We start from the raw sequence: 230,686 nt of genomic DNA, 5'->3' as shown, positions 1-230,686 counted from the left end.
TCAAACAGAGGTTTATGTGGTGCTTTCAATTCAAATATTATTAAAGAGATTAAAAACCGTACTGATTTTTATGCTGGAAAGCAAGTTGATGTTTTTGCTATTGGTAAAAAAGGAAACGATGCTTTAAGCAAAACTCATAAAGTTCACGGTCATCATAATGCAATTTTTGATCATTTGACATTTGAAAATGTTGCTGGAATTGCAGATGATTTGACGCAAAAGTTTTTAACTGGAGAATACGATAGAATTGAGTTAGTTTACAATCAGTTTAAAAATGCTGCAACTCAAATTGTTCAAGTAGAGCAGTTTTTACCGTTAGCTCCTATTAGTACTGGTGTAGAAGCTTCTTCTGGAGATTATATTTTTGAACCAGGAAAAGAAGAAATTGTGTTGACTTTAATACCTAAGTCTTTAAAAACACAATTGTATAAAGGAATCCGCGATTCATTTGCTTCTGAGCATGGAGCACGTATGACTGCAATGCATAAAGCAACAGATAACGCAACAGAATTAAGAAACCAATTGAAATTAACTTATAACAAAGCTCGTCAGGCTGCGATTACAAGTGAAATCTTGGAAATTGTTGGTGGAGCAGAAGCTTTAAATGGATAATCGTAATTCCATTACTATATAAAAGAAAAGCCAGCGTTAGCTGGCTTTTCTTTTTATTGGAAGTTTTATTCTTTTTTAAAAATAACTTTTATAAAATGGTGATTCTCAAATTACAGTTAAATTGAGAATCACTACCATTTTATAAAAATAGACAGATAACTCTGCGTGCTTTGTCTTTCATGGGAACAAACTAGCTTTATTAATCCCAATGCTCTGTTTTTTTAAGGGTTACAATACAGCAGAATCAATCCCTTGTGCTTTGTCTTTTATGGGAACAAACAAGCTTTATTAGTCCCAGTGCTCTGTTTTTATTAGGGTTACTGCAGCTGAATCAATCCCTTATGCTTTGTCTTTTATGGGAACAAACAAGCTTTATTAGTCCCAGTGCTTTCTTTTTTTTGAAGGGTTGTTTCTAGCTTTCTCATTCCCTTTGAAACAAATTTAAAAAAAGACTGTTAAAAAAATGTTACATAATTTTCATGTGTATTTTATATATTTCACATGTTATGTTAAAAAACCGTATAATTGTTTGTAGGTAAGTAATTTAATGAAACATTACCGCTGTTTCTGTAGTTTTGTCCAGACATTCTCAGTTTTAGTCTGCCATCAAGAAGTTGTTAAAGCAAATGCTTGTGTTTAAAACGGATAAAATCTGAATTTATTTTGTGTAGTTATAATTAATGATTGTTAAATTAGTTAAATACATATGAAAGATATGAATATGTAATTGACACAGATTCTTTCATGATTATATTTTGAGTATTTTTGAATTCTATTTCATTTTTAAACAATGGCTTTACAAATACGAGAGCTTACAACCATTGAAGAAATGGTGGCTCAGATTAATACAATACGATTTTTATATCCAAATATATCTCTTGAAAAATATAAAGCATTTCTTTCCGAAATGCTCCCGCACAATTACATTCAGATTGCGGTATTTGAAGATGAGATTTGTCTTGGTCTTACTGGCTGTTGGTCGGCTACAAAACTTTGGACAGGAAAATATCTTGAGATTGACAATTTTGTAGTTAATCCAGAATATCGATCTAAGGGAATTGGAAAATTGCTTACCGATTATGTAGAGAAAAAGGCAATACAGCTAAATTGCAGTAGCATCGTTTTGGATGCGTTTACAGGAAATTTTGGAGCTCATCGGTTTTATTATAATCAGGGTTATGCTCCAAAGGGATTTCATTTTGTCAAAATTTTAGATGAAAAGAAATTAACGGTTTAAAAACAATTAGAAGTTTTCTTTATTGCAACAACAAAAGCGCCATTAAACAAAAGAAATGGTTATTTTTGTCTTACAAACATTATTAGAATTATATTTTGGGATTATATAAAAATCTATTCAAGCAAACTGCAATTTACGGACTGGCAACAGTTTTACCGAGAATGTTGAGTTTTTTATTAGTGAGATTATATACAGGAATTTTGCCTACAGCTGAGTATGGTGAAGTTTCAATCGTATTGTCTTGGATGGTTTTCTTTAACGTGGTTCTTTCTTACGGAATGGAAACTGCCTTTTTTAGATTTTACAGTGCCGAAGAGGATAAGAAAAACGTAATCGCAACTTCTACCATTTCTATATTTTGGACTTCAATACTTTTTCTTTTCGCTGGATTAATTTTTAGAAATACACTAGCGAATCTAGCAGAAGTAGATGTTCAATACATTACTTACACAGTATGGATTTTAGTTTTAGACGCGTTGGTTTTAATTCCATTTTCTAAACTTAGAGCCAATCAGAGGCCTATGGTTTATGCGGCAATTAAGATTGGAAATGTGGTGATAAACTTATTGTTGAATATATTTTTCCTGATGTATCTTCCAAAATTGGCAGAAGCAAATCCGAATTCTATATGGGATAATTTATATGTTCAAAACTTCCAGATTGCTTATATTTTCATTGCAAACCTTTTGGCAAGTTTGGCAACATTTATTGTGCTTTCTCCCAATTATCTTTCGCTTGGACGAAAATTCGATCCAGTACTTTGGAAGAAAATGATGAAGTACGGACTTCCTATTTTGGTGGCTGGATTGGCTTTTGCTGTGAACGAACATTTCGATAAAATTTTATTAGGATATTTGCTTCCAGAAAACTTAGCAAAATCTGAAGTTGGAGCTTATTCTGCATGTTACAAACTTGGATTGTTTATGGTTCTTTTTGCAACAGCTTTTAGATTAGGAATCGAGCCGTTCTTTTTTAGTCATGCCAAAAATGAAAACGCACCACAGACTTATGCCGTTATTACCAAGTATTTCGTGATTTTAGGATCATTGATTTTATTAGGTGTAATTGTTTTTGCAGATGTATTAAAATACCTATTATTAGACAACAAATCGTATTGGGAAGCCATGAAAGTTGTGCCATTAATTATTTTGGCAAATTTCTTTTTAGGAATTTATAACAACTTATCAGTTTGGTATAAGCTGACTGACAAAACAAAAATTGGGGCTTATATTTCTATTGTTGGCGCAATTGTAACCTTGATTTTAAATTATCTTTTAATACCGAAGTACAGCTATTATGGTTCTGCAATTGCAACCATTTCTGCTTATGGAAGTATGATGCTTATTTCTTATATTTTAGGAAATAAGTATTATCCGATTCCTTATGACATGAACAAGATTGGTGCTTATTTAGGCGTTTCAATAGTATTTTCAATAATTTCATTTTACGGATTTAGAGAAAAATATTATGTTGGAATTCCGCTTCTTTTAATCTTTATGTATATGGTTTACCATTTTGAAAAAGATACTATAAAAGGAATAATGAGGAGAAAATAAGACGTTTTAAGAAAATTTATATTTAAAAATGAAAATTCAAATTATCAATAAATCACAGCACGATTTGCCAAACTACGAAACAATTGCTTCTGCAGGAATGGATTTGCGTGCCAATATTATAGAACCAATTACGTTAAAGCCTTTAGAAAGAACAATTGTAAAAACAGGACTTTTTATTGAATTGCCAATTGGTTACGAAGCGCAAGTAAGACCAAGAAGTGGTCTGGCTGCTAAAAAAGGAGTAACAGTTTTGAATTCGCCAGGAACTGTTGATGCAGATTACAGAGGAGAAATCGGAGTAATTTTAGTAAATTTATCTAATGACGATTTTGTAATCGAAAATGGAGAGCGAATTGCACAGCTGATTATTGCAAAACACGAAAGAGCTGAATGGATAGAAGTTGAAACACTTTCTGAAACATCAAGAGGTGAAGGAGGCTTTGGAAGCACTGGAGTAAAATAATAGAAAAACAAAGACCAAACCCAATGAAGATTTTTTATAGATCTTCCGATAAAATCAAATAAAGAATGAAAATAATTGTGCCAATGGCAGGCCGCGGATCAAGATTGAGGCCTCATACATTGACGGTTCCAAAACCGTTAATTCCAGTTGCCGGAAAATCGATTGTACACCGTTTAGTTGAAGATATTGCCAAAATATTAAAAGAACCAATTGAAGAAGTTGCTTTTATTTTAGGAGATGAAGCGTTCTTTGGAGATGATGTTGTAGCAAGTTTAGAAGATCTGGCTAAAGGATTAGGAGCTAAAGCTTCAATCTATCGCCAAGATCAGCCTTTAGGAACTGGACACGCTATTATGTGTGCGAAAGATTCTCTTTCGGGACCAGCTGTAATTGCTTATGCAGATACTTTAATTAGAGCTGATTTCGAATTAGATCCAGAAGCAGATGCTGTAATCTGGGTGAAACAAGTAGAGCAGCCAGAAGCTTTTGGCGTGGTAAAACTGAATCAGAATAATGAAATTATAGAGTTGGTCGAAAAACCGAAAGAATTTGTTAGCGACTTAGCTGTTATCGGAATTTATTACTTTAAAGAAGTTGGAATTTTAAGAAACGAACTTCAAAATGTTTTAGATAATAATATTCAGAATGGCGGAGAATATCAGATTAATGATGGTATCAAAGCAATGATGGCAAACGGAAAAGTTTTCAAAACTGGAAGTGTAGACGAGTGGATGGATTGCGGTAACAAAGATGTTACGGTTGAAACCAATACAAGAATGCTAGGTTTTCTTCATAATGATGGAGAGCATTTAGTAGATTATGGCGTGACGTTAGAAAATTCAACTATTATTCCTCCTTGCTATATTGGACAAAACGTAGTCTTGAAAAATACGACAATAGGACCAAATGTTTCTCTTGGAAATGGATGCCACGTTACAGACAGTACTATCAAAAATAGTTTGATTCAGACTTATTCTCAAATTAAAAATGCTGCTTTAGATAATGCAATGATTGGAAACCATGTAAGTTATGATGGTAAATTTACAAGCATCAGCATTGGAGATTACGCTGTTTTAGAATAAAATAAAAATTAGCAAAGTTTCGTTTTGTTTAAAATGTAATTTTTAAAAATGATTAAAAAAGGAGTTTTTACAATATTGGTTTTTGCTTTATTCAGCACATCATTTTCGGTTTTTGCTCAGACAGAACCCGAGGATATTGCTATGGCAACAGACGAATATCAAGACTCATTTTATGAATCGTTAAAACAAAAAGGAATTGAAAATTATGATAAAGCGATTGTATCATTGGAGAAATGTATTAAACTTAAACCCAATGATGCAGTAGCTTATTTTGAATTAGGGAAAAACTATTTTGCGCTTAAAGAATATCAAAATGCACAGACGGCTTTTGAAAAAGCCACACAGCTTGATCCTAAAAACAAATGGTTTTGGCTCGGAATTTATGATGTAAGTTACGAGACAAAAAATTATCCGCTGGCAATAGAAATTATTCAAAAAATAATTGTTTTTGACGAAGAGTATAAAGACGATTTGATTTCGCTATACATGATTACCAATCAATATGATAAGGCATTGACAGCGATTAATGAAATGAATGATAAGTTCGGAAAATCATCTGATCGAGAGATTTACAAAGCGCAGATTTTATCACAAGGAAAATATCAGAATGCTGAAATTGATAATTTGATTCAGCAGATTAAAAAGGATCCAAAGGAAGAATCCAATTATTTGAATTTGATTCTTTTGTATTCAAAAAGTAATGAAAACGAAAAATCACTTGAAGTAGCAAAACAGCTGGCTAAAGAAATTCCAAATTCAGAATGGGGACAGGTGAGTTTGTTCAAAACGTATTTAGATGCCAATCAAGCAGACAAAGCTATAAAATCGATGAATGTGATTTTAGCTAGTTCAAAAATCGATTCAAAAATCAAACACAGAACTTTGAATGAATTTTTGATTTATGTAAATAAAAATCCACAGTATGCTGCCGATTTAGAAAAAGCCATTTCCTATTTTGATAATGATAAAGATGTTGACGTTGCCAAAGAAATTGGAAAATTTTATCACAGCAAAGGACAATTTGAAAATGCCATTAAATATTATGAAAAAGATTTAAAGGCAAATTCAGATACAGATCTTGAAACCAATATGCTAGTGCTTGAAGCCTATGCGCAGGCAAAACAATATGAGCCAATGACCAAAAGAGCCATGATGTTGATCGAGGTTTATCCGAGTCAGGCTCAGTTTTACTATTATGCTGGTTTAGGAAGTAATCAGCAGAAACAATTTAAAAATGCAAAAACCGTCTTAGAAATGGGTCTTGATTATGTGGTGGATGACGTAAAATTGGAATCAAATTTTAATATTCAGCTAGGAGAGGCATACAATGGATTGGGAGATGCAAAGAAAAAAGAGGAATACTTTTTGAAGGCAAATGAAGTATTAAAAAAGAAAAAATAAAAAGAGAATTCAGATGAAAAAATATATATCAATACTAGTATTGTCTCTTGCTGTAATTTCATGTAAATCGAAAGCAGTAGCAGTGCAAGGAAATACAAGCCAAACAATTGTAGAGAAAGAAGACAAAAAAGTAATTGAAAAACATTACGACAACAAGTTGGATTTTTCGACCTTGTACATAAAAGCGAGCGCAAGATATGCTGATGAAAAACAAAGCCAAAATGTTACTGCCGAAATTAGAATCGAAAAAGACAAGCAGATTTTAATAAGTGTTCGTTTTTTAGGAATTACAATGGCAAAAGCTTTAATAACACCTTCTGCAGTAAGTTATTACGAGAAAATGAACGGAACTTACTATGAAGGTGACTTTACAAGTTTAAGCAAATGGCTTGGAACAGATTTAGATTATTCTAAAGTTCAAAATCTATTGATTGGAGAAGCTTTTGACGATTTAAGAAAAGGAAAATATACGCAGACTATTGTAGAAAATCTTTTTAGATTAGACGAAGAAAAAGATGCTAATTTGAAGAAGACCTTTTTCTTAGATGGAGAGAAATATCTAATTCAGAAAGAAGAGATTTCACAACCGTCTGAAAACAGAACGTTGCAAATTGCCTACTCGGACACTAAAAATTTTGATCAAGGAATATTACCGACAAGTATAGAAATCAATGCCGTTCAGCCAAAAGGCAAAACAAGTATTAATTTGAATTACAACAATATTTCATTTAATGAAGAACTTTCTTTTCCGTATAGCGTTCCAAGCGGTTATAAAAAAGTTACAATTAAGTAAATTTGCAAAAATAAAAACATAAACATGCCAAAATTTCTCCTAAGCCTAGTTCTAATTTGTGCCACTACATTTGTATGGGCACAGGATTCTCAGCAAGAAAAACTGGAACAGCGTAAAGCTCAAATTCAGCAGGAAATCAGAGATAACGAAAAGATGCTTCAGTCTGTTCGAAAAAAAGAGAAATCTGCTGTGAGTGAATATTTAATTCAGGCAAATAAAATTAAGCTAAAAGAGAAATTAATTAATACTACAGCAAAACAGGAAAAACTGATTAGTAATGATATGTATATTAATCAAGTCCAGGTAAATAAACTTAAGAAAGAACTAAAAGTCCTAAAGGAAGATTATGCTGAAATGATTTTAAAATCGTACAAAAGCCGTTCTGAGCAAAGCCGAGCGATGTTCATTTTATCTTCTGAAAGTTTTTTGCAAGCCTACAAAAGAGCACAATATTTAAAGCAATATACCACTTTTAGAAAAAATCAAGGTCTTGAAATTCAGTCAAAAACAGCACAATTAGTTGATTTTAATGCAAAACTTGACGGACAAAGACAGGTAAAAAAGAAGATAATTGCTGAAAACCAAAAAGAGAAAGTTACTCTGGAAGCAGAGAAAAAAGAACAGCAAAAATTGGTTAATGCTCTTAAAAAAGATAAAAATAAAATTGCTGCCGATATTCGATCAAAACAAAACGAATCTAAACGCATTGACAAACAAATTGACCGTTTAATTCGTGAAGCCATTGCAGAAGCCAATAGAAAAGCGGCTGCAGAAAGAGCAAAAGCAAATCCAGGTTCTAGTGAAGCAAAAGCACCGGTTTCTTCTTCTAAAATTGCTTTGACACCAGAAGATAAAATTCTAGCTGCTGACTTTAAAGCAAACAGAGGAAGATTGCCTTGGCCAGTAGAAAAAGGATTTATTTCTCTTGGTTATGGAGATCAGCCACACCCATTGCATCCGTCAATTACAGTTCATAATTCTGGAGTTGAAATTACTACCGAAGATGGCGCAAGCGCTAGAGCAGTATTTGCGGGAGAAGTTTCTAAGGTTATTGTATTATCGCCAGTAAATAAAGCAGTTGTAATTCAGCATGGAGACTTCTTTACCGTTTATCAAAACTTAAGTTCAGTTTCGGTTAGTCAAGGAGATAAAGTAACTATTAAGCAAAACATCGGAAAAGTGAGAACAAGTGGTGATACAGGAAAAACCATTATTAAATTCTTGATTCTGCAAAATACATCAAACAATAATCCGGAAGGATGGCTGCAAAGCAGATAAAAATTTAAGGGAGCATTTAGCTCCCTTTTTTATTATAATTTAATCGTATTGTTCTAGAAAATATTTTACAACATCTGTTGTGGTAACAATTCCTTTCAATTCTCCATTGTCAACAACAGGAAGAGCATGAAAATCTTCTTTCACAAAAATTTCTGCTAAGTCCCTGATTATGGTATCAGACGAAACTGTTTTTGGTTTCGAAGTCATAACCTGAGGAACAGTCAGCATTTCTAGTATAGCTTCATCGGCATTGTCCTGACCTTCAAATAAAGCTCCAAAAGTTAATCGATTAATATCAGTTCGACTTATTATTCCGATTACTTCTTTACCTTTTACAATTGGAATATGACGGATAGTATTTGTTTTTAATTTTTCAACTACAGTTTTCAAGTCATCTTTTTCGTTTGCAGTCACTACGGTTTTAGTCATAATATGACTAATTGGTTCTCTTTTTTTCATGATAGATTAGTTTTATATTTATATCAAATATGTAGAATATTTCCCTCAAACGCTATGATCTTTATCAGCTTTTAAAACGATTAAAAGAACATGTAATACGACTAAATTTTAGTATTTTTGCAGTATGGAAACAAATAGACAGAAAAAAATAGGCGGTGTTATTCAGAAAGATCTGGTTGACATTTTGCAAGGTGAAGTGAGAAAAAATGGAATTACAAACTTGGTAATTTCTGTATCCAAAGTAAGTGTAACTACAGATTTGTCTGTGGCAACAGTATATTTAAGTATTTTTCCGCAAGAAAAAGCCAAAGAAACATTAGAGGCAATTAAAACCAATACAACATTAATCAAGCATGATTTATCACAGCGTGTTCGTTTGCAATTACGCCGAGTTCCGAATTTAGTATTCTTCATAGACGATTCATTAGATTATATCGAGAAAATCGACAATGCACTTGCAGGAAAAGAAAACCCAATAGAAAACAGAGAGCTGTTAGAAAAAAGAAGAAAATCATAATTTGAATTTCCCCTTATACATAGCCAAACGTTATATTTTTAGCAGCAGTAAAAACAATGCTATTAATATCATCAATCGTATTGCCAGCATGGGAATCATTGTTGGAACGATGGCTTTGTTTGTGGTTTTATCTGTTTTTAGCGGATTAAAGGTTTTCAGCCTTTCATTTACAAACGAAATTGATCCTGATTTAAAATTGACCAGTACCTACGGAAAGTCTTTTTCATTTACACCTGATCAAGAAAATCAGATTAAGAAAATCAATGATGTTGCTTCGTACACCAAAATTATAGAAGAGCGCGTTTTGTTTTTATTCAAAGACAAACAGCAGGTTACGTATTTGAAAGGAGTTGACAGTTTATATCCCGTTGTCAACGATATCAAGAAAAAACTTTTTAACGGCCAATGGCTGAAACCAGATAGTTATCAGGTTGTAATTGGTTATGGTTTAGCTCAAAATTTTTCCATGGGAATTTTAGATTTTGAAAATCCCTTACAGGTTTTTGCTCCAAAACCAGGAAAAGGCGGAATCGAAAATCCAGAAGAAGCTTTTAATAAAACCGATGTTCTACCTGTTGGAATTTATTCAATCAGCGAAGATTTAGATTCAAAATATGTATTTGCAGATTTAGGATTAGTGCAGGAATTGTTAATGTACAAGCACAATCAAATCTCAGGATTAGAATTTAAATTAAAAGAAAACGCAGACGAAGGAGCAATAAAGGCACAGCTAAATTCTATTTTTAAAAATAAAATCACTTTAAAAAATAGAGCACAGTTAAATGAGTCTTTATATAAAATGCTTAATACTGAGAACATTGCTGTTTACCTCATATTTACCCTAGTAATCATCGTAGCGCTTTTTAATCTGATTGGTGCATTGATTATGATGATTTTGGAAAAGAAAGGAAATCTTAAAACCCTTTTCAATTTAGGATCAGATATTGGTGATCTTCGAAAAATATTTCTGTTACAAGGAACTTTATTAAGTGTTTTTGGTGGTTTAATCGGACTTGCTTTAGGGATAATCCTTGTTATTTTGCAACAGAAATTCGAACTCATCATGATTACACCAACTTTGGCTTATCCAGTTGTTTTTACAGTAGAAAATGTTCTAGTCGTGATGGCTACAATAATTTCATTAGGGTTTGTTGCATCATTAATTGCAAGCAGTCGAGTAAGTAAAAAATTACTCGATTAATTTCTTCTTTAGAAATATTAATTATATTTACTGCCTTGAAAATCTACAGCATATGATTGTTTCTGCCTAATCCTATTTTATTTTTTAGAATAATTAGGATACTTACGTTTTTACTTTTTCAGTTCAGATTTATACATCTGAACCATTTTATCATTTATTATCCTAAAATATCATGACAGAAACATCTATAAAGGAAGGTTTTATTTCCAAAATTTTTACCACACTAAAACAAGCTTTAAAAGGCGACGAATCTTTTGATTATACTTCTGGAAGTATCAAAAAAGCCGTAATTCTATTGGCCATTCCGATGGTTTTGGAAATGATGATGGAATCGGTTTTTGCTTTAGTCGACTTGTATTTTGTTGGGCATCTAGAGCATAGCAGTTTTGCGATCCAGACCGTTGGATTAACCGAATCTGTGCTAACCGTAATTTATTCACTCGCTATCGGAATGAGTATGGCCGCAACCGCAGTAGTTGCACGAAGAATTGGAGAAAAAGATCCTGTTGCTGCAGCCAAAGCTGGAATGCAAGCCATTATAATTGCATTTGCTATTAATAGTGTAATGAGCATTTTAGGAATTATATACGCAAGAGATATTTTAATTTTAATGGGTTCTTCTGTAGAATCGGCCGAACATGGTTTCCGTTTTACTCAAATTATGACTGGTTCCAGTTTATGTATTATGCTTTTGTTCTTAATAAACGGAATCTTTCGAGGTGCAGGAAATGCCGCCATTGCAATGAAAAGCCTTTGGATTGCTAACATTTGTAATATTATTTTATGTCCAGTTCTAATTAATGGTTTCGGACCAATTCCCGCTTTCGGACTAGTAGGCGCCGCTTTGGCAACCACTATCGGAAGAAGTATTGGAGTTTTGTATCAGATTTATCATTTATTTTTTGGAAATGGAATTTTAAAAATCAAAATACCTTATTTCGCACCCGATTTTAAACAGATACGAGGTTTGGTAAAAATTGCTGCGCCTGGAATTCTACAGTTTGTAATAGCATCTTGCAGTTGGATTTTCTTAGCACAGTTAGTTGCGACAACTGGTGGCGATCACGGTTCTGCAGGTTACCAGACGGCTTTAAGAATAATGATGTTTTTCATACTTCCAGCTTGGGGATTGAGCAATGCTGCTGCTACTTTGGTTGGACAAAATTTAGGAGCAAAACAAATCGAACGTGCCGAAAAATCGGTTTATACAACGGCCCGATATAATGTAATTTTCATGACTACAATTATGATTATTACTTTGGTTTTCGGGCAATATATTATTTCGTTTTTCACGAATGACGAAGAAGTAAAAACCATTGCAATAGAAGCTTTACAAATTATGAGCATCGGTTTTATTTTCTACGGAATCGGAATGGTTTTAATTAACACGTTTAACGGAGCTGGAGACACTTGGACACCAACAGGAATTAACTTTTTCGGATTTTGGCTGTTTCAAATTCCATTAGCTTTTGTTCTTGCAAAACATTTTAATATGGGACCGACAGGAGTTTTTATTGCTATTCCTGTTGCTGAAACCGCAATCACTTTAGCGGGAATATTTTTCTATAAAAGGGGAAAGTGGAAACGAGTTCAAGTTTAATAAACAAAAAAGACCTTCAAATTTTGAAGGCTTTTTTTATTTTAAATTTAAAGGGTAAAGGTTTGTAGATAAAATCTTTTTTTTAATTTTTGAAATAATCTAACATATTTAAAAAATAATGAAAAATCAGTTTAAAAAAATTCAAATTGCAATTGGAGTTGGTCTATTTTCTTTGACCATGAATTCCCAACAAATAGGGAATGGATTGGCAAGCATAACAGATAATTTTACAATACCTCTTGCTTCAGGAACTTATAATGGACTTAATCCTATAGGTTCATTACCAGAAAGTAATTGGCAACATTTGTTAGTAGTTAGGCATCCAAATGCTAATAATAATTATCAATTACAGATAGCTTCATCGATAGCTGATAATGATAAGTTATATTTCAGAAAATTAGCATCTGGAGATACTTCTCCAATAAATCCAAATTGGTATGAATTGGCAACTAGAGGAGCAAATTATTTCAATGGAAATCAAATAATAGCAGGTAAAGTTGGAATTGGGACTTCTAATCCAACTGAAAAATTAGAAATTTATAATTCAGATACAACGCCAGCTGTGATTTCATTGAGAAGCTTTAGAAATGATGCGCAATTTGTTGATGTTGGTAGAATAAGTGCAAAGCAAGGAGATACTGAAGTAGCGAGAATTGGAATGCCAAGATCTGGAGGATCAACAACAGGATATTTAACTTTTTGGACAAAAGAAGATAATAATGGGAATTTGACTGAAAAAGTAAGAATTGAAGCAAATGGAAATGTAGGCATTGGTATGATTAATCCCAAAAATAAATTGGATGTAAAAGGAACCATACATTCGCAAGAAGTAAAAGTGGATATGTTAGATTGGTCAGATTTTGTTTTTAAAAAAGGGTATAATCTGCCAACACTTAAAGAAGTTGAAAAACATATTGAAGAAAAGGGCCATTTAGAAAATATTCCAAGCGAAAAGGAAGTTATAGAGAATGGTATTAATTTAGGAGAAATAAATGCTAAACTTTTACAGAAAATAGAAGAACTAACACTTTATGTTATTGAACAAAATAAAAAAATAGAAAAACTTCAGGAAGAAAACACAAAAATTAATGATTTAGAGAAAAGATTACTAAAGATTGAAAATAAAAAATAAAAAAAGGAGAAGTTTAACTTCTCCTTTTTTTATTAAACAAACTCATAACCCGCGTAAACCTCTTCGATTTCTTTCATAATAGCGAATAAATCTTCAGGGGCATCAGTTGTAACCAATTTTTGTTTGAATTCTTTAAACGAATGGATTCCTTTGAAATAATTGGTATAATGACGTCGCATTTCAACAATTCCTAAACGCTCGCCTTTCCATTCCATAGACCACATCAAATGATTTCTAGCGGCTTCAACACGATCAATAACCGTTGGAGCAGGTAAGTGTTCGCCTGTCTTGAAATAGTGCTTGATTTCGTTAAAAATCCACGGATAACCAATTGCTGCGCGGCCAATCATGATACCGTCAATTCCGTATTCGTTTTTATATTTTAATGCTTTTTCTGGACTGTCGATATCGCCATTTCCGAAAATTGGCATTGTAATTCTTGGATTATTTTTTACACGTGCAATATGCGACCAGTCAGAATGGCCTTTGTACATTTGAGCACGAGTTCTGGCGTGAATTGTTAAAGCTTGTACGCCAATGTCCTGAAGTCTTTCTGCAACTTCATCAATATTTATTGAGCTATCATCCCAGCCTAAACGGGTTTTTACTGTAACAGGCAAATCTGTTCCTTTGATAACGGCTTTCGTTAAACGAACCATCAAATCAACATCTTTTAAAACTCCTGCACCTGCACCACGACAAACGACTTTTTTTACTGGACATCCAAAATTGATATCCACTAAATCTGGTTTTACAGTAGAAACAATTTTAGATGACATTTCCATTGCTTCTTCATCACCACCAAAGATCTGGATTCCAACAGGACGTTCGTAATCAAAAATATCCAGCTTCATGCGGCTTTTTATAGCGTCACGAATTAATCCTTCCGACGAAATAAATTCAGAATACATCATGTCAGCGCCATGCGTTTTGCATAATCTGCGAAACGGCGGATCACTAACATCTTCCATCGGAGCTAATAATAAAGGAAATTCGGGTAATTCTATGTTGCCAATCTTGACCATCTTCGTAATTTTTTGCAAAATTACAACATTTAGTTCAATTTGTACCAAATTGAGGTTCAAAGGTTCAAAGTGACAAAGTTGCAAAGGTTTTATATTCAGATGTTAAACCTTTGCAACTTTGTCACTTTGAACCTTTGTACCTTTAGCGGTAATCAAAAAATCGAATTGGTTTTCGGCTCATTGGATTAAAAACCAACGGATTCAAAACTTCTTTTGAGGCAAATTCTATTTTTGGAGTCACTCTTAATTTGGCTCTAAAATGATCTTTTATTTCTTGTAAAAATTCTGGAGTTTGATTTTTAACGGCAATTTTAATCAGGATTTCATCTGTTCCTAAATCGTTGGTTGAAATTTCGATCAAGTGATTTTCGATATTATCAAAACTGCTCAAAACATCGTTCATCGCTGGCGGATAAAGCGTTGTGCCTTTGTATTTAATCATTTGCTTTTTACGTCCAACAACTGGACCAACACGCAAGGTGTTTCTTCCGCAAGCACAAGGCTCGTCGTGAAACTGAACCATATCGCCCGTTTTAAAACGCAGCAAAGGCATCGCTTCAATTCCTAAAGTAGTAAAAGTCAATTCGCCCGTTTCTCCATTTTTTACTGGCTGATTGTTTTCGTCTAAAACTTCTACAATGATTAATTCTGGGTGATGATGTCCGCCTTTTCCGTGTTCGCATTCGGTAAATGCAGTACTCATTTCTGTAGAAGCGTAAGTCGAAAACAACTTAATATTCCATTTATCGGTGATTTTTTTGGATAGAATATTCATGGAGAAATCCTGTTCTCTCAAAGATTCCCCAATACAAATAGCACCTTTTATGCTCGAATTATTATAATCGATTCCATGAATTTCGGCATATTCAATTAATTTTAAAAGGAAAGAAGGAACCGTAATTAAATAACTCGGATTGTACTTTAAAATCGAATCCCACTGCATTTCTGGAATTCCTGCACCAACTCGAATTACGCCTACTTTCAATTTTCTAAGACCTAAAAAATAAGCCAAACCAGCCATAAATTTTCGGTCAATTGTCGTCATCAATTGAACAACATCTCCTTCTGCAATTCCAGCGCAGGCAAACGAAATAGCTTCATTATAAGCCAAACGATCTAAGTCAGAATCGGTTAAGCCAAAAGTTACAGGATCTCCTAAAGTTCCTGATGTCGAAGCATAATCTATAATTTTATGTTGCGGAACACACAAGAAATCATCATTATATTGCTGTAAATCTTCTTTGGTTGTAACAGGCAAATGCTGTAAATCTTCCAGTGTTTTAACTTTCGAAATATCAATATTCTGTCCTGCAAAAAGTCTTTTATAAAAAGGAGAATTCTCACTGATGTAAGATAAAAGTTCGGCTAATTTTTTTTCTTGAAAAATTTTAATCTCTTCTAAAGAATCTTTTTCTATTGCTGGAATCATTGTAATTTTCTTTTGACTTTTTTTAAATATTTTTCAATCTCTTCTTTTTGAGGAACTGTAGTGATTTCGTGACTCAAAGCTTTTTCAAAATTAAGCTTCGCTTGAAGAAATTCTTTTTTTTGGTAAAAGTACAATCCTGTCTTATAATATACAACCCAATAATCTGGGTTTAATGCTTGATAATGCTGAAGAAATTCTGAGGCAACAGTTTCTTTCTTTTTTATAATCGAATCTATTTTATGATCTTCAATTTTAAATTTTTTAAAATTCTGAAAAGCGGTCGTTTCCAAGAAAGGATCTTTGGCAATATTCAGATTTTCTTTTTGAAAAGATTTTGTGTGATTCTGATTTCCACCAAAAATCGAATCTAAATCATAACAGACAAATTCGCCCAATTGGAACGGATTTGCCGAAACCCAAACTAATTTTTCTTTTGGTTTAAAGATAATTCCGTGATGTGCCAACAGTTGATTCAAGGCTTTTTCATTTCCATATCCTAAAGATATGTTTTTTAAACCATCTTTATTTCTAAGAATTTCCGAAGCAATCTCAGGATTTACTTTTGGATTTTCAGATAAAAGCTCCTGCATTCTTTCATACCGATATTCAGAATGGCTGTTGACAATTTGTTCGAGATTTCGTTTATCTTCTTTGAAAGCTTCTCCCTGAAAATGATTGGAACAAATTAGCTGATCGCTGTTTGGAACATCATAAACGTCCATTTTATTTGGCGAAACTTCAATCAGAATAGCTTTGTTATCATTGGCACTTCCAACCATAATCGATTCAGAAACAAATACTTTTCTTTTTTTTGCAATGGCAATGGCTTCTTCTAAATTTTTGGCGTGCTGTAAAATTTCGCGGGTCAAGATCGAAATTGGCGTTTTCGCGCTAAGCGGAATTTTAGATTTAGAAGCATTTATCGTTACAGTCAATCCTTCGTAATTCATTCCAGAAACAGCGCCGATCATTCCGGGCCAAGTGACCATCATAAACGGATATCCTTCTTTTGGTTTGATGAAGGCTGCGATTTTGTTTTCCGCGAAAGCGTCATTCACATAAAAATCAAAATTTCGAGCCAGAATTAAATTTCCATCTTCCGATTTTTCGTTCCAAGCCGCAAAAGAAGAACAGCCAACTAAAGCCAAATCCTGTAAAGCGTGTCCAATATCATGTGCAGCATGTAAGTACAAACCGCGCTGATATTGAGGTGCGATATTATCAAAGTCGTTCGAAGTATATTGAGAAACGCCATAAATCTCCGTTTGATATTCGTCAGGAACATTCAGATACAATTTTCGATTGTACCATTTTAAAAACTGACGAAGCATTTTCTGCTGGAATTTTGACGGAATTAAATCGGTTATTTTCAAGAAAAAAATGCGTTGCTGTTTGTGTAAAAGTGAATCTGTCAAAGCACCAGTCGAAAGTCCGATTTCGAGCGGATCGCCTTCTACATATAATTCCCAAAGGCCTTGTTTGTTTTTTAAAAGCGAATTTTTTCCAGAGAGAAAAATACTGTCTGATATTTTTTCAACAACAGGTTTTGTCGAATTAAAAGCAGCGATATCTGGAATATGTTTTTTTGATTTTGAAGTACCGCAGGAAGTCATCAAGCTTAAAAAACCGATAAGGAAGAAATAAAAAATTCGGCTTTTCATGATTCAATTATTCAGATGCTTTTTTAATTTTTTCCAGCAAATATTCTTTTCCTACAATTTCAGAGCAAGTTATGACCGCCCCAACCGTAACTCCCAAGACACCATGCATGTTAATACTTTGGCCTGTAAGATAAAGATTTTCTACCTTAGTTTTAGTCGGAATCATAGTTTTCATCGGATTATTTGAATCTTTAACATATCCGTACATATTTCCGCCGTCTCCGCCTATGTAGTCGCGATAAGAAAGCGGAGTAGAAGTATGGACCGATTTGATGCAATCTTTTATTCCTGGAAATTTTTTCTCTATTTCTTCTAAAAATTTTGATGCCTTTTTAGCTTTGAAATTCTCATAACTTTCTCCTCGATCATTTTCTTCAAAAGTAGTATTGAAAGTGCTTTCCCAAGCTTTAACATCATCATATTTCATATAAGTCAAAAACGTCATTCCGTCTGCCCATTCTTCGTCTTTTTTTGACGGATTCATAGAAGCCATAAAAGTTTTAGGCCATGAATTTTCATCGTATTCGTAAGCGGTCCAAACATCAGTAGCACTTTTAAAATGATAATAATTGTGATTGATGTATTTAAAAGTTTTAGGTTTAAAAACGATATACAAACTGAAAGCAGAAAGCACGTTTTCTAAGTTCTGAATTCTATTGAAAAATGGTTTTCTGAAATTTTCCTGACCCGCCATTTTCAAAGTCGTTTTTGGTTCGATGTTCGAAATAAAATACGTTCCAGCAACTTTGGTTCCGTCTTTCATTTGTACTGAATTTACCTTTTGGTTTTCAACTTCGATTTTGGTGACTTCTTTATGTTTGAAAAACTCTCCACCATATTTTTTAAGCTGTTTCAGCAATTGTTTGGTAATCTGACTTCCGCCATTTATACAACGCCAAGAACTTTCGATATACGAATTAACGACAAGCGCATGAACGTAAAATGGCGATTTATCTGGAATTCCGGCGTAGAGAAAATTGGATCCCGCCAGAACAGCTTTTAGTTTTTCATTTCCAGTAAAAGAATCTATGGTTTCTTTCGCGTTGAGCGCTAAAATTTCATCGTCATATTTTCCCTCCGATTCTAGATTATAAAGCGGAAATGTTTTGCAGACTGCTTTTATTTTCTGGCAGTATTGTTCGAGATTTTCCCTTTCTTCAGGAAAGTATTTTGTCAGTTGCTGAATGAAATTTTTGAAACCTTGCGCATGCGGATATTCGGTTTTGTCATCATCAAAAGAAATAATATCAAAACCATTTTCGTCTAATTTTTTTAGATTCAAATGATCCATTATTCCAATATATTTGAAATACTGATGAAGATTTTGGCCTTCGCCCAAACCTCCGATGTAATGAATTCCCGTATCAAAAATGGTTTTATCTCTTACAAAAGTCTGAAGATTTCCGCCATATTGATTGTTTTTTTCGAGTACACAAACGCTGTAGCCTTCTTTTGCCAGAATAACAGCAGAAACCAATCCGCCTAAACCGCTGCCAATTATAACTACATCGTATTGTTTTTTCATCCTTTTTTCTTTAAAACTAGTAAAGCATTTTCTTCAGAAACAATTTCAAAATTGTCAAACTGATTTTTTAAACGAGAACAATTGACTAAAATTATAAAAGAAACGTCTAGAATCTGTTTTTCAATTTCATCGTGATAGCTTTCATCAGAAATTAAAACAATATCATATTGATTTTCAATTGCCGATTCTAACTTTTCGAGATATGTTATTTTTCTCTTAGGAACAATATAATTCGTTTTGGCAACCAGCAATTTTTCTTCATCATTTATAAAAGAAAATATTTTTCGCTGTGGTTCTTGCAAAGCCAATAAAACATCCAATTGCCCGTAATCGTTTCCTAAATGAAGGATTTTTGCTTTTGGCTGAACGTGTTTATTTAAGCTGTAATACGCTTCGAGATTCTGTTTTAAATCTTTTTTTACGCTTTGCCCAATTTCAATTTCTTTGTAATCATAACTGTTGATTAACATTGTTTTGAAATAATCTGGACCTTCAAGTTCTTGTCTAATTTTGCGATATTCTGCTTTAAAGAACGAACTGATTTGTTTGGTTCTTTCGGCATAATTATTTCCAAACGAAAGATCATCTGGAGCAATTCTTTCTAAAATCGTAACTGTCAATTTTCCGTGGTGAATAACAAAATCACCTTTTGGAATTAGTTCTGAAGCACCGTGAATAACAACCGGAATAATGTCAATTTTAAATTCTTCGGCAAGGAAAAAAGCACCTTTGTGGAATCGCTTAATGACATTGCTTTCGGAACGAGTTCCTTCTGGAAAAACCATTAACGAATAGCCTTGTTCTATTTTTTTTCTTAAATGTTCAACGCCGCCTTCAAGACCTTCAGAAACGGGGTAAAAACCTGCCTTTCTAACAACACCGCCAAAAATAGGAGAATTGTACACCCAGTCGCTTACCAAGAAAATGATTTTCGGGCTTAACATTCCGATTGAAAGAATATCTAGAAATGAAGAATGATTGGCAATAATTATGGCTGGTTTCTCGAAAGTTTCATTGAAATTATTAATGACTTTTTTGCGAATAAACGGATTCGAATACAACACCGATTTCATGAATTTTGAAATCACATATCGAAAAGCTTTCATTTTTGATTTTTTGCTGAAAGGCAAAATCGGCATAATGGTAAAACTGAAAATCGACATTACAATTCCGCCTAAACCATAATAAGCAAACGAAATTACGCCATGAACAAATGTTCGCAATTGAAAAGGCGGATTTCCTTTTTTGGGACGATTGGATAAAAACAGTTTGAATAAAATCGGATAGAAGATAAAAGTAATAATCAACGCTGCAAAAACCCCAATTAATGAAACCAATGAAATAGATGTAAGCGCAGGATGTTTGGCAAAAATCATTGCGCCGATTCCTAAGATTGTCGTGATAACTGCCAGAATAATTGAGGTTCTGTAAATGGCAATTTCGTTAACGCCATTTGTATATTCTTTTTGCAAGGCACTGGTCATGAAAATACTAAAATCGACTCCGTGACCAAAAATCAACGTGCAGACAATCATGCTGAAAATATTCATCTGAATGCCAAAAATGCCCATAATTCCTGCCGTTACAATTCCCGTCAACGCAATCGGAATACAACTTATGATTACCAATTCGATTCTTCGGAAAAAGAAAAATAGAATTAAAATTACAGCAACAAATGAATAATTTACAAGCGAATTAAAATCGGTTTTTAGAGTGCTAAAAAACGTTTCGTTCATCTGCTGGCGATCAATTGCAATTATGTTTTCTTTTGCGGAAGCCGATTTTACAAAAACATCTCGTTGTTCTGGCGATACTTTTACTAAAGTTGAAATAGTATAAAAACCATTTTTTTCGGTTATAAATTCTTGTAATTGAAGTGCTTTAATTTTTAGAAATTCAGCTGCAGAAACAGGTTTGAAATTGAAATCTAAATGATCAAAAAACAGATTGTATGTTGTTGGTTTAAAACCAAGCTTAGAGCCTTCGGCAATTAATTCAGATTTTACAAATTCTTTTTTCTGTGAAGTCCAGAACGAATTCCATTTTTTAATTTTTTCAATTTGTTCTTTTTGCGAAAGTACAATGCCGCCAACTGAACTGAAATTTAAAATTTTATCCTGATTTTTTGCTGTAGATAAATCATCAAAAAGTTTACTGTTATGCTGTAAAGCTTCTTCCATGGTTTTTCCATAAGAAGCGACATAAATCGTTTTGGAAGTTAAACTCGTACTTTCTTCCAGTTGTTTTTCGGCAGCTTTGATTTCTTTCGGAATAAAATTCAGTTGCGATAAATCGTTATTAAAACCAACATCATTATAAGTAAAACAGCAGATAATGGTAATGATAACGCAAAGTCCGATTAAGATTTTATTGTTGTGAAAAGAAAAATGAGCCATTTTATCGATGACATTCTTCTTGTGTTCTGCCGGATTTTCTTTTGGTTTATATAAATGAGGAACAATCAAAAGAGAGAAAACTCCAGTTGCCATAACTATAACAGCAGCAAAAATTCCGAGATCGTTTAAGGCATCCGATTTTACAAAAAGCAGACATAAAAAAGCAACGGCGGTTGTAGAACTGCTCATGATGACCGGCATCGTAATGTCTTTGTACAACGTTTTTACATCGCTATTATGCTTGTAATGTGTGAGAATGTGAATGGAATAATCAATCGTAATTCCCAATAAAATAGAACCAATTCCTAATGAAATTGCTGAGATTTGTTCTCTCACAAAGTACAAAAAGGCAACCGCAAACAAACCGCCAAAAACCGTTGGCAGAAAAATAATAAGCGGAATTAAGACTTTGCGGTAAAATAAAATCAGAATCAGCATTAAAGTAAACATCGCGATGGATGTTGTTAAAATAATATCTCCTTTAATCTGATTGGCATTTGCAACTGCAATTAAAGCAGAACCAAAATAACTGATAGACGTTTTTCCTTTAAATTGGGTATTTAGATTTTCCTGAATCGATTTCAGTTTTTCAGCAAAAATAGTATTCTTTTCTGTTTCGCTTGACGGAATATTGGATGTGATAAAAAGCAATAATTTCTTTTTATCCTTGGTCATTACAAAACCATTTTCCAGAGTAAAATCATCGCCAATATTTAATTGCTGTAATTTTTTTAAAGCAATAAAAGAAATCCCAAACGGATCTTGCAGAATAAAATCTTTGGTAATAAAGCCAGACGGAGAAATAATCGATTTGTAATTTCCTTGAACGGTTGCTGCGATACTGTCTTTTTGAAGTTTCTTTTCGATAGCAACATAATCTTTATCATCTAGAAAAAGTGGCAAATTATTGTAAACAAAATCGATAGTTTCCTGAATATTTTCTTCGTCAATTTTTCCTTGAATTCCTGTTATATATGGCTTGCAAGATTTAGAAACGCTGTCAGAAAATATAGTTGCCATTTCTTTCAAATCTTCGGTAGAACCATTTTTATCCAAGCTAAAAATTACGGTGGTTTTATCGGCAAAGTTTAATTGTTTTAAGACTTTGGCAGTAACATCGGTTTTATCGTTTGTTGGAATAAGTTTGGTAATATCTTCTTCAAACTTCAATCTTGAAGCGAAAAATCCAAAAACAAGAAGCATCAAAACAGCCAATACAACCGAAAGAGATTTTCTTCGGTTTACAAATAAATGAATGGCGTAGAAGTATTGATGCATGGTTGTTTATTATTTTTTCGCCACGAATTAAAAGATTAGCTTTAGTTTGTCACCCTGAGCGAAGTCGAGGGGCGTTCCAATTGGACGTGGGCTTCGACTTCGCTCAGCCTGACAAACTGGATATAAAAATCATTTTAATCCTTTTAATCTGTGGCAAACTTAACTTAAATATTCGGTTTGTTTTTAGAACTAAAAGCCGTTAAAAGCAAATAACTTATAAGACCAACTGATAGCGCTGAAACGGTTGCTAAAATAAGACTTCCTACGATATATTGCGTAGCATTTTTTTGAATATCATCGAGCGTAATCGAACTATCCAAAACCAACGGCGCATCGCTGGTTACAAAAATACTTCCAACTTGAAGCGAAGCATAAATAATAAACGGAATAAAAGGCGGAAAACTTACGTTTGAAGTAAGGTAAGCAATGACTTTGTTGAGTCTGAACAAGGCAGCAAAGGTAAAAAGCAATATAGTCTGAAATCCCCAAAAAGGTGAAAGTCCGATAAAAATACCTAAAGCAATTGCGGCCGATTTTTTAAAATTAGAATCGTTGCTTTCTAAAATATCTTCTAAAAAGAATTTTTTAAACCCTTTTTTTTTAGCTCTTCTAAAAAAATCTCTTGGCTTTATATATAGCAAAGCATTGGTGACCAAAACCGTATTTAAAATACTGATTCGGGTAAAATCTTGAAACGGACGAAAATGCGAAACTCTTTCGGCAGGATCATACAAAACCTGAATCGGAATATTTTTTACAACAATTCCTTTCCACGCAGCACGCACGATAACTTCGATTTCAAATTCAAATTTATTGGTATAAAAACGTTTTGGAAGCAATCGAAGCGGATACAATCTAAATCCAGATTGTGTGTCGTCTAGTTTAATTCCAGTTTCAAACTTGAACCAAAAATTAGAAAACTTGTTTCCGAAACTACTTTTCTTCGGAACATTTTCTTGCGTCATATTTCGGCTTCCAATCAAAAGAGTGTTTGGCTCGTTTTGAATTGCCTCCAAAAAAACAGGAATATCTGCAGCAAAATGCTGTCCGTCAGAATCGATTGTAATGGCATATTCAAAATCCAATTCCAATGCTTTTCTAAATCCGTTTCTCAGCGCTCGTCCCTTTCCTAAATTTTTAGGATGTTGAATTTGAGTCAGTTGCGAATATGATTTTAGAATTTCGCTGGTAGAATCGGTTGAACCGTCATTAACAACAATGATATTTGTGGTGAAATCTATAATAGAATCCAGTACTTTTTTCAGTGTTTTTTGGTTATTGTAAGTGGGTACAATAACGCAAAAGTTAGTCGAACTGAGTAATTCTTGCTGTGATTTCATGGGGAGTTTTTTGAGCTTACTTTACAAATTGCTTCTCTTTTTCGGAGAAACTTTTAGATTGTAAAACAAAGTCTTTAAGATAATCTTTCAAAGCCGCGCTTTGCGAAGCATAATACGTCGTTATGAATTTTTTATCTTCTTTAATATTTTTCTTGTAGCCAGTAATACCTGGAACATCTTCCTGAACACTCAATCGGATCATTCGCATTTCTATATTACTCGGATCACTTTTTATTGTTGCCTCAAGTAATTTTGCACCTTCTTTGAAACGATCCATTTTCTGGCTTAATTTTTTTTCAAATTTAGAATCCAATAAAATAGAAGCCGCTTTGTAAGCCACTAAAATTTTATCATCATTGCTTGAAACACCTGCAAGTTTGGCTACAAACTCTTTGGCATTGCTTTCTGATTTTGCTACATCAGAATACATTTTTCGGATTGAAGCCAAATCTGGCGTTCCAGCAAAATTCACCCATAAAAGTAATGTCAGTAACAGTTTCATAATTATATTTTTTTGTACACCGTGCTCAATTTAAGAGCAGTTGTGTCGTTAAAGTAAGTCGTGTTTTTCACTTTTACTAAATCGTCTTCCGTTGTGGTAACATCCAGTTCCAATCGTAATTCTGGAGTAACCTCCGGATTAATCAGCGCCATGAATTTTACATTTGCCAAAGACTGAATCATCAGCGAACTTTTGGTAATCGATTCTGTAAGTTCTTTGATAATCTGAATCATGCAAACACCGGGCATAATAGGATTTCCAGGGAAATGCCCTTTAAAAACCTCATGTTTTTCGTTGACTAAAATTGTAATCGTATATTTCGAATCAGATACTTTTTCTTCTGATAGTATTTTATAAAAATCTTGTAAAATCATATTTTTTATTTTCCAAATGAATAGGAAACCCCTAATTGAAAATTAATATTCGTGTTATAATCTCCAAATAAATAATAATTATTGGAGTCATTTTGATAATAATCACTGCTTAAAATATCAAGCAATCCTTTTTTGAATCGCGCTTCAAATGTCAAACCAGAAGGCAGGGCATAGGCAACTCCTAAAACCAAACCAAGATCATTTTGTGCTTTTCTTACAGCAAGATTATCATTCAATAAAATATCTAATGTTGGTCCTGCTTGAAATTGAATTCCTACTGGCAAAGTAAATTTATTCATCACAGAAAGAGACAAATAATTTATATCAAGATCTAAATGTTCTACTTTATTGGTTTGTGTATTTTCATCAAAATAATTTCGAGCTACATTATTAGAACCTTGTCTGCTGTAATTAATCTCTGGTTGAAGGGCGTAAACTTTGGTTATTTTAATTTCTGTAAAACCACCAGCATAAAAATCAGTTTTATAATCGGCGTGCATTTCAGAAATAGTCGAAAAACTAAATCCGGCTCTTAATCCAGGCTTTACACTTACTTGGGCTTGTATATTTAAAACCAAGAAAAAAACAGCAATAAAGAAGAATATTCTTTTATTCATTTTTATTTTGTTTTAAATGTATAACTAATTCCGATTTGGAAAACTTGATTTAAGATTACATCATTATAGTAATATCCATTATTGTCATAATCATATCCATTATAACCATAAATATCAATTAATCCTTGTTTAAGTCGAGCTTCAAAAGTTAGACCATTTGGCAAAGTATAACCAACACCTCCAACAAATGAAAGATCAAAATCTTCGGGATTCGTATTTACATAATTATCACTAACTTTTAAATCTAGAGAAGGGCCTGCCAATAGATGAAAACCTCCACCGCCAAAGTTAAATTTTGCAACTGCTCCCAGTGTTATATAATTCAACTCATACTTTTCAGAATAATAACGGCCGTTTTCAAAATATCTTCCTTCATCACCTTGTCTTGAATAATTTATCTCTGGTTGAACCGAGAAAAATTTATTGAATTTAATATTTACCAATCCACCAACATAGAAATCTGTTTTAGAACTATTGTCATCAATATTCGTTAATGTTGATACATTCAAACCACCTCTTAGTCCTGGACTAACTTTTACTTGCGCTTCTGTTTGCATTCCGATTAATAAAACAAATGCAATTAAAACAAATTTTCTCATTTTGGGCTTGGTTTAAGTTTAGGATTAGTTTAAGTTTTTATTCTGATTTGAAATAATTCAGCTCAATTTTCAGTTTAATATTCTGATGAATTATCTGAATCTTTTCGGCAAAAATATTGTTTTCTGAACTGAAAAGCAGTGTAAATTTTTCTTTTGTTTGAGAAGCATGAACGATCTTTTCTAATTTCTGATCTTTTTTGGAGATGAAAATATAATTGTCACGCTTGCCATCTGCCGATTTATATATGTCTGCCGATTCATTTTCGAATTGCTCTTGAATCAAATATTCTTTCTTTAAAAGCAATCGAAAATCTTCTTTTAAAGTATTGATCAAAATTTTTCGATCTAATTCTGATACAATAGAATTGACTTTAAAATCGGTATCTGAGATTTCAAAATCCATTAATTTATTTCCGAATTCCGTTGTAAAAACTATTCGATGCGTAGTGTCATTTATTTTCTTGGCAATGAAAATTCCAGACAATTCATTTCCGTAAACACTGATGTTGGTTTTATAAACATAATCGGTTTTTGAGTCTGAAAAATACGGAACGGTATAAGACGTTTTGTCTAATTTTTTAGGCGTATAATTTTTTGTGACCGAGCCACAAGAAATTAAAACAATTGCCAGAAAGCAATTAATTAGTAAAAACTGAATCGTCGATTTTTGCATTGATTACTTTATTTTTAAGTACAATTCGAGTATAATCTTCAGATGATTCTAACAATTTTACCTGAACAACTGTTGCTTCTTCTTTATCAAAAGTCAGTTCGATTTGTTTGATGTATTTTTTCAGCGTCGCATCTTTCGGAACAAATTTTGCCAGATTCTGACCTTTCAATTTAAAATACGAAATCGTAAATTCTTTATCATCAAACATATTGCCGCTCACACTTCCCACAATCAATTTATTAATTCGGGCAAAGATTTTACTGTTTCCAATATCAACGGCGCTTTTCTTTCCTTCGTCGTTAATCAGGATTTTTCCGTTTTTGAAAGTGATGCTGTAATTGTACGGTTTTTTATATTGCCATTGAAGCAAAGCTGGTTCTTTAAAAACCATTTTTCCTGAAGTTTCAATGTCTTTCGAAAGAAAATCCAAATGTTTGTATTGAATAAAATCTGTACTAAGTGTTTTGATTTTTTTGGCTACCACATTTACATCTTGTTTAAAAGAAGCAATTTCGGCATCGGTCATTTTTTGTTCTTGTGCGAACAAATTGCCTGAAATAAATAGAATGAGTAGTGCTATTTTAGTTTTCATATTTTATAATATTGTGCTTAATGTTTTTGCCACGAATTACATGAAAAATCACGAATTTTTGATTTAATAATAATCCGTTTTTATCTGCGCTTTCGCGAAAGCGAATCTGTCTTATCCGCGTCCAATTTCATAAGCATTAAGTTTCAGTAATTCTTCAACAGAAATCACTTCATAATTATTTTGCTGTAAAAATTGCAAAAACTGTTCCAGTACCAAAACAGAATGTTCTGCTGTATCATGCAAAAGTACAATTCCGCCGGGAGAAATATGCTTAATGAGTCGATTGAAAATTAATTCCTGATTTTGGGTTCCTCCGTCAAGCGAACGAATATTCCAACCAATTGTTTTATGTCCGGTTACTTTTAAAGCTCTTCTGATTGATGGCGTCGTAACTCCATAAGGCGGACGAAAAAAGTTGATCTTTTTGGAAGTGAGTTTTTCTAGAAGCGCATCTGTTTTCTGAATTTCCTCGGTTATTTTTTTAGCATTATAAAAATCAAAAAACTTAGAATGAGAATAGGAATGATTTCCAACCAAGTGCCCTTCATCAATCACTTTTTGGAGAATTTGGGGATGCGTTTCAATGTTTTTACCAATACAGAAAAAAGTTGCTTTTGCATTGTATTTTTTTAAAAGTTCTAAAACTTCTAAAGTGTAAATACTTGGACCATCATCAAAAGTAAGCGCGATTTTTTTTTCTGTTTCTAACGGATTACTGCAAAATGCTTTTACATGATAATTAGAAGAAATTCGTGCAGAACCAAAAGCATTTATTCCAATCCAAACTAAAATTATAACCACAAACCACAGAAAATGAATTGCATTATATAGATTCAGGAGAAACAATAAAAGCAATAAAAAGATAAAAAACAGCGATATGTTTTTGTGCGTTATCATTTTGACAGCAACGTAAAACTATGGTTTTTTCCGTTTAATTGGTTGTATAATAAAATCGTTTTGTAGTTTGATTTTTCGACAGCATTTACTTTTACGATTTCAGGAATTTCCTGAGTTTTCAAAATTTTAGCCGCCATCCAAAAAGCAAAAGCCGAAGCTGTATCGTATTCTCCGCTCAAATGTTTGTAATATAAAACAGGAGTTTGAGCAAATGCATTTTCAGCAAGATTTCTATAATAATTCTCAAAATCGACATTTCCGTCAAAACCTAAAACAAGCGCGTCAACATCTGAAATTTCTAAATTATTTGATTTTAAGAACGAAATAATTGCTGCTTCAACTTCATTTTCTTCCAGAGTATTTACAATAGAAACATCTAGAAGTTCGGCATAAGTGTTTTCTTTTCTTTCGTTTTCTAAAACAAAAAAACTAGCGCCTTCACCATAAACAGCTCCACTTGTTGAAGAATTTAGAACATCGTATGGAGCAGAATTGTCTGCTTTAATACGACCGTTTAGTTTAAAAAGCGAAGTAGTATAATCGCCATTTTCGTCAACACCACCCACTAAAATTGAATTGGCTTCAGCTTCTTCAATCTGCATTTTAGCATCAATAAGAGCCGATTCAAAAGAAACAGCACCATTCACGTAGGTAAAATTATAACCTTTACATTGCTGTAAAAGTGCAATTTGCGCTCCAACGGTATTGTGAGTAGATTGAATGAAGGAAGTCGGAGTTAAAAACTCTTCGTTATTATCTAAAATACTTTTCAGGAATTTTTCAGAATCTTCAATACAGCCTAAACCAGTTCCAGTGATAATGGCATCGACTTTTTCAATATTGGCATCTTTCATAGCCAAAGCCGAAGCTACGATTCCGTTTTTTACACCTTTTGCCATTCTTCGGCTGGCAGCAGGCGAAATATATTCTTTGTATACTGGCGGAACAATTGCCAGTACATTTTCTTCATGATTTACAACAGCTTCTTCCAAAAAAACAGTATCAAATGTTTTTTGAGTCGAAATACAGCCTACTCCATTTATATATGTCTTCGTCATTAGCTTTTTGAAAATATAAGGGTTGAACAGTTTCCGCCAAAACCAAAAGAGTTGGATAAAACGTGCTCGATAGTTTTATTCTTTAAAGTTGTCTGTGGTTTCAAATCAAATTCTTCCATCGGAACTTCAAAATTCAAATTGGGGTAAACCACATTATTCTGAATTGCCAAAACACTGTAAACGGCTTCAATCGCAGCTGCAGCCGCTAAAGTATGTCCTGTAAAAGGTTTTGTAGAACTGAAATCTGGAACTTTTTCGTTTTCATAAATTCGAAGTAAAGCTCTTCCTTCAGACAAATCGTTGTTTGGCGTTGCAGTTCCATGCACGTTGATGTAATCAATTTCAGAAGGTTTTAAACCCGAAACTTCAAACGCTTTTTTCATGGCCAAATAAGCACCGTCTCCATTTTCTGAAGAAGCAGTTTGATGAAAAGCGTCGTTGGCATTTCCGTAACCCGAGACTCTTGCCAATACTTTTTTGTTTTGTTTTGCTACAATTTCATCCGATTCTAAAACTAAAAAAGCGGCAGCTTCTCCGAGATTTAATCCTTTTCTGGTATTGTCAAAAGGTTTGTTGTAATCGTCAGATAAAATCATCAAAGTCTTAAATCCGTTGATGGTGAATTTTGCCAAAGCATCGGCTCCGCCCACAATTACACGATCTAATTTTCCCGTTTTGATCAATCTTGCACCCAACATAATCGAATTGGCTGCAGACGAACAAGCAGTACTTATCGTTGTTACCATTCCTTTTAAACCTAATTCTTCAGCAATTTTTTCGGCAACATCGCCGCCATCGTGGCAAGTAATGTACTTGGTCAATTCTGGTTTTTCGAAATAATCGTAATAATGTCTTTCCGTCATGTCCATTCCGCCCACGCTTGTAGCCGAAATAAGTCCCGTTCTAAATTCATTTATATTGGTAATGCCAGCATTTTCAACAGCTTGTTTTGCTGCCAAAGTGCCAATCATAGCGGTTCTCGAGAAATTATTATCCTCATTTAATTTCAGTTCATCAACAAGATCTTCGTTGGTTTTTTTGATTTCGCCAACTTTGATAACATCTGCATGAACAGTCGAAATATTTTGAATACGAGAAACACCGATTTTGTTTTCAATCAAGGAAATGTAGTTTTCCTCAACCGAATTACCAATCGCAGAGATAATTCCCATTCCCGTTATTGCAACACCTTTCATTTTTAGACTTCTTAGATTGTTAGAATTTTAGACTTGCTTAGATTCCAGACTTCTTAGATTGTTGGACTTTTTAATTCTTGTCTAAGAAGTCTAAAAATCTAAGCCAGTCTAAGCAGTCTTACTTCGTTCTGTTCGCGCTGATATACGCTGCCATAGTTTCGATAGACTGGAAAATAGATTTTCCTTCTTTCGGATCTACTAATTTAATTCCGTAATCTTTATCTAAAATCACGATCAATTCAAGTGCATCAATCGAGTCTAAACCTAAACCGTCTCCAAACAAAGGATCGTTATCAGCAATATCTTCTACTGCAATATCTTCAAGGTTTAAAGTTGTTATGATTTTATTTTTTAATTCTTCTTTTAATGCTTCCATGATTATTTATTATATAATGTATTGATAGTCTCGTTTGTATATTTTGCATTTTCTTCTGTACTAATTGTACATAAAAAAGCTTTATAATTGTCGTTAAAATATTCTACCCAACCGCACAAAACCATATCTGCTTTATTCGTATTCAGAAGAATATTCGAATAATTCGACATAAATTCGGTGTTAAAGGTGTCAAATATAAAGAAAGAATTTTCACTTTTCAGCTGATGACGGATACTTATTTCGCCCAAACAAATATTTGGCAGCGTATAAACAAAGACCGCCGGACTCGGATAATAGTTTTCTTTATCTGAAATAGATTCCTGATATTTTACATCGGTATCTAAACTAGACGATTTATTGGCCAAAACCAAAGCAATATTATTTTCCTGCTCCGTTGAGGTTATCGGACTCAAAAGCAATTCTGATCCTAAAAAAGCCAGTTTGCTCAAAGCATCCATTTTGAAAAACTTTGGATATTGCATTTCAAAATTACGATACGCTTGTTTAGAAAAATCAGCAAAATCAGTTGGTTCAATTTTGAATACAGAAGTTCCGTTCAAAACAATTTCGTTGTTTTGGATGGTGATGTAGGATTGTATGTAGGTTTTGTTTTGAGTCATTTTTTTTTAAGAACACAGTTTTTTAATGTCCGCCTTTAAAAGTAATTGCGAAACAAGAACAGGAAAATTGGTTTTACGACCTTTTTTAATTATTGTCATATAGATGTTATTCTTGTCTAGAATAAATATTCTGCTTGAAAGATATACAGAATTAAGTGCCAGACCATCTGGATATTTGTTATAAATGATTAATTCTTTTGAATTTGTAGCTCTTTTGCATCCTGATTTATTGCAATATTCATTAATAATTGCTCTATTTCTTTCAGCGCCATATTTGCTTACAATTTTCGTAAGATGTTTTTCAGTTGCTTTTCGATAAATTGCATAAGCAAAAAAAAGACTTATAAAAAAGAGCAAATAATATTCAGTTCCCGTTTGTGAATAATCTCGATATGGATCGAAATAAACTAAAAAAGGACAAAAAAATAAAAAACTAAAAAGCATCAAAAGAAGTATGGTATCAAATTTATCAGACCAGCTTTCAGAATAAACTAGTTTACTTTTGATTAGACTTTTTTCAATATTTAAGTTTCTTAAACTTCTCATTTTATCTTTTCAAAAACCACAGCCGTATTACAACCTCCAAAACCAGAAGCCGTTTTCAAGAAATAATCAATCTTCTTTTCTCCATTTTTCTCAATCACATTGATAGCCTCACTAACTCCAATTTCATCAAAACCTTTCGATTCAAAAAGTTTATTTTGGTTGGCAGATTCTATTGCAATTACCGTTTCCAATAATCCTGAAGCGCCAAGTGTATGACCGTAAAAACCTTTTAGACTATTTACGGGAACATTTTGTAAATCTAAACGAGTTAGAGCAATCGCTTCCATTTCGTCATTATAAGGAGTTGCGGTTCCGTGTGCTGAAATATAATCTAATTTGTTTGCCTCAATTTGCGCTTCTTTCAAAGCATTCTGAATACTTCTAAACAAACCTTCACCTGTTCTTGAAGGTCCAGAAATATGATTGGCATCGTTTATCGAACTGTCGCCAATAACTTTTATTTTAGCATTTTTGGCTTCCGCCGAAACTAAAACAGCCGCTGTCGCTTCGCCTAAACTTACTCCAGTTCTGTTTTTAGAATATGGTTTGCAAGGCTGCTCGCTCATAGCTTGAAATGCATTAAAACCAGACAAAACAAATTCTGAAACTTCATCTCCAGCCACCACAAAAACGTTGTCATAAAGTTCAGATTGAATCATTCTTTTAGCAACAGAAACAGCTAAAATTCCAGAAACGCAGGCATTTGAAACTACAATGGGTTGTGTTTGAAACTTGAAGAAATTGGCAACGTTTTTAGCCAAAACATCTAAATGTGCGTTGTTGAAATTGTCGCCAGAATCATTTGCCAAAGCAGTTACATTTCCTTTTGTGGTAGAAAGTATAAAAGCAGTTTTTGAATTTAATTCTACATTTGAATTTTTGATAATCGGCTCCAAAGCCAAAATCATCATTTTCTCTAAACGAGAATATTTTGTCTCAGTGCTGATTTTTGAAAAAGCACTGTTTATTTTTTCATTAGAAATAATCGAAGCATAAAAAGGATTCGGCATCAAAGAAACATCGTTATGAAGTTGGATTCCAGAATCACCACGAAGAATGGCGCTGATATTAGATTCAACATCAAAACCTAAAGGTGTGATGCAATTTGTTTCGGTGATGTATATTTCTCTTGACATTTTATGATTTTAATTTCGTAAAATTTTTGCTCGCAGATTTGGCAGATTAAGCAGATTCCGATTTTACAATTTTTAATTCGTGAAAATTTGTGAAATTCGTGGCTACTTCAACAATCCAACTTTTCGTTTCCATTCCTCATAAAAAGGCGGATTGGTCAGCATTAAATTTCCTGCTGCATCTAAAAAAACCTGAGTGGTTTCGCCTGTACAGGCTATTTCTCCTTTGTCATCAATAATTTTAAAACGGTAAATCATTTTGGCTGCTGGAGTGTCTACAACTGTTGTTTCTATTGTTACCACATCACCATAACGCAAAGACAATTTATGTTCGCAAGTCGATTTTACAATTGGCGTTGTATAGCCCGTTTTGGCAATATCCAGATAAGTGAGTCCGTGTTGGCGACCAAAAGCTTCACGTCCATCTTCAAAATACGTGATATAATTGCCGTGCCAAACAATTCCAAGCGGATCTGTTTCGTTAAAACGAATCCTGATTTCGTGGGAAACGGTAAGATCTGTAGCTTCTTTAAACTGCTCTTTTCTTTTTATCATAAAATAATGCGATGGAAGTGGTAATAATGAAAAACAAAAATAACAAACTTATTCTTGGTATGATTTCAACGAAAGAAACGTTTCGAAGCAATACATCGTAAAAAGCTTCTAATCCCCAGTTCATTGGAGATGATTTTGCGATATATTGCATGATTTTTGGCATAGCAAAAACAGGAACCCAAACACCACCAATTGCCGCTAAAATGATCACACTTGTCGCGCCAAAAGGAGCAGATTGTTCTTGTGTGCTAGCTACAGTTCCTAATAAAATTCCGAACCCGATTGCTGCAAAACCTGAAAATAATGCTACAACACTTGTCAATGCAAAATGACCTTCGATATTTAAAGAAGGCAATCCGATTGATGGAAATAGGAATACAGCAACGGCAACCATCATATAAAACTGAATCATGCAAATGATCGAGTAGGTGATGGTTTTTCCAATAATCACCACTAAATTAGAAACTGGATTGGTTCTTAATCGAACAAAAGTTCCCTGTGATTTTTCTTTTACTATATTAATAGATAACGGAATGACAATAAAAAAGATTGCAAAAAGTGTCCACGCCGGAACGTTATGCTGAACCGAATTTGGACGAACTTCTTTGTTGTTGATTCTCGGAATTATTTCTTTGAAAGTAATAAAGTTCTTTTGTTCAAAATCGATGGTTTCTTCTCCTAATTGTTTTTGAAAAGTACTGTAAATCGATTTGGTTTCAATCTGCGAAATCATTTTGTCGATCGAACTCATCACGGCATTTTTGAAACTCATCTGAACCGCTGGATCAAAATACAGTTTTACTTCTTTTTCTTTAATAACGCGCTGAGGTTCGGCAGCCGTTGTACTATCGGTCAAACCTAAATTGCTCACAATTTTCTCTACATTCTGATTTACTTTTTCTTGCAAATCAGAACTTAGGTTTTCTGGAATTACAATCGCTAATTGAAATTTTCCTTTGTAGACATTTTCTTTGGCAATTTCTTCGGTAATCGGTTTATTGTCAAGTTGGGTTACAACAGTAAAATATTTGCTTTTTTCTAAATTTTCAAAAACGGTTTTAGAAACAGATCCGTGGTCTTTATCGACCAAAAGAATCTGAAGTTTAGAATCGGTTACGGCTTTAAAAGTGCTGTCTTGAATTAAGGTTACGGCAATTACCAAAACCAAAGGCATGATAAATAAAATGATCAATCCGCCTAAATCTCTTTTTAGCAAAAGGAATTCTTTTACTACCGACATCCAAATTTTATATATCATCTCTCAATGCTTTACCGGTTAATGAAATAAAAACATCTTCGAGATTTCGAGCATCTTTTGTAGATTCAATTAATGCTGACGGAGTTGCTTGTGCGTAAATCTGTCCTTGATCTAAAATAGCAATTTGCGAACAGAAATCTTCGGCTTCAGCCAAATGATGCGAAGTATAAATAATAGTTGTTCCGTTTTGGTTCAACACTTTCAAATAATCGATAATGGCAGTTTTAGAATGCACATCGACACCAACTGTTGGCTCATCCAAAAACAAAACTTTCGGATTATGAAGAATTCCAGCAATCAGGTTGACACGGCGTTTCATTCCGCCTGAGAAAGTCTGAACTTGTTTATCGGCAAATTTCAATAAGCCTAAAAGATCAAGCGTTTCGATTACTTTATCTTTTAAATCAGAACCTTTTAAACCGTACATGCTTCCAAAATAAAGCAGATTTTCTCTTGCCGTCAAAGTTGGATACAAAGCATATTCTTGAGGAACAACGCCTATAATTTTTTTAATTTTTGAAGCATGATGCTGATAGTCTAAACCATCAATTGTAAAATGTCCTGAAGTTGGTTTTACCAATCCGCAAAGCATGGAAATTAAAGTGGTTTTTCCAGCGCCGTTTGGGCCAAGCAAACCAAAAATTTGGCCTTCATTTATATTTAGCGAAACATTGTTCAAAGAATACATTTCTGCATTTTTGTACTTTTTCGAAAGGGATTCTATTTGAATGATAGACTGCAAAATAGTGTTTTAGCTGATCGCTTTTTTTAGTTTTTTGAAAAAGATTTCTTCTCTATTGGCAATGTCCAAAAGTTCATCGGCAATAGTGTTGTAAGCATCTTCTTTGGCGCTTCTGTTTTTGTAAATACGCGAAGCTTCGACAGCAAAATCACGCCATGAATCTCCAATTTTTGTCATTTCTTTAGAAAGTGCTTTTAGTTCTTCGTTACCCAAAATAACTGAAGCCTCTTGTAAAAATGCCGCATAAATAAAACGGAAACCACCACCACCAGTTCCAATTTCTTCTTGCATACGAACCATTTGCGCCAAGTAATGATTGGCTTTTCTGACTCCATGCTTTTTAGGCCATTTACGAATCTGGCGAGAAACCATTTTGATGCCGCGAACACCAACAATTGGCATTGGTGCCAGCATATCTCGGCATGTATTTTTGATTCCTTTTATGATGGCGCTTTTTAAATCAACATCTTTTGGAATCTGAATTGGATAGTACATTTGTCCGCGAGGCGCAAAAGCTCCTTTGGCAAAACGCACTTTATTCATGTCTTCGTAAGTTAAAGTCGTAACGGTTTCCATTACAGGATCGCTCACTAAATACTCGGTTTCGGTTTTTCCGTAAACGACTAAATTGTGCGCGTTGAAATGAAAACGATATTCGTCTGGGAAATAACTTAAATTGTATACGCCAACTTGTAATCCGGTTGGAATATTATTTTTTAAATTTTCGTCTAAAGCTTTATTCGCATTTGCTATAGAAGAAAATTTTTGTCTTTTTATTTTTAAATTTAATCGGTTGGCCACTTTATTGAAAATCTGTCCAGGCAAAGTTCTATAACTGATTGCTGGTGCATGATTTACTTTTATAAAAGGCAGATATACAAAAAACAATCCAGAGCCAATACCAAAAACCATCGGTTCGCTAATGTTTAGTCCGCTATTTTTTAGCAGATTTGACGCTACTCCATTCTCGCAATGAGCAGACTGATGATGTGTGAAAGTTAATTCCATTTATTTGGTAATGCTGTTTTTTAATTCTTCAATTGATACTCCAAAAGTATCAGCATATTTTTTCAGGATTTTATCATTTAGTTTGGCAAAAACACTTGGCTTAAAATGTCTTTTTACACGCCATTTCCAAAACCCGACATAACTGGATAAGATGTTAAGATCCATTTTATTGGCTTCCATAAAATACACAATCGGACTTACTTCGCCATTTAAAACCTGTTGTTTGGCATCGGCAATACGTTCATTTATTTCATCAATAGAATTTGAAAGTGCTATTGTTTTAGGTTCCCAGCCCGTACTTAATGTTGTGGTATAATTGCCGTTTTCATCAGTTGCATACAAAAGCTCTTTTACATTATTCTTAGTTAAGTTGCTTTGATCCTGAGGTACTTGATCTTTTTCCATTACCTAGTTTTATTATTTTCAAGTGGAATTATTACGAAGCCGAAACAGTTTTCTGAATAAACAGATTAATTTCGCATTCTAAGAGTATCTGGTCTTCGAGTAAACTTTTACAGCTCATTGTGCATAAAGTATAATCGTCTCCGACAAATTTTGAAACCAAATCGGCTTTGGTTATGATCGTATCGCCAACTTTTGGCAATGCATGAATTTTTACACTTTTTAAAGCGCTGATAAATCCAATTACATTTACGTTTTCATTTTCGATTCCGTTGTCGTCAAAAAAGTATTTTTTTCCAACAATTGCAGAACAAGTCTGTGCTGTATTTTCGATTAATCCGGCTTCAATAAAAACAGTATTCTGAACAAAAATATTGTCTTCTTTTATCAAAAAGATAGTTTCTACAAAGTTGGCATCTATATCCAAAATCAAATCCACCATAAGCATCGGTGCTCGGTGCGGTAAATAATTTTGTATGTCAACAGCAGAACTAGTTTTCATCGATTGCTTTTATTTTGCCAAAACGGTTTTCATTTGTCCTCTGGCAATCTCTTCATTATTTAACGTCGTAACAATATCAACCAAAGTGATTCCTGCAAATTCTTGCAGAATTGTAACTTCAGATTGAATAGTATTGTTAAGTTTTGGAAGTTTCTTAATTTCAATTTCTTTAATAGAACCAATATAGCCTGTTGGAGCAACTTCGTTTTTCAAAAAATATTGATATCCTGTATGCAATGCCACAGATTGTGCCATATGTTCTATTAATCCAGCTTCAAGAAAAACATCGTTTGATACAAAAATATTATCATTCTGAATTTCTAAACCAGAAACCAAAGAAGTTTCAGAATAAGAATGCATAGCATCTACCATCACAAAAGGGAACTTTTGAGGCAGTAAATTTTCGACCATTTCTTTTTCTAAAAGCATTGTTTCCATTAACAAACAGTTAAATAGGCATATGCGAAAGAGAATCTTCCGCTTTCTGGAACAGATAATAAAATTTTATCTCCTTTTTTCAAATTTCCTGAATTCATCAATTCTTCAAGAGCCAAGTAAATAGAGGCAGAGCCAACATTTCCAACTCGAGAAAGATTCATGAACCATTTGTCATCGCTCATTCCGATACCTTTTTCATTTAATCCTTTTTTCAATCCTTCAACAAAAAAGTTAGAAGAAACGTGAGGAATAAAATACGTAATATCTTCCGATTTAATATTGTTTTTATCCATGGCGTCTTTCATGCTTTCAGCACCTTTAGACAGGATAAATTCATCTAATAATTTAACGTCTTGTTTTATTGAAAAAACAGATTCGTTTAGCCATTGTTCTGGAGAATAATCGCTCCAGCCTTTAATTTCTCCATTTTCCAATTTATCACCTCCTGCATACATACAGGTTTCTAATTCGTACGCATACGAAAAAGCTTCCATCCATTCGATTTTTAGTGAAATTGGTCCTCTTGGTTTGTTTTCTAATAAGAAAGCACCAGCACCGTCAGATAACATCCAACGTAAGAAATCTTTTTTGAAAGCAATAATAGGTTGTTCTTCAAGGCTTTTTAAATTATCGGCCTCGTGATTGTATTTTTGAGCATTCAGCCAGGTAGAAACTTTTTCTGATCCTGTGCAGATTGCATTTTTTGAATTTCCAGATTTTATAGAAAGAAAACCAAATTTAAGAGAGTTCATTCCGGCACAGCAAACTCCTGTTGAAGAGTTTAATTCTACCGATTTATTTTTTAGCAGACCATGTACCATCGCAGCATGCGAAGGAAGAAAAATGTCGGGAGTTGAGGTCCCACATGAAAGTACTTCTACATCTTGAGGTGTAAAATTTTCGTCGAATAATGGTAAAATGGCATTTTTGGTTAATTCAGCATTGCTGTGAGTGCTTTTTCCTTCTTTATCAACTGCGTAATATCGGCTTGTAATTTTATTATTGCGCAAAATAATGCGTCTTGCTTTAGAAGCAGTATCATTGATAAGGCCTAAGTAGGCTTCCATTTCGTCATTTGAAACGGCTTCGTTTGGCAAATATTTTGCAGCTTTTGTAATATATACTTCAAACATAATTTAAATTTCGTCTTCTAAACTCCCTGATAATATTGAGTTTCCTTTTTTATAGATTTTAACTTAAGCGGATAGGTAATAAGGTGCAATATATACACTATTGGTGAGATTAACCATATCGCAAGGAATAAATAAACATTAAATACTTTAAGCAGCTGTTTTCGGTTTTTTTGGTTTTTATAAATGATATTTGACCATTTATTAAAAATTTTATTGGCCGTTTTGTCAACCGTTACCAGATATGAACTTATTTTTACAGCTCCAGCATCGACTAATTTCGGCTGTAATTGGGCTAAATTATTTTGCTGTAAAGAATCAAGCATGATTTCTCCAAACTGACTAGATTCTTGTATGTCTTTTTCTGAAACTCCAGGAAGCGGAAAAATACCTAAATATTTTTTCTTAACTCCAGAGAACATCCATTCTACAATCGTAATTACACTAATTAAATTTCCAACGCGGTCTACCAAAGCTATGTTTCCAACTAAATTGGCATTGGCTTTTCGCAGCAAAACTTTGATTTTTTCCTGAGCCATGATCCACATATTTCTAGATCCGCTAATGGTAATAACAGGTGTATTGTTTAAAATTTTCTTGGCATCTTCACTTTTCAAAAATGAATTAATCGGAATAGAAGGTGATAAATACCAAACCTGATAATGAAATAATATTAAGTCAAACTTTGTGTTTAAAATTTCTTCAGGAACAGGTTTTAATGCGGTCGGAATCTGTAAAAACGACTCTGGAAAGGCATCAAAAAACGACTCTTTGTTCCAAGGAAAAGGAAAAGGTTTTTCTAATTGTATTTCGTGAAAAGTAAGATTTATTTCGTCTGAATTTAGGAATGGTTTTGCAATATTTTTTGCAATAGATTCCAACTGTCCAGATTGAGTATAATAAATTACGAGAACATTTTTCATTTAGGTTTTTTGGCTTTGGTGGTCAGCAAAAATAAGTAAATTTATTTAAACGAATTTTCTTATTTTGACCAAGGTTTTTTTATTAGCCACGAATTCACGAATTATTCAAAATACAGCTGTTATCAATGATTTTGTTTAAATTATGAATGGCGTTTATTTCACGAATTATCATTCGTGCAAAAGTTATGATTTTACAAAAAATAGATTAATGGAAATTGGTGAAATTCACAGCTAAAATTTCGTTCTAAATAATTAGCGAAAATTCGTGAATTTGTGGCGAAAAAAAAATTGCAGTAAAAAAACTAAGATTTTATATGGTTCCAAAAATCAAAATAATTGAACCATTGTAATGGATAACGATTCAAGATGCTTTCTACACTTTTTACATATTCTTTCAAAAGCGCTTTTTCGTCTCGATGTTTAACTTCGGCTTCTCTTGCGTACAAATGATAATGAAGATTTGGCTCTTTCATTACATAAACAAAAACTACAGGAACTTTTAATCTTGAAGCAATTAAAAACGGACCTGCAGGAAAATTGGCTTCTTTGCCCAAAAGGTTTTCAGAAAGCGATTTGGTTCCTTCAAAATAACGATCGCCTGTAAAGCAGATTAATTCGTTATTGGCCAAAGCCGCATTGATCTCAAATATATGAGAGAGATCTTCTTTGATGATGATGAATTTTACAGTTGGTTTTTGAGAAACGCTTTCTAGATAATTCTTAATGGCAGAATGTTCTAAATCTGTTGTAACAAGATTGATTTGGAAATTAAGATCAATATCTCCCAAAAAATGTTCGGCAATTTCGAAGTTTCCAACATGAGCGCTGATTAAAACACCGCCTTTTTTCTCGGCAAGTAATTTTTTGAGGGTTTCTATTCCGTCAAATTCGTAAGTAAATTTGTTTCGCATTCCTGCCGAAATAGAAACTTTGTCAATAATAGTCTGTCCAAAAGTATAGTAACTTTTGAAAACCATTTTTTTGGATTTGAAATAGGAGTATTGAAGTCTTTCTTTAAAATAATAGAAAATGGCTTTGTTGCTTTTTCTTAAAAATAAAAAATAATAAGAAGCAACAAAATAAAGTAAGACATAAGCAGCTTTGACACCCGCTTTTTGAATTAAAAAAACGAATATTTTATAACCTAATACAGTTCCTTTGGATTTACCATCCCATTGACTCATTTAAGCTGATTTGGCTTTGATTTTAGTTTCGATTAAGTCATAAAAACTTTGAAAATCAGAAATTCCAACAAAATCTGCTTCCACTAGTTTTACACCAAAGTTTGCCTCTATTGAAACGACTAAATCAACATAATCCAGACTGTCTAACCCAAGTGTATCTTTTAAATTAGCATTTGGTTCAATGTCATCACTATCAACTTCAAATTCATCAACTAAAAAACCATTAATTTTTGCTATAATCTCTTCTTTATTCATTGTTCAATTTAAACTTTTTAACCACCAACGCAGAGTTGGTTCCTCCGAAACCGAAAGAATTGGACAAAAATATGTCAAATTTTTTGTTTAACGTAGTTTTAACTAAATTTAATTTTGACGCATCTTCATCTGGGGTTTCCAAATTGATGTTTGGCGCGATAAAATCGTGCTGCATCATTAAGATAGAATAAATGATTTCGCTGGCTCCTGCCATCCAGCATTCGTGGCCAGTCATTGATTTTGTAGAACTTACTGGAGGATTTTTTTCTCCAAAAACTTCAAAAATAGCTTTGGCTTCATTAGCATCTCCAACAGGTGTTGAGGTTGCATGAGCATTTATATATTCAATATCTGATGCTTCTAATTTTGCATCGTCAAGTGCACGTTTCATAGCTGTTGCAGGTCCTTCTACGTTTGGTGTTGAGATATGCCCGCCGTTTGATGAAAATCCGTAACCGCCAATTTCAGCGATAATATTGGCTCCGCGTGCAATAGCAGATTCGTAACTTTCTAAAATTAAAGTTGCGCCACCACCACTCGGAATTAATCCGTCGCGACCAATATCAAAAGGTCTTGACGCTTTTGTCGGATCGCCTTCTCTGTTAGAAAAAACACCTAATCCGTCAAAACTGCTCATGGCATATTTATTAATTTCCTGAGCGCCGCCAGTAATTACAATATCTTGGAAACCACTTTTAATTAAAAAATAAGCCAAACCAATAGAGTGAGATCCGCTGGCACAAGCCGCACTAACGGTAAGATTGATGCCGCGAAGTTTAAAAATTGTAGAAAGATTCATCGTCACCGTAGAATTCATCGACTTAAAAATAGCACCAGAACCAATAAGTGCAGTGTCTTTTTTCTCGCGTACAATATCTGTTGCATCAATGATTGCTTTAGAAACAGAGTCGTTTCCGTACATAATGCCTACTTCGTGTTTGTCAAAAAAGGCATCATCAATGTTAGCATTTTTTAATGCTTCTATAGTTGCCATATAAGCATACTCGGTTTCTTCACCGATGCTCATACGTTGTCTTCGCGTCAATAAATTTTTAAGATCGGCTTTCGGAACCATCCCTGTTAAGGCCGACTGGAAACCAAATTCTTTACGTTCAGAATCAAACTGAATACCAGATTTTCCTTCGTATAACGAATTTTTTACTTCGTCTAAAGAAGTTCCGATACAAGAATAAATTCCCATTCCAGTAATTACAACTCGTCTATTCATCGTCTTTCAAAAGTAATTTTTTATCCTTAAAGTGTAATTTTCTATGTTTAAAAATCCTTAAAATAATCTCGCAAACATAGTATTCTTTAAGAATATATTCCGCCGTTAATATTGATAATTTCTCCTGTAATATAGCTTGCTTTTTTAGAAATCAAAAAGCTTACCAAATCTGCTACTTCTTCGGCTTCTCCAAAACGGTTAACCGGAATAAGTTTTAGTAATTCTTTTTCGTCGAGCTGACTTGTCATATCGGTTCTAATGAAACCTGGAGCAACCGCATTTACAGTAATGTTTCGTTTTGCAACTTCTTGAGCCAAAGCTTTAGTTGCCGCTACAATTGCACCTTTTGCAGCTGAATAATTGGTTTGCCCTGCAGTTCCTTTTACTCCAGAAACCGAAACCATATTTACGATTCGGCCGTATTTATTGCGTAACATTTTTTGAATGAAAAACTGCGTCACATTAAAGAAACCGTTTACGCTAGTATTCATAACGCCGTTCCAGTCTTCTGGTGTCATCCACATAAAAAGGCCATCTTTTGTGATTCCGGCATTGTTTACAATTGCCTCAACCAATTTTTCAGGATTTGCTTCCTGCCAAGCAGTTAAAACATTTTGTACGTTTTCAAAATTAGAAACATCAAAACCTAAAATTTCTCCTGTTGCGCCTAATTTTTGTACTTCTTGTAATGTTTCTTCGGCAGCTGTTTTATTCGAATGATAATTAATCAGAATATGATAATCGGATTCTACGGCCAGTTTTTTACAAATCGCACTTCCAATTCCTCTCGAACCGCCTGTTACTAATACACACTTCATTGATGTAGGGTTTATTTTTTATTCGCCATAAATGAAACCGCTTTATTGTATGCGATTTCATTTATGCAAATGTCTAATTTATTTGGGAATAAATATTATTTCTTTTTTTTCGGTGCTGGTTTTGCAGCTGGTTTTTTTGCAGTTGGCGCTTTGGTTTCCTCTTTTGGTTTTTCGGCAGGAGCTGCAGCTGGCTGAGGTTTTTCTGCACTTTTAGAAAACAGTTCAGCATTTTCAAACCATTGGTTGGCCAAAACTGTTCCGTCTGGTTTTAGAAATCCCCATTTTCCTTCGTTTTTTACTCGGGCAACACCGCCAATAAATCCTTTGTCTTGTTGTAAAAACATTGCAATGATGGCATTCGTAGTGATTCCATATTGAGTTGGAATTACCAGTTTTCCAGATTCATTTATGAATCCCCAATTGCTTTCTTTTACTGGAGCTAAACCGTTTGTGCTAAAAACTTCCGCATCGTTGTAAGTTGGTTCAATCACAAATTTCCCCTCTGGATTAATGAATCCCCATTTTTTTCCAACTAGAACTGGAGCTAAATTTTTTGAGAACGCTTTTCCCTTATCATAAATAGGAAGAATTGCCCAATTTCCTTTTAAATCGATGTATCCGATTTTTCCGTTCTTTTTGGCAAAAGTTAAATCTTGAGTTTCAAAATCCCAGATTTTTTCAGCTCCGTCAACAGGAATAAATTTTCCGCCACTTACCAATCCGAAAGTTTTGTCTTTTCTTGCCCAAGTTGTTCCTTTAAAATAATTTCCAACTTCGGCATAAACTGGTTCAACCAATTCTTTTCCGTTAGTATCAATAATTCCCCAGTTTTTGTTCAGTTCCACTCTCGCGTAACCATTTTCAAAAGGTTTGATCTGATCGTATTTTGGTTCTAAAACAACAGTCATTTTGTTGTTGATTAATCCCACTTTATTGTTTTGTCTGAAGAAAGCAACTCCATCATTAAAATCAAATACTTTGTCAGTAGTTGGCCCTTTTTGGATTTCTCCTTTTGTATTAATGTAAACCCAGTCTTTGTCTTTTTGTACAACTGCAATTCCGTTATTAAAGTCTTTTGCATCTTTGAAATCGGCTGGAATTACCCAAGTTCCTTTGGCATCAATAAATCCCCATTTTCCGCCATTTTCTACAGCAGCCAATCCTTCAGAGAAACTTCTGGCAGATTTGTATTGAGGTTCGATTTTAAAAGATCCGTCTTTAGAAAGGTATCCAATTTTGGAGCTCTTCTTAACTAATGCCAGTTCTTGACTATTAACAAATTGAATACTTGCCAGCAGCAAAAAAATAAGTGTCTTTTTCATGATTTTAAAAATTCAATGTTTAATGATTAAAAAACTAAAACTCTTTGGGGGCATATGTGGTATTTCAATCTCTAACTGTTGATCAAATAATCTTTTACTTTTTGAACAAAAGGATACATTACTTGATCTTCCTTAAATTCTGGAATTATATTTCTGATATCGTCGTACCATTTTTTAGTCGTAGACGAAATCTGATCTTTTTGTTTCAAATAATCAATTGCCTGAACAATTGTGATCAATTCGATCGCTAAAACTTCAAATGAGTTTTCAATAACTTTTGATGTAATCACTGCCGCATTTGTTCCCATACTTACAATATCTTGATTATCGTTGTTGTTTGGAATACTATGCACATACATTGGGTTAGACAACATTTGGTTTTCGGCAGTTGTTGAAGTTGCAACGAATTGAACACCCTGCATTCCGAAATTAAAACCTAATGTTCCTAAGTTTACAAATGGCGGAAGAATCTCGTTGATTTTTGAATTCAATAAATAATTCAATTGACGTTCTGCTAGCATCGTTAATTTTGTAATAACGATTTTCAGTTTATCCATTTCAAGCGAAATATAATCTCCGTGGAAATTTCCGCCGTGGTAAACGTGTTTGTTTTTTACGTCTATAATTGGGTTGTCGTTTGCCGAGTTAAATTCGTCTTCTAGAATAGAAGCTACATTATTTATAGTCTCTAAAACAGGTCCTAAAATTTGAGGAACACAACGTAATGAATAATATTCCTGAACTTTTTCTTTGAAGATTTCTTCGGTGTTTTCACCAGAATATAAATGATCTTCTCTTTTACGGATTAAAGTACTGTCAGAAAGATTTTGTCTCATTCTTTCCGCAACTTCCTGTTGTCCTTTATGACGTTTGGTTTGGTTTAATTCTTCGGAGAAATGATCATCATAAGCTTGAACTAATTCGTTAATTGCACAAGAAGCTTTTAACGACCAGTCTAATAATTTTTTTGCATAATGAACATTTACAACTCCAATTCCTGTCATTACAGAAGTTCCATTGATTAACGCCAAACCTTCTCTAATTTCTACCTGAATCGGTTTTAAACCTTCGATTTCGAAAACTTCTGCAGTTGCTCGTCTTTCGCCTTTGTAGAAAACTTCGCCTTCGCCAATCAAGACTAAAGCTAAATGTGATAATTGTACTAAATCTCCACTAGCACCAACACCACCGTGTTCAAAAATTAAAGGCGTAATATCTCTATTGATTAATTCTGCCATTAAATGAATTACAGAAGAATGAACTCCTGAATTTCCTAAAGAAAGTGTATTTAATCGAGCTAAAATTGCTGCTTTTGCGCACTCTGCATTTAAAGGTTTTCCTGTTCCAGAAGAGTGACTTCTAATTAAATTATATTGCAATTGAATTTGATCAGACTCTTTAATTCTATATTGAGCCATTGGACCAAACCCTGTATTTACACCATATATTACTTTATTTCCTGAGAATTCTTTTAAGAAATTAAAACTTTCGTTTACTCGATTTAAAACCACATCGCTTATGGCAACTTTGCTTTTTCCAAAGATTATGGCTTCAAATTCTGCTAAACTTAGATATTCATTTATTGTATTCATTAAATCGATTTTGGTTGCGCTAATTTAATTTTATTTATCAAAATAAATGTAGTTATTTTGATGATGGCAAATGTAGGTTAATTAATGATAATAATTCTAATATGACAAAGGAGTTTGTTGATGTTTTAGTGATTGGTGCAGGACCATCTGGATGTGTTTCGGCATCTTATCTTTATAAAAACAACGTAAAGGTTAAGGTTGTAGAAAAAACGAAGTTTCCGAGACTTGTAGTAGGCGAAAGCCTTATTCCACGTGTAATGGATCATTTTGCTGAAGCAGAATTGTTTGACGCTCTAGATGCGATGAACTTCGAGAAAAAATTAGGAGCTCGTTTTATCAGAGGAGAAGAAATCTGCAATTTTGATTTTAGCGTAAAATTTGGCGAAGGCTGGGATTGGACTTGGCAAGTTCCTAGAGCTGATTTTGACAATACAATGGCTCAGGAAATTGTTAGAAAAGGAATTGATCTGGAATTTGAAACTGAAGTTTTGGAAGTTTCTTTTGAAGGAAAAAATTCAAAAACTATCGTAAAAGACAAAGACGGAAACCTAAAAGAAATTCACGCTAAATTTATCATCGATTCTAGTGGTTATGGACGTGTTTTGCCAAGACTTTTAGATTTGGATACTCCGTCAAAACTAGATCCGCATTCTTCGATTTTTACGCATGTTAAAGATATTAATAGAGAAGAAGGTGTTGAGGGAACTCAAATTTCATTTGACATTCTGGAAACTCAAGTTTGGCTTTGGGTAATTCCGTTTTCTAACGGAAACACCAGTTTAGGCGTTGTTGGTCCGACAGATTTTATCAATTCTCTTTCTGAAAATAAAGATAATGCAGAGGCTTTGAGAAACGCCATTCAGAAATCGGATTATTATATTAAAAGATTTGCTGGAACAGAGTTTTTATTTGAGCCAGTTAAATTAGAAAATTACTCAAGAGCGGTAAAAAGAATGTACGGAGATGGTTTTGCCTTAACAGGAAACAGCTCAGAATTTTTGGACCCAGTTTTCTCTTCAGGTGTAGCTTTTGCAACCGAATCTGGAATGTTAGCGGCAAAATTATATTTAAAAGAATCACAAGGAATTCCTGTAGATTGGGAAGTGGAATTTACGCAATACATGAAACGCGGAATTGCTGTTTTCACGACTTATGTACAAGAATGGTACACAGGAAATCTTCAGACGTTGTTTTTTCATCAGCCAGAAAATCCTGAAGTAAAAGAGAAAATATGTGCCGTTTTAGCAGGTTATGTTTGGAACGAAGAAAATTCGTTTGTCAAGAAACATGATCACGTAATAGCTAATATGGCGTATTTACTAAATATGCAAAAAGAACAAAGCCCTGAGTAATCAGGGCTTTTTTATTGAAAAACATTTCATTTTTTAGATTCATTCCGTTAGGAATGTCTCATCGGTAGAAATTAAATTTGAATTACGATAATACGTTCCGTAGGAACGTTTGATTGATTGATGTGTATATTATTTCCGTAAATCAGATGTCCCTACAGGACATAATACAAAACGACAATATTTTTTCTACCAACCAGATATTCCTAACGGAATATTATAAATTACAATCCAAAAATCTTATCCATTAAAATCCATTTTTGTCCGGGCTTTGCCCAAGGTAAAGCTTGCTGGAATTTCCACATTAAAGTTTCCCATTCCTGAACTTTTTCATTTTCGGCATCGGCTTTATCTTTTTTCTCAAAAGAAAAATTTTCGTCACCTTCGATGATCATGAAAAGTCTATTTCCTGTGCAGTAAATGTCTAGAACTTCAATTCCAGAATCTTGAATGCTTTTTTTAATTTCTGGCCAGACATTTTCGTGCAGTTCTTTATATTCTGCAATTAAATTGGTGTCATCTTTTAAGTCTAAAGCCAGATAGAATTTTTGAGTTGCCATAATCTAAATTTATCCTTGGTAAGCTACAGCAGTTTGTTTACTTGTGCCTAAGCCTTCAATTCCTAATTCGATTACGTCACCTGCTTTAATGTAAATCGGATCTGGTTTAATTCCTAATCCAACTCCCGGAGGCGTTCCTGTACTGATTACGTCGCCAGGAAGTAATGTCATGAATTGGCTTAAATAATGTACTAAAAATGGAATTTTAAAAATCAAGTTTGAAGTATTACTGTTTTGGAACGTTTTTCCGTTTACAGTCAACCACATCTTTAAGTTATTTACATCACCAATTTCGTCCGGAGTTGCCATAATTGGTCCAAGAGGGGCGAAGGTGTCAGAACCTTTTCCTTTTGCCCATTGTCCGCCACGCTCGATTTGGAATGCTCTTTCGCTGTAATCATTCAAAAGGCAATATCCAGCGATGTAGTTTGGCGCATCTTCTTCAGAAACATAGCTTGCTTTTTTACCTACAACGAAAGCCAATTCCACTTCCCAGTCTGTTTTTTCGCTATTTTTTGGGATAATCAAATTATCATTTGGCCCACATAAAGAAGTGGTTGATTTAAAGAAAATAATTGGTTCTTCTGGAATTGCTGCGCCAGTTTCTTCACAGTGATCTACATAATTTAATCCGATGCAGATAATTTTTGAAGGACGTGCAACAGGCGAACCTAAACGTACTGAATCGCTAACTTCTGGTAATGCAGGATTATTTTTTAAAGCTTCTTCTAATTTTGCTAAACCGTCATTTTCAAAAAAAGCTTCGTTGTAATCTGTAACGATAGACGAAACATCATATCTTTTTTCATTTAGTAAAACTCCTGGTTTTTCCTTTCCTTCTTCTCCAAATCTAATAAGTTTCATATTTTAATTTTTTTAGTAATGTGTGTTTTTTTAGTCACGAATTCACGAATTTTTACAAATCACAATTTGTGAAATTCGCAGTTATTTTTAATTCGCGCAGATTTCACAAAGTTTTTAAATCTTTTTAATTCGTGAATTCGTGGCTATTGCTTTTTTTAGTTGTTCAATTTGATGAATCCTCCATCAATTGGGTAATCTGAACCTGTGATGAAAGACGATTCGTCGCTGCATAAGAATAAAGCTAAAGTTGCAATTTCTTCTGGTTTTCCCATACGGCCGATTGGTTGTGATTGTGATAGTTTTTCGAAAATCTCTTCTTCTTTTCCAGGATAATTTTTAGCGATAAATCCGTCTACGAAAGGCGTGTGAACTCTCGCAGGAGAAATAGAATTACATCTGATTTTATCATTCAAATAATCTTTTGCAACCGATAAAGTCATTGCCATTACAGCTCCTTTTGCCGTAGAATAAGCAAAACGATCTGGAATTCCAACCCAGCACGCAATTGAAGCTAAGTTCAAAATTACACCTCCGCCAGAATTTCTTAACGCCGGAATTGAAGCGTGAAGACAGTTGTAAACTCCTTTTACGTTTACATTCATGATGCGGTCAAAATCAGATTCAGAAGTGGTGTCTACTTTTCCAACGTGAGCAATACCAGCATTGTTTACCAGAATATTAATATTTCCGATTTTTTGAAAAGTTGAATTTACTTGTTCGTGGTTCGAAACATCACAAGCGTGAGCAAAAACAGTTCCTCCATTTGATTTGATTTCTTCAACCGTTTCTTTTGCACTTTCTTCTGTTAATTCTAAAATATGAACTTCAGCTCCTTGTTTAGCAAATAAAACTGAAATCGCTCTTCCAATTCCGCTACCACCGCCAGTGATAATTGCTTTTTTATTTTGTAATGAAAACATTTGATATAAATTTTTATGAGTTGTTTTTAATAGTCTTTTACAAAGATACGCCGCGTTTCCACGGAATAAAATCGTCTTGGTTTAATTGAACCGCTTTCGGAATAATTTCGCCGCTTGCTGCTTTGATGCAGTATTCTAAAATTTCCTCGCCCATTTCCTCAATAGATTTTTCACCACTAATGATTGGTCCACAGTCAATATCGATAATATCTTTCATTCTTGTTGCCAAAACCGAATTTGTTGCTACTTTAATTACAGGGCAAACAGGGTTTCCTGTCGGAGTTCCTAATCCCGTTGTAAATAAAATTAAAGTTGCCCCAGAAGCTGCTTTTCCAGTCGTTGCTTCAACGTCATTTCCTGGCGTACAAACTAAACTTAAACCGGGTTTTGTAACCAATTCGGTATAATCTAAAACATCAACTACGGGAGAAGTTCCGCCTTTTTTTGCTGCTCCAGCACTTTTGATGGCATCCGTAATTAATCCGTCTTTGATATTTCCCGGTGACGGATTCATGTGGAAACCTGAACCCACTTTATGCGCTAGTTCATCATAAGATTCCATTAAATCTATGAATTTTTTCGCCTTATCTTCTGTAATACATCTGTCGATTAAATTTTGCTCTGCACCACATAATTCTGGAAATTCAGCCAAAAGAATTTTTCCGCCTAAAGCTACGACTAAATCAGAAGTATAACCCACAGCAGGATTTGCAGAAACGCCACTGAATCCATCACTTCCACCACATTTTACACCAATACATAAATCGCTTAAAGGAGCATCGGTTCTTTCATATTTATTGATTTCGATTAAACCTTCAAACGTTTTTTTGATGGCATTGGTAATCAAAACTTCTTCGCTTTCTGTCTGTTGCTGTTCAAAAATAAACAACGGTTTATCGAAATCAGGGTTTTGTCTTTTTACATCATTTACAAAATCCTGAACTTGTAAATGCTGGCATCCTAAACTCAAAAGCGTGATTCCGCCCACGTTTGGATGATTCGCATAAGAAGCCAATAAAGCGCTCAAAGTAGAAGCATCCTGACGTGTTCCGCCACAGCCGCCTTGGTGATTTAAGAATTTAATTCCGTCTACATTTTCAAAAACACGTTTGTTTTTTGGTGTCGGATTTAATTCAATATTGATATCGTTAATATCATTTCCGTTCAAATAACCTTCTAGTAATTCGTGTGTAAATTGGTTGTATTTGTCTGTTACAGCATAACCCAATTGCTTGTGTAAAGCTTCTTTGATGACATCAAGATTTCTGTTTTCACAAAATACAGTCGGAATAAAAAGCCAGTAATTTGCTGTTCCAACGCGTCCATCTTTTCTTTTGTAACCTTTGAAAGTTCTGTTTTCGAATTTTGAAACATCAGGTGCGTTCCATTCGTAAGAAGCATTTCTATAGGCATAAGGATCTGCAGCATGTTTTAAGTTTTCGGTCGTCATTAGACTTCCTTTTGCCACATCGTTTTGCACTTTTCCAACCAAAACACCGTACATGTTTACTTCTTCTCCCTGCTTCATGTCCTGCATGTAGAATTTGTGTTTGGCTTTGATGAGGTCTTGTAAAACGTAAGTTTCGCTTTCAAAATGAATCGAATCGCCTTTTTGAAGATCGGTCAAGGCAACCAATACATTATCATCTGGATGTAGTTTTACCACCAGTTTTTTTGTTGTATTCTCTAACATTGTGTTGTTGTTTTTTTTCTTTTTTTTGATGTCACTGCTTTCGTTTTAAAACAATTTAATCCTTTGATTTTGTATAGAATTCGGGCAGTTAACGAAAAATAAAATTAGCTTTTTTACACATTGGTTAATAGTCTAATATTATCCGTATCTAATCTTTAATTATCTTTGCAGTATGAAATTGGAACAAACCAAAATAGCGTCTTATCTCAACACCAAAGTTTCGGTGCTGAATCGTATTGAACCTTTTTTTCAAGCGCCTTTTCATTCGCATCCCGAATTGGAGTTGGTGTATGTAAAAGAGAGTTATGGCAAACGAATTATTGGAAATTCGGTAATGCCTTTTGCACCTGGCGATATGGTTTTTTTAGGTTCTGATATTCCGCATGTGTGGTTAAATGACGAAAAATATTATCAAGGAATTGAAGATTTAAGAGCCAATTCGATTGTCGTGTATTTTCATAAAGATATTTTTGGACCGACTTTTTACGAATTAAAAGAAACTCAAAAAATCAACGAACTTTTTTTTCAGGCTGGAAAGGGAATTTCGATTATCGGAAAAACGAATAAACAGATTGCGAAAAAACTGGAAAAATTAGTTTCTAAAAAAGACTTCGAAGTTATTGTCGGACTTTTTGAGATTTTGTCTATCCTTTCTGAAAGTCAGGATATGATTTATATTAACGACGAAATTTATTCTTTGATGCAGAAGGATTCAAAAGTAGATCGTCTTTCGGAGGTTTTTCAATATGTGAATAAAAATTATAAAAAGAATATTTCGTTAGAAGAAATTGCCGCTGTCGCAAATATGACAAGAACGTCTTTCTGTAGAATGTTCAGAATTAAAACAAAGAAAAATTTTGTGGATTATCTGCACGAAATCCGAATTTCGAATGCCTGTAAATTGTTATTAGAAACCGATAAAAGCATGTCTGAGATTGCGTATGAATGTGGTTATAAAACAGCGTCAAACTTTAATAAACTCTTCAAAAAGGTTAAAGGAATTACGCCTTCCGATTTTAAAAACAATGCGAAGGTGAGTTTTGCCACTCCCGATAGCTATCGGGATTAAAGATTAAAGAGGATTCAAATCTGTTTGAAAAGAAATAGCCACGAATTCACGAATTAAAACAATTCAAAAAAGCTGTGAAAATCTGAATAAAAAACTAGCTAACAATTTCACAAATTAAGGTGATTTAAAAATTTGTGAAATCTGAGTGAAATAAAAAAGTAAGCCACGAATTAATAAATTTATTCTCAACGATTGTCAAAAAATAATTCGTGAATTCGTGGCTAAAAAAATTATATAGAACGATCTAAATGAGTATAACCGCCGTCTACATAAATAATCTGTCCTGTTGTATGGCTTGATTTTTCAGACAATAAGAAAACAACCATATTCGCAATTTCTTCTGCGGTTGTCATTCTGTTTTCTAACGGAATGTTTTTAGTGATTGCAGCCAATTTTTCTTCTTTATTTTCAAAAGTATTGATCCACGTTTCATAAAGTGGTGTGTAACATTCAGCCACGATTACGGCGTTTACACGAATGCTGTATTTTAATAATTCAACCGCCCATTCTCTGGTTAAAGCATTTCTTCCGCCGTTTGAAGCGGCATAAGCTGAGGTTCCACCTTGACCAGTTTCGGCAGTTTTAGAACCGATGTTTACAATCGCTCCTTTCGATTCTTTCAAATACGGAAGAGCATGTTGCGCCATTAAATAATAATGCACTAAATTTTTGTGAAGCGAAGCGGCGAAATCTTCATAATTTCCGTTTTCTAATCCAACGCCATCATTAACTCCAGCATTGTTTACTAATCCGTCAATGCGGCCGAATTTTGCGATTACGGCTTCAACGGCTTTTTTGCAGTCTTCAGGTTTTGTCAAATCGGCGGCAACTTGATGCGCTTCTTTTCCAATGGCTTTTAATTCTTCTACGGCTTTGATGTTATCATTTTCGTTACGTCCAACGATAAACGGAATGGCATTTTCTTCGGCCAGAACCTTAACGATTCCTAAACCGATTCCCTTTGCGCCTCCCGTAACGATAATGATTTTTTTGGTTAATGATAACTGCATGATATTAATATATTATAATTTGAAATTCAGTTTTTTTGCCACAGATTAAAAGCATTACAATGATTCGCTTTAGTTTGTCACCCTGAGCGAAGTCGAAGGGCGTTCCAATTAGACGTGGGCTTCGACTCCGCTCAGCCTGACAAATGGATTATGAAAATCATTTAAATCTAATGCATATATTTTCTATTGACTAGATTTCTTTAAAAAATTTACAGCTGTTGTTCATGACAAACAACAGCTGTAAAAATAGAGAGAATAGAACTGATAATTTATTACCAGAACTTAACATAAAGCGCAACAATAATCAATAATGTAATTACAATTAAGACTGTTGTTTGCGGTTTAACTTTAAACATTCCAGGTTCTGTCTCGAATGCTTTAGGGTTTACTTTTGGTCCAGCGAAACTTATTAGAATCATGGCAATCATTGTAAATAAGAATGATAATCCCATACAGATGTGGAACGGAATTTCAAAAGCTCCTTTTCCGTTATTGTAAGCTGTGTATAAAAGTGTATCGTTTCCAAATAAAGCTGGAGCGTATTCGTTGAATAAAACAGATAATAAGAATCCTAAAATTACTCCCACGATTGCCGCTGTTCCAGTAGTTCTTTTCCAGAACATACCTAAGAAGAACATAGCAAAAACTCCAGGGCTGATGAATCCAGTATATTTTTGGATATAGGTAAATCCACCAACACCACCAATTCCTAAAACGTCATTCCAAGTAAATAAAACAGCTAAAAGCATTGCAGCAAAAACGGCAAGTCTACCAATATTTACCTGTTGCTTTTCACCAGCTTCTTTTTGAATGTATTTTTTATGAATATCTAATGTATAGATTGTAGAAATACTGTTTACTTTTCCAGCTAAAGATGCTACGATTGCAGCAGTTAAAGCGGCAACAGAAAGTCCTTTTAATCCAGTTGGAAGGAATGTTAAAACAGCAGAGTAAGCTCCATCTTTTCCTCCAACCAATTGAGGTAAATGCCCGTTTGTGTATAAAACATAAGCAGCAATACCAGGTAACATTACGATAAGTGGCATTAATAATTTTAACATACCAGCAAACAAGATTCCTGTACGAGCTGTTTGTAAATCTGCTCCAAGCGCTCTTTGTGTAATGTATTGGTTACATCCCCAATAGTTTAAGTTGATGATCCAGATACCAGCAGCGTAAGACAACAATCCAGGGAAAGTTAAATATTTATCGATTTCTAACTGAGAAGATGTAGCAGTCGGTTTTGGGATAATCATTTTGAAATGCTCAGGAGCTTCTTTCATTAAAACTTTGAAACCAGCGATTGCATTTTCGCCTACTCCAAAATACTGTCCAACAGTTGTTAGAGCAATATAAGAAGTCACCAAACCTCCAATAATTAAAACGGCAACCTGAATAACGTCTGTATAAGCCACAACTTTCATTCCTCCAAGAGAAATAAATAAAGCAAAAACAGCCAAACCAATCATAATTGCGTGAAGGTATTGACCTCCAGCAAGACCGTTAATAGCAACAGCTCCTAAATATAAAATAGAAGTCAAGTTTACAAAAACGTATAAAAACAGCCAGAAAACAGCCATAATCAAAGCAGTAGATTCGTTGTAACGTGTTTTTAAGAACTGTGGCATCGTGTAGATCTTGTTTTTAAGATATACAGGGATAAACCACACAGCCACAATAATAAGGGCAATAGCGGCAAGCCATTCGTAAGCAGCAACAGCGATTCCTAAAAAGAAACCTTCACCACTCATACCGATGAATTGTTCTGCAGAGATATTAGAAGCAATAAGAGAAGCTCCAATTGCCCACCAAGTTAAATTTCCTTCAGCCAAAAAGTAAGCTTTAGCATCTTGTTCGTCTTGTTTACGTTTGCGATAAACGGTGTAACCGTAGACCGAGACTACGATAAAATAAATAATAAAAACCGCATAATCTGCGAAAGCGAGGTTTTGGTTCATTGTTAGTAGTATTTTAAATAATTATTATAGGGTTGTTTGTTTATTTGGTTTTAAATCAGTTTTTGTGTTGTGTAATCTTGTTAAATATGCAAGATGTGTTTTATTTCTGTTATTTTTTTGCGAAAAAAAAGCAGAAGCCAAATGTAAAATAAAAATTTAGAAATAAGCCATGAGTAAATGTGTTTTTTACATTTATTCAATTGAAATTGTGTTAAATTTTTTTAGTTTTAAGCTTTATTCAAAAACAAGTTATTGGGCTTTTACCAGACTTTTGTAATGTACATCTGAAAGCTGTCTTAAAATTTCGGCACTTTTTTCGGGTGTAATATCACGTTGAGATTCTCCTAACATTTCATATCCTACCATAAATTTCTTTACAGTTGCAGATCTTAACAACGGCGGATAAAAATGCATGTGGAAATGCCATTCTGGATGCAGTAAGCCATCTGTTGGCGATTGGTGAATTCCTGATGAATATGGAAATGAAGTATTGAATAAATTATCGTACTTCGTTGTTAACTGTTTTAAAATTTTCGCGAAAGCGGTGCTTTCTTCGGCAGTAAAACTAGTGATTTTGTTTACGGCTCTTTTGCTTACAATCATCGTTTCGTATGGCCAGATTGCCCAAAACGGAACCAATGCGACAAAGTGATCATTCTCGATTACGATACGTTCGCCAGCTTTCAATTCAGCTTTAACGTAATCTTCTAATAATGTTCTTTCGTTTTTATCGTAATATGATTTTAAGCTGTTTTGTGTTTTTTCAACTTGAGTCGGTAATGAAGACTGCGCCCAGATTTGTCCGTGCGGGTGAGGATTGCTGCAGCCCATTACACTTCCTTTATTTTCAAAAATCTGAACGTGATTGATGTATTTGATGTTTCCTAAATCGGTATATTCTTTCTGCCAGGTTTTGATGATGTTTTCAATATCGGCAATTTCCATTTCTGGAAGAGTCAAATCGTGTCTTGGTGAGAAACATACTACTCTCGAAATTCCTTGCTCTGGTTTTGCTTTAAAGAAGGTATGTTTAATATCGTCTTCAAAAATAATTTCGTCCTGCTTCATTGCAGCAAAATCATTTTCAAAAACAAAACTGCTTTCGTATTGTGGGTTATTCATTCCGTTGGCACGAACATTTCCTGGACACAAATAACAAGTTGGGTCGTATTTTGGAAGTTCTTCTGTAGAAATAGTTTCATTTTGTCCTTGCCAAGGGCGTTTTGCACGATGAGGTGAAACCAATACCCATTCGTTAATTAATGGATTGAAGCGTCTGTGCGGATCTTCGTTAATGTCAAAATTTTTCATTGTACTGTGTGTGGTTTTAAAGTAGCGTTGTTCCGTTTGAGATTTTTACATCATAGAATTTTAATTCAATTCCAAATGTATCTAAATAAAGCTTCGAAAATTTACGCTTAACCTCATTTTCATGCCCTTTTTTAACTAAATTGATGGTACAGCCACCAAAACCGCCTCCCATAAGTCGAGAACCAATAATGGCATCGTCTTCTTTTGCTGTATCAACAAGCATATCTAATTCTTCGCAGCTTACTTCATATTCTTGAGATAATCCGTAATGTGTTTCGAAAAGTAATTCTCCTAACTGCTCAATATTTCCTTGATCTAAAGCTTCGCATGCTTTGATAACACGGTTAATTTCTTTTACCACAAAATGAACTCTGCTGAATACTTTTTCGGTCATTTTGTCTTTAAGACTCAAAACCTGCTCTTCTGTAGCATTTCTAAAAGTTTTTACTTCTGGAAAATGGTTTTTTATGATAGATAAACCTTCTTCACATTCGATTCTTCTGGTATTGTATTCTGATGCAAAAAGAGAATGCTTTACATTAGAATCAAATAAAACCAAAGAATAATCTTTAAAGTCAGCATTATGATATTCAAAATCTAAAGTGTTGCAGTCTAGCTGAATTACTTTGTTTTCAAGACCGTGAACGCTTGAAAATTGGTCCATAATTCCGCAGTTGATACCAACCCAATGTTCTGCTTTTTGTCCTAATAACGAAATATCTTTTTTCTCAATTTTTAAATCAAAAAGAGATTTAATTCCGAAAAGCATTCCGCATTCTAAAGCCGCAGAAGAAGACAATCCAGAACCAACCGGAATATTACTGCTGAAAACACAGTTGAAACCATCAAATGAAAATCCGTTATCTTGTAATTGTTTAATTACTCCACGAATATAATTTGTCCAAACCACATCGCTCAGTTTTACTTCCTGAGTCAAATCGATTTCAAATTCTTCGTTTAAATCGATAGCGATTATTTTGGAAGTTTTAGTGTTGTTTTTTTCAAAAGCAAAGCAAATCACTTTGTCAATTGCAGCAGGTAAAACATAACCGTCATTGTAATCAATATGTTCTCCAATAATGTTAATTCTGCCTGGAGAAAGTACCGTTTTCTGAGGAGAAGATCCAAAAGATTTCTCAAAAAAAGCAACGGTATTTTGTATTAAAATATCATTCATTATAGTTGCGTAATTGTGGTATTGTATAGTTAGTTTAAGGTTTCAAATTTGTAAAGCGTTTTTTGCGTGTATTCTTCTCCTTTTCTCAAAACAGCATTTGGAAAATGATTTTGATTTGGAGCATCTGGAAAATTCTGCGTTTCAAAACAAATACCGCTTTGGGCATTGTAATCTACATTTTCTTTTCCCTTCAATTTTCCGAAACAATTTCCGCCAACATATATATGTACGCTTGGCTGATCGGTGTAAACATTCATTCTCAATTTATTTTTCAAACTGATTAACTGCGCTACGATTTCAGTTTTAGAATTTACCACAAAAGAATTGTCAATTGGAAACGGACAGCTTTTAGGCGTTCTAAAATCAAAATCATGATTGGTCAAATCGGTATAATTTCCGGTTGGAATATTATCTGAATTTGTTTCCAGCATTTTAGCCGATTTGATAAACATCTGTTGTTCCAACAAATTTCCATCATGTCCGTCAAGGTTAAAATAACTGTGATGTGTCAAATTGATAACTGTATCTTCGGTAGATGTTGCTTTATATTCTAGTTTTAATTCATTTTCTTCAGTCAAAGTATAAGTCAAATAAACCGTCATTTCGCCAGGGAAATTTTCGTCTAAATGTGCGCTTAAAAGACCAAAAGTAATTGATGGATTTTCGCCAGAAGTTGCATGAACAACACTCCAAGCTTTTCTTCCAAATCCCATTACTCCTCCGTGAAGTGTGTTGCCGTTATTGTTTCCGTCTAGCAGAAACTTTTTATCGTCAAGACTGAAAGTTGCATTATGAATACGGCCTGCGTAACGGCCAACCGTTGTTCCGAAATAAGGAGCACTTGGTAGATTGTAGGATTCTAAATAGGACTCTAAATTATCAAACCCTAATACAACATCTATTAATTTTTCATTTACTGGAATTTGGATTGAAGTTACCGTTGCGCCATAATTGATGACTTGAACTTTCATTCCGTTTTTATTAACCAAATCAAATGAATAAATTTCTTCTTTATTGGGCATTAAACCAAACAATTTGCAATTGTGAGTCTCTTTTAAATGCGATATGTGTTTTATTTCCATATAATTTTTACCAAAAATGAAATCCAAAAGTAGAAACATTTTCTATATTTGCATACCAGTACCTACCAGTTTTTAATTATAATAGTCAAAATGACTTTATCATAACCATGATTTCAATTCAAAATAATATTGGTCTGCCAAAATATAAGCAGATAATTCTTTCAATCGAAAAAGCGATTGAAGAGGGTAATTTAATTAAAGGCGATCGTCTTCCATCTGTCAATAAGGTTTGTCTTGCCTTTTCTTTATCTCGAGATACGGTCTTATTGGCGTACGATGAATTGAAGAAAAGAGGGATTATTTACGCTATTCCAGGCAAAGGTTATTATGTTAAAAGCGTTGAAATCACTATAACTCAGAAGATTTTTTTGCTTTTTGACGAATTGAATATTTTCAAAGAAGACATTTATAATTCGTTTTTAAAAAACATTGGCAAAAATGTGCAGGTCGATATTTTCTTTCATCATTTTAATGTTCAGGTTTTTAAAAAACTGATAAATGACAGTAACGGAAATTATACAAAATATATCATCATGCCGACGAACTTAAACGATATCGTCAATTCTATAAAAACCCTACCAGTAAGCGACGTAATTATCTTGGATCAGACCAATTCGGAGCTAAAAATGTTTCCAGCGATTTATCAAAACCATCAAAAAGATATTTACGAAGGCTTAATGAAAGGCAAATCCCGATTGTCAAAATACAAGAAACTGATCCTGATTTTCCCTGGTTTTAGAGAACCTGCTGGAATGAAATTAGGTTTTGAATCGTTTTGCCAAGCCTATAGTTTCGATTATGAAATTATCTCAGATTTCAGCAACCAGTCTATTGCTTTTGGAGACTTATATATTATTCCTCATGACCGAGATTTGCTTTTGGTTATAGAAAATGCAATGGGCAGAAACTTAAAATTGGGAGAAGATTTTGGAATTATATCTTATAATGAAACTCCACTGAAAAAAATTGCCGCAAACGGAATCACGACGATTTCGACCAATTTTGAATTGATGGGAAAAATTCTAGCCGATATGGTTCTGAAAGGAATAAAAGAGCAGATCGAAAATAAATCTGCTCTTATATTGAGGAATTCTTTATAAATTTCCCCCGCAGATTTAGCCGATTTTTTTGATAATTGATCAGCCAAATCTATTAAATCTGCGAGAGAATAAATAAAACTCTTATAAATTAAGTGCAAAGTTGTTTTGCAGTTTCTCTTCGTATTTCTCCTTATTAAAGGTATATAAATAAGAGCCTTTTCGAGAAGATTGCATGTCTTTTTCGTCAAGTTTGTTTAAAATCTCAAGCGAATTAATTTTGCTGATGAAATTTCTTTTGTCCAATTCTTTGCTTAAAATAGCTTCGTATAATTCTAAAAGCTGGCGCATGGTGAATTTTTCAGGAAGCAATTCAAAACCAATTGGTTTTACAGAAGTTTTGTAACGTAGTCTCTTTATAGCATTTTGAACCATTTCGTTGTGGTCAAAAATTAAGTTTGGAGCGTCGTTAATTGGGAACCATTCAGCGTGATAATTTTTAATCAATTCAGCATTGTGGTTTTCGATATTAATTAAAGCAAAATAAGAAACCGAAATGGTTCTTTCTACTGGGTCACGATCAATTTCGCTATAAGCATGCAATTGCTCCATATAAATATCGTTCAACCCTGTATACGTATTTAAGATTCTGGTTGCGGCAGCATCTAAAACTTCATCACGCTTTAAGAACCCTCCAATCAAGGACCATTTTCCTTTTTCAGGTTCAAAATCTCTTTGAATCAAAAGGATTTTAAGACCATCATTGTCGAATCCGAAAATGATGCAGTCTACCGCCAGTAAAACTTTATCAGCAGAGCTATAACTATTTAGCATATATAATTAATTTGGATGGGTAAATATATAAACTTCTTAAAAGGTTTCATAATTATTAATGTAAGATTTACACTTAATTATGGTTTGTTATGAAATAAGTATTTTTTGTTTGGTAATTATGGAGGATTGCGGATAAAATTTTGCTCGGCTTAGAAGTGACCAAATTTAGTGCAAAGTTTTTTATTATAAGAGATTTTCTAAATATTGCTTTCTAATTATTTTAAAGGAATTTTTCAGAAATACGCTTTTAATTATGGTTAAATTGACTATTAGTCATTTTTTTAACTACATTTACAAATGTTCAAAACACACTTAACTGTTGTTTGAATCTTTTTTTAAGCTTAAAAAAAACAAATTTCCTTATAGAAAACCTTACTTACTATTAAAAACCACATTATGAAAAAACCACTTTTCCTTTTGATGATGGCACTGTTTTATCAGTTTGCATTTTCTCAGGTTACTACAATTTCGATAAAAAATAATAGCGATTCACCGACTATTAGCAAGGACATTTACGGTCATTTTGCAGAACATTTGGGACACTGTATTTATGGTGGATTTTTTGTTGGAGACACTTCTAAAATTCCAAATACAAAAGGAGTTCGTAATGATATTATAAAAGCATTAAAAGATTTAAAAATTCCGAATTTGAGATGGCCAGGCGGGTGTTTTGCCGATACGTATCATTGGAAAGACGGAATTGGTCCAAAAGAACAGCGTCCGACAATTGTAAACCAATGGTGGGGAGGAGTTACAGAAGACAATAGTTTTGGTACGCACGACTTTTTGAATATGTGTGAATTGCTTGGCGCGGAACCTTATTTGTCTGGAAATGTAGGAAGTGGAACCGTTCAAGAATTGGCTGATTGGGTTCAGTACACAAATTTCGCAGGAAAAAGTCCAATGAGTGATTTGCGCAAAAAAAACGGAAGAACAGAACCTTGGAAAGTGAAATATTGGGGAATTGGGAATGAAGCTTGGGGTTGTGGTGGTAATATGACGGCAGATTATTATGCAAACGAATATAAAAAGTTTGCCACTTTTATGTCTGATTGGGGAAATACAGGTGGAATTACAAGAATTGCGTCTGGAGCAAACAGTTCTGATTACAACTGGACAGAAGTTTTAATGAAAAACATTCCGTTAAGTATGCTCGGTGGTGTTGGTGTTCATCATTATGCTGTAATCAATTGGGATAAAAAAGGCTCTGATGTTGATTTTACTGAAAAAGAGTATTTTTTAACTATGCAGTCGGCCTTAAAAATGGAAGAATTAGTGACCAAACATGCTGCTGTTATGGATAAATACGATCCAGAAAAAAAAGTTGCTATGATTGTAGATGAATGGGGAGGCTGGTATGATGTGCAAAAAGGGACAAATCCTGGTTTTTTATATCAGCAGAATACCATGCGCGATGCAGTTTTGGCGGGTGCGACTTTAAATATTTTCAACAATCATGCAGATCGTGTTCGTATGGCAAATCTAGCACAATGCGTTAATGTGCTTCAGGCCGTAATCTTAACAGACAAAGCCAAAATGATTACAACGCCAACCTATCATGTAATGAAAATGTACAGCGTGCATCAAGACGCAAAATTACTTCCTATAGATTTTAAATCGCCATCTTATACTTTTAATGGAGAAACCATTCCTGCTGTTTCAGCTTCTGCATCAAAAGATCAAGGCGGATTGGTTCATATTTCTCTTGTAAATATTGATGCTGTAAATAAGAACAAAATAGAAATTGATGTAAAAGATCTGGGCGTAAAAAACTTTACAGGAAGTATTATTACAGCTTCAAAACTACAAGACTATAACTCTTTTGAAAATCCGAACAAAATTATTCCTGTTGTTTTTAAAGGATTCGAAAATAAAAAAGGAAAATTGGAAATAACATTGCCGCCTTACTCAGTATTGGTTTTGGAAGGGAAATAATGTAGAAAAATGAAAAAATATCAATTTTACTTATTGAGTATTTGTCTATTGCTTCTGATTTCTTGTAAAGAAACCAAAAGTCAAATTGTACAAAATGATAAAACTTCTGTATTAAAAGGAGGCTATCAAATAGAACCAGTAAACATTCAAAATGTAAAACTGACAGATTCTTTTTGGCTTCCAATTATCAAGAGAGTTCAGGAAATAACTATAGAATATGCCATTAAAAAATGCGATGAAGAAGGCCGTTTTGAGAATTTTTTAATTGCAGGAAAACAAAAAAACGGTACAACAAGAGGAGAAATGCCTTTTGATGATACCGATGTTTATAAGATTATAGAAGGAGCATCAAATACTTTAATCAGCGCGCCAAACCCGAAATTAGAAAGAGTTCTGGATTCGATGATTGCTATTGTAAAAGTTGGTCAGGAACCAGATGGTTATATTACGACATGGCGAACTATAAATCCGGCAAAACCACCTGCGAGCTGGGTTCCTGTTATTGAAGGGAAACGCTGGGAATCGTTGCAGATTAGTCATGAATTATACAATCCGGGACATTTAATTGAAGCGGCAATTGTGCATTATGAAGCAACAGGCAAGACCAATTTTCTTGAAATTGCTATAAAAGCCGCCGATATGCTGGTTCGAACTTTTGGCGATAATCCAAGACAAGTAAAAGGTGTTCCGGGACATCAGATTGTAGAAACAGGATTGCTGAAATTGTATCAAATTACTGGAAACAAAGATTATCTTAAACTGGCAAAATATTATTTGGACAATCGGGGCAATTCGAATAATCATAAACTATATGGAGAAAATGCCCAAGATCATATACCTGTTGTGCAGCAAAAAGAAGTTGTAGGTCATGCAGTGAGAGCGGTATATATGTATGCAGGAATGACAGATATTGCAGCATTGACAAAAGATAAAGCTTATGAAAATGCTGTAAATAATTTGTGGGACAATATGGTGAATAAGAAAATGTATATCACAGGCGGAATAGGGTCAAGACATGATGGAGAAGCTTTCGGAGCAAATTATGAACTTCCGAATTTAACAGCTTATAATGAAACTTGTGCCGCAATTGGCGATGTATATTGGAATCATAGATTGCATAATTTATACGGAGAATCAAAATATTTTGATGTTATCGAAAGAACAATGTACAACGGATTAATATCGGGTATTTCGCTTGACGGAAAACAATTTTTTTATCCAAATGCCTTAGAAGCAGACGGAGTTTATAAATCGAATCGTGGTTCTTGTACAAGACAAGGCTGGTTTGACTGTTCTTGCTGTCCAACTAATTTAATTCGTTTTATTCCTTCAATTCCAGGATTGATTTATTCCAAAACAAAAGATGTTTTGTATGTCAATTTATATGCTTCAAACAATGCGTCTTTCCAATTAGGAAAAACAGATTTACAGATTTCGCAGCAGACTTCTTATCCGTGGAACGGAAAAATTGCAATTTCGGTTAATCCAAAAAAAGAAAGTCAGTTTACAATCAAACTTCGCGTTCCGGGTTGGTCTAGAAATGAGGTTTTGCCAGGAGATTTATATAGTTATAAAAAGGCTTCAGATCAAAAAACAACAATAAGTTTAAACGGAGAAACTCTAGCAATTCAGCCAGAAAATGGATATTTCTCAATCACTAGAAATTGGAAAAAAGGGGACAAAATTAATCTCAATTTTCCAATGGAAGTTCAAGAAGTAATAACAAGTCCAAAAGCAGGAATCAATACAAACAAAGTTTCTCTGGAATACGGACCAATAGTTTATGCGGTTGAAGAAATTGATAACAAAAACAATTTTGATAAAATCGATGTAAACGCTTCTGATACTTTCAAAGTAAAAAAGGAAGCCAATTTATTGCAAGGAGTAAATATAATTGAGAACTCAAAATTGAAAGCGATTCCATATTATTCTTGGTCGAATCGAGGAGTTGGAAAAATGAAAGTTTGGTTAGATTATAAGAATCAGTAAAAATTCTAGAGTTACAGATTCCACAGATTAAAAGGATTAAAAAATCATTTAAGTTCTTTTAATCTGTGGAAAAAAAATAAAATTCGAAACAATTTTAAAGCACGATTTAATAACGATTTGAAGATTAAGTTGAAATAATCGCAACGTTATAAATGTATTGCTAACATTTATTTTTTGTTTGAAAGCTAAAATGCTGTTTTAATGCATTTATAGCAAAAATGAATCATGCAATTTAAGTTAAGTGTTTTTTACACACTTATAAAATAATTATATCTATATTTGTCAATATTTTAAAAATAAAATAGAATGAAAAATTATGTAATAGGATTGGACTACGGAACAGATTCTGTTCGCGCGGTGCTGATAGACGCTGAAAATGGACAAGAATTGGCATCCAATGTTTCTCATTACAAAAGATGGAAAAACAAACAATATTGTGACGCTTCTATAAATCAATTTCGTCAGCATCCTTTGGATCATATTGAAGGATTGGAAATTACAATTCAGAATGTTGTTAAAGAAAGTAAAGTAGATCCTTCATTAGTAAAAGGAATTTGTATCGATACAACTGGATCTTCTCCAGTTCCAGTTACAAAAGACGGAACGCCATTAGCATTGACAAAAGGTTTTGAAGAGAATCCAAATGCAATGATGGTTTTATGGAAAGATCATACATCAATTAATGAAGCAAACGAAATCAACGAACTTGCAGTTAGCTGGGGCGGAGAAGATGTTACCAAATATGTTGGAGGAATTTATTCATCTGAATGGTTTTGGGCAAAAATTCTTCATATCGCAAGACAAGACGAAGCCGTTAGAAATGCGGCGCACACTTGGATGGAGCATTGCGATTTAATGACATATTTATTAATTGAAGATAAAGATTTAAAAACCTTCAAAAGAAGCCGTTGTGCAGCAGGTCACAAAGCAATGTGGCACACAGATTGGAACGGATTGCCACCAGTTGAATTTTTAGAAAAATTACATCCGTATTTAGCACAGCTTCGTGGTAATTTATATGATGAAACGTATACGTCTGATCTAGTTGCTGGAAAACTAAGCCAAGAATGGGCAGACCGTTTAGGACTTTCCACAGAAACAGTTGTAGCTGTTGGAACTTTCGATGCGCACTCTGGTGCAGTTGGAGCTAAAATCGAAGAAAATACTTTAGTTCGCGTTATGGGAACTTCAACTTGTGATATTCTAGTTGGTTCTTATGATGAGGTTGGAACAAAAACCGTTCGCGGCATCTGCGGCCAAGTTGATGGTTCTGTTATTCCAGGATTTATTGGTTTAGAAGCAGGACAATCTGCCTTTGGCGATTTATTGGCTTGGTACAAAGAATTATTAATGTGGCCAACGGAACATTTATTAGGTGCTACGTCACTTTTAAATGATGCTCAAAAAGAACAATTAAGGGAAGAATTCAGTAATAAATTAATTGTCGAATTGACAAAAGAATCTGAAAAAATTCCGGTTTCAGAAAGTCTTCCAATTGCTTTAGATTGGATCAACGGACGCAGAACTCCAGATGCGAATCAGGAAGTAAAAAGCGCGATTTCAAATTTATCTTTAGGAACAAAAGCACCTCATATTTTTAAAGCTTTAGTAAATGCAATTTGTTTTGGAGCGAAGAAAATTGTAGACCGTTTTGAGGAAGAAGGTGTAAAAATCGACAGCGTAATCGGAATTGGCGGCGTTGCTCGTAAATCTCCTTTCATTATGCAGACTTTGGCTAACGTTTTAAACAAGCCAATTAAAATTGCAGCTTCAGACCAAACTCCGGCTTTAGGTGCGGCAATTTACGCAGCTGTTGCGGCAGGAATTTATCCAAACGTAATCGAAGCAAGCCAAAAAATCGGAAGTGATTTTGATGGAGAATATTTCCCTCAGACAGATAAAGTAGAAGCGTATCATAAGCTTCTTTTAGGATATGAAAAATTAAGTGCTTTTGCAGATCCAAACCTTAAAATATCGAAACATGAGCTCTCAATATAAAGATTTAAAACAAGAATGTTACGAAGCCAATATGCAGTTAAATGCATTGAATTTGGTGGTGTATACATTTGGAAATGTAAGCGCCGTGGACAGAAAAAATGGTGTTTTTGCCATTAAGCCAAGCGGAGTTCCTTACGAAGATTTAAAACCTGAAGATATTGTAATTGTCGATTTTGACAATAATGTTATCGAAGGTACAATGCGTCCGTCATCTGATACAAAAACGCATGCTTATTTATACAAACATTGGCCAAATATTGGAGGTGTTGCGCATACACACGCAACTTATTCTGTGGCTTGGGCACAATCGCAGCAAGATATTCCAATTTTCGGAACAACGCATGCCGATCATTTAACAGCTGATATTCCGTGCGCACCGCCAATGGCAGATTCTCTGATCGAAGGAAACTACGAACACAATACCGGAATTCAGATCTTGGATTGTTTCAAAGAAAAAAATCTTTCTTATGAAGAAGTAGAAATGATTCTAATTGGAAATCACGGTCCGTTTGCGTGGGGTAAAAATGCGGCAAAAGCGGTTTACAACAGTAAAGTTTTAGAAGTAGTTGCCGAAATGGCGTATTTGACTTTGCAAATAAATCCAAATGCGCCAAGATTAAAAGATTCATTAATAAAGAAACATTACAACCGCAAACACGGAAAAGATTCGTATTACGGACAGTAAAAGTTTTGTTTCAGGTTTCAGGTTTTTTTTGTTTCAAGTTCTTGAAACGTGAAACTTGGAAGGTGAAACAAACAAAACAAAAACAATAATATAACAAATTGAGTTTTCAGATTCCAATAACGTGAAACCTGAAACTTGAAACAAAAATAACAAAATGATAGACATTTCTCAAAAAGAAGTATGGTTTGTAGTAGGAAGCCAGGAATTATACGGTGAAGAAACACTTAGAAAAGTAGCAGAACATTCTCAGATTATTGCAAAAGGATTAGACGCTTCGTCTTTAATTCCAGTAAAAGTGGTTTATAAAGATGTGGTGAAATCTCCTTCGCAGATTTTAGATGTGTGTTTGGCAGCGAATTCTGAGAAAAACTGTATCGGAATTATCGCTTGGATGCATACTTTCTCTCCAGCAAAAATGTGGATTGGCGGATTAAATATCCTTAAAAAGCCATTATGCCATTTACATACACAATATAACGCTGAAATTCCGTGGGGATCTATCGACATGGATTTCATGAACTTAAACCAATCGGCTCACGGAGATCGCGAATTTGGTTTCATCATGTCAAGATTACGTAAAAAACGTAAAGTAGTGGTTGGACATTGGGAAGATCAAAGGGTTCAAAAACAACTAGGAATCTGGTCAAGAGTCGTTTTGGGTTGGGATGAACTTCAAAACCTAAAAGTAGCTCGTATTGGAGATAATATGCGTGAAGTTGCCGTTACAGAAGGAGATAAAGTTGAAGCTCAAATTCGTTTTGGAATGTCGGTTAACGGATATGATTCTTCAGATGTTACCAAACATATTGAAAAAGTAACAGACAAACAATTAAACGATTTATTAGCAATTTATGAGTCTTCTTATAACTTAACTGATTCTTTAAAAGAAGGTGGAGCACAAAGAAGTTCGTTGGTTGAAGCGGCAAAAATTGAGTTAGGATTAAGAGCTTTCCTTGAAGAAGGAGGATTTGGAGCTTTCACAGATACATTTGAAAACCTTGGTGTTTGGAAACAATTACCAGGAATCGCGACACAAAGATTAATGGCTGATGGTTATGGTTTTGGTGGAGAAGGAGATTGGAAAACAGCTGCAATGGTAAGAGCTTTAAAAGTAATGTGTATTGGTTTAGAAGGTGGAACTTCTTTCATGGAAGATTACACATACCATTTCACACCTCAAAAATCATATGTTTTAGGATCTCACATGTTAGAGATCTGTCCATCAATCGCTGACGGAAAACCTTCTTGCGAAGTTCACCCATTAGGAATTGGAGGAAAAGAAGATCCAGCACGTTTGGTATTTAATTCGCCTGCAGGTGACGCAATCAATGTGTCTTTGGTAGATATGGGAACTCGTTTCCGCTTAATTGTAAACGAAGTTGAAGCAGTTAAGCCAATGGCAGAATTGCCAAAACTTCCAGTTGCACGTGTTCTTTGGGATTGCAAACCAAATTTAGAGGTTGCGGCAACAGCCTGGATTTTGGCTGGTGGAGCACACCACACGGTTTACAGCCAGTCAATCACAACAGAATATATGGAAGATTTCGCAGACATCGCTGGAATCGAATTATTGGTAATTGATGAGAAAACAACTGTAAGAGAATTTAAAGATAAAATCAACGCCAACGAAGCATATTTCCATTTGTTTCAACACGGCCTATAAAGTAGTAAAATGTAATTTGTAAGATGTAAAATGTGAAAAAATTAAAAAGGTGATTTTTACATTTTTAAAATGATTAAATTTCGCATCTGACATTTTACTTCTAACATTTAACTTTTTACAAACCAAAAAAATATCATTTATGAATGTATTAAAACGCTCTCTTTTTATACTAAGCTTACTTGGAACTGCTATTGTTTTAGTTCAATGTAAAAGCGATAAAAAAGCTGATACAGAAAAAGTTGCTACTGAAGGAAAAGATTTAGTCACGATTGACAAATCAGAATACGGAACTACTGCCAAAGGCGAAAAAGTCGAGAGTTATAAACTGAAAAACCAAAGCGGGATGGAAGTGGACATCATCACTTTTGGTGGAAGAATTACAGATTTGAAGGTGCCGAACAAAGAAGGTGTTTCAGAAAATGTAGTAATCGGATTCAGTTCTTTGGCGCAATATGAAAAAGAGAATCCGTTTTTTGGAGCATTAATTGGAAGATATGGAAACCGAATTGCAAAAGGTAAATTTTCATTAGATGGAAAAGAATATCAGTTAGCGATAAACAATGCGCCAAATGCTTTACACGGTGGTCCGCAAGGATTTTTTAATGTAGTTTGGAAAGCAGATGAGGTTAAATCTGGTGAAAACGCTTCTCTAAAATTATCTTATGTAAGTAAAGATATGGAAGAAGGATATCCAGGAAATTTAAAGGTTTTTGTAACCTATACCTTGACTAATGATAATCAGTTAGAAGTGCTTTACGAAGCAACAACAGACAAAAAAACGGTTGTTAACTTAACACAGCATTCATATTTCAATTTATCTGGAGATTTTACCAAAACAATCTTAGATCATGAATTGACTTTAAATGCTGATAAATTAGTTCCAGTAGATGCCGATTTGATTCCAACAGGAAAATTGGAAGATGTGACTGGTACGCCTTTCGATTTCAGAACGCCAAAATTAATTGGAAAAGACATCAATGCTAAAAATGATCAGTTAGAAAAAGGAAAAGGTTACGATCACTGCTGGGTATTGAATAATCCTGAAAAAGGAAAAACAATTATAGCAAAAGTATACCATGCAGCAAGCGGAAGAGTTATGGAAATGACAACAGACGAACCTGGAATTCAGTTCTATTCAGGAAATTTCCTTGACGGAACGTTGCCAATGCCAAACGGCGGAACTTTTGCACATAGAACAGGATTATGTTTAGAAACAGAACATTATCCAGATTCTCCAAATCAGAAAAATTTCCCAACAACGGTTCTAAATCCGGGAGAAAATTATAAAACAAAAACTACTTTTAAGTTTTCAGTTCAAAAATAAATTTTTTAGAATTTGTTAAGTAGTTTAGTTCTATGAAAAACCTCGAAAGTATTTAGCTTTCGAGGTTTTTTTATTTCGAAGATTTTTTTGTTTTTGAATAAGGATTTTGAGAGTCAAATTATATCATTTGATTCTTATATTTGATGTTAACTATCTAATCAAAATTTTGAAAAAAGAACCTAAAACCACTTTCATGAAATGACTATTATCAAAAAAAATAAATTTATTTCAGCACTTTGTTTTTTATTTTTTATAGTTTTTCATCATATTAATGCTCAAATAACATTGACGAATAATGTTGGTAGTGCACTTGTTAAGACAGATATGTTGGGCTGTGATAATAGTGAGGGCTGGTCAAGGATATTTAAAATGTCAGATTTTGGAATAAAAGCAAACGAACAGTTTATTATTAAATCTGGACAAATAGGAATTGCTAAATCGAATATTAATACAGAATTATATGTAACAGTTTATAGTCTTGATGCAGATTATTCAGAATATATCGATACGCCTTATCACAAAATGGTATTAGGAACGGGGAGTCTCGGAAAAACCCCAATTGTTACTGGCGCTCCTCAAATTGTTCAAGCAGAATTTGATGCGCCAATAATTGTTCCCGCAGGAATTGATAGGATTTTAGTAACAGTTTCAAAATTTAAAGACATTTATAACCCGACTTCTGTAGAAATTCTTATTGCAGGAACTGAATTAGATAAGGGAGAATCTATATATTCCGGGTGCGGTAATCCATATGGTAATATATCTACAAAAGTTTTACCAATCCCCGTTCCAAATGCCAATTTTTTTATAACTCTAACAGGTGATATTTTTAATGTAAAAACTGCAGGACCAATAACTAGATTGTCGCATAATGTATGTGATGATGTTATGGAAACAGGTATCCACTCTTGTTATGGAAGTGGACAATTTTGGGCAAGAGATTTTACTTTAAAAGATTTTGGTATATCAAACAATGAAGAATTTGTAATTAATTCGGGGCAAGTTGGACTTAATGGAACTAGTTGGGGTATAGAAGCAACCTTTAATATTTATAAAATAGATGATAATTTTCCTGCTTCCTTCTCAACTGCAGATTTAATTGGAAGCAGTCAAACAGTAAGTGTTCCTTATATAGGAGGCGGCAGAGATTCTCGAGTCATACAAGTAGATTTTAAAACGCCAATAGTTATTCCTGCAGGTGTCGAGAGAATTTTAGTAGAAGTCTATAAAGGACTTGTTGCTAATTCAATGGGATTAGCATTTATTGCTGGTTCGGCTCAAGATAATGGTATCTCATGGGAGAGAGGAGGATGTAAGAATCTTCAAGACGGTTCATATCCCAACATAGACAAATACGTCAATGTTGCCTCATTCGGATATCCAAATGCGAATTTCTACATAAATGTAACGGGAAATGTAAAAAATGTTTCGAACCATTTTGAAATGAATTTTTCAAATATATGCTCAGAGTTTTTAAAAGAATTCAGTATTGATGATCAATCAAAAGTAGCTTCTATAGAATGGAATTTTGGAGATCCGGCATCCGGAGCAAGTAACATTTCTACAGATTTATCTCCTTTTCATGATTTTTCAGCGGATGGAAAATATACTATCACAGCAAAGGTTACAGGTAAAGATGGAACTGTTGAAAATTTATCGGAAACAATAGATGCAAAAGAACCCCCAAAAACTTATGGGATTAATAATATCTATGCTTGCGAAGATTTAGCTGGAACAGGTATTTCAAAATCATTCGATGTTTCTACAGTTATGCAGCAAGTGTTAGGAGGGCAAACAGATAAAGATATTTCTTTTATAGATGGTAAGGGAAAGAAATATAGTTCTCTACCAAATCCGTTCACGAATACGATTAAAGATAGAGAAACTATAACAGTAAGAGTAAGTCATAAAGATAATTTATGTTGCTACTCTGAAACTACATTTGATTTAATTGTAAATCCATTGGCAGATTTGTCAACTGTTACTGATTTAATTGTTTGTGATAATGGAAATGGTTTTGCACAGTTTAATTTGAAGCCTGTTGAAACTTCAATTTTAGGGACTTCGACTGACTTAAATGTCGAGTTTTATCATCAAAATGGGCAAAAAATACAAGGAGCTTTAAACTCGGTTACAAATTTAATTGTAAAAGAAGAAATAATTAGAGTAAGAGCTATCAATATTAATACGAACTGTTATAACGAATCAACATTTAAGTTAATTGTAAGCCCGGTTCCTGTTGCAAATTCTTTACAAGAATTAATAGGATGTGATGATAACAATGACGGGATTTCGGAATATTTTGATACATCAAATATCGAATCTTTGGTTTTGGGAAATCAGCAGGGAATGAAAGTTTCTTATTTTGACAGCAACGGAAATTCATTGACAAGTCCATTACCTAATCCTTATACAAATACTACTAAGAATCGAGAATTAATTACGATTAGAGTTACTAATATTTTGACTAACTGTTATAAAGAAACAACATTAGTTTTGAAAACAGCTTCTCAGCCGCAAATTAATAAGCCATCTAACAAATATGCTTGTGATGAAGGAAATGGTTTTGCCACTTTTGATATGTCTACTATAGAATCTGAAATTATAGGAAATCAAACTGGACTTAAAGTAATGTATTATGATAATAATGGAAAGGAATTGTCAAGTCCGTTTCCAGCTTTATTTCGAAATACTCAGCCAAAATTGCAGACAATAAAAGTAAAAGTAGAAAGTCAAACAAATAGTCTTTGTAATTCTGAAACAAGTTTTGATTTGTTGGTGAATGAATTGCCAACTGTAAAGATTGAAAAAAAATATTTTCTGTGTAATTTGGAAGCTTCATTACATGTAAATGTTGAGAGCAATTTGGATAGCTACAACTGGAAATTTGAAGATGGTAATGTTATTTCAAATACCTATGAAGCAAATTTAGCAAACTCAGGAAAGTACACCTTGGTGGTTGGGAAAATTCAAAATGATATTTATTGTGAAAATAAATTTGAATTCGAATTAATAAGATCTACACTTCCATTTATTAAGGGAATAAAGTATAAAGAATTGTCGGATAACAACTTTGTTGAAATTATTCCATCAATTGATGGAAATTTGGAATATTCTATAGATGGTATAAATTATCAGGATAGTAATTATTTTTCGGATGTTCAAGGCGGAACTTATATGGTTTATATGAGAGATAAAGATGGCTGTGGGCAAGATTCGAAAGAAGTAACTGTAATTGACTATCCTAAATTTTTCACTCCTAATAGTGATGGGCACAATGATCTGTGGCAAATCGCAAGTATAAAAAAATATCCCAATTCAAAAGTTTCCATATTTGACAGATATGGCAGATTGCTGAAAGAGCTTTTTGCAAATGATTTAGGTTGGGACGGATTTTATAATGGAAAAGAAATGCCATCTGATGATTACTGGTTTAAAGCTAATTTTAATGATAAAACTGTTTTCTCAGGGCATTTTTCATTAAAAAGATAACAATTAAAATACTCAAATTGAATCAGACAATAAAATGATATTTAAGCATTTATTCAAAGCAAAGTTAAACTGGACTTCCAAACAAAATTCAGAGGAATCATCAAAAAGATTCTACAGCAAAACCCATCAGATTAAAATTGAAGGGAAACCAGTTTTAGATGTATCGGCAGCAAAAGCTTTCAAAGGCGATCCTGAATTATACAATCCTGAAGATTTATTGTTGAGCAGTTTAGTTTCCTGCCATATGATGTCGTATTTATATGTTTGCTCGCAAAACGGAATAGAAGTTTTGGAATATTCGGACAATGCAGAAGCGACCTTAGAAGTAAATCCAGAAGGAAGCGGACGTTTTGTAGAAGCACGATTATATCCGAAAGTAAAAATTTCAAATCCAGATAAAATAGAATTGGCTTTAGAGTTGCATCATAAAGCAAATCAATTGTGTTTTATTGCTAATTCGTGCAATTTTCCTGTTTTGCATGAAGCTAGTTGTGAGATTTCTAGAATAATATAGCAAGATTTGGATTTTTTAAATGTTATAATACACCCAAATTGCAGGTTTAAAAAACGTATAAAAATGAAAATCAAAAATTGTTTACTAACAGATCTCAAAGAGATTTCATCTCTTTATGAAGCGGCGAGAAATTTACAAATTCAAAGAGAAATGGTTGTTTGGCCATCTTTTGAAGACTCTTTTCTCATAAAAGAGATAGAAGAAAAACGCCAGTGGAAAATAGTCATAGACGACTTCATAGCTTGTAATTGGGCGATTACTTTTGAAGATAAAGAAATCTGGGAAGAAAGAGATAACAACGACGCAATATACATTCACCGAATTTGTACAAATCCCAAGTTACGAGGTAATAGATATATAGACGAAATTGTAGCGTGGTCAAAAAAATATGCAAATGATCAAGAAAAGAGATATGTGCGATTAGACACATTAGGAAACAATACCAAATTGATTGAGCATTATACATCGGCAGGATTTGATTTTCTAGGAATGGTTAAGTTGATAGATACAGAAAAGTTGCCATATCATTATCAAAAAGAACCTAATTGTTGCCTTTTTGAAATTGATTTACGAAGCGAAAGTTAGGTTGTATTACTTTTCTCGTTACCGAAATCAAAATGTTTTAAAGAAAAGTTGTAAAACTAAAAAAACCTCTTCCGTTAAGAAGAGGTTTTTATGTACCCGGAGCCGGAGTCGAACCGGCACGGTTTCCCACAGGTGTTTGAGACCAGCGCGTCTACCAATTCCGCCATCCGGGCGTAGCAGACGAAAAAATAATCAAAAGCGATTATTTTAACGCAATAGAATGAAGTCATAAATGGCGCCATTCCTTTAACACGGTGCAAATGTAAAAAATAATTTTAAACGAACTACTAAAAATACTTAAATTTTTGCTTTCAGTGTTCAATAAATTTTATAAATTTGCAGCTCGTTAAAACGAAGCACACACAACTAACTACATCCGAGACATTTATATGCATTCTGCTTTATTGAAATATAAAGTTGAATTTTTTTAAAAGTAACGGGATAAAACAACAAATTACAATGTCGCACCTAGAACCAGAAGCTAAAATTTTTGCTTGTTCACAAAGTGTTTATCTTGCAGAAAAAATTGCAAAAGATTACGGAATTCCGTTAGGAAAAGTAACGATGTCAACGTATAGTGATGGAGAATTTCAGCCGTCTTACGAAGAATCAATAAGAGGTTTACGAGTATTTATCGTATGTTCAACTTTTCCAAGTGCAGATAATCTGATGGAATTGTTGTTAATGATTGATGCGGCAAAACGTGCATCAGCAAGACATATTACAGCTGTTATGCCTTATTTTGGTTGGGCAAGACAAGACAGAAAAGACAAACCAAGAGTTCCAATTGGAGCTAAATTAGTAGCAAACCTACTAACAGCTGCAGGAGCAACAAGAATCATGACAATGGATTTGCATGCAGACCAGATTCAAGGATTCTTTGAAAAACCAGTAGATCATTTATTTGCATCTACGATCTTTTTACCATACGTAGAAAGTTTAAAGTTAGAAAATCTAACAATTGCATCTCCAGATATGGGAGGTTCAAAAAGAGCATATGCTTACTCTAAGTTTTTGGAATCAGATGTAGTAATCTGTTACAAACAAAGAAAAGCAGCCAACGTTATCGATACTATGGAGCTAATTGGTGAAGTAAAAGGACGTAACGTAATCTTGGTAGACGACATGATCGATACAGGAGGGACTTTAGCGAAAGCGGCAGACCTTATGATTGAAAAAGGAGCGCTAAGTGTAAGAGCAATTTGTACGCACGCTATTTTATCTGGCGGAGCATACGAAAAAATCGAAAACTCAAAATTAACCGAGTTAATCGTAACAGATTCTATTCCGTTAAAGAAAGAGTCAAAAAAGATAAAAGTGGTAAGCTGTGCACCTCTATTTGCTGAGGTAATGCAGATGGTTCACCACAACAATTCCATCAGTGGAAAATTCATTATGTAAAAGCAGTAAGCTTTAGGCTTTAGGCCGTAAGCTTATTCACTTTGCATAAAAAAAGCTTGAAGCATATTGCTTAAAGCTTACAGCAAACAAGAATATTTATTTAATAACTATATTTTTTTACAATGAAATCGATTACAATTAAAGGATCAGAAAGAGAAAGCGTGGGCAAAGTGTCAACTAAAGCCTTACGTAATGCTGGACAGGTACCTTGCGTTTTATACGGAGGAAACCAGGCAGTACACTTCTCAGCAGACGTTACTGCATTCAAAAACTTGGTTTACACTCCAAACGCTCACACTGTTGTGATCGAACTTGGAAAAGGAAAATCATTCAATGCAATTTTGCAAGATATCCAAGTTCACCCAGTATCTGACAAAATTTTACACATTGACTTCTTCCAATTATTTGATGATAAAGAAATCACAATGGAAGTTCCTGTGAAAATCGTTGGTACATCTAAAGGTGTTCTTGCGGGAGGTGTTTTACGTTTAAACCAACGTAAATTGAAAGTTAAAGCTTTACCAGCAAATCTTCCTGATTTCGTTGAAGCTGACATCACTCCACTTGAAATGGGTAACAAATTATACGTTACTAAAGTTGGAAAACCAGAGTACAAAATTATGCACCCAGACAACACTGTTGTTTGTCAAGTAAGAATCTCTCGTGCTGCTATGAAAGCTGCTCAAGAAGCTGCAAAAGCTGCAAAAGCTCCTGCAAAAGGAAAGAAAAAATAATTTTTTTTCAACTCAATACCAAAAGCCTCAATCTTACGATTGGGGCTTTTTTTTAGGTACTAAGTTTCTAAGATGCTGAGATGCTAAGTTTTTTTTATCGTTGTCAGGCTGAGCGAAGTCGAAGCCCACGCAAAGTATGGAATTTAGATTGTCGAGCTTCTTGTGGGGCTTCGACTTCGCTCAACCTGACAACACGAAATAAGGAATCAAGATAAATCGGCATGATCAACTAACCCTACGAGAGAACTCTCTTTGTGTTCTTTGCAAATCTCGATAAAAAATATTTCTTCGCGCACTTTGCGTAAATCCTTCGCGTACTTTGCGGTTAAGCCACGACCAATAAGAAATTATCTAATTGACGCATTTTCAAATTTTCAAATTATCCAATTGCCACATTCTCTAATTAATCTTACTTTTGCAATCATGATAAAATGGATAACAAAACTGTTTTCATCAACACCAAAAGAAGAGAACATAGAGGATAATATGAAACCGGAGGTTCACGAACATCAAAAAAACAATATAAAAAACGTGAGTAAAAAATATTTAATCGTCGGATTAGGAAATATCGGAGCCGAATACGTAAACACCAGACATAATATCGGATTTAAAGTCCTAGACTTTTTAGCCAGAAAAGAAGGGCTTTCTTTTGAAACCGTAAAATTAGGTTCAATGGCTGAATACAAATTTAAAGGGAGAACCTTTTTTCTTTTAAAACCAAATACTTACATGAATTTAAGTGGCAAGGCGGTAAAATATTGGATGGATAAGGAAAATATACCGCTAGAGAATATTTTGGTCATTACAGACGATTTAAACCTGTCATTCGGAACTATTAGAATAAAACCTAAAGGCAGCGACGGTGGTCATAATGGTTTAAAAAATATTAATCTAGTTTTAAATACACAAAATTATACCCGCTACAGATTTGGTATTAGTGACGAATTCAAAAAAGGACAGCAGGTAGACTATGTTCTAGGAGAATGGACTGCTGAAGAAGAAGCAAAACTTCCAGAGCGCTTAGAAACTTCTGCAGAAATTATTAAAATTTTTGGAACAGCAGGTTTAGAAAATACAATGACTACATTTAATGGAAAATAAAGATTTTCAGGTGTTTATATTATAAAAATGTAAATTATCAGTGAATTTAATTCAATTATAACGAAATAGTATTTTCAATTCCAAAGTTAAATGTCTAAATTTGGGATAAATTATTTATAAACCATAAAAATCATAATACCATGGCTTTTGAATTACCACAATTACCTTATGCATACGATGCATTAGAACCACATATTGATGCACGTACAATGGAAATCCATCATACAAAGCACCACAACGCTTATACTACAAATCTTAATGCAGCTATCGCTGGAACAGATTTAGAAGGAAAAACAATCGAAAATATCTTAATCAATTTAGATAAATCTAACGCTGCAGTTCGTAACAATGGTGGAGGTTTCTACAACCACAATTTATTCTGGACTGTAATGTCTCCAAACGGAGGAGGATTGCCAACAGGTGATTTATTAGCTGCAATTGAAGCTTCTTTTGGATCTTTCGAAGAATTTAAAGCAAAATTTGCTAAAGCTGGTGCTACACAATTTGGTTCTGGATGGGCTTGGTTAACAGTTCAAAAAGGAGGAAAATTAGAAGTTGTAGGTACTCCGAATCAAGATAATCCATTAATGCCAGAAGTTGCTGGTCACGGTGGAACTCCAATCTTAGGAATGGATGTTTGGGAGCACGCTTACTACTTAAACTACCAAAACAGAAGACCAGATTATATTGAAGCTTTTTTCAGTGTAATTAACTGGACAGAAGTTGCTAGAAGATTTGCTTTAGATAAATAAGAAAATAGAGCAAAGAATAAAGATAAAAGACGAGCCTAAGTGCTCGTCTTTTTTTTATATATATACATTTCGTCTATAAGCTTTCGTCTATTTTCTTTCCTCTTACTAAAAAAAGAAAAATAAAAAAGGCGGAACTTCTTCCGCCTTTTTTGCCCCAAATCTACCATAAACTTAACCTACTAATGTTATGGTTCTGTAAAAGTATGGCAGATATTTTTTTGAATGAAACATTTCAGATAAAAGGCAAGTATATCCGATAAAAGGCCTGTATTGCCAGTTTTTAAAATTTCCTAGATTTATTTCAATAAAAAAGGCGGAATTTCTTCCACCTTTTTTGCCCCAAATCTACCATAAACTAACCTACTAATGTTATGGTTTAGTAAATGTATGGCAGTAATTTTTATAAAGAAAAATTTTTAGATGAAAAGCAATTATACTCGATGAAAAGTATTTAATCAACTGTTTTTCAATTAATTACACTTAAAAAATAAAAAAGGCGGAAGTTACTCCGCCTTTTTTGCCCCAAATCTACCATAAACTAACCTACTAATGTTATGGTCTAGTAAATGTATGGCAGTTATTCTTGTGAAGAAAAATTTTCAGATAAAAGGTAAGTAAATCCGATGAAGAGATATAATCGGCTGTTTATAAATAATTTGAGTTTATTCCAATAAAAAAGGTGGAATTGCTTCCACCCTTTTTGCCCCAAATCTACCATAAACTTAACCTACTAATGTTATGGTATTTCAAAAGTATCATAGCTTTTCAACTTCACCAAAGAAATAGGATGAACGGCAAAAAAAACCGATGAAATGCACAATTTAACCTTTTATTAGTATTTTATTAATACGCTCTAGCGTCTTTTCCTTCGTAAAAATTCATGAAAGCACGATTTACAACTCGATTTCCACCAGAAGTAGGGTAATCTCCTGTGAAATACCAGTCACCTAAATTTTTAGGACATGCTTTATGCAAATCGTCAACTGTTTGGAAGATGATTTTTACTTCAGCATTAATTTCTGGTGAGCTTAACATTTCTGCAATTTTATCTGAAATCTCCTCGTCTGTAAATTGGTCGTAAATTGCTGTTACATAGTTTACAATATCTTTATCAAGGAAATTTTCTTGAGCTTTACATTTTGCATAAACTTCATCTACAATATGATAAAGGTTTCTTTCTTTTAATAAAGCAAGTGCTGCTCTAAAAGCAACTAAACCTTCTAGTTTTGCCATATCAATTCCATAACAATCAGGGTAACGAATTTGTGGAGCAGATGAAACAATAACAATGCGTTTTGGTTTTAAACGATCCATCATTTTAATGATGCTCATTTTCAATGTAGTACCACGAACAATACTGTCGTCGATAATAACCAAATTATCTTCTGGTTTAATTACGCCATAAGTAACATCGTAAACGTGGGCTACTAAATCATCACGGCTGCTATCTTCAGTAATAAAAGTTCTAAGTTTAGCATCTTTAATCGCAACTTTCTCTGTACGAATCTTTACAGCTAAAAGTTCCTGAAGGGTTTCTGTTGTTAATGTATTTCTGTTTTCAAGAATATAATTGTTTTTTCTCTGGTTTAAGAAATCCTGAGCGGCTTCGACTAAACCATAAAAAGAAGTTTCGGCTGTATTTGGAATATAAGAGAAAACAGTGTTGTCTGTATCGCTATCAATTGCTTTAAGAACAGCAGGTAAAATTAATTTTCCTAAATCTTTACGTTCTTGATAGATTTCGGCATCACTTCCTCTTGAGAAATAAATTCTTTCGAACGAACAAGCTTTTTTGATCGTTGGTTCCAAGATTTGATTCATAGAAACATTTCCGTTTTTCTTGATGATCAAAGCGTGACCTGGATCGATTTCTTGAACACTTTCAAAAGGAACATTAAATACAGTTTGAATAACAGGTCTTTCAGAAGCTACAACTACTACTTCGTCATCTTGATAGAAATAAGCTGGGCGAATTCCTGCTGGATCTCTAAAAACAAACGCATCACCATGACCTAACAAGCCTGCCATAGCGTAACCTCCGTCTAAGTTTTTAGCCGAACGAGCTAGTATTTTAGCAATATCCAAACGTTCTGCAATTACTGGAGAAGCTTCTCTTTTAGAATATCCTTCAGCTTTACAGTCCTGATATAATTGCATTACTTCTTTGTCTAAGAAGTGACCAATTTTTTCCATTACAGTAACAGTATCAGCCATTTCTTTTGGATGCTGTCCTAATTCAACTAGATTTTCGAAAAGTTCTTTAACATTGGTCATATTAAAGTTTCCAGCCAAAATCAAGTTACGGTGCATCCAGTTGCTTTGACGCAAAAATGGGTGAACACTTTCGATGCTGTTTTTTCCAAAAGTTCCGTAGCGAACGTGACCTAAAAACAATTCTCCAACATAAGGAATATTTGCTTTTAGCTCTTTCATGTCGTCTCCAAGTTCTGGATGCGCTTTTAGTTCTTCGCTAACGCGCTCATTGATTTGTTTGAAAACATCTTGGATAGGTTGTGAATGATTTGAACGGACTCTGCTGATATAACGTTGTCCAGGTTCAACATCAAATTTAATGCTAGCAAAACCAGCTCCGTCTTGTCCACGGTTGTGCTGTTTTTCCATCATTAGATACATCTTCTGGATTCCGTAGAAAGCAGTTCCGTATTTTTCTTTATAATATTCAAGCGGTTTTAGTAGTCTAACTAAGGCTATACCACATTCGTGTTTTAAAGCGTCGCTCATTGTTTTTTGTTATTTGTGTGTTGTTGTAAGTTGTGTGTATTAACGTAATAAAAAAAGCCCCGTTTTATCGAGGCTCTTAGGCATTATATTTCTATGTCAAACTGAGTTAACGACTTAAATTGCTGTAATCGAATCGCTACTTCGGCTTTGCTTAATGATTCCATCCTTTCGGTTCCAAATTTTTCAACGCAGAACGAAGCTAAATTTGAACCGTAAATAATTGCATTCTTCATGTTGTTGAATGAAATGTTTTCGCTCTGTGCAATAAACCCAGAGAAACCACCTGCAAAAGTGTCTCCAGCTCCTGTTGGATCAAAAACATCTTCTAATGGTAAAGCTGGTGCAAAGAAAACTTCTCTGTTGTGGAATAAAAGTGCTCCGTGTTCTCCTTTTTTGATCACCACATATTTTGGTCCCATATCTTGGATTTTAGAAGCTGCTTTTACTAATGAATATTCGCCAGAAAGCTGTCTGGCTTCTTCGTCATTGATTGTAATAACATCTACACGTTTAATAACGTCTAATAATTCTGGAAGAGCGCAGTCCATCCAAAAGTTCATAGTATCTAAAACTACTAATTTTGGTTTTTTCTCCATCTGATCTAAAACACTGCTTTGTACTAATGGATGTAAGTTTCCTAACATCACAACATCAGCATCTTTGTAGTTTTGAGGAACTTTTGGCTGAAAATCAGCTAAAACATTCAACTCTGTTACAAGAGTGTCTCTAGAATTTAAATCGTTGTGGTATAAACCGCTCCAGAAAAAAGTCTTTCCACCTTTTACAATTTCGATACCAGAGATATCAATATTTTTTGAAGTTAAAAGATCTAAATGTTCTTGAGGGAAATCGTCGCCAACTACAGAAACAATGGCCGATTGCAAGTTAAAAAATGAAGCTGATAAACCAATATACGTTGCAGCACCACCTAATATTTTATCTGTTTTTCCGAAAGGAGTTTCAATCGCGTCGAAAGCAACTGTTCCAACAATCAATAGTTTATTCATTTTATGAATTTCGAATTAGGGTGCAAAGATACTTCATAAGTTACAATCTTGCAACGGTTTAGGGTCTCAAAATTTTCTTAAAAAAATGAAGGTGTTTTCGAAGTAAAACTATTGTAAATGAATGAATTAAAATTGATTTTTCGCAGTGTTTATAATAGGTTTTTTGAATTTAAGATGCAACTTTTTTGAAAATAATTGCGAATAATTTACAGCTGATTCTTCTATCTTGTTTTTTTAAATGAAGAGGATTCTCTTTTTCCGATTAAAACACGAAAAATTCTTTATGTATGATTTTTAATTTATTTTATATTTTTAATCCAATTGATTGCATCTTTCATCGGTTCTTCAGATTTGGAAAATGCTGTATTGTGACCCAAGTCTGGAAACAATTTATATTCATAATGCTTTCCTTTAGATTTCAATGCATCAAGATATTCGATGGATAGATTCGTAGGAACTTGAATATCTTTACCTCCAAAAATCCATATTCCTGGAATTGATAGTTTAGAAAGAATACCTTTAGGATCTGTGTCAACGAATTCGTATTTATCAGGGTCATTGAATACATGTTTTCTTGCCTCTTCTTCAGAGTGTGTTTCCCAAAAATTTTTATCTCCATTGGTGTAAAATTGGAATCTCAATTGTTCTTTAACTGTTATAAGAGCTCCGCTAAATATGGTCATAAATTTAACTTTCTTGTTTTTCTCTGCAGCCAATGGAATTATCCATCCAGCTTGACTGCCTCCTATTAAACCGATTGATATTTTATTATTTGATAAGGATTTAGATAAAGTATTTACAGCAGCACTTACATCTAAAGACAAAAGATTTAGATTTGAGAAATCAACATTATTTGTTCCTACTTCTGGTCCAGCATATATGCCACCCGATTCTCCGACTCCGCGTTTGTCGTAGGTTAAAACTGCAATTCCGTTGTTGGCTAGAGTTGTAGCAAAGTCTGTCATTCTTTTTTCTTGTCCAGATCCATGAACAATCACAACAGCTGCTTGCACATTGTTTGGTATAAAAACAGTTCCAGCAAGTGAAATGCCTTCACTAACAAATTTTACTTCTTTAGTAGTAAAGTTTGACGGAGCTGCTACTGTATAGGTAGTGACAAAAAACAACAACAATAATAGAATATATATGGATGTTTTTTTTCCTTTTAGAACTTGTTTAAAAAATGTTGTTTTGTTTTTCATCTTTAAATCTATAATTGATACTTTTTGTCAAAATAATTCTTCAAAATTCCAACCTGAACCAAAATCATAATTGGAACAATCAAAATGGCATACAAGATGTTTTTAGAAAAATGAATTCCAGAAAATGCCGTTGAGATTCGATTAGAATATAATTTCCCGACTTCATCAATTTTGAAATCAGTTTCTGAGACAGAGAATAGAGAAGCATAAATTACTAATGCTGCGACAGCCAATCCCATCAAAATCCAGATTGGTTTAGGAATTAAAGGTTTGTATACTTTGAGTTTTTTCTCTTCTAAAAGATGAACATCAGCCATTATTTTGGAAGTAAAATCTATTGATGGCGACTGCAGTTTGTCTTCAGCCATCATTTTCTCAATAAGTTGTTCTATATTTTTATCGCTCTCTTTCATAACATTCTATTATTTCTGGTTCTAACTGCTGTCTCAAAATTACAGCTAATTTCTGTCGGCTCCTAAATAACTTTACTTTGGCATTGTTGGCCGATATATTCATGATTTTTCCAATTTCTTCTAAATTTTGATCATCAAAATAAAATAAGGTCAAAAGGAAGTTTTCATCACTTGGTAATAAATTTAAACATTTCTGAATGGTTTGCTTTCGTTCTTTTTCTTCTAGAGCGCTCAAAGCGTTGTCCATTGTTTTGATTAAATGAGAAGAAAAATCATCAATAGAAATATTTAAATCTTCTTTTTTATTTTTCTTTAAACGGTCTAGACACGTATTATAAGCAATTTTATAAATCCAAGTCGAAAATTTAGAATCGCCCTTAAATTTTGTCAGCGAATTGTAAATCTTTATAAAGGTGTCTTGAGCCACTTCTTCCGCTTCTTCTCGATTCTTAACCATTTTAAGAGCCAAAGTAAAGATCATATCTTTATATCGATCCACAAGAACGGCAAATGCATTGGTCTCACCTTGCAAAATTTTATCGATATAATGTTGATCATGTATTGTGCTCATATTATATAGGACGACAGTTTGTTTCTTTAGGTTACAAGAAATTGGAAAATAATTCCAAACTTTTTAAATTACTTCGCCCGTTCGCGATCGCTCAGGTCCAAATTCCAATCCTTTTATTATATAATAATGTATAGGAGTTGAACTTTGTTAAAGTTTTTTACAATCAAAATTAATTGATAATCAGTTAGTTTTGAGGTTTTGGATTTAAAATTTAAAAATTTTTCCAAAAAATTGTAACCTCAATTTAAAAGGTGTCGTCATATGGAGTATCAATCAATTATAAAAACATAAAATTATGGGACCACAAGTTTTAGTACCGCTAAGTCTTTTTTTGATGATCTTCGGGATCGTTTATTTAATTTTTTCAACAAGAAACAGAGAGCGACTGGCTCTTATAGAAAAAGGAGTAGATGCTAGTATTTTTTTGCAGGGAAGAGGTAAAGGAGTTCCAGCTTGGAAAATATTTGTTGTTAATATAGCTTTCTTATTAATAGGTAGTGGAGTTGGAATTTTTCTAGCGTTGTTAATTACAACTTATACTTCTCTTAATGACAGCGCAGTTTACCCTTCAATTATTTTTATAATGGCAGGAATCGGACTTTTGACTGGATTTAAAACAGCAAAAGATTTAGATAAAGAGTAAGAGTTAAAATTAGTAATTTGATATAACGTATCGAGAATTTAGGTTTTCGATACGTTATTTTTTTATTTCAATTTAGAATCGGTGTTTTCGTAGTAAGAATCAATAGAAAGTTTTGGCTGCATTGATGCCATCACGGCCAATTGATCGCAACGCTCATTTTGCGGATGATTGTTGTGTCCTTTTATCCATTTAAAATCTACTTGATGTTTTCTGTAAACAACTAAAAAGCGTTTCCATAAATCAGCATTTTTTCTTCCTGCAAAACCTTTTTTCTCCCAGCCAAGAACCCATTTTTTTTCGACAGAATCTACGACGTATTTAGAATCAGAAACTACCAAAACTTTCATATTTGGCTTTTTTAGTTTTTCTAGCCCCACAATTACAGCCAGAAGTTCCATTCTATTATTAGTAGTAAGTCGAAAACCTTCATAGAATTCTTTTTTATGAGGAGTTCCAACCAATTCCATTACCACGCCGTAACCACCATTGCCAGGATTTCCTTTTGCCGCGCCATCTGTATATATATGTACTTCGTGATTCATTAATTTATTTTAGACTTCTTAGATTTTTAGATTGTTAGACTTTTAGATTTTTCTTTTTTGGACATCGAAGATCTTTAGATTCTAGACTGCTTAGATTTTTAAAAATGCTTTAGATGAAAATCTAAGTAGTCTTATGTCTAAGAAGTCTAATAATCTAAATTTCTAATAATCTATGAATAATCTCTGGGAAATGTTTTTGTTCCAGTTCGTGAATCTTTTCTGCAACAGTTTCTGGAGTATCTTCATCAGTTAAAGCAACATTTGCCTGAAAGATGATAGCGCCTTCGTCATAATTTTCATTAACGTAATGAATTGAGATTCCAGTTTCTTTTTCCTTATTATTAACTATAGCTCTATGTATGTGCATTCCGTACATTCCCTTCCCGCCATAATTAGGTAAAAGTGCCGGATGTATGTTTATTATTTTGTTTGGATATTGTTCGATGATGTTTTCGGGGAATTTGAGTAAAAAACCAGCCAGAATTATCAAATCTGGGTCGATTTCCTGTACTTTTTGTAATACATTTCTTTCTAAAAGTTCGTTTTTTGAGAAGATTTCGACAGGAATTTGATGATTTTTTGCTCTGTCAATAACTTTTGCCGAAGCATTATTTGTAAAGACCGAAACGACCTTTGCAATTTCGGTGTTCGAAAAATATTTTATAATGTTCTCTGTGTTAGTTCCTGATCCTGAGGCAAAAACGATAATTTTTTTCATAAAGCTGTGTGTTTTAAGACTGCAAAAAACGGAATAAAAATCGAAAATAAATAGCTTTAAAAGACCTTTCTTGAAATTAATTTTATAAATTAGTGTCACATTTATAAACTAAATAGTTGTTTTAAAATAAAGTTTTTTATTTTTGCCAACAAATTAAATTCTAAAATTAAAGATTATGTCAGACATTGCATCAAGAGTAAAAGCGATTATCGTAGACAAATTAGGTGTTGACGAAAACGAAGTTGTAACAGAAGCAAGCTTCACTAATGATTTAGGAGCTGACTCATTAGACACTGTTGAGCTTATTATGGAATTCGAAAAAGAATTTGATATTCAAATTCCAGACGATCAAGCAGAAAACATTGCTACTGTTGGTCAAGCTATTTCTTATATCGAAGAAGCAAAAAAATAATAATACCACACCCGATTTCTAAAAGTCCCAATTTTTGAAATTCCAAATTCCAGGTTGGATTTTGATTTTTGATTTTTGAAATTTTTAAGGATCGGGTGTTATTATTTTTTTAAAATTTAAATTTCGATTGATTTTCAATCAAACAAGATATATTTTATTGTAATTCCCATGGCTCTTAAGTAACAATAAGTTAAGAAAGCGTGGGTTTTATTTGTTTAAAGTACAAAACACATATTTATGGCATTAAGGCGAGTTGTTGTAACAGGATTAGGTGCACTTACTCCTATAGGGAATAATATCCAAGAATATTGGAACGCACTTGTGAATGGGGTTAGCGGAGCGGCTCCTATAACATATTATGATACAGAAAAGCATAAAACGAAATTTGCCTGCGAAGTAAAAAACTTCAATATTGAAGATTACATGGATCGTAAGGAATCTCGTCGATTAGATAAATTTGCACAATATGCAATTGCTGCCAGTGATGAAGCTATTAAAGATGCAGGAATCACAAATGATAACGTAAACAAACAAAGAGTTGGTGTTATCTGGGGAGCTGGAATTGGAGGTTTAGAAACTTTCCAAGATGAAGTGCTGTATTATGCAAAAGGTGATGGAACTCCAAAGTTCAATCCTTTCTTTATCCCTAAAATGATTGCCGATATTGCTCCTGCACATATTTCTATGCGTAATGGGTATATGGGACCAAATTATACTACGGTTTCTGCTTGTGCATCTTCTGCAAACGCATTAATCGATGCTTTCAACTACATTCGTTTAGGAATGTGCGATGTTATTGTTTCTGGTGGTTCTGAAGCTGCTGTTACAATTGCTGGTATGGGAGGATTTAGCTCAATGCACGCTTTGTCAACAAGAAACGAAAGTCCAGAAACAGCTTCAAGACCTTTTGATGCAACCAGAGATGGTTTCGTTTTAGGAGAGGGAGCAGGAGCTTTAGTTCTTGAAGACTACGAACATGCTAAAGCCAGAGGTGCAAAAATCTACTGCGAAATTGGCGGTGGAGGTATGTCATCTGATGCTTACCACTTAACTGCGCCACATCCAGAAGGAATTGGAGTTATTGCAGTAATGGAAAACACATTGAGAGATGCTGGTATGACTCCTGATCAAGTGGATCATATCAATACTCACGGAACTTCTACTCCATTAGGAGACGTTGCTGAATTAAAAGCGATTAGCAAAGTTTTTGGAGATCACGCTAAAAACATCAACATCAACTCTACAAAATCAATGACAGGACACTTATTGGGTGCGGCTGGAGCTATTGAGGCTATTGCTTCAATCTTGGCAATGCAACACGGAATTGTTCCTCCAACGATTAACCATACAGTTGTTGACGAAAATATTGATCCATCTTTAAACCTTACTCTAAACAAACCTCAAAAAAGAGAAGTAAATGTTGCTATGAGTAATACATTTGGATTTGGTGGACACAATGCTTGCGTATTGTTTAAAAAATTAGCTGACTAATTTCTGTATATGAATATTATCAAAAAAATATTTTCTAAATCCCGTTCTCTAGAAGACGGGATTTTTTTTGACACTATTCAGAAAATTCTTGGTTTTCAGCCTTCAAGTATAGATTTTTACAGGCGGGCCTTTACACATCGTTCATCTAATAAATTAGATCAGAATGGGCATCCTATTAATTATGAGCGATTAGAATTTTTGGGAGATGCTATGTTAAGTGCTGTCATTGCTGCACATTTGTTTAATAAAGCTCCAAATGGCGATGAAGGTTATTTAACCAAAATGCGTTCTAAAATTGTGAGCCGTGAACATTTGAATGAATTAGGTAAAGATTTAAATTTAGTGCAATTTGTAGAAAGCAAGGTGCCAATTCAGCATTTTGGAGAAAACATTCATGGTAATATTTTTGAATCTCTTATCGGAGCTATTTATTTAGATAAAGGCTATTCTTTTTGCGAAAAATTTATTCAAAAAAGAGTAGTGACACCTTATGTCGATATTGCTCGACTAGAAGGAAAAGTTATAAGTTATAAAAGTCTTGTTATCGAATGGTGCCAGAAAGAAAAAAGAGTTTTTCATTATGACATTTTTGAAGATAATGGCATAGATGGCCAGCGATTATTTGGTGTTAAATTAAGTATTGACGACAAAGTTGTGGCGAGAGCGAGAGCAACTTCAAAAAAGAAAGCCGAAGAGAAAGCTTCTCAGAGAGCCTATTTTGCGTTTCAAGAAAAAATTGACAAGAAATAGCTGCAAAAATGTTGTAACTATCACAATGCTATAACGTTTTCGTTTATAATTTAACAAAACAAGCATGTCATAACTGTTGAAGCTCCGTTTAGAAATAGTATATTTACAACTTGATTTTTCAAGACATGGCTATTCATAAATTGGATTTAGACGAATTTGACGAAATTGATTATTATTTAATGGCAATTCATACTTCATTAGAAGATTATAGATTGGCCTATTTTATCAATAAAATCCTTCCGATCAACTTAAGTAAGAGCAAAAACGAGATCCATGCTCAAACTAAGGAAGGTGAAGCAAATTTTTCCAGATTCTATTATTATGATGAAGAAAAAGCTGTTTCCTGGAATTTAATTCAGAATAAAAATGAAATCATTTCTGTGAGTACAAATGATTTCCAGAATTTGTTTTCTAATGAAACAAGTGAGGTTTCTACAACAATTCATTTACTTCCTGAATTCAAAAAAGTCGATTTTTTCCTGAAAATTGATAATAGCGAAGAGGCGCTTAATTTTTCAGAAATTCAACAAAAATTAAACACAATAGAAAGTATTGCGGCTATTTATGCTGTGGATACTGATAAAATAAAATCAAAAAACAATCTAATTTTTTAAAAAAAATGTTAACAAACAAGAAAACCAAAATTGTTGCTACACTTGGCCCCGCTTGTAGTACAAGAGAGATCATTAAAGATATGATCGATGCAGGTGTTAATGTGTTTAGAATCAATTTTTCGCATGCAGATTACGAAGGAGTAAAAGAAAAAATCGACATTATTAGAGGATTAAACGAAGAGTTTGGTTACACAACTGCAATCTTAGGAGATTTGCAAGGACCAAAACTTAGAGTTGGTGTAATGGAAGAAGGAACTGTTGTAAATGATGGTGATGAAATCACTTTTACAACTGCAGAAGATATTATCGGAAATGCAAAAAAAGCATTTATGAAATATCAAAATTTCCCAAATGATGTAAATGTTGGAGAGCGTATTTTGCTTGACGATGGTAAACTTATTTTTGAAATTGTTTCTACAGATAAAAAAACAGAAGTTGTTGCTAAGGTTATTCAAGGTGGAGAATTAAAATCTAAAAAAGGAGTTAATCTTCCTAACACAAAAATTTCTTTACCAGCTTTAACAGAAAAAGATATTGCAGATGCTATTTTTGCAATCGAACAAAAAGTGGACTGGATTGCACTTTCATTCGTAAAGACTCCACGCGATTTACAAGATTTGCAAGAGTTAATTGCAAAACATTCAGATGTAAAAATTCCAATCATTGCTAAAATTGAAATGCCAGAAGCTCTTGAGAACATGGATAAAATTGTAGCATATTGCGATGGTTTAATGGTTGCTCGTGGAGATCTTGGTGTTGAGCTTCCTGCTCACGAAGTTCCATTGGTACAAAAAGATTTAATTAGAAGAGCTAAAACCGCTAGAATTCCTGTTATCGTTGCTACACAAATGATGGAAACAATGATTACAAGTTTGACTCCAACAAGAGCAGAGGTAAACGACGTTGCTAACTCAGTAATGGACGGAGCAGATGCTGTAATGTTATCTGGAGAAACTGCTACAGGAAACTATCCAGTACAAGTTATTCAAAGAATGGCACAAATTTGCGAAGCTGTAGAAAACTCTCCGCTTATTCAAGTTCCTCAAAATACACCACAAATTAAAACTAAACGTTTCGTTACTAAAACAGTTTGCCACCAAGCAGCTTTATTAGCAAATGAAATCGAAGCAAAAGCAATTTGTACTTTGACAAATAGCGGTTATACAGCGTTCCAAATTTCGGCTTGGAGACCATCAACAGCTCATATTTTAGTATTTACTTCAAACAGAAGAATCTTAACACAATTGAATTTATTATGGGGAGTTAAATCTTTCTACTATGATAATGAAGAAAGTACAGACGATACTGTGACAGATGTAAATCAAATTGCAATCGAGAAAGGTTATGCACAAAAAGGAGATTATTTAATCAACCTTGCTGCAATGCCAATTAAAGATAAAGGAATGGTTAACACGATGAGAGTTTCAGAAATCGAATAACAAGTCCTTCAAAATAATTTGAAAGCCGCTTAATTTTTTTAAGCGGCTTTTTGTTTTTAAAAGCTTTTTCAAGAATCTAATTACTTCTTAGGAATAGACATTTTATTTTTTTCGAATACTTTTCCAGATTATTTCCTGACAATTTTCTAAAATTTTGAACGAAAAAGTAGATTTTTTTGTTTCATTTTACTAAAATTTTAGAAAATATCTATACAAAAAATGACCTAAAGCGATTATTTACTGCTTTTATGTTCAAAAATATAACTACCTAATTATCTGACGCTTTGATGCGTTTCATTTTACAAAATGAAACATTTTGGTGCAAATTCTCCATTTTTCTTGTTTCATATTATAATATGAAACAAGTTCATGCCTTATAAATTCAATAGTTCGCTCTTTTACTAGTTAAATTTGAGATACTTAATAAAAAGTTAAAAATATTCTGTTTCAGATTTTAAAACAAAATGAATTTGAAACATGTAGAAAAAAATACAATCTGTCTTTTTAATAGATTTCATAAAAAATAAGAATTATCTTATTTTTATTTATAATTTTGCACCACATATAGACATAGAATTATTAACGAATTTTTTATTATCATGAAACAAATCAAATTTAAGTGCCGATTTGCAGATACTTTAAAGGTATTGGCATTGCTGTTTTTTTCGGGAGTTTCTGTTACAGCACAGAGCAAAAAACCAAATATTCTGGTGCTTTGGGGCGATGATATTGGAACTACCAATATAAGTGCTTATAGTGATGGACTTATGGGATATACTACTCCCAATATCGATCGCTTAGCCAATGAAGGATTACGTTTTTTACATTATTATGGAGAACAAAGCTGTACTGCTGGTCGTGCGGCATTTTTAACTGGACAGCATGGTCTTAGAACGGGACTTACAAAAGTAGGTTTTCCAGGTGCACCAATGGGAATGAGCCAGTTAGATCCTTCTGTAGGAGGAATCATGAAAAGCTTAGGATATGTAACGGGACAATTTGGTAAAAATCACGTAGGAGACCGAAATGAAAGTCTGCCAACGGTTAATGGTTTTGATGAATTCTTCGGAAATCTGTATCACTTAAATGCAGAAGAAGAGCCAGAATTGCCAGATTATCCAAAAGATCCTGAGTATTTGAAAAAATTTGGACCAAGAGGAGTATTAAAATGTACTGCAACAAATGTTGATGACGCAACTACAGATGCTCGTTTTGGAAGAGTTGGAAAACAAAAAATTGAAGATACTGGAGCACTTACTAAAAAAAGAATGGAAACTATAGATGATGAAACTTCTGCAGCTGCAATTGATTTTATCAAAAGACAAAATGCAGCAGGAAAGCCTTTTTTCTGCTGGTTCAATGCTACTCGTATGCACCTTCGTACACACGTAAGAGCGGAACATAGAGGAAGATATACACATGGAGACAGCGAGTATATTGATGGTATGATTGAACATGATGAAACAATTGGAAGCATCTTAAAGGCATTAGACGAGTTAGGAATTGCAGATAATACTATTGTAGTGTATTCTACAGATAATGGGCCTCACATGAATACTTGGCCTGATGGTGCTATGACTCCTTTCCGTTCAGAAAAAAACACTAACTGGGACGGGGCTTTCCGTGTACCATGTATTGTACGCTGGCCAGGACATATCAAGCCAGGAACTGTAACTACTGAATTGATGAGCCATAATGACTGGATTCCAACTTTCGCTTCAATTGCAGGAGAACCAGATATCGTAAATAAACTTCTAAAAGGTTACTCTGCAAATGGAAAAACCTATAAAGTGCATTTAGATGGTTTTGATCAGAGTAAATTTTTAGAAGGCAAAACACCAAAAAGCGCCAGAGATAAATTCTTTTATACTGATGATGATGGTCTTTTGGTAGGTTTAAGAGAAGGAGATTATAAATATGTTTTTGCAGAACAACGTCTAGGAGGTACAATGGGGGTTTGGGCAGAACCATTTACCAAATTGCGTCTGCAAAAAATATTCAATCTATATCAAGATCCTTTTGAAAGAGCCGATATTACTTCAAATACTTTCTGGGATTGGCAGATGAATCATGTGCAGTTAATGTATGGCGCAATACAAGATGTGGTTGTGTTTGCAGAAACATTTAAAGAATATCCTCCAAGATCAATTCCACCAAGTTTCTCTGCTTATACTATTATGGAAGAAGCTATGAAAGATATCAAAGCTCAAAAATATGTAGAGAAAAATGTTTTACCTAAGTTAAAAGAAGAAGAAGAGACAGCTTCAAAAAAGAAAAAATAAATAATCTAAAAAGAGATTCAGATTCAAATAAATCTGAATCTCTTTTTCTAACATAAAAACATCATGAAAAAAAGTATATACATATTACCTCTGGTGGTTTTGTTTTTTTTGTCCTGTAAAAAGTCCGACACCTTAACTTCTCCAACAGAAAATAAACAAACAGAAACTACTGCAACAAGTGGTGATCCACTGCCAAGCTGGAATGATGGAGCTTTAAAAAAAGACATTATAGCTTATGTTGAAAAAGTAACCAAAGAAGGAAGTCCAGATTTTATTCCTATAGAAAGCAGAATTGCGACTTTTGATAACGATGGAACTCTATGGGCTGAAAAACCTTATGTTCAAGAACTTTTTGCTTTTTATAGAGTTAAAAAGATGGTAGAAGCTAAACCTGAATTAGCCAAGAAACAGCCTTTTAAAGCAGTTATTGAAAAAGATAAAACGTTCTTCGAAAAAGGAGGCGATAAAGCGCTTATAGAACTTGTTGCAGCAACTCATACCGGAATGACAGAAGATGAATTTGAAACTTCCGTTAATGACTTTTTTAAAACAGCACAATATCCTGGTAAAAATGTTCCAGTAAAACAAATACGTTATCAGCCTCAATTGGAACTTTTGAATTATTTGCGTGCAAATGGTTTCAAAACTTTCATTGTTACTGGCGGAACGGTTGAAGTTGTGAGAGCAATATCTCAGGATTTTTATGGAATTCCAAAAGATCAGGTTGTGGGAACGTCTTTCAAATACAAATTTGACGATGCTAAAAATGCAGTCTTAAGAGAACCTGCTCTAGATCATTTTAATGATAAAGAAGGAAAACCTGTAGGCATACAGTTGCATATTGGCCAAAGACCAGTTTTTGCCTGCGGAAATGAAGGCGGAGCAGGTGACCTTGCCATGTTGAGATATTCTTCTGGCAGTAAATATCCTTCGTTTCAGTTAATTGTAAATCATAACGACTCAATCAGAGAATATAATTATCAGGAAAAAGATAATTTATCATTAAATATGGCAGCAAAATACAAATATCATGTAATAAGCATGAAAGACGATTGGAAAAAAATATTCCCTGACAAATAATTAGAATTTGTATTAAAATAGATTTTCTACCCTAAAATTTTAGAATTAGAGATTGTATAATTTATTACCAAATACCTATGAAAACAAATTTTAGATCAATCAAATCAGTCAGTCTCCTGAAGACTTTTGGTTTGCTTTTTTGTTTTTTAATAACCAGTTTTGGTTATGCACAAAAAAGCCCAAATATTATTATTTTATTATCGGATGATACCGGATGGGGCGATTTAGGCCCTTATGGTGGAGGTGAGGCTAGAGGTGCCGCAACTCCAAATATCGATAGAATGGCAAACGAAGGAATGCAGTTTTGGTCTTTCTACGGACAGCCAAGTTGTACACCTGGTAGGGCAGCTTTAATAACCGGAAGAATCCCAAACCGTAGCGGTATGACAACCGTTGCTTTTCCGGGTGATGGTGGAGGTTTGCCAAAAGCCGAATGGACATTGGCATCTTTATTAAAACGTAAAAACTACAACACCTTTTTTGCCGGAAAATGGCATCTTGGCGAGGAAGATTATTCTATGCCTATCGCACAAGGTTTTGATGTGATGAAAAATGTAACTCTTTATCACTTAAACGCTTACACATACACAGATCCAGACTGGAATGCAGATATGCCAGAAGATATTAGAGCAACATGGGTAAAAGGAACCAAAGGTGCTTTAGAGGGAGAAGCTGGGAAACCATACAGAGAAGTTAGAAAAATAGACGGAAAAGTGATTCCGTTTCTTGATCAGTATACAGAAGAAGAATCTATAAAATGGCTTAAAGAAAACGGTAAAAAAGATAAACCATTTTTTATGGAAATCTCTTTTGCAAAAAATCACCAGCCAAATTTACCGCATCCTGATTATGCAGGAAAATCTGCAGGTAAAAATAAATATGCCGATTGTATTGTTGAGTTAGATTCACGAATTGGTCGTATTATGGATGAAGTTCGTAACATGGGAATTGCTGAAAACACTTTAATTATTTACACGGTTGATAATGGAACTTGGCAAGACGTTTATCCTGATTGTGGTTACACACCTTTTAGAGGAACAAAAGGAACTGACCGTGAAGGCGGTAGCCGTATTCCAACATTAGCTTGGTGGCCTGGAAAAATTAAACCCAATAGTAAAAACAGCGACATTTTAGGAACACTGGATTTTATGGCAACTTTTGCGGCTTTATCTGGGCAGGAATTGCCAACGGTAGACAGAGAAGGAAAGCCAACAATTTTTGATAGTTATGACATGTCTCCAGTTTTATTCGGCACAGGAAAATCAAAACGAACAATGTGGTTTTATTTTACAGAAGATGAATTATTGCCTGGAGCAATAAGAATTGGAAAGTTCAAAGCAGTCTTTAATTTACGTGGTGATAACGGAATGGCTACTGGAGGTTTGTCAGTAGACTCTAATTTAGGCTGGAAAGGAGCCGCCAGTTATGTGGCAACAGTACCTCAAATTTATGATTTATGGGCAGATCCGCAAGAGCGATACGATTTATTCATGAACAACTTTACAGAGAAAACCTGGTTCTTGCCAACTGTTCAGAACATTATTGGAGAATTTGCAAAAACTTATGAAAAATATCCACCTCACGAAGTACAAAGTAATCTATATCCTGGGCCAATTACTATTGATAATTATTTGAAGCTTAAAGAGGCACAACAGAAATTAAAATCTATATCAACTGCAAAAAGAAGTGGAGGTGGGTGATAAAAATGAAATTTTGGTTTATTTATTAAAAAATGAACAGTTTCTAGTTACTAGAAGCTGTTCATTAATATAATTGTTACTAATCTTTTAAAATGGCAGTTTTATGAATTATATCTTCAATAAATTATTTTTCAGTATAAGTCTTTTTGCACTGTCATTTACGGTTTTTGCACAAGAAGAACCAAAGCCAGGAAATAGCGCACAAGAACTTGCCGATAAAATGGCAAATCCAGTAGCGAGTTTGATTAGCGTTCCGCTGCAAAATAATCTTACTTACGGAATTGGTGCCTACAACGGTTCAAAATATCAAATCAATATACAGCCAGTTGTTCCTTTTAAGTTGAGTGAAAATTTAAATTTAATTACTCGATATATTCTTCCGGTTGTAGATCAGCAAGATGTTACAGGAGAAAACACACATGAGTTTGGTTTGAGCGATGCAACGGTAACTGCGTTTTTTGCTCCAAAAACTAAAGGAATTATCTTGGGTGTCGGTCCTGCTTTTTTGGTGCCAACAGCTACAGAAAAACTATTAGGAACAGAAAAATTTGGAATTGGACCAAGTGTTTTGGTCATGCATCAAGGGAAGGGACTTTCTATAGGTTTTCTAGCGAATCAAATTTGGTCTGTTGCAGGAAATGCAGATAGAGCAGATTTCAATCAGTTTTACACGCAAATATTCTTAACGCATAGTTACAAAAGCGGTGCAAGTTTAGGTATTACTTCAGAAATTACTCAAAACTGGCAAGGAAACACCACTCTTATTACCGTTAGTCCAAATGTTGGTGCAATTACAAAATTAGGAGGTCAGACGATGCAATTTGCCGTTATGCCTTTAATTCCTGTTGTTGGCCATTCAAACATAAGACCAGATTGGGGATTAAGAGCAGTCGTAGCCTTTATATTTCCACAATAATCTATCCTATACATTTTTAGAAGATAGTGCTTAATTTTTTTTAAATTATATATAAAATGAAGACCAAAATATTTTCACTTTTCCTTATTGCTTTATTTGTTTCATGCAATAAAACTTCGGCAGAAAAAACAGAAACTACTTCTGCAGAATCTGTTTCAGGTACTTTTAAACCAGCAGATCTGCAAGAGCAAATTATTTATAATCGTGCCATTGAAGCCGTAATTTGGGGAGTTCCTGCAGTTAATTTTGAGCTGCTAAATGAAAGTATGATCAATGCTAAAGGAGATTTTAATCAGATTGTTTATTGGTCTGGTTTAATCAATTCAAAAAATCAGACATTGACACCAAATCCGGATGTGGTTTATATTAATCCTTTGTATGATACCAGAAAAGGTCCAATTGTATTAGAGATTCCGCCAGCAGAAGGCAGTTCATCAATTACAGGAAGTCTAGATGACGGATGGCAGACCGCTATTGAAGATATTGGTCCTGCAGGTGTAGATAAAGGGAAAGGTGGAAAATATCTGATTTTGCCACCTGATTATAAAGACAAAATCCCAGCAGGATATATCGCTATGCCTTCTTCAACTTATACTGGTTTTGCAATTTTGCGTTCAAATCTTACAGACGGAAGTCCGAATGATCTTAAGAGAGCAATTGACTATGGGAAAAGAATAAAAATTTATCCTTATTCCCAGGCAGCAAATCCGCCAGCTACAAAATTTGTGGATTTATTGCAAGTTCCATTCAGCAATACAATTCCGTATAATTTTCATTTTTTCGAACTCTTAAATCAGTTTGTACAACGCGAACCTTGGCTGACTCGAGATCTTGTTATGGTTGATTTTCTAAAATCAATTGGTATTGAAAAAGGCAAACCTTTTGAAGCCGATGCCAGAAGAAAAGAGATTTTAAACGCAGCTATAAAAGATGCCCATGATTGGATTGATCATGAATATAACAATGCTTTTCAAACTCCTTTTTACGAAGGTACAAAATGGGCGTTACCAGTTTCGCCAGATTTTGTAAAAGCAATTGGCAGTAATTATTCAATACCAAATAACTATCCAGTTCGCGAACGCGCAATAGCCTATTCAATAGCTTATTTTAGTGCAAAACATTTAGGAGCAGGGCAATTTTATTTGATATCAATTAAAGACGATAAAGGACAAGAATTTGACGGGTCAAAATTGTATCAATTGCATTTACCGCCAAATGTTCCTGTAAAATTATATTGGTCTGTAACGGCTTACGATCGTGAAACGCATGCTTTAATAAAAGACATGAAATATTTCAGCCGTGCTTCGACATCGCCTGGACTTCAAAAAAACAGCGATGGTTCTGTAGATATTTATTTTGGTGCGAAAGCTCCTGCTGGAAAAGAATCAAATTGGGTTCCGACAGATCCAAAAGGAAAATTTGAATTATTAGCTCGTTTCTATGGTCCAGAAAAAGGATTTTTTGAGAAAACTTGGAAAATGGGTGATTTGACAGAAGTGAAATAATGAACTGAATTTTAACCGAAAAATAAACCTCATGAAAAATAAATTCCCAATATTTCTAGCAACTTTTTTCTTGATATTAAATCTTGGATGTGAAAAGAAGACAACAGAAAATGCTTCAACGGCAACAGTTGCATCATCTGGAAACGAAATTAAAATGGATGGCGAATTGCCTTCAAAAGAATCCATTCCGAAATTATTTGATGAAATGGATTTTCAGCAGGCAACGCAATGTTATTTATGGGGATTGCCAATTGTAGCTTTCGCCGAATGGCAACAACAACATTATAAAACATTCCATGCAACGAGCAATGATCTTGTTTTGTATAATTCCTATCATGACAGACTAGGGATTTTAACGGCAAATGCTACAACTCCTTATATCATTTCATTTATAGATTTGAAAGCAAACGGACCAACAGTTATCGAAATGCCAGCTGGGCGCACTGCTGGAGGATTGAGTGATTTCTGGCAAAGAGAAGAGGCTGTAATTGGAGAAATGGGGCCAGATAAAGGAAAAGGAGGGAAATATGTTTTGGTACCGCCAACAATGAAAGATTTTAAAGCTGATGGATATTTTATAATTCCGTGTACGACTGTAAATAATTTTTTTGGTTTTAGAACATTAGATCCAGATCCTAAGGTTACTGAAGAATTGGTAAAAAAAGTTAAAATATACCCTTACGCACAAAGAGCAAATCCGAAGGCAACAAAAATAGTGAGTCCGCCTGCTGATAAAAAGTGGTACGGAATTCAACCATCGGGAATTAAATATTGGGAATGTCTACACGCCATTTTGCAAGATGAACCAGTTGAGGAACGTGATCGTTTCTTTATGGCTTGGCTTAAAAACCTTGGTATAGAAAAAGGAAAACCTTTTACACCCGATGATCGTCAGAAGAAAATTTTAATTGCTGCCGCAGAAAAAGGTGAACAAATGGCAATGGCTAATTCTTATGAAAAACGTTTTGCAGATGTAAGACACTGGCCGGATAAAAAATGGGATTATGTCATTACGATGAAAAATTCTGCTCAACGCGAAGAAAATTTTGACGAATTTTTTGAGAGATCTGCTTATTTCTACGAAGCTGTAACTTTTTCTAACGCAATGATATCAAAAACTCCGAATTTAGGTCAAGCCTATTTAGGGAATTATTCCGATAGTAATGGAAATTGGCTTGATGGAGGAAAAAATTATACTTTAAATGTTCCGGCAAATCCGCCTGCGGTTAATTTTTGGTCCATAACAGTTTACGATTCAGCAACTCGATGTCTGATTGATAATCCGCAAAAAAATGCCGATTTATCGTCTCGTAAAGATTTGATTAAAAACTCAGATGGTTCAGTCGATTTGTATTTTGGACCAAAAGCTCCGGCAGGAAAAGAGAAAAATTGGGTGCAGACTCTGCCAGGAAAACATTGGTTTACTTATATGCGTTTCTATGGACCAACAAAAGCTTATTTTGATAAAAGCTGGAAAATGGACGATATTAAAGAGGTTAAATAGTTATCATCGATATGAGTGAAGATTCAAAACATATAGGAGAAACCCCATTTAACCCGATTGCATCAAAGGCAGAACGTTATGAAAAAGGAGCTTCGATTAGAAAGAAAATCCCTTTAGCGAAGCATGGAGAATGGAATCCTTTAAAAAACTGTAAAAATCCAGTAGATATTTTAATTCAGACCAGCGAAGGAAGAGTCGAAAGTCTATTGCCTATTCGGTACAGAAGAATGATGGAATCTCCTTTTGCATTTTACAGAGGCGCCGCTGCTATCATGGCTGCCGACTTAGCACATACTCCTGTATCGGGAATAAATCTCCAGCTTTGCGGTGATTGCCACTTGATGAATTTTGGCGGATTTGCAACTCCAGAACGCAAATTGGTTTTTGATATTAATGATTTTGATGAAACATTTCCAGGACCGTGGGAATGGGATGTAAAAAGACTTGCAGCCAGTTTTGTAATTGCTGGAAGATGGCGAAAATTTTCTCATAAAAACTGTAAAGAATTTGCTTGGAATGTTGCAGATAGTTACAAACGGCACATGATCGATTACAGCAAACTTTCGGCACTTCAGATTTGGTATGCCGATATTGATTTGGCGGAGCTGATCGAATTAGGCCGAGATAAAGAATTTAAAGAATTTGACCAGAAAAGAATTAAAAAAGCATCGGAGTATACGGCTCATGAAAAGGAGTTTGCCAAGATGACTTATTTTGACGGAGCTAGAGCACGTATAAAAGACGATCCACCCTTGATATTTCATCCAACAGGAGAACTCGAAAAACAAGTGGCAAAAGAAGGCGAAATTATTCATAATAGATATTTGGAATCCCTTTCAGAGGAAAAACAGGTTTTGTTAAGCAGATATAAGCTTCATGATATTGTGATAAAAGTAGTGGGTGTGGGAAGCGTAGGAACATTGTGTGGCATTAGTCTACTAATGTCGGCAACTGGAGAACCTATTTTTTTACAGTTTAAAGAAGCCCGAAAAAGCGTCTTGGAAGGAAATGTAAAAGCAAAAGGGAAATATAGCCATCAAGGCGAACGTATTGTAATGGGACAAAAGCTAATGCAGTCTGCATCGGATATGTTTCTGGGATGGACAGACGACAGCAAAGATAGATTCTTCTACATACGCCAGCTTAGAGATGCTAAGATAAAACCAGTTCTCGAAGTGATGAAATCCAAAAATATGGCAGAATATGCCAAAGCTTGCGGATGGGCGCTTGCAAGAGCTCACGCACGTTCGGGAGATCCTTCTCTAATTTCGGGCTATATTGGAGATACAGACGAATTTGCCGATGCCATTTCAGAATTTTCGGTTTTGTACGCCGATCAAAACGAGTCAGATTATGATAAAATGCTCGAAGCGATAAAGCATGGAAAATTACCTATAGCTGCAGAAATCTGATTCTCTGCAATCAAAAGAAATAGAACAAATAGGTAGCTGTACAAAGTAAATTAAACTTTAAAAAATCTTAAAATCTTAAACAGAATATGGCAGAAAACAACAAAGTAAGATTTTATTTATTTAATACTGTTAATTAAATAAAATGATTTATCTTTGAGAGTGATCTAAGTGATTGTTTAGTAATGGTTTGTGCTGTTTTAGCAATTATTGACATCTGTTCTGCCCCACGTTCAAGATTTTTACGATTTTAATACATGAGTTAAACTGATTTAATTATTAATTTAATAAATACTACAACATGAATATTAAAAGAACAAGTCTTCGTATAATCCCAGTCTTATTTTTGGGTTTATTTTACAGCTGCTCTCCAACTGTAAAAGTTACAACTGATTATGATCATGCTGCGAACTTCAGCGAATACAAAACTTTTGCGGTTTATGACTTAAAAGCGCAGCAAGGCCAAGTAAATCAGTTAAATGTTGATCGTGTTGCAAAAGCAATTCGAAATGAAATGCTGGCAAAAGGATTTACAGAATCTAGTAATCCTGATTTAAAAGTTAATGCCGTTTCTATCCTAAAAAACAAAACATCGGTTAGTGCTAATACAGACTTTTATGGTTATGGCGGAATGTATCGTCCATACGGATATTGGGGAGGCGGTGCTATGATGGGCGGTGCCAATACAACATTTAATACCTACGATTATGTTGATGGTTCGCTAGTTATAGATATCGTATCTACAAAAACAGACAAGCTGGTTTGGCAAGGAATTGGAAATGCCGAGATTGACAGCAGACCAGATAATCCGGAACAATTTATAAACGACGCAATCAAAAAAATATTAACTGGTTTCCCTCCAGGAGCAGTTAAAAAATAATACAATAAAGCATTTGTACTTGCCATACTTTGGCAAGTACAGTGTTTCTCTTTCTACATACGCCCCCATCGTATTCTATTTTTAAGATTTTAAGAAAAATAATTATTTACTCAAATTAAGCTTAAAAAAATGATCGATATTTTACTTTCCCTTTTCTTTTTTATAGCCACAATTGCTGGCCTTGCTACTGCAATTATGGTTTTATTTTCCAAAAAAAATTACTCAAAAAGTTTCTTTTTGGGAATGTTTCTGCTGAGTCTGGCGGTAGTAAGTATCTACAATTTTTATCTGTCGGCCAATATCTTCAAAGAATTCCCAGATTTATTCATCATTACCAAATCCTTTATTTTTCTGGCAGCGCCATGTTCTTTTTTATATGTTCGAAACATTTTGACATTGAACAAAAGCTTCAGAAAATACGATTGGATGCATTTTATTCCTTTTGCGGTATACTTCGCCTTAACGCTTTTTGTATACATTGGAAGTTTTACTAATCTAAGAATTGTCGATTTTATAGCAGCAAAAATCAGAAATCCGTTTTCTATTTTGACCTTGACCATTTGGCTTTCCTATGTCTTTTTTCAAACCATGTTGATTTTAAACTATGATCTGAAAAAATTTAAAGGGAATCAATTTCATCGAGCCAAAGTAATCAACTGGATTAGAGTTTATAACCTTATGATTTTGTTTCTTTTCTCGGCACTTTTTGTGCATCACTTTCTATCAAGAAAAGTAGGCGTTGTAGATCTTTCTTGTTATTTCTTGATTTCGTCTGTATTGTTTTTTACTGTCGGATGGCTTTATTTCAGACCTCAGATTTTTCATGACGAAGAAGAAACATTCGATTTTGTGGTAGACAATACTGTAGTGGTAAAAACAAAAGAAATCAAGAATACAATTCCAATAACAAACGAATTAACTTCTGAAAAAAGAGAAGAATACCTTTTAAAACTAGATTATGTTTTAAACTCTAAAAATCTGTTTTTAAAGAAAGATTTCGTAATCAGAGATTTGGCAGACGAAACAGGAATATCGGTACACCATTTATCCAATTTGATTAATTCTGAATTCGGACTTCATTTTCAGGATTATGTAAACCTTAAAAGGATTGAATATTTTAAAGACAAAATAAACGACCCAGAATGGAAAGATTTATCTTTAGAAGGCATGGCTTGGGGTTCTGGTTTTAAATCCCGAACAACTTGCTTCAGAGCCTTTATAAAGCATACTGGGAAATCTCCTTCCGAATATTTTAAAACCATCAGAATAAATCCGGATCGTACAGGATCATATTACTTCAAGTAAAATTAGTAATGGCTATTGCGTCATCTTAATTTAAAATATTCTGCCATGAAATTAGAAATTGATAATTCAGGAAGAAAAGTGCAGTCAGTTTTTGCCGTAATAATGGTATTGATTTCTTTTTATTGTAATGCACAATTAAAAGGAGGACATATTCTTGGTGCAATGGGACTGCAATCGGGAACTCAGGCTCCCGAAAAAACCTTGAGCGTATATATTCCAGGTTATATTTATGCCGCATCTTCTTTGCGAAATGGCAGCGGAGACAATATTGGAAATCCCGATCTTACTATGTTTATAACAGGCGTTGGAGCTAATTATGTAACCGATTTTAAAATTTTGGGTGCCAATTACGGAGCTACAATTTTGCTGGCTGGTGCTTCTAATACTATTCAAGGAAGTTATGTGGATTCTAAAAGTGATTTTGCTTTTACAGATATGTACATACAGCCCATTCAGTTAGGCTGGCACAATAAAAGAGCCGACTTTGTTTTCAGTTATCAATTGTATCTTCCAACAGGAAAATATGAATTGGGAGCTAGTAATAATAGTGGTTTAGGAATGTTTATGAATGAGTTTTCGGCAGGAACAACTTTATATTTTAATGACAAGAAAACATTCCATTTTTCAGCTTTGGCTGCATACGAAATCAACGGAAAAAAGAAAGACACCGATATTAAAACAGGAGATATCTTAAGCATTGAAGGCGGTTTAGGAAAAACATTTTATTGTATGAATGCCGAAAAAACCGCGCCAAAAGGCATATTCAATGCGGGTTTGATTTATTACCTGCAATATAAAGTATCAAACGATAGAATTCCCGTAGGAAGCATTTTGGTTATTGAACCAGACAAAGATAAAGTGGGCGGACTAGGAGCTGAGGTTAATTATCTGCACATTGGCAGTATGACATCGGCAGGTTTTAGATGGATTGGAGAAGTAAATGCTGTAAACAGATTTCAGGGGAATACCTTTTTTATAACGCTGGCACACGCATTCAGTTTCAAGAAAGAATAATTTTTTCAGGTTTTTATGATGGAATAAATTTAAATCTAAAACGATAAATAGTCTATGAAAAACAAAAAAACAACAAAAAGAAGCGTTCTGTTTTTGCTTTGCATGATTGTATCGTTTAATGTTTTAAATGCACAAAAGCATCAAACCGTTTTAAAAGATTCTTTAGACGGAGCTTTCGATTTGAGTGATTTTCTTATTTATGCCAACGGATTCATAGTAGTGCCAACCATTATTACAGAACCAGCCGTAGGAGGATTTGGAGTTGCGGTTGCGCCAATTTTTCTAAAAAAACGGGCTCCTGTTATAGACGAAAACGGTAAAAAACGATTCATAAATCCAGATATTACTGGAGGAGTCGGAATGTATACGGCAAACAAAAGCTGGATGGCTGGTGCTTTTCGCTCGGCAACACTGGTAAAACCTAAAATACTCTATCGAGCTTTTGCGGCTTATGGCGATATGAATTTATCCTTTTATGCCAATAATCTGCCCAACCAGAAAGATGAGGAATTTAAATTGAACTTTAAATCGACTATTTTTTATACGCAATGGCTAAAGCAGTTTAACAATGCTAAATGGAGTTTAGGGCCACAGTATTTATTTTTAAATTCAAAAATAAATCTGCCCGATTTTAATCTCCCGCCGCCATTTGTAGATCCAAAAGATATTAAAAGCACCATAAGTCAGCTTGGACTTGCGCTCCAGTTTGATGGACGAGACAATATATTTACGCCTGATAAAGGAGTACGGCTTCAGTCCGATTTTTTCTGGTCAGACAAGGCGCTTGGCAGCGATTATCAGGCATGGCGTATCAATTTATCGGCAATTGGATATTATCCGTTGGCGAAAACTCTAATTGGCGGACTCAGGATTGAAGGAGAGCAGGCGTTGGGGAGTCCGCCTTTTTATCTTAAACCAGGAATCAATATGCGAGGTATTCCCGCAGCCAGATACATGGGAAACACCAGCATTGTTTCTGAACTCGAATTTAGATGGGATTTGTACCGAAGATGGAGTCTCATGGGATTTGGAGGTCTTGCAAGCGCCTTTAACGATTGGGATCAAGCTTTTGCAAAACCTGTTGTTTACAGCTACGGAACTGGTTTTAGATACCTCATTGCCAGAAAATTCAAACTCCGTATGGGAGTCGATGTGGCGAAAGGAAACGAAGAATGGGCGTACTATATCGTTTTTGGAAGTAACTGGATGCGATAGCTAAAAAAGCAAAAAACTTGTAAGAAGTTAATTTATAAATAATAAACCTAAAAAGCCTTAATAACGTGTTATTGAGGCTTTTTTGTGTTAAATACCTTAATAATTTATCCCGTTAAGAAAATATTAACAATTAAACATTACACAAATTGTATAATATTTAATTGTTTTGTAACAAATTGGAAACATTGGAGACTAATTTTATTAAATCTTAAACATAACTTATGAATACATTTTCATTCAAATCAGTGTTTGCTGCTTCAATCTTTTTGGCTGGAACTGCAGGCTGTTTTGCGCAAGACATCTTAGTAAATTCACTTAAACTAAATGCTAGCGACAAAAGTAAAGAGAACTTCAAATTTACAGAAGTAATCAACCTAGGAACAACATCAGTAAAATCTCAAGGATCATCTGGAACTTGCTGGAGCTACTCAACAAACTCATTCTTAGAGTCAGAAATGATTCGTTTAGGAAAACAGCCTGTTGAGCTTTCTCAAATTTATTCTGCAAGAAACGTGTATGTAGAAAAAGGGATTAACTATGTTCGTATGCACGGAGCAATTACACTTGGAGACGGAGGAGCTTTACATGATGTAATTAACATGTACAAAAAATACGGAACTGTGCCTAGAGAAGTTTACACAGGATTAAACTACGGAACAGACAAAAACAAATTTGCTGAAATGGGCGCTCTTATAGAAGGTGTTCTTGCAGCAGTGGTTAAAAACCCGAACGGAGAATTGACTCCAAACTGGCAAAAAGCATATTCTGCTGTTATTGATTCTTATTTAGGAAAAGTGCCAGATAACTTTACATACAAAGGAAAAAACTATACACCACAATCTTTTGCTAAAGAAGTGGTAGGAATTAACCCAGACGAGTATGTAGAAATGTCATCTTTTACAAATGCTCCATACTACCAAAAAACAACTATGATGGTGCCAGACAACTGGTCATTGGATCAAGTTTACAACGTAAAATTGAACGATATGACAGACGTTATCGACAATGCACTTAAAAAAGGATATACTGTAGCTTGGGCAACAGATGTTAGCGAGAAAAGCTTTAGCTGGAAAAACGGTGTGGCTTATGTAGCATCTAAAAAATTCGACGACATGACGGCTGAAGAAAAAGCAGACATGTTTAACGGACCAAAAGTAGAACCAGAAATTACTCCAGAAATGCGTCAAGCTGCGTTTGATAACTACACTACAACAGACGACCACGGAATGCACATTATTGGTCTTGCAAAAGATCAAACTGGAAAAGAGTACTATATCGTAAAAAATTCTTGGGGAGAAACAAACGACTACAAAGGTTTCTTGTTTGTAACTAAGAACTTCGTAAAATATAAAACTACTGCATTACTAGTAAACAAAGGAGGAATTCCTGCTGAAATTGCTAAGAAATTAGGGGTTTAATTCTCTGAGAGTTTTATAGAAAATAGAAAAGCGCCGTAATCTTTGGATTGCGGCGCTTTTTTCGGTTTTAATCTATTTCAAAAATATCATTTTTTGTAATTGATAAATGTTTGGTATATTTTTGATATTCGTTAAATGATTTGGCAAAATATTTATGCCTTTCTAAAGTTTTATAAAGTCCCAAAAACTTTTTGTAATGACTTTCATATGATTCAAACAAATCTTCTTCTGTTTTAATTATAAAATAACCATATTTATTTGATCCTATTTTCGTAAATCTTTTTAATGGTTGAACGATCCAGTTTTTAATATTGCTATCTGTTAGCTCACTTTCTGGAATTCCTAAATCTCTAAAATTTTTATTAAGATCACTAATTTTTATGGGATTGCGACAATCATGCTTTTTTTCATCTAATAAGTTAATAAGTAGGTTTCTTAGAGCATAGATGTCTTTAATATATGCTTGTGAATAATCTTTGCGATGTCCTTTTCCTAATACTCCGATAGTCAAATTTTTTGATAATTCACTTTCTTTTTTATTAGGTTTAAGTAAATGACTATATTCATCTTTATTATCAGTGAATGAATACAGCAGCTTGTTATTTATAAAAATATTATTTGCAAATGAAAATGGATTATTTGCAACTAATACATTTTGATACTTATAGTTATCCATGTAATTGCTTACAGTAAAATCAATAGTTTCAACTAATAGATTGTCTTCCATTTTAAAAAAATCACCTAAACTCTCTATTATTGATTTATATATATTTTGTTTCAATTTTCTGTTCTTGCTCTTTTGGATTTCGCTTTCTTTGATATAATTTTTTTCGTAAATTACGTCCAAACATTCCCAATATAGTTGTTTGCTAAATTTTAAATCTTTACTTTTTAATGCTTTGCTTTCATTATGCATAGAAGCATAATCTAAAACTGAAACAATATGATCATTAAGATTATTTTTATAGGATGAACCTTGATAGTTTTCCGTTAGCTGTACGTCTTTATAGATATTAATATTTTCCATATTATACTTTTTTTAGAACTAATCGTTCATTTGGAACAGTTATATCTTTAAGTTCAGTTTTATAGAAATTGTAAGTAACATTTATAGTATGTTGTCTTGTAAGTTCTTCATGTGCTTCCAAAATAAATGTATGGTTTGATTTGTATTCTTCTATTTCATTTTCAAGATACTCCTCTAAAGAATCTTTACAACACCATTTGTTTGAAGAACTTCCTATAATATGTATTTTTCCATCATTTTCTAATAGATCACCTGCTCTATCAAAAAACTTTTTTGCATTTCCCAAACCTTGAAACCCATAAAAATAGGGATTGCATAAAATTATGTTTTGAAATGTTCGGTCAAAATCATATTTATAAAAATCGCAGTTTGCATCAAGGAAGTGACAGTCCCTAATTTCATAATCTTCGTGAATCGAAAAATGATCCAGTTCAGGATTCTTTAAATCGGTTAAATAACAATTAGGAAATTCTCTTTTTCCAAAATAATTTCTACCAGCTCCAAATTCAATATTACCAACTCCAATATCACCAACAATGTCATTTGGGAAGTTTGGATGGTGAATTATTGGAATTCCAAATTTATCATTTATAGGCATTAAGTTTTTTTTGATGTAAATGTAAGTGTTTTTTTGTATTTTTATATGAATAGCTTTTAAAAATCCCATGGAACTAACTGATTTAAAAAGAGAAACACAATATTTTGATAATATATTGCCAAATGAAGAGGAAGTTTTTTTTAAAATAAAAATGGAGACTATTTGGGATGAGTCTATGATTTCTAGGAAGACCAAAAGCTATGGGGATCCCTATAATTACTCTAATATACATTATTCAACTATTCCTTTTCCAAGTGATATTGAAAAAATAGCAAATTACATAAACATATATTTAGGATTTATGCCTAATAATTGTCTGATTAATTATTATTACAATGAATTCTCTAAGATGGGGTTTCATTCAGATCAAATAGATATTCTCGAAGATAATACAGGGGTTGCTATTATTTCTTTAGGTAATAAGAGAACTATGCGTTTCAAGAATAAGTTAAATCCTGCAATTACTTTTGATGTATTGCTTTATCCTAATAGCTTGTTTTACATGACTCAAAAAGTTCAAGAATTATGGCTTCATGCTATTTTATCAGAAGTTGGTAATGATTCTTTTGAGAGAATAAGTATTACTTTTAGGAAGTTGCGAAAACAGATATTCTAAATTCTGTTGTAAGATAATGATTAGCTTCCTTTTTATATTTTCAAAACAAGAAATTATTCTTTTTTCATCAACTTCTCTAAATACTCCACTTTATCCTTTTCAGCCTGAACCAAACGCTCATAAAGTTCCACAATTTTATCAATCGGGTTGAAAGTGCAATTATAATTCAGTCCAGCGTTAACAATGTCATTATTGGTATAAGTATTTCCAATAACATTCAAAACTGCTTCATCAGAGAAGTTTTTAATCGCTTCAGCCGAAACTCCTAAAGCTTCTGCAATAGAGTTTAGTCTTTCATCGTCAACATTCTCGCTTCCTTCAATGGTAGAAACGTATTGTTGGCTTACACCTATCGCAATCGCAAGTGCTTCTTGTTTCATTCCTCTAAGCTCTCTAATACGGCTTATGTTTCTCCCGATATGTTTTGGTTTTGTTGCTGTGCTCATACTTCAAAGATATTAAAAATCCTTAAAAATTAGGAATATAGTAAAATACAATCTTTTTGCTTGTGAGATAAAATCGTAATCTATTTTGTTAGAATGTATTCTATTGTTTATTTAGCCGAAGCAAAAATACAATTTTTCGTACAATAATTATTCATAACCAAAACCATAAATAAACGCCATGAAAACAGAAAGCGAAAGCAATGCAAATCAAAAGAGAGTGATAAGATCAGTATCTAAATTGGTGTCAGATATTTGTTTCGACGGAGAATTTAGAAAACATCCAGAATACTTAACCGAAATTTTCGAATACCTTCTAGAAACAGAACAAGGAAACGATCTCTCGTTAAGAATAAAGATGTTAAGTTGTATTAGAATAAGTGTTATGCTGGCAAAAGCTTTGCATCCATTTTCAGACGAAGAAATACAGAAAGCTTGTGTTAAAATGATAAATGCATAAAAAGTAGTATTTTATCGGTTTTCTAAGCAATTCATGGTTAGAATAAAAGCTAAATAAAATAAAATCAGTAACTTTAGGCTGAGTTTTTTATTGGGGCATCTAATTTTATTTAAAAATCATGAAAAAGTATGAAGCAATTTTATGTACACTTGCGTTCGTATTTTCTCTCGGCTGTTTTGCTCAGCGCACCAACCATGCCTCCGCTTCTCCAACAACCGGAAAAACGACACTATTGACGGATAGTCTTTCGACGGGTGATTATGTCATACAATCTTATTATGTCGAAGAAAGAATAAATAAGCTTTTTGGAGGTAGAATTATTACCTACCAAGTTTCAAAGCTGGACATGGTCGATACTTACGATCTAGGGCCAAATAATACAAGAACGGTAATTCCGAATTACGTAAAAAGAAAACCTAAAGTAGCTCCAAATGCAATAGAAGCCAAAGCGCTTGTTGCAAGTTCGTCTGCTCCTCTAGAACCAGTTAAGGTAGAAGTTACAGCCCCTTCGGCTATATCTTCAAAATATGTAAGCGTTAATGTAGTCGACACCTACGAAAAAGTTATTGATAAAGGGTATAAATCTATCGATATGCTGAAAAAAGTAGCAGACCGCTTTTATTTTGAAGGCAATCTTAGTGCCGCGGCTGGCTATTACACGCAGTTATTTGAAGAAACCAAAGATTTAGAGGTTATTTACTATTATAGATATGCTCAGTCCTTAAAAGCAATAAATGAAGATGAAAAAGCAAATACTTTAATGAAAAGGTTCAAGAGCGAAACTTTGACAATGAAATAGGGTTTTCTTTATGCGTGAAGTTTTTTTACCGCAGAGAACGCTAAGGTTTACGCAATCCCGATAGCTATCGGGAGCAAAGGCTATTTTGAGATAAATCTAAAAATTAAGTTCGCAAAGTTTTATGTAGATAAAACTTTGCGAGCTTTTTTTGTTTTACCTACAGTTTTGTCATCCTGAGGAACGAAGGATCACACTTGCATATCGACAAAGATTGGAGAAATGCTTTGTAGAGTTTCTAGTGCGATCCTTCCTTCGTCAGGATGACAAGATTGTGTTAATGTGTACAGTTTTGTCATCCTGAGGAACGAAGGATCACATTCGCATATCGATAAAGATTGGAGAAATGCTTTGTAAAGTTTCTAGTGCGATCCTTCCTCCGTCAGGATGACAAGATTGTGTTAATGCGTACAGTTTTGTCATCCTGAGGAACGAAGGATCACATTCACATATCGACATAGATTGGCAACCTTTGCGATCTCTTTTATAGATTCCTATTAAGTCTCGTAAAAAAAACTCTTAGCGACCTCTGCGTTAAATCTTTGCTCCCGATAGCTATCGGGATTGCGTAAAACCCTTGCGCTCTTTGCGGTTAAATAAGCAATCCTATAATATTGGAATTTGGGCAAAAAAAAGACCATCATTTCTGATAGTCTTTTTTGCTCCCCCTCTTGTCCCGATAGCTATCGGGAGAACCAACCCCGATAGCTATCGGGGCTCTGATTAGCAGTCAGATTTGTATTTTATAAGAAGTTTATCTATTATTTCTGGGTATTTAATTAAGTTTTCAATGTATGTTTTGCTCTTCATATTTTTAATATGCTTTTCTATAGAAAGTGCTTGAGATTTATTTTCGCATTCTATTTTAAGATATAATTCCCAATCTTCAGCATTTGCAGTGAACTTGTGAGATTCAGCATTTCTATGAAATTCCATTCTATTGTCAAAATTAGAAGTATATCCTGTGTAAAATCGGTTTAATTTGACAGAATAGAGAATGTAAACAAAATGCATTATTAAGGTAGATAAAATTATTTAATTGTTTTTTTAAACGACTCCTCTTGTCTTGATAGCTATCGGGAGAACCAACCCCGAAAGCTTTCGGGGCTCTGATTAACAGTCAGATGCTCTAACCAACTGAGCTAAGGAGGAATCACCTTAAAAGGTTAATATGTTTGCTAAAAAAAGTTGCTCCCCCTCTTGTCCCGATAGTTATCGGGAGAACCAACCCCGAAAGCTTTCGGGGCTCTGATTAGCAGTCAATATGATGCAAAAAAAAAAATACCACTTACAATTTGTAAGTGGTATTTAATAAGCTCCCCCTCTTGGGCTCGAACCAAGGACCCTCTGATTAACAGTCAGATGCTCTAACCAACTGAGCTAAGGAGGAATCACCTTAAAAGGTTAATATGTTTGCTAAAAAAAGTTGCTCCCCCTCTTGGGCTCGAACCAAGGACCCTCTGATTAACAGTCAGATGCTCTAACCAACTGAGCTAAGGAGGAAAGTGTTGCTCTTTTTAGCGAGTGCAAATATAAAACTATTTTTAGTTTCTCAAAAACATTTTCACTCTTTTTTTGACTTTTTTTTACTTGCCTACAATGGCTTTGTAAATGTCGTTACCATTAGCAAATAGTAGTAGTGAAATAAGTAAAACAAAACCAACCATTTGCGCATTCTCTAGGAATTTATCGCTCGGTTTTTTGCCGCTTACAATTTCATACAATAAAAACATTACGTGACCACCATCAAGTGCCGGAATTGGCAATAAATTCATAACTCCAAGCATAATTGACAATAAAGCTGTGATTGACCAAAATACTTCCCAGCTCCAAGAACTTGGAAAAATGTTGTAAATCGCAGCAAAACCACCCACTTGTTTGTAAGCTTTTGTTTCTGGATTAAAAATCATTTTCAATTGTTTTCCGTAACTTACCAATTGATCTTTTCCTTTTTCAAGGCCAACCGGAATAGATTCGAAGAAACCATATTCTTTTGTACTTATTTTATAGTATCCTAGTTTTTCTAATGATTTCATGTCTAAACCACCAGAAACAACACCTAATTTACCATCATTAGTAACTTTTAAAGTAATTGGAGTTTCTTTTAGATCACGTAAAACAACTGCAGGAATTTGTTTTCCTTTGTTCATATCCAAGACAGCTTTAGCTTCATCAAAATATTTAATTTTTTGTCCGTTAAGAGAAAGAATCAAATCTTTTGGTTTTAAATTTTGGTTTGGAGAATCTTCTGCAATTTGGCTAATTGCAAAAGGTCTACGAATTCCAACAAGAAGCCCTTTTTCTGTTTTAGAAAGCTGATCTATAAAATCAGTTGGCATTTTTAGCGTTTGCTGTTGTCCATTTCTTTCAATCAAAACCTCTTTAGCCATGATAATATTAATATTCATGTCTTTGTCAAAATTTTCTACAGATTTACCATCAATAGAAATAATTTTGTCACCTGTTTTAAAACCAGCTTTAAGCATCACTGGATTTTCAATCAGGACACCATCTTTTAAGTCAGCATTAGCAATATAAGTATCTCCGTAAGCAAAAGCCATTCCGATATAGATAATAAAAGCCAGGATAAAGTTTACAGTAACACCACCAAGCATAATAATTAAACGCTGCCAAGCTGGTTTAGTACGAAATTCCCAAGGCTGAGGCGGAAGCTCCATTTGCTCCTTGTCCATACTTTCGTCAATCATTCCAGAAATTTTCACATAACCACCAAGCGGAAGCCATCCGATACCGTATTCTGTTTCTCCGATTTTCTTTTTGAAAAGTGAATATTTAACATCAAAAAATAAATAAAATTTTTCGACTCTAGTTTTAAACAATTTAGCAGGGATAAAATGCCCTAATTCATGAAGAATAATAAGTAAAGATAAACTCAATAGAAATTGAGAGAGTTTGATAACTATATCCATTTTTTGTTTTTAATTCGTATTTAACGCACAAAAGTAGCGTTTTCTATTTTAATATAAGAGTGCAAGATAGTGTTTAAGGTTTTAAATGTTTGTTAATAATTATATTAGTTTTTATTAAACAAAAAAGTAAATATCACTATTGTATTAGTACTTCATTGTATGAAAATGTTACAAAATGTCTTATTCTGATATTTTTAAAACTTTTCGGGGAGGTATTTTTTAAAAATACTGTTCTAATTTCATCTTTTGGACTTATGTGTGTTATTCCTAAATACTTAACAGAACGATTTTTAAATTCTTAAGTCCTGTTTTATTTTATTGATTTTTTACAATGAGAATATGAATTTTATTAAACAAATTGAGAGGATAAAAAAAATGCACAGATTAATTTCTGGAGAAAAAACAGGTTCACCCCTAACATTTGCAAAAAGATTATGTCTGAGCCGAAGCCAGTTTTATAATGAGCTAGAACTCATAAAAGAACTCGATGCTCCAATAAAGTATTGTAAAAAAAGACAGACGTTTTATTATGAAACTTCTTTTGAACTGATATTGAATTTTTCGCTTAAAACAATAAAAGATGATGAATCTAAAGAAATTTTTGGCGGTTCTAACTTCCGTCCAAGTTTATTGGACGGAACTCTGATAAGTTTGCTATAACAAATTGTTTCTCGAGAAAATGATTTTGTTGAATTTATTAATTAACATTTTAAATTTTAAAATTATGGAACTAACATTAGTGGGTTTAAAAGATTATGGTTTAGTTGAATTAAGCATTCAAGAGTCACAAGAAATAGAAGGTGGGATTGCACCTTTATTAGTATATGGAGGTGCATGGTGCGTAGGCTTTGCTGTGGGTTGTGCAATTGCATATTATTATTCTTAAAATATTAAAAAAATAGAACATGATGAACTTAATTGAATTAAATGTTTCTCCATTATCAACTCAAGAGATGATTGATATTGATGGAGGTATACTGATTGGACTAGTTATAGTCTGTTTTGCTGCAGGTATGGCTTGCGCGTTATTGCTTTAATTTATGGGGTGGCATCATGTGATGCCACCTTTAAATATTTATATCCTTATGTATAGTTTATTGTTTAATTTAAGATTTGGCGGAAAAAATATTCTGCAAAAAATATTAGTTGATGATTCTATTGTCCTCGTATTTTTTGAAGATAAAAAAAGTATTTACATAAAAAAGGTTGATAAGATATATTCAATAAATTCGGAAACACAACATTTATCTTCAATTGATTTTTCAAATTTTCAAAAGCAGAATGATAATATGTCTAAAAGAATTGGTTTTCTAAACAGCGCAAAAGAAACAAATCCAGAAAATATTTTTGACTTTGAATCTTATCTATACCATTATTTCAATGAAGATAATACCTTTAATTGTACAATAAAAACTATTTGTGATATTGATTTTATTAATACAGCCTATAGTGATTACTTTAATTTCAATATGAAAAATCAATTGATGAGTCTTTCATTTGATAAAAATGAAATTTTGGCATATAATAAAACTGAAATAAATTTTAATCAAATAAATCAAACTGTTGAAACAGAATTAATATCAATTGAAAAAATTAAAATTCCACAGGAGTTATTAGAAATTAGAAATTATAAAATCATAGAAAATGAAAGAAATCTCTATTAATTCTAAAAAAGTGCAAATTTTAGGAATACTAATAAGTGTACCGATTATTTTGTTTTTTCTATTTATATTGTATTTCACATGGAATCAAGGTTTTGCAGGTAATTTGAAAGCAGTAAAGCAAACATTACAGCTTTTTGATAATAAAAAACTAAATGTGCTTTTAATTTTATTGGTTCCCAATTTAATTATTTGCGTAGGCATAATTGTGCATGAAATTATACATGGAATTTTTATGGCACTTTTTTCAAAAGAAGGATGGCAATCGGTAAAATTTGGTTTCATTAAGAAATATTTAATGCCTTTTGCAAATTGTACGGAACCGTTAGAATCCAAGAAAATGTTAGTTGTTGCACTTGCACCATTTTTTATTCTTGGCTTATTGCCTTCAATTTATGGCTTTCTTTATCATAATTTGACTTTCTTATTTATTGGCTTTTCGATGACTTTAGGTGCAGTCGGAGATTTTATCTATGCTTATTTAATATTAAAAGCGGGTTTAAATCATAAATTATTAGATCATAAGAGCAAAGTCGGTTTTATGATTATAGATTAAAATGAAATAAAGTGATCGAAGAAAAAAGAAGAATATCTGTTCACCAAGGAAGTAAAGAAGAAGCAACTATTTTGAAAATGTTATTGGAAAGTTTTTCTATTCAAGTTTTTGAAGATGCATCACTAATGTCTGTTTTTAATCCATGGGGCGTTTTAGTTGGAGATATAAATGCTATAAAGCTAAAAGTAGCCGAAGAAGATTATGAAAAAGCAAAGGCAATAATTGATAACTACAATTCTGGAGAATACCATATTTAATTTATTGACAAGCACCTCAAATTAATTGATATGCAGTTTAGCTCAGACCCTATAAACACTCTCGAAAATCTTATTGCAAAAAACAAAGCAAAAAGCTTTTCAATCTATTTGATTTTAATTTTAACCGTTCTGATTTTCTTGGGATTATTGCCTTTAATTAAAGTCGACGTCAGTAGTCAGAGCCGAGGTATTGTTAGAAGTAAGATAGATAATGTTCCTGTTGCAACAATTGTAAGTGGCAGGATAAATTGGATAGCATTAAAAAATAATGTTTTTGTAAAAAAAGGAGATACACTTTTAAAGATCTCTAAAGAAAATTTAGAAAGTGATAAAAGAACCCAAGATACATTATCAAGCTCCGTTTTGATGTTGTTAAGTGATATTTCAAATCTTTTACAGAATAAGCCATCACAATTGCAGACATCTACAGCGCGTGAAGATTTATTTAAATTTCAATCTGCAAAAAACGAACTGCAAAGCAAAATCTCTCACGCTCAGATAAATTATGACCGAAATAAGATTTTGTACGATAAAGATATTATCGCAAAAGCAGATTTTGAAAAATATGAATATGAGTTACGCTTAGCCAAACAAGCATTGCAAAGTTTTATAAGTCAGCAAAAATCAACATGGGAAAATCAGAAGAGAGATTTAGAAGAACGATTAAAAAATCTTAATGGAACTGTTGCAAAAATAAACGTTGAGGCAAATAATTATTTCGTTTTGGCTCCTATTTCGGGAACTATAGAAAACTTTTCAGGGATTCAAAAAGGTTCTTTTGTAAACGTATCGCAATCTATTGCAACAATTTCTTCTCCAGATCATCTTATTGTTGAGAATAATGTTTCTCCAAACGATATTGGTTTGATTAAGAAAAATCAAAAAGTAAAATTTCAATTAGATGCTTTTAATTATAACCAATGGGGTTTATTAGAAGGGAAAGTAATTGACATTGACCAAAATATAACAACACAGGGAGAGCAGGTTTTTTTTAAAGTTCGCTGTGTATTAGATTCTAAAACTTTGCACCTAAAATCGGGTTACAAGACTGATGTTTCAAAAGGAATGACCTTAACCACAAGATATATAATTACGCGCCGAAGTTTATTCGATTTGTTATTTGACAAAATAGACAATTGGCTAAACCCAAAACAATTATCAGCTAAAAAATAAATGGCTTCAATAAAAATAAAACAACATGATATTAAAGATTGTGGTGCTGCTTGTCTGGCATCTATTGGAAACCATTTCAAAGTTAATTTTCCCATAGCGAGAATTCGTCAATATGCCAATACCGATAAACGAGGCACTAATGTTCTTGGGATAATTGAAGCTGCCGAGAAAATGGGTTTTATAGCAAAAGGAGTAAAGGGAGGTTTTGATTCTTTAGATAAAATTCCGCTTCCTGCAATTGCTCATATTATTACAAAAGAGCAATTTCAACATTATGTAGTTATTTACAAAGTTGAAAAATCTACAATTACAGTTATGGATCCAGGTTTTGGTAAAATGGGGACATACACTTTTGAAGAATTTCAAAAAATATGGACAGGAGTTTTGATTCTTTTTGCACCAAATGATGATTTTAAAAAACTAAATGAAAAAACGTCACCTATAAAACGGTTTTGGAATCTAATTCAGCCACATAAAACGATATTAATTCAAGCATTAATTGGTGCTATAGTTTTTACGATTTTAGGATTGGCAATGTCTATTTATATTCAAAAAATAACAGATTATGTTTTAGTTGATGGGAATAGAAATCTTCTTAATTTATTAAGTGTCTCCATGATCGCTATTATTTTGCTTCAAGCTTATATTGGGTCAAAGAAGAGCATTTTTGTGATGAAGACAGGTCAGTTAATCGATGCTAAATTAATTTTAGGATATTATAAACATTTGCTTCATCTGCCACAGCGGTTTTTTGATACCATGCAAATAGGAGAAATCACCTCTAGAATAAATGATGCTGTAAAAATACGATCCTTTATAAATGAAACCGCAATCGAAATGATTGTAAATATTTTTATCGTCGTCTTTTCATTTGCATTAATGTTTACCTATTATTGGAAATTGGCTTTGGTTATCATTCTAGTTATTCCATTTTATGTTTTAGTTTATTTTCTGCTAAACAAATTCAACAAAAAGGTTGAAAGAAACATAATGGAGAATGCAGCAGAATTACAAACACAATTAGTTGAAAGTATTACGCATGTTAGAACTGTTAAAGAATTTGGAATTGAAGAATTTTCGAATTTAAAAACCGAAAACAAATTTGTAAAGCTATTATTCATAACTTATAAATCTGGTTTAAATGGCATTTTTGCTGGAACTTCGACACAATTTTTAGCCTCTGTATTTACTGTAATTTTAATGTGGATTGGTTCAGGGTATGTAATCGATAGAGCAATTACTCCTGGAGAATTGTTTTCATTTTATGCTCTGATAGGATATTTTACTTCTCCTGTGGCTTCTTTAATAAACATGAATAAAACAGCTCAAAATGCATTAATTGCTGCTGATAGGCTTTTTGAAATTATGGACTTAGAAAGAGAAGGAACAGAAAACAAGATTGAATTGACAAAAGGAAATTTAGGAAATATAAAATTTGAAAATGTTTCTTTTCGCTATGGATCTCGCGTCGAAGTTTTTAAAAATTTTAATGCCATATTCAAGAAAAACCAAACAACAGCGATTGTAGGTGAAAGCGGTAGCGGAAAAACAACTTTAATTTCGCTGTTGCAAAACCTTTATCCCATAAAAGAAGGTAAAATTAGTATTGGAGATTTTGACCTTCAACATGTTCATTATAAGAGTTTAAGAGAAATTGTTGGTGTTATTCCCCAACAGCTTAATTTGTTTTCTGGAAATATTATAGAAAACATTGCTTTAGGGGAATCTTTTCCTAATATTCAGAGAATTTTAGAGCTTTCAAAACAACTTGGAATTCATGAGTTTGTCGAAAAATTGCCAAACGGATTTGAAACACAGATTGGTGAAAATGGAGCAATGCTTTCGGGCGGACAAAAGCAAAGAATTGCTATTGCAAGAGCATTGTATAAAAATCCCGAAATTTTGTTAATGGATGAAGCCACGGCATCACTCGATACTAATTCAGAAAGAATAGTGAAAGATGTTATCGATAATTTTAAATTCTCAGGAAAAACTATAATCGTCATTGCACATCGCTTGAGCACAATAGCCAATGCTGACACTATATTAGTTATGAAAAATGGGACAATTGTAGAATCAGGCAATCATTTTGATTTGTTGGATCAAAAAACGGAGTATTATAATTTATGGAATAAGCAGAATTTGGTTTGAAGTAAGTATTGAAAATAAGGGATTATTAAAACAAAATTTCGGCTTTTGACTTCCGTCCAAGTTTATTGGACGGAAGTCTGCTAAGTTTGCTATAACAAAATACTTCTCGAGAAATGGTTTTTTGTTGGAATTTATTAATTAACTTTTTTAAAATTTAGTATTTATGGAATCAGCATTAGCGAATTTAGAAGAATTAAATTTAGTAGAACTAAATGTTCAGGAATCACAAGAAGTTGAAGGAGGGTTTTTACCTTTGGCAATTGTAGTAGCTTGGTATTTAATAGGTCCTTATGGTACTCATAAAGCATATTAAATTTAAAAATCCCAAGTGCATATACACTTGGGATTTTTTATGAAAAAACAAATAAATTTCTGAAAAATATTGATAACAATCTTAAAATATTTATTTCTAATTCGCTTTAGGAAATTAGTAGCAAAAGACGATAATCTGGCAGTATTGCTCTTAATACTTGTTTATCTTGTTAGTGCGATTTTAATTTATATAAATTTTGAAGCTTTTAGAAATTATGTTCTTTTTCTTTTTTTAGAGGTTGTGATCTATCATTTACAAAGATCAGATCTTGAATTTTTAAAAATGAAGAGAAATTATAAGGTAATCTTATTTATAGAGTACTTTATCTACTTACTTCCATTTTATCTGGTGCTTTTATTAAAAGGCGAGTTTATTTTTATTTTTGTAATTATTTTATTCAAAATTGCATTAATCAATTTGCCAAAATACAATCTTAAAATCATCAAATATCCTTTCGATTCCTTTAATATTTACTGGCATATTTCTTTTAGAAAATACAAGTTAGTTTATATAGTTCCGTTATTAATTATCGTTGTTTTTATGGCTGTAAACTATAACAATCAAAATCTTTTGTATGCAGTTTTTTTAGGATTATCATTATTAGCTTGCGTTCCATCATTTGAAAGAGAAACTACAGAAGAAATAAAACGAAATCCCTTTGATGCCGAAAAATATTTAAGGTTTCAGCTTAAAAATTCAATTATTAATACGGCTTATTTAGTATTTCCAATAGCAATAACATTGTCTTTTTTATTGGAGTGGGAAAAAATGATATTCTTGATTTTTATATTTATTATACCACTTTATAATCTGTTGCTGAAATATATCTATTTCAATAATAGTTTCTTACAACAGATTTTCTTTGTCATTTTTATAGCAGGAAGTCTCGTTTTATTTGGAGTGCCATTTTTAGCAACACCATTTATCTATAAAAAAGCGATTAAAACCTTAAAAGAACTCAAGACATGCTGAAAATTGTAATTAATCATAAAAAATTTAAGGACAAAACAATATTAGAAAACATTAATGTTTCTATTAATCGGCCTGGAATTTATGGTGTTATTGGTAAAAATGGACAAGGTAAAACAACACTTTTTAAATGTATTTTGAACTTAGAAAGTTTTAGCGGAAATTGTTCTGCTAATGAAGAAAAGATCGTCTTAGAAAATGCAGGATGGGTTCCAACAGAACCTCCAATTTATGGAGAACTTACTGCTGATGAATTTTACGATTTTTATGCTCACTTATTAAATATAAGCGCAAAAGAGGGTAACCGAATATTTGAAGTTCCCAATAATCAATTAATAAGAGAATTTTCTACTGGAATGAAAAAGAAAACGTATCTCAATGCTGTTTTTCAAAAAGAATTTCCACTTTATATTTTAGATGAACCATTTAATGGTCTTGATTTAGAATCAAACTATTTGTTAATGAATTACGTTCGAGAACTTTCTAAAACTAGTATCGTTTTTATTTCGTCTCATATACTGGAAATTCTTTATAAAGACTGTGATAAAATTTTTCTGTTGAAGGATAAAAATTTGTTGAAGTTTGATAAAAGTGATTTTACTAAAATAGAGAAAACACTTTTTATGTAATTAAACAAGAAAGCGGAATTTGGTTTAAATGTTTGTTAATTAATAAACATTTCGAATTCTCGTTTTAACAAGATACTGTAACTTTACTTTTCGAACACTGCCTTACTCATTGGCAGTATAAATTCATTAAAAGTTACAACTATATGGCAACGAAATTATTTTCTCCGCTTACTATAAAAAATATCACTTTAAAAAATAGAATTGCAATCTCGCCCATGTGCCAGTATTCTGCAATTGACGGATTTGCAAACGATTGGCATCTGGTTCATTTAGGAAGCCGTGCCAGCGGAGGTGCTGCACTAATTATTCAAGAAGCAACAGCGGTTTCTCCAGAAGCGAGAATTTCTCCAGCCGATTTAGGAATTTGGAAAGACGAACACATGGAAAAATTAAAGCAGATTAACGCTTTTATAGTTTCTCAGAATTCGATTCCCGGAATTCAGTTGGCGCATGCAGGAAGAAAAGCGAGTGTTTCGGCTCCGTGGCTGGGCAATAAAAAGCTAGATTTCACTCAAGGCGGATGGCAAACTGTGGCACCAAGTGCGATTCCGTATCACGACAATGAACCATTTCTTCCAGAAGCTTTAGATAAAAATGGAATCCAGAAAGTAATCTCCGATTTTAAAACTGCAACCAAAAGAGTAGTCGAAGCAGGGTATCAGGTTGTAGAAATCCATGCGGCTCATGGTTATTTATTGCACCAGTTTTTATCGCCTTTAACAAATGTAAGAACAGACGAATACGGCGGAAGTTTCGAAAATAGAATCCGTTTTACTTTAGAAGTTGTAGAAGCGGTTCAGTCAGAATGGCCATCAGATCTGCCTTTGTTGGTTAGAATTTCGGCAACTGATTGGGCAGAAAACGGATGGAATCCAGAAGAATCTGTACAGCTTTCTAAAATATTAAAAGAAAAAGGAGTAGATTTAATCGATGTTTCGTCTGGCGGATTGGTTTCGCATCAGAAAATTACATTAGGGCCAGGTTATCAGGTTCCTTTTGCAGAAAAAGTGAAACAAGAAGCGGGAATTTCTACAGGTGCAGTTGGTTTAATTACAGATGCCAAACAAGCTGAAGAGATTTTAAATAACAGTCAAGCCGATTTAATTTTGTTCGCAAGAGAATCTTTAAGAAACCCAAATCTCCCTTTGGATTTCGCTAAAGAACTAAACGACGATATTCAATGGCCAAAACAATACGAAAGAGCTAAACTTTAAATATTTTTTTCCGCCACGAATTCACGAATTTATTTTTTTTTAATTCGTGAATTCGTGGCGAATAAACTAAAACAAAACCAATGCAAAAGATAAAGACAGCACTATTATCATACGGAATGTCAGGGAAAGTGTTTCACGCTCCGTTTTTAGATATTCACGAAGGATTTGAACTTTTAGGTTCTTGGGAAAGAAGCAAAAAGCTAATTCAGGAAGATTATCCATACGTAAAAAGTTACGCTTCGTTAGATGAATTGTTAAGCGATGATGTCGATTTGGTAATTGTAAATACGCCAGTTGGAACGCATTACGAATACGCTAAAAAAGTGCTTTTGGCAGGAAAACATGCCGTTGTAGAAAAAGCATTTACAACAACAGCTGCAGAAGCAAAAGAATTGGCAAAAATTGCAAAAGAAAAAGGTTTGAAATTGGCTGTTTTCCAGAACAGAAGATGGGATAGCGATTTTAAAACTGTTAAAAAAGTAATTGATGATGGCGTTTTAGGAGATTTGGTAGAAGCCGAATTTCATTTTGACCGATACAACCCGTTATTGAGTCCGAAAGCGCATAAAGAAACCGCAAATGATGGAGCAGGAGTTCTAAAAGATTTAGGGCCTCATATTATAGATCAGGCAGTTAGTTTGTTTGGTTGCCCAAAAGCAGTTTTTGGAGATATTCGAGTAACCAGAGAAAATTCAGTTGTAGACGACTGGATCGATTTGACTTTGTTTTATTCTAATTTCAGAGTCCGTTTAAAAGCAGGATTTTTTGTGAGAGAAGCCAATCCAGCGTATACTTTGCACGGAAAAAAAGGCTCTTTCTTAAAACCTCGCGGAGATGTTCAAGAAGATGATTTGAAATTGGGTAAAAAGCCAAATCTAGATTCTTGGGGAACAGAAGATGAAAGCTTGCAAGGACTTTTGCACACCGAAATAAACGGTAAAATTGTGCGAGAAAAAATCCCGACGCTTCAAGGGAATTATTTTAGTTTCTTCGATGGTGTTTACGATTCTATTGCAAACGATAAAAAAGAACCTGTTACTGCAGATGAAGGTGTGAAAGTAATGCAGGTTATAGAAGCTGCGATTGCGAGTAATGCACAGCAAAAGGTGATAGGTATATCCTAAAACATTCTTACGGAACAATGAAATATAAATAAAAAGGGATTATCTCAAAAATTGAGATAATCCCTTTTTGTTTTCTTAAAAAAATCAAACAAATTATAATTCTACTAAACCCGAAAAATCGTAATTTTAGGAATAAGAAATCAATTCAAAACCATTGAATTTATAAACAATAACGTTGTATATTGTGGATAACCTTAGGCTTTATGCACTTTGACGAGCGTTTTTAGTATTTTTGACAACATTCCAATAAAATTCAATATGCTGATAAACATTAATCCATTATCGCTTTTTCAGACCAAAGCAAAAATCAAAAAGGTATTTAGAGAAGCCAAAGCGTCTTATTTAAATCGAATTCGTTTTGCTGTTGGAATGTTCTATTTCGGAATGGGTTTGAGTTTTGCCACTTGGGCAAGCAGAATTCCAGACATAAAAACCGCTTTGCATTTAACCGAAGGCGATTTGGGTTCTATACTTTTTGCACTTCCGGTAGGACAATTGATTATTATGCCTTTTTCGGGTAAAATGGTAACTAAATTCGGTAGCCATCGTATTCTAATTTTCTCTTTAATAATGTATGTTTTGTGTTTAATCAATTTAGGTTTGGCAACAACATCGTTACAATTATCATTAGGATTATTTTTGTTTGGTGTGTTCGGAAATCTTGCCAATATTGCTGTAAACACGCAAGGCGTTTATACCGAAGTTTTATTTAAAAAAACAATCATGTCCTCTTTTCATGGAATGTGGAGTTTTGCCGGATTTACTGGCGCGTTGGTAGGTTTAGGAATGCTGGCTTTAAAATTAAGTCCGTTGCATCATTTTATTATTGTAGCCGGAATTGTTTTATTGATGGTCGCTTTTAATTTTAAATTTTTGGTTAGAGCCAAAGAAAAAAAGAAACCAAAGGAAGAAGGCAAAAAACTATTTGTAAAACCAGATACAGCTTTACTTTGGCTTGGTGTTATCGGATTTTGTAGTATGGCCAGCGAAGGTGTTATGTTCGACTGGAGCGGAGTTTACTTTAAAGATATTGTAAAAGCACCTGGACCATTGGTGGTTTTAGGTTATACTTCTTTTATGATTATGATGGCGAGCGGAAGATTTCTAGGCGACGGATTAATCAATAAATTTGGACGCGAACGCGTTATGCAAATTAGCGGAGTTATGATTTCGGCTGGACTTTTTACAGCTGTTTTTCTTCCTTATATCATTCCGTGTACTATAGCTTTTATGTTTGTAGGTTTGGGCGTTGCCACAATTGTGCCGACTGTTTATAGCATTGCAGGTAAAAACCCGACCGTTCCTGCGGGAGAAGCTTTAACTATTGTTTCGAGTGTAAGTTTTCTTGGTTTCTTAATGGGCCCGCCTGTAATTGGGCATATTGCACAAAGTTTTGGATTGCAGTTTTCTTTTGCCTTTATCGGAATTTTTGGTGTTCTAATCGCTTTTATGGTTTCTAAAATTAGAACAGAACAGTAATAATTGACCTTTGTAAAAATGCCTTATTTTGACTATTCTTTCATTACATTAAAATAAATTTGAAAGAATTTACTTATAATTAAATATTTTGTTTATTTTTGAATTTCAAATTTCAAGCAATGAGATTTGAAATTTTCTTTTTTCCAAAAACCAATTTTATCTTTTGAATTAAGGATTGTAATCCTAGAATATATTCAAAGTTAATAATAGGTTTTAATGGTAAAAAATTACGCATTCTTCTTTATTTTATGGTTTTTTAATATTGCTTTTTCTCAAAAAGAAATTAAGGTAACAGGAATTGTTATTGATGCCCGAACACAGAATCCGTTGGAAAGTGTTGTGGTGACAATACAGAACACGGCTGTAATGCAGCTTACGTCAAAAACAGGGAAATTTGAACTTCATATATTTCCCCAAAAAGAGCAGTTGCTTTTACTCAGAAGTCAGGGATACAAAGATTTTCTTTTAAAAGTACAGTCCGATTCAGGACAAGATATTAATCTTGGCATTTTACAATTAGAAGATACTTATTCAGATGAAGTACCGGCAGCATTGATTACGCTCTCGGATAATGATTTTTCAGATGATAACAGTTCGTCAGAAATGACCTCAGGACTTTTGCAATCGTCAAGAGATGCTTTTATGCATGCAGCGGCATTCAATTGGGGACAGGCAAGATTTCGTATGCGTGGTTTAGACAGCGAAAATGCAGTCACGATGCTTAACGGAATGCCTATGAATAAAATCTACGATGGCAGACCACAATGGGGAAATTGGGGAGGTTTAAACAATGTGCTTCGAAATCAGGAATTCTCAGTCGGAACAGCAGCTTCCAATTATAGTTTTGGAGGTGCTTTAGGAACACAACAGATTTTTACTCGCGCTTCTTTATACAGAAAAGGAACCTCACTAACGTTTTCTGGAAGTAATACCACTTATTTATGGCGGGCAATCGGAACTTATGCTTCGGGAATGAATGCTTCTGGTTGGGCTTTTGTGGTTTCGGCAGGAAAACGGTGGGCAGATGAAGGCTATTTTGAAGGTACAAATTTTGACGCAGACTCTTTTTTTCTTAGTGTCGAAAAGAAACTAAACAGCAGAAATTCAATAAATTTCACAGGGTTTTATACACCAAATTCCCGCGGGAAGAATTCTTCTAATACTGCTGAGGTTACCGATTTAATGGGCGAAAAATACAATTCGTATTGGGGATTTCAGAATGGTGAGAAGAGAAATGCAAGAGTGAAAAATGTAGAAGAGCCACTCTTTATGCTGAATCATTATTTTAAAATTGATGATAAAACCAATCTGAATTCTGCAATTATGTATCAATTTGGGAAAGTTGGAAACAGCAATATCGATTACCAAAATTCAGACAGTCCAGATCCTGTTTATTACAGGAAAATGCCAAGCTATTTTAGTTCGCTTTATGCTAAAGATCATGGAGAATTTTCAGGTGAATTTACTCCAGATTATGAAAACGCAGAAAAAAACAAAATAACATTTTTGGAACATCCACAAATCAATTGGGACGAAATGTATTTTGCTAATCAAAAAATAGGGCAGAATGGTTATGAGCCTGCTAAAAGTCATTATGTGCTTTACGAAGACAGAACAGATGATCAGACTTTAGCAGTAAACTCAAATCTAAATACACAGATAACTCCTAATATTTCTTTTGATGGCGGATTTACTTTTAAGAAATTAAAATCGCATAATTTTCAGTATTTACTAGATCTTCTTGGTGGAGCATATTTTGAAGATATTGACCCTTTTTACAAAGGAAGCCTTTCTCAATCTGACTTACAGCATCCAGATCGTCAAGTCGTAAAAGGAGATATTTACGGATATAACTATAATTTACTAGCCAATACTTTAGATGTTTTTGCCCAATTTAAATTTAGTTATAACAAAACAGAATTCTTCTTGGCACAATCGTATTCTTTGTCAGATTATCAAAGAGAAGGACTATATCAAAACGGATTATATCCAACAAATTCGTTAGGTAAAAGTGAGAAAGTAAATTTTGAGAATTTTGGTTTCAAAGGAGGTTTTACCTATAAAATATCAGGAAAACAATTGTTGTTTTTTAATGCAGCACATTTTACCAGAGCGCCTTCGCTTCGAAATACGTTTTCAAATTCGCGTTTAAATAATACTGTCGTTGACGGAATCGAAAGCGAAAATATTAGCAGTGCTGAGGTTAATTACGTATACCGAATTGCAAAACTCAAATTGCGTTTAACGGCTTATTATACTGCCATTAAAAATACTTCAAAAACTTCTTATTTCTATGCTGAAGGAATCTTTGATAACGGTTCTGGTTATGATGCTACAAACGCATTTGTAAGTCAGACTCTAACCAATTTGGATAAGAAAAATACAGGGGCAGAATTGAGTTTTGAGTATCAGGTTTGGCCAACTTTCAAAACAACTTTATCTGCAGCATTAGGGAATTATATTTACAATAGCAATCCGAATGTAAGTATTGTAAACGATGCCAATAGAGCGAAAGAAGGAGCGCAAACTACTTTTGATTTTGGACCTGCATATTTAAAGAACTACAAACAGCCAGGAACTCCGCAACAAGCCTATTCATTTGGATTAGAATATCGCAATCCGAAGTTTTGGTGGATTGGCGGAAATATCAATTATTTGGCAGAAAGTTATATAGATGTCTCTCCAATTTCTAGAACATCTCAATTTTATATCAATCCAGCCAATGGTTTTCCTTTTCCCGAGGCAACTTCAGAAAGAGGGGATGAATTATTAAAACAAGAAAAATTTAACCCTATCACATTATTGAACTTGAGTGGAGGAAAATCTTGGCGTATTCATAAAAAATATGTGGGACTTTTTGCCAGCGTAAATAATGTCCTGGATTTGATGTATAAAACGGGCGGTTTCGAACAGGCAAGAAATGCCAATTTTAGAGCGCTAAATCAAGACGCTTCAAGCGGAACGCCATCTTTCGGGTCAAGATATTATTATGGCTATGGCCGAACTTATTTTCTAAATCTTACAATCGGTTTATAAACTGAAAACCTATTTCTCATGAAAAAACTAATTTTATTTTTTGTATTACCCTTAATCAGTTGCAGTAAAGATGTCGAAACTCCAGAATTAGCCTGTACTCAATCCAATCTTACTGTAAATAAAAGCGTAGAAAAAGTCTATGAGCTTTCGGGTACAACAGCGAAGCAATATTTGTACAATGATATTATAGAAGCTTATGTAGTTTCAAGTGATGAAGAAGGCAATTTTTTTAAAACGATTTCATTGCAGACAAGAGAAACTAAGGGAGTTCCTGCGATTGGGTTTAGTGTTCCAGTTGATGCAACAAATACTTATATTGATTTTCGTTTGGGAAATAAAGTGTTTGTAAAACTTAAAAATCAATTTACAGATTTGTATTATGGAGGATTGAGGATAGGGAGTTTGTATGTAAGCAATGCAGGTGATCCAACAATTGGAAGAATTTCTCAAAACGAATACAAAAATGTATTAAATGCTTCATGTACAAACATGGATGAGAATCAGTTGGTTAAATCACTTTCTGTAGAAGAAGCGCTTTCAGATTCTAAGTTAAATACTTTGATAGAGTTAAACGATGTCGAGTTTACCGAAGCAGCATTAGGACGTCATTATTTTGAAGAATCCAATAATGTTGGAGGTTCGACGAATTGGTATTTGAGAGATAAAACAGGAAATCAGATTATTTTTAGAACCAGCAGTTATGCAAAATTTGCAGATCATGATGTGCCAGAAGGAAGCGGAAAAGTCAAAGGGATTCTAACAAAATTTGGAACGGATTATCAATTTATGGTTCGTTACGAAAGTGATATTGTAATGAATGGAAAAAGAAATACGCCATTTTTTTCAGAGGATTTTCAGTCAGTTAAAAACAACGTCAATTTCACTTTACCTGGGTGGAGTAATATTGTAGAGAAGGCATCTAAATTATGGAAAAGTATGGTTTATGCTGGAAATGGATATGCCGAATTTAACACCACAAGTACAACTGCAGCCGAGAATGTGGCTTGGCTTGTTTCGCCTAAAATAAATCTAACAGGGTATAAAAATGCAGTACTTTCTTTCAGAAGTGCCCAACACGATTTAAAAGTCGATTCTCCATTAAATACTTTAGAAGTATATGTTTCAACCAATTTTGATGGTGCAAGCGTGACCAAAGCGAGATGGACAAAATTGGAAGCAAAAGTTCCAACGCTCTCAACACCTTCCCGTGAGTTTATCAGTTCTGGAGGAATTGATCTTTCTGTCTATTCTGGAAACATAAATATTGCTTTTAAATACATCGGTTCAGGAAAAGACAAAACATTAAATGGTGCTTTTATGGTTGATGACATTAAGATATTTGGAGAGAAATAAAAGGTATTTTAAAAGAATGAAAATAATCTGTTGATTTTTAGAGTATTATTGAAAAGTTTGTAGTTTTTGTATTTCAAATTGTTAAAATCTAATTGAATTTCGTACTTTGGTCATCCCAAATCAATACAAATACCACATGAAAACCTACTTTATTGCCATCTTAATGGTGGTGTTTCCTTTCTTGATGCACAGTCAAGACAACGTTAGACTAAAGCAGATTAACATTGTAAAAACAAATTACCAAAATTCTAAAGACGGCGAAATTGTTAACAAAACAATGGCCTTTAAAGATGGTAAACTTCAAACGATTACCACTTCAGATGTTGTACAGCATTTCTACTATAACAAAAATGGCTTGCTGGATATGTCTGTAAAAGACAAAGTGGGAAGCGACTGGAAAGAAGTAATAAACTATACTTATGACGCTGATAACAACATTACCAAATTTGTAAAAAAATATCAGGAAGGACCTAATTATATTACAAAAGTAGTATCATTTGTATACGAAGGAGCGAGGGTAAAAGTAACAACGAAAAAGAGCACTAATCATCAGAATTTAGTAGATGATATTGAATATCTTGTTGAAAACGGAATTATTGTAAGACGTACTTCTCGCGATAGAAACAAGGCAATTATTGGAAAATTAGAATATGTTTATGTAAACGATAATGTGTCGAGACACAAAGGTTTGGTTGGAGACAAAATCTCAAAATCATATACTTATGACGATAAAAAATCGGTAGATCAGTTAATCGTTCAAAATCTTTTTGGAGATAATTACAAAGTAATTGTTCCGATGATTTCGTATCATGAAGAAGAATTTGAGTTTGAATCGATTTCTTATAATAATGAAATGAATTTTAGTCCATCTTCAACAGCTTTAGTTGCGGTGAGCAGAAAATACAAATACAATAAATTAAACTACCCGATTTCTTGCTCTCAAATAGAAGAAAACGGAATTGTGAAAACGGAAAAAACTTTTATTTACGAATAAAAGCTTTAAACTTAGACCATTTATTGATTAAGTGGAACCTTGTTGAGTTTATCTTGACAGGTTCCATTTTTTTTTGAAGTTTATTCTCCTAATATAAATGTAAAAACAAAATTGTATAATTGATTGTAGCAGACAAATGATTAAATTTGCAACTTATTCAAGACTATGTTAGAAAAAGAAGTTATAAATTTTGAGAGAACAGTAATTGTAGGTATCGTTACTCAGAATCAAAGTGAAGAAAAGCTAAATGAATATTTAGACGAATTGGAGTTTTTAACTTTTACCGCTGGAGGTGAAGTTATAAAACGCTTTTCGCAGAAAATGGAACGTCCTAACCCCAAGACTTTTGTGGGAACAGGAAAAATTGATGACATCAATCTTTTTGTAAAAGAAAACAAAATATCGACAGTAATTTTTGATGATGAATTAACACCGTCACAGCAGAAAAACATCTCAAGAATTATTGACTGTAAAATCCTAGATAGAACCAACTTGATTCTAGATATTTTTGCACAGAGAGCCGAAACTTCATACGCTAGAACTCAGGTAGAATTGGCACAATGTCAATATTTACTTCCGAGACTTTCTGGTTTATGGACGCACCTTGAGCGTCAAAAAGGAGGTATTGGTATGCGTGGACCTGGAGAAACAGAGATTGAAACCGATAGACGTATTGTGCGTGACAGAATTTCGTTATTGAAAGATAAAATCAAAACGATTGACAAGCAAATGAGCATTCAACGAAGTAATCGTGGTGCAATGGTTCGTGTTGCTCTGGTTGGATATACCAATGTTGGGAAATCTACTTTGATGAATGCAATTGGTAAAAGCGATGTTTTTGTAGAGAATAAATTGTTTGCAACTTTAGATACAACAGTTAGAAAAGTGGTGATTAAAAACCTTCCTTTTTTACTTTCTGATACGGTTGGATTTATTCGAAAACTGCCAACACAATTGGTAGATTCGTTTAAAAGTACTCTAGATGAGGTTCGTGAAGCCGATTTATTGCTACATGTAGTAGATATTTCGCATCCAGATTTTGAAGATCATATTGAGTCTGTAAACAAGACTTTGCAGGAAATAAAAAGCAACGACAAACCAACGATTATGGTTTTTAATAAAATCGATGCTTACAAACATCTTACTATCGATGAAGATGATTTGATTACTGAAAGAACGAGAAGGCACTGGACACTTGAGGAATGGAAACAAACTTGGATGAGCAATGTTGGTCAAGATAAAGCGCTGTTTATTTCGGCTAGAAACAAAGAAAATTTCGAAGAATTCAGAGAAACGGTTTATGAAGCTGTTCGCCAGATTCATATAACACGTTTTCCTTATAATAATTTCTTGTATCCGGATTATAAGGATGCAGTTGAAAAAGATGACGAAGAATAAAATGAAAAAAAGCTTTTGATAAATTCAAAAGCTTTTTTGTTTTGCCACAGATTAAGGGATTATTTAGATTAAAAAATCCTTTTAAATCTTTTAATCTGTGGCATTAATAATTTTATAAGCTGGAATCTAGTACGATGGATAATTAAAACCCAAAGTTAACTCCTAAGCCAAATACTTCTCTAGTTTGGAGTCCTGCAAATGCATTATCATCATAAATAGCCTGAAACGATAAATTAGCAGATAAAAACTTGTTGATTTTCATTATAATATTTAGCGAGTAATTGATATCGACATTTTGTGGGTCTTCAAGATAATTTGAATAAAGATTAAGTGTGTTTTCGGCAGTGACGTTTGTCATGATTGCTAATTTGTAATAAACGGAAGCATAAAAAACAAGCTCGTAACGGATACTTTTGCCTTCGTCAACACCAAAATAACTGCCATCTACATATGGTAGTCCAGTAAATCTATCAATTCCAGTTGTATAAGCACTATCTACAAAAGTAAATTTTGAAGTTAGCGGTGCAAAATTTATTTTAAGATTGTCATCTTTTGTCCAGTAAATACCAGGACCTGTGGTAAGATATCCAGGAGACATAAATTTGGTTTGTTCAGTCCTGATTTGTTTTCCATTGTCATCTTGACCATAAATATAACCGGTTGAAAATTGTGTTCTAAAATTTAGGAAGTAGGAGTAGTACCATTCTCCAAAAGCTTTTTTTCCGACTATGGAATTGAACTCTAAGCGGTCATCTGTTTTTTTTGTGAAGTCATCGTTTTTGGTTTGAAGAAGACCGTACGATGCTAAAATTTTGTTGTCCCAAGTTAAGCCATCTTTTTTGTAATTGAAATCATAATTGATTCCTAATGTTCCAGAAAAGCTGTCTTCACCTCCTGCAATCCAATTGTTAAAACTCGATTGATTCAGTAAAAGCGAAACAGTTCCTTTTGCTTTCCAGCCTTCGCCTTCTATAGTATCGTTAATTTTTTTTACTGCCTTTTCAGTATTCTGAATTAACTCTTTTTCTGAATTTTGGGCTTGTACAAATGTGAAATTTACTAAAATGAAAAGTAATAGAGTTAGCTTTCTCATGGTTTTTAGTTTAGAGTGTATAATCAAATATACTAAAAACCAATGGAAAGTTAAAGATTACTATACTGTTAATGCAGGTTATTTCTTAGATTCTTTGTATAATGGCACTGCAGAACATGCTTCTCCATACATAATACTGCGGGCAAATGGCTGTAAATAGTTTGTAGCTAAAATATACGCACGCATAGGAACGGGTTTTCTAGAACAGCCTTTTACAATTACGGGTTTGTTTTGGTAAACAGAGTAATCAATTTTGCTTAAAATTTCTTCATAAAGGCTTGCGTCAAGATCTTCAATAGTTCCATTCACTACTTTTTTTGCAAAAGGAGCTAAATGAACGCTAACCAAAATTAATGCCCAAGCGGGAATTATAGCATCTGTACTGCAGTGTACAGCAACATATTGATCCTGATATTGCGACCAATCGTGATTTTTAAGATGTTCTCTAAAGTCTTTTTCTTTCAATAAAAATCCTTCCAAAAGCCATTGCGAAATGTCAATTTGCACACGCATTCCTTTTGGATAATAATCCTCTAAATCAAAAACTTCTAAAGCACTATTGGCAACTTTATTGATGATTTCTTCCATGTGAAAAGTGGTTTCAGGTTTAATCTTTCAAGTTGCGTAACCTGAAACTTGAAACATTAAACTTGAAACAAATATTAAAGCATTCCTAATTCTAATTTTGCTTCTTCGCTCATTAAATCTTTGCTCCAAGGCGGATCAAAAGTAATTTCAACGTCTACATCTTTGATGTTTTCGATTGTTTTTACTTTTTCTTCTACTTCTCTTGGTAAGCTTTCTGCAACTGGGCAGTTTGGAGATGTAAGTGTCATTAATATTTTTACTTCATAATCAGTATTTACCATTACGTCGTAGATTAATCCTAATTCGTAAATATCTACAGGAATCTCAGGATCGTAAATGCCTTTTAAAACTCTTACAATTGATTCTCCTAATTCGTTTGTGTCTATTTCTTGTTCCATTGTTTTTTTGTTTTTGAACACTAAGTGTTTTTATTTTTTACCATTAAGACATTAAGAAAATTAAGTTTTGCTTTGTGTCAAAAGAGTAAGCTTAATTTACTTTTGACTATTAAGGAAATTAAGCATATCATCTTTATGAAACTTAATTTCTTAATGGTTTAATTAAAATTTAATTTTTGTTTTTTGCATCAAAAGCCAAAGCGTACATTTTGATGTTTTTTATCATCGAAACCAATCCATTGGCACGTGTTGCAGATAAATGTTCTTTTAAGCCGATTTCGTCTATAAAATCAGTATCAGCTTCTAGAATATCTTTTGCTTTTTGATTGGAGAAAGCGCGAATTAAAATTGCAATTATTCCTTTAGTCAAAATAGCATCACTGTCTGCTGTAAAGACAATTTTGTCTCCTTGTTCTTCACCTTGCAACCAGACTTTTGACTGACAGCCTTTGATTAAATTATCGTCGGTTTTGTATTCTTCTTTAATTAACGGAAGACTTTTTCCCAGTTCGATGATGTATTCATAACGCTGCATCCAATCATCAAACATTGAAAATTCGTCAATAATTTCGTTTTGTATTTCTTTTATCGTCATAATTATTCTTTAGAAAAATCAACTAATAAATTTACTAGTTTTTCGATTTCTTTTGGCGGAAAACCATTGTCAAAACCTGCTGTTTCATAGGTTTTTCCGTCTTTAGTTACTTTTAAATTTCCGATAGCAGCGCCATCATATGTGCGTTTATCAGTTGGTGCTTTTAAAGTGTTGAGACTTTCTAAGTTAACTTTTGAGTAGGCGTCAACAATTTTATTCCATTTTGCATCATCAATATTGCTTTTAACAGCTTCAGCATTACGTTCCTTAACAACCGAAACCGTTTTGTTTTGTACTGTTATTACTTTATAATAACCTCTAGAAAGTGCAGAATATTCAATCTGAGTAGATTTCATGTCGGCTTTTTTTTGACTGCAGCATCCCGTAGCGATAAAAAGTGTCAGGAGCAATAATGATACTATTCGCATATAATTAGTTTTTTAGCTTAACATAGTTTGTGCTTTTTTAACAGCATCAACCATGGCATCGATTTCTTCCTTAGTATTGTAAAATGAGAAAGAAGCACGAATTGTTCCCGGAATACAGAAGAAATTCATAATTGGCTGTGCGCAGTGATGTCCTGTTCTAACCGCAATTCCTAACTTATCTATAATAGAACCAATGTCATACGGATGAATTCCGTCAATATTAAACGAAATTACAGATGCTTTATTTTTGGTGTTTCCGTAAATTCGGATGCCTTCAATTTCGTTAAGACGTTTTGTAGCGTGTTCTAACAATTCATTTTCATATTCATGAATTTTATCAAAACCGATCTCGTTTAAATAATCAATGGCAGTTCCTAAAACAATTCCGCCAGCGATATTTGGTGTTCCTGCTTCAAATTTATGAGGAAGATCAGCATAAGTTGTTTTTTCGAAAGTCACTTCTTTGATCATTTCGCCACCACCTTGATATGGAGGAAGTTTGTTTAGCCAAGCTTCTTTTCCATAAAGAATTCCAGTTCCCGTTGGGCCGCACATTTTATGTCCTGAAAAAGCATAAAAATCGCAATCTAATTCCTGAACATCTGGTTTTAAATGCGGAACTGCTTGAGCACCGTCAATTAAAACTGCAGCGCCAACTGCGTGAGCTTTATCGATAATATATTTGATTGGATTAATTACACCCAATGCATTTGAAATATGATTTACGGTAACAATTTTTGTTTTGTCTGAAAGCAATTTGTCGAATTCCTCAATGATTAATTCTCCATTGTCATTGATTGGAATAACTCTTAAAATGGCTCCAGTTTTTTCGCATAACATTTGCCAAGGCACAATGTTACTGTGATGCTCTAATGAAGAAACAACCACTTCGTCACCAGATTTTAAAATCGAAGCAAATCCGTTTGCAACTAAGTTAATTCCGTGAGTTGTTCCCGAAGTAAAAAGCACTTCGTGCGCATGTTTAGCATTGATGTGATCTTTTACTTTTCCACGAGAAATCTCGTAAGCGTCAGTTGCTAACTGGCTTAAAGTGTGAACACCACGGTGAATGTTCGCGTTGATTTCTTGATAATATTTTACTTCTGCATCAATTACAACTTGTGGTTTTTGCGAAGTAGCTCCGTTGTCGAAATATACTAATGGCTTTCCGTTTACAGTTTGAGAAAGTATCGGGAAATCAGCTCTTATTTTTTGAATATCTAGCATGTCTTATTTAGAAAAAATCTATTTACAAAAGTACTAAAACTAAATTTGTTTATACATTAATTCTATAATTTCCTTTTATGGTGCCATTGCTACAAGGCGCAAATGCTGATTCCGTAAAAATCAATTCAATTTTCTGCATTATCCGAATCAGATTTGTAATTTGAGTTCTAAAATCGTGAACATAAATTATTTATATTGCAATAAAAATAACTAACATATCATGAAAAAATTTCTCAAAGTACTTTTACTTGTTGTGGTTCTTGCTTTTTTGTATTTCGGATTTACAACGTATCCGAAACTTGATTTAATTTCTGGCTTCTCAGCCAAAAGTGTCGCATCTGGACATTTTATAGATAATCGTCCGCTGGATTTAATTGAAAAAACAGACAATGATATCGACATGATTGATCTGGCTAAAAACTCCATTGATGATGCAGGAAAATATGCTATTTCATCGGTTTATGGCCTAAAAGAAAGAAAAGCGATTTATCGAGAAGGCTTAGGAGCAACTTTGATTAATGATAATTTTGATGTTTCAAAACCATATTTACTTCCAAAGAGAACTAAATTAGAAAACAATCTTCCTTTTCCATACGGAAATAATGAACCAAAAGACACTGCATTTTCCGATGTAGATTATTCGAAATTGAAAAAAGCAGTTGATAACGCATTCGACAAAACAGGTGCAAGAACTAAAAGAACTCGCGCGGTTGTGGTTTTGTATAAAGACCATTTAATCGCAGAAGAATACGATACAGGTTTTAATAAAAACAGTAAAATTTTAGGCTGGTCGATGACAAAGAGTATTACAAGTTCAGCTTTTGGAGTTTTGGCAAAACAAGGAAAAATAGATATTTATAAACCTGCTCCAGTTGCAGAATGGAAAAATGATGAGCGCAAAAATATTACGCTTAACGATTTGCTTCATATGAATTCTGGTTTAGAATGGGAAGAAAATTATAGTACAATCTGCGATGCTACAAAAATGCTTTTTCAGGCCGAAGATATGGGAAAAGTGCAATTAGATAAACCGGCACAATTTAAGCCCAATTCACATTGGAATTATTCTTCAGGAACTACAAACTTGTTGTCTTTAATTTTAAGGAGACAATTTAAAACACAGCAGGAATACCTTGATTTTTGGTACAGCGCCGTAATTGATAAAATCGGAATGAACTCGATGATTGTCGAACAGGATATGTCAGGAACTTTTGTTGGTTCTTCTTATGGATGGGCGACGCCAAGAGATTGGTCAAAATTTGGATTGTTATATCTTCATAAAGGAAACTGGAACGGTGAACAAATTTTGGATGAAAGCTGGGTAAAATATACTGCAACTCCAACGAATACTTCTGATGGAAAATATGGTGCACAATTTTGGTTAAACGCTGGAGGGAAATTTCCAGATGTTCCTAGAGATATGTTTTATTGCAGTGGTTACCAAGGTCAAATGGTGGCGATTATTCCATCTTTAGATATGGTAATTGTTAGAATGGGAGTGAGAGAAGAAGAACCTGGGTTTGATTTTAATGGGTTTTTGAAGGAGGTTATTGCTTCAGTCAACAAATAATTATGAAGAAACTATTTCATCCAATTGTTTTATTAATAATCGGTTTTATTTTAAATGCATTTGCATGGTCTACTAGTATTGGTCATCCATTTAATACGATTTGTTTATTACTTGGATTGGGATTGTTTTTTTTAGGGATTATATTGTCTATAATAAAAATTAGAGAATGATATTTAACCGCAAAGAGCGCAAGGTATAAAAGCGCAAATTCGCAAAGCTTAATAAAAAACTTTGCGAACCTTGCGTAAATCTTAGCGTTCTTTGCGGTTAAGAATATCTACAAATCAAATCCTAAATTCACACCTAATTTCGTAGCAATGATTTTAGTAATTCTTTGTTTTAATTCTGGTATTTTAATGCTTTCGATTACTGCATTTGAGAATGCGTACATCAATAAAGCTTTAGCTTCTTTTTTCGGGATTCCACGAGACTGCATGTAGAACATTGCTGTTTCATCCAATTGCCCAACTGTACAACCGTGAGAACATTTTACGTCGTCAGCAAAAATTTCCAATTGTGGTTTTGCGTTGATAGTCGCTTTATCACTCAATAAAATATTGTTGCTTTTTTGGAAAGCATTTGTTTTTTGAGCTTCTTTTTCTACCAAAACTTTTCCGTTGAAAACTCCAGTCGAACGATCAGAGAAAATACCTTTATAATCCTGGAAACTTTCGCAATTTGGTTGTGCGTGGTTTACCAAAGTATAATGGTCAACGTGTTGTTTGTCGTTTAAGATCGAAATTCCGTTTAACGTACTTGTTAATCTTTCTCCGAAATGGTAAAAGTTTAAGTTGTTACGAGTTAAATTTCCACCAAAAGAGAAAGTGTGCACATAAGCATGGCTTTCCTGTTGTTGAGAAACATAAGTGTTGTCAATTAAATTCGCTTCACTATTATCGTTTTGAATTTTATAATAATCAACAATCGCACGTTTTTGAGCAAAAATCTCAGTAACAGAGTTTGTTAAAACTGGATTTTCGTTCAAACTTTGGTGACGCTCAATAATTTGAACATGTGAATTTTCGCCCACAATAACCAAGTTTCTTGGCTGAACCATTAAAGCCGCTTCGTTTCCAGTTGAGAAATACATGATCTCAATTGGTTTATCAGCTACTTTTTTCTTTGGGATGTTGATAAAAGCTCCTTCAATTGCAAAAGCAGTATTCAATGAAGTTAAACTGTCATCTTTACTTGCAATTTGATTAAAGTACGTATCAATAACCATTTTATATTTTGGTTTGGTCAATGCCGATGACATCAAGCAAACATCGATTCCGTCATGTGTTGTAGAAGACAAATGCGAACTGAAAACCCCATCGATAAATACTAATTTGTAAGTATCAATTTCGTGTAAAAAGTATTTTTTTACCTGATTGAATTCGATTGCATTTTCCTGCTTTGGAAAAACCGTAAAGTCATTTTTTAAGATGGCATTTAGCGATGTATATTTCCAAGCTTCTTCTTTTTTGGTTGGGAAACCTTTATTTTCGAAGTTTTTTAAAGCATTTGTGCGTATGTCATGTAAATCTGAATGTACATCGACACGCTCTTCAAAAGCCATAAAAGACGATACTAATTTTTCTTTTAAATCCATTGTTCTTTTGTTTCCTTCGGTGTTTCAGGTTTCAAGTTTCATGTTGCCTATTGAAACTTATTCCCCTTGAAATCTTTTTTATTTAGGTAAGTGATAAAGTTTTTTATTTTACCGCTTAAATTTTCATAATCTTTTTTTAAAGCTTCGAATTTTTCTTCTGAAATATATTCAAAATCAAAAACCCGATATAACTGAGACCTTGTTTCTCCGGCTGAACCTTTTGCGATAGATAAGAATTGTCGAAATTCTAAATTTCCATCTCTTTCAAAACCTTCAGCAATGTTATCCATCACCGGACCCGAAGAACTTTTTATTTGATTTTTAAATCTGAGGTCAGATCTTAACTCTGTTTCAACTGAAATAAAATGTATTTCTTTTGCTAATCGTCTCGCCTCTTTCCAGATTTCTAAATCTTCAAACCTCGTAATTGTTGCCATTTCTATTTTAATAAATTTAAGTTTAAACTTACAGAATGTAATTCAACTTGAAACTAAAAAAACATGAAACTTGAAACAAAAATTTAGTTTTCTGCTTTGATCCAGTCGTATCCTTTTTCTTCTAATTCGTAAGCCAATTCTTTTCCACCAGATTTTACGATTCTACCGTTGTAAAGAACGTGAACGAAATCAGGAACGATATAGTCTAATAAACGTTGGTAGTGCGTGATCACGATAATAGCGTTTTTGTCGCTTTTTAATTTGTTTACACCATTTGCAACGATTCTTAAAGCGTCGATATCAAGACCAGAATCGGTTTCGTCAAGGATAGCTAATTTTGGCTCTAACATTGCCATTTGGAAGATTTCGTTTCTTTTTTTCTCTCCTCCAGAAAAACCTTCATTAAGAGAACGAGATAAAAATTTACGATCGATTTCTAATAATTCAGATTTCTCACGAATTACTTTCAGCATTTCGTTTGCTGGCATTTCTTCCTGACCGTTTGCTTTACGAGTTTCGTTAATAGCAGTTTTCATGAAGTTAGTAACGCTAACTCCAGGAATTTCTACAGGATATTGAAATGAAAGAAAAACACCTTTATGTGCTCTTTCTTCTGGAGCTAAATCAGCAAGATCTTCTCCGTCAAGAATTACTTCTCCATCTGTAACTTCGTAGTTTTCGTTTCCTGCGATAACAGCAGAAAGTGTACTTTTTCCAGAACCGTTTGGTCCCATGATAGCATGAACTTCTCCAGCTTTAACTTCTATATTAATTCCTTTAAGGATTTCTTTATCACCAATTGCGGCGTGAAGGTTTTTTATTGATAACATCTTTTTTTTGTTTAAAGTTTCAAGTTTCAAGTTCTCAGTTGTGCTGAAAAGCGAAACTTTGAAAAATCTTTTATTTTAATATGATATAAAATTCTTTTTTAATGGTTGCAAAAGTAAGTTTCGGATCAAAAACTTGAAACCTGAAACATGGAACTTTTTTAACCTACAGATCCTTCTAAAGAAATCTCTAATAGTTTTTGAGCTTCAACAGCAAATTCCATTGGAAGTTTATTCAAGACATCTTTACTGAAACCGTTTACAATTAAGGCAATCGCTTTTTCAGTCGGAATACCTCTTTGGTTACAGTAGAAAACTTGGTCTTCTCCAATTTTACTTGTAGTTGCTTCGTGCTCGATTTTTGCTGTTGGATTTTTACTTTCGATATAAGGGAAAGTATGTGCACCACAATTATTACCCATTAACAATGAGTCACATTGTGAAAAGTTTCTTGCGTTCTCAGCTCTTGGCGAGATTTGCACTAAACCACGGTAGCTATTTTGTGATTTTCCAGCCGAGATACCTTTAGAAATAATGGTCGATTTAGTATTTTTTCCTAAATGGATCATTTTTGTTCCAGTATCAGCTTGTTGGAAATTATTGGTAACAGCAATCGAATAAAATTCTCCTACTGAATTATCTCCTTTTAATACACAAGAAGGATATTTCCAAGTTACAGCAGAACCTGTTTCAACCTGCGTCCAAGAAATTTTAGCGTTTGTTTCGCATAAACCTCTTTTAGTTACGAAGTTGTAAACTCCACCTTTTCCTTCTTTATTTCCTGGGAACCAGTTTTGAACGGTAGAATATTTAATTTCAGCATCGTCCAAAGCGATTAATTCAACGACAGCAGCGTGTAATTGGTTTTCGTCACGGCTTGGAGCAGTACATCCTTCAAGGTAAGAAACGTAGCTTCCTTCATCGGCAATAACTAGAGTTCTTTCGAATTGTCCAGTTCCAGCTTGATTGATTCTGAAATACGTTGAAAGTTCCATTGGGCATTTTACGCCTTTTGGAATATAACAGAAACTTCCGTCAGAGAAAACTGCTGAGTTTAAAGCTGCATAGAAGTTGTCTTTTTGAGGTACAACAGTTCCTAAATATTTTTTTACTAATTCAGGGTGTTCTTTAATTGCTTCAGAAATTGGACAGAAAATAATTCCTTTTTCTGCCAAAGTTTTCTTGAAAGTTGTAGCTACCGAAACAGAATCGACAACAATATCCATAGCGACATTGTTCATCTTTTTTTGCTCGTCGATAGAAATTCCTAACTTTTTGTACATCTCCAATAATTCTGGATCAACATCGTCCAGCGTTTTGTTAGGATCTACTTGTTTTGGAGCTGAATAATATGAAATAGCCTGAAAATCTGGTTTTTCGTAATGTACGTTTGCCCATTCTGGTTCGATCATTTCTTTCCAAGCGCGGAAAGCCTCGATGCGCCATTCGGTCATCCACTCAGGTTCTTCTTTTTTTAGAGAAATAGCTCTTACAATTTCTTCGTTTAAGCCAATAGGGAAAGTCTCAGATTCTATATCGGTATAAAATCCGTACTCATATTCTTTAGTTTCCAGTTCGATCTTTAAATCGTCTTCGGTGTATTTGCTCATTATTTTTGTTATTGTCTAAAGTTTTGGAGTCTAAAGTTCGAAAGTCAATTGAAGTCTTTATGACTTTACAACTTTCAGCTTTTGACTAAAGAGAGAATGATTCTCCGCATCCGCAAGTTCTACTTGCATTTGGGTTATTGAAAACAAATCCTTTTCCGTTTAATCCGCCAGAGAACTCTAAAATTGTTCCGGCTAGGTATAAGAATGATTTTTTTTCTACAGCAATTTGTATGTCGTTGTCAACGAATATTTTGTCGTCTTCTCCTTTGGTTTTGTCAAATTTTAAATCATAAGACAAACCAGAGCATCCACCGCTTTTTACACCTACTCTAACGTAGTCGCTTGCGGCGTCAAAACCATCATCAGTCATCAGGTCGATGATTTTCTTTTTGGCAGTATCTGAAACTTTTATCATTGTTCTTAGATGTTTGTTTTTAATGAGCATTTTTTCTCTGTAATGAATTTAGTACAGATTTAAAACGCTAATTTTCAATGTTAAATAGAAATTATCGGCAAAGATACGACTTAAAAACCTTTTTCCATAGCGGTTCACATTATTATAACAAATGTGAAAATAGATATTACTTATTTTGATAAAATTGGTCTTGAAATGGCAAAACGAATCTTATTTTAGAAATAGCTGCAAATATCGCTCCTAAATGTTAAAAAACAAGTATTTCTACTGATTATAACCATTTTTTATTCAATATTTTTGCAGAAAATTAGGAGTAATTATGAAAAAACAAAATGAAATAAAGTGGTTTAAACCTTTGTTTGCTATAATTTTTGTTTTAGGATTAGGTGCTGTAGTCTTGGTTTTTAGCAGTGAACCTGATAAGAATAATAGTGATGCTAAAAAGGAGAGTATTACCAGCACAATGCCATTTGAAAGTAAAGAAGCAAGTGAGCAAAAGAATATTTTGGATTCTTTAAATACATTAAAAAACGCATACGATCAGGCTATTTTAGAAAAAACAGCTTTATCTAAAGAATTAGAGTTAGAGCGTAAAAATGTTGAGAATTTAGTAGCCATTATTAAAGCTTCTAATAATCCATCGGCGGAGCAGATTAGAATTTATCGAAATCAGCTTTCAGATTTGAATTCGTCATTAGTAGGAAGAATTCAGGAAATTAAAAAACTGAAATCTCAGAATAAAAATTTATTGACAGAAATAGAAAGCCAGAATGTTGTCATGTACAATCAAAAAGTAGAAAATGACACTTTGGTTTCTAAACAGAAAAAATTAGAATCGACTTTAAAAGATGCTTCAAAATTGTATTTAAGCAATTTTAAAGCTATTGCACTTCGTGAAAAAAATTCTGGCGCTGAATTGGAAACGACAAAAGCAAAGAATGCAAAAAAACTTAAAATTAGTTTTACGGTTAACGGAAATGCTGTTGCAAAAACAGGAAAACGAGTTTTTTATGTTCAGGTTTTAGATCAGAAAAATACGGTTCTGGGAGATAATAAACTGATTGAATTTGGTAATGATAAAGCGCTTGTTTATAGTTTTATAGTAAGTACAGATTTTCAAGGCAAATCGGTAAATGCTTACGGAATTTTGAATGCTGACCAGTTTAAGAAAGGCACTTATTTTGTGAATTATTTTGATAAGCAGGAAATAATGGGAAGCACTTCGATTACATTAGAATAATCAGAAAATTTGTTTTTAGCTTTAAATTTTAGCAAAAGGGATTTGAATTTTCTAGCTTTGTTCTTTTAGAAAATTATTCTCATGAAACTTTACCCAATAGAATCCGGAAATTTTAAATTAGACGGAGGCGCAATGTTTGGCGTTGTTCCGAAGACAATCTGGAACAAGACAAATCCTGCCGATGCTAATAACTTAATTGATATTGCTGCTCGATGTTTATTGATCGAAGACGGAAATCGTCTTATTTTAATTGATACGGGAATGGGCGATAAACAATCTGAAAAGTTTTTTGGATATTATTCGCTTTGGGGATCACATTCTTTAGATAATTCTCTAGCGAAATATGGTTTTAATCGTGATGATGTAACCGATGTTTTTATGACACATCTTCATTTTGACCACTGCGGAGGAAGCGTTCAATGGAATGCCAATAAAACGGGTTATGAGCCAGCTTTCAAAAATGCTAAATTCTGGACAAACGAAAACCATTGGGAATGGGCGACAAAACCCAACGCTCGAGAAAAAGCTTCTTTCTTGTCTGAAAATATCCTGCCAATGCAAGAAAGCGGACAATTGAATTTTATTGAAAGACCAGAATCTGATTTTGGATTTGCAAAAGAACTTGGTTTTGACATTTACTATGTTGATGGACATACTGAAAAACAGATGATTCCATATATAAAATACCAAGATAAAACGATTGTTTTTTGTGCCGATTTATTAGCTACAGCAGGGCATATTCCGCTTCCGTATGTAATGGGTTATGACACAAGACCTTTGTTGACAATGCCTGAGAAATCAAAATTTTTGAATTTGGCAGCAGATAATAATCATTATTTGTTTTTAGAACACGATGCACACAATCAAATTATTACTGTTGAACATACCGAAAAAGGTGTTCGATTGAAAGATGTTTTTACTTGCGAAGAGATTCTTTAAACAGAATAAATTAGACATAAAAAAATCCCATTTTCTAATTATTGAAAATGGGATTTTTATTTTTTGAAAGGGATGATTATTCTACTATAACTTTTTTAGCAGAAGCGGCATCTCCATTGATTAGATACACATAATAAACTCCTCTAGGCAAGCCAGATAAGTCGATCGTATTATATGTGTTTACATTATTTAAAGTAAAAGATTTTACTAATTGTCCTAAGGAGTTGTAAACTGTTGCTTTGTCTAATGCAATATTATTAATCGTTATTTCTCCTTTTGTTGGGTTTGGATATAAAACAACTTGACTAAACTCAGATTTGTCAATGCCTAGACTTTTACAAGTATTAGAATACGTAGTGGTCGATTCTTTGATGTTTGACCAATTTGCATTTGAATAATTCTCGTCATCAACTTGTATGCAATTTAGGGTTGTATTTCCTAGAAAGCTAGTATAGACAATTGTATCATCTGCCATTTTACCACTAACTGACGGAAGAACAAAGTTTTTATTGTTTCCATTTTGAATATTTAATGAGTTTAATGGATTAAATTCTACATAAACACGTTCAAGTAAAGGATTATGAGATAAATCTAAAGTTGTGAGTTGATTCCAAGATGCACTTAATCTTTTTAAGAGAATATTATAGCTCAGATCTAAAGAGGTTAATTCATTATTGCTACAATATAGATCTACAAGTTTTGTATTGAGAGAAAGATCTAATGCAGTAATCTTATTAAGGTCTATTATCAAATTAGTTAGTTCTGGTGCATTTGAAACATTTAATTGTGTTAAATTGTTTCGGCTGCAGTCAATAAGAGAGAGTGCTGTATTTGAGGTTAAATCTAAATTGGTAAGCAGATTTTTAGAAGTGTTTAAAAACAAAAGTTCTTTGTTGTTAGCTAAATTTATAGTAGAAACCTCATTGTAAGCAAAGGATAAATTTAAAAGCTTAGTGTTTTTTGTAACGTCTAGCGATGTTAAATGATTTGAATTTAAATCTAATTTCGTAAGATTTAAATTTTTACTAACATCTATTGTATTAATATTATTGCCACTGCAATCAAGATAGGTTAATCCTGTAAATTTTTCAATGCCTTTTAGATCATTAATATTGCTATTTGATAAATTTAAAGAAGTAATTTTTTCTAAGTTTTCCACAGAAACTTTTCCGTTTACCCCATCGTTGTCGATTCCTAATTCGATTAATTTTTTTTCAAAATTAGAATCAATTGCAGTATAAACAGTACAGTCTAAATTGTAGTTTGCAGCATCATCTTTAATGCTAGCCCATTTTTGATTAGCGTAAACTTCATCATCAACAGTAATACAAGTTAAATCTGGATTTTTTGTAAAACTTGAATTAAGATCTAAATTTTTATTATTTCCATTCTTTAAATTTAAGCTCGTTAAATTATTAGAACCACAATTTATAAAAGTTAGCGCTTTATTTTGGGACAGATCTAAAGCAGTTAATAGGTTTGACGAACAATTTAAAGTGCTTAAGTTTGAAAAGCCATTAATTCCAGTTAAGTTTTTGATGTTACTGTTCTCTACATTTAATGCGGTAATGTTTGAAATACTGGTGTTTAAAATAGTACCATTTTTACCATCTTTATCGATTTGTAAATAAATTAATTTGTCTTCAAAAGCCGGATCTGGGATTGCAGTAATCTGAGAGCAGTCAACAGTTGAGTACGATGCAGTTTTTTCTTTAAAGCTTGCCCACTTTTCATTAGAGTAAATAGGGTTATCAACCAAAATACAGGTTAGCAACGGATTTTTAGTAAAATCAATAACATATGGCGCTATCTGCATATTTCTATTGTTTCCATTCCTTAAGTCTATATTTGTAAGCGTTTTGTTTTCTGAACAAGTTAAAAGACTCAGCTTTTTATTTTGAGAAAGATCTAAACTTTTTAATTGGTTTAATTGGCAATTAAGTGAAGCCAGTTCTTTATTATTTGAAACATCAATAGTAGTTAGTTGATTTGATGAACAAGAAAAATATTTTAATTTAAGATTGTTTGAAACATCAATGTTTTGGATTTTATTGTTGGATACTGATAAGTTATCTAGAGCAATATTATTTGAAATGTCTAAGGTTGTTAGATTGTTGTAGCTAATTAGCAAATAGTTTAAAGCTAAATTTTTTGAAAGGTCAACAGTCGATAATTTGTTGGACATTACATTTAAAGATGTCAAAGCTTTAAAGCCTTCTATTCCAGTTAAATCAGAAATGTTGCTGTAATAAAGATTTAACTCTGTAACAGATTCAATAGATGAGCTCAAAACATTTCCATCTGGAGTTCCAGAATCTATTCCTAATTCGATTAATTTTTTCTCAAAATTAACATCAGGAATTAAGGTATACGAAACAGAATCATTGCAATCTAATTTAAAAATTGCTGAAGCATCTTTGCTGGCAGACCAATTTGTATTGGCGTAGCTTGTGTTATCGACTTGTATACAAGTTAAATTTTGATTATTCTTTAAATTGAAAAAACGAGTATTTATAAGAGTATTTTTTCCGTTTTGTAAATTAAGTTCTTCCAAGCTACTGTTCGTTAAAAAGAGTTCTATCAGTTTTTTATGTTTTGAAAGATCTAATTTGCTTATTTGATTATCAGAAGCATTTAATGCAATTAATTCGAGGTTGTTTGATATGTCTAAATTGGTGATATTGTTCTTTTCTAAAAACAAAGAAACTAATAAAGGATTATGTGTTAGATCTATATTTGTTATTTTATTTTCACCAATAGAGAGATCGTCCAAAAGAATGTTGTTTGTAAGATCTAATGTTGTTAGAAGGTTTTTGTGACAATAAATATAAGTTAGTTCAGGATTATGAGTAACATCTAAACTGGCTATCTTGTTATCGCCACAATTAAAAATTACAAGTTTAGTATTTTGTGAAATATCTAAAGAAGTTAACTCGTTTCTTTGACATTGTAGCCATGTTAAAGATTTATTATTAGAGACATTAAGATTGGTAATTTTATTATTAGCGATATCTAAATCTTCTAAATTTTTAAAATCCTGAATTCCTGTCAAGTCTGTTATTGAACTCGATTGCATTTGTAGTTTTTTGACATCTGCGATGTTGGCCGTGTTTACCTTTCCATCAATGAGGTCGTCATAACCTAATTCGATTAGTTTTTGCTCAAAATTAACATCAGGAATTAAAGTATATGAAGTAGTACATACGCTACTAAAACTTGCAGTGGTATCTTTTAGGTTAGACCAGTTTGCATTTGAATAAGTGGGATTATCGACTTGAATACAAGTCAAATTTGGATTGTCTTTAAAATTTAAAGTGTTGCTTTCTAGAGTATTATTTGCACCATTTTTTAAGTTTAGGCTCGTTAATTCGTTCGAACCGCAGTTTATAGTTGTTATTAATGGGTTTTGCGAAATATCAAGACTGGTTAATTTGTTGTTTTCACAATTCAAAATATCTACGGGATTGTGTGAGATATCCAAGCTAGTTAAAAGATTGTTTGCACATTCAATTCTTATTAAATCTGGATTTTGAGAAAGGTTTAGACTTGTGAGTAGGTTATTATTACAGTATAAACCATTTAATAAAGTGTTAGTGCCAACATCTAAAGTGGTTAATTTATTAAATCCACATATTAAATCTGTTAGCATAGTATTTTGCGACAGGTCTAATTGGGTTAATAAATTATTATCGCAGAATAACTGTTTAAGGGACTTATTGTATGAAATATTCAATTCTGTTATTAAGTTCTCAGTAAAATATAAAGTGTTTAAGTTAATGTTATTTGATACATTTATATTTGATATTTCGTTTTTATGAAAATACAAACTTTCTAAAGCAATATTGTAGGATACGTTCAAACTCGTTAATTTATTTTCTCCAACCGACAAATATGTTAAAGCGGTATTGTGAGATACATCTATACTTGTTAGCTCGTTACCATCGCATTGTAAAGAAACCAAAGAAGTAAAATCTTGAATTCCTTGTAGAGAAGTTATAGATGCTGCTCCAAGATATAATTCTTTTAATGATGCAGCTGTTGAAGTGAGTATTTTGCCATCGGGAGTTCCAGAATCAATGTGGAGTCTAATTAATTCCTTTTCAAAATTAACATCAGGAATTAACGTGTATTGCTGGGCATAGATTGAAAAATTTGCTATTAAAAGCAATAAAAGTAATTTTATTCTCATAGGTTCAGTTTTGGATTTAGTTATGCAAGTATACAATTTTATGAGGATAATTCTTTACGGAAAAACGTAACGTATACTGTAGAATTATAAAAAAATCCCGTTTTCAGCACTTTGAAAACGGGATTTTTTAATTTAACTAATTGTAATTTTTTAAGCTTAGTTTGTCTTAAATTTCCAAACCTGGCCTACGGTTTCACCACCTTTATTGTCTTTTGCCACAATTCTCCAGTAATACTGTGTTGTTGGCTGAAGCGTAACCTCAAATGATTTTGAACTTGCATTTTCGCTCACTTTTGCCGTTGGCGGATTTGCTGTTCCAAAATAAACATCATAAGTAAGAATATCAGAAGTGTCAACATCAGAAGCATTCCACGTTAAAGTTGTAGATGAAGTGCTAAGAGCTGCATTTATCACAGGAGCAATCAATTCTGGAGCAAACGGCAAATGATTCACTACAGCTGTTCCTGCAGTATAAAACTTAAATGTTGAAGAATAAGCGCTAGCTAGACCTTTGCTATCAGTTGCTTTAACTCTCCAATAGTAAGCTGTATTTTTCTCTAATGCTAATGCACTTGTAGAAAGAGATGAATTGTCAAGCGTATTCACGATTTGAGTAAAACCGTTATCTTTTGCAATTTGAATCTGATATACAATAGCATCTTGCTGCGCGTCAGTTGAAGCATTCCACTGAAAAGAAACATTGTTGTCTAAACATAATTTATTGTCTGCAGGTATACTCAACACGGGTACAGTAGGAGCTGTGTTTGCTGCTGGTGGTGGAGTAACGGGATCATCTCCGCCCCCGCTTCCGCAGGCTGCAAATACTAAACAGATTATTGATAAATATATAGAATTCTTCATTTCTTAATTTTTTATGATTTTAATGTATTCTGGAGTTTCTAAATTGATTTTAGCAGCATAAATTCCTGAAGGCAATTTTTCAAGATTTAAAAGCGCTCTTCCACTTTCAATATTATAAGTTCCGTGAGAAACTAACTGACCGCTAAAATTGTATAAATCAATAACAACTTCAGTTTTTGAGCTAGGAATTTCGATCTCGATACTGCCAGAAGTAGGGTTTGGATAAGCCGAAAGCATTGTTCCTAATTCATAAGAAGTAACTTTTTTAGCAAAAACGCCCTCGCAAGCTTTTGCGGTTGCTACTTCAACTAATCCAGCTTTATCTAGAGAAACTGTAAAATTGTTGTCTGTTGTTTGGAATTGCTCTGCACCATCAACAAATACGGAGAAAGGAGCTGTTCCTTCTGTAATTTCAACATTTACAGTCTTAGCACTTACGTCAGATTTTCCTGTAATGGTTGCACCTTTTTGAATAGTTATGTTGAAATTTTGCTCAAAAATCATTTCAGGAATAGTGATCTTAACTTTGTAAACCCCTGGAGCTAATGCAGAAACCTTTAAAGCATTATTTGTAAACGTATACGATTTGTCATTTATCGTTGCGTTATAAGCAAACGAAGCTTTTCCAACAATACTGATTTCTCCGTTATTTTCACCTAAACAAGATTCACCTTTAGTTTCAATAGCAAAGTTGTTTGAAGCCAAATTTAATTCGCCAGTACATTCTGTATTGTATTTAGCAATTGCATCTTTTCTTGATGACCAGTTTGTATTGGCAAAAGTAACATCGTCAACAAGAATGCAATATAATTGTGGATTAGAGACAAGTGACAAATTGTAATTTTGCATCGACGTATTTTTTCCATTTCTCATATCCAAACTTGTTAATTGGTTATTATTTGCATAAAGACCAACCAAAGCTTTGTTTTTTGTGATATCTAAAGTTTTTAATTGATTATTCGAAACACCTAGAGCAGTAAGAGCAGTATTTGATGAAATATCAATCACACTTAATTTGTTATTCGACATTTCAAGAGAAAGTAATCCAGTATTTTGAGATATGTCAATTGTAGTAAGTAGATTATCACTTGCTGATAAAGATGTTAGAGCGTTAAGATTAGATACATTTATGTTTTCGAACTTATTATTACTAATTCTTACTTCTTTCAGAAGCAGATTTTTAGAAAAATCCAAAGAAGTTAGCTGATTATTAAAAACATCTATTTTTGTTAGATTTGTATTTGTACTAATATCTAAATCGCTTATCTGATTGCTAGAAGCGTCTAAACTTGTTAATGCAATGTTTTTAGAAATATTTAAGCCGGTTAATTTGTTTCTGTAAACACTTAAAGATTTTAAAGCAGTGTTTTTAGAAACATCTAAACTGGTTAATTGATTATTGTATGCTACTACGGTTGTTAAATTGGTGTTAGCAGATAAATCTACAGATGTTAATTTATTAGTTGAAAAGTCAACCATTGTCAAGTTAACGTTTTTAGATAAATCTAAAGATGTTAATGCTGCTGAATAGCAATATAAAGTTGATAAAGATGTAAAATCTTGTATACCTGTTAAATCAGACACTTTTATTGTAGCATCGTAAAGATTCAAATATGTTATTTTTGAAATATTTGAGGTTAGAACTTTTCCATTTTCACCATCCGTATCAATTTTGCTGGCAATTAATAATTTTTCAAAATTTGGATCTGGAATTAATGTGTATCTTAAGTTCACCGGACAAGCTTGAGAAGAATACGATGCAGTCGCATCTTTAGCGATCCAATTTTGGTTAGAAAAAGCTGCATCATCAACTTGAATACAAAGCAAATTAGGATTTTCAGTGAAATTTCCAAAAATTACTCTTTGCATATTCACATTATTACCATTCTTCAAATTCAAGTTATACATATTGTTGCTAGCACAATCGATTTCTTTTAAAGCGGTATTTTTAGAAACATCTAAACTTTCAATTTTATTAAAACTTGCGCTTAAGATGGTAAGTTTTGTGTTTTTAGAAAGATCTAAAATGCTCAATTGATTCTTAGTTACATTTACATTTGTCAATGCAAGATTTTTAGATAAATCGATTTTTGTCAATGCATTGTTGCTAACGTCTAATGAAGCTAATGAAGTAAAATCTGAAATACCAGTTAAGTCTGAAATCTCACTATTTGATACATTTAAAGCAGTCACATTATTAATGCTCATTGTAGCAACTTTACCATTTTTACCATCTTTGTCAATTTGAAGAGCAATTAATTTATCTTCAAATTTAGAATCAGGAATTGGGGTATAACCTGTATGGTTTCCACATGCTATAGTCGAATAACTTGCTATTGCATCTTTAGCAATCCATTTGTCATTAGAAAATGCTGCATCGTCAACTTGAATACAAAGTAAATTTGGATTTTCTGTAAAATTTCCGAAAATCATACCTTGCATATTTACATTGTTTCCGTTCTGTAAATTTAGATTATACATATCATTAGAAGCACAATCCAACTCCTTCAGCATTGTATTTTTAGAAACGTCCAAGGTTCTAATTTTATTAAAGCTAGCACTTAAAGCAGTAAGATTTGCTTTGTCAGAAATGCTTAATGATGTGATAGCATTATTGCTACAGTTTAAACGGCTTAAACGCGGGTTGTTGTAAACACTTACAAATGTAAATGCATTATTGCTAATATTTAGATCATCGAGCAATGCATTGGTAGAAACATCCAAAGTTGTCAATTGATTTTTGCTGACATTTAATTTTGTCAGAACAATATTTTTAGCAACATTAATTGTTTTCAATTGATTGCTGCTGCAGTCTAGTGAAGTTAATGAAGCAAAGTCTTCAATTCCAGTTAAATCTTTAATGTTGCTGTTTGAAACATTTAACGTACCTAAAACGGCAATACTCGTTGATTCAACTTTTCCGTTTTTTCCGTCTTTATCGATACCTATTGCAATTAATTTGTCTTCAAAATTTGAATCAGGAATTAGAGTGTAGGGAACAATAGTTGGACATGCAGATGAAGAATAAGTTGCTGTTGCATCTTTTCTATCTGCCCAGTTTTTATTGGCATATGCGACATCATCTACTTGAATACAAGTTAAATTTGGATTACCTACTAGATATAGAGATTGGACAATGGTATTGTTACCATTTTTAAGATTCAGATTTACTAGTTTGTTTCCGCCAATAGATATTGATGTTAATTTAGTGTTTTTAGAAAGATCTAGTGTTCTTATTTGGTTGTTACCACAAGACAATTGAATCAATTCTAGATTTTTAGAAACATCTAAGCTAGCTAATGAATTTAAGGATATCCACAGATTATTTAACTTAGTATTTTGAGAAACATCTATGTTTGTCAGTTTATTGCCAGAAGATGAGAAAGTTGTTAATTCTGTATTTTTAGTCAGATTAATGCTTGTTAGCAAATTATCGTCAATGTTTAAATAAGTTAAAGCTGTATTTTTAGAAACATCAATATCTGATAGTTTATTTCCATATAGACTTAACGTCTTTAAAGCTGTATTTTTAGAAACGTCAATTTTTGTAGCTTTGTTATTTTCTACAAATAATGATGTTAGAGACTTGAAATCTTGAATTCCTGTAAAGTCTGTAATGTTTTTGCCATTTGCACTAAAGGTAGAGAGATTCTGAATGTTTTCGGTAATTACTTTTCCATTTTTACCATCTCTGTCAATACCTAGAGAAATAAGATAATCTTCAAAGTTAGAATTAGGAATAAGTGTATAAATGTTACAGTCAATGTTAAAAGTTGTTGTATTGTCTTTTGTAACATTCCAATTTGCCACAGCATCAAGATTAGCAACTTGAATGCAAGTTAAAGCAGGATTACCAGAAGTGTTTAAGGTAATTAAGGCTGTATTTTTAGAAATATCTAATTTTTTTAATGCATTTCCTGATACGTTTAAACTTTTTAAAGCAGTAAAACCTTCTATTCCACTTAAATCGGTAATTGAACTGTTTGAAAGATCTAAAGCAGTAACACTATTAATGCTAGAATTCAAGACACTTCCGTTTTTACCATCTTTATCAATTTGCAGGGCTATTAATTTATCCTCAAACTTTGGGTCTACAATGATAGTAGAAAGTGAACAGTCTAAAGTGTTATAATAAGTGAAAGCATTTTTTATTGAGGACCAAGCAGTGTTAGAATAAGCAGTGTTATCTACCTGAATGCAAGTTAAATCTACATTGTTTAAGAAAGAACTGTAATAAGGTCTTGACATAACTGTATACATATCTGTAAACGGAATGCCATCATTCAATTCAAAATTCGCATTATTTCCATTTTTGATATTCAGACTTTTCAGCTTATTATTGAAACAGTTCAGAAATATTAATGAAGTATGCTTACTTAAATCCAAAGATGTTAATTCGTTTGAACTGCATTCTAAATATTTAAGAAGTTTATTGTTACTAATGTCTAGTGTTGATAATTTATTATTACTAAACATTAAAGATTCTAAATTTGGATTTGAAGATAAATTTAAAGACGATATTAAGTTGGAAGAAACATCTAAACCTTTAAGGGCAGTATTCTTCGATACATCTATAGTTGATAGTTTTTGGCCATTAGCACGTAATTCTAGAAGATTAATATTCTGAGATACATCTAAGGAAGAAATGGCATTATTACCCCCATTGTTACCGCATAGCAAGTATTTAAGTGCAATATTCGATTTTACATCAATACTTTCTAAATAATTAGATTCGCATGATAGAAAAGATAGATTCACATTTTTACTAACATTTAATGTTTTTAAACTGTTACCATGACAATCTAGTCTAGTTAAATTAATGTTTTTGCCAACATCAAGTGTTGTTAAGCCTGTTTGGCTGCAATCTAAACCAGTTAAAGACACAAAATCTTGAATGCCTGTTAAGTCACCTACAGCACTGTTTGAAACATCTAAAAAAGTTAATTCATTAATGTTAATAGTCGGCACCTTCCCATCTGTTGCTCCAGAGTCATAACCAAGAGCGATTAGTTTTTTTTCAAAATTTAAACTAGGAATAGCAGTATATTGCTCAGTCCCTTTAACATAGACCTGAACAGCATCAATTAAAACCTCAAAAGATTGTCCGTCAAAACTAAAAGTTGAAATAGATAAATCATAAGATAAATCAGAATCAGCAGTAAACTCAATTACTTTTTCAGTCCATAAATTATTTGTTGCAAAAGCGCTTGTAGATAAAGTGCTTCCGCTTCCAGTTTGTGATATGTTTAATGCAATAGGATGCTGTCCGCTGTAATTAGAAGAAACATATTTATATCTAAACTTCACTGTATAAGTAACACCCGCTTTCATTGGTACCTGAGTTGTTACTTTAGGAGATGCAGCGTTGTAAAATAATTTTGCAACATAAGATCCTTGTGTATCCGAAATTTGATATACAGCATTGGTAGTAGTCCAGTTGTTAGGCGAAGTATTTCCTGACCATTTTTCAAACGCGCCATTTAAGACTAAGTTGGTTTGAGCATTGATAGAAAAACTTGCCAATAACAGCAATAAGAGTAGTTTTGTCTTCATAGAATAATTTTAGGATTAGGTCGCGCAAGTATACTCGATTTAAGTGGCCAAACCTTACGGGATGCCGTAAAGACTATATTATTTGTTGATTTTTTACCATTCAAAGTCATTGCAAGTATATTTTTGAATGAATAGAATTACATTTATAATGATTTGAATGATAAATATTTGAGGGTATTATAGTTTTGATTATTTTTCGTCAAAATTTCATAACACATTGTTAACAGTTAGTTTTTTGTAACAAAAAAGCATAATTTAGACCCATCTTTTAACTTTACATATATTTATAGATACATGAGTCATATAAAACCTCTTAAATTATCTGCTTTTGCATTGCTTGTTTTAGCAGGTTGCAGTGCTACAGTTCAGGCGCAGGTTTCAACTTCAAAAGAGTTTATTACAGCGCCGGCAGCAGTTGTAAAAAAAGCGCCTCTTAGCGAAAATGAATTAAAAAGATGGAGCCATCTAGATTTAATAAAAGACTCAATTCCAGGAATGAGTGTTGATAAAGCTTATGCTGAATTACTCCAAGGTAAAAAAGGGCAGAAAGTAATTGTAGGAATTGTAGATTCAGGTGTCGATATCGAGCACGAAGATCTGCAAGGAATGATCTGGACAAATAAAAAAGAAATTCCAGGAAACGGAATCGATGATGATAAAAATGGATTTATTGATGACATTCACGGATGGAATTTCCTTGGAGATGCTGTTCACGAAAATCTGGAAATGACACGTATCGTGAAAAAAGGTGACGACGGTTCTGCAGAATATAAAGAAGCTTTAGCACAATATACAGAGAAATATCAAGAAGCTTTAAAAGATAAAGAACAAGCAGATATTTTGTTAGGATTTCACAATACTCTTAAAAAAGAGTTGAATAAAACAGATTACAAACAGGAAGATTTAAAATCTATAACTTCCGCAGATCCTAATGTTTTGAGAAGTAAAGCAATTATGAATCAAATTTTCACAAATGCTGGACCAACTTTTAACCCAGAATCTGAATTAACAGAATATAGCGAGCAAGTTGAAGACCAACTAAAATACAATCTAAACAAAGATTACGACGGAAGAAAAATCATAGGTGATAATCCAGAAGATATTAAAAACAACCATTATGGTAATAATGTAGTTTTTGGTCCCGATAAAGAAAAAGCACTTCACGGAACACACGTTGCCGGAATTATTGCTCAAGTTAGAGGAAATAATTTAGGAGGAGATGGTGTAGCAAATAACGTTGAAATTTTGACAGTTAGAGCTGTTCCAGATGGAGATGAGTACGATAAAGATATTGCTTTGGCTATTCGTTATGCAGTAGACAATGGAGCGAAAGTAATCAACGGAAGTTTCGGAAAAAGCTTCTCTCCGCACAAACAATGGGTTTATGATGCTATTCAATACGCTGCTAAAAAAGACGTTTTAATTGTTCATGCAGCTGGTAACGATGGTTACAATATTGACGAAACTAAAAATATAAATTATCCGAACGATTCTAAAGATAACGTAAAAGAGTTTGCAGACAATTTAATCACAATTGGAGCAATTAATAAATCTTATGGAGAAAATGTTGTGGCTCCATTCTCTAACTTCGGAAAAATCAACGTAGACGTTTTTGCTCCAGGAGAAGAAATCTATGCAACGGTGCCAAACAATAAATACAAATATTTGCAAGGAACATCAATGGCATCTCCAAATGCGGCAGGTGTTGCAGCATTGATTCGTTCGTATTATCCGAAATTAAAAGCAGCTCAAGTTAAAAAGATTTTGATGGACTCTGGAGTGGCACTTCCTTCAATGGTTGTTTTAGGTAAAAGTGAAAATCCAGAAGAAAAACCAAAGCCTATTTCTTCTGTAGAATCGTCAAAAACTGCAAAAATGGTAAATGCTTACAATGCATTACTAATGGCAGAAGATTTATCTAAAGGAAAGTCCAAAAAATAATTTTTGAACTTTCCTGTTTTAGAGGTTAATAAACCATTTTGTACCAGCCAACACAATATTCATCTCCACTACAGTCGTAGTTATTTTGAAGTACTAATCTTGTGCCTTGGCTTCCACCAGAAATTGTTTGTTGTTCTTCAGCTGTTAGTTCTAAAGTTGAAAAATCTTCTAATGACAATTCCATAATTGGAAGAAATTTAATTAATAATATACCAAACATAATAAAAATATATGAGAAAAATACTTCTTTTTCTGTTTTTTATACAAATTAACGTTTACTCACAAAGCGCCCCATATTGGCAGCAGCACGCTGACTATAAAATGGAGGTTTCGATGGATGTAAAAAACTATCAATACAAAGGAAAACAAGAATTGGTTTATACTAACAATTCTTCTGATACTCTTAAAAAAATATTCTATCATTTATATCCAAACGCTTTTCAGCCAGGAAGCGAAATGGATGCGCGTCTTCATTTTATTAAAGATCCAGACGGAAGAATGGTAAACAAAGTAAAACAAGCTGACGGAAAAGAAATAAAACAAAGCCGTATTGAAACTTTAAAGCCAAACGAAGTTGGGTACTTAAAAATCGCAAACTTCAAGCAGGATGGTGTTACGGCTCAAACAAGAGTTTCAGGAACAATCTTAGAAGTGACTTTGGCTAAACCAATCCTTCCAAATTCTAAAACGACTTTTACTTTAGATTTTGACGGACAAGTTCCAGTTCAGATTCGTCGTTCAGGAAGAAACAATTCTGAAGGTGTTGAGCTTTCTATGTCACAATGGTATCCTAAATTAGCCGAATTTGATTTTGAAGGATGGCATGCAGATCCGTACATCGCAAGAGAATTTCACGGTGTTTGGGGTAATTTTGATGTAAAAATTACTATTGATAAAGAATACACTATTGGTGGTTCTGGATATTTACAAGATAAAAATTCAATTGGTCACGGTTACCAAGATGCAGGTGTAACGGTTACATATCCTAAAAAAGCAAAAACGTTGACTTGGCATTTTATTGCGCCAAATGTTCACGATTTTACATGGGCTGCCGATAAAGAATATACACACGATATTGTAAAAGGACCAAACGATGTTGATTTGCATTTCTTTTACAAAAACAACGAAAAAACAACTGCAAACTGGAAACAGTTAGAGCCGTTAATGGTTAAAGTAATGGACTATTACAACCAGAGAGTAGGAGCTTATCCATACAAACAATATTCATTTATTCAAGGTGGAGATGGTGGAATGGAGTACGCAATGTGTACTTTAATGTTAGGAAACGGAACTCTAGAAGGAATTTTAGGAACTGCAACGCACGAATTAGGACATTCTTGGTTCCAGCATATTTTAGCTTCAAACGAATCAAAACACCCTTGGATGGACGAAGGTTTTACCACTTACATTGAAGACAGTGCTTTGAATGAATTAAAAGGTGACAAAAAAGAAGTAAACCCTTTTGCTGGGAATTACAAGGCATATTACAGTTTAGTAAATTCTGGTAAAGAACAGCCTCAGACAACTCACGGAGATCGTTACGATGAGAACCGTCCATACAGTATTTCTTCTTATGTTAAAGGAAGTCTTTTCCTTTCTCAGTTAGAATACGTAATCGGAAAAGAGAATGTTGATGCAACTTTAAAAAGATATTTTAACGATTTTAAATTCAAACACCCAACTCCTAACGATATTAAAAGAACGGCCGAAAGAGTTTCTGGGGCTGAGTTAGATTGGTATTTGATTGATTGGACACAAACAACTAACACGATCGATTACGGAATTAAGGATGTTGCTGATAATGCAGGAAAAACAACTGTGACTTTAGAAAGAATTGGAAGAATGCCAATGCCAATCGATTTAAAAGTAGATTATGCAGACGGAACATCTGAGACATTTTATATTCCGTTAAGAATGATGAACTTCATCAAACCAAATCCAAACCCGAACGAAAAAAGAACAGTTTTAGAAGACTGGGCTTGGGCACAGCAAAACTATAGTTTTACAATTGACAAAAACAAAACGTCAATCAAAAAAATCACGATCGATCCAAGCGGATTAATGGCTGATGTAAAACAAACAAATAATGTTTTTGAAGTGAAATAAGATTCAAAAATGTTTAAAAAAAAAATCCAAAGCTAGTTTCTGGCTTTGGATTTTTTTTTGCTTGATAAATTTAAAAGAGTTGTAATTTTGATACAATAGTAATCTTGTAGATTGAAATTTTAAATCCAAAAAGAATGGCACAATACGAATCTTTAATAAAACATTTGCAAGACCGAATAGAGCTTTCTGAGGAAGAAACGAATCAATTTGTTTCTAATTTTAAAATAAAAAAGATAAAGAAACGTCAGTTTATAGTGCAGCCAGATTTTGTGGCTAAGCATAGAAACTATGTGGTGGAAGGTGCTTTAAGAGCGTATGTTGTAAATGATGAAGGTCAGGAACATACGATCGCCTTTGCTATTGAAGATTGGTGGATTTCAGACTATAATAGCTATATTTATCAGCAGCCGGCCACGATGTTTGTTATGGCTTTAGAAGATGCAGTCTTGCTGCAAATAGATTTCGAAACGGAAGCGAAATTGAAAAAGGCTAATCCAAAATTTGAAACTTTTTTTCGTATTACAGCAGAACGTACTGCAGCTTTTTTTCAACGAAGAATTATTACAAATCTCACATCTTCGGCAGAAGAGCGTTATGATAAATTTACAAACCAATTCCCTTTAATTGCAAATCGAGTACCTCAATATGCATTGGCTTCTTATTTAGGAATGACAACAGAATTTCTTTCGAAAATAAAAAACAATAAATTGAAAAAATAAACTTGAACTAGTTCAACCTTATTTCATAATCTACTTCATTTTATAGCTCTTCAGCTTGTCTGAACTTTGTAAAACAATTTTAAATACAAAGAAAATGACAGCAAATAAAAACACAGCACTGGTTGTTGGCGCAAATGGCGTTATCGGTGCAAATCTTATAGAATATCTTTTGTCTACTAACAACTGGAATATTATTGGATTATCCAGAAAAAGAGGTACAAATGCTCCTAATCTGAAATACATTTCAGTTGATTTATTGGATACTGAAAACAGTAAAAAGCAGTTATCTGATCTCACAAATATTACGCATATATTTTACACCGCTTATCAAGATCGTCCATCATGGTCTGAACTTGTTGAGCCGAATCTTAATATGCTTAAGAATGTAGTTGAGATAATTGAGCCAATAGCTAAAGACTTACAGCATATTAGTCTGATGCAGGGATACAAAGTTTATGGAGCTCATTTAGGACCTTTTAAAACTCCAGCCAAAGAAACAGATGCGGGTCATATGCCTCCAGAATTTAACATTGACCAGCAGCAATATTTAGAAAAAAAGAAAGAAGGAAAAAAGTGGAATTGGAGTGCTATTAGACCTTCTGTTGTAGGCGGTACAGCAATAGGAAACCCAATGAATCTGGCACTTTTGATAGCTGTTTATGCATCAATTTCTAAAGAATTAAATCTACCGCTTCGATTTCCGGGAAAAGCAGGAGCTTACGATAAACTTATGGAAATGACCGATGCTGGACTCTTGGCTAAAGCAACTGTTTGGGCAGCAACAAATCCGCAATGTGCAAATCAGGCTTTTAATATTACAAATGGAGATCTGTTTCGATGGACAGAACTTTGGCCTAAAATAGCTTCTTATTTTGATATTCCTGTTGCGCCTCCACTTCAAATGGAATTAAAAACAGTAATGGCTGACAAAAAGGTTTTATGGGAAAATATTCAGGAAAAATACAATCTAGATAAACACGATTATGAAAAATTGGCCAGTTGGAACTTTGGAGATTTTGTCTTTTCGTGGGATTATGATTTTTTTGCTGATGGAACCAAAGCAAGACGTTTAGGGTTTTATGAGTTTATAGATACAGAAGAAATGTTTTTTAGTCTTTTCGATCAATTACGCCAGGAAAAAATTATTCCATAATTTCAAGAGTATTGATAAACCCCAGCGGGGTGAAATATTTATAGAACTTTAATAGACAAATGAAAAAAGCTCCGGAGGAGTGATATATATTAATATTCAAGAAAAATATGTCGCTCCTCGGGAGCTTTATGTTGTAAATATTTATTCTTTGCTATAAAGATTTCGCTTCTCTGAAGCGTATAAAAAAGGCTATCTTTTTAAGATAGCCCTTCTTTTATTTCAAGTTTATTCCAAAATCGTGATGTTTATGCCGTTTTTATATCGGCGGTAGCAACCTCTGGTCGCAGTTTTTTAAAAGGAACCCATTCTATATAACTTGCGGATCTCCATAACCATTCAATTGGCCCATAATTGTATTTTGAAAGCCACCATTTACTAATAAACAATTGAATGATAAAGATGAAAATAGCCAGTAAAAAGTAAAACCAATACGGCATTGAATCTGCAATTCCCAAACCGAGTCCAGAGAAAAGTAAAGCCGCCAATATATTTTGACTCATATAATTGGTTAAAGTCATTTTTCCGCCAGCGCTAAAATAGCTGAAAACCGTTTTCAACTTGCCATTATTATACAAAAGGCAAATTCCGGTCGATATAAAAATCATCGTACTTAAAACTAGCCAATAAAGGGGATGAAAAACCTTTAGAAGTTCTACTTTGTAAATGATGATAATATTAAACGCGATTCCGATAAGTGCAGCTATAGCGAAACTAATAATACAGACAGATGTTAAAAGTCTCTTTAATTCTGTTAAACGATTGAAGAAGTTTAGTTTTTGAAGCAGAACCCCAAAAAGCATGCAGCCTAGCATTACAAAATGAGCGGTGATAGCGTAGCCTGGAACAATAATTTGTTCATAAAAAGAAGCAAGGAGATTGAATCTAAAAAAGTCAATCCAATTTCCAGAATGATAGAGTCTTAAATATTCTGGATTTGTTGCAATAGCAGGATGTTCAATTTTAATACCATTTACAAAAGCCATTACAAAAGGAACTGTAAGTACGATTATAGCAGAAATAATGGCTAAAGTTTTGGCTGAACATCTGTAAAAAAGCAGTAATACAAGTCCTAAAAAAGCATAATCTTTTAAGATATCGCCTAGCCAGAAAGCAGAATTAATAAAGGCTAAAATAAATAGCAAAAACATTCGCCACGCAAAAAAAGCGACAGGATTTTTTCCTTTAGACGCAACATTGTTAATCAAAATTGCAAATCCGTAGCCAAATAAAAGAGTTAGTAATGTCCAAGATTTTGCCGCAAATAAATAGCGGTTAATAAATTGAAGAGTTTCAGAGAAAGCACTATGCTTAAGCTCTTTTTCTATACCGATGTATAGAAAATCCAGATAATTACCAATGGCTACGCCCAATATGGCCCAGCCCCGAAGTATGTCGACAATTGCAGTTCTTTTGCTCTGCTCGACAGGATAATAAGAATTTTTCATTTGATTGATGATTTTGTTGTGATTTGATTGATGATTTTGGAATAAACTTGATTAATGTTTAAACGCAATCAAAAGTACATAAATTATACAATCAGTGTTTTTTTCTTACAATAATATTCATAAAAAAAGCGTGTTATTTTTAGAATAACACGCTTTAAAATTTTATTATTTCAGGTTATGACAAATGTTCTAACATGTCTTTTGTCATAGTTTCCAAATCAAATTTATGATTCCATCCCCAATCTTTTCTTGCTTCAGTATCGTCGATACTTGCCGGCCAGCTGTCTGCAATTTTTTGGCGGAAATCTGGATTATAAGTAATCTCAAATTCAGGAATATGTTTTTTAATTTCTGCAGCAATTTCAGTTGGAGTAAAACTCATCGCAGCCAAATTGTATGAAGAATGTATTTTGATTTCTTCAACTGGTGCTTTCATGATATTAATTGTCGCGTCAATTGCATCATCCATATACATCATTGGCATTTTGGTTTCAGAAGACAAAAAGCACTCGTATTTTTTATCGGCAATAGCTTTATAGAAAATATCAACTGCATAATCTGTAGTTCCGCCGCCTGGAGGAGTAGACCAGCTAATTAAGCCTGGATAACGAATACTGCGAACATCAACACCATAAATATTATGATAATATTCGCACCATCTTTCGCCCGCTTGTTTACTGATTCCGTAAACAGTTGAAGGCTCCATTACCGTATATTGTGGTGTGTTTTCTTTTGGAGTTGTTGGGCCGAAAACAGCAATACTCGAAGGCCAGAAAATCTTTTGAATCTTTTTCGCTTTTGCTAAATTCAAAACATGAAAAAGAGAATTCATATTCAAATCCCAAGCAAAAGCTGGATTTTTTTCAGCAGTTGCAGATAAAAGTGCTGCCATCAGATATATATCGGTAATCTTATGCACTTCGACCAAATGTTCGATCTGATTAAAATCTAAAGCATTGACCACTTCAAAAGGTCCTGAATTAACAACATCAGTATTTAATTTTCTAATATCAGAAGCGATAACATTCTCGGTTCCGTATAATTTACGCAGTTTTTGAGTCAGCTCTGTTCCAATCTGACCGCACGCGCCAATGATCAATATTTTAGGGTTCATTTCTTGATGATTTTTAGAGAATACAAATATAACGTTTTCGCAATTACTTACGCTTTTTTGGATGGTAAATTATAAATTCAATAATTAAAAAGTTTGTTTGTTGTATTATTCTCTTTTAAAAGTGTGTCTTTGTGCCTTTTTTGAAAACCACTGAAAAACCGCCATTTTATTGCTATACTAATCAAATAAAAATTGTTATAATTGATTCTCTGATAGTAATAAAAAGACAAAAAAATAACCTTGATTTATAGAATCTTTAGCAAAAAACAGAATTCATAATTGTAAATTTACTTCGTAACTTTGCAGCCTAACTGTTTTAATCAATGAAATACCAAATATCTCTTTTTCTGCTTTTGACAACTGTATTATTTTCTTGCCAAAATGAAAATGAAAAACGCCTTGCAGAAAATGCAAAAGAAGCGAAAAAGAAAGAAGTTATTTTTAACAATATAAATAAAGGCTGGACTTTTCTAGACGAACCCATTAATGAGATTTCAGAATCACAATTGAATTCTTGGACAGAATGGCGTGAATTTATAAAAGAAATAGGGGAAAAGCCTAGAAAAACCATTGGTGCGTTTCAAAAAAAATCGGCGGCTATTTCTAAGAAGGCGATGGCTCTGAATAATAATATACCGGCTCAGTTTAATCAGCCTCAGATCAAGAGCCGTATTTCTATTTTGATTACTAAAATTAAAATGCTGGATTTGTTTATTCATTTAAATAACATTCCAGATGATAAAGTGGTTTTTTTAATCCAGGAAATCAATAAAGAACTGATTTCTTTGGAAAGACAAATGGATAAAATTGTCGAAAAAGCCAAAATTCCTAAAGAACAAGGAGAAGAAGATTTCCTTAGAATGTTAGACACAACACGTGCGATTCCGAGTTCGGCACCGCCATTAGATAAAAATATACCAAGAGTTGAGTAAAAACGTCTTATATACTACATACGATAATCTGCCAAAAGCCGAGCAGATTGCTAAAAGTTTACTGGAAGGAAATCAGGTAAAAATGAACATCAGCGGATTGTTGGGATCTGCTGTTTCTTTTATAATACGTTCTGTTTTCAGGAAAACCGAACTGCCTTTTCTGATTGTTTTAGATAACAAAGAAGAAGCGGCATATTACCTGAACGATCTGGAACAAATGATTGGAGAACAAGATGTATTGTTTTATCCAGCATCATTTCGCCGTCCGTACCAGATTGATGAAACAGACAACGCCAATGTTCTGCTTCGCGCTGAGGTTTTAAACCGAATTAATTCAAGAAAAAAACCAGCCGTAATTGTTACCTATCCTGAAGCACTTTTTGAAAAAGTAGTAACAAGAAGAGAACTTGATAAAAACACGCTAAAAGTAGCTTTGAACGATAAAATTTCGATTGATTTCATCAACGAAGTTTTATTCGAATACGAATTTAAAAGAGTAGATTTCATTACCGAACCTGGCGAATTTTCTGTTCGTGGGGGAATTGTCGATGTTTTCTCATTTTCAAACGATCATCCATATCGAATTGAGTTTTTTGGAAACGAAGTAGACAGCATCAGAACCTTTGACGTTGAAACACAATTATCTGTTGAAACACACAAAAAAATCACAATTATTCCGAATGTTGAGAACAAACTTTTTCAGGAAAATCGTGAAAGTTTCTTAGATTATATTGCAGAAAAAACAGTTCTTTTCATTCAAAATACCGAAGGGCTTTTTAGTCAATTAGACAAACAATTTGCAAGAGCAGAAGAAGCATTTGAGAAATTGTCGAAAGAAATAAAACACGCTACGCCAGAACAATTGTTTTTAAATCAGGCGTCATTTATAAAAAGATCTTTAGATTTTTCGGTTGTAGAATTGGCCTCAAGACCAGTTTATAAAACCACTAAAAAATTCGAATTTTATATTCAGCCTCAGCCATCTTTCAATAAACAATTTGATTTATTGCTGAATAATTTAAGCGAAAATCATTTTAACGGATATGTGAATTATCTGTTTTGTTCGAATGATACGCAGGCAAAGCGTTTTCATGATATTTTTGAATCTTTGGACGAAGCCAATTCAGAAAATATCAGGAAGCAATATCATACGATTGTATTGCCTTTATACCAAGGTTTTATCGATGAAGAAAACCAAATAACGGCTTATACCGATCATCAGATTTTTGAGCGTTATCATAAATTCAACATTAAAAACGGATATTCGAAAAAGCAGAATATCACGTTAAAAGAATTAACTGCACTTTCTGTTGGCGATTATGTAACGCATATCGATCACGGAATTGGAAAATTTGGCGGATTACAGAAAATTCAGGTTGAAGGTAAAACGCAAGAAGCCATAAAATTGGTTTATGCTGATAATGATATTGTGTATGTGAGTATTCACTCGCTTCACAAAATATCCAAATACAACGGAAAAGACGGAACGCCTCCTAAAATCTATAAACTAGGATCTAACGCTTGGAAGGTTTTAAAACAGAAAACCAAAGCGCGTGTCAAACATATAGCGTTCAATTTGATTCAGCTGTATGCAAAACGTCGTTTAGAAAAAGGGTTTCAGTTTGCGCCAGACAGTTATTTGCAAAACGAATTAGAAAGTTCGTTTATTTACGAAGATACGCCAGATCAAATGAAATCGACGGCGGAAGTAAAAGCCGATATGGAAAGTGATCGCCCAATGGATCGTTTGGTTTGTGGTGACGTTGGTTTTGGAAAAACAGAAGTTGCAATTCGTGCTGCTTTTAAAGCGGTTGATAACAGTAAACAAGTTGCCGTTTTAGTGCCGACAACTATTTTGGCTTACCAACATTATAGAACTTTTTCGGAACGTTTGAAAGATATGCCTGTTACAATTGGCTACTTAAACCGATTCAGAACGGCAAAACAAAAAACGCAAACGCTAAAAGATTTAGCCGAAGGAAAACTGGATATAGTTATTGGAACGCATCAGTTAGTAAACAAAAATGTAGTTTTTAAAGACTTAGGATTATTGATTGTTGATGAGGAACAAAAGTTTGGTGTAAACGTAAAAGATAAACTGAAAACTATTGCTGCGAATGTTGATACGCTGACTTTGACAGCAACGCCAATTCCGAGAACTTTACAGTTTTCGTTAATGGCGGCTCGAGATTTATCGGTAATTACAACGCCTCCGCCAAATAGATATCCTATTGAAACTAATGTGGTTGGTTTTAATGAAGAAATTATTCGTGATGCGATTTCGTATGAAATTCAGAGAAACGGACAGGTTTTCTTTATCAATAACCGAATCGAAAATATAAAAGAAGTGGCAGGAATGATTCAGCGTTTGGTTCCAAATGCAAGAGTCGGAATTGGTCACGGACAAATGGATGGTGCCAAACTCGAAGAATTGATGTTAGGTTTCATGAACGGAGATTTTGATGTTTTGGTAGCTACCACAATCATCGAAAGTGGTCTGGACGTTCCAAATGCCAATACGATTTTCATCAATAATGCCAATAATTTTGGATTATCAGATTTGCATCAAATGCGCGGGCGTGTTGGTCGAAGCAACAAAAAAGCATTCTGTTATTTCATTTGTCCGCCATATTCATCTATGACCGAAGATGCCAGAAAACGTATTCAGGCGTTGGAGCAATTCAGCGAATTGGGAAGTGGTTTTAACATTGCGATGAAAGATTTGGAGATTCGTGGAGCAGGAGATTTATTAGGTGGAGAACAAAGCGGTTTCATTAATGAAATTGGTTTTGATACCTACCAAAAAATCATGAATGAAGCGATTGAAGAATTGAAGGAAAACGAATTCAAAGATTTATATCCTGAAGAAAATGATATCGATACCAAAGAATATGTAAAAGACATTCAGATTGATGCCGATTTTGAGCTTTTATTTCCTGACGAATACATCAATAACGTTTCAGAACGTTTGGTTTTATATAACGAATTAGGTGCAATAAAAGACGAAGTTGGTTTACAGGAATTCGAGAAAAAATTAATTGACCGTTTCGGACCATTGCCAAAACCTGCTGTTGCTTTATTAAACAGCATCAGAATTAAATGGATTGCAACTAAAGTCGGAATCGAGAAATTGGTACTGAAGCAAGGTAAAATGATCGGTTATTTTGTATCCGATCAACAATCAGATTATTATCAATCGGTGAAGTTTAGAAATGTCTTGAATTTTGTTCAGAAGCATAGCAATCTTTGTAAAATGAAAGAAAAACAAACCGTAAACGGATTACGTTTGTTATTGACTTTTGAAAATGTGAAGTCGATAAAACGTGCGCTGGAGTTGATGGAGTTGTTTGAGGAATAAAAAGATAGCCACGAATTCACGAATTATTTTTTATAAATATTTTTAAAATAATTCGTGAATTCGTGGCTAAAAAAAATTAAGTTTTCTTTATCTTTTATTTAAGAAAAATCTTAGAACTAAAAAGTTTTCTTTGAGTCAAATTTTCAAAGACAACTTTATATGCAGAACCAATTTATTCTCCTTTTTCTATTCTTAGGATTAACTACAATCTTCGCTCAGGGAAAAAATAAAAACATTTTAAAAGATTCTCTAAAATCGGAAACCATTGACCCGCTTCGTCCTGCAAAGGCTGCATTTTATTCGGCTGTTTTACCTGGTTTGGGTCAGATCTACAATAAAAAATATTGGAAACTTCCTTTAGTTTATGGCGCAATAGGTACAAGTGCATATTTGTACATTGATAATCAGAAAAACTACAATTTGTACAGAGATGAATATAAAAGCAGATTGGAAGGAAAAAAAAGTGATTCGGAATTTTTGGCTGGTTTAAGCGAAAGCCAATTAATTACGGCTCAAAAAGGCTATCAGAGAAACAGAGATTTATCTGCTTTATTTATGGTGGGTTTTTATATTTTAAATATAATCGATGCCAATGTTGATGCTGCTTTGTCTCAATTTAATGTAGATGAAAGATTGGCGTTTAAACCTGCAATCATAAAAAATGATATCAATTTAAAGAATGATTTTGGAGTTGCTCTGAATTATTCGTTTTAAGAAAAAAACAGCCACGAATTCACGAATTAATTCTAAGTAAATTTTTAAAAATTCGTGAATTCGTGGCAAAAAAATTATTTAACAATCAGTTTTTTGGTCACATTGAAATCTTTGGAAATAATATTTACAATATAAACTCCAGAAGATAAATGATGATTTATTTGCCCTGAAGAAGAAAGTCTTTCAGTAATAAGAGTTCTTCCGTTTAAATCAGAAACGAAAATTTCTGCAGTATCTCCACTTGCTAATTCTGGCATTAAAATATTAAATACATTGTTTGTAGCTGGATTTGGGTAAATACCAATTACCGGTTCTGTTTTAGAAACTTCTTCAACATTTAAAGCCATTTTTGATGTTCCAACTGTTGTTGGTTCCAATTGCCATTGCGCGCTGTACCAGCCGTCTTGCGAATTTCCGTATTGTGCAGCACCCGTTTGGTTTTCGATATGAATAATATTTCCAGTCTGCCATCTGTTTCTTAAACGAACCCAAGTTCCGTCAGTGTAATCGCTAGACCATTGCGCGCTCCAGAAAGTAGTATCGGTTATGTTACATTGTACATTTCCTGTCTGGCCTTCAATATTCATCAATTCGCCAGTTGCTACATTTTTAAGAACAAAATAAGTGGCATCAATTGCGATTTTCTGCCATTTATAGTTGTTGCCAGAAACAGATGTTCCGTAACCTGTATTTGTTCCTGCATCAGATAAATAAGCGCCAGTCCATCTGTTTTTGATCGTGTAGTAATTTCCTCCGCCAGATGCAGTTGTAACCGATACCAGACATGTACTAGTTTTGTTTCCGTCAACAGTTGCAACGGTAATTGTCGCCGTTCCATTCGCTACAGCGGTAATTAAACCAGAAGCATTTACAGTGGCTACAGCTGTATTGTTTGAACTATAAGTTACCGATTTGTTAGTAGCATTTGCTGGAAGAATTGTTGGGGTTAATTGCTGTATTCCGCCAACGTTTAATGAAGCTGTTGTTGGACTTAAACTAACACTTGTAACCGCAACACCAGTTCCTGGATTCGAATCGTACCAAGCGTTGTTCATATACCATCCGTTTTTATCTCTGCTTAAATCGGCTGTTTGATTTGTTCCGTCATTGAAAATTAAATTGGTCGAAGTTACATTGGTAAAAGTATAGCTGTACCAGCCATTTCCAGCATCGGTCATGTTTACGCCTGGCCAGTTTACAGTTGCCAATACTCCTGTTGGTAAAGCATTCCAATAGTAGATTTTAATTCCAGTTCCCCAATTTGATGGTTTGTAGAAATAAACAGTAAAATTGGTATTCAGATTCACCGTAATTGTAGTCGAAGCTGTTTTGTTTCCGTCTTGTGTCGTTGCTGTAATCGTTGCAGTTCCTGCAGAAACTGCTGTTACAAGTCCGCTTGAATTTACCGTTGCAATTGCGGTATTGCTCGAACTCCAAGTTACATTTTTGTTTGTTGCATTTACAGGCGAGATTGTCGCTGTAAGCTGTTGTGTATTTCCTGCATACAGACTTGCTGAGGTAGGAGATACGGCTACAGAAGAAACTGGAATTGCAGCAACAGTTATAGCCGAAGTTGCTGTTTTATTTCCGTCTACTGTTTTTACTGTTATTGTTGCTGTTCCTGCTGCAACAGCCGTAACTAAACCAGAAGCATTTACAGTTGCAACAGCTGTATTGCTCGATGTCCAAGTTACGTTTTGATTGGTTGCATTTGCTGGAGCAATTGTGGCATTTAATTGCTGTGTTGATCCTAAACCAACTGTTACTGTTGTCGGACTAACAGAAACTCCTGTTACCGTAACAACAGGTGCATTTGTATTGGTTAAAACTAAATATTCGTAAGCAGCAAAATTACGTGTAGAACCTGCAGTTAAAGTTACAGAAGCATTGTTGTTATAAGGATCAACATAAGTTCCTGCTAAAGCTGCGGGAATAACATACGATTTAGCCGCATTTCTCAAATTCGACATTACAATGACTTTTTCTGAACCTAGTGTTTTTGTAAAAATACTAATGTCATCGTTGGCATAAGTTGTTAAATCACCTCGTCTGATTGCGGCACTTGTAGTTCTAAAGTTTAAAATTTTGGCAAAATCTGCAGCAGCAGTTGGATTTTGTGACCAGTTGAATTTAAAGTTTGTCCATGGCCAGTCGGTTTTTGGTTCGTAATCAATTTCTTGTCCGCTCATTAAAAAAGGAACTCCTCTCATATAAGCTGAAACTAAGAAATTGGCAACAATTCCGTTGTGATTTTTAAATACAACAAATGGTCTTCTCACGCCATCATCATTGGTGTAAGTATCGTGGTTACCAGTGTATCTAACGATTTGCTGATTTCCGGTCGCTTTAGCATATTCGTAAGTAGTCTGATCTTGGATTCTTTGAGAAACAGGACCTCCATTAGCAATATCATATAAACCGCTATGAAACCATCTGTCTCCATAATTCATATCGAAACCAACCTGAAAGTTTTCTTGACGGTCACCTTCTGCTAACATTAATAAATTATGAGAAGTTATGCTTCGAAGATTTGAATTAACTTCCGACCAGAAATCTAAAGGCGGATTATTGGCATAATCGCAACGGTAACCGTCAATATTGGCAGCAAAAATCCAGTAACGCATGGCATCTTTTATAGCTGCTCGTGTAGCAGAGCTATTAAGATCAAGCGCCGCAATGTCGGAGAAGTTTCCTAATTGCTGAATTGTTGTGCCGGTTCTCTTGTAGTATTCAGGATGTGAAGCAATCCAGACATTGTCCCAAGAAGTTCCGTTGATGGCAATATCTAGAATTACAGCCATTCCGCGGCTGTGAGCGCCATCAACCAAAGTTCTTAAATCGGCTAAAGATCCATATTCTGATCCAACGGCTTTAAAATCTTTGATGCAATAAGGTGAAGCCGAACTTCGCGAATCGGTGCCATGTGGGAAAATCGGCATTAGATAAATAACATTGGTGCCCAATGCTTTTATATTGTCTAATCTAGCGGTTACTCCAGCTAAGTCTCCGTTGGCACTAAAAGGGCGTATATGCACTTGATACATATTGACATCTCTCGTGTCTGGCACACCGGCAAAAGGTGTTCCGTATTGCGGAGGATCTTGCGCATAAACTGAACTTGCAAATAATAATAGAAAGCAAACTAATGCTTTGGTAATATGAAATAATCTAGGGGTAATGTTTATTTTCATAATAATAGTTTTTGCATGCTTGTCGGCATTTCTTAACTAAAATTCATTCTCACTCGCATTGTATTTAAATTCGACAAACATTTGTGGTTAATAGTTTTCAAAATAGTAAGTTTTTATTTGCTCAAAAATGAGCATAGTTTTTCTGCCACGAATTCACGAATTAATTATTTATTGGAAAATCTTAATTTGAAAAATTCGTGAATTCGTGGCGGAAAAACAGTAATCTATAATTTTTTCAATCCTTTTAATTCTGCAGCAGTGGCTTCTTTAATACTGATGGCAACACCTCCGCCTGGAGCTAAATACTGTTTTAATTTTGTTTTTGAGTTTACGATAAATTTAGTAACCGTATATTTTTGTGGATTCTGATTCCAATTGGCCTCTTTAGCATCGGCATAAATAGTCGTAACGAAATTTTTTCCTGCAGGTAAATAATCAAATGAAATGTTTGCTGTTCTTGCATTTTCATCTGTAATTCCGCCAATAAACCATTCATTTTTGCCTTTTGCTTTACGTGCAATGGTGATGTAATCTCCCGGTTCAGCTTCCAAAATATAACTGTTATCCCAATCTACGGCAACATCTTTGATGAACTGAAATGCATCTGGAAAGCGCTCATAATTTCCAGGAATATCAGCAGCCATTTGCAGCGGACTGTACATAGTTACATAATATGCCAATTGTTTTACCAAAGTCGTATTTACGCGTTGTGTACTTCCTGTTCCATAATACGAAAGATCGGTCTGAAAAATTCCCGGAGTGTAATCCATCGGTCCGCCCATTAATCTTGTAAATGGTAAAATGGTGGTGTGATCTGGAGCTAATCCTCCCATAGATTCGAACTCAGTACCGCGCGCTGATTCCTGAGCAATCCAGTTTGGAAAAGTACGGTTTAATCCCGTTGGACGAACTGCTTCGTGGCTGTCAATCATAATTTTATAATCGGCAGCACGTTTCGCAACATTAATGTAATGATTTACCATCCATTGTCCATCGTGATGTTCGCCACGCGGAATAATTTTTCCAACATATCCTGTTTTTACAGCATCGTAACCATTGTCATTCATAAACTGAAAAGCACGATCCAAACGACGTTCGTAATTGGTTGCCGATCCTGAAGTTTCGTGATGCATGATAATTTTTACGCCTTTTGAAGCGGCATATTCATGAACTGCTTTTACATCAAAATCAGGATAAGCTGTTACATAATCAAAAACTTCTTCTTTCCAGTTGTTAATCCAGTCTTCCCAGCCAATATTCCATCCTTCGATAAGAATTGCATCGAAACCATTTTTAGCAGCAAAATCAATGTATTCTTTTGCACGTTCTGTTGTGGCTCCATGTTTTCCGTTTGGCGTAAGTTTGGTAAAATCATCGGTTAATTTTACATTGGTTTCTTTTCCAAAAGCCCAAGTACTTCTTCCTGCAACAAAATATTCCCACCAAATTCCGATATATTTTACTGGTTTTATCCAAGAAACATCTTTATAACTTGTAGGTTCGTTAAGGTTTAAAATTAATTTGGACGCTAGAATATCTGTCGCTTTATCACTTACAACAATAGTTCTCCAAGGCGATTGTGCATCGGTTTGCATATAACCTTTTGCTCCAACAGCATCTGGCGCCAAATGACTAATCATTTTATTGTTTACAGGATCAACTTCAAGATACATTGCTGGATAATTGATTAATCCTGCTTCATGAATGTTGATGTATAAACCATCATCTGATTTCATCATTGACGGTGTTTGTACTGATAATGCTGCGATTGGCCACTGTGAATTGATTTCGATAGTAGCTTTTTTCATCAGTGAAGGAATCTCTGAAATTTTTGAAGTGGTGTACGCATATTCGTTGGTATCATAATCTCCCGGAATCCAGAAAATTTTATGATTTCCAGCTAAGTTAAATTGCGAACGTTCTTCTTTAATTACAAAGTAGCTCAGGTCATTTTGTTTTGGAAATTCATATCGAAACCCTAATCCATCATTGAATAAACGGAAACGAATTCTAATAAATCTGTTATTGTTTTTCGCTTGCGCTAAAGTGACAACCAATTCGTTATAATGATTTCGAATTGTTTTTTCTTCACCTAAAACCGGATTCCAACTTTCATCAACAGAAGATTGTGCTGTATTTGTAACGGTAAAACCATCCAAAAACGAAGGCATATTTTGAAGTTCTAAACCTAAAGAACTAGGTTTAATAACCGGTTTTTGTTTGTATGATAATTGATAAGACGGAATACCGCCTTCTTTCAATTCAAATTTTAAGGAAAGATTTTTGTCTGGCGAAGTTATTTCTTGTGCTTTAACCGCTAAAGAGCAAAGGCAGAGGAAAAATAAAAGCGCAGTTTTCCTATCCAAACGAATTTGGAACAGTATTTTTAGGGATTGAAAATTCATGTTTTTTTAGTTTTACAAATCTATTTATATCAGAAGCGTTATTGTTTTTTAAGGATTAAATATTGGTAAGCTTCTAAATTGATTTCTGTGCCAATTGCTATTTGATTTCCAGTCAATGCATCTGTCCAATTGGTGTTAGCCAAAGCAGTTGGAGCAGTATATTTTACATTTTTATTTTTGATATTAGCAACAATTAAAACCTTATCGGTTGTAGTTTCCATGGTAAAAGCACTCACATCATTACTGCTGTACCCAGTCAGTTTTCCTTTTCGAAGCGCTTCACTAGAATTTCTAAAGGCAATTATTCTTTGATATTCCAAAAGCATATCATTATCAGCAGTAGACCAATCGATTGGTACATTGTCAAAATAATCAATGCGTTTGTTATACCCAATTTCTTGACCGTTATAAATCATAGGAACAGATTTCATGCTTGATGCGATTACAAAAGCGGCTAAAGAACCTTTTTTGCCTCCAAAAAGTTCAAGCGGAGTTCCGTCAGAAAGGTTAACATCGTGGTTTGTGGTATAGCGCACAATGCGTTTTGAAGCATCTAACTGCCCATATTCTTTAGAACTTTCTGTTTGAAGATAGCTTGCCGGCTGTGCTTCAGAAAATACTTTTTCGAGAGCACCGAAATAAGCAAAACCAAAAGTATAATCGAATCCTGCATCAAAATGATTGACTCTAGTGCCTTCTGCCATTAAAATCATCCTTTGATTCTTTATTTTACGGATTGCAGTAATCGCTTCTGACCAGAAATTCATCGGAACAAAATCGGCAGCATCACATCTAAAACCATCAATATTGGCATTATAAACCCAATATGACATGGCATCGATCATGGCTTTTTTCATTTCGACATTGGTATAATTTAACTGCGCTACATCTTGCCAGTTTGTTCCTGGGGGAATGATAATGTTGCCACTAGCGTCTTTTTGATACCAGTCTGGATGTGCTGTAATCCATTGATTATCCCAAGAAGTATGATTGGCAACCCAGTCTAAAATCACCGCCATATTTTTGCTGTGTGCTTCTGTAACCAAAGCTCGAAGATCTTCTAATGTTCCGTAATCGGTATTAACGGCTTTGTAGTCTTTAATAGAATACGGTGAACCTAATTTTCCAGCCATTTTTACTTTTCCAACCGGATAAATCGGCATTAGATAAATGACATTTGCACCTAGTTTCTGAATATCTCCAAGTCGTTTCTGAACACCTTTTAAGTTTCCTTCTGGACTGAAAGAGCGCACATTTACCTGATAAATTACGGCATCTTCGTTGGCTGCAACTTTATCAAATGGTGATCCATACTGCTGGTATTCGTTTCCAGGTTGTGGATTTGGATCTGGTTTCGGATTTTCTTCAGAAGAACTGCACGATACAAAAGCTATTGAAAGCAGTAAAGCAAGAAAAATGTTGGAGTTAGACTTCATAATTTTAAAAATTAAATTTGATAGGTTTTGAGCAGGAGTTTTATTTTTAAATAACCTGCCTTTTGCTCAGAAAGGCAGGTATCACTCAAAACTAATCTAACAAGTATGAATGTGCTAGATTATTTTTTAACTATACTGCAAGTTGCTGTTGCAGGATAGCCATTTGTATTTGGATCTGTTTCTTCAATAGTGAACGTAACTTCATAAGTTCCCGCTTCAGTAATGGTATAAGAACCTTGATCGTCACGATTGATGGTATTTGTTGTAGCATCTTTTGGTCCGTAATTAACATCCCATTTGTTGTTCAATCTGAACTTCAATGCTCCAGGAACCAAATCGGCAGTTACTTTCCATGTTTTAGTCTGGTGGTCATAACTCATAGGAGTACTGTTATCCCATCCTCCAGTTTGAGCTGTTCCAACAATTCCCCATGCATAAGGAGTTGCAGACCATTTTAGCGTATTCAAATTTACTTTAATTTGATATGAACCAACACCAGGCATTTGTAAATCTGTTGTATTCATTTTTTGGATATTGTCACCGCCACTAGAACCATAAAATTCTTCCCAGTTTCTAGCTGTATTTACTTTAAATCCGGTTCCGTATCCTTCAAGAACGGTTGCATAACCTTGATAAACACCTTTTTCGATTGCGGTTAAAACCGATGCAGTTTCAACATTCCACTCACCTTGGTAAGAACCCGGCATGTAAATTTCGCCAAAAACAATTGCTTTTTCATAAGGCGTAACCGTTAACTCCACATTTTTAGAAAACACTTTTCTGTCCATTAGAGCTTCAACACGAACAATAAGTTTGTTGGCTTTATCTACAGGCAGTCCTAAATCTGTTGCAATTTTATTGAAATCTCTTACTGTAAAAGTTTTAGTCAAAATATCTTGCCCTACTTCTATACGTGTTGCATGCAGCCATGCATTTGAACCTGTAATATCTGAAGGAACATCAAATTGCACAGCATAAGTTACAGGTGCTACAATAGGAAAAGTAACTTTATCCCAAGAAATAGTAATGGCATCTGTATCGGCATTGTCTTCCAGAAGCACAAAAGTTGTACTTGGTGCAATTTTTATATCTGATGTGAACTGGACATCTTTTAGATAGGTCAATTCGGCATCATTTTCACAAGCAGCTCCAACAATAAGCAAGGCTGTAAGTGCAAATAATCTATTTATATATTTTTTCATATGTAGTTATTATTTGTTTTTAAAGTACCATGATACTGCCGTACTTCATGTATTAAACTTGTTTTTGAAGAACGGCGATTTCATATAAAATACTTTTAATTAGTAACCTGGATTTTGTTTAAGACCTGGATTTGCATTTAAAGCCGAGGTTGGAATAGGATAGATTTTTCTATATTCTTCTGAACTGTCCATGAATTGTTTTGTTGCTAAGAAAGTTCCAAAACGGATCATATCTTGTCTTCTGTGACCTTCCCAGTTTAGCTCAAGACCTCTTTCGTTATAGATATCAGTTAGAGTCGGTACATTATCCAAAGCGCCTAAACTTGCACGTTGTCTCACAGCGTCGATAAATGGTTTTGCAGCAGCAGGATTATTTAAACGAACATTACATTCGGCCATCATTAAAAGAATGTCTGCATATCTGTAAATAGGGAAGTCGTTTGATGCTCCTCCGCCATTTCTAGGAATTACAGGATAGAATTTAACGTTACGAACTCCTTCTTGCGCACCTGCCCCTGGATTGTCCAATGAACTTATATCAAGAGTGTAGTTTGTTCCTCCTGGTTGTTCTCCAATTAAAAACTGTTTTTTACGAATATCATTATCAGTATATTTTTGGTAGAAATCTTTTGGAACAATTGTGCCGTTCCATCCGCTGTAACCAAAAAGAGCTTGACAGTGAGGACCGTATAAACTTCTTACACTAAGAATATTTCTAGAAACAACATCTACAGTAGTATATATAGAAAGGATAGTTTCATCAGCAGGAAGTACATCTCCGAACAATTCATAATAAGTGTTTCCAAGCGGACTTGCAGCATTGTTTGAAGCTGGGTGAAGACTAAAATTTCCTTCAGAAACTTTCTGGCAAGCCGCAAGACATTCTGTCCATTTTGCTTGTCCTGTGTATACTTCTGCATTCAAATAAACTTTTGCTAATAAAGTATAACCAGCCCATTTATTGAATCTTCCGTAATAATTTCCTCCTTTTTCTCCAGAAAGCAGCTCTACATTTTCAGTCAATTCTTTTACAATAAAATCATAAACTTGCTGACGGCTTGCTTGTGGAATTTTATCAACGGTAATGTTATTGTCTGTATAGAATGGAATATTTCCGTAATCGTCCATTAATAAATAATAGAAAAAGGCACGTAATACTTTTGCTTCTGCAATTTTTGAAGCTTCTGCATTGGCAGTTTCCAATTGAGAAACCGCTAAGTTGGCGCTAAAAATTGATTTGTAAAGCCAGTTCCAAGTATTGTTTACCATTAAATCTGTTGGAAGCCATTTGTGTGTGTAAACACGAGCAAAGTCCAGCTGCCAGTCGCCCGTATTTCTGTGCGGAATTACTTGTTCGTCTGCAGCCATACTGTTCAAATCGTACCAGCCATTATCTGCACCAGCATATCCTACACCATCCCAGTTTCCGCCTACTTGAGCATATACACTAGCAAGGGCAACATCTGCACCAGCTGGAGTTCCGTAGAAATCTTCGGCAGGATATTTATCATAAATATTTTCATCTACATTGGTACAGCCAACAAGAGATAGGAAACATACACTTCCTAATACTAATATATTTTTAAGTTTCATTTCTTTTACTATTTAAATTTTACATTCAAACCGATAGCGATACTTCTGGTGCGAGGATAAATTCCTCTATCTGAACCAAAGTTGTCTTCAGGTTTTCCACTTCCGCTCAAAGTTACTTCAGGGTCTATACCAGAGTAATTTGTGATAAGTAAAAGGTTGTTTCCTGTAAGTGAGATTCTAACAGATTCGATGTATTTAACATCAGTGAAACGAAAATTATATCCAGCAGTAACATTTTCCAAACGCAAAAATGAACCATCTTCTAAGTACATATCAGATGCGTAAGGAGAAGTATAAATACCTTCATCTACAGCACTTGCCAGAATGTTAGATTTACCAATATTTTCCAGTTTGCTTATGTTAGCACGTACTTGATTATAGATTTTGTTTCCTCCTGAACCTCTCCATAACATTGATGCGTCAAAGTTTTTGTGTGTAAAGGTTGGGTTGAAAGCATAAGTATATTTTGGTAAAGCAGATCCTCTGATAACTCTGTCTGCACTTCTATCACCTTGATCAATAGTACCATTTCCGTCACGATCTTCAACTGTTTCAACTCCAGCAGCATCTACACCTGTATGATGTAAAATATTGTAAGTTCCAACAGGCTGCCCTTTTATTAAGTAAGAACTTGAACCTGCACCTCCCCAAGCAACATAATCTGTATTTAAAGGAACTCCATTAATACTGCCGCTTAAGTTAAGTACTTCGTTTTCCATAAATGAAACGTTTCCAGAAAGTGTAAGAGTGGTGTTCTCATTTCTGATTACGTCATATCCAAGAGCGACCTCAAGACCTTTGTTTGAAATACTACCTACGTTTGCCTTAATTTTATTGAAAGGATACGGAGGCTGAGGTACTGTATAATCAAATAATAAGTTATCTGTTTTTGAAGTATACACGTCGATTGTTCCTCTTAATCTGTTGTCTAACATAGCAAAATCAAGACCGATATTAGTTTGTTTTTTAGTTTCCCATTTTAAATCAGGATTTGCGTTTTGAGCAATATTGAAGTTATTAATTTGAGAACCTCCAAAATAAGTGCTTCCACTACTACCAACCAAAAGTTGTGTTTTATTTGGTTCTAAACCTTGCTGATTACCAGTTTCTCCATAACCAATTCTTAATTTTAAGTCAGTAACCAAAGTCTGTTTAGACATAAAATTTTCTTTTGAAATATTCCACGCAACAGATGCAGATGGAAAATATCCCCATTTATTATTAGCTCCAAATACAGATGCACCATCTTTTCTGATACTTCCTGTAAACATATAACGGTCTAAGTAAGAATAGTTAATACGATTTAAGAAAGAAACAACTGTTCTGTCATTTTTGTATGATTTCATATCCCCAGGAAGTACTTTCGAAACGTCTCCCAATTCTAGATTATTGTACGTTGTCATATCATCGACAAAACCTCTTATTTGAGCATAATTTCCTTGATACAATTGATTTTGCCACTCATACAATGCCAAAACATTAATGCTGTGCGCTCCAAAAGTCTTTTTATAATTAAGACTGATGTCCATTAATCTTTCGTTTTGTCTGTCATTTTTAATGTTAGCAAAACCTTTTTGATCAATCGCATGAGAATCTGTAGATGATGAAGGATTATAAAAACCAATAGTTTTGTTTGTTTTTCTCCAGCTTCCAAACCAGCTAGCTGTTAATCCGTCAAATAAATCCAAATCAGCTTTTAAGCTTCCAAACAAATTATCCGCCTGAGATTCGTTTGTAATTTCCTGCTGTGCAGCGTAAGGATTTAAGTATTGAAAAACGTTTGGATCTGTAAAATATGTTCCGTCAGTATTGAAAACTGGATCAGTCGGACGCATTAAATAAGCATTTGTAATTAAGTTAGAAACATAATTTACACGTCCGATAGATTGAATACTTGAGGTGGTATAATCTGTTCCGTTGTTTAAATTATAAGTCAATCTTAATTTTCCGTCTAAACCTGTTTGCGATGCCTGAACACGCGCAATATATTTTTTATTGTTTGAATTGATTACAACTCCATCTTGCAAAATCGCACTGATCGAAGCTCTATAATTAAATTTTTCTGCACCTCCGCCAAATGATAAAGTATGGTTTTGAGTGATTCCGGTTTTAGTTAAAATTCCGTACCAATCTGTATCAGAACCATGGTTTGCAGATGCAGGAACACCAACATTTTGAGCTGCTGTCCACCATTCATCAGCGCTTAACATATCTAGTTTTTTTGGAATAAAATCTACAGATGCAGAACCAATGTATTCAATTGTAGTTTTTCCTGCTTTATTCTTTTTAGTAGTAACAATAATAACACCAGGTGCACCGCGAGAACCGTAAATTGCTGTAGCCGATGCATCTTTTAAGATGTCAATATTTTCGATTTCTGTTGGCGGAATCTGATTTAATAAATCTAAGTTTCCCTGAATTCCATCTACAACTACCAAAGGATCGTTTCCTCCGATAAGAGAAGAAATACCTCTAATACGTACGCTTGGAGCTCCACCCGGTTCGCTACCAATCTGATTGATATTAACACCAGCTGCTTTTCCAGAAATCAATTGTAGCGGATTTACAAGAGCGCCTTGATTCATATCTTTTGAATTAATTGTAGATACAGCTCCAGTAACGTCTTTTTTAGACAAAGAACCATAACCTACCAAAACAACCTCTTGTAAGTTTGTTGCGTCTGGTTCCAATTGAATGTTTAAAAGACCATTTCCAGCAGGAACTTTTTTAGTTTTATATCCTACAAAACTCACCAAGATTACAGAAGAACTGCTTTCGACAGTAAATTTAAATTTACCATCAAAATCGGTTACAACACTGTTTTTTGTACCTTCTTCGATAATAGAAGCTCCAGGAAGCGGAGCACCATTTTCGTCGGTAACAATTCCAGAAATTGTTTCTTTTTCGTCGTCAATATTTTGCGATTTTAGATCCGGTTTTTTAAGGATAATCTGTGTGTCGCGAATTTTAAATTCGGTCGGAGTTCCTTTGAAAATTCTGTCTAAAACTACATATATCGATTGTTCCTTTACAGAAATGGAAACCGTTCGATCTAAGTCGACATCATTCATTTTATAGATAAATCTGAAATCTGTTTTTTGTTCAATGGTCTCAATAACCTTTTCGATTGTTGAATTGTTCAATTCAAGAGTAACTTTTGTTTTTTGAGCATAAGTACTTGCTTTGATATTAAACATGGCGACCAAAATAAGTAGAGTAGTTAATTTCAATTTTAGGTCATTTTGGAACAATGAGTATAGAAACCCATTATTCTTAGATTTTTTTTTCATAATTTTGTTAATTGATTGTAGTTAATTCGTTATATTCAATCACTTAGTTAATCGGAAATTGTTCGCAGCTCTTTCCGATTTTTTTATTCCCGTAATGTTATCTCATCATATATTGTATTGGTTTTAGTGGTTATTTAATTAGTATTTGATTGTTTTTTATAGTGTAATTAATGCCATGAATATCGTTAAAATAGCTCATCACATTCTCTATTGATTCTTCTTTAAAGCTGGCATTGAATTTCTCGTTAGCCAGTTTTTCATTTTTATTAATAATGGTTACGTTGTAGCGTCTTTCCAGTTTGGTAATGATGTTTTTGAAAGTCATGTTTCTGAAAGTTAGCCCGCCATCAATCCAAGAAGTATAGATTTCGGTGATTACAGGCTTTGTAAAAATCGAAGCATTTTCTTTGTTGAAACTTCCTTTATAACCCGGTTTTAAAATGGTATTTTTAGAAGCGTCAAATTCTTCGTTTGAACGATACATTCCAACAGAACCTTCAACTAAAACTACATCAGTAACTGCATCTTCAGGGTAATTTGAAACATTAAAATGTGTTCCTAAAACACGTATGTTTAGTTCGTCAGCATTTACGATAAAAGGGTGTTTTTTATCTTTTGCAACGTCAAAAAAAGCTTCTCCGTCTAGATAAACCTGACGGTTTTCTCCAGCAATAAATTTTACAGGATATTTTAAAGTAGTTCCAGAGTTTAAATGAACCATCGTTCCATCAGACAGTTGCAGACGGAATTTTTTGCCAAATGGAATTTTAAGGGTGTTATATGCTAATTTATCAGAATCAGCTTGATTTTCGTAAACCAATTTATCTCCATCTTGATTTCCAATAATATTCCCTTTTTTATCATGAACCTGAACTTTACCATTTTCAGAAATAATCTGGACACTTCCATCTTCCATCTGTAAGACAATATCAGAACTTTTAAAATCAAATGGAACTTCTGTACTTTTAGTAAAGAAACCTTGTTTGTAAGCAAAACCAACTCCCAAAAGAACCAACACAGAAGCTGCGATAGAAATATATTTTCTATAATTAGATTTTCTTGGCTGTAATTCTATTACTGTTTCTTGTTCTTTTGCTGTAGTTAAAATAGTATCGAAAATAGAATCAGCTTTTTGCTCATCCATTTTTGGCATTTCATCCAACAGGTTTTTCACTTCTTCTACCGTTGGGAAATCATCAGTAAGATCATTATTGCGGCAATAGGCAATAACCTGTTCTGTTTCTTCAGCAGTACATTGATTTAAAATAAACTTCTCTAAAAGCGTTTTTATTTCAGAATTTGAATTCATTAAGAATGTTTTTAGGTTCTGTGTTTCTATAATACAGCTGAGATACAATTGAGTACTACTCAAACGTTATAAATTTTTAAATTTTAACATTTTGAATTGTTTAATGTGTTGATTTTTAGTAAAATGATGAAGTTTATTTTTTTGAAGAAATAATGATTAAATGCATTTTGTCATCCTGAGTAACGAAGGATCACAGAAGAAAGCGACAAAAAAATCTCTCAATCTGAATATAAAATTGATTTTTTGGGCGAGCCAGCATTAGAAAAAGGGACCAAAAATCTTTGTCTTTATGTGCCCCTTTTCCTAATGCTGTCGGGCTTTCCGCGCTACTTCGGTAGCTTGCTCCAATCCCTCTCGCGGGCAAACAGGTTTATTCACGATTCTATTTTTTTCGTTTTCATAATGAAAAATCAAAATAGAAGCAGACGAAAATTATCGATTTTGATTTTGGAGTTTGTGTGTCCTTAGTTTTCTAATTTTTTTTCAATTGCCTCCAGTTTTAACTGGAGGTCAAAAAAAAGTCTCCAAATCTGGGCTTTAGCCAAAATTATCTTATTTGGCTAAAGCCTAAATCTTACTTTCCAATAAACCTCCAGCTAAAGCTGGAGGCAATTGATTTTTTTTTTAAGCCACAGATTAAAAAGATTTCAATCTGTTGGGGAAAAAAACAATCGTTTATTTTAGATAGAAAAAATACTGATCTGTGGAAATCTTTTAAATCTGTGGCAAAAAAAAATCACTCCGAAGAGTGATTTTAAGGGCAATATTTGTGGTTTTGGTTAGATAATTTCATCGTGAAGTTGAAAAAAACCGCGCAACGATTCGAGCGCTTTACTCATTTGGTTCCGGACTGTATTTATCGAGATTCCGAGTTCCTCGCTTATTTCTTCGTAGCTCATTCCTTTTTTCCGCGACATTTTAAAAATCTGCCGTCGTTTGGGCGGGAGCTGTTTTATAGCTTGTTTTCGAAGTTTTTTGCAATCGGCTTCCCGAACCGCATAATCTCCGTATTCATGTGATTTCTGACTTTCGTAGAAAACGGCTTCTTTCAATAAAATTTCATTCGCAGCCTTATTCAAAACATTAAAAGCCTGATTTCTTGCAATGGTAAAAATATAGGATTTAAAAGATTGTTCTACATTTAGACTTTCGCGATTGAGCCAGACTTTCATAAAAACATCCTGTACATTTTCCTCTGCTGCTTCTTTTGATTTTAGAAGACTAATGCTGTATCCATAAATATCTTGGCGGTATAAATCAAAAAGCTGGCGAAAGGCTTTTTCGTTTCCTTTTTTGAGTTCACTTACCAATAACTTTTCACTATGGTTGGCAGCTTCTAACAATTTAAATTGCGTTTATTTAATTCCAATGGTATTAAACTATCAAAATGCGAGGTCTGATGTCTGACTTCTTCGCAAATATATAAAAATATTATTCGCAACAAATTATATATAAAAAAACTTAATTCTGATTTTTTGTTAGTTTTTTAAAGAAAGAAACAAAAACTCTTGTTAAGTCGCAGTCGCACTAGTAAGTGTTATTTTGACGCTATTGATAAATAAAATTTAATTGTGAATTTGGCTTTTGAGAATATTCTTATTTAAGAAATATAGAATTGAAGGGCTTATTTCGATTTATTTCAAAAGAAAAATCCTTTCATCTTAAGAAAAGACAAAAGGATTTTGTTATTTATAAACTTTAATTTAAATCTATTTTCTAAACTAGTTTTTCAAGTCTTTAATAACTTTAAAAGCAACATCTACTTGATCTTCTCCAACTAAAATAGTAAATTCATTTGAAGTCGAAATTACCTCGTTGATGATGATTCCTTCCCAAGCCAAACGCTGAAAAATGAAGTAGTAAATACCAGGAACAACAATGTTTTCTTTTGGTAATTTTACAGTTATTGAAGCTAAATTATCCAATTTTTGGATTAATTTTTCTCTCATGAAGTGTTTTTCAACCAAGTGATTAACACTGCTGCTCACAACAATATTCGTTTCGTTTACTCCACGAGATGAGGTATAAAAAATATCAGATAGAGCATTAATATCAGAAATCAAATCTGCTTGTTTGTTTAAGACAGTTTCAGACGCTGCGAAAGTGTAATCTGTAAGTTCAGAACGAACCGTGATTTCACCAATATTTTTAATTACTTTATTGATTTTGTGGTTCAGTTTAAAATCTAGTTCTTCTGTCAGTCGTTTTAAAGACATTACTACAGCGCCTTGTTTTACTTCTTTGCCAAACTCACTTTCTAATTCGGTCATAATATTTCGCGAAAGTGATGTTAGGTTAATAATTCCGAGAGACAGGGCATTTAATAAAAATGGTTTTGTTTTAATGTAGTTTTCTACAATAGAAGAAACAGTTTTCATAATTCTTTTTTTTTTTTGGTAACAGTTGAGTTGGTTTGTTAATTTAACATTACTATGTTATAATTCTTTGCAAATATAAATAAAAAAACAAATTGTTACAATTATAACAATGAAAAATTATGTTAAAAGTGATAAAAAGCGTCGGTAAGATGTTCAATTGCAAATGATTCCCCGTTTTTATGGATCGCAACGATGTCAAAACGGATTTCTAAATCTTCCTGAAAATCCTTTTCCCTATCGTTTATGTAGGCATTTACTGCTTTAATAAGTAATTGAATCTTTTTTTGCTTCACAAAATCTTGCGGAGAACCAAAATCTAAACTCGAACGAGTTTTAACTTCAACAATTGCCAAAACATTATCTTTTTGTGCAATTATATCTATTTCTGCCTTTTGGATAACGAAGTTTCGTTCTAGAATTGAATATCCATTTTCTTCGAGATGTGCAGTTGCGAGATCTTCTCCTAATTTTCCTAAATCGTTGTGTTCTGCCATTTTTATATTATTCAGTCTCAGTCACAGTTTTCAGTGCGAATCTTTGAGTTTATTTTTACTAAATGAAATTATTGCACGAAAAAACGCAAAATCACAAAGCATTTTAAAACTTAGCGATCTTGCGTCTTTGCGAGATTTTATGTGGTATTGTTGGACTTGCTTAAATCAAAAGCAATGTGATATTACTTTTTAAAAGTAACCGTACTTCCAGAAGCAGTAACTTCTATAGAAACGGTATTTCCCATAATTAAAGCTCTGTTGTCTCTAATATGCCCTGCTGGGAAATTAAAAATTACTGGAATATTGTATTTTTTGGTTACGTCATCAATAATTTCTAAAGCATTTTTACCCCAAGGCACTTCATTGTCTTTCATGCTTGTCATTCCGCCAATGATAATTCCTTTTAGATTTTCGATACATCCGTTACGTCTTAGATTCATCATCATACGATCAATATGATACAGATATTCATCTAAATCTTCGATAAATAAAATTTTGTCCTTACAGTCAATTGCGGAGGGAGATCCTAATAAACTATACAAAATAGACAAGTTACCTCCAACCAATTCTCCAGTCGCACTTCCCAAACGATTCATTGGATTTGGACTAATAGAGTAGGAAATAGGTTCGTTAAATAAAGCGGCTTTTAATGAACTTACCGCATCTGGCGTCGCTCTAGGAACTGTTACTGGCATAATACCATGAATAGATTTATAGCCCATCGTATTCAAATGATTATGAAGAACCGTTACATCACTAAAACCGATAACCCATTTTGGATGCTGTTTAAATTTCGTAAAATCTAGTAAATCTAACATTCTAACAGTACCATATCCGCCGCGAACGCACCAGATCGCTTTAATATTTGGATTGTCCATTTGTTTCTGAAAATCGGCAGCTCTCTGTTCATCTGTTCCAGCCAATTGATTATAATCTAAACCAATTGTTGACCCGATTACGGCTTCTAAACCCCAACTGTGCAATAAATCTATTGTTGGTTTTAAGTTATCGTCGATGTTTTTTCTTGCTGTTGCTAAAAGTGCCACAGTATCTCCTTTTTGTAAATAAGGCGGTGTTATCATGTTTTGTTGAGATTGACAGTTGAATGATTGTAAAGCAAAAATAAGAAATGCGAGTTTACAAAAGACAAAGTGTCTCTTTATATAGTGAAAGCAGTTTTTATTCATTTTTTTCTTTTGCTTAAAATTATAAAATTAATTTTTAAGGTTTAATAATTTAACCTCCATATTGTTTTTGCAATTCGGCAAGAAGCAACATTAAACCTTTGTCAGCTTCTTCAGATTGCACATTCGCAAATAGTATAAAAGCCTTATCGATATCTTTGCAAATATACACTTTGGTTAAAAATGTTCCTGGATTTCCGTAGTGAAAAGAATATTTTAAACCCGATTTTTCATTTATTTCAGAATACCATCCAAAAGAAAATTCAGGAAAACCGAAATGCATTTTATTAAATTCCTCTTCAGACAATACTTTTGATTTCCCTAACAAACCTTGTAATTGCATCTGCGTAAATTTGCAAAAATCAGGAAGATTTACATTGATATTTCCTGCTGACGAAAGCCAATTTAATTTATAATTTACAAATGGTTTTTCAGGTTTTAAATTTTCATCATGTCCCCATGGCTGGTTTATATCAGTAACGTTTGGCTGTCCAAAGCCGAAGTTAATGCTTAACTTTTTACCCAATTCTTGTACTAAAGTTTCATAACTTTTTCCAGTTGCTTTTTCGAGCATTAAACCTGCCGCAACAAAACTTGGATTAGAGCCGTACCAATCTTGTTTCTCAGTAACAATTTGTTTTTGCTTAAAAAACCAGCTTATAAACTCATAACGCTGTTCCTGATTGTTACCCTTAATTTCTTGTTGATTTGGCGTTTCATTTCCATAAGACCAAGTTGGAATTGGAGCTCTAAATGTCAAGAAATCTTGCAAGGTTACGTTATAGATTTCTGGATTGCTTGCTGCTTTTAATTCAGGATACAAATCAAAGAATTTGGTATCCCATTTTATCTTTCCTTCTTTAACTAAAGTCGCAGCTATATAACTTGTGATCGTTTTTGTGATGGATCCTAAACGAAAGATATCATTAATTTTTGCTTTATGAGAAGACTTGTAACGTTGAAATCCTAAAGCTTCAATTTCAAGTATAGAATCTGATGAAACTACGGCATAAGCCAATTCTGGAATTTTGTATTGTTTTCTGATTTCCTCTGCTCTGAAACTGTTTTTTTGCCCATAAAATGTATTTAGAAAGCTTAAGAAAAAAGCAAAAAACAGTATTTTTTTCATGTTATAAATTATCAGATTTTTTGAGCAAGGTACAAGACTTTTGTTAGAAACAAATGTAATATTTTTTAAATTTTAATAAAGTAAAAATCTTACAAATTTTAATTAGATTTGTTTTTTAAATGTCTTCTCTATGCAGTTAAAATTTAGACTCGGTTTACTTTTTATTTTTTCGTTTTTTATATTATTGGGGCAATCCAAAAAGTATAAAATACATACAATTGCGTTTTACAATTTTGAAAATCTTTACGACACTGTAGATGATGAATTTACAAATGATGATGAATGGACTCCAAATGGGGCACAGCATTGGACAATAGAGAAATATCAGCAGAAATTAAAAAATTTGGCAAGAGTGATATCTGAAATTGGTACACCCGAGAATTCAAACGCTCCAACTTTAATTGGGGGAGCAGAAATAGAAAATAGAGCCGTTTTAGAAGATTTGATAAAAGAGCCAAAATTACAGCCGTTGGATTTAGGAATCATTCATTTTGATTCGCCAGATAAACGTGGTATCGATGTGGCGCTACTTTATCAGAAAAAGTATTTCAGACCAACTTCTTTTTCTAATATTCCATTAATCATTTATAAAAAGGAAATTTCAAAAAAAGAGGAACAATCAGAAGTTTTAGATGACGAAATAGAGGCTAAGAAAGAAAATAAAAACCGGGTTTTTACCAGAGATCAGCTTTTGGTTTCAGGATTTTTAGAGAATGAAGAAATACATATTATCGTAAATCACTGGCCTTCGAGATCTGGTGGAGAAAAAGCAACAACAATGTTTCGTGAAGCCGCAGGAAAATTAAACCGAAAAATTATTGATTCATTACAGCAAATTAATCCACAAGCAAAAGTATTGACAATGGGAGATTTTAATGATGGACCATTTAATAAAAGCATAAAAGAAGGATTAGGTGCAAAGGGCACAAAAGCTGAAGTTGTTGAATTTGGAGTTTTTAATCCGTTTGAAGAGCTTGCCAATAAGGGTTTAGGAACCATTGCGTATCGTGATTCTTGGAACATATTTGATCAAATTATCATGACAGCTTCTCTGGTTAAATCTGATTTTTCGACTTTTAATTTTTGGAAAGCAGGCATTTTCAACAGACCATATCTTATTCAAAATTCTGGTGCATATAAAGGCTATCCGTTGCGAAACACACTTAACGAAGCAGGTTTTAGTGATCATCTTCCAGTTTATATTTATTTGATAAAAGAATTTAAATAAGTATTCAGTCTCAGTTGCAGTTTTCAGCCATAGTAATCAGTCTCAGCAAAACTGAAAACCGCGACTGAGACTGAATACTTTTCACTACCTTAGCTTTTCATAAATTTTGAATAAAAATGGCTATAGCAAAACCTTTTAACCTGACGCAATGGATTGACGAAAACCGTCATTTACTAAAACCACCTGTTGGAAATAAAAACTTATATGTTGATTCTGGAGATTATATTGTAATGATTGTTGCGGGACCAAATGCACGAAAAGATTACCATTATAACGAAACAGAAGAACTTTTTTATCAGTTAGAAGGAAATATCAAGGTTGTCATTCAGGAAGATGGTCAACGTAAAGAAATGGAATTAAATGCAGGCGATATGTATCTGCATCCTGCAAAAGTGCCTCATTCTCCTGTTCGTTCAGAAGGTTCTATCGGACTTGTGATCGAGAGAAAACGCGCTGGACAAGGCTTTACAGATGGTTTGCTTTGGCATTGCGATAACTGCAATCATAAATTGTATGAAGTGTATTTTGAACTTCATAATATCGAAAAAGATTTCCTTCCTCATTTTGAACATTTTTACAATTCAGAAGATTTAAGAACCTGCGATAATTGCGGAACTGTTATGGAAACTGATCCGAGATTTACGGCTAAGAAATAATATTGATAGAAATAGAAAACCCGACAGGCTTTTAAAAACCTGTCGGGTTTAATTACGTTTTGTATTTAGAAATTAAAATAAATCCTTTTATCCCGATAGCTATCGGGAGTGGCAAAATAAAACTACAATTCAAACTTTTTCCCCTGTTCAGGATAAATAATCTTCAATCCTAAATCATTTTGCCCTTTTAACTGCTGTTTAATTTTTGCAATATTCTTTGCAGGCGGTTTTAAATGTGTAATAATAATTTTAAAGTTTTCAAGAGAACCTTTTCCAGCTAAATTCTCTAGAATATGAAGCTCTTTCATTAAATAATTCGGAGTTAAGTGACCAAATAGAAATTTATCTGGCTGTTCATTTGGAAATGAAACTTCAATAAAAATTCCTTTCAATTGTTTGGCCTTAACCAATGGAGCAACTGCGGTCCATAAATCGCGAAGATTATTGCTTTTTTCTACTTCATCTGGTCCTGTGTCTCCTAGATATAAGGCATAATCATTTTCATTTTTAATTAAGAAAGCAGTACTTTCAAATGGGTTAACATGACTTAACGAAAATGCTTTAACACTCATTTTGGTATTCGTCAAAGAAGTTTCTTCTCCCAAATTTAAAGTCTGAAAATGGTATTTTTTTAGAGGAAACCCTGGCCCTGCGTCTCCAAAATTTGCCCAAGTCTGATCGTTGAAATAATGGTTTTCCATCATTTCCATGCATTTATTTGTAGCATAAACTGTTTTAGAAGAATCGGCAGGAGAATTAATAATCAAACCCGAAACATGATCTAAATGTGCGTGCGAAATCAAATATCCTTTGATGTATTTTCGTAAAACTTCGCTTGTAGAAACTTTAAAAGTTTTCTTTTCAATAGCTTTTTCGATTCCCGCGTTTACGGTTCCAGCGTCAAGACAAATATAATCGGTTGTATTTGATGGAGCGATTAAATAAGCCGAAAGATTTTTTTCGTCAATACCGCCCATTACACCTAATGGAACTACAGAAAAAGAGTTTTTTTCTTTTTGAGAAAATATATTTGTTGAGACTAAAAGAAAACAAAGCAGAAGCCTACAATAATGAGTCATATTTTTAATTTTAAGTACTACAAATTTCATTAAATAAATTCAATATTGAGGTTTCGTTTCTGTTAATACTATAAAATAAGCTTAAATTTACGTTCATTTATGAATTAACTTCAATCAAAAATTAATTCTAAAACAATATCTTTACATAAAAATATAACAATTTTAACCAAAAAAGTTACAATGGCAACAATAGCATCGCAATTTGGAATGAAGGAAGCTCTTGATAAATTGGGCATCAAGACAGTAAATGAAGGAACATCAACAGGAATTAATAATTTTTCTTCTGGAGAAATTTTGGAAAGTTATTCACCAGTTGATGGAAAATTAATTGCTTCGGTAAAAATGTCATCGGCAGCAGATTACGAAAAAGCAATTCAAACCGCAGCAGAAGCTTTTAAAACATTTAGATTAATTCCTGCTCCACAACGTGGTGAAATTGTACGCCAATTTGGAGAAAAATTAAGACAAAATAAAGAGGCTCTTGGTAAGTTGGTTTCTTACGAAATGGGGAAATCATTGCAAGAAGGATATGGTGAAGTTCAGGAAATGATAGATATCTGTGATTTTGCAGTAGGTTTATCGCGCCAACTTCACGGATTAACAATGCATTCTGAAAGACCAGGGCATAGAATGTATGAACAATATCATCCGCTTGGAATTGTCGGAATCATTTCAGCATTTAATTTTCCAGTTGCAGTTTGGTCTTGGAACACAGCTTTAGCTTGGATTTCTGGTGATGTCTGTGTTTGGAAGCCATCTGAAAAAACACCTCTTTGCGGTATTGCCTGCCAAAATATAATTGCTCAAGTTATAAAAGAAAACAATCTTCCAGAAGGAATTTCGTGTTTAATAAACGGAGATTATAAAATAGGAGAGTTGTTGACAGCAGATACTCGTATTCCGCTTATTTCAGCTACAGGTTCAACTAGAATGGGGAAAATTGTAGCGCAAACTGTTGCAGGAAGATTAGGGAAGTCATTGTTAGAATTAGGAGGAAATAATGCCATTATTGTTACTCCAGACGCAGATATTAAAATGACGGTTATTGGTGCTGTTTTCGGAGCTGTCGGAACTGCTGGACAAAGATGTACTTCTACTAGAAGACTGATTATTCACGAAAGTATTTATGATAAAGTGAAAGATGCTTTGGTTGCAGCTTATAAACAGTTAAGAATCGGAAATCCGCTTGACGAAAAAAATCATGTTGGACCACTAATTGATACTCATGCAGTAGAAATGTATGCAGCAGCATTAAATAAAGTAGTTGCCGAAGGCGGAAAAATCCTTGTTGAAGGAGGAGTATTATCTGGTGAAGGTTATGAAAGCGGCTGTTATGTAAAACCTGCAATTGCAGAAGCTAAAAATTCGTTTGAAATCGTACAGCATGAAACTTTTGCTCCAGTTTTATATTTAATTAAATATTCTGGCGAAGTAGAAAATGCGATAGAAATTCAAAATGGAGTTGCACAAGGATTATCTTCTGCAATTATGACGAACAACTTACGTGAAGCCGAAAGATTTCTGTCTGCAATAGGTTCTGATTGTGGAATCGCAAACGTAAATATTGGTACTTCTGGTGCTGAAATTGGAGGTGCTTTTGGAGGTGAAAAAGAAACTGGAGGAGGACGTGAATCAGGGTCTGATGCATGGAAAATATATATGCGACGTCAGACAAATACCATTAACTACACCACAAATCTTCCGTTGGCACAGGGAATTAAATTTGATTTGTAATTCATAATATTTGAAATTTAAAAAGGCTTCCAATTTTGGAAGCCTTTTTAAGTTAAGTTAGTTTTTATTTTTTAATTAGTGTTTGATTAAATGATCCATCGACAGTATAAATTTTGGCTAGGTAAGTGCCAGGAATTAAACTGCTTGTGTCAATACTTTGAGAATTTCCAGAATTGATCACTAGATTTCCAGATATATTATAGATAAGTACTTTTTGTACTTTTTGTTCAGGATCTGATAAGTATAAAGTGTTTGAAACAGGATTAGGGTATAAAACTATTTTTGTTGATTCAGTAGTTATTGCTGAATCTGCAACTGCAGCCGTTTTTAGTGTGCCTCCACCATAAACTGTGCTGATGTAGAATAAGTTGGCAACAGAATTTTTAGTGATAGAGTGAGAACCTGCGGCAACAGAAACTGTTACAATACCAGCAGATGCAGTATAAGAAACATTGTCTACTTTAATGCTTCCTGCAAAAGCAGAATCAAAAACCAAAGTCAAAGTTGATGCACTTGCTGTTGTATACGTTATGGATGTGCTTGATTCTATTTTAAGACGTTCAGTAAGTGTTAATCCGTTATAAGTTACAGAACCTGGAGTTGAATTCATATTTCCTGTAATAGAGTAGAAGGTGCTTGTTTTTCCAGATGTTGTAAAATTATGTAATTCAGATCCTCCACCAGAACCTGTAGTAACTGTTATTGCTCCTGATGCAGATACTGGTGTTCCAGCTGTTCCTGAAGTGATTACCGTATAAGAAACATTTGCAGTTGGAGTTCCAGTAATAGTTATCGTTTTTGCAGTTGTATTTTTTATAAAAGACAATCCAGAAGCAGGTAATCCAGTTACAGATGCATCTGTAGCATTTCCGCCCCAAGTAAATACAATTGAAGCAATAGCAGTTCCAGAAGAAACGGTTTGGCTATTATTGCCAGATGAAGTTAATGTTTGTGTTCCAGCTGGAGTTACTGTTACAGTTCCAGAACCAGTAGCTGGGGAACCACTAGTTCCAGAAGTTGCAATGGAGTACGAAACTGTTGCAGTTGGCGTACCAGAAATAGTTATCGTTTTAGCTGTAGTATTTTTTACAAAAGTCAATCCAGAAGCAGGCAATCCAGTTACGGTTGCATCAGTTGCATCTCCGCCCCATGTAAATACGATGGAAGAAATTGCTGTTCCGGTTACAACGGTTTGATTGTTGTTTGAAGCCGAAGTTAAAGTTAAAGTTTGTGTTCCAGCAGGTGGATTCCCTTCTCCTTGAACAGCAACTAAAGTTCCAGTATAGTTTGTAAGTGCTGTTTTTAATGCTGTAATAACTAAAGAAGAAGTATCATCTGTTGCATTATTAAACGTCCATTTCAAATCCCCTCCAGAAACACGTCCTGCATATTGAGTCGTTTTTGTTTTTGCCGCTGCCGGAGTATCGATTGTTAGATTTTTCACATACAAATTTGCATCTGTATCGAAGTTGTTATAGACATTAGCACCAGATTTAGATTTTACAGAACTGCTTACCACTTCTCCTCTTGTTGCTGCAACATATGCATCAAAATCGGTTGTAGAGCTTATTTTTCCAGAGATATTGTACAACGGATTCGGATCATTATAAGCTACGAATCGCATATTGTTTGTACCGTTTGAGGCATCAAAAGTATTATTGAATGCTTTAATGCTTCCTCCAGCTTCGCCAGAAAATGTTCCCATTGTTCCTGCATTATTCACTTGGTTGGCTTCGTCCCAAATATCGGAACCTTGTAGAGAAGTTAACATTGGATGTTTACTATTTCTATAATAGTTTCCTTCAACAAAAAGTGAAGATCCCATAGTTGAACCTGCTCCATATTTTGAAACTCCATCATAATAGTTGTTGTAAATGTGAGCTGAATAATAGCGCACGCGAGGATGACGAGAATCTGAGTGATCGAACCAGTTGTGGTGATACGTAACATATAAACCTGAAGTTGTTCCTTCACTTAATCCTAGAAGACTCGCTTTTCCATTATCCCAAAAGTGGTTGTAAGACATCGTAATGTAAGTCGAAGTTTTATTGTCTAATGCTCCGTCACCTTTTATTTGGTCAGCATCACTTCCTGCATTTCCGTAGAACAAGTCGCAGTTGTGAACCCAAACGTGGTCATTATCCTGTTGCATTCCTACGTTATCGCCTGCCGTACTATCGCAGTTCATAAATCCAAGATTGCTTACTTCTATGTTTGAAGCAGATTTTAATCTAACTCCCCATCCATTTGCAACAGCGTCGTCTCCAACACCTTCAATGGTAACATAACTCGAAGTATTATTTGAATTTTCAATAACAACATCACCACCTTCCATAACGGTCATATCCGTAATATTTCCAATTAAACGAATAATAAACGGACGCGTATCTTTCCCTTTTTTGATAGCATATAGAATATTTTGTAGGCCAATACAAGGATTTGCACTTGCACCTGTAATATTCATTGAAATGGTGTTTTTCGTGTTTTGGGTAATGTACAGAATTACGGCATTGTCTTTCGGTGTTCCGTCTGCTCTGTATCCTCCAGGAACACGACCGCCTTCAAATGCAAATCCATTTCTGTCTTGTGCGCTAACGGTTAGACTACCAGTTGTAGCTCCTGTTCCTTCTGTGCCATTCACTACAGGTTTTATCTTTACGGTGTATGTTCCAGCTTTAAGGCCAGGAATGTCGGCGCGAAAGTAAGATCCGTAGCTTCTAATAAGCTGGTCATCTATTTTTTTGTCTGTAAATCCATTACCAGTATAATAGACATTGTACGTTTGGGCACCGCTGACAGGCTGCCATTTTACAAAAGCAGATTCCAGCCAGCCAGAAGCTTCGTTAATTTGGATAGTTTGGGCCCATAATTGAACTGTCATGAAGAAGACAGCCATGAAAAGTAGGTTTTTTTTCATAAGGTTTGTTTAAGATAGTTAATAAAAAAAGTAAGTGGTTTTACTTCCGATTCCAAGTGGTTTAATTGTAATCGATTACACAAAATTATATATTAATTTTTAATACGATAATTTTTTTGCTAAAAAAAAGAGAATACTTGAAATATTGTGTTTTTAAAATAATAAAAATGTAATAAATTGCATTAATTGTAATTTATTACACAACGCGTATCGAGTACGGAAAGCCGTATTTTTCTCGCTTTTTTAAATTTTAAACGTTAAACAAAAAGAATGAAAAGAAGTTGTAATTTTTTTTTATTACATAAATTACATTTTATTTTTTTTGTAGGAAATAGATTCTTTTTGTGTTTTGAATAAAAGATTATTCTTAGAAGATTTAATTAGAATATCGATTTGGTATTCAAAATTTAATCTATAGCAATAAAAAAAGCCCTTTTGATTTACTCAAAAAGGCTCTTATTTTATTTAAAAAAACTTGTTAGTCTCTACTAGAAATTTTTGTTAAAAGTCTTAGAAATTCGATATACAACCAAACTAATGTAATCATTAATCCCATTGCTCCATACCATTCCATAAATTTTGGCATTTTTTCTCTCGCTCCTTTTTCAATTAAATCAAAATCTAAGAAAAGGTTAAGCGCAGCAATAATAATAACAAAAACGCTGATACCAATACTCATCATAGAATTTCCGTAATGAACAGGTGTCCAGCTTGAAAACATTGACACAACCCAAGAAATTAAATAATAAGTCGCAATTGCCAATGTTGCAGCCACTACAACAGATTTGAACTGTTCAGTAACTTTAACAATTTTAAATTTATATAAACCAAGGCAGACTAAGAAAGTAACAAGAGTTGCTCCAACTGCGTTAATTACGATTCCAGGAAATTTTAATTCAAATATTGCAGAAATACCTCCTATAAATAATCCTTCAAATAAAGCATATCCTGGTGCTAGATACGGTGATAACTGTGGTTTGAATGAAGAAACTAATACTAAAATGAAACCAACAATTGCTCCTCCAATTGTTGGCAACATAGGGTTTATTCCGTTAAAAGTCATCCACCATGTCACCATAGCAGCACCGCATAAAATAAGAAATAAGATTGCTGTTTTGTTGATTGTTCCAGACACCGTCATATCTTGATTGTAATCAATAATTTGAGCATGGTGTACTTCTGTTCTTGGTTCAGCATTTGATGAAAAACGCTTACTGTTTAAAAATGGATTTTTTGAATTAAAGTTCATATTTTAATACATTTAATTGAACTCAAATATATGGAGATTTTTTGAAGTGCAATTGTTGGATGGAATTTTTTAACATGAATTTCTGTTCTTAATTTAGAGCATAAAAAAAATCCATCAAATATGTTTTTTGATGGATTTTGTATTTTAAGTAAAGGATTATGTTATTTCAATAAATCTAAAACTAATGATGGGAATAAACCTAATGCAATGTTTAGAACAATTGATATTACAGCCGTTGCATAAATAAGGAATGGTCTACCTGTTCTTTCCTCGTTTGGTTCTTTTGAATACATCGCGATGATTAGTTTGAAATAATATCCAACACTAATAATAGAGTTAATCACGGCAACAATTACTAAACCGATATATCCTGCTTGAATAGTTTGATTGAATAAGAATAACTTAGCAAAGAATCCAGAGAAAATAGGAATTCCGGCCATTGATAATAGTGAAGCGGTAAGGATTGCTGCCAATAACGGATTTGTTTTTCCTAAACCATGGAAATTTGTAATGTCTTCGTTATCGCGATCTCTGCAAACGTACAAAATAACACTGAAAGCCGCGATTCCAGCTAATGCATAAGCAGTAGTGTAATATAATAAAACTCCTGCTGAAGCTGAAACCGTTAATAATGTCATTAACATGAAACCAGCATGAGAGATTCCAGAAAAAGCAAGCATACGTTTTACGTTTACTTGTCTTAGCGCCATAATATTACCAACAGACATTGAGGCAATTGAAATTATAACAACGATCACTTCAAAAGTATGCAATAGGTCTTGATTATCTAATGAAGAAATGAAATTCATACCAGCAATCAGTTTAAATAAAGTTGCAATTGCCACAACTTTTGCCAATGTACTCATTAAAGCAGTTGTTAAAGCTGGAGAACCTTCGTATACATCTGGAGCCCAGAAATGAAAAGGTACTGCCGCTACTTTAAATAGCATTCCAATAACCATTAAAATCATTCCGATTGGAAACCAGATTGGCAATTCTGCAGATAAAGCACTTTCGTGAATTTCACTAATGTCAAAACTTCCCATTGCACCGTAAATCAAACAGATTCCGAATAGGATAATTCCTGAAGCAAATGATCCCATTAAGAAATATTTCATACCAGCTTCGTTACTTTTGATATTCAAACGATCACTAGCAGCAAGTACATATAAAGCAATAGATAAAATTTCAATTCCTAAAAAGAACATAGCTAAGTTTCCAAAAGAAACCATTGCAACAGCTCCAGCTAGTAAAAATATTTTAATCGCAACGTAGTCTGAAATTTTTGCTTGATGATTTTGATAGAAATTATGACTTAATGCTACAAGGAAAATCGTCAAAACGATAAACAATGATGAAAAAGCTGTAGAAAACTTGCTTACCGCTATCATATTGTTGTAATAACTTTGTTCTGTTCCAAATTCGCAATAATTAAGTGCCAATACACCTAATAAACCTAAAATGGTAATAGGAATAATGGCCTTTCTTAAATTAAGAATTTCAAACAATAGGCAGAAAATACCCAATCCTGTTATAGCTATTAATGTATTCATTTTTATCTTTTTGATTTAGGATTTCAATTTTTAAATGTAATCCTAATTTATTTTTTGTTTAAAATATTAGTTCTTATTGATAACTTGTAAAATGTTTTCCAAGCTTGGTGTAATCAAATCTGTAATTGGTTTTGGATAGAAACCAAAGAATAATAAAACAGCGATAATTACGGCAAATGAAATTCCTTCGTTAAGTGTAACATCAGCAAAAGTTTTTGCATTTGTTTCTCCTAACATTACATGCTGGAACATTCTTAACATATAGTAAGCTCCTAAAATGATTGTTGTTCCACCAAGGATCGCGAACCAGATATTGATTTGAGATAAACTGTATAATACTGTAAACTCTCCAACAAAGTTAAATGTACTTGGTAAAGCAACAGAAGCCAATACTAAGATCAAAAACATTGAAGTGAATTTTGGAGACTGTGTACGGATACCGCCCATTTCTGAAATTTCTCTAGTTTCGAATCTTCTGAAAATTATTTCAGCAGCGAAGAATAATCCCACTACAACAAAACCGTGAGCGATCATTTGCATTACAGCACCTCTAAAGCCATCAAGAGTTAGAGTGTAAGATCCTGCCGCGATTAATCCAACGTGAGCAAGAGAAGAATAAGCTAATAATTTCTTTAAATCTTTTTGTCTCAATGCAACGATTGAACCGTAGATTACACCTGCAATTCCTAAACCAATAAAGATATACATGTATTCTTTAGCAGCGATTGGTGCAAGTGGCAATTGCCAACGAAGTACGCTGTACAATCCCATTTTTAGCATGATACCAGATAAAAGCATTGTTCCAACAGTTGGTGCTTTTTGGTACACATTTGCCTGCCAAGTGTGGAAAGGTATAATTGGAATTTTGATTGCATAAGCTAAGAAGAAAGCCAAGAAAATCCAGAATTGCTCGCAAGCAGATAAGTTTACTTTATATAAATCTTCGATTAAGAAAGAACCTGCTTTTTGGTATAAATAAATAAACGCAGTTAACATAAATAACGAACCTGCCAGTGTATAAATAAAGAATTTAACCACTGCTTTTCTGCGCTCTTCAGCATCACCATTACCCCAGATCAAAGCAATAAAGTAGATTGGAATAAGTGCTAGCTCCCAGAAAATATAATATAAAAGACCATCAGCAGCTAAGAAAGTCCCAGTCATAGCAAAAGCCATAAACAAGATCAGAGCATAGAAGCCTTTTGCATTTTTATATTCATTTCCGAAAGAAGAAAATATGATTATCGGAGTTAAAGCTGCGGTCAATAAAACCATTGCAAGTCCAAGTCCATCACCGTTTAAAGCGAATGAAATTTTTGGTTGATTAATCCAGCTGTTGATTACGCTGATATTTTCACCTGCATTATAATTATTCAATAATACAATTGAACATCCTAAAGCGGCTAAACTGAAAAGTAAAGCAACTTTTGAAGCTAGTTTGTCACCAGAAAAATAAGTGGCAAATGCACCAATTAAAAGTATAATTAATATAGTAGAAACGTTCATAGTAATAATATTATTGAGCTAAAAATATATAGGAAACAATTGCACAAAGTCCTAAAACAAATACAAATAGATATAATCCTATACTTCCGGTTTGTAATTTTTTTCCTTGGAAAGCAATCTCGTTTGCTATTTTACCTAATCCGAAAACAAGAGCAGACAATCCTGTCTCGATATAATCTCTAAAGAATTTAGATAAACTATTAACTGGTGCTACAAATACAGCGTCGTAAACTTCATCTACATAGTATTTGTTGTATAACACTTTGCTGAATCCAGTAATATTTTCATCAGATTCTGGAATATTATCTTGTTTAAAGTATTTTATGTAAGCTATTAAAATTCCTAATAATCCACCTAAAACAGCAACACCCATTAAAGTATATTCAGTTGTGCCTAAATGATGCTCTTCGCCTGCCACTTTCGTGAAAAGAGGAGCAAGGTAACCATTTAACCAGCTGTTTCCAGGTAAACTAATCAATCCGCCAAAAGTTGCCAAAATAGCTAATATAATAAGCGGAATAGTAATTAATGAACCACTTTCGTGTAAATGATGCTTTTGCTCTTCAGTTCCTCTAAATTCTTTGAAGAAAGTTAAGAACATCAAACGGAACATATAGAAAGCTGTCATAATTGAAGCAACAGATCCAACAACGTATAATGGAATGCTGTGGTGGAATGCTGTCAATAAAATTTCGTCTTTAGAAAAGAATCCTGAGAAAAATGGAACTCCAGAAATTGCTAATGAAGAAATTAACATTGTCCAGAATGTGATTGGCATTGCTTTACGCAAACCTCCCATGTTACGCATATCTTGTTCTCCATGCAATCCGTGAATTACAGATCCAGATCCTAAGAATAAACATGCTTTAAAGAAAGCGTGAGTGATTACGTGGAAAACCGCTACTTCATAAGCTCCAAATCCTAATGCTAAAAACATTAAACCTAATTGAGAAACTGTAGAGTAAGCCAATACTTTTTTGATGTCATTTTGAACTAATCCAATTGTAGCCGCAACTAATGAAGTGATTGCTCCAATAATTGCAATTACAGATTGAACGTCTGTTGCAAGGTCAAAAACAAAGTTTAATCTTGTTACCATAAAGATACCAGCAGTAACCATCGTAGCCGCGTGGATTAAAGCAGAAACTGGAGTTGGACCAGCCATCGCATCAGGTAACCAAGTGTATAACGGAATTTGAGCAGACTTACCACAAGCTCCAATAAACAAGCATAAAGCAGCTAAAGAAAGTAAAGGTAAATCTAAGTTTGAAGCTCCAGCAATAGCTGTTTTCAAAGTTGCATAATCTAATGTTGAAAACATTGATCCAATGATGAACATTCCGATTAATAGACCTAAATCTCCAATTCTGTTCATGATGAAAGCTTTTTTTGCAGCATCATTGTAATCTTGGTTTTTATGCCAGAATCCAATTAATAGGTAAGAACAAAGTCCAACACCTTCCCATCCAATGAAAAGAACTAATAAGTTGCTTCCAATTACAAGTGTAATCATGAAGAATACGAATAGATTTAAATAAGCAAAGAATTTGTGCATATTTTCATCATCGTGCATGTAACTGATAGAGTATAAGTGAATCAAAGATCCGATTCCCGTTACAAAAAGTAACCAAAGAACAGATAATTGATCTAATAAAAATCCAAGATTGATTTTTAAGTTGCTAATTTGAATCCAATCAAATAAAGTAACTTCGATTCCTTTTCCGGTTGAAGTTATTTGATTAAAAAGTAAAAGAGAAACAACAAAAGAAATTGCTACGGCAATAGTTCCGATTGCACCAGAAACTGTTTTGCCTAAGCTTTTTCCAAAAAAGACATTTACTAGAAAACCTAGTAAAGGAGTTAAAACTAAAATTAAAGCTAAATTGGTATCCATTTCTGATTATCCTTTTAAATTTTTTAAATTATCGATACTGATTGATCCAATATTTCTAAAGATAGAAACTAAAATGGCCAATCCTACCGCAACTTCGGCTGCAGCAACCGCCATCGAGAAGAACACAAAAACTTGTCCTTGTGCATCTTGATGATAAGTTGAAAAAGCAACAAATAAAAGGTTTACCGCATTCAACATAATTTCGATAGACATGAAAACGATAATAGCATTTCGTCTGTACAATACACCAAAAATTCCAATACAGAAAAGTACAACACTCAAAAAGATGTAGTTTTCAATACCTATTTGATTTAATATATTACCCATTATTTATTTAATTTTTCTTTTTTAGACAATAGAACTGTTCCAATCATAGCAACCAAAAGTAAGATTGAAGCAAATTCGAACGGAACCATATATTCGTTCAATAATATTTTACCTAAAACTTTAATTGATTGGAAATCTTCTCCAGTAGAATCGTATTCACCAACAATTGGTTTTGAGTTGATAAAGATTGTGATTAGAACAATCAATATTAAACAGAAAGAAACAATAGCACCTAAGCGTGTAATTCTAGGACGGTGAACTTCTCGCTGTTCGTTCAGGTTCATCAACATGATGGTAAACAGGAACAGAATCATAATAGCTCCGGAGTAGACTATTACATGTACAACAGCTAAGAACTGAGAATTTAATAGTAAATAATGACCAGCAATAGAAAAGAAACAAATTACCAAATAGATGGCACTATGAATCGGGTTTCTGCTGAAAATAGTCAAGAAAGCAGTAATAACGGTAATGAACGCTAAAAAGCAAAAGATAACTTGAATAGTTGTTGCGTGTGCAAAATCTGGAATATGTATCATTTAGTTAGCGTTTTTAAGTTGAGCATTTTTCATAGCCATTTCTAAAGGCATCACTAATTTATCTTTCCCGAAAATGAAATCTTCTCTATTGTAGTTAGCAGGAACTAATACTTTAGATTCTGTTAAGTAAATAGCATCTTTTGGACAAGCTTCTTCACATAAACCGCAGAAAATACAACGAAGCATATTGATTTCGTAGATTTCAGCGTATTTCTCTTCTCTATATAAATGTTTTTCATCAGGCTTTCGTTCTGCAGCTTTCATAGTGATAGCTTCAGCAGGGCATGATAAAGCGCATAATCCACAAGCAGTACAGTTTTCTCTACCTTGTTCGTCGCGTTTCAGCATATGCTGACCACGATAAACTGGGCTCATTTCACGAACTTGCTCAGGATAATGAATCGTAACTTTTTTTCTAAAAAGGTGTTTTACAGTAATAACTAGACCTTTTATAATCGCCACAAGATACAATCGTTCAACAAAAGACATGTCCTTATTTGACACCACCTTTTTTCTACCCGATAATGATATAGTTTCTATTGACATTTTTACTATTATAGTTTATGATTTATAATTTGAATGAATCAAATTCAAAATCTATTTTGTTTTTTATTTGAAGCTTGATGTGACTCTTAGAATCCTAAAGCTGCTAAGATTTCGTGTCTTAAAATAACAACACCCGTAATCATGATATTAATGATCGAAAGCGGAATTAAAATTCTCCAGCCTAAATGCATTAATTGGTCATATCTAAATCTTGGAATCGTCCAACGCACCCACATGTAAAAGAATATGAAGAAACATATTTTTACAAATAATACCGCAATTCCTAATAAGTTAGCTGTATTTACACCTACATTTTCTACCATCCATTGCATTCCTGGGTAGTTGTAGCCACCAAAGAACAATACAGAAATAATGGTAGACGAGATAAACATACTTGCATATTCAGCAAATAGATAAAATCCCATTTTCATTGATGAATATTCTGTATGGTAACCTCCAATTAACTCGTTTTCACATTCTGCTAAATCGAAAGGAGTTCTATTTGTTTCTGCAAATGAACAGATTAAGAAAATTAAGAATGATAATGGCTGATAGAAAACATTCCAATTCATTCCAGCTTGCTGTTCAGAAATTACTTTTAAACTCATTGTTCCAGTCATCATCAATAAAGCGATTATTGATAATCCCATTGCAACCTCGTAAGAAACCATTTGAGAAGCAGCACGAATAGCTCCCATCAATGAGAATTTATTGTTAGAAGCCCATCCACCAATCATGATGCCGTAAACTCCAACAGAAAGAACTCCAAAAATGTATAATATAGCTATGTTAACATCTGTAGCTTGAAGAATGATGTCTCTCCCAAAAAGATGAAGCCTATCTCCCCAAGGAATAACAGCACTTGTCATCAAAGCGGTACTCATTGCAATCGCTGGACCTACGAAGAATAAAAATCTATTAGGAGTGTTAGGTTCGAATTCTTCTTTAGAGAATAATTTCATACCATCGGCAAGAGGCTGTAATAAACCTCCCCATCCTGCACGGTTTGGTCCAACACGGTCTTGCAAGAAAGCAGCAACTTTACGTTCTGCCCAAGTAGAATACATTGCCATGATCATTGTTACCGCAAAAACGACAACAATTACAACACTCTTTTCTATAATAAATGCACTTTCCATTTCTTAAACTTTTTTATCATTATCAGTTAATGGAATCGCTGCCATACTAATTTTTTTACGGTCAATATCTCTACCTAAAAGGATATTTTTCTCAGTATCGATTTCAACTTTCTCTAATTTCTGAGTGTAGTTATTTTGGTTGATAACAGAATCTTTTTCAAATTCTCTTGGCCCTTCAATTACCCAGTCATTTACGTTTTTATGATCAAAACGACAGCTATTGCAGATGAATTCTTCCACTTCATGGTATTCATCTTTACGGCCAGTTACACGCTGAATTTCTCCACCAAACATCCAAACTGTAGTTTTTCCACAACATCCTGGAGTAGTACATTCTCTGTGTGCGTTATAAGGTTTGTTAAACCAAACTCTTGATTTAAAGCGGAAAGTTTTATCTGTTAAAGCTCCAACCGGACAAACGTCAATCATGTTTCCAGAGAACTCATTGTCGATTGCTTTAGAAATTCCAGTTGAAATATTAGCGTGATCTCCACGATCTAATACTCCATGAACTCTATTGTCTGTCAATTGATCTGCAACTTGTACACATCTTTGACATAAAATACAACGGTTCATGTGAAGTTGAATATTTGGACCAATATCTTCTGGTTCAAATGTTCTTTTCTCTTCAATGTAACGTGATTTCGGATTCCCGTGCTCGAAACTTAAATTCTGTAAATCACATTCACCAGCTTGATCACAAATAGGACAATCTAGAGGGTGATTGATTAATAAAAATTCTGTTACAGATTTACGGGCTTCAGTTACCCTTGCAGACGATTTACTGTTTACTTCCATACCATCCATACATCCTGTTACACAAGATGCCATCAATTTTGGCATTGGTCGTGGGTCAGCTTCACTTCCTTTAGAAACTTCAACTAAACAACAACGACATTTACCGCCGCTGCCTTTTAATTTTGAGTAATAGCACATGGCTGGCGGTACTAAATCCCCTCCAATCATACGTGCAGCCTGCAGGATCGTTGTTCCTGGTTCTACGTCTATACTTTGACCGTCTATGGTTACTTTCATCTCTTTGTTTGTTTTTTTAGTTTCAGGTTTAAAGTTTCAGGTTGTTGGACTTGAAACTAAAAAAACTTGAAACTTGAAACTATATTTTTAAACTGTTTGTTTGCCTACTAAATGTTTCACTTGTGAAAAAGGTTCAGCAACAAAGTGATCTCTATTTTTGATTTTTTCTGGGAAACGAACATGATATTCAAACTCATCTCTAAAGTGACGAATCGCAGCAGCTACTGGCCAAGAAGCGGCGTCACCAAGTGGACAGATTGTGTTTCCTTCAATTTTACTTTGAATGCTCCACAATAATTCGATATCTTCTTCGCGGCCTTGACCGTTTTCGATTCTCCATAAGATTTTTTCCAACCATCCCGTTCCTTCACGGCAAGGAGTGCATTGTCCGCAAGATTCGTGGTGGTAAAAACGAGCAAAGTTCCAAGTGTTTCTTACTACACAAGCGGTATCGTTATAAACAATAAATCCTCCAGAACCTAACATCGATCCAGTAGCAAAACCACCATCACTTAAAGATTCGTAAGTCATTAGACGATCTTCGCCATTTGCTGTTTTGAAAATCAAGTCAGCAGGTAAGATTGGCACAGAAGAACCTCCTGGTACAAATGCTTTTAATGGACGATCAGAAGACATTCCTCCTAAATATTCGTCAGAATTCATGAATTCGTCAACACTTAAACCTAGTTCAATTTCGTAAACGCCAGGATTTTTGATGTGTCCAGAAGCAGAAATTAATTTAGTTCCAGTAGAACGTCCAATTCCAATTTTAGCATAATCATCACCAGAATTGTTTACAATCCAAGGCACAGTCGCAATTGTTTCAACATTGTTTACCACAGTTGGATTTGCCCAAAGACCAGAAACCGCTGGGAAAGGTGGTTTAATACGAGGGTTTCCTCTTTTACCTTCCAATGATTCGATTAATGCTGTTTCTTCTCCACAGATATAAGCTCCAGCTCCACAGTGAACGTGAAGTTCTAGATCATAACCTGATCCTAATATATTTTTTCCTAACCATCCGGCAGCTTTTGCTTCGGCGATTGCTCTTTCTAAGATTTTAAAAACCCACATATATTCTCCACGGATGTAGATATAAGATAGGTTAGCGCCTAAAGCGTAGCTTGAAGTAATCATTCCTTCGATCAATAAGTGAGGAATATATTCCATCAAAAATCGATCTTTGAATGTTCCAGGCTCAGATTCGTCGGCATTACAAACTAAGTGTCTTGGTCTTCCTGATTTTTTGTCAATAAAGCTCCATTTCATTCCGGCAGGGAAACCTGCACCCCCACGACCACGTAATCCTGATTTTTTTACTTCTTCAGTAACTTCGTCTGGAGTAAGTGTTTTTAAAGCTTTTTCTACAGAAGCGTAACCACCATTTTGGCGATAAACTTCGTAGGTTTTAATTCCAGGAATATTGATTTTATCTAATAATATTTTTTGTGACATCTTATTTATCGTGTAATATTATTTTATCATCTCTACAATCAGCAATGATCTGATCGATTTTTTCTTCTGTCAGTTTTTCTTTGTAGAAATCACCTAATTGCATCATCGGAGCGTATCCGCAAGCACCTAAACATTCTACACCAGCAATGGTAAACATTCCGTCTGGAGTTGTTTCTCCCATTTTAATGCCTAGTTTTTCAGAAGTATAATCCATTAAATCTTCGGCACCTCTTAAACAGCAACAAGAAGTCTGGCAGAACTCAAACATATACTTTCCAATCGGCTTTTGGTTGAACATTGTATAGAAAGTAACCACTTCATAAACCTCAATTGGTTTTATCTGAAGAATCTCGGCAACTTTATCTTGCAGTTCAATACTAAGCCAGTTGTTATGTGCATCCTGAACTTCGTGTAAAACAGGCAATAAAGCCGACTTTTGTTTGCCCTCAGGATAATGGCTGATTAATTCATTGATGCGATTCATCAATGCCTCAGTCATGTTTATTTCTTGTTTGTAATGTTTACGTTCCATTTTTATTTTAGATTTTAGATTTTAGATTTTAGATTTTTTCAAATCTTTATCTACAATCCTTATTCTGCAATCTTTGTTTTAAGTTTTAGATTCTTCAATCTGAATTTTTCAATTCCTAATTATAATTTTAAATCTAAATTCTAAAATCTGCATTCTCAATCAGCAATCTAAAATCTACAATCTAAAATCTACAATTTGTTATGCGTCTAATTCTCCTGCAATTACGTTCAAACTTGAAAGAATGATAATTGCATCAGAAAGCATAGCGCCTTTAATCATTTCTGGGAATGCTTGATAATAAATAAAGCATGGTCTTCTGAAATGTAATCTATATGGAGTTCTACTTCCGTCTGTTACTAAATAAAAACCAAGTTCTCCATTTCCTCCCTCAACTGGGTGATAGATTTCTGCAACTGGTACAGGAACTTCTCCCATTACGATCTTAAAGTGATAAATTAAAGATTCCATAGAAGTGTAAACATCTTCTTTTGGAGGAAGGTAGTAATCTGGAACTTCAGCATGATATTCGTTTCCTGGAGGCATTTTTTCTAACGCCTGACGAATGATGCTTAAACTCTCCCAAACTTCAGCATTACGAACACAGAAACGATCATAAGTATCTCCTGATTTTCCAACAGGAACAATAAAATCGAAATCTTCGTAAGATGAATAAGGTTGTGCTACACGAACATCGTAATCAACTCCGGCAGCACGTAAGTTTGGACCTGTAAATCCGTAAGCCATTGCTTTTTCGGCACTGATACCACCAACGTTTACAGTTCTATCAAGGAAAATTCTATTTCTTTCGAATAAGTTTTGGAATTCCTGCCAAACTGGAGGGAATTCTTCTAGGAATTTGTCTAGTTTTTTGAAAACTTCTGGAGACCAGTCTCTTTCAAAACCACCGATTCTTCCCATATTTGTAGTCAAACGAGCTCCACAAATTTCTTCGTAGATTTCGTAGATTTTTTCTCTAAATTGAAATACGTATAAGAAACCAGTATACGCACCAGTATCAACCCCTAAAATTCCGTTACAGATAATGTGGTCCGTAATACGAGCCAATTCCATAACGATAACTCTTAAATATTGTGCTCTTTTTGGAACTTCAATACCTAATAGTTTTTCTACGGTCATCCACCATCCCATATTATTAATAGGAGATGAACAATAGTTCATACGGTCTGTAAGAGGTGTAATTTGGTAAAAAGGACGATTTTCGGCAATTTTTTCGAATGCTCTATGGATGTAACCAATAGTTGGCTCAGCCTCAAGAATTTTTTCACCATCCATCAATAAGATATTTTGGAAAATACCGTGTGTTGCAGGGTGAGTCGGACCTAAATTCAGTACAGAAAGTTCGCTTCCGTCGTCGTTTAGTCTCTCCTTAATTATTTTAGCATAGCGATGCTCTGGTGGTAATAATAGTTCTGACATTTTATAATGTTGAATTATTTTTTAGCAATTTGTTGTTGTTCTTCCAAAGAACCTGTCATCCTTATCAGTTCTTCCGCTATCTTCCAATGGGAATTCTTTTCTCATTGGGTGAGATTGCATTTCGTCCATATTTAAAATACGTTTCAATTGAGGATGTCCTATAAAGTTAACTCCAAAGAAATCGTAAGTTTCTCTTTCCATCCAATTGGAAGACAAGAAAATATTTGAAACCGATTTAATTTCTGGTTTTTCTCCGTTTAAGAAAACTTTGATTTTTAATCTTTTGTTTTCGTACCAGTTGTGCAAATGATACACAATTGCAAACTGACGTTCTGTTTCGTTATCTGGATAGTGAATGCCGCACAAATCTGTTAAGAAATGAAAACGTAATTCTGGATCGTTTTTAAGGAATAGAATCAACGGTGTGATTTTATCAGCCGAAGCTTCTAAAGAAAAAATATCTCTTTCTTGCTGAAAGTTAAAAACATCGTTGTTAAATGTTTCTACAAGTTTGTCTTGAATCAGGGTATTTTCTAAGGCCATCTTATGAGATATTATATGAAGCTAATAATTCTTGGTATTCTGGAGAGCTTCTTCTTCTTACAGATTCACTTTTTACTAAGTCTTGTAGTCTCATAACTCCATCAACAATTTGTTCTGGTCTTGGAGGGCATCCTGGTACATAAACATCAACAGGAATTACTTTATCAATTCCTTGAAGAACTGAATAGGTGTCAAATACTCCTCCTGATGAAGCACATGCTCCAACAGCAATTACCCAGCGAGGCTCGGCCATTTGTTCGTATACTTGTCTTAAAATTGGAGCCATTTTTTTAGAAATAGTTCCCATTACAAGTAACATGTCTGCTTGACGAGGAGAGAAACTCACACGCTCAGAACCAAATCGAGCTAAATCGTAGTGAGATGCCATTGTTGCCATGAATTCGATACCACAGCATGAAGTCGCGAAAGGAAGCGGCCATAATGAGTTGGCTCTTGCTAAACCAACAACATCGCTAAGTTTTGTAGCGAAGAAACCTTCACCAGTAACTCCTTCTGGCGGCGCAACCATATTTACTTTTGAATCGCTCATTTTATTTTAGATTTCTGATTTTAGATTTTAGATTCTTTGAAATCGTAAAAAAGTAAAATCAATTTTTTAAATCAAATTTTTATTCGAGGATTAAATTTTAAATCTTAATTCTAAATCGGTTAATCTAAAATCAGAAATCTAAAATCTAAAATCTCTAAATTATTCCCACTCTAATGCTTTCTTTTTGATGATATAAAAGAAACCAACCAAAAGCAAAGACATGAAAACTAACATTTTTAACATTCCTTCAATTCCTAAGTCTTTGAAGTTTACTGCCCATGGATAAAGGAATATAACCTCTACGTCGAACAATACAAACAAAATGGCAACTAAGAAGTATTTTACAGAAAAAGGAATACGGGCGTTACCAACAGATTCGATACCGCATTCGAAGTTTTGATCTTTAACTTCAGAGGATCTTTTTGGTCCTAATTTCCCAGAAATGATGATTGTTCCTACCACAAAACCAACAGCTAAAATAAACTGCATTAAAATAGGAATGTAACTGTATTGATCTGATTGCATAAACTTAGGTTTTATACTTAAAAAATGAGCCACAAAGATAACTTGGAAGTCTGTAAAACACAAGTTAAAAAAGGATTTAAGTAGGGTGCGAAACCTTGTTTATGTCTAATTTTTATTCATTATAAATAACATTGTGTTATTTTAATATTTTTTTAAGAATAAGGCCAAAAAAAAACGTCCCGAATACTTCGGGACGTCTTCTTAGACCATTCAGAGGCAAAAAAAATAAATTGCTATATTTTTCTTAGATTACTGCTACTTTAGCAGCAACTTTCCCTTTTCTTCCTTCTTCTTCTTCATAGCTTACACGGTCACCTTCGCGTAATTCTTCCGCGTTAATTCCTGAAGCGTGAACGAAGATGTCCTTTCCTGTTTCTTCGTCTGTAATGAATCCATAACCTTTAGATTCATTGAAAAATTTTACTGTACCTGTACGCATTGTAATTGTAATAATAATTTATAATAAAACAAATGTAATATATAAAATCATACAAAAGACATATACGTGTTAATTTTTTGTAAAAATTATTGATTTACAGTCTTTTTACGTGCTTTATTGCATCGATTTGCTTATGGAATGCCTTAATTTGCGAATCATTAATTGTAGGAATATGAAAATGTTTCAATTGTAAGAATATGATAATTCAAAAAAAAATGCGACTAGGATTTTTCTTAACATTTCGTTAAAATAAAAAAGCCGCTGAATTTTCAACGGCTTTTTTATTTTTTATGATTAATTTATTGCAATTAAGCAATATCGACTTTAATTCGAAGTTCTTTCAATTGTGCGTCATCAATTGCAGCAGGTGCATCAATCATAACATCGCGTCCTGAATTGTTTTTAGGGAATGCAATAAAATCTCTAATCGTTTCTTGACCTCCTAAAATAGCAACTAATCTATCCAAACCAAAAGCTAAACCACCGTGTGGCGGCGCTCCAAACTGGAAGGCATCCATTAAGAATCCAAATTGTGCTTTTGCTTCTTCTTCGGTAAATCCTAGATATTTGAACATTAATTGTTGTGTCGCTTTATCGTGAATACGAATAGATCCACCTCCAATTTCGTTTCCGTTTAAAACCATATCGTATGCATTTGCACGAACTTTTCCTGGTTCAGTTTCCAATAGCGCCATGTCTTCTGGTTTTGGAGAAGTAAATGGGTGGTGCATTGCATGATAGCGGCCACTTTCTTCATCTAATTCCAATAATGGGAAATCTACAACCCATAACGGAGCAAATTCTTCAGGATTACGCAATCCTAAACGAGTTGCTAATTCCATACGTAAAGCAGAAAGCTGTACGCGTGTTTTGTTTGCAGGACCAGAAAGTACAAAAATCATATCTCCAGGATTTGCTTCTGTTGCTTTTGCCCAGTTTGCTAAATCATCATTATCGTAGAATTTATCTACAGATGATTTGTATGTTCCGTCTTCGTTACATTTTACATAAACCATTCCAGACGCTCCAACTTGTGGGCGTTTTACCCAGTCAATTAATCCATCGATTTCTTTACGAGTGTAATTTCCAGCTCCAGGAACAGCGATTCCGACAACTAATTCAGCTGCATTGAATACAGGGAATTCTTTGTGTTGTGCAAATTCGTTTAATTCTCCAAACTTCATTCCGAAACGAATGTCCGGTTTGTCGTTTCCGTATGTTTTCATTGCATAGTCGTAGGTAATTCTTGGGAATTTGTCTACTTCAATACCTTTGATTTCTTTTAATAAATGTCTTGTCAATCCTTCAAAAACATTCAAAATGTCTTCTTGCTCCACAAATGCCATTTCACAGTCAATTTGTGTAAACTCAGGCTGACGGTCTGCACGTAAATCTTCATCACGGAAACATTTCACGATCTGGAAATATTTATCCATTCCACCTACCATCAAAAGTTGTTTGAAAGTTTGTGGAGATTGTGGCAATGCATAAAACTGACCTTCGTTCATACGGCTTGGTACAACGAAATCTCTTGCTCCTTCTGGAGTCGATTTGATTAAGTAAGGCGTTTCAACTTCGCAGAAATCTAAATCAGATAGATATTTACGAACTTCCATTGCTACTTTATGACGGAACAATAAACTGTTTTTTACTGGATTTCTTCTGATGTCCAAATAACGGTATTTCATTCTGATATCTTCTCCACCGTCTGTTTCATCTTCAATTGTAAATGGAGGAGTTAATGCCGAATTTAAAATCGTTAATTCAGAAACTAAAATTTCGATTTCACCCGTTGGAATATTTTTGTTTTTAGCTTCACGCTCAATAACAGTTCCTTTTACCTGAATTACAAATTCACGTCCAAGTGTTTTTGCTAATTCAAAAACAGTTTTATCAGTACGACTTTCGTCGAAAATAAGTTGTGTAATTCCATAACGGTCGCGTAAATCGACCCAATTCATAAATCCTTTATCACGCGATTTTTGAACCCAGCCCGCAAGTATAACTTCGGTATTAATATTTGAAGCGTTTAATTCGCCACAATTATGACTTCTATACATAATCAAAATTTTAGACTGCAAAAGTAAATACAAAATTCAAGATAATATAGTAAAGTGATAAGTTGATTCGGAATAATTTCAAATAAATTGTTAATTGTGAAAATCAGAAGCTTTAATTTCTTTAGTTTTGATTCATCTAAAAACTAATTGTAATACCTATGAAAAAACTTTTTGTTGCAGGTTTAGTACTTTTCAATGCTATAAATATTGTTGCTCAAAGCAAAAGTTCAGTTAAGTTCACGGCTAAAATTGCCAATAGAAATAGTGACACTTTAGTCATTAAAGGAAGAAATAATTTTAAACAAGTAATTCCAATCGATAAAAAAGAGGTTTTTGCTGCAGCTTTTGATGCTCCTCAGGGATTTTATGTGTTTTCTGACGGGACAGAGTCTTCGAATTTATATTTGAAACCAGATTCTGAGATCAATTTGACAATGAACGCAAAAGAATTTGATGAAACTATAGTATATAAAGGGAAAGGTGTTGATGAAAGTAATTTCCTGGCGCAGCAGGCACTAAAAGACGAAAGCTTTCAAAAAGATGCTTTTGCTAAAGAATCAAATGAGTTTACTGCTTTGCTTGATGGTAAATTAAAAACGGATACAGAAAATCTAGAAAAAGGAAATTTTGCGCCAGAATTTAAAACAGCTCTAAAACGCAGTTTTGAGAGTTTTCACCAATATGCTGCTGAAGAATACGAAAGAGTTTCAAAAGCAAATAAAATGGTTGGAAAAGCTTCTCCTGAATTTGACTATGAAAACTATAAAGGAGGAAAAACAAAACTGGCAGATTTAAAAGGAAAATATGTTTACATTGATCTTTGGGCAACTTGGTGTGCGCCTTGTAGAGCTGAGATTCCTTATCTCCAAAAGATTGAAGAAAAATACCATGGGAAAAATATTGAGTTTGTAAGCATCTCTATTGATAAAGCAAAAGACAATGAAAAATGGAAAAAGTTTGTAACTGATAAAAAATTGGGCGGTGTTCAATTGTTTGCTGATAAAGACTGGGAATCTGAGTTTGTTGTTAACTATGGTGTAACAGGAATTCCGAGATTTATTCTTGTAGACCCAAAGGGTAATATTGTAAAATCGGATGCACCTAGACCTTCTGATCCTGAGTTGGATAAACAGTTAAGCGCATTATTGAACTAATTTTTTTACGAAATTTACAACGTTATCGTAAAATTCAAATTTTTCGAGAATACCAGTAAAACCAGTGCTTAAGCGCTGGTTTTTTTGTTTTATTGATTTTTCCAATGTTAAGTTTTTATCCAATGTTACCAAATTGTTAAGCAAAAGTTTTTTTAATGTAAACAATTAACTATATTTGATAAAGATTTCTTAACATTAAATACCTAAAGATATGAAAAAGAGTGTAATTTTAGCTGCAATATTGTTCTCTGGAATTGTAGTTGCACAAGAAGGAAAGCCTGAATTAGAAGCTGCTGGAAACAAGGTAAAAGCAACCTATTACTATGAAAATGGTAAAGTGCAGCAAGAGGGCTTTTTTAAAGACGGTAAATTAGACGGTGTTTGGGTATCTTATGACGAAAAAGGAAATAAAAAAGCCGTTGGAGAATACGCAGACGGAGTTAAAACTGGAAATTGGATTTTCTTTAATGAAAATACTTTAAGCGAAGTTGCTTATGTAGATAACAAAGTAAGCTCGGTTAAAAATTTACAGAAAAACGCTTTAGCAAACAGAAATTAATATAATTTCAAGACTAACTATAAAAAAACCGTCCCGATACTTCGGGACGGTTTTTTTATGCTTTTGCTTTTTTGGATTTTCTGTTTCTTCCAAACCAGATTATAAATCCGCTTACAGGAAGTGCGGCGGCAATTAGACTTACTATAAAAGCTATAATTTTCCCTGGAAGATCTAATACTTGACCTGTATGTATTCCGTAATTCATTTCGACAACTTGTAGTCCTAGGCTTTTTTTATCAAAAGGCTGACTTTGGAGTAATTTTCCGCTTGACGGATGAAAATAATAATTACTCTGCTGATCGTAACGCAATGCATGCGGATAAGCTCCCGTACTAACAATAGCGCCTTTTTGCTGCGGAATCATTGCAAAGAACATTTCTGCTTTTGGCTGTAATTTTAAGGTTTGAACAAATGCTTTGTCAATTGCTGAAACCGAATTTATTTTGAATGCGGTCGTATCAATTACAGGTGTTTTTGTTTCGGCAGCTTTGTCTCCGCCCAAATTGAAAGATTTGTAGATTCCGTCACCAACCCATTCATAAGTAAAAGTAAGTCCGGTTATAGCTAAAATTAAAGCTATTATAGAAATATAAAACCCGGTTGTATTATGCCAGTCATAATTGACACGACGCCATTTCGCATTCCATTTAATGGTGAAACTTCTTTTAATATCGCTTTTTCGTTTTGGCCACCATTGTATAATTCCAGAAATCAGTAAAAGAATAAAAATTATGGTTGCTCCGCCAATAATGTGTTTTCCGATATAATCGGGCAGAAGAAGATATAAATGAATATATTCAACAATGATGAAAAAGTCAGTTTTAGGATTTTCTGATTTTAAATATTTTCCTGTATACGGATTAAAATACAAATAGAGATTTTCAGTATCTGAATAAGTATAAACAATTGCGGATCTATTTTTTCCATAATAAGCAACCATGCTGGCCTTGTTTTCTGGAACAGCTTCTTTTGCTTTTTGCTGAAGCTGAGACGGTAGCAAAAATGGTTTATCCTCAGGTTCAACAAAACGCCATTCTTTTCTTGTTATGTCTTTTATTTCATCATGAAAACAGAAAATGCATCCTGTAATACAGACAATAAAAACAATAAGCCCAGAAATTAATCCGAGCCATTTATGCAGAAAACGTATTTTCGTTTTGAATCCCATTTTTATAATTAAACTTAAAATTTATAAGTTATACTTCCCATAAAAGTTCTTGGAGCTTGCACATTTACAGTTGTATAACCATTAAAATAAAGTTCGTCTGTAAGGTTGTCTACTTTTAAAGAGAGTCTGTATTTTGGCTGATCATAATATAATGTAGCGTTTACGATCGAATACGATGGTAAGACGAAAGTTTCAACATCTGCAGGATTTCCTGAACCTGTTGGGTTTCTATTGTAAACAAAAGTTTCACTACCATAATTTCCTCCAATACCAAAACCTAATCCTCTTAATTTAGAAGTCTGAAGGCTGTAGCTAACCCAGTAATTAATTAAGTTTTCAGGACCAGCCGTTTCAGGTCTTAAACCATTAACATCTGCATTTGCATTGTTTAGCTTGCTATCGTTATTAGCATATCCAAAAATAAAGTTTAAACCAGAAAATGGATTTGCAGTAACTTCAACTTCAAAACCTTTGCTTGTCTGGTTTCCATCTTGAACATTTGTGTTAACCACTTGTCCAGCGCGAACAATATTTTTTACGTCAATATTGTAGTAACTTAAATTGGCACTTAATTTATCTTGTATGATATTTAATTTCAAACCAGCTTCAAACTGATTTGCTTTTTCAGGATCAAATTGTTTTAATTCTGGATTTCCGTTGACGTTTGCAAATAAGTAGCCAATGTTTTTAAAACTATTCTGGTAGTTTCCAAAAACAGAAACTTTGTCTTTTATAATTTGGTAAACAAGTCCCAATTTTGGTGAAAAGGCATTTTGCGAAAAAGCTCCCGAATTGATATTGGTTGAAGGATCGTAAGTTCCGTTGTTTTTATAATGATCAAAACGTAAAGCAACCGAAAGAATTAACTGATCTGTAATATTGATGACATCTGCAGCATACAAGCTATATGTTGTCAAAGAAGTAATGGTTCTGTATTGGTAACCGTTTACAAATAACGGCTCAATATTATTTGGATTGAAATTGTAATAATTAGAATTTGCTGCAGAATAATCCACAATGTCATAATCTGTTTTGAATGGATTATTTGGATCTCCGCTAAGATATCCTAGACTGCTGTTGGTTTCAGATCTCAAAATATCTCCGCCAAAAAGCAATTGATGTTTCATTCCGAAAAGTTCAGTCTGGCCATTAAAGTTTTGCTGGAACTCAACAATATTGTCTTTTCCAACCATATTCCAGGCATTTCTAGACATTTTATTGTTTCCTAATAAATAAAACCAGGCTTGCGGTCCGTCAGATTGATTGGCGCTTGAGCTGAAAATAGTTTGAGATTTCCAGTTTTCGTTGATTTGATAATGAGCTTGCGCAAAAACATTGGCAGTTTTAGTATTCATCATGAATTCGCCACCAGTAAAAGATCTTTTCCAGTCTCTGGCAATGTCTTTTGCATTATATAAATTGATGCTTTTTGGAGTTTGTCCGTACGGAATATAAGTAAATGCAGGCGATGATGAATTAACGGTTGATAATTCTGCATCAATAGAAATATTCAGTTTGTCATTTATTTTATATAAAAAAGAAGGAGCAAAAAAGTAGCTTCTGTTTTTTCCGTAGTCCTGAAAAGTATTTGCATCGTTGTAAGCTGCATTTATTCTCAGTAGCGCCGTTTTGTCATCATTTAATGGGGTATTAAAATCTGCCGATAATCTGTTTAATCCATAGCTTCCAGATTGATAGCTGATGTCTCCTCTAAAAGTTTCTGTAGGTTTTTTGGTAACTCGATTAATTAATCCGCCATAAGAAGTTAGGATGCTTCCAAAAAGTGTTGCTGAAGGTCCTTTTATACTTTCAATTCTTTCTAGATTCGCTGCATCAACACTGTTGGTGATTTTTCCGGCGATTCCATCTCTTAATAAACTTTGCGTTACAAATCCGCGAGAGGCAAAATACGAACCTCCATCGCCAACTTTTCCTGTTGCAGCCCAAAGCTGGTATAATCCTGGTACATTTTTTAAAGCATCATCTTGGTTAATCACCAATTGATCTCTCATTAAACTTTTTGGAACAACGCTATAAACCTGTGAGTTTTCGAGATTTTTAATCTGCATTTTTGAGACAAAAGGACTCTCAGATTTGTTATATTTATTGATGTTTCCTTTAATGAAAACTTCTTCAAGCTCTTCAGTATTAGTAGAAATAGTAAAGTTTTCTATAATTTCGGGTTCACCGCTAACAATAATTTTCTTTTCTTTTGAGGTGTGGCCAAGTGCCGAAATGCGCAGCGTGTAGCTTCCTTCGCTAATATTCTTTATTTCGTATAAACCTTGACTGTCTGTAAGAGCGCCAATTTTAGTTCCTCTTAATTGTACTGAAACATTTTCTAAAGGTTCATTATTTACGGATGTAATAGTTCCTTTAATAACTGTTTTTTGTTGCGCTAAAGCCGATGTTTGCGCAAATAATATAAAGCAAAGACCAATTAATGCTACTGCAAATTTCCCTCTCATTTTATTTAGAATAAATATTGATTGGGCAAAAGTAAGACTTATAGTTTATATGACCAATTGCAATATGTATTACAAGAAAGAAATTATAATAACCAATAAAGTGTTTATGTGCTAATTTGTTTTCTTAGGTTTTAAATGATAAGCGGTATATAATGAAATTGCTGCCAGGAAAATCCAGAAAACATCGATAAAGACAATCTGAAATTTGTTTTGCATAAAAGAATTCCAAAACCAATCTCCAGAAACGATTCCGTTGGTAACTGGAATTAAAAAACCTAAAATACTTCCTGAAATCAAAGAGAATTTATTGGTAAAAGCGTCATTCTTTTTAATGATGAAGAATATGGTAAGTATCAACCACCCTCCAAAATAAAGCGCATATAAATTAGATTGGCTTAAAGGATAAAATATTTTGCTTCCTATAAAAGCCAATGCCGTAATTGGATACATGCTTAAGCAGATTGCTAGATAAATGCGAACAACAGCATTATTGAAACGTCTTTTCTTTTCAGGCATATTGTTTTTCTGTCGAGCAACAAGCCAAATCATAACTCCAGAAATAATGACGAAACAAGTTATAATTCCTAAAATGAAACTTACGATTTTCAATGCATATCCGCCATAATCGCCAAAATGTATTCGGTACAAGACATTTTTTACAACATCTAGATAACTGGTATGTAAAACAGGATCTTTTTTCGCAATTTCTTTTCCGTCAGCAATTCGGTAAACTACTTTTCCTATTCCAGTAAATTTTTTGTGATTAAGAAGCTCACCTTCTACCAAAACATGCATATTGGCATCTCCATAATTTTGGATAAAAACTCGGGTAATTTCAAAATCAGTCCAGTTCTTTTTAGTTTTGGCAACTAGTTCATTAATATTAAAAGGATCTGCCAGTTTTTTATTTTCAAACTTATAATCAGGGTCAATGTATTCTAACTCCTTATATAATTTATCTTGATCTCCTTTATACAAAGCCATTACAGCCGGTGCTACAATTAAAAGCTTAATCATAAAAAATGCTCCTGTAACCGCGTATACAAATTGGAAAGGCAAACCAATCATTCCTAAAGCAGTGTGTGCGTCTGTCCAAAGTGTTTTTAATTTTTCTTTTGGACGGAACATATAAAAGTTAGACACGATTTTGTTCCAATGCAATAAAACTCCTGTTATGATTGCAAAAAGAAAGAACAAAGCTGTAAATCCCGCCAAATAATATCCTGCAGGATAAGGAATTTGCGCTAGAAAATGTAGGCGATATAAGAGTTCGCCTAACGAATAAGATTCTTGATAAGTATAGGTTTTGTAGTTTTTGTTGTCGAGATAGAAGAATTCTCCAGCCTGTTGTTTTTTAGGAGCCAATGTATCTTTGGTTCCTTCCATATATATAGCAACTCTATTTTCTACAGAAGGTTTAGAAATGGTAATATTTCTTCCGTTCAAGACATATTTTTTGTCAAGATGCTGAAGTGCATCATTGTAATCTAATTGAATTTCTTTTGTGATTGCTGTAGATTCACTTCTTTCCCAATTGATGATTTCATCTCTAAAAAAAGAAAAAGATCCAGCAAAGAAAATTACAAAAAGAACTACACTGATAACGATGCCGCTGACAGTATGTGTATGAAAATAGATATTGTAATGACGGTTATTCATAAATATTATTGTGCCGTATGGTTATAGGTTTGACCCAAATAAATGAAAAGACAAAAAAGTAAAGACAACAGTATGTAAACTCCCCAAATTTTCCAACCGCTTTTGGCTAAGAAAGCAATAATCATTAAGGCTACCCATAGAATAAAACCGGTGAAAGCCATTGTGATTAATACATCTTTGCGGCTAAACCAAGCAGCTAAGGCCAAGTGAAAAGTAACAGAAACAAAGTATCCGCCTAAAATTGCAGCAGTAATTTTGGAAAAACGAGGCCAAAAAGAAGGGTTTAGATATTTTGAATTTGCTGGCATGGTATAATTAAAGTAGATTTTAGTTGTAATAAAATTCAGTTACGGCAATAAAAATTAATAGAGCCAAAAGTAACTTACTGTTTATTTTTTTTAAAGGTTTAAGAATAATGATTAAGCTTCCAACTGTCATTAGTTGAATAAAAAACATCAATGTTCCGCAACCCAATGATTGTGTAAAAAGCCACATTGCATAAGCAGTAAGCAAGAGCATCAATCCGATGATTTTAGTTTGCTTTGGATTTTTCTGCATCCATTTTTCAAAACCTAAATCATATGATAAAACGGCTCTTTTCGAAGTATAATACAGTGCGTAAAAAGCTAAGAAAACGATAAGACTGGCAATTGTAATCATAATCATTTAAAATTTAAAAAACACCTTCCATCTAGGAAGGTGTTTTTGTTGTTTTATTAGAATCTATAAGAGAAACTTGCTGCCACAGTTCTCATGTTTCTTGGATGAATTGTTGACCAACCATCATAAGTATCAACATTAGCAATATTGTCTAATTTTAATGTCAAAGTGTATTTCTCTGTTCCATAGAAAATAGAAGAGTTTAAAACAGTATAAGAAGGTAATGCAAACTGACCAACTCCATTTCTGTTCATGATTAAGTTTTTGTCGGCGTAGTTTCCTCCAAAACCTAAACCAAAACCTTGTAAATCGCCTTCTGGGAATTTGTAGCTAGCCCAAAGATTTGCAGTGTTTCTTGGCCCTGAACTCTCAGGTCTTCTCCCTATAAAAGAAGGGTCTCCAGCATTTAAGATAGCATCTACATAACTGTAACCAGCAACGATGTTTAGTCCATTAATAGGGTTTGCGACAAATTCTGCTTCAAAACCTTTGTTTCTTTGCGCTCCATCTTGGTGAGGTGTCTGAGATGTTGCTGTATAAACTACATAAACTTGATCTTTTACTTGAATATCGTAGTAGCTGAATGTAGCGTAAAGTTTGTCTTTGAATATATTTAATTTTGTTCCAATTTCGAATTGGTTAGCATGCTCTGGTTTAAAAGTTCTCGGACGAGTACTTCCATCTGCTAAAATTTCTGTTACTGGAGCAGAATTAGCAAAGCCATCCATATAGTTAGCAAAAAGAGATACTTTATCTATAATTGGCTGGTAAACGATACCAAATTTAGGAGAGAATGCGGTTTGGTTATAATCATCAGCTTTTGTTGATAAATCACCAGCAGTTACAAAACGGTCAACACGCAAACTTGCCATTGCAGATAAGGCAGGAGTGAAATTGATTACATCAGAAAAATAAGCGCTGTAAACTTCTTGTTTAGACTTGTTCATGCTAATTCCTGCATTGGCAATAAGAGCATCAACTCCAGCTTTGGTTAAATTTCCGTTATCACCATTGGTAATATATTTAGTTGGATCAGTAATTTGATACAGATATTGATTCACAGTCGCTACATCTAAATTACCAATATAAACATTACCATTTCTTACGTAGTTAGAGCTATTGTCAACCATTCCTCTATTGAAGTAATCTAAACCAACAACAATACGATTTCTTAAACTTCCTATTTTAAAGTCTCCAATAAAATTTTGCTGAATATCTGTCGTTAAAGTTGTTGAATTTTGGTAGTTCATAGAACGTCCTAAAACAATTCCTTCACTTATTTGAGTTGGAGCAAATTGTGTGCCTTCATATAGATAGCTATAGTAACCGTTAGATGAAGAAGATCCTCTTGAAACTACAGTTTGAGAAGTCCATTGGTCATTAAATTTATACATCATCTGACCTTGTAAGTTGTAAGAAGGAGTTTCAATAGCTAATTCATTGCTAGTATAAGAACGCTTGTTATCATAACCTAATTCATCCATATTATGAACTCTTAAAGGAGCAGCTCTATCTAAGAATAACATAGTTGCATTGGTCTGCTTGTTATTCATGAATTCAGTATTGATGAAAAACGAAAGTCTATCATTTACTTGGTAAGATAATGATGGAGCAAAAAAGAACGATTTTTTGAATCCAGCATCTTGAAAGCTATTTTCTGTGTGGTAAGCTGTATTTACACGGAAATTAATTCTGTGCTCATCATCTACAGGAGTATTAATATCTGCAGTAACTCTGTTTAATCCGTTGCTTCCTGCAGTGTAGTTAACCTCGCCTCCAAAATGATCGTAAGGCTTTTTTGTAGTTAAGTTAATTAAACCTCCATAAGAGATTAGGCTACTTCCGAATAAAGTTCCTGAAGGCCCTTTGATAACTTCGATTTTCTCAATATTTGCAGGATCCAAACCTCCGTTTGTTAATCCTGGCAATCCGTTAATCATAGTTGGCTGTACAGCAAAACCTCTTAACGAGTAATATCCAGCTCCATCGCCTCCGCGACCAGTAGAAGCCCAAAGTGGTGACAATCCTGGTGCATTTTTAAGGGCATCATCAATATTTGTAACAACTTGTTCTTTTAAAAGATCGGCCGTTATTGTGGTGTATACTTGTGGGTTTTCCAGATTTTTTAGTGGTAATCTTGACACTTGCTGTGTTTCTTTACGAGCAAATGTGTTTTTTTTAGCATTTCCGTTAATTACAATTTCGCTTAACTGCTCAGAGTTTGAAGCAATAGTGAAATTTTCAATTAGTTCGTCTCCACTATTAATAGTGATACTTTTTTCTTTAGATGTAAATCCAAGTGCTGAAATTCTTAGGATATAAGTTCCTGGTTTAAGGTTCTTTATTTCATAGTTACCATAAACATCTGTGTTTGTTCCTATTTTTGTTCCTTTTAAAGCAACAGATATATTATCTGCTGTTCCACTATCTGAACTAATCTGACCTTTTATTGTTGCTTTTTCTTGTGCCCAAACAGAAGTTCCTGTAAAGAGAGCAAAGCACAAAGTTAAGAGCGAAATCGTAAATTTTAATTTCATTTTTATTTAGAATTAATTTTGATAGCGCAAATTTAATTGCTGAATCGCAACCAAACAAATTATTTTTATTTATTCTAAATAAAATATTTTTTATAGGGTAAAATTTTCATTAATTCAAAAAATTAACATCTTAAGCTAATCTTAAGTTAATATTAAGCAAAAAAAAGCCTGTTCTTTCACTAGAACAGGCTTTTTATAATGTGGAAAATTCTTAAAATTACAACTCTAAAGCGCGTTTAGCGTCGCCATTCATCAATAATTCTACTGGATTTTCTAAAGCTTCTTTTACAGCAACTAAGAAACCAACTGACTCACGTCCGTCGATGATTCTGTGGTCGTAAGAAAGAGCAACATACATCATTGGGTGAATTTCAACTTTCCCGTTTACAGCGATTGGACGCTCGATGATGTTGTGCATTCCTAAAATTCCTGACTGAGGAGGGTTGATGATTGGAGTAGATAACATACTTCCGAAAACACCACCATTTGTGATTGTGAACGTTCCTCCAGTCATATCGTCAACTGTAATTTGACCATCACGAGCTCTCAAAGCTAATCTTTTGATTTCAGCTTCAATTCCACGGAAAGTTAATAATTCAGCATTACGAACAACAGGAACCATTAATCCTTTTGGTCCAGAAACTGCGATTGAGATGTCAGCAAAATCATAAGCGATTTTGTAATCACCATCCATCATTGAGTTAACATCTGGATATAATTGTAAAGCTCTTGTAACTGCTTTTGTAAAGAATGACATGAATCCTAAACCTAAACCACCATGTTTAGCTTTGAATGCATCTTTGTACTCGTTACGAATTTGGTTGATTGGTGTCATGTTTACTTCGTTGAAAGTAGTAAGCATAGCTGTTTCGTTTTTAGCCGAAACCAATCTTTCTGCTACTTTACGACGTAACATAGATAATTTTGTACGCTCAGTTCCACGGCTTCCACCAGTTGGAGTTCCCATAGAAGGTACTGCATTTACAGCATCATCTTTAGTGATTCTTCCTCCTTTTCCAGTTCCTGAAACTGTTGCTGGAGCAATATTTTTTTCATCTAATATTTTTCTTGCTGCTGGAGATGGAGTTCCTGCTGCGTAACTCGGTGCTGCCGCTGGAGCTGCTTTTGGAGCCTCAGCTTTTGGTGCTTCTGCCTTTGGAGCTTCCGCTTTTGGAGCTTCCGCTACTGGAGCTGCAGACTCGCCTCCTGCTGGTTTTGCAGCATCTGTATCAATTAAACAAACTACAGCGCCTACTGCAACTGTATCACCTTCTTCAGCTTTTAGTGTAATCACACCGCTCATTTCAGCAGGCAATTCAAGAGTAGCTTTGTCTGAATCAACTTCAGCAATAGCCTGATCTTTCTCTACATAATCTCCGTCTTTTACTAACCAAGTTGCAATTTCAACTTCTTTTATTGACTCCCCTGGTGATGGGACTTTCATTTCTAAAATCATCTTTGTTTTTGTTTAAGGTTTTTATGGTTTCAATCCCGATAGCTATCGGGATTGAAACTTGAAACATTCTTTTTATCTAAATAAATTTTTATCGAATACCATTCTAATTGCATCTGCATGACGACGTTTTGCACGTGTGTAACTTCCAGATGCTGGTGCAGCGTATGCTTTTAACGAAGCCAATCTCCATTTTACAAGATCAAAGTTCATTAACATAAAGCTGTAAGCTCCCATGTTTTTAGGTTCTTCTTGTGCCCAAACATAATCGTCTGCATTTGGATATTTTGCAATGATTTCTTTAATCTGCTCAACTGGGAAAGGGAATAATTGTTCGATACGAACAACCGCAACGTCATTTCTTCCGTTATTTTCTCTTTCTGCAACAATGTCATAATAGAATTTACCAGTAACAAAAACTAATGTTTTTACTTTCTTTTTATCTACTGTATTGTCATCAATTGTTTCTTGGAAACTTCCATTTGCTAACTCATCAACTGTAGATACACATCTTGGGTCACGCAATAAACTTTTTGGAGAGAAAACTACCAAAGGTTTACGGAAATTTGTTTTCATTTGTCGTCTTAACAAGTGGAAGAAGTTTGCTGGCGTTGTACAATCTGCAACATACATGTTGTGTCTTGCGCAAAGTTGTAAATAACGTTCCATTCTAGCAGAAGAGTGTTCAGCACCTTGACCTTCATATCCGTGAGGCAATAACATCACAATACCATTTTGGTTGTTCCATTTGTCTTCACCACAAGAAATATATTGGTCAATCATAATTTGAGCTCCATTAGAGAAATCTCCAAATTGCGCTTCCCAAATCGTTAAGGCTTTTGGATTTGCCAATGCATATCCGTAATCAAAACCTAAAACGCCATATTCAGATAAAAGAGAGTTGAATACTCCGAATTTTCCTTTTTTGTTTTCGATAGCATCTAAAAGAATTACTTCTTCTTCAGAATCTTCCACTTTAACTACAGCATGACGGTGAGAGAAAGTTCCACGCTCTACGTCCTGACCAGAAATACGAACATCAAATCCTTCTGTTAAAAGAGATCCGTAAGCAAGTGCTTCCGCAGTTCCCCAATCAAGAGTGTTGTTGTCGTATCCAGCTTTTCTATCGGTAACAATTTTAGTTATCTTATTGATAAACTTCTTGTCAGATGGTAAAGTTGAGATGGTGTTGATGATAGAATCCAATCCTTTTTTGTCAAAAGTAGTATCTACTTTTTGAAGCATTTGTGTATCAGTTACCTGAACAAATCCTTCCCATTCGTTTTTCATGAATGGAGTAATGATAGTCAAATCTTTTTTACGAGAAGCTTCTAAGTTTTCTTCTAATTGAGATTTGTATTCTTTTTCTAAAGCATTTACATAAGATGCATCGATTACGCCATCAGACAATAATTTCTCTGCATAGATGTCTCTTGGATTTTTATGTTTTGCGATGATTTTGTATAATACCGGTTGTGTGAAACGAGGTTCGTCACCTTCGTTGTGTCCATATTTTCTGTATCCTAATAAGTCAATAAATACATCACGTCCAAATTGCATTCTGTAGTCTAGTGCAAAAGATACAGCGTGTACAACAGCTTCTGCATCATCAGCATTTACGTGTAATACTGGAGAAAGCGTTACTTTGGCAACGTCTGTACAATATGTAGAAGAACGAGCATCTAAGTAATTCGTTGTAAAACCAACCTGATTGTTGATTACAATATGAATTGTACCGCCTGTTTTGTATCCGTCAAGTAAAGACATTTGAATGATTTCATACAAAATACCCTGACCTGCAATAGCGGCATCTCCGTGTACTGCGATAGGCAATACTTTAGAGAAATCGTCATTGTAATATTTATCTTGTTTTGCCCTCGTGATACCTTCAATTACAGCTCCAACAGTTTCTAAGTGAGAAGGGTTTGGTGCTAAATTGATGTTGATGCTTTTTCCTGATCTTGTTTTTTTGTCGGCAGTAAGACCTAGGTGGTATTTTACGTCACCATCAAAATATTCCTGATCATAATCTTTACCATCAAACTCACCAAAAATATCCTGAGTAGATTTTCCGAAGATGTTTGCCAAAACGTTCAAACGACCACGGTGAGCCATTCCCATTACGAATTGTTCAACACCTTTTTCGGCAGCTTGCTCGATCAAAGCGTCAAGAGCTGGGATGATAGATTCTCCACCTTCTAAAGAGAAACGTTTTTGTCCAACATATTTAGTATGAAGGAAGTTCTCGAAAGAAACGGCTTGATTTAATTTATTTAAGATTGTTTTCTTTTCTTCTGTAGAGAAAGTTGGCTGATTAACATTTACAGCTAATTTATCTTGAATCCATTTTACAACGCCAGGATTTCTGATATACATATACTCAATACCGATATGCTGGCAGTAAATTGCTTTTAAACGGTTTACAATATCCTGTAAAGAAGAAGGTGCCATTCCGATTGTCTGTGCAGCATCAAAAACAGTTGAAAGGTCAGCTGTAGATAATCCGAAGTTTTCAATATCCAAAGTTGGAGATGAAGTTCTACGGTCACGAACAGGATTTGTTTTCGTGAATAAATGCCCGCGCGTACGGTATCCGTCAATTAATTTAAGAACGTTGAATTCTTTCTTTAGTTTTTCAGAAATCTGACTATAATCTGTGTTATCGCTAGTCACGTACTCAACGATCGTTTGCACAGGATTTTCGTCATTATAAACAGTCTGTCCAAAGTCGAAACCTTGAAAGAAACTTCTCCAGCTAGGCTCAACGCTGTCTGGATTTACTAAATATTGATCGTATAATTGTGCAAAAAACTCAGTATGCGCTGCGTTTAAAAATGAAAACCTATCCATAATATGAGTGAATATACTTTTTTGTTATATAGAAAGGCAAAAGTACAACAATCACATTTATTTAAATCTTTTTTTTACGTACTTTTACGTAAAAATTTGTTAAAATAAACGTTAACTATGAATAAAATTCAATTTTCAATCGATTGCAGATATTTTTTTGTGATTTTGGCCGTCTTATTTTCAAGTTATAGTATTGCTCAGCAAAAATATGTTATTGACAATAGCAATCATTTTTGGGAGAAAGTTCAATTTGGTGGAGGACTCGGATTGGGTTTTGGATCTGGTTACACCAATATTTCAGTTATGCCGAGTGCAATTTATAATGTCAACGAAATTGTTGCCGTTGGTGCTGGTCTTCAATTTGGTTATTTATATCAAAAAAATTATTACGAATCTTTTGTTTGGGGAGGAAGCCTTATTGGTTTAGTAAATCCAATTCCAGAAATCCAATTATCAGCTGAATTAGAACAGGTTAGAGTTGATAGTCAATATGAAGCAGGATATGATATTTATGGTAATCGCTATCCGCCATATTCAGATAGTTATTGGAACACTGCTTTATATTTAGGAGCAGGTTATAGAACAGGAAGTGTCACTATCGGTGCTCGTTACGACGTTTTGTATAATCCTAATAAAAGTCTTTATGGCTCTGGATTTATGCCTTTTGTGAGAGTGTATTTCTAAGGTTCTAAGGTACTGAGATACTAAGGTTCTAAGTTTTTAAATTCGGAAATTTGAAGAAATTTATTTTTTTAATTACAGCAGTTTTAATTTTAAGCTGTAATAATTCTAAAAAAGAAAATATTAATAATGAAAAGGTTGTAAAAAAAGAATTACGACCTTTTTTTAATGCGGATAAAATTGATCATTATTTTGTGAATTACACTCTTGAAAGCATAATTGATTTTGAAGGGAAAAGTAAAAAATCAAAAAAACATCAGGAGTTTGAAGACTTATTTATGGGATATTTTCCGGACAGTATCCCTAAAAAAGATTTTGAAAAAACTTTAATAAGCCACAACTACAAGAGATCTGAATTATCTTACAAACAGCAAAAAGAGATTGAG

Annotated in this window: 197 protein-coding genes and 4 tRNA genes (2 of these 201 cut by a window edge); 84 read left to right on the top strand and 117 right to left on the bottom strand. The window is 33.7% G+C overall.

Features of this window, described 5'->3' with window-relative positions; all coding sequences use genetic code 11:
- The 8 genes from atpG to LPB248_RS11020 all read left to right on the top strand — a co-directional run.
- Positions 1-612, top strand: the 3' portion of a protein-coding gene (atpG, locus tag LPB248_RS11055) for an ATP synthase F1 subunit gamma (protein ID WP_177211485.1). The gene continues 249 nt to the left of window position 1, outside the view; 612 of the gene's 861 nt are visible here — the last part of the coding sequence; the start codon falls outside the window, past its left edge; it ends in the stop codon at positions 610-612.
- Positions 613-1,402: 790 nt separating this feature from the next.
- Entirely contained in the window at positions 1,403-1,849 is a 447-nt protein-coding gene (locus LPB248_RS11050) for a GNAT family N-acetyltransferase (RefSeq protein WP_177211484.1), read from the top strand.
- Between the two features lie 95 nt (positions 1,850-1,944).
- A complete protein-coding gene (locus LPB248_RS11045) occupies positions 1,945-3,405 on the top strand; it encodes a lipopolysaccharide biosynthesis protein (protein ID WP_177211483.1) in 1,461 nt (486 codons plus the stop codon).
- A 28-nt stretch (positions 3,406-3,433) separates the two neighbouring features.
- Positions 3,434-3,868 (top strand): dUTP diphosphatase, encoded by a 435-nt coding sequence (dut, locus tag LPB248_RS11040; RefSeq protein WP_008465845.1) that lies wholly within the window; start codon positions 3,434-3,436, stop codon positions 3,866-3,868.
- Between the two features lie 65 nt (positions 3,869-3,933).
- Positions 3,934-4,950 carry a sugar phosphate nucleotidyltransferase gene (locus LPB248_RS11035; protein ID WP_177211482.1) on the top strand — a complete coding sequence of 339 codons (1,017 nt, stop codon included), beginning with the start codon at positions 3,934-3,936 and terminating at the stop codon, positions 4,948-4,950.
- Between the two features lie 48 nt (positions 4,951-4,998).
- Positions 4,999-6,351 (top strand): tetratricopeptide repeat protein, encoded by a 1,353-nt coding sequence (locus tag LPB248_RS11030; RefSeq protein WP_177211481.1) that lies wholly within the window; start codon positions 4,999-5,001, stop codon positions 6,349-6,351.
- 13 nt (positions 6,352-6,364) lie between these two features.
- Positions 6,365-7,144 carry a DUF4292 domain-containing protein gene (locus LPB248_RS11025; protein WP_177211480.1) on the top strand — a complete coding sequence of 260 codons (780 nt, stop codon included), beginning with the start codon at positions 6,365-6,367 and terminating at the stop codon, positions 7,142-7,144.
- Positions 7,145-7,168: 24 nt separating this feature from the next.
- Positions 7,169-8,422: a murein hydrolase activator EnvC family protein gene (locus LPB248_RS11020; protein ID WP_177211479.1), complete on the top strand. Its 1,254-nt coding sequence runs from the start codon at positions 7,169-7,171 to the stop codon at positions 8,420-8,422.
- Between the two features lie 39 nt (positions 8,423-8,461).
- Here the strand turns inward: LPB248_RS11020 and LPB248_RS11015 are convergent, their stop codons facing one another.
- Positions 8,462-8,881 carry a CBS domain-containing protein gene (locus tag LPB248_RS11015; RefSeq protein ID WP_177211478.1) on the bottom strand — a complete coding sequence of 140 codons (420 nt, stop codon included), beginning with the start codon at positions 8,879-8,881 and terminating at the stop codon, positions 8,462-8,464.
- A 124-nt stretch (positions 8,882-9,005) separates the two neighbouring features.
- On the opposite strand from LPB248_RS11015, the gene rbfA reads away from it, so the two are divergent.
- The 4 genes from rbfA to LPB248_RS17065 all read left to right on the top strand — a co-directional run bounded on the left by rbfA (position 9,006) and on the right by LPB248_RS17065 (position 13,331).
- A complete protein-coding gene (gene rbfA / locus LPB248_RS11010; RefSeq protein WP_177211477.1) occupies positions 9,006-9,398 on the top strand; it encodes a 30S ribosome-binding factor RbfA in 393 nt (130 codons plus the stop codon).
- Between the two features lies 1 nt (position 9,399).
- Positions 9,400-10,599: an ABC transporter permease gene (locus tag LPB248_RS11005; RefSeq protein ID WP_177211476.1), complete on the top strand. Its 1,200-nt coding sequence runs from the start codon at positions 9,400-9,402 to the stop codon at positions 10,597-10,599.
- A 172-nt stretch (positions 10,600-10,771) separates the two neighbouring features.
- Positions 10,772-12,199: an MATE family efflux transporter gene (locus LPB248_RS11000; protein WP_177211475.1), complete on the top strand. Its 1,428-nt coding sequence runs from the start codon at positions 10,772-10,774 to the stop codon at positions 12,197-12,199.
- 118 nt (positions 12,200-12,317) lie between these two features.
- On the top strand, positions 12,318-13,331 hold the full coding sequence (locus tag LPB248_RS17065) for a hypothetical protein (RefSeq protein WP_255462922.1): 1,014 nt from the start codon (positions 12,318-12,320) through the stop codon (positions 13,329-13,331).
- Positions 13,332-13,363: 32 nt separating this feature from the next.
- On the opposite strand, the gene dusB is transcribed toward LPB248_RS17065, so the two are convergent.
- From dusB to hutH, 34 genes are all read right to left on the bottom strand, one after another.
- Entirely contained in the window at positions 13,364-14,356 is a 993-nt protein-coding gene (dusB, locus tag LPB248_RS10990) for a tRNA dihydrouridine synthase DusB (protein ID WP_177211474.1), read from the bottom strand.
- A 142-nt stretch (positions 14,357-14,498) separates the two neighbouring features.
- Positions 14,499-15,785, bottom strand: a complete 1,287-nt coding sequence (locus tag LPB248_RS10985) for a phenylacetate--CoA ligase family protein (protein ID WP_177211473.1) — start codon at positions 15,783-15,785, stop codon at positions 14,499-14,501.
- The gene (locus tag LPB248_RS10980) at positions 15,782-17,446 is read right to left on the bottom strand and encodes a C45 family autoproteolytic acyltransferase/hydolase (RefSeq protein ID WP_177211472.1); all 1,665 of its coding nucleotides are present in this window, start codon (positions 17,444-17,446) and stop codon (positions 15,782-15,784) included. The genes LPB248_RS10985 and LPB248_RS10980 overlap by 4 nt, the downstream gene beginning before the upstream one ends.
- 7 nt (positions 17,447-17,453) lie before the next feature.
- Entirely contained in the window at positions 17,454-18,971 is a 1,518-nt protein-coding gene (locus tag LPB248_RS10975; RefSeq protein WP_177211471.1) for a phytoene desaturase family protein, read from the bottom strand.
- Positions 18,968-22,645: a 1-acyl-sn-glycerol-3-phosphate acyltransferase gene (locus LPB248_RS10970; protein WP_177211470.1), complete on the bottom strand. Its 3,678-nt coding sequence runs from the start codon at positions 22,643-22,645 to the stop codon at positions 18,968-18,970. The genes LPB248_RS10975 and LPB248_RS10970 overlap by 4 nt, the downstream gene beginning before the upstream one ends.
- Before the next feature lie 164 nt (positions 22,646-22,809).
- Entirely contained in the window at positions 22,810-23,985 is a 1,176-nt protein-coding gene (locus LPB248_RS10965; protein ID WP_177211469.1) for a DUF2062 domain-containing protein, read from the bottom strand.
- 16 nt (positions 23,986-24,001) lie between these two features.
- Positions 24,002-24,487: a hypothetical protein gene (locus LPB248_RS10960; RefSeq protein WP_177211468.1), complete on the bottom strand. Its 486-nt coding sequence runs from the start codon at positions 24,485-24,487 to the stop codon at positions 24,002-24,004.
- Positions 24,488-24,489: 2 nt separating this feature from the next.
- Positions 24,490-24,861 (bottom strand): 3-hydroxyacyl-ACP dehydratase, encoded by a 372-nt coding sequence (locus tag LPB248_RS10955; protein ID WP_177211467.1) that lies wholly within the window; start codon positions 24,859-24,861, stop codon positions 24,490-24,492.
- Between the two features lie 5 nt (positions 24,862-24,866).
- Entirely contained in the window at positions 24,867-25,478 is a 612-nt protein-coding gene (locus tag LPB248_RS10950) for an outer membrane beta-barrel protein (protein ID WP_177211466.1), read from the bottom strand.
- 2 nt (positions 25,479-25,480) lie between these two features.
- Positions 25,481-26,077 carry a porin family protein gene (locus LPB248_RS10945; protein ID WP_177211465.1) on the bottom strand — a complete coding sequence of 199 codons (597 nt, stop codon included), beginning with the start codon at positions 26,075-26,077 and terminating at the stop codon, positions 25,481-25,483.
- Positions 26,078-26,114: 37 nt separating this feature from the next.
- Positions 26,115-26,750 (bottom strand): hypothetical protein, encoded by a 636-nt coding sequence (locus tag LPB248_RS10940; RefSeq protein ID WP_177211464.1) that lies wholly within the window; start codon positions 26,748-26,750, stop codon positions 26,115-26,117.
- Positions 26,716-27,342, bottom strand: a complete 627-nt coding sequence (locus tag LPB248_RS10935) for an outer membrane lipoprotein carrier protein LolA (protein WP_177211463.1) — start codon at positions 27,340-27,342, stop codon at positions 26,716-26,718. The genes LPB248_RS10940 and LPB248_RS10935 overlap by 35 nt, the downstream gene beginning before the upstream one ends.
- A gap of 111 nt (positions 27,343-27,453) precedes the next feature.
- Entirely contained in the window at positions 27,454-28,143 is a 690-nt protein-coding gene (locus LPB248_RS10930; protein WP_255462921.1) for a polysaccharide deacetylase family protein, read from the bottom strand.
- Between the two features lie 92 nt (positions 28,144-28,235).
- Complete coding sequence (locus LPB248_RS10925) at positions 28,236-29,297, bottom strand: beta-ketoacyl synthase N-terminal-like domain-containing protein (protein ID WP_177211461.1); 1,062 nt, start codon at positions 29,295-29,297, stop codon at positions 28,236-28,238.
- Positions 29,297-30,493: a beta-ketoacyl-[acyl-carrier-protein] synthase family protein gene (locus LPB248_RS10920; RefSeq protein ID WP_177211460.1), complete on the bottom strand. Its 1,197-nt coding sequence runs from the start codon at positions 30,491-30,493 to the stop codon at positions 29,297-29,299. Before LPB248_RS10920 ends, LPB248_RS10925 begins: the two co-directional genes overlap by 1 nt.
- Before the next feature lie 118 nt (positions 30,494-30,611).
- Complete coding sequence (locus LPB248_RS10915; RefSeq protein WP_111378796.1) at positions 30,612-30,869, bottom strand: phosphopantetheine-binding protein; 258 nt, start codon at positions 30,867-30,869, stop codon at positions 30,612-30,614.
- Between the two features lie 2 nt (positions 30,870-30,871).
- Positions 30,872-31,489 carry a 3-oxoacyl-ACP synthase gene (locus LPB248_RS10910; RefSeq protein WP_177211459.1) on the bottom strand — a complete coding sequence of 206 codons (618 nt, stop codon included), beginning with the start codon at positions 31,487-31,489 and terminating at the stop codon, positions 30,872-30,874.
- Positions 31,490-31,495: 6 nt separating this feature from the next.
- Entirely contained in the window at positions 31,496-32,035 is a 540-nt protein-coding gene (locus LPB248_RS10905; RefSeq protein WP_177211458.1) for a hypothetical protein, read from the bottom strand.
- Entirely contained in the window at positions 32,032-33,171 is a 1,140-nt protein-coding gene (locus LPB248_RS10900; protein WP_177211457.1) for a beta-ketoacyl-[acyl-carrier-protein] synthase family protein, read from the bottom strand. Before LPB248_RS10900 ends, LPB248_RS10905 begins: the two co-directional genes overlap by 4 nt.
- A gap of 102 nt (positions 33,172-33,273) precedes the next feature.
- Entirely contained in the window at positions 33,274-33,723 is a 450-nt protein-coding gene (locus LPB248_RS10895) for an acyl-CoA thioesterase (protein ID WP_177211456.1), read from the bottom strand.
- A complete protein-coding gene (locus tag LPB248_RS10890) occupies positions 33,698-34,981 on the bottom strand; it encodes an ABC transporter permease (RefSeq protein WP_177211455.1) in 1,284 nt (427 codons plus the stop codon). The genes LPB248_RS10895 and LPB248_RS10890 overlap by 26 nt, the downstream gene beginning before the upstream one ends.
- Entirely contained in the window at positions 34,971-35,669 is a 699-nt protein-coding gene (locus LPB248_RS10885; RefSeq protein ID WP_008465897.1) for an ABC transporter ATP-binding protein, read from the bottom strand. Before LPB248_RS10885 ends, LPB248_RS10890 begins: the two co-directional genes overlap by 11 nt.
- A gap of 63 nt (positions 35,670-35,732) precedes the next feature.
- Positions 35,733-36,731 (bottom strand): BtrH N-terminal domain-containing protein, encoded by a 999-nt coding sequence (locus tag LPB248_RS10880; RefSeq protein ID WP_177211454.1) that lies wholly within the window; start codon positions 36,729-36,731, stop codon positions 35,733-35,735.
- Positions 36,732-37,136: a hypothetical protein gene (locus LPB248_RS10875; RefSeq protein ID WP_111423013.1), complete on the bottom strand. Its 405-nt coding sequence runs from the start codon at positions 37,134-37,136 to the stop codon at positions 36,732-36,734.
- Between the two features lie 31 nt (positions 37,137-37,167).
- Complete coding sequence (locus LPB248_RS10870; protein ID WP_177211453.1) at positions 37,168-37,635, bottom strand: ABC transporter permease; 468 nt, start codon at positions 37,633-37,635, stop codon at positions 37,168-37,170.
- Positions 37,636-37,644: 9 nt separating this feature from the next.
- The gene (locus LPB248_RS10865) at positions 37,645-38,073 is read right to left on the bottom strand and encodes a hypothetical protein (RefSeq protein WP_177211452.1); all 429 of its coding nucleotides are present in this window, start codon (positions 38,071-38,073) and stop codon (positions 37,645-37,647) included.
- Positions 38,073-39,206, bottom strand: coding sequence for a beta-ketoacyl-ACP synthase III (locus LPB248_RS10860; RefSeq protein WP_177211451.1), 1,134 nt, complete (start codon positions 39,204-39,206; stop codon positions 38,073-38,075). The genes LPB248_RS10865 and LPB248_RS10860 overlap by 1 nt, the downstream gene beginning before the upstream one ends.
- 17 nt (positions 39,207-39,223) lie before the next feature.
- A complete protein-coding gene (locus tag LPB248_RS10855) occupies positions 39,224-40,126 on the bottom strand; it encodes a dialkylrecorsinol condensing enzyme DarA (protein WP_177211450.1) in 903 nt (300 codons plus the stop codon).
- Between the two features lie 302 nt (positions 40,127-40,428).
- Complete coding sequence (locus LPB248_RS10850) at positions 40,429-41,310, bottom strand: lipid A biosynthesis acyltransferase (protein ID WP_177211449.1); 882 nt, start codon at positions 41,308-41,310, stop codon at positions 40,429-40,431.
- Positions 41,311-41,565, bottom strand: coding sequence for an acyl carrier protein (locus tag LPB248_RS10845; protein ID WP_177211448.1), 255 nt, complete (start codon positions 41,563-41,565; stop codon positions 41,311-41,313). It abuts the gene before it with no gap.
- The gene (locus tag LPB248_RS10840) at positions 41,558-42,793 is read right to left on the bottom strand and encodes a beta-ketoacyl-[acyl-carrier-protein] synthase family protein (protein ID WP_177211447.1); all 1,236 of its coding nucleotides are present in this window, start codon (positions 42,791-42,793) and stop codon (positions 41,558-41,560) included. The genes LPB248_RS10845 and LPB248_RS10840 overlap by 8 nt, the downstream gene beginning before the upstream one ends.
- Before the next feature lie 86 nt (positions 42,794-42,879).
- Complete coding sequence (gene fabG, locus LPB248_RS10835; protein WP_111378968.1) at positions 42,880-43,611, bottom strand: 3-oxoacyl-ACP reductase FabG; 732 nt, start codon at positions 43,609-43,611, stop codon at positions 42,880-42,882.
- 95 nt (positions 43,612-43,706) lie between these two features.
- A complete protein-coding gene (locus LPB248_RS10830; RefSeq protein ID WP_177211446.1) occupies positions 43,707-44,933 on the bottom strand; it encodes a WG repeat-containing protein in 1,227 nt (408 codons plus the stop codon).
- A gap of 71 nt (positions 44,934-45,004) precedes the next feature.
- Positions 45,005-46,525 carry a histidine ammonia-lyase gene (gene hutH / locus LPB248_RS10825; protein ID WP_177211445.1) on the bottom strand — a complete coding sequence of 507 codons (1,521 nt, stop codon included), beginning with the start codon at positions 46,523-46,525 and terminating at the stop codon, positions 45,005-45,007.
- Positions 46,526-46,626: 101 nt separating this feature from the next.
- Here hutH and LPB248_RS10820 point away from each other — a divergent pair, with 101 nt between their 5' ends.
- A complete protein-coding gene (locus LPB248_RS10820; RefSeq protein ID WP_177211444.1) occupies positions 46,627-47,877 on the top strand; it encodes an NAD(P)/FAD-dependent oxidoreductase in 1,251 nt (416 codons plus the stop codon).
- Positions 47,878-48,098: 221 nt separating this feature from the next.
- Here the strand turns inward: LPB248_RS10820 and LPB248_RS10815 are convergent, their stop codons facing one another.
- From LPB248_RS10815 to LPB248_RS10800, 4 genes are all read right to left on the bottom strand, one after another.
- On the bottom strand, positions 48,099-48,434 hold the full coding sequence (locus tag LPB248_RS10815; RefSeq protein ID WP_177211443.1) for an L-rhamnose mutarotase: 336 nt from the start codon (positions 48,432-48,434) through the stop codon (positions 48,099-48,101).
- A gap of 9 nt (positions 48,435-48,443) precedes the next feature.
- The gene (locus LPB248_RS10810; RefSeq protein ID WP_177211442.1) at positions 48,444-49,298 is read right to left on the bottom strand and encodes a fumarylacetoacetate hydrolase family protein; all 855 of its coding nucleotides are present in this window, start codon (positions 49,296-49,298) and stop codon (positions 48,444-48,446) included.
- Positions 49,299-49,453: 155 nt separating this feature from the next.
- On the bottom strand, positions 49,454-50,218 hold the full coding sequence (locus tag LPB248_RS10805; RefSeq protein WP_177211441.1) for an SDR family NAD(P)-dependent oxidoreductase: 765 nt from the start codon (positions 50,216-50,218) through the stop codon (positions 49,454-49,456).
- Positions 50,219-50,255: 37 nt separating this feature from the next.
- On the bottom strand, positions 50,256-51,911 hold the full coding sequence (locus LPB248_RS10800; RefSeq protein ID WP_177211440.1) for a UxaA family hydrolase: 1,656 nt from the start codon (positions 51,909-51,911) through the stop codon (positions 50,256-50,258).
- Between the two features lie 172 nt (positions 51,912-52,083).
- Between LPB248_RS10800 and LPB248_RS10795 the strand changes: the two genes are divergently transcribed.
- Positions 52,084-52,980 (top strand): AraC family transcriptional regulator, encoded by an 897-nt coding sequence (locus LPB248_RS10795; RefSeq protein WP_177211439.1) that lies wholly within the window; start codon positions 52,084-52,086, stop codon positions 52,978-52,980.
- 230 nt (positions 52,981-53,210) lie between these two features.
- Here LPB248_RS10795 and LPB248_RS10790 read toward each other — a convergent pair whose 3' ends face one another.
- The 5 genes from LPB248_RS10790 to LPB248_RS10770 form a co-directional block, all read right to left on the bottom strand.
- Positions 53,211-53,990 carry an SDR family oxidoreductase gene (locus LPB248_RS10790; protein ID WP_177211438.1) on the bottom strand — a complete coding sequence of 260 codons (780 nt, stop codon included), beginning with the start codon at positions 53,988-53,990 and terminating at the stop codon, positions 53,211-53,213.
- A gap of 272 nt (positions 53,991-54,262) precedes the next feature.
- The gene (locus tag LPB248_RS10785; RefSeq protein WP_177211437.1) at positions 54,263-55,948 is read right to left on the bottom strand and encodes a sodium/sugar symporter; all 1,686 of its coding nucleotides are present in this window, start codon (positions 55,946-55,948) and stop codon (positions 54,263-54,265) included.
- Positions 55,949-56,197: 249 nt separating this feature from the next.
- Positions 56,198-57,259, bottom strand: coding sequence for a UDP-glucose--hexose-1-phosphate uridylyltransferase (locus LPB248_RS10780; RefSeq protein ID WP_177211436.1), 1,062 nt, complete (start codon positions 57,257-57,259; stop codon positions 56,198-56,200).
- 16 nt (positions 57,260-57,275) lie between these two features.
- Positions 57,276-58,436, bottom strand: a complete 1,161-nt coding sequence (galK, locus tag LPB248_RS10775) for a galactokinase (RefSeq protein WP_177211435.1) — start codon at positions 58,434-58,436, stop codon at positions 57,276-57,278.
- Positions 58,437-58,465: 29 nt separating this feature from the next.
- A complete protein-coding gene (locus tag LPB248_RS10770) occupies positions 58,466-59,518 on the bottom strand; it encodes an aldose epimerase family protein (protein ID WP_177211434.1) in 1,053 nt (350 codons plus the stop codon).
- Between the two features lie 101 nt (positions 59,519-59,619).
- Here LPB248_RS10770 and LPB248_RS10765 point away from each other — a divergent pair, with 101 nt between their 5' ends.
- The gene (locus tag LPB248_RS10765) at positions 59,620-60,618 is read left to right on the top strand and encodes a GntR family transcriptional regulator (RefSeq protein ID WP_177212538.1); all 999 of its coding nucleotides are present in this window, start codon (positions 59,620-59,622) and stop codon (positions 60,616-60,618) included.
- A gap of 81 nt (positions 60,619-60,699) precedes the next feature.
- Here the strand turns inward: LPB248_RS10765 and LPB248_RS10760 are convergent, their stop codons facing one another.
- Positions 60,700-61,389, bottom strand: coding sequence for an NUDIX hydrolase (locus tag LPB248_RS10760; RefSeq protein WP_177211433.1), 690 nt, complete (start codon positions 61,387-61,389; stop codon positions 60,700-60,702).
- Between the two features lie 396 nt (positions 61,390-61,785).
- On the opposite strand from LPB248_RS10760, the gene LPB248_RS10755 reads away from it, so the two are divergent.
- The 9 genes from LPB248_RS10755 (at position 61,786) to LPB248_RS10715 (ending at position 75,574) form a co-directional block, all read left to right on the top strand.
- A complete protein-coding gene (locus tag LPB248_RS10755; RefSeq protein WP_177211432.1) occupies positions 61,786-63,324 on the top strand; it encodes an alpha-N-arabinofuranosidase in 1,539 nt (512 codons plus the stop codon).
- A 9-nt stretch (positions 63,325-63,333) separates the two neighbouring features.
- Positions 63,334-65,313, top strand: a complete 1,980-nt coding sequence (locus LPB248_RS10750) for a glycoside hydrolase family 127 protein (protein ID WP_177211431.1) — start codon at positions 63,334-63,336, stop codon at positions 65,311-65,313.
- 306 nt (positions 65,314-65,619) lie between these two features.
- Positions 65,620-67,311, top strand: a complete 1,692-nt coding sequence (locus LPB248_RS10745; protein ID WP_177211430.1) for a ribulokinase — start codon at positions 65,620-65,622, stop codon at positions 67,309-67,311.
- Complete coding sequence (locus LPB248_RS10740; protein WP_177211429.1) at positions 67,295-67,996, top strand: L-ribulose-5-phosphate 4-epimerase; 702 nt, start codon at positions 67,295-67,297, stop codon at positions 67,994-67,996. Before LPB248_RS10745 ends, LPB248_RS10740 begins: the two co-directional genes overlap by 17 nt.
- Positions 67,997-68,150: 154 nt before the next feature.
- The gene (gene araA / locus LPB248_RS10735) at positions 68,151-69,659 is read left to right on the top strand and encodes an L-arabinose isomerase (RefSeq protein ID WP_177211428.1); all 1,509 of its coding nucleotides are present in this window, start codon (positions 68,151-68,153) and stop codon (positions 69,657-69,659) included.
- 139 nt (positions 69,660-69,798) lie between these two features.
- Complete coding sequence (locus LPB248_RS10730) at positions 69,799-70,983, top strand: aldose epimerase family protein (RefSeq protein ID WP_177211427.1); 1,185 nt, start codon at positions 69,799-69,801, stop codon at positions 70,981-70,983.
- 198 nt (positions 70,984-71,181) lie between these two features.
- Entirely contained in the window at positions 71,182-74,475 is a 3,294-nt protein-coding gene (locus LPB248_RS10725) for a T9SS type B sorting domain-containing protein (protein WP_177211426.1), read from the top strand.
- Positions 74,476-74,509: 34 nt separating this feature from the next.
- Positions 74,510-74,989: an OsmC family protein gene (locus tag LPB248_RS10720; protein WP_177211425.1), complete on the top strand. Its 480-nt coding sequence runs from the start codon at positions 74,510-74,512 to the stop codon at positions 74,987-74,989.
- A gap of 63 nt (positions 74,990-75,052) precedes the next feature.
- The gene (locus LPB248_RS10715) at positions 75,053-75,574 is read left to right on the top strand and encodes a GNAT family N-acetyltransferase (protein WP_177211424.1); all 522 of its coding nucleotides are present in this window, start codon (positions 75,053-75,055) and stop codon (positions 75,572-75,574) included.
- Positions 75,575-75,667: 93 nt separating this feature from the next.
- Here the strand turns inward: LPB248_RS10715 and LPB248_RS10710 are convergent.
- A tRNA-Leu gene (locus tag LPB248_RS10710) sits at positions 75,668-75,747 on the bottom strand.
- A 286-nt stretch (positions 75,748-76,033) separates the two neighbouring features.
- Here LPB248_RS10710 and LPB248_RS10705 point away from each other — a divergent pair.
- From LPB248_RS10705 to LPB248_RS10690, 4 genes are all read left to right on the top strand, one after another.
- Entirely contained in the window at positions 76,034-76,975 is a 942-nt protein-coding gene (locus LPB248_RS10705; protein WP_177211423.1) for a ribose-phosphate pyrophosphokinase, read from the top strand.
- A 122-nt stretch (positions 76,976-77,097) separates the two neighbouring features.
- Positions 77,098-77,709, top strand: coding sequence for a 50S ribosomal protein L25/general stress protein Ctc (locus LPB248_RS10700; RefSeq protein ID WP_111368498.1), 612 nt, complete (start codon positions 77,098-77,100; stop codon positions 77,707-77,709).
- 423 nt (positions 77,710-78,132) lie between these two features.
- Complete coding sequence (gene pth / locus LPB248_RS10695; protein ID WP_177211422.1) at positions 78,133-78,810, top strand: aminoacyl-tRNA hydrolase; 678 nt, start codon at positions 78,133-78,135, stop codon at positions 78,808-78,810.
- Between the two features lie 140 nt (positions 78,811-78,950).
- Positions 78,951-79,562 carry a superoxide dismutase gene (locus LPB248_RS10690; protein WP_091490394.1) on the top strand — a complete coding sequence of 204 codons (612 nt, stop codon included), beginning with the start codon at positions 78,951-78,953 and terminating at the stop codon, positions 79,560-79,562.
- A gap of 843 nt (positions 79,563-80,405) precedes the next feature.
- Here the strand turns inward: LPB248_RS10690 and LPB248_RS10685 are convergent.
- From LPB248_RS10685 to LPB248_RS10665, 5 genes are all read right to left on the bottom strand, one after another.
- Positions 80,406-82,304 carry an amidophosphoribosyltransferase gene (locus LPB248_RS10685; protein WP_177211421.1) on the bottom strand — a complete coding sequence of 633 codons (1,899 nt, stop codon included), beginning with the start codon at positions 82,302-82,304 and terminating at the stop codon, positions 80,406-80,408.
- 83 nt (positions 82,305-82,387) lie between these two features.
- Positions 82,388-83,311 (bottom strand): PfkB family carbohydrate kinase, encoded by a 924-nt coding sequence (locus LPB248_RS10680; protein WP_177211420.1) that lies wholly within the window; start codon positions 83,309-83,311, stop codon positions 82,388-82,390.
- Positions 83,312-83,610: 299 nt separating this feature from the next.
- Positions 83,611-84,513 carry an alpha/beta hydrolase family protein gene (locus LPB248_RS10675; RefSeq protein WP_177211419.1) on the bottom strand — a complete coding sequence of 301 codons (903 nt, stop codon included), beginning with the start codon at positions 84,511-84,513 and terminating at the stop codon, positions 83,611-83,613.
- 8 nt (positions 84,514-84,521) lie between these two features.
- Positions 84,522-84,926 carry a hypothetical protein gene (locus LPB248_RS10670; RefSeq protein ID WP_177211418.1) on the bottom strand — a complete coding sequence of 135 codons (405 nt, stop codon included), beginning with the start codon at positions 84,924-84,926 and terminating at the stop codon, positions 84,522-84,524.
- The gene (locus LPB248_RS10665; RefSeq protein ID WP_177211417.1) at positions 84,910-85,497 is read right to left on the bottom strand and encodes an RNA polymerase sigma factor; all 588 of its coding nucleotides are present in this window, start codon (positions 85,495-85,497) and stop codon (positions 84,910-84,912) included. The genes LPB248_RS10670 and LPB248_RS10665 overlap by 17 nt, the downstream gene beginning before the upstream one ends.
- Positions 85,498-85,792: 295 nt before the next feature.
- Between LPB248_RS10665 and LPB248_RS10660 the strand changes: the two genes are divergently transcribed.
- Positions 85,793-86,140, top strand: a complete 348-nt coding sequence (locus tag LPB248_RS10660) for a DUF6249 domain-containing protein (protein ID WP_177211416.1) — start codon at positions 85,793-85,795, stop codon at positions 86,138-86,140.
- A 62-nt stretch (positions 86,141-86,202) separates the two neighbouring features.
- On the opposite strand, the gene rnhA is transcribed toward LPB248_RS10660, so the two are convergent.
- Together rnhA and purN are read right to left on the bottom strand one after the other, a co-directional pair.
- The gene (gene rnhA, locus LPB248_RS10655; RefSeq protein WP_177211415.1) at positions 86,203-86,682 is read right to left on the bottom strand and encodes a ribonuclease HI; all 480 of its coding nucleotides are present in this window, start codon (positions 86,680-86,682) and stop codon (positions 86,203-86,205) included.
- Positions 86,683-86,836: 154 nt separating this feature from the next.
- The gene (gene purN, locus LPB248_RS10650) at positions 86,837-87,400 is read right to left on the bottom strand and encodes a phosphoribosylglycinamide formyltransferase (RefSeq protein WP_177211414.1); all 564 of its coding nucleotides are present in this window, start codon (positions 87,398-87,400) and stop codon (positions 86,837-86,839) included.
- A gap of 175 nt (positions 87,401-87,575) precedes the next feature.
- On the opposite strand from purN, the gene LPB248_RS10645 reads away from it, so the two are divergent.
- The 17 genes from LPB248_RS10645 (at position 87,576) to LPB248_RS10565 (ending at position 108,334) form a co-directional block, all read left to right on the top strand.
- Complete coding sequence (locus tag LPB248_RS10645; protein WP_007137004.1) at positions 87,576-87,812, top strand: acyl carrier protein; 237 nt, start codon at positions 87,576-87,578, stop codon at positions 87,810-87,812.
- 237 nt (positions 87,813-88,049) lie between these two features.
- Positions 88,050-89,303: a beta-ketoacyl-ACP synthase II gene (fabF, locus tag LPB248_RS10640; protein WP_111368511.1), complete on the top strand. Its 1,254-nt coding sequence runs from the start codon at positions 88,050-88,052 to the stop codon at positions 89,301-89,303.
- Between the two features lie 9 nt (positions 89,304-89,312).
- A complete protein-coding gene (rnc, locus tag LPB248_RS10635; protein ID WP_177211413.1) occupies positions 89,313-90,053 on the top strand; it encodes a ribonuclease III in 741 nt (246 codons plus the stop codon).
- Positions 90,054-90,178: 125 nt separating this feature from the next.
- Positions 90,179-90,667, top strand: a complete 489-nt coding sequence (locus tag LPB248_RS10630) for an IPExxxVDY family protein (protein WP_095930692.1) — start codon at positions 90,179-90,181, stop codon at positions 90,665-90,667.
- 5 nt (positions 90,668-90,672) lie between these two features.
- On the top strand, positions 90,673-92,106 hold the full coding sequence (gene pyk / locus LPB248_RS10625) for a pyruvate kinase (protein WP_177211412.1): 1,434 nt from the start codon (positions 90,673-90,675) through the stop codon (positions 92,104-92,106).
- A 599-nt stretch (positions 92,107-92,705) separates the two neighbouring features.
- Complete coding sequence (locus LPB248_RS10620; RefSeq protein ID WP_177211411.1) at positions 92,706-94,388, top strand: arylsulfatase; 1,683 nt, start codon at positions 92,706-92,708, stop codon at positions 94,386-94,388.
- A 63-nt stretch (positions 94,389-94,451) separates the two neighbouring features.
- Positions 94,452-95,468: an HAD family hydrolase gene (locus LPB248_RS10615; protein ID WP_177211410.1), complete on the top strand. Its 1,017-nt coding sequence runs from the start codon at positions 94,452-94,454 to the stop codon at positions 95,466-95,468.
- Positions 95,469-95,545: 77 nt separating this feature from the next.
- Positions 95,546-97,168, top strand: coding sequence for an arylsulfatase (locus tag LPB248_RS10610; RefSeq protein ID WP_177211409.1), 1,623 nt, complete (start codon positions 95,546-95,548; stop codon positions 97,166-97,168).
- 103 nt (positions 97,169-97,271) lie between these two features.
- Positions 97,272-98,084: a hypothetical protein gene (locus tag LPB248_RS10605; protein ID WP_177211408.1), complete on the top strand. Its 813-nt coding sequence runs from the start codon at positions 97,272-97,274 to the stop codon at positions 98,082-98,084.
- Positions 98,085-98,140: 56 nt separating this feature from the next.
- On the top strand, positions 98,141-99,589 hold the full coding sequence (locus LPB248_RS10600; protein WP_177211407.1) for a DUF1254 domain-containing protein: 1,449 nt from the start codon (positions 98,141-98,143) through the stop codon (positions 99,587-99,589).
- A gap of 31 nt (positions 99,590-99,620) precedes the next feature.
- On the top strand, positions 99,621-101,093 hold the full coding sequence (locus LPB248_RS10595) for a DUF1254 domain-containing protein (protein WP_177211406.1): 1,473 nt from the start codon (positions 99,621-99,623) through the stop codon (positions 101,091-101,093).
- Positions 101,094-101,104: 11 nt separating this feature from the next.
- Positions 101,105-102,505, top strand: a complete 1,401-nt coding sequence (locus LPB248_RS10590; RefSeq protein WP_177211405.1) for a DUF2252 domain-containing protein — start codon at positions 101,105-101,107, stop codon at positions 102,503-102,505.
- A 298-nt stretch (positions 102,506-102,803) separates the two neighbouring features.
- Positions 102,804-103,382, top strand: a complete 579-nt coding sequence (locus LPB248_RS10585) for a DUF4136 domain-containing protein (RefSeq protein ID WP_177211404.1) — start codon at positions 102,804-102,806, stop codon at positions 103,380-103,382.
- A gap of 129 nt (positions 103,383-103,511) precedes the next feature.
- On the top strand, positions 103,512-104,687 hold the full coding sequence (locus tag LPB248_RS10580; protein ID WP_177211403.1) for a helix-turn-helix domain-containing protein: 1,176 nt from the start codon (positions 103,512-103,514) through the stop codon (positions 104,685-104,687).
- Between the two features lie 45 nt (positions 104,688-104,732).
- On the top strand, positions 104,733-105,701 hold the full coding sequence (locus LPB248_RS10575; protein WP_177211402.1) for a transporter: 969 nt from the start codon (positions 104,733-104,735) through the stop codon (positions 105,699-105,701).
- A 54-nt stretch (positions 105,702-105,755) separates the two neighbouring features.
- Positions 105,756-106,916 carry a BamA/TamA family outer membrane protein gene (locus LPB248_RS10570; protein ID WP_177211401.1) on the top strand — a complete coding sequence of 387 codons (1,161 nt, stop codon included), beginning with the start codon at positions 105,756-105,758 and terminating at the stop codon, positions 106,914-106,916.
- A 221-nt stretch (positions 106,917-107,137) separates the two neighbouring features.
- A complete protein-coding gene (locus LPB248_RS10565; protein WP_177211400.1) occupies positions 107,138-108,334 on the top strand; it encodes an aminopeptidase C in 1,197 nt (398 codons plus the stop codon).
- A 67-nt stretch (positions 108,335-108,401) separates the two neighbouring features.
- On the opposite strand, the gene LPB248_RS10560 is transcribed toward LPB248_RS10565, so the two are convergent.
- A complete protein-coding gene (locus LPB248_RS10560; protein WP_177211399.1) occupies positions 108,402-109,361 on the bottom strand; it encodes a hypothetical protein in 960 nt (319 codons plus the stop codon).
- A 1-nt stretch (position 109,362) separates the two neighbouring features.
- Complete coding sequence (locus LPB248_RS10555; protein ID WP_177211398.1) at positions 109,363-110,028, bottom strand: hypothetical protein; 666 nt, start codon at positions 110,026-110,028, stop codon at positions 109,363-109,365.
- On the opposite strand from LPB248_RS10555, the gene LPB248_RS10550 reads away from it, so the two are divergent.
- On the top strand, positions 110,027-110,575 hold the full coding sequence (locus LPB248_RS10550) for an alpha-ketoglutarate-dependent dioxygenase AlkB (RefSeq protein ID WP_177211397.1): 549 nt from the start codon (positions 110,027-110,029) through the stop codon (positions 110,573-110,575). The genes LPB248_RS10555 and LPB248_RS10550 overlap by 2 nt on opposite strands.
- Before the next feature lie 53 nt (positions 110,576-110,628).
- Here LPB248_RS10550 and LPB248_RS10545 read toward each other — a convergent pair whose 3' ends face one another.
- Positions 110,629-111,021 carry a helix-turn-helix domain-containing protein gene (locus tag LPB248_RS10545; protein ID WP_177211396.1) on the bottom strand — a complete coding sequence of 131 codons (393 nt, stop codon included), beginning with the start codon at positions 111,019-111,021 and terminating at the stop codon, positions 110,629-110,631.
- 178 nt (positions 111,022-111,199) lie between these two features.
- On the opposite strand from LPB248_RS10545, the gene LPB248_RS10540 reads away from it, so the two are divergent.
- Both LPB248_RS10540 and LPB248_RS10535 read left to right on the top strand, forming a co-directional pair.
- Positions 111,200-111,478 carry a hypothetical protein gene (locus tag LPB248_RS10540; protein WP_177211395.1) on the top strand — a complete coding sequence of 93 codons (279 nt, stop codon included), beginning with the start codon at positions 111,200-111,202 and terminating at the stop codon, positions 111,476-111,478.
- Between the two features lie 118 nt (positions 111,479-111,596).
- Positions 111,597-112,277: a hypothetical protein gene (locus LPB248_RS10535; protein ID WP_177211394.1), complete on the top strand. Its 681-nt coding sequence runs from the start codon at positions 111,597-111,599 to the stop codon at positions 112,275-112,277.
- Between the two features lie 720 nt (positions 112,278-112,997).
- Here the strand turns inward: LPB248_RS10535 and LPB248_RS10530 are convergent.
- The 5 genes from LPB248_RS10530 to rseP all read right to left on the bottom strand — a co-directional run bounded on the left by LPB248_RS10530 (position 112,998) and on the right by rseP (position 115,204).
- Complete coding sequence (locus LPB248_RS10530) at positions 112,998-113,288, bottom strand: GIY-YIG nuclease family protein (RefSeq protein WP_177211393.1); 291 nt, start codon at positions 113,286-113,288, stop codon at positions 112,998-113,000.
- A gap of 41 nt (positions 113,289-113,329) precedes the next feature.
- A tRNA-Asn gene (locus LPB248_RS10525) sits at positions 113,330-113,426 on the bottom strand.
- A gap of 164 nt (positions 113,427-113,590) precedes the next feature.
- Positions 113,591-113,664, bottom strand: a tRNA-Asn gene (locus tag LPB248_RS10520).
- Between the two features lie 39 nt (positions 113,665-113,703).
- A tRNA-Asn gene (locus LPB248_RS10515) sits at positions 113,704-113,777 on the bottom strand.
- 83 nt (positions 113,778-113,860) lie between these two features.
- Positions 113,861-115,204 carry an RIP metalloprotease RseP gene (rseP, locus tag LPB248_RS10510; protein WP_177211392.1) on the bottom strand — a complete coding sequence of 448 codons (1,344 nt, stop codon included), beginning with the start codon at positions 115,202-115,204 and terminating at the stop codon, positions 113,861-113,863.
- Positions 115,205-115,579: 375 nt separating this feature from the next.
- Here rseP and LPB248_RS10505 point away from each other — a divergent pair, with 375 nt between their 5' ends.
- The 18 genes from LPB248_RS10505 to hflX all read left to right on the top strand — a co-directional run bounded on the left by LPB248_RS10505 (position 115,580) and on the right by hflX (position 133,511).
- Complete coding sequence (locus LPB248_RS10505; RefSeq protein WP_177211391.1) at positions 115,580-115,864, top strand: hypothetical protein; 285 nt, start codon at positions 115,580-115,582, stop codon at positions 115,862-115,864.
- Positions 115,865-115,928: 64 nt separating this feature from the next.
- Positions 115,929-116,090 (top strand): hypothetical protein, encoded by a 162-nt coding sequence (locus LPB248_RS10500; RefSeq protein WP_177211390.1) that lies wholly within the window; start codon positions 115,929-115,931, stop codon positions 116,088-116,090.
- Between the two features lie 19 nt (positions 116,091-116,109).
- Positions 116,110-116,241, top strand: a complete 132-nt coding sequence (locus LPB248_RS10495; RefSeq protein ID WP_177211389.1) for a class IIb bacteriocin, lactobin A/cerein 7B family — start codon at positions 116,110-116,112, stop codon at positions 116,239-116,241.
- Positions 116,242-116,244: 3 nt separating this feature from the next.
- The gene (locus LPB248_RS10490) at positions 116,245-116,868 is read left to right on the top strand and encodes a hypothetical protein (protein WP_177211388.1); all 624 of its coding nucleotides are present in this window, start codon (positions 116,245-116,247) and stop codon (positions 116,866-116,868) included.
- Entirely contained in the window at positions 116,849-117,421 is a 573-nt protein-coding gene (locus LPB248_RS10485) for a DUF3267 domain-containing protein (RefSeq protein ID WP_177211387.1), read from the top strand. Before LPB248_RS10490 ends, LPB248_RS10485 begins: the two co-directional genes overlap by 20 nt.
- An 11-nt stretch (positions 117,422-117,432) precedes the next feature.
- Positions 117,433-117,678, top strand: a complete 246-nt coding sequence (locus LPB248_RS10480; RefSeq protein WP_177211386.1) for a putative signal transducing protein — start codon at positions 117,433-117,435, stop codon at positions 117,676-117,678.
- A gap of 30 nt (positions 117,679-117,708) precedes the next feature.
- Positions 117,709-118,851: an HlyD family secretion protein gene (locus LPB248_RS10475; RefSeq protein ID WP_177211385.1), complete on the top strand. Its 1,143-nt coding sequence runs from the start codon at positions 117,709-117,711 to the stop codon at positions 118,849-118,851.
- The gene (locus LPB248_RS10470) at positions 118,852-121,002 is read left to right on the top strand and encodes a peptidase domain-containing ABC transporter (RefSeq protein WP_177211384.1); all 2,151 of its coding nucleotides are present in this window, start codon (positions 118,852-118,854) and stop codon (positions 121,000-121,002) included.
- A gap of 163 nt (positions 121,003-121,165) precedes the next feature.
- The gene (locus LPB248_RS10465) at positions 121,166-121,315 is read left to right on the top strand and encodes a class IIb bacteriocin, lactobin A/cerein 7B family (RefSeq protein ID WP_177211383.1); all 150 of its coding nucleotides are present in this window, start codon (positions 121,166-121,168) and stop codon (positions 121,313-121,315) included.
- A gap of 282 nt (positions 121,316-121,597) precedes the next feature.
- On the top strand, positions 121,598-122,287 hold the full coding sequence (locus tag LPB248_RS10460; RefSeq protein WP_177211382.1) for a hypothetical protein: 690 nt from the start codon (positions 121,598-121,600) through the stop codon (positions 122,285-122,287).
- Positions 122,281-122,913, top strand: coding sequence for an ABC transporter ATP-binding protein (locus LPB248_RS10455; RefSeq protein WP_177211381.1), 633 nt, complete (start codon positions 122,281-122,283; stop codon positions 122,911-122,913). The genes LPB248_RS10460 and LPB248_RS10455 overlap by 7 nt, the downstream gene beginning before the upstream one ends.
- Positions 122,914-123,056: 143 nt before the next feature.
- On the top strand, positions 123,057-124,127 hold the full coding sequence (locus LPB248_RS10450) for an NADH:flavin oxidoreductase/NADH oxidase (RefSeq protein WP_177211380.1): 1,071 nt from the start codon (positions 123,057-123,059) through the stop codon (positions 124,125-124,127).
- An 80-nt stretch (positions 124,128-124,207) separates the two neighbouring features.
- On the top strand, positions 124,208-125,251 hold the full coding sequence (locus tag LPB248_RS10445; protein WP_177211379.1) for a Gfo/Idh/MocA family oxidoreductase: 1,044 nt from the start codon (positions 124,208-124,210) through the stop codon (positions 125,249-125,251).
- Positions 125,252-125,509: 258 nt separating this feature from the next.
- Positions 125,510-126,730: an MFS transporter gene (locus LPB248_RS10440; RefSeq protein ID WP_177211378.1), complete on the top strand. Its 1,221-nt coding sequence runs from the start codon at positions 125,510-125,512 to the stop codon at positions 126,728-126,730.
- Between the two features lie 216 nt (positions 126,731-126,946).
- A complete protein-coding gene (locus LPB248_RS10435) occupies positions 126,947-129,766 on the top strand; it encodes a carboxypeptidase-like regulatory domain-containing protein (protein WP_177211377.1) in 2,820 nt (939 codons plus the stop codon).
- Between the two features lie 18 nt (positions 129,767-129,784).
- A complete protein-coding gene (locus LPB248_RS10430; RefSeq protein WP_177211376.1) occupies positions 129,785-131,119 on the top strand; it encodes a DUF5689 domain-containing protein in 1,335 nt (444 codons plus the stop codon).
- 136 nt (positions 131,120-131,255) lie between these two features.
- Positions 131,256-132,113 carry a hypothetical protein gene (locus LPB248_RS10425; RefSeq protein WP_177211375.1) on the top strand — a complete coding sequence of 286 codons (858 nt, stop codon included), beginning with the start codon at positions 131,256-131,258 and terminating at the stop codon, positions 132,111-132,113.
- A gap of 165 nt (positions 132,114-132,278) precedes the next feature.
- Positions 132,279-133,511: a GTPase HflX gene (gene hflX / locus LPB248_RS10420; protein WP_177211374.1), complete on the top strand. Its 1,233-nt coding sequence runs from the start codon at positions 132,279-132,281 to the stop codon at positions 133,509-133,511.
- Between the two features lie 142 nt (positions 133,512-133,653).
- On the opposite strand, the gene LPB248_RS10415 is transcribed toward hflX, so the two are convergent.
- From LPB248_RS10415 to LPB248_RS10390, 6 genes are all read right to left on the bottom strand, one after another.
- Positions 133,654-134,604: a DUF3078 domain-containing protein gene (locus LPB248_RS10415; protein WP_177211373.1), complete on the bottom strand. Its 951-nt coding sequence runs from the start codon at positions 134,602-134,604 to the stop codon at positions 133,654-133,656.
- Positions 134,605-134,682: 78 nt separating this feature from the next.
- A complete protein-coding gene (locus LPB248_RS10410; RefSeq protein WP_177211372.1) occupies positions 134,683-135,192 on the bottom strand; it encodes a DUF2480 family protein in 510 nt (169 codons plus the stop codon).
- Between the two features lie 74 nt (positions 135,193-135,266).
- Complete coding sequence (locus LPB248_RS10405; RefSeq protein WP_012023258.1) at positions 135,267-135,590, bottom strand: SUF system Fe-S cluster assembly protein; 324 nt, start codon at positions 135,588-135,590, stop codon at positions 135,267-135,269.
- A gap of 169 nt (positions 135,591-135,759) precedes the next feature.
- Entirely contained in the window at positions 135,760-136,185 is a 426-nt protein-coding gene (locus LPB248_RS10400) for a SufE family protein (RefSeq protein ID WP_109191353.1), read from the bottom strand.
- Positions 136,186-136,187: 2 nt separating this feature from the next.
- Positions 136,188-136,613 (bottom strand): hypothetical protein, encoded by a 426-nt coding sequence (locus LPB248_RS10395; RefSeq protein ID WP_177211371.1) that lies wholly within the window; start codon positions 136,611-136,613, stop codon positions 136,188-136,190.
- 12 nt (positions 136,614-136,625) lie between these two features.
- Positions 136,626-137,840: an aminotransferase class V-fold PLP-dependent enzyme gene (locus LPB248_RS10390; protein ID WP_177211370.1), complete on the bottom strand. Its 1,215-nt coding sequence runs from the start codon at positions 137,838-137,840 to the stop codon at positions 136,626-136,628.
- 220 nt (positions 137,841-138,060) lie between these two features.
- Here LPB248_RS10390 and LPB248_RS10385 point away from each other — a divergent pair, with 220 nt between their 5' ends.
- Positions 138,061-139,410, top strand: a complete 1,350-nt coding sequence (locus LPB248_RS10385; RefSeq protein ID WP_177211369.1) for a serine hydrolase domain-containing protein — start codon at positions 138,061-138,063, stop codon at positions 139,408-139,410.
- A 277-nt stretch (positions 139,411-139,687) separates the two neighbouring features.
- Here LPB248_RS10385 and sufD read toward each other — a convergent pair whose 3' ends face one another.
- From sufD to LPB248_RS10360, 5 genes are all read right to left on the bottom strand, one after another.
- On the bottom strand, positions 139,688-141,004 hold the full coding sequence (sufD, locus tag LPB248_RS10380; RefSeq protein WP_111368792.1) for a Fe-S cluster assembly protein SufD: 1,317 nt from the start codon (positions 141,002-141,004) through the stop codon (positions 139,688-139,690).
- A 47-nt stretch (positions 141,005-141,051) separates the two neighbouring features.
- Positions 141,052-141,441 (bottom strand): four helix bundle protein, encoded by a 390-nt coding sequence (locus LPB248_RS10375; protein ID WP_177211368.1) that lies wholly within the window; start codon positions 141,439-141,441, stop codon positions 141,052-141,054.
- 83 nt (positions 141,442-141,524) lie between these two features.
- Entirely contained in the window at positions 141,525-142,271 is a 747-nt protein-coding gene (gene sufC, locus LPB248_RS10370; protein ID WP_008466070.1) for a Fe-S cluster assembly ATPase SufC, read from the bottom strand.
- A gap of 158 nt (positions 142,272-142,429) precedes the next feature.
- A complete protein-coding gene (gene sufB / locus LPB248_RS10365; protein WP_177211367.1) occupies positions 142,430-143,878 on the bottom strand; it encodes a Fe-S cluster assembly protein SufB in 1,449 nt (482 codons plus the stop codon).
- An 85-nt stretch (positions 143,879-143,963) separates the two neighbouring features.
- Positions 143,964-144,293: a HesB/IscA family protein gene (locus LPB248_RS10360; RefSeq protein ID WP_012023267.1), complete on the bottom strand. Its 330-nt coding sequence runs from the start codon at positions 144,291-144,293 to the stop codon at positions 143,964-143,966.
- 319 nt (positions 144,294-144,612) lie between these two features.
- Between LPB248_RS10360 and LPB248_RS10355 the strand changes: the two genes are divergently transcribed.
- Positions 144,613-145,533, top strand: coding sequence for a hypothetical protein (locus tag LPB248_RS10355; protein ID WP_177211366.1), 921 nt, complete (start codon positions 144,613-144,615; stop codon positions 145,531-145,533).
- Between the two features lie 81 nt (positions 145,534-145,614).
- Positions 145,615-146,472, top strand: coding sequence for an MBL fold metallo-hydrolase (locus LPB248_RS10350; protein ID WP_177211365.1), 858 nt, complete (start codon positions 145,615-145,617; stop codon positions 146,470-146,472).
- A 76-nt stretch (positions 146,473-146,548) separates the two neighbouring features.
- On the opposite strand, the gene LPB248_RS10345 is transcribed toward LPB248_RS10350, so the two are convergent.
- The 3 genes from LPB248_RS10345 to LPB248_RS10335 form a co-directional block, all read right to left on the bottom strand.
- Complete coding sequence (locus LPB248_RS10345) at positions 146,549-150,661, bottom strand: T9SS type A sorting domain-containing protein (protein WP_177211364.1); 4,113 nt, start codon at positions 150,659-150,661, stop codon at positions 146,549-146,551.
- A gap of 156 nt (positions 150,662-150,817) precedes the next feature.
- The gene (locus tag LPB248_RS10340; protein WP_177211363.1) at positions 150,818-151,522 is read right to left on the bottom strand and encodes a fibronectin type III domain-containing protein; all 705 of its coding nucleotides are present in this window, start codon (positions 151,520-151,522) and stop codon (positions 150,818-150,820) included.
- Between the two features lie 3 nt (positions 151,523-151,525).
- Complete coding sequence (locus tag LPB248_RS10335; protein ID WP_177211362.1) at positions 151,526-157,075, bottom strand: T9SS type A sorting domain-containing protein; 5,550 nt, start codon at positions 157,073-157,075, stop codon at positions 151,526-151,528.
- 294 nt (positions 157,076-157,369) lie between these two features.
- Between LPB248_RS10335 and LPB248_RS10330 the strand changes: the two genes are divergently transcribed.
- Complete coding sequence (locus LPB248_RS10330) at positions 157,370-159,016, top strand: S8 family peptidase (protein WP_177211361.1); 1,647 nt, start codon at positions 157,370-157,372, stop codon at positions 159,014-159,016.
- Positions 159,017-159,041: 25 nt separating this feature from the next.
- Here the strand turns inward: LPB248_RS10330 and LPB248_RS10325 are convergent, their stop codons facing one another.
- Complete coding sequence (locus tag LPB248_RS10325) at positions 159,042-159,200, bottom strand: hypothetical protein (protein WP_218279827.1); 159 nt, start codon at positions 159,198-159,200, stop codon at positions 159,042-159,044.
- Between the two features lie 47 nt (positions 159,201-159,247).
- On the opposite strand from LPB248_RS10325, the gene LPB248_RS10320 reads away from it, so the two are divergent.
- The 3 genes from LPB248_RS10320 (at position 159,248) to LPB248_RS10310 (ending at position 162,994) form a co-directional block, all read left to right on the top strand.
- Positions 159,248-161,122: a M1 family metallopeptidase gene (locus LPB248_RS10320; protein ID WP_177211359.1), complete on the top strand. Its 1,875-nt coding sequence runs from the start codon at positions 159,248-159,250 to the stop codon at positions 161,120-161,122.
- Between the two features lie 134 nt (positions 161,123-161,256).
- Entirely contained in the window at positions 161,257-161,841 is a 585-nt protein-coding gene (locus LPB248_RS10315; RefSeq protein WP_177211358.1) for a Crp/Fnr family transcriptional regulator, read from the top strand.
- 94 nt (positions 161,842-161,935) lie between these two features.
- Complete coding sequence (locus LPB248_RS10310; protein ID WP_177211357.1) at positions 161,936-162,994, top strand: SDR family oxidoreductase; 1,059 nt, start codon at positions 161,936-161,938, stop codon at positions 162,992-162,994.
- 245 nt (positions 162,995-163,239) lie between these two features.
- Here LPB248_RS10310 and LPB248_RS10305 read toward each other — a convergent pair whose 3' ends face one another.
- Together LPB248_RS10305 and LPB248_RS10300 are read right to left on the bottom strand one after the other, a co-directional pair.
- Positions 163,240-164,439, bottom strand: coding sequence for a DUF418 domain-containing protein (locus LPB248_RS10305; RefSeq protein WP_177211356.1), 1,200 nt, complete (start codon positions 164,437-164,439; stop codon positions 163,240-163,242).
- Between the two features lie 175 nt (positions 164,440-164,614).
- The gene (locus tag LPB248_RS10300; RefSeq protein WP_177211355.1) at positions 164,615-165,553 is read right to left on the bottom strand and encodes an L-threonine 3-dehydrogenase; all 939 of its coding nucleotides are present in this window, start codon (positions 165,551-165,553) and stop codon (positions 164,615-164,617) included.
- Positions 165,554-165,876: 323 nt separating this feature from the next.
- Between LPB248_RS10300 and LPB248_RS10295 the strand changes: the two genes are divergently transcribed.
- The 3 genes from LPB248_RS10295 (at position 165,877) to LPB248_RS10285 (ending at position 170,557) form a co-directional block, all read left to right on the top strand.
- Complete coding sequence (locus LPB248_RS10295) at positions 165,877-166,485, top strand: hypothetical protein (protein ID WP_177211354.1); 609 nt, start codon at positions 165,877-165,879, stop codon at positions 166,483-166,485.
- Complete coding sequence (mfd, locus tag LPB248_RS10290; protein WP_177211353.1) at positions 166,478-169,843, top strand: transcription-repair coupling factor; 3,366 nt, start codon at positions 166,478-166,480, stop codon at positions 169,841-169,843. The genes LPB248_RS10295 and mfd overlap by 8 nt, the downstream gene beginning before the upstream one ends.
- A 159-nt stretch (positions 169,844-170,002) precedes the next feature.
- Complete coding sequence (locus LPB248_RS10285; RefSeq protein WP_177211352.1) at positions 170,003-170,557, top strand: DUF5683 domain-containing protein; 555 nt, start codon at positions 170,003-170,005, stop codon at positions 170,555-170,557.
- Between the two features lie 74 nt (positions 170,558-170,631).
- Here the strand turns inward: LPB248_RS10285 and LPB248_RS10280 are convergent, their stop codons facing one another.
- The 12 genes from LPB248_RS10280 to LPB248_RS10225 all read right to left on the bottom strand — a co-directional run bounded on the left by LPB248_RS10280 (position 170,632) and on the right by LPB248_RS10225 (position 190,168).
- Positions 170,632-173,748 (bottom strand): Ig-like domain-containing protein, encoded by a 3,117-nt coding sequence (locus tag LPB248_RS10280; protein ID WP_177211351.1) that lies wholly within the window; start codon positions 173,746-173,748, stop codon positions 170,632-170,634.
- A 224-nt stretch (positions 173,749-173,972) separates the two neighbouring features.
- Entirely contained in the window at positions 173,973-176,153 is a 2,181-nt protein-coding gene (locus tag LPB248_RS10275) for a glycoside hydrolase family 97 protein (protein ID WP_255462917.1), read from the bottom strand.
- A 38-nt stretch (positions 176,154-176,191) separates the two neighbouring features.
- Complete coding sequence (locus tag LPB248_RS10270; RefSeq protein WP_177211350.1) at positions 176,192-177,589, bottom strand: alpha-amylase family glycosyl hydrolase; 1,398 nt, start codon at positions 177,587-177,589, stop codon at positions 176,192-176,194.
- A 119-nt stretch (positions 177,590-177,708) separates the two neighbouring features.
- Positions 177,709-178,791, bottom strand: coding sequence for a SusE domain-containing protein (locus tag LPB248_RS10265; protein ID WP_177211349.1), 1,083 nt, complete (start codon positions 178,789-178,791; stop codon positions 177,709-177,711).
- A gap of 99 nt (positions 178,792-178,890) precedes the next feature.
- The gene (locus tag LPB248_RS10260; RefSeq protein ID WP_177211348.1) at positions 178,891-180,384 is read right to left on the bottom strand and encodes a RagB/SusD family nutrient uptake outer membrane protein; all 1,494 of its coding nucleotides are present in this window, start codon (positions 180,382-180,384) and stop codon (positions 178,891-178,893) included.
- Between the two features lie 8 nt (positions 180,385-180,392).
- The gene (locus LPB248_RS10255) at positions 180,393-183,614 is read right to left on the bottom strand and encodes a TonB-dependent receptor (RefSeq protein ID WP_255462916.1); all 3,222 of its coding nucleotides are present in this window, start codon (positions 183,612-183,614) and stop codon (positions 180,393-180,395) included.
- A gap of 190 nt (positions 183,615-183,804) precedes the next feature.
- Entirely contained in the window at positions 183,805-184,983 is a 1,179-nt protein-coding gene (locus LPB248_RS10250; RefSeq protein ID WP_177211346.1) for a FecR family protein, read from the bottom strand.
- A gap of 779 nt (positions 184,984-185,762) precedes the next feature.
- A complete protein-coding gene (locus LPB248_RS10245; RefSeq protein ID WP_177211345.1) occupies positions 185,763-186,326 on the bottom strand; it encodes an RNA polymerase sigma factor in 564 nt (187 codons plus the stop codon).
- 378 nt (positions 186,327-186,704) lie between these two features.
- The gene (locus LPB248_RS10240; protein WP_008466087.1) at positions 186,705-187,361 is read right to left on the bottom strand and encodes a hypothetical protein; all 657 of its coding nucleotides are present in this window, start codon (positions 187,359-187,361) and stop codon (positions 186,705-186,707) included.
- Between the two features lie 122 nt (positions 187,362-187,483).
- Positions 187,484-187,855, bottom strand: a complete 372-nt coding sequence (locus LPB248_RS10235) for a YraN family protein (protein WP_177211344.1) — start codon at positions 187,853-187,855, stop codon at positions 187,484-187,486.
- A gap of 182 nt (positions 187,856-188,037) precedes the next feature.
- The gene (locus LPB248_RS10230) at positions 188,038-188,937 is read right to left on the bottom strand and encodes an LD-carboxypeptidase (RefSeq protein ID WP_177211343.1); all 900 of its coding nucleotides are present in this window, start codon (positions 188,935-188,937) and stop codon (positions 188,038-188,040) included.
- Positions 188,938-189,091: 154 nt separating this feature from the next.
- Positions 189,092-190,168 carry a serine hydrolase domain-containing protein gene (locus LPB248_RS10225; protein ID WP_177211342.1) on the bottom strand — a complete coding sequence of 359 codons (1,077 nt, stop codon included), beginning with the start codon at positions 190,166-190,168 and terminating at the stop codon, positions 189,092-189,094.
- Between the two features lie 130 nt (positions 190,169-190,298).
- Between LPB248_RS10225 and LPB248_RS10220 the strand changes: the two genes are divergently transcribed.
- A complete protein-coding gene (locus LPB248_RS10220; protein ID WP_177211341.1) occupies positions 190,299-191,396 on the top strand; it encodes an endonuclease/exonuclease/phosphatase family protein in 1,098 nt (365 codons plus the stop codon).
- A gap of 116 nt (positions 191,397-191,512) precedes the next feature.
- Positions 191,513-192,052, top strand: a complete 540-nt coding sequence (locus LPB248_RS10215) for a 3-hydroxyanthranilate 3,4-dioxygenase (RefSeq protein WP_177211340.1) — start codon at positions 191,513-191,515, stop codon at positions 192,050-192,052.
- A 122-nt stretch (positions 192,053-192,174) separates the two neighbouring features.
- Here the strand turns inward: LPB248_RS10215 and LPB248_RS10210 are convergent, their stop codons facing one another.
- Positions 192,175-193,161 carry an MBL fold metallo-hydrolase gene (locus tag LPB248_RS10210; RefSeq protein WP_255462915.1) on the bottom strand — a complete coding sequence of 329 codons (987 nt, stop codon included), beginning with the start codon at positions 193,159-193,161 and terminating at the stop codon, positions 192,175-192,177.
- Positions 193,162-193,311: 150 nt separating this feature from the next.
- Here LPB248_RS10210 and LPB248_RS10205 point away from each other — a divergent pair, with 150 nt between their 5' ends.
- A complete protein-coding gene (locus LPB248_RS10205; protein ID WP_177211339.1) occupies positions 193,312-194,865 on the top strand; it encodes an aldehyde dehydrogenase family protein in 1,554 nt (517 codons plus the stop codon).
- 64 nt (positions 194,866-194,929) lie between these two features.
- Here the strand turns inward: LPB248_RS10205 and LPB248_RS10200 are convergent, their stop codons facing one another.
- The 18 genes from LPB248_RS10200 to aspS all read right to left on the bottom strand — a co-directional run bounded on the left by LPB248_RS10200 (position 194,930) and on the right by aspS (position 215,111).
- The gene (locus LPB248_RS10200; protein ID WP_177211338.1) at positions 194,930-197,782 is read right to left on the bottom strand and encodes a T9SS type A sorting domain-containing protein; all 2,853 of its coding nucleotides are present in this window, start codon (positions 197,780-197,782) and stop codon (positions 194,930-194,932) included.
- Positions 197,783-198,260: 478 nt separating this feature from the next.
- Positions 198,261-199,031 carry a Bax inhibitor-1/YccA family protein gene (locus LPB248_RS10195; protein ID WP_177211337.1) on the bottom strand — a complete coding sequence of 257 codons (771 nt, stop codon included), beginning with the start codon at positions 199,029-199,031 and terminating at the stop codon, positions 198,261-198,263.
- 161 nt (positions 199,032-199,192) lie between these two features.
- Positions 199,193-200,584 (bottom strand): NADH-quinone oxidoreductase subunit N, encoded by a 1,392-nt coding sequence (locus LPB248_RS10190; protein ID WP_177211336.1) that lies wholly within the window; start codon positions 200,582-200,584, stop codon positions 199,193-199,195.
- Positions 200,585-200,650: 66 nt separating this feature from the next.
- The gene (locus tag LPB248_RS10185) at positions 200,651-202,090 is read right to left on the bottom strand and encodes a NuoM family protein (RefSeq protein ID WP_177211335.1); all 1,440 of its coding nucleotides are present in this window, start codon (positions 202,088-202,090) and stop codon (positions 200,651-200,653) included.
- 10 nt (positions 202,091-202,100) lie between these two features.
- Positions 202,101-203,984 (bottom strand): NADH-quinone oxidoreductase subunit L, encoded by a 1,884-nt coding sequence (nuoL, locus tag LPB248_RS10180; RefSeq protein ID WP_177211334.1) that lies wholly within the window; start codon positions 203,982-203,984, stop codon positions 202,101-202,103.
- 6 nt (positions 203,985-203,990) lie between these two features.
- Positions 203,991-204,311, bottom strand: coding sequence for an NADH-quinone oxidoreductase subunit NuoK (nuoK, locus tag LPB248_RS10175; RefSeq protein WP_008466103.1), 321 nt, complete (start codon positions 204,309-204,311; stop codon positions 203,991-203,993).
- Complete coding sequence (locus LPB248_RS10170) at positions 204,311-204,850, bottom strand: NADH-quinone oxidoreductase subunit J (RefSeq protein WP_177211333.1); 540 nt, start codon at positions 204,848-204,850, stop codon at positions 204,311-204,313. The genes nuoK and LPB248_RS10170 overlap by 1 nt, the downstream gene beginning before the upstream one ends.
- A complete protein-coding gene (locus LPB248_RS10165) occupies positions 204,851-205,396 on the bottom strand; it encodes a NuoI/complex I 23 kDa subunit family protein (protein WP_177211332.1) in 546 nt (181 codons plus the stop codon).
- 86 nt (positions 205,397-205,482) lie between these two features.
- Complete coding sequence (nuoH, locus tag LPB248_RS10160) at positions 205,483-206,535, bottom strand: NADH-quinone oxidoreductase subunit NuoH (protein ID WP_177211331.1); 1,053 nt, start codon at positions 206,533-206,535, stop codon at positions 205,483-205,485.
- 3 nt (positions 206,536-206,538) lie between these two features.
- Positions 206,539-207,570 carry a 2Fe-2S iron-sulfur cluster-binding protein gene (locus tag LPB248_RS10155; RefSeq protein WP_111378915.1) on the bottom strand — a complete coding sequence of 344 codons (1,032 nt, stop codon included), beginning with the start codon at positions 207,568-207,570 and terminating at the stop codon, positions 206,539-206,541.
- Positions 207,571-207,657: 87 nt separating this feature from the next.
- Positions 207,658-209,025 carry an NADH-quinone oxidoreductase subunit NuoF gene (nuoF, locus tag LPB248_RS10150; protein WP_177211330.1) on the bottom strand — a complete coding sequence of 456 codons (1,368 nt, stop codon included), beginning with the start codon at positions 209,023-209,025 and terminating at the stop codon, positions 207,658-207,660.
- A 1-nt stretch (position 209,026) separates the two neighbouring features.
- Positions 209,027-209,557: a complex I 24 kDa subunit family protein gene (locus tag LPB248_RS10145; RefSeq protein WP_057115709.1), complete on the bottom strand. Its 531-nt coding sequence runs from the start codon at positions 209,555-209,557 to the stop codon at positions 209,027-209,029.
- 198 nt (positions 209,558-209,755) lie between these two features.
- Complete coding sequence (locus LPB248_RS10140; RefSeq protein ID WP_177211329.1) at positions 209,756-210,994, bottom strand: NADH-quinone oxidoreductase subunit D; 1,239 nt, start codon at positions 210,992-210,994, stop codon at positions 209,756-209,758.
- A gap of 21 nt (positions 210,995-211,015) precedes the next feature.
- Positions 211,016-211,537: an NADH-quinone oxidoreductase subunit C gene (locus tag LPB248_RS10135; protein WP_177211328.1), complete on the bottom strand. Its 522-nt coding sequence runs from the start codon at positions 211,535-211,537 to the stop codon at positions 211,016-211,018.
- Position 211,538: 1 nt separating this feature from the next.
- Positions 211,539-212,087 (bottom strand): NADH-quinone oxidoreductase subunit B, encoded by a 549-nt coding sequence (locus tag LPB248_RS10130; protein ID WP_095929653.1) that lies wholly within the window; start codon positions 212,085-212,087, stop codon positions 211,539-211,541.
- Between the two features lie 159 nt (positions 212,088-212,246).
- A complete protein-coding gene (locus LPB248_RS10125; RefSeq protein WP_008466117.1) occupies positions 212,247-212,612 on the bottom strand; it encodes an NADH-quinone oxidoreductase subunit A in 366 nt (121 codons plus the stop codon).
- A 244-nt stretch (positions 212,613-212,856) separates the two neighbouring features.
- Positions 212,857-213,051 (bottom strand): cold-shock protein, encoded by a 195-nt coding sequence (locus LPB248_RS10120; protein ID WP_007137066.1) that lies wholly within the window; start codon positions 213,049-213,051, stop codon positions 212,857-212,859.
- A 308-nt stretch (positions 213,052-213,359) separates the two neighbouring features.
- Positions 213,360-215,111 carry an aspartate--tRNA ligase gene (gene aspS / locus LPB248_RS10115; RefSeq protein WP_177211327.1) on the bottom strand — a complete coding sequence of 584 codons (1,752 nt, stop codon included), beginning with the start codon at positions 215,109-215,111 and terminating at the stop codon, positions 213,360-213,362.
- A gap of 158 nt (positions 215,112-215,269) precedes the next feature.
- On the opposite strand from aspS, the gene LPB248_RS10110 reads away from it, so the two are divergent.
- Positions 215,270-216,265 carry a TlpA family protein disulfide reductase gene (locus tag LPB248_RS10110; protein WP_177211326.1) on the top strand — a complete coding sequence of 332 codons (996 nt, stop codon included), beginning with the start codon at positions 215,270-215,272 and terminating at the stop codon, positions 216,263-216,265.
- Positions 216,266-216,476: 211 nt separating this feature from the next.
- Positions 216,477-216,824: a toxin-antitoxin system YwqK family antitoxin gene (locus tag LPB248_RS10105; protein WP_177211325.1), complete on the top strand. Its 348-nt coding sequence runs from the start codon at positions 216,477-216,479 to the stop codon at positions 216,822-216,824.
- A gap of 55 nt (positions 216,825-216,879) precedes the next feature.
- Here the strand turns inward: LPB248_RS10105 and LPB248_RS10100 are convergent, their stop codons facing one another.
- The 8 genes from LPB248_RS10100 to LPB248_RS10065 form a co-directional block, all read right to left on the bottom strand.
- Positions 216,880-217,992: a PepSY-associated TM helix domain-containing protein gene (locus LPB248_RS10100; protein ID WP_177211324.1), complete on the bottom strand. Its 1,113-nt coding sequence runs from the start codon at positions 217,990-217,992 to the stop codon at positions 216,880-216,882.
- A gap of 14 nt (positions 217,993-218,006) precedes the next feature.
- On the bottom strand, positions 218,007-220,460 hold the full coding sequence (locus LPB248_RS10095) for a TonB-dependent receptor (RefSeq protein WP_177211323.1): 2,454 nt from the start codon (positions 220,458-220,460) through the stop codon (positions 218,007-218,009).
- A gap of 111 nt (positions 220,461-220,571) precedes the next feature.
- A complete protein-coding gene (locus LPB248_RS10090; RefSeq protein WP_177211322.1) occupies positions 220,572-222,119 on the bottom strand; it encodes a PepSY-associated TM helix domain-containing protein in 1,548 nt (515 codons plus the stop codon).
- A gap of 5 nt (positions 222,120-222,124) precedes the next feature.
- A complete protein-coding gene (locus LPB248_RS10085; protein ID WP_177211321.1) occupies positions 222,125-222,427 on the bottom strand; it encodes a hypothetical protein in 303 nt (100 codons plus the stop codon).
- A 19-nt stretch (positions 222,428-222,446) separates the two neighbouring features.
- Positions 222,447-222,779: a hypothetical protein gene (locus LPB248_RS10080; protein WP_177211320.1), complete on the bottom strand. Its 333-nt coding sequence runs from the start codon at positions 222,777-222,779 to the stop codon at positions 222,447-222,449.
- Positions 222,780-222,835: 56 nt separating this feature from the next.
- The gene (locus LPB248_RS10075; RefSeq protein WP_177211319.1) at positions 222,836-225,316 is read right to left on the bottom strand and encodes a TonB-dependent receptor; all 2,481 of its coding nucleotides are present in this window, start codon (positions 225,314-225,316) and stop codon (positions 222,836-222,838) included.
- A gap of 217 nt (positions 225,317-225,533) precedes the next feature.
- On the bottom strand, positions 225,534-226,772 hold the full coding sequence (gene odhB / locus LPB248_RS10070) for a 2-oxoglutarate dehydrogenase complex dihydrolipoyllysine-residue succinyltransferase (protein WP_177211318.1): 1,239 nt from the start codon (positions 226,770-226,772) through the stop codon (positions 225,534-225,536).
- Positions 226,773-226,844: 72 nt separating this feature from the next.
- The gene (locus LPB248_RS10065) at positions 226,845-229,619 is read right to left on the bottom strand and encodes a 2-oxoglutarate dehydrogenase E1 component (RefSeq protein WP_177211317.1); all 2,775 of its coding nucleotides are present in this window, start codon (positions 229,617-229,619) and stop codon (positions 226,845-226,847) included.
- A gap of 117 nt (positions 229,620-229,736) precedes the next feature.
- Between LPB248_RS10065 and LPB248_RS10060 the strand changes: the two genes are divergently transcribed.
- Positions 229,737-230,303, top strand: a complete 567-nt coding sequence (locus tag LPB248_RS10060) for a hypothetical protein (RefSeq protein WP_177211316.1) — start codon at positions 229,737-229,739, stop codon at positions 230,301-230,303.
- A 50-nt stretch (positions 230,304-230,353) separates the two neighbouring features.
- Positions 230,354-230,686, top strand: the 5' portion of a protein-coding gene (locus LPB248_RS10055; RefSeq protein ID WP_177211315.1) for a hypothetical protein. 234 nt of this gene lie beyond the right edge of the window; 333 of the gene's 567 nt are visible here — the first part of the coding sequence; the start codon lies at positions 230,354-230,356; its stop codon lies off the right edge, out of view.

The sequence above is a fragment of the Flavobacterium sp. LPB0248 genome, assembly GCF_013388355.1.
GTDB lineage: Bacteria > Bacteroidota > Bacteroidia > Flavobacteriales > Flavobacteriaceae > Flavobacterium.
The sequence above is the reverse complement of the archived record's forward strand: the minus strand, read 5'-3'. Positions and strand labels throughout refer to the sequence as shown.

Bases quoted from the DNA above. Each gene is read 5' to 3' on its own strand.
- LPB248_RS10445 (WP_177211379.1), top strand. From the start codon at position 124,208: ATGCAAAAGATAAAGACAGCACTATTATCATACGGAATGTCAGGGAAA.
- LPB248_RS10730 (WP_177211427.1), top strand. From the start codon at position 69,799: ATGAATGTATTAAAACGCTCTCTTTTTATACTAAGCTTACTTGGAACT.
- LPB248_RS10210 (WP_255462915.1), bottom strand. From the start codon at position 193,161: ATGAAATTTGTAGTACTTAAAATTAAAAATATGACTCATTATTGTAGG.
- LPB248_RS10595 (WP_177211406.1), top strand. From the start codon at position 99,621: ATGAAAAATAAATTCCCAATATTTCTAGCAACTTTTTTCTTGATATTA.
- LPB248_RS10075 (WP_177211319.1), bottom strand. From the start codon at position 225,316: ATGAAATTAAAATTTACGATTTCGCTCTTAACTTTGTGCTTTGCTCTC.
- LPB248_RS10705 (WP_177211423.1), top strand. From the start codon at position 76,034: ATGTCGCACCTAGAACCAGAAGCTAAAATTTTTGCTTGTTCACAAAGT.
- LPB248_RS10360 (WP_012023267.1), bottom strand. From the start codon at position 144,293: ATGATAAAAGTTTCAGATACTGCCAAAAAGAAAATCATCGACCTGATG.
- LPB248_RS10095 (WP_177211323.1), bottom strand. From the start codon at position 220,460: ATGAGAGGGAAATTTGCAGTAGCATTAATTGGTCTTTGCTTTATATTA.
- LPB248_RS10440 (WP_177211378.1), top strand. From the start codon at position 125,510: ATGCTGATAAACATTAATCCATTATCGCTTTTTCAGACCAAAGCAAAA.
- LPB248_RS10200 (WP_177211338.1), bottom strand. From the start codon at position 197,782: ATGAAAAAAAACCTACTTTTCATGGCTGTCTTCTTCATGACAGTTCAA.
- LPB248_RS10840 (WP_177211447.1), bottom strand. From the start codon at position 42,793: ATGAATAGACGAGTTGTAATTACTGGAATGGGAATTTATTCTTGTATC.
- LPB248_RS10645 (WP_007137004.1), top strand. From the start codon at position 87,576: ATGTCAGACATTGCATCAAGAGTAAAAGCGATTATCGTAGACAAATTA.
- LPB248_RS10485 (WP_177211387.1), top strand. From the start codon at position 116,849: ATGAAAGAAATCTCTATTAATTCTAAAAAAGTGCAAATTTTAGGAATA.
- LPB248_RS10950 (WP_177211466.1), bottom strand. From the start codon at position 25,478: ATGAATAAAAGAATATTCTTCTTTATTGCTGTTTTTTTCTTGGTTTTA.
- LPB248_RS11000 (WP_177211475.1), top strand. From the start codon at position 10,772: ATGACAGAAACATCTATAAAGGAAGGTTTTATTTCCAAAATTTTTACC.
- LPB248_RS10945 (WP_177211465.1), bottom strand. From the start codon at position 26,077: ATGAGAAAATTTGTTTTAATTGCATTTGTTTTATTAATCGGAATGCAA.
- LPB248_RS10500 (WP_177211390.1), top strand. From the start codon at position 115,929: ATGGAACTAACATTAGTGGGTTTAAAAGATTATGGTTTAGTTGAATTA.
- LPB248_RS10105 (WP_177211325.1), top strand. From the start codon at position 216,477: ATGAAAAAGAGTGTAATTTTAGCTGCAATATTGTTCTCTGGAATTGTA.
- LPB248_RS10530 (WP_177211393.1), bottom strand. From the start codon at position 113,288: ATGCATTTTGTTTACATTCTCTATTCTGTCAAATTAAACCGATTTTAC.
- hutH (WP_177211445.1), bottom strand. From the start codon at position 46,525: ATGAATACAATAAATGAATATCTAAGTTTAGCAGAATTTGAAGCCATA.
- LPB248_RS10725 (WP_177211426.1), top strand. From the start codon at position 71,182: ATGACTATTATCAAAAAAAATAAATTTATTTCAGCACTTTGTTTTTTA.
- LPB248_RS10465 (WP_177211383.1), top strand. From the start codon at position 121,166: ATGGAATCAGCATTAGCGAATTTAGAAGAATTAAATTTAGTAGAACTA.
- LPB248_RS10195 (WP_177211337.1), bottom strand. From the start codon at position 199,031: ATGAACTTTAATTCAAAAAATCCATTTTTAAACAGTAAGCGTTTTTCA.
- LPB248_RS11020 (WP_177211479.1), top strand. From the start codon at position 7,169: ATGCCAAAATTTCTCCTAAGCCTAGTTCTAATTTGTGCCACTACATTT.
- LPB248_RS10260 (WP_177211348.1), bottom strand. From the start codon at position 180,384: ATGAAACTTAAAAATATATTAGTATTAGGAAGTGTATGTTTCCTATCT.
- LPB248_RS10170 (WP_177211333.1), bottom strand. From the start codon at position 204,850: ATGATACATATTCCAGATTTTGCACACGCAACAACTATTCAAGTTATC.
- LPB248_RS10490 (WP_177211388.1), top strand. From the start codon at position 116,245: ATGGGGTGGCATCATGTGATGCCACCTTTAAATATTTATATCCTTATG.
- LPB248_RS10165 (WP_177211332.1), bottom strand. From the start codon at position 205,396: ATGTCAATAGAAACTATATCATTATCGGGTAGAAAAAAGGTGGTGTCA.
- rnc (WP_177211413.1), top strand. From the start codon at position 89,313: ATGAATATTATCAAAAAAATATTTTCTAAATCCCGTTCTCTAGAAGAC.
- LPB248_RS10915 (WP_111378796.1), bottom strand. From the start codon at position 30,869: ATGGAAGCATTAAAAGAAGAATTAAAAAATAAAATCATAACAACTTTA.
- LPB248_RS10505 (WP_177211391.1), top strand. From the start codon at position 115,580: ATGCACAGATTAATTTCTGGAGAAAAAACAGGTTCACCCCTAACATTT.
- LPB248_RS10745 (WP_177211430.1), top strand. From the start codon at position 65,620: ATGAAAAATTATGTAATAGGATTGGACTACGGAACAGATTCTGTTCGC.
- LPB248_RS10875 (WP_111423013.1), bottom strand. From the start codon at position 37,136: ATGGAAAAAGATCAAGTACCTCAGGATCAAAGCAACTTAACTAAGAAT.
- LPB248_RS10900 (WP_177211457.1), bottom strand. From the start codon at position 33,171: ATGTCAAGAGAAATATACATCACCGAAACAAATTGCATCACACCTTTA.
- LPB248_RS10820 (WP_177211444.1), top strand. From the start codon at position 46,627: ATGACAAAGGAGTTTGTTGATGTTTTAGTGATTGGTGCAGGACCATCT.
- LPB248_RS10830 (WP_177211446.1), bottom strand. From the start codon at position 44,933: ATGAAAAAGACACTTATTTTTTTGCTGCTGGCAAGTATTCAATTTGTT.
- LPB248_RS10985 (WP_177211473.1), bottom strand. From the start codon at position 15,785: ATGATTCCAGCAATAGAAAAAGATTCTTTAGAAGAGATTAAAATTTTT.
- LPB248_RS10385 (WP_177211369.1), top strand. From the start codon at position 138,061: ATGAAAAAATTTCTCAAAGTACTTTTACTTGTTGTGGTTCTTGCTTTT.
- LPB248_RS10570 (WP_177211401.1), top strand. From the start codon at position 105,756: ATGAAAAACAAAAAAACAACAAAAAGAAGCGTTCTGTTTTTGCTTTGC.
- LPB248_RS10860 (WP_177211451.1), bottom strand. From the start codon at position 39,206: ATGTTTGAAGTATATATTACAAAAGCTGCAAAATATTTGCCAAACGAA.
- LPB248_RS10960 (WP_177211468.1), bottom strand. From the start codon at position 24,487: ATGAAACTGTTACTGACATTACTTTTATGGGTGAATTTTGCTGGAACG.
- LPB248_RS10785 (WP_177211437.1), bottom strand. From the start codon at position 55,948: ATGAACCAAAACCTCGCTTTCGCAGATTATGCGGTTTTTATTATTTAT.
- LPB248_RS10565 (WP_177211400.1), top strand. From the start codon at position 107,138: ATGAATACATTTTCATTCAAATCAGTGTTTGCTGCTTCAATCTTTTTG.
- hflX (WP_177211374.1), top strand. From the start codon at position 132,279: ATGTTAGAAAAAGAAGTTATAAATTTTGAGAGAACAGTAATTGTAGGT.
- sufC (WP_008466070.1), bottom strand. From the start codon at position 142,271: ATGTTATCAATAAAAAACCTTCACGCCGCAATTGGTGATAAAGAAATC.
- LPB248_RS10235 (WP_177211344.1), bottom strand. From the start codon at position 187,855: ATGGCAGAACACAACGATTTAGGAAAATTAGGAGAAGATCTCGCAACT.
- LPB248_RS10870 (WP_177211453.1), bottom strand. From the start codon at position 37,635: ATGAAAACTAGTTCTGCTGTTGACATACAAAATTATTTACCGCACCGA.
- pyk (WP_177211412.1), top strand. From the start codon at position 90,673: ATGTTAACAAACAAGAAAACCAAAATTGTTGCTACACTTGGCCCCGCT.
- LPB248_RS10920 (WP_177211460.1), bottom strand. From the start codon at position 30,493: ATGAAAGGTGTTGCAATAACGGGAATGGGAATTATCTCTGCGATTGGT.
- LPB248_RS10885 (WP_008465897.1), bottom strand. From the start codon at position 35,669: ATGTATTCTTTGAACAATGTTTCGCTAAATATAAATGAAGGCCAAATT.
- dusB (WP_177211474.1), bottom strand. From the start codon at position 14,356: ATGGTCAAGATTGGCAACATAGAATTACCCGAATTTCCTTTATTATTA.
- LPB248_RS10300 (WP_177211355.1), bottom strand. From the start codon at position 165,553: ATGAACCCTAAAATATTGATCATTGGCGCGTGCGGTCAGATTGGAACA.
- araA (WP_177211428.1), top strand. From the start codon at position 68,151: ATGATAGACATTTCTCAAAAAGAAGTATGGTTTGTAGTAGGAAGCCAG.
- LPB248_RS10630 (WP_095930692.1), top strand. From the start codon at position 90,179: ATGGCTATTCATAAATTGGATTTAGACGAATTTGACGAAATTGATTAT.
- LPB248_RS10225 (WP_177211342.1), bottom strand. From the start codon at position 190,168: ATGAAAAAAATACTGTTTTTTGCTTTTTTCTTAAGCTTTCTAAATACA.
- LPB248_RS10935 (WP_177211463.1), bottom strand. From the start codon at position 27,342: ATGAAAACTAAAATAGCACTACTCATTCTATTTATTTCAGGCAATTTG.
- LPB248_RS10390 (WP_177211370.1), bottom strand. From the start codon at position 137,840: ATGCTAGATATTCAAAAAATAAGAGCTGATTTCCCGATACTTTCTCAA.
- LPB248_RS10970 (WP_177211470.1), bottom strand. From the start codon at position 22,645: ATGCATCAATACTTCTACGCCATTCATTTATTTGTAAACCGAAGAAAA.
- fabG (WP_111378968.1), bottom strand. From the start codon at position 43,611: ATGAAGTGTGTATTAGTAACAGGCGGTTCGAGAGGAATTGGAAGTGCG.
- LPB248_RS10600 (WP_177211407.1), top strand. From the start codon at position 98,141: ATGAAGACCAAAATATTTTCACTTTTCCTTATTGCTTTATTTGTTTCA.
- LPB248_RS10740 (WP_177211429.1), top strand. From the start codon at position 67,295: ATGAGCTCTCAATATAAAGATTTAAAACAAGAATGTTACGAAGCCAAT.
- LPB248_RS10080 (WP_177211320.1), bottom strand. From the start codon at position 222,779: ATGATTACAATTGCCAGTCTTATCGTTTTCTTAGCTTTTTACGCACTG.
- LPB248_RS10315 (WP_177211358.1), top strand. From the start codon at position 161,257: ATGGCACAATACGAATCTTTAATAAAACATTTGCAAGACCGAATAGAG.
- LPB248_RS10975 (WP_177211471.1), bottom strand. From the start codon at position 18,971: ATGAAAAAACAATACGATGTAGTTATAATTGGCAGCGGTTTAGGCGGA.
- LPB248_RS10060 (WP_177211316.1), top strand. From the start codon at position 229,737: ATGAATAAAATTCAATTTTCAATCGATTGCAGATATTTTTTTGTGATT.
- pth (WP_177211422.1), top strand. From the start codon at position 78,133: ATGATAAAATGGATAACAAAACTGTTTTCATCAACACCAAAAGAAGAG.
- LPB248_RS10135 (WP_177211328.1), bottom strand. From the start codon at position 211,537: ATGGCCTTAGAAAATACCCTGATTCAAGACAAACTTGTAGAAACATTT.
- LPB248_RS10715 (WP_177211424.1), top strand. From the start codon at position 75,053: ATGAAAATCAAAAATTGTTTACTAACAGATCTCAAAGAGATTTCATCT.
- fabF (WP_111368511.1), top strand. From the start codon at position 88,050: ATGGCATTAAGGCGAGTTGTTGTAACAGGATTAGGTGCACTTACTCCT.
- LPB248_RS10240 (WP_008466087.1), bottom strand. From the start codon at position 187,361: ATGAAAACTGTTTCTTCTATTGTAGAAAACTACATTAAAACAAAACCA.
- LPB248_RS10355 (WP_177211366.1), top strand. From the start codon at position 144,613: ATGAAAAAACAAAATGAAATAAAGTGGTTTAAACCTTTGTTTGCTATA.
- LPB248_RS10670 (WP_177211418.1), bottom strand. From the start codon at position 84,926: ATGAAAGAGAGCGATAAAAATATAGAACAACTTATTGAGAAAATGATG.
- LPB248_RS10955 (WP_177211467.1), bottom strand. From the start codon at position 24,861: ATGATTTTACAAGATTTTTATAAAATACTATCAGAAGAAAAAGTATCT.
- LPB248_RS10620 (WP_177211411.1), top strand. From the start codon at position 92,706: ATGAAACAAATCAAATTTAAGTGCCGATTTGCAGATACTTTAAAGGTA.
- LPB248_RS10110 (WP_177211326.1), top strand. From the start codon at position 215,270: ATGAAAAAACTTTTTGTTGCAGGTTTAGTACTTTTCAATGCTATAAAT.
- LPB248_RS10125 (WP_008466117.1), bottom strand. From the start codon at position 212,612: ATGCAATCAGATCAATACAGTTACATTCCTATTTTAATGCAGTTTATT.
- rnhA (WP_177211415.1), bottom strand. From the start codon at position 86,682: ATGAATCACGAAGTACATATATATACAGATGGCGCGGCAAAAGGAAAT.
- galK (WP_177211435.1), bottom strand. From the start codon at position 58,436: ATGAATGATATTTTAATACAAAATACCGTTGCTTTTTTTGAGAAATCT.
- sufD (WP_111368792.1), bottom strand. From the start codon at position 141,004: ATGGATTTAAAAGAAAAATTAGTATCGTCTTTTATGGCTTTTGAAGAG.
- LPB248_RS10285 (WP_177211352.1), top strand. From the start codon at position 170,003: ATGCAGAACCAATTTATTCTCCTTTTTCTATTCTTAGGATTAACTACA.
- LPB248_RS10460 (WP_177211382.1), top strand. From the start codon at position 121,598: ATGAAGAGAAATTATAAGGTAATCTTATTTATAGAGTACTTTATCTAC.
- LPB248_RS10560 (WP_177211399.1), bottom strand. From the start codon at position 109,361: ATGGAAAATATTAATATCTATAAAGACGTACAGCTAACGGAAAACTAT.
- LPB248_RS10120 (WP_007137066.1), bottom strand. From the start codon at position 213,051: ATGCGTACAGGTACAGTAAAATTTTTCAATGAATCTAAAGGTTATGGA.
- LPB248_RS10905 (WP_177211458.1), bottom strand. From the start codon at position 32,035: ATGAGAAGTTTAAGAAACTTAAATATTGAAAAAAGTCTAATCAAAAGT.
- LPB248_RS10810 (WP_177211442.1), bottom strand. From the start codon at position 49,298: ATGAAACTTATTAGATTTGGAGAAGAAGGAAAGGAAAAACCAGGAGTT.
- LPB248_RS10265 (WP_177211349.1), bottom strand. From the start codon at position 178,791: ATGAAAAAATATATAAATAGATTATTTGCACTTACAGCCTTGCTTATT.
- LPB248_RS10295 (WP_177211354.1), top strand. From the start codon at position 165,877: ATGAAATACCAAATATCTCTTTTTCTGCTTTTGACAACTGTATTATTT.
- LPB248_RS10415 (WP_177211373.1), bottom strand. From the start codon at position 134,604: ATGAGAAAGCTAACTCTATTACTTTTCATTTTAGTAAATTTCACATTT.
- LPB248_RS10320 (WP_177211359.1), top strand. From the start codon at position 159,248: ATGAGAAAAATACTTCTTTTTCTGTTTTTTATACAAATTAACGTTTAC.
- LPB248_RS10275 (WP_255462917.1), bottom strand. From the start codon at position 176,153: ATGAATTTTCAATCCCTAAAAATACTGTTCCAAATTCGTTTGGATAGG.
- LPB248_RS10065 (WP_177211317.1), bottom strand. From the start codon at position 229,619: ATGGATAGGTTTTCATTTTTAAACGCAGCGCATACTGAGTTTTTTGCA.
- LPB248_RS10700 (WP_111368498.1), top strand. From the start codon at position 77,098: ATGAAATCGATTACAATTAAAGGATCAGAAAGAGAAAGCGTGGGCAAA.
- LPB248_RS10220 (WP_177211341.1), top strand. From the start codon at position 190,299: ATGCAGTTAAAATTTAGACTCGGTTTACTTTTTATTTTTTCGTTTTTT.
- LPB248_RS10925 (WP_177211461.1), bottom strand. From the start codon at position 29,297: ATGACGAAGACATATATAAATGGAGTAGGCTGTATTTCGACTCAAAAA.
- LPB248_RS10155 (WP_111378915.1), bottom strand. From the start codon at position 207,570: ATGAAAGTAACCATAGACGGTCAAAGTATAGACGTAGAACCAGGAACA.
- LPB248_RS10430 (WP_177211376.1), top strand. From the start codon at position 129,785: ATGAAAAAACTAATTTTATTTTTTGTATTACCCTTAATCAGTTGCAGT.
- LPB248_RS10980 (WP_177211472.1), bottom strand. From the start codon at position 17,446: ATGAAAAGCCGAATTTTTTATTTCTTCCTTATCGGTTTTTTAAGCTTG.
- LPB248_RS10330 (WP_177211361.1), top strand. From the start codon at position 157,370: ATGAGTCATATAAAACCTCTTAAATTATCTGCTTTTGCATTGCTTGTT.
- LPB248_RS10435 (WP_177211377.1), top strand. From the start codon at position 126,947: ATGGTAAAAAATTACGCATTCTTCTTTATTTTATGGTTTTTTAATATT.
- LPB248_RS10590 (WP_177211405.1), top strand. From the start codon at position 101,105: ATGAGTGAAGATTCAAAACATATAGGAGAAACCCCATTTAACCCGATT.
- LPB248_RS10545 (WP_177211396.1), bottom strand. From the start codon at position 111,021: ATGAGCACAGCAACAAAACCAAAACATATCGGGAGAAACATAAGCCGT.
- LPB248_RS10375 (WP_177211368.1), bottom strand. From the start codon at position 141,441: ATGGCAACAATTACGAGGTTTGAAGATTTAGAAATCTGGAAAGAGGCG.
- LPB248_RS10335 (WP_177211362.1), bottom strand. From the start codon at position 157,075: ATGAAGACAAAACTACTCTTATTGCTGTTATTGGCAAGTTTTTCTATC.
- LPB248_RS10310 (WP_177211357.1), top strand. From the start codon at position 161,936: ATGACAGCAAATAAAAACACAGCACTGGTTGTTGGCGCAAATGGCGTT.
- LPB248_RS11050 (WP_177211484.1), top strand. From the start codon at position 1,403: ATGGCTTTACAAATACGAGAGCTTACAACCATTGAAGAAATGGTGGCT.
- LPB248_RS10910 (WP_177211459.1), bottom strand. From the start codon at position 31,489: ATGACTCAAAACAAAACCTACATACAATCCTACATCACCATCCAAAAC.
- LPB248_RS10350 (WP_177211365.1), top strand. From the start codon at position 145,615: ATGAAACTTTACCCAATAGAATCCGGAAATTTTAAATTAGACGGAGGC.
- nuoL (WP_177211334.1), bottom strand. From the start codon at position 203,984: ATGGATACCAATTTAGCTTTAATTTTAGTTTTAACTCCTTTACTAGGT.
- LPB248_RS10760 (WP_177211433.1), bottom strand. From the start codon at position 61,389: ATGCTAAATAGTTATAGCTCTGCTGATAAAGTTTTACTGGCGGTAGAC.
- LPB248_RS10855 (WP_177211450.1), bottom strand. From the start codon at position 40,126: ATGAAAAATGTTCTCGTAATTTATTATACTCAATCTGGACAGTTGGAA.
- purN (WP_177211414.1), bottom strand. From the start codon at position 87,400: ATGAAAAAAATTATCGTTTTTGCCTCAGGATCAGGAACTAACACAGAG.
- LPB248_RS10610 (WP_177211409.1), top strand. From the start codon at position 95,546: ATGAAAACAAATTTTAGATCAATCAAATCAGTCAGTCTCCTGAAGACT.
- LPB248_RS10395 (WP_177211371.1), bottom strand. From the start codon at position 136,613: ATGCGAATAGTATCATTATTGCTCCTGACACTTTTTATCGCTACGGGA.
- LPB248_RS10540 (WP_177211395.1), top strand. From the start codon at position 111,200: ATGAAAACAGAAAGCGAAAGCAATGCAAATCAAAAGAGAGTGATAAGA.
- LPB248_RS10100 (WP_177211324.1), bottom strand. From the start codon at position 217,992: ATGGGATTCAAAACGAAAATACGTTTTCTGCATAAATGGCTCGGATTA.
- LPB248_RS10770 (WP_177211434.1), bottom strand. From the start codon at position 59,518: ATGGAAATAAAACACATATCGCATTTAAAAGAGACTCACAATTGCAAA.
- LPB248_RS10205 (WP_177211339.1), top strand. From the start codon at position 193,312: ATGGCAACAATAGCATCGCAATTTGGAATGAAGGAAGCTCTTGATAAA.
- LPB248_RS10660 (WP_177211416.1), top strand. From the start codon at position 85,793: ATGGGACCACAAGTTTTAGTACCGCTAAGTCTTTTTTTGATGATCTTC.
- LPB248_RS10755 (WP_177211432.1), top strand. From the start codon at position 61,786: ATGAAAAAACCACTTTTCCTTTTGATGATGGCACTGTTTTATCAGTTT.
- LPB248_RS10585 (WP_177211404.1), top strand. From the start codon at position 102,804: ATGAATATTAAAAGAACAAGTCTTCGTATAATCCCAGTCTTATTTTTG.
- LPB248_RS10550 (WP_177211397.1), top strand. From the start codon at position 110,027: ATGGAACTAACTGATTTAAAAAGAGAAACACAATATTTTGATAATATA.
- rbfA (WP_177211477.1), top strand. From the start codon at position 9,006: ATGGAAACAAATAGACAGAAAAAAATAGGCGGTGTTATTCAGAAAGAT.
- LPB248_RS10305 (WP_177211356.1), bottom strand. From the start codon at position 164,439: ATGAAAAATTCTTATTATCCTGTCGAGCAGAGCAAAAGAACTGCAATT.
- LPB248_RS10190 (WP_177211336.1), bottom strand. From the start codon at position 200,584: ATGAATACATTAATAGCTATAACAGGATTGGGTATTTTCTGCCTATTG.
- LPB248_RS10880 (WP_177211454.1), bottom strand. From the start codon at position 36,731: ATGGAATTAACTTTCACACATCATCAGTCTGCTCATTGCGAGAATGGA.
- LPB248_RS10450 (WP_177211380.1), top strand. From the start codon at position 123,057: ATGGCAACGAAATTATTTTCTCCGCTTACTATAAAAAATATCACTTTA.
- LPB248_RS10575 (WP_177211402.1), top strand. From the start codon at position 104,733: ATGAAATTAGAAATTGATAATTCAGGAAGAAAAGTGCAGTCAGTTTTT.
- LPB248_RS10795 (WP_177211439.1), top strand. From the start codon at position 52,084: ATGAAATTGGAACAAACCAAAATAGCGTCTTATCTCAACACCAAAGTT.
- LPB248_RS10185 (WP_177211335.1), bottom strand. From the start codon at position 202,090: ATGAACGTTTCTACTATATTAATTATACTTTTAATTGGTGCATTTGCC.
- LPB248_RS10345 (WP_177211364.1), bottom strand. From the start codon at position 150,661: ATGAGAATAAAATTACTTTTATTGCTTTTAATAGCAAATTTTTCAATC.
- LPB248_RS10475 (WP_177211385.1), top strand. From the start codon at position 117,709: ATGCAGTTTAGCTCAGACCCTATAAACACTCTCGAAAATCTTATTGCA.
- nuoK (WP_008466103.1), bottom strand. From the start codon at position 204,311: ATGGGTAATATATTAAATCAAATAGGTATTGAAAACTACATCTTTTTG.
- LPB248_RS10340 (WP_177211363.1), bottom strand. From the start codon at position 151,522: ATGAAGAATTCTATATATTTATCAATAATCTGTTTAGTATTTGCAGCC.
- LPB248_RS10495 (WP_177211389.1), top strand. From the start codon at position 116,110: ATGATGAACTTAATTGAATTAAATGTTTCTCCATTATCAACTCAAGAG.
- LPB248_RS10865 (WP_177211452.1), bottom strand. From the start codon at position 38,073: ATGGAAACAATGCTTTTAGAAAAAGAAATGGTCGAAAATTTACTGCCT.
- LPB248_RS10280 (WP_177211351.1), bottom strand. From the start codon at position 173,748: ATGAAAATAAACATTACCCCTAGATTATTTCATATTACCAAAGCATTA.
- aspS (WP_177211327.1), bottom strand. From the start codon at position 215,111: ATGTATAGAAGTCATAATTGTGGCGAATTAAACGCTTCAAATATTAAT.
- LPB248_RS10405 (WP_012023258.1), bottom strand. From the start codon at position 135,590: ATGGAACAAGAAATAGACACAAACGAATTAGGAGAATCAATTGTAAGA.
- LPB248_RS10685 (WP_177211421.1), bottom strand. From the start codon at position 82,304: ATGAGCGACGCTTTAAAACACGAATGTGGTATAGCCTTAGTTAGACTA.
- LPB248_RS10895 (WP_177211456.1), bottom strand. From the start codon at position 33,723: ATGATAAAAAGAAAAGAGCAGTTTAAAGAAGCTACAGATCTTACCGTT.
- LPB248_RS10750 (WP_177211431.1), top strand. From the start codon at position 63,334: ATGAAAAAATATCAATTTTACTTATTGAGTATTTGTCTATTGCTTCTG.
- LPB248_RS10800 (WP_177211440.1), bottom strand. From the start codon at position 51,911: ATGTTAGAGAATACAACAAAAAAACTGGTGGTAAAACTACATCCAGAT.
- sufB (WP_177211367.1), bottom strand. From the start codon at position 143,878: ATGAGCAAATACACCGAAGACGATTTAAAGATCGAACTGGAAACTAAA.
- LPB248_RS10090 (WP_177211322.1), bottom strand. From the start codon at position 222,119: ATGAATAACCGTCATTACAATATCTATTTTCATACACATACTGTCAGC.
- LPB248_RS17065 (WP_255462922.1), top strand. From the start codon at position 12,318: ATGAAAAATCAGTTTAAAAAAATTCAAATTGCAATTGGAGTTGGTCTA.
- odhB (WP_177211318.1), bottom strand. From the start codon at position 226,772: ATGATTTTAGAAATGAAAGTCCCATCACCAGGGGAGTCAATAAAAGAA.
- LPB248_RS10230 (WP_177211343.1), bottom strand. From the start codon at position 188,937: ATGATAACACCGCCTTATTTACAAAAAGGAGATACTGTGGCACTTTTA.
- LPB248_RS10680 (WP_177211420.1), bottom strand. From the start codon at position 83,311: ATGAATAAACTATTGATTGTTGGAACAGTTGCTTTCGACGCGATTGAA.
- LPB248_RS10145 (WP_057115709.1), bottom strand. From the start codon at position 209,557: ATGGAACGTAAACATTACAAACAAGAAATAAACATGACTGAGGCATTG.
- LPB248_RS11030 (WP_177211481.1), top strand. From the start codon at position 4,999: ATGATTAAAAAAGGAGTTTTTACAATATTGGTTTTTGCTTTATTCAGC.
- LPB248_RS10425 (WP_177211375.1), top strand. From the start codon at position 131,256: ATGAAAACCTACTTTATTGCCATCTTAATGGTGGTGTTTCCTTTCTTG.
- LPB248_RS10410 (WP_177211372.1), bottom strand. From the start codon at position 135,192: ATGGAAGAAATCATCAATAAAGTTGCCAATAGTGCTTTAGAAGTTTTT.
- LPB248_RS10400 (WP_109191353.1), bottom strand. From the start codon at position 136,185: ATGACGATAAAAGAAATACAAAACGAAATTATTGACGAATTTTCAATG.
- LPB248_RS10580 (WP_177211403.1), top strand. From the start codon at position 103,512: ATGATCGATATTTTACTTTCCCTTTTCTTTTTTATAGCCACAATTGCT.
- LPB248_RS10140 (WP_177211329.1), bottom strand. From the start codon at position 210,994: ATGTCAGAACTATTATTACCACCAGAGCATCGCTATGCTAAAATAATT.
- LPB248_RS10890 (WP_177211455.1), bottom strand. From the start codon at position 34,981: ATGATATATAAAATTTGGATGTCGGTAGTAAAAGAATTCCTTTTGCTA.
- LPB248_RS10845 (WP_177211448.1), bottom strand. From the start codon at position 41,565: ATGAATAAAGAAGAGATTATAGCAAAAATTAATGGTTTTTTAGTTGAT.
- LPB248_RS10250 (WP_177211346.1), bottom strand. From the start codon at position 184,983: ATGAATTCAAATTCTGAAATAAAAACGCTTTTAGAGAAGTTTATTTTA.
- LPB248_RS10665 (WP_177211417.1), bottom strand. From the start codon at position 85,497: ATGAGCACAATACATGATCAACATTATATCGATAAAATTTTGCAAGGT.
- LPB248_RS10085 (WP_177211321.1), bottom strand. From the start codon at position 222,427: ATGCCAGCAAATTCAAAATATCTAAACCCTTCTTTTTGGCCTCGTTTT.
- LPB248_RS10815 (WP_177211443.1), bottom strand. From the start codon at position 48,434: ATGGCAACTCAAAAATTCTATCTGGCTTTAGACTTAAAAGATGACACC.
- LPB248_RS10615 (WP_177211410.1), top strand. From the start codon at position 94,452: ATGAAAAAAAGTATATACATATTACCTCTGGTGGTTTTGTTTTTTTTG.
- LPB248_RS10790 (WP_177211438.1), bottom strand. From the start codon at position 53,990: ATGCAGTTATCATTAACCAAAAAAATCATTATCGTTACGGGAGGCGCA.
- rseP (WP_177211392.1), bottom strand. From the start codon at position 115,204: ATGGATATAGTTATCAAACTCTCTCAATTTCTATTGAGTTTATCTTTA.
- LPB248_RS11035 (WP_177211482.1), top strand. From the start codon at position 3,934: ATGAAAATAATTGTGCCAATGGCAGGCCGCGGATCAAGATTGAGGCCT.
- LPB248_RS10270 (WP_177211350.1), bottom strand. From the start codon at position 177,589: ATGAAGTCTAACTCCAACATTTTTCTTGCTTTACTGCTTTCAATAGCT.
- LPB248_RS10130 (WP_095929653.1), bottom strand. From the start codon at position 212,087: ATGAGCGATTCAAAAGTAAATATGGTTGCGCCGCCAGAAGGAGTTACT.
- LPB248_RS10470 (WP_177211384.1), top strand. From the start codon at position 118,852: ATGGCTTCAATAAAAATAAAACAACATGATATTAAAGATTGTGGTGCT.
- LPB248_RS11025 (WP_177211480.1), top strand. From the start codon at position 6,365: ATGAAAAAATATATATCAATACTAGTATTGTCTCTTGCTGTAATTTCA.
- LPB248_RS10690 (WP_091490394.1), top strand. From the start codon at position 78,951: ATGGCTTTTGAATTACCACAATTACCTTATGCATACGATGCATTAGAA.
- LPB248_RS10455 (WP_177211381.1), top strand. From the start codon at position 122,281: ATGCTGAAAATTGTAATTAATCATAAAAAATTTAAGGACAAAACAATA.
- LPB248_RS11015 (WP_177211478.1), bottom strand. From the start codon at position 8,881: ATGAAAAAAAGAGAACCAATTAGTCATATTATGACTAAAACCGTAGTG.
- nuoF (WP_177211330.1), bottom strand. From the start codon at position 209,025: ATGTCACAAAAAATATTATTAGATAAAATCAATATTCCTGGAATTAAA.
- nuoH (WP_177211331.1), bottom strand. From the start codon at position 206,535: ATGGAAAGTGCATTTATTATAGAAAAGAGTGTTGTAATTGTTGTCGTT.
- LPB248_RS10555 (WP_177211398.1), bottom strand. From the start codon at position 110,028: ATGGGATTTTTAAAAGCTATTCATATAAAAATACAAAAAAACACTTAC.
- LPB248_RS10605 (WP_177211408.1), top strand. From the start codon at position 97,272: ATGAATTATATCTTCAATAAATTATTTTTCAGTATAAGTCTTTTTGCA.
- LPB248_RS10535 (WP_177211394.1), top strand. From the start codon at position 111,597: ATGAAAAAGTATGAAGCAATTTTATGTACACTTGCGTTCGTATTTTCT.
- LPB248_RS10780 (WP_177211436.1), bottom strand. From the start codon at position 57,259: ATGAAAAATTTTGACATTAACGAAGATCCGCACAGACGCTTCAATCCA.
- LPB248_RS10965 (WP_177211469.1), bottom strand. From the start codon at position 23,985: ATGAAATCACAGCAAGAATTACTCAGTTCGACTAACTTTTGCGTTATT.
- LPB248_RS10940 (WP_177211464.1), bottom strand. From the start codon at position 26,750: ATGCAAAAATCGACGATTCAGTTTTTACTAATTAATTGCTTTCTGGCA.
- LPB248_RS10805 (WP_177211441.1), bottom strand. From the start codon at position 50,218: ATGTTTTCATTACAAAATAAAAAAGCAATTATCACTGGCGGTGGTAGC.
- LPB248_RS10720 (WP_177211425.1), top strand. From the start codon at position 74,510: ATGATATTTAAGCATTTATTCAAAGCAAAGTTAAACTGGACTTCCAAA.
- dut (WP_008465845.1), top strand. From the start codon at position 3,434: ATGAAAATTCAAATTATCAATAAATCACAGCACGATTTGCCAAACTAC.
- LPB248_RS10215 (WP_177211340.1), top strand. From the start codon at position 191,513: ATGGCTATAGCAAAACCTTTTAACCTGACGCAATGGATTGACGAAAAC.
- LPB248_RS10850 (WP_177211449.1), bottom strand. From the start codon at position 41,310: ATGAGTCAATGGGATGGTAAATCCAAAGGAACTGTATTAGGTTATAAA.
- LPB248_RS10675 (WP_177211419.1), bottom strand. From the start codon at position 84,513: ATGAAAAACAAAACAACATTTTTTAAACAAGTTCTAAAAGGAAAAAAA.
- LPB248_RS10325 (WP_218279827.1), bottom strand. From the start codon at position 159,200: ATGGAATTGTCATTAGAAGATTTTTCAACTTTAGAACTAACAGCTGAA.